At 67.5% G+C, this 228,444-nt stretch carries 209 protein-coding genes (2 of these 209 only partly in view); 117 read left to right on the forward strand and 92 right to left on the reverse strand.

Annotated features, from left to right (window positions below):
- Positions 1-974, forward strand: partial view of a dicarboxylate/amino acid:cation symporter gene (locus GY40_RS09390; protein ID WP_038361155.1) — the 3' portion only. 394 nt of this gene lie to the left of the window's left edge; 974 of the gene's 1,368 nt are visible here — the last part of the coding sequence; its start codon lies beyond the left edge, outside the window; the stop codon is at positions 972-974.
- A gap of 28 nt (positions 975-1,002) precedes the next feature.
- Here the strand turns inward: GY40_RS09390 and GY40_RS09395 are convergent, their stop codons facing one another.
- A complete protein-coding gene (locus tag GY40_RS09395; protein ID WP_038361158.1) occupies positions 1,003-2,049 on the reverse strand; it encodes a cysteine synthase A in 1,047 nt (348 codons plus the stop codon).
- A gap of 140 nt (positions 2,050-2,189) precedes the next feature.
- On the opposite strand from GY40_RS09395, the gene GY40_RS09400 reads away from it, so the two are divergent.
- The 5 genes from GY40_RS09400 (at position 2,190) to GY40_RS09420 (ending at position 8,005) form a co-directional block, all read left to right on the forward strand.
- Complete coding sequence (locus GY40_RS09400; protein ID WP_038361161.1) at positions 2,190-3,428, forward strand: class I SAM-dependent RNA methyltransferase; 1,239 nt, start codon at positions 2,190-2,192, stop codon at positions 3,426-3,428.
- A gap of 9 nt (positions 3,429-3,437) precedes the next feature.
- Complete coding sequence (locus tag GY40_RS09405; RefSeq protein ID WP_038361164.1) at positions 3,438-4,850, forward strand: FAD-binding oxidoreductase; 1,413 nt, start codon at positions 3,438-3,440, stop codon at positions 4,848-4,850.
- 320 nt (positions 4,851-5,170) lie between these two features.
- Positions 5,171-6,190 carry an ABC transporter substrate-binding protein gene (locus GY40_RS09410; RefSeq protein ID WP_038362387.1) on the forward strand — a complete coding sequence of 340 codons (1,020 nt, stop codon included), beginning with the start codon at positions 5,171-5,173 and terminating at the stop codon, positions 6,188-6,190.
- A gap of 212 nt (positions 6,191-6,402) precedes the next feature.
- On the forward strand, positions 6,403-7,203 hold the full coding sequence (locus GY40_RS09415; RefSeq protein WP_038362389.1) for an ABC transporter ATP-binding protein: 801 nt from the start codon (positions 6,403-6,405) through the stop codon (positions 7,201-7,203).
- Positions 7,204-7,228: 25 nt separating this feature from the next.
- The gene (locus GY40_RS09420; RefSeq protein WP_038362391.1) at positions 7,229-8,005 is read left to right on the forward strand and encodes an ABC transporter permease; all 777 of its coding nucleotides are present in this window, start codon (positions 7,229-7,231) and stop codon (positions 8,003-8,005) included.
- Between the two features lie 152 nt (positions 8,006-8,157).
- Here GY40_RS09420 and GY40_RS09425 read toward each other — a convergent pair whose 3' ends face one another.
- Together GY40_RS09425 and GY40_RS09430 are read right to left on the reverse strand one after the other, a co-directional pair.
- A complete protein-coding gene (locus GY40_RS09425) occupies positions 8,158-9,753 on the reverse strand; it encodes a gamma-glutamyltransferase family protein (RefSeq protein WP_038361166.1) in 1,596 nt (531 codons plus the stop codon).
- Between the two features lie 51 nt (positions 9,754-9,804).
- Positions 9,805-10,572, reverse strand: coding sequence for an SOS response-associated peptidase (locus GY40_RS09430; protein ID WP_038361168.1), 768 nt, complete (start codon positions 10,570-10,572; stop codon positions 9,805-9,807).
- 87 nt (positions 10,573-10,659) lie between these two features.
- Between GY40_RS09430 and GY40_RS09435 the strand changes: the two genes are divergently transcribed.
- Positions 10,660-11,160 (forward strand): hypothetical protein, encoded by a 501-nt coding sequence (locus GY40_RS09435; RefSeq protein WP_038361171.1) that lies wholly within the window; start codon positions 10,660-10,662, stop codon positions 11,158-11,160.
- A gap of 61 nt (positions 11,161-11,221) precedes the next feature.
- Here GY40_RS09435 and GY40_RS09440 read toward each other — a convergent pair whose 3' ends face one another.
- Positions 11,222-11,944 (reverse strand): TlyA family RNA methyltransferase, encoded by a 723-nt coding sequence (locus GY40_RS09440; protein ID WP_038361174.1) that lies wholly within the window; start codon positions 11,942-11,944, stop codon positions 11,222-11,224.
- 10 nt (positions 11,945-11,954) lie between these two features.
- On the reverse strand, positions 11,955-13,865 hold the full coding sequence (gene dxs, locus GY40_RS09445; protein ID WP_038361177.1) for a 1-deoxy-D-xylulose-5-phosphate synthase: 1,911 nt from the start codon (positions 13,863-13,865) through the stop codon (positions 11,955-11,957).
- 178 nt (positions 13,866-14,043) lie between these two features.
- On the opposite strand from dxs, the gene GY40_RS09450 reads away from it, so the two are divergent.
- Positions 14,044-15,273: an MFS transporter gene (locus tag GY40_RS09450; protein WP_038361180.1), complete on the forward strand. Its 1,230-nt coding sequence runs from the start codon at positions 14,044-14,046 to the stop codon at positions 15,271-15,273.
- 28 nt (positions 15,274-15,301) lie between these two features.
- Here GY40_RS09450 and GY40_RS09455 read toward each other — a convergent pair whose 3' ends face one another.
- Together GY40_RS09455 and GY40_RS09460 are read right to left on the reverse strand one after the other, a co-directional pair.
- Entirely contained in the window at positions 15,302-16,222 is a 921-nt protein-coding gene (locus GY40_RS09455; protein ID WP_038361183.1) for a pirin family protein, read from the reverse strand.
- 56 nt (positions 16,223-16,278) lie between these two features.
- Positions 16,279-16,839 (reverse strand): NAD(P)H-dependent oxidoreductase, encoded by a 561-nt coding sequence (locus tag GY40_RS09460; protein ID WP_038361186.1) that lies wholly within the window; start codon positions 16,837-16,839, stop codon positions 16,279-16,281.
- A gap of 85 nt (positions 16,840-16,924) precedes the next feature.
- On the opposite strand from GY40_RS09460, the gene GY40_RS09465 reads away from it, so the two are divergent.
- Positions 16,925-17,833, forward strand: a complete 909-nt coding sequence (locus GY40_RS09465; RefSeq protein ID WP_038361189.1) for a LysR family transcriptional regulator — start codon at positions 16,925-16,927, stop codon at positions 17,831-17,833.
- 24 nt (positions 17,834-17,857) lie between these two features.
- On the opposite strand, the gene GY40_RS09470 is transcribed toward GY40_RS09465, so the two are convergent.
- From GY40_RS09470 to GY40_RS09490, 5 genes are all read right to left on the reverse strand, one after another.
- A complete protein-coding gene (locus tag GY40_RS09470; RefSeq protein ID WP_197062717.1) occupies positions 17,858-18,451 on the reverse strand; it encodes a hypothetical protein in 594 nt (197 codons plus the stop codon).
- Entirely contained in the window at positions 18,448-19,713 is a 1,266-nt protein-coding gene (locus GY40_RS09475; RefSeq protein ID WP_051987718.1) for a YcxB family protein, read from the reverse strand. Before GY40_RS09475 ends, GY40_RS09470 begins: the two co-directional genes overlap by 4 nt.
- A 22-nt stretch (positions 19,714-19,735) precedes the next feature.
- A complete protein-coding gene (locus GY40_RS09480; protein ID WP_038361192.1) occupies positions 19,736-20,005 on the reverse strand; it encodes an exodeoxyribonuclease VII small subunit in 270 nt (89 codons plus the stop codon).
- A gap of 83 nt (positions 20,006-20,088) precedes the next feature.
- Positions 20,089-20,553, reverse strand: coding sequence for an Lrp/AsnC family transcriptional regulator (locus tag GY40_RS09485; RefSeq protein ID WP_185747783.1), 465 nt, complete (start codon positions 20,551-20,553; stop codon positions 20,089-20,091).
- Between the two features lie 145 nt (positions 20,554-20,698).
- Positions 20,699-21,211 carry a tyrosine phosphatase family protein gene (locus GY40_RS09490; protein ID WP_038361195.1) on the reverse strand — a complete coding sequence of 171 codons (513 nt, stop codon included), beginning with the start codon at positions 21,209-21,211 and terminating at the stop codon, positions 20,699-20,701.
- A 119-nt stretch (positions 21,212-21,330) separates the two neighbouring features.
- Between GY40_RS09490 and GY40_RS09495 the strand changes: the two genes are divergently transcribed.
- Positions 21,331-21,891: a thioesterase family protein gene (locus GY40_RS09495; protein WP_038361198.1), complete on the forward strand. Its 561-nt coding sequence runs from the start codon at positions 21,331-21,333 to the stop codon at positions 21,889-21,891.
- Between the two features lie 11 nt (positions 21,892-21,902).
- Here GY40_RS09495 and GY40_RS09500 read toward each other — a convergent pair whose 3' ends face one another.
- Positions 21,903-25,478 (reverse strand): hybrid sensor histidine kinase/response regulator, encoded by a 3,576-nt coding sequence (locus GY40_RS09500; RefSeq protein WP_038361201.1) that lies wholly within the window; start codon positions 25,476-25,478, stop codon positions 21,903-21,905.
- A gap of 260 nt (positions 25,479-25,738) precedes the next feature.
- Here GY40_RS09500 and mscL point away from each other — a divergent pair, with 260 nt between their 5' ends.
- From mscL to GY40_RS09520, 4 genes are all read left to right on the forward strand, one after another.
- A complete protein-coding gene (mscL, locus tag GY40_RS09505; RefSeq protein WP_038361203.1) occupies positions 25,739-26,158 on the forward strand; it encodes a large conductance mechanosensitive channel protein MscL in 420 nt (139 codons plus the stop codon).
- 121 nt (positions 26,159-26,279) lie between these two features.
- Positions 26,280-27,473, forward strand: a complete 1,194-nt coding sequence (locus GY40_RS09510; RefSeq protein ID WP_038361206.1) for a pyridoxal phosphate-dependent aminotransferase — start codon at positions 26,280-26,282, stop codon at positions 27,471-27,473.
- A 113-nt stretch (positions 27,474-27,586) separates the two neighbouring features.
- A complete protein-coding gene (locus GY40_RS09515) occupies positions 27,587-28,651 on the forward strand; it encodes an AbrB family transcriptional regulator (protein WP_051987719.1) in 1,065 nt (354 codons plus the stop codon).
- Positions 28,652-28,796: 145 nt separating this feature from the next.
- Positions 28,797-30,152: a protoporphyrinogen/coproporphyrinogen oxidase gene (locus GY40_RS09520; RefSeq protein WP_051987720.1), complete on the forward strand. Its 1,356-nt coding sequence runs from the start codon at positions 28,797-28,799 to the stop codon at positions 30,150-30,152.
- Positions 30,153-30,179: 27 nt separating this feature from the next.
- Here GY40_RS09520 and GY40_RS09525 read toward each other — a convergent pair whose 3' ends face one another.
- Complete coding sequence (locus GY40_RS09525; protein WP_038361209.1) at positions 30,180-31,112, reverse strand: SMP-30/gluconolactonase/LRE family protein; 933 nt, start codon at positions 31,110-31,112, stop codon at positions 30,180-30,182.
- Positions 31,113-31,174: 62 nt separating this feature from the next.
- A complete protein-coding gene (locus tag GY40_RS09530) occupies positions 31,175-32,080 on the reverse strand; it encodes a LysR family transcriptional regulator (RefSeq protein WP_038361212.1) in 906 nt (301 codons plus the stop codon).
- A gap of 127 nt (positions 32,081-32,207) precedes the next feature.
- Between GY40_RS09530 and GY40_RS09535 the strand changes: the two genes are divergently transcribed.
- The 8 genes from GY40_RS09535 (at position 32,208) to GY40_RS09570 (ending at position 41,507) form a co-directional block, all read left to right on the forward strand.
- Positions 32,208-33,644 carry an FAD-binding oxidoreductase gene (locus GY40_RS09535; protein WP_038361215.1) on the forward strand — a complete coding sequence of 479 codons (1,437 nt, stop codon included), beginning with the start codon at positions 32,208-32,210 and terminating at the stop codon, positions 33,642-33,644.
- Positions 33,641-34,828 (forward strand): FAD-binding protein, encoded by a 1,188-nt coding sequence (locus GY40_RS09540; protein ID WP_038361218.1) that lies wholly within the window; start codon positions 33,641-33,643, stop codon positions 34,826-34,828. Before GY40_RS09535 ends, GY40_RS09540 begins: the two co-directional genes overlap by 4 nt.
- On the forward strand, positions 34,828-35,463 hold the full coding sequence (locus GY40_RS09545) for a DUF2585 domain-containing protein (RefSeq protein ID WP_081925287.1): 636 nt from the start codon (positions 34,828-34,830) through the stop codon (positions 35,461-35,463). Before GY40_RS09540 ends, GY40_RS09545 begins: the two co-directional genes overlap by 1 nt.
- Before the next feature lie 3 nt (positions 35,464-35,466).
- Positions 35,467-36,840 carry a glycolate oxidase subunit GlcF gene (gene glcF / locus GY40_RS09550; RefSeq protein WP_038361221.1) on the forward strand — a complete coding sequence of 458 codons (1,374 nt, stop codon included), beginning with the start codon at positions 35,467-35,469 and terminating at the stop codon, positions 36,838-36,840.
- Positions 36,841-37,061: 221 nt separating this feature from the next.
- Positions 37,062-38,636 carry a histidine--tRNA ligase gene (gene hisS, locus GY40_RS09555; RefSeq protein ID WP_038361224.1) on the forward strand — a complete coding sequence of 525 codons (1,575 nt, stop codon included), beginning with the start codon at positions 37,062-37,064 and terminating at the stop codon, positions 38,634-38,636.
- Between the two features lie 135 nt (positions 38,637-38,771).
- Positions 38,772-39,884, forward strand: coding sequence for an ATP phosphoribosyltransferase regulatory subunit (locus GY40_RS09560; protein ID WP_038361227.1), 1,113 nt, complete (start codon positions 38,772-38,774; stop codon positions 39,882-39,884).
- Positions 39,881-40,870, forward strand: a complete 990-nt coding sequence (gene hisG / locus GY40_RS09565) for an ATP phosphoribosyltransferase (RefSeq protein WP_038361230.1) — start codon at positions 39,881-39,883, stop codon at positions 40,868-40,870. Before GY40_RS09560 ends, hisG begins: the two co-directional genes overlap by 4 nt.
- 151 nt (positions 40,871-41,021) lie before the next feature.
- A complete protein-coding gene (locus GY40_RS09570; RefSeq protein WP_038361233.1) occupies positions 41,022-41,507 on the forward strand; it encodes an META domain-containing protein in 486 nt (161 codons plus the stop codon).
- 155 nt (positions 41,508-41,662) lie between these two features.
- Here GY40_RS09570 and GY40_RS09575 read toward each other — a convergent pair whose 3' ends face one another.
- From GY40_RS09575 to groES, 4 genes are all read right to left on the reverse strand, one after another.
- Positions 41,663-43,756, reverse strand: coding sequence for an ABC transporter ATP-binding protein/permease (locus GY40_RS09575; RefSeq protein WP_038361236.1), 2,094 nt, complete (start codon positions 43,754-43,756; stop codon positions 41,663-41,665).
- A gap of 268 nt (positions 43,757-44,024) precedes the next feature.
- Complete coding sequence (locus GY40_RS09580) at positions 44,025-45,134, reverse strand: branched-chain amino acid ABC transporter substrate-binding protein (RefSeq protein WP_051987722.1); 1,110 nt, start codon at positions 45,132-45,134, stop codon at positions 44,025-44,027.
- 232 nt (positions 45,135-45,366) lie between these two features.
- On the reverse strand, positions 45,367-47,004 hold the full coding sequence (groL, locus tag GY40_RS09585; protein WP_038361239.1) for a chaperonin GroEL: 1,638 nt from the start codon (positions 47,002-47,004) through the stop codon (positions 45,367-45,369).
- Between the two features lie 48 nt (positions 47,005-47,052).
- Positions 47,053-47,340: a co-chaperone GroES gene (groES, locus tag GY40_RS09590; RefSeq protein WP_038361241.1), complete on the reverse strand. Its 288-nt coding sequence runs from the start codon at positions 47,338-47,340 to the stop codon at positions 47,053-47,055.
- 219 nt (positions 47,341-47,559) lie between these two features.
- On the opposite strand from groES, the gene GY40_RS09595 reads away from it, so the two are divergent.
- Both GY40_RS09595 and GY40_RS09600 read left to right on the forward strand, forming a co-directional pair.
- Positions 47,560-48,027 carry a MarR family winged helix-turn-helix transcriptional regulator gene (locus GY40_RS09595; RefSeq protein ID WP_197062718.1) on the forward strand — a complete coding sequence of 156 codons (468 nt, stop codon included), beginning with the start codon at positions 47,560-47,562 and terminating at the stop codon, positions 48,025-48,027.
- A gap of 145 nt (positions 48,028-48,172) precedes the next feature.
- Positions 48,173-48,655, forward strand: coding sequence for a PaaI family thioesterase (locus GY40_RS09600; protein ID WP_038361243.1), 483 nt, complete (start codon positions 48,173-48,175; stop codon positions 48,653-48,655).
- Here GY40_RS09600 and GY40_RS09605 read toward each other — a convergent pair.
- The 3 genes from GY40_RS09605 to GY40_RS27925 all read right to left on the reverse strand — a co-directional run bounded on the left by GY40_RS09605 (position 48,642) and on the right by GY40_RS27925 (position 50,806).
- Entirely contained in the window at positions 48,642-49,484 is an 843-nt protein-coding gene (locus GY40_RS09605) for a DMT family transporter (RefSeq protein ID WP_038361245.1), read from the reverse strand. The two genes, GY40_RS09600 and GY40_RS09605, sit on opposite strands and share 14 nt — an antisense overlap.
- Positions 49,481-49,978, reverse strand: a complete 498-nt coding sequence (locus GY40_RS09610; protein ID WP_038361247.1) for a GNAT family N-acetyltransferase — start codon at positions 49,976-49,978, stop codon at positions 49,481-49,483. The genes GY40_RS09605 and GY40_RS09610 overlap by 4 nt, the downstream gene beginning before the upstream one ends.
- Before the next feature lie 63 nt (positions 49,979-50,041).
- Positions 50,042-50,806: a sulfite exporter TauE/SafE family protein gene (locus GY40_RS27925; protein ID WP_038361249.1), complete on the reverse strand. Its 765-nt coding sequence runs from the start codon at positions 50,804-50,806 to the stop codon at positions 50,042-50,044.
- Positions 50,807-50,977: 171 nt separating this feature from the next.
- Here GY40_RS27925 and GY40_RS27930 point away from each other — a divergent pair, with 171 nt between their 5' ends.
- A complete protein-coding gene (locus GY40_RS27930; protein WP_051987723.1) occupies positions 50,978-52,420 on the forward strand; it encodes a lipopolysaccharide biosynthesis protein in 1,443 nt (480 codons plus the stop codon).
- Positions 52,421-52,592: 172 nt separating this feature from the next.
- On the forward strand, positions 52,593-53,402 hold the full coding sequence (locus tag GY40_RS09625; RefSeq protein WP_038361252.1) for a L,D-transpeptidase: 810 nt from the start codon (positions 52,593-52,595) through the stop codon (positions 53,400-53,402).
- Between the two features lie 12 nt (positions 53,403-53,414).
- Here the strand turns inward: GY40_RS09625 and mbfA are convergent, their stop codons facing one another.
- The 4 genes from mbfA to GY40_RS09645 form a co-directional block, all read right to left on the reverse strand.
- Complete coding sequence (gene mbfA, locus GY40_RS09630) at positions 53,415-54,371, reverse strand: iron exporter MbfA (RefSeq protein WP_038361255.1); 957 nt, start codon at positions 54,369-54,371, stop codon at positions 53,415-53,417.
- A 117-nt stretch (positions 54,372-54,488) separates the two neighbouring features.
- Entirely contained in the window at positions 54,489-55,295 is an 807-nt protein-coding gene (locus GY40_RS09635) for a DUF2076 domain-containing protein (RefSeq protein ID WP_038361258.1), read from the reverse strand.
- A 102-nt stretch (positions 55,296-55,397) separates the two neighbouring features.
- Positions 55,398-56,162 (reverse strand): L,D-transpeptidase, encoded by a 765-nt coding sequence (locus tag GY40_RS09640; protein WP_081925288.1) that lies wholly within the window; start codon positions 56,160-56,162, stop codon positions 55,398-55,400.
- 468 nt (positions 56,163-56,630) lie between these two features.
- On the reverse strand, positions 56,631-58,040 hold the full coding sequence (locus tag GY40_RS09645; protein ID WP_038361261.1) for an MATE family efflux transporter: 1,410 nt from the start codon (positions 58,038-58,040) through the stop codon (positions 56,631-56,633).
- 135 nt (positions 58,041-58,175) lie between these two features.
- On the opposite strand from GY40_RS09645, the gene GY40_RS09650 reads away from it, so the two are divergent.
- The 11 genes from GY40_RS09650 (at position 58,176) to GY40_RS09700 (ending at position 69,574) form a co-directional block, all read left to right on the forward strand.
- Positions 58,176-59,405 (forward strand): M20 family metallo-hydrolase, encoded by a 1,230-nt coding sequence (locus GY40_RS09650; protein ID WP_038361264.1) that lies wholly within the window; start codon positions 58,176-58,178, stop codon positions 59,403-59,405.
- An 11-nt stretch (positions 59,406-59,416) separates the two neighbouring features.
- Entirely contained in the window at positions 59,417-60,829 is a 1,413-nt protein-coding gene (locus GY40_RS09655) for an amidase (protein WP_038361267.1), read from the forward strand.
- Between the two features lie 216 nt (positions 60,830-61,045).
- Entirely contained in the window at positions 61,046-62,644 is a 1,599-nt protein-coding gene (locus tag GY40_RS09660; protein ID WP_038361270.1) for an ABC transporter substrate-binding protein, read from the forward strand.
- A gap of 108 nt (positions 62,645-62,752) precedes the next feature.
- Positions 62,753-63,694: an ABC transporter permease gene (locus GY40_RS09665; protein WP_038361273.1), complete on the forward strand. Its 942-nt coding sequence runs from the start codon at positions 62,753-62,755 to the stop codon at positions 63,692-63,694.
- Between the two features lie 95 nt (positions 63,695-63,789).
- Positions 63,790-64,602 carry an ABC transporter permease gene (locus GY40_RS09670; protein ID WP_248311153.1) on the forward strand — a complete coding sequence of 271 codons (813 nt, stop codon included), beginning with the start codon at positions 63,790-63,792 and terminating at the stop codon, positions 64,600-64,602.
- Between the two features lie 105 nt (positions 64,603-64,707).
- A complete protein-coding gene (locus GY40_RS09675) occupies positions 64,708-65,649 on the forward strand; it encodes an N-carbamoyl-D-amino-acid hydrolase (protein ID WP_038361279.1) in 942 nt (313 codons plus the stop codon).
- Between the two features lie 5 nt (positions 65,650-65,654).
- Positions 65,655-66,227: a hypothetical protein gene (locus tag GY40_RS09680; RefSeq protein WP_156115913.1), complete on the forward strand. Its 573-nt coding sequence runs from the start codon at positions 65,655-65,657 to the stop codon at positions 66,225-66,227.
- Positions 66,228-66,273: 46 nt separating this feature from the next.
- The gene (locus GY40_RS09685) at positions 66,274-67,437 is read left to right on the forward strand and encodes an amidohydrolase/deacetylase family metallohydrolase (RefSeq protein ID WP_038361284.1); all 1,164 of its coding nucleotides are present in this window, start codon (positions 66,274-66,276) and stop codon (positions 67,435-67,437) included.
- A 5-nt stretch (positions 67,438-67,442) separates the two neighbouring features.
- Positions 67,443-67,958: a GNAT family N-acetyltransferase gene (locus GY40_RS09690; RefSeq protein WP_038361287.1), complete on the forward strand. Its 516-nt coding sequence runs from the start codon at positions 67,443-67,445 to the stop codon at positions 67,956-67,958.
- A gap of 39 nt (positions 67,959-67,997) precedes the next feature.
- Entirely contained in the window at positions 67,998-68,456 is a 459-nt protein-coding gene (locus GY40_RS09695; RefSeq protein WP_038361290.1) for a RidA family protein, read from the forward strand.
- Complete coding sequence (locus GY40_RS09700) at positions 68,453-69,574, forward strand: alanine racemase (RefSeq protein WP_051987724.1); 1,122 nt, start codon at positions 68,453-68,455, stop codon at positions 69,572-69,574. The genes GY40_RS09695 and GY40_RS09700 overlap by 4 nt, the downstream gene beginning before the upstream one ends.
- Before the next feature lie 63 nt (positions 69,575-69,637).
- On the opposite strand, the gene GY40_RS09705 is transcribed toward GY40_RS09700, so the two are convergent.
- The 6 genes from GY40_RS09705 to GY40_RS09730 all read right to left on the reverse strand — a co-directional run bounded on the left by GY40_RS09705 (position 69,638) and on the right by GY40_RS09730 (position 76,536).
- Positions 69,638-70,204, reverse strand: a complete 567-nt coding sequence (locus tag GY40_RS09705; protein WP_038361293.1) for a DUF2345 domain-containing protein — start codon at positions 70,202-70,204, stop codon at positions 69,638-69,640.
- Positions 70,205-70,286: 82 nt separating this feature from the next.
- Complete coding sequence (locus GY40_RS09710; RefSeq protein ID WP_051987725.1) at positions 70,287-71,015, reverse strand: DUF1028 domain-containing protein; 729 nt, start codon at positions 71,013-71,015, stop codon at positions 70,287-70,289.
- Between the two features lie 160 nt (positions 71,016-71,175).
- On the reverse strand, positions 71,176-72,975 hold the full coding sequence (locus GY40_RS09715) for a gamma-glutamyltransferase family protein (protein ID WP_156115914.1): 1,800 nt from the start codon (positions 72,973-72,975) through the stop codon (positions 71,176-71,178).
- A gap of 69 nt (positions 72,976-73,044) precedes the next feature.
- The gene (locus GY40_RS09720; RefSeq protein WP_038362417.1) at positions 73,045-73,920 is read right to left on the reverse strand and encodes an ABC transporter permease; all 876 of its coding nucleotides are present in this window, start codon (positions 73,918-73,920) and stop codon (positions 73,045-73,047) included.
- A gap of 8 nt (positions 73,921-73,928) precedes the next feature.
- Positions 73,929-74,873, reverse strand: coding sequence for an ABC transporter permease (locus tag GY40_RS09725; RefSeq protein WP_038361297.1), 945 nt, complete (start codon positions 74,871-74,873; stop codon positions 73,929-73,931).
- Between the two features lie 145 nt (positions 74,874-75,018).
- Positions 75,019-76,536 (reverse strand): ABC transporter substrate-binding protein, encoded by a 1,518-nt coding sequence (locus GY40_RS09730; protein ID WP_038361298.1) that lies wholly within the window; start codon positions 76,534-76,536, stop codon positions 75,019-75,021.
- A gap of 280 nt (positions 76,537-76,816) precedes the next feature.
- On the opposite strand from GY40_RS09730, the gene otnK reads away from it, so the two are divergent.
- From otnK to GY40_RS09745, 3 genes are all read left to right on the forward strand, one after another.
- Positions 76,817-78,082, forward strand: coding sequence for a 3-oxo-tetronate kinase (otnK, locus tag GY40_RS09735; protein ID WP_038361300.1), 1,266 nt, complete (start codon positions 76,817-76,819; stop codon positions 78,080-78,082).
- Positions 78,083-78,154: 72 nt separating this feature from the next.
- On the forward strand, positions 78,155-79,489 hold the full coding sequence (locus tag GY40_RS09740) for a malonyl-CoA decarboxylase (RefSeq protein ID WP_038361302.1): 1,335 nt from the start codon (positions 78,155-78,157) through the stop codon (positions 79,487-79,489).
- Positions 79,490-79,528: 39 nt separating this feature from the next.
- On the forward strand, positions 79,529-81,076 hold the full coding sequence (locus GY40_RS09745) for a malonate--CoA ligase (protein ID WP_038361304.1): 1,548 nt from the start codon (positions 79,529-79,531) through the stop codon (positions 81,074-81,076).
- 78 nt (positions 81,077-81,154) lie between these two features.
- Here GY40_RS09745 and GY40_RS09750 read toward each other — a convergent pair whose 3' ends face one another.
- Positions 81,155-81,919, reverse strand: coding sequence for an MBL fold metallo-hydrolase (locus GY40_RS09750; protein WP_038361306.1), 765 nt, complete (start codon positions 81,917-81,919; stop codon positions 81,155-81,157).
- Between the two features lie 181 nt (positions 81,920-82,100).
- Positions 82,101-82,727 (reverse strand): NADPH-dependent FMN reductase, encoded by a 627-nt coding sequence (locus GY40_RS09755; protein WP_051987726.1) that lies wholly within the window; start codon positions 82,725-82,727, stop codon positions 82,101-82,103.
- An 88-nt stretch (positions 82,728-82,815) separates the two neighbouring features.
- Here GY40_RS09755 and soxR point away from each other — a divergent pair, with 88 nt between their 5' ends.
- Positions 82,816-83,271 (forward strand): redox-sensitive transcriptional activator SoxR, encoded by a 456-nt coding sequence (soxR, locus tag GY40_RS09760; RefSeq protein WP_038361308.1) that lies wholly within the window; start codon positions 82,816-82,818, stop codon positions 83,269-83,271.
- Positions 83,272-83,336: 65 nt separating this feature from the next.
- On the opposite strand, the gene GY40_RS09765 is transcribed toward soxR, so the two are convergent.
- Positions 83,337-84,137 carry a creatininase family protein gene (locus GY40_RS09765; RefSeq protein WP_038362422.1) on the reverse strand — a complete coding sequence of 267 codons (801 nt, stop codon included), beginning with the start codon at positions 84,135-84,137 and terminating at the stop codon, positions 83,337-83,339.
- Between the two features lie 140 nt (positions 84,138-84,277).
- Between GY40_RS09765 and GY40_RS09770 the strand changes: the two genes are divergently transcribed.
- Genes GY40_RS09770 through GY40_RS09780 form a run of 3 tightly spaced genes read left to right on the forward strand, consistent with a single transcriptional unit; the run spans position 84,278 to position 86,975 of the window.
- Positions 84,278-85,309, forward strand: a complete 1,032-nt coding sequence (locus GY40_RS09770; RefSeq protein ID WP_081925290.1) for an ABC transporter substrate-binding protein — start codon at positions 84,278-84,280, stop codon at positions 85,307-85,309.
- Positions 85,310-85,344: 35 nt separating this feature from the next.
- The gene (locus tag GY40_RS09775) at positions 85,345-86,106 is read left to right on the forward strand and encodes an ABC transporter ATP-binding protein (RefSeq protein ID WP_051987852.1); all 762 of its coding nucleotides are present in this window, start codon (positions 85,345-85,347) and stop codon (positions 86,104-86,106) included.
- On the forward strand, positions 86,103-86,975 hold the full coding sequence (locus GY40_RS09780) for an ABC transporter permease (protein ID WP_038361312.1): 873 nt from the start codon (positions 86,103-86,105) through the stop codon (positions 86,973-86,975). The genes GY40_RS09775 and GY40_RS09780 overlap by 4 nt, the downstream gene beginning before the upstream one ends.
- A gap of 10 nt (positions 86,976-86,985) precedes the next feature.
- Here the strand turns inward: GY40_RS09780 and GY40_RS26545 are convergent, their stop codons facing one another.
- Positions 86,986-87,849 (reverse strand): hypothetical protein, encoded by an 864-nt coding sequence (locus GY40_RS26545; protein ID WP_051987727.1) that lies wholly within the window; start codon positions 87,847-87,849, stop codon positions 86,986-86,988.
- Between the two features lie 284 nt (positions 87,850-88,133).
- Here GY40_RS26545 and GY40_RS09790 point away from each other — a divergent pair, with 284 nt between their 5' ends.
- The 4 genes from GY40_RS09790 to GY40_RS09805 all read left to right on the forward strand — a co-directional run bounded on the left by GY40_RS09790 (position 88,134) and on the right by GY40_RS09805 (position 91,885).
- The gene (locus tag GY40_RS09790) at positions 88,134-89,279 is read left to right on the forward strand and encodes an ABC transporter permease (protein ID WP_038361314.1); all 1,146 of its coding nucleotides are present in this window, start codon (positions 88,134-88,136) and stop codon (positions 89,277-89,279) included.
- Positions 89,280-89,413: 134 nt separating this feature from the next.
- Positions 89,414-90,136 (forward strand): ATP-binding cassette domain-containing protein, encoded by a 723-nt coding sequence (locus GY40_RS09795; protein WP_051987853.1) that lies wholly within the window; start codon positions 89,414-89,416, stop codon positions 90,134-90,136.
- Between the two features lie 3 nt (positions 90,137-90,139).
- Positions 90,140-91,282, forward strand: coding sequence for an MlaD family protein (locus GY40_RS09800; RefSeq protein WP_038361315.1), 1,143 nt, complete (start codon positions 90,140-90,142; stop codon positions 91,280-91,282).
- A gap of 3 nt (positions 91,283-91,285) precedes the next feature.
- Positions 91,286-91,885, forward strand: a complete 600-nt coding sequence (locus tag GY40_RS09805) for an ABC-type transport auxiliary lipoprotein family protein (RefSeq protein WP_038361316.1) — start codon at positions 91,286-91,288, stop codon at positions 91,883-91,885.
- 9 nt (positions 91,886-91,894) lie between these two features.
- Here GY40_RS09805 and GY40_RS26550 read toward each other — a convergent pair whose 3' ends face one another.
- On the reverse strand, positions 91,895-92,443 hold the full coding sequence (locus GY40_RS26550) for a TY-Chap domain-containing protein (protein ID WP_051987728.1): 549 nt from the start codon (positions 92,441-92,443) through the stop codon (positions 91,895-91,897).
- Positions 92,444-92,574: 131 nt separating this feature from the next.
- Positions 92,575-98,601 (reverse strand): apolipoprotein A-IV repeat region-like domain-containing protein, encoded by a 6,027-nt coding sequence (locus tag GY40_RS09815; RefSeq protein WP_081925292.1) that lies wholly within the window; start codon positions 98,599-98,601, stop codon positions 92,575-92,577.
- Positions 98,602-98,860: 259 nt separating this feature from the next.
- On the opposite strand from GY40_RS09815, the gene GY40_RS09820 reads away from it, so the two are divergent.
- From GY40_RS09820 to GY40_RS09830, 3 genes are all read left to right on the forward strand, one after another.
- Entirely contained in the window at positions 98,861-99,199 is a 339-nt protein-coding gene (locus GY40_RS09820; protein ID WP_038361318.1) for an Hpt domain-containing protein, read from the forward strand.
- Positions 99,200-99,305: 106 nt separating this feature from the next.
- Positions 99,306-99,626 (forward strand): 2Fe-2S iron-sulfur cluster-binding protein, encoded by a 321-nt coding sequence (locus GY40_RS09825; RefSeq protein WP_038361320.1) that lies wholly within the window; start codon positions 99,306-99,308, stop codon positions 99,624-99,626.
- Positions 99,627-99,748: 122 nt separating this feature from the next.
- Positions 99,749-100,177: a universal stress protein gene (locus GY40_RS09830; protein ID WP_038361322.1), complete on the forward strand. Its 429-nt coding sequence runs from the start codon at positions 99,749-99,751 to the stop codon at positions 100,175-100,177.
- Between the two features lie 36 nt (positions 100,178-100,213).
- Here GY40_RS09830 and GY40_RS09835 read toward each other — a convergent pair whose 3' ends face one another.
- The 10 genes from GY40_RS09835 to xdhA all read right to left on the reverse strand — a co-directional run bounded on the left by GY40_RS09835 (position 100,214) and on the right by xdhA (position 112,068).
- The gene (locus tag GY40_RS09835; protein ID WP_156115915.1) at positions 100,214-100,816 is read right to left on the reverse strand and encodes a hypothetical protein; all 603 of its coding nucleotides are present in this window, start codon (positions 100,814-100,816) and stop codon (positions 100,214-100,216) included.
- Positions 100,817-100,871: 55 nt separating this feature from the next.
- Complete coding sequence (locus GY40_RS09840) at positions 100,872-102,047, reverse strand: vWA domain-containing protein (RefSeq protein ID WP_038361326.1); 1,176 nt, start codon at positions 102,045-102,047, stop codon at positions 100,872-100,874.
- 81 nt (positions 102,048-102,128) lie between these two features.
- Positions 102,129-102,458: an HU family DNA-binding protein gene (locus GY40_RS09845; protein WP_162737742.1), complete on the reverse strand. Its 330-nt coding sequence runs from the start codon at positions 102,456-102,458 to the stop codon at positions 102,129-102,131.
- 315 nt (positions 102,459-102,773) lie between these two features.
- Complete coding sequence (locus GY40_RS09855) at positions 102,774-103,853, reverse strand: BMP family ABC transporter substrate-binding protein (protein ID WP_038361332.1); 1,080 nt, start codon at positions 103,851-103,853, stop codon at positions 102,774-102,776.
- 33 nt (positions 103,854-103,886) lie between these two features.
- Entirely contained in the window at positions 103,887-104,810 is a 924-nt protein-coding gene (locus GY40_RS09860; RefSeq protein WP_112763391.1) for an ABC transporter permease, read from the reverse strand.
- Positions 104,807-105,871, reverse strand: a complete 1,065-nt coding sequence (locus GY40_RS09865; protein ID WP_038362442.1) for an ABC transporter permease — start codon at positions 105,869-105,871, stop codon at positions 104,807-104,809. Before GY40_RS09865 ends, GY40_RS09860 begins: the two co-directional genes overlap by 4 nt.
- Positions 105,864-107,420, reverse strand: coding sequence for an ABC transporter ATP-binding protein (locus GY40_RS09870; RefSeq protein WP_038361334.1), 1,557 nt, complete (start codon positions 107,418-107,420; stop codon positions 105,864-105,866). The genes GY40_RS09865 and GY40_RS09870 overlap by 8 nt, the downstream gene beginning before the upstream one ends.
- Complete coding sequence (gene xdhC, locus GY40_RS09875) at positions 107,404-108,246, reverse strand: xanthine dehydrogenase accessory protein XdhC (RefSeq protein ID WP_051987729.1); 843 nt, start codon at positions 108,244-108,246, stop codon at positions 107,404-107,406. Before xdhC ends, GY40_RS09870 begins: the two co-directional genes overlap by 17 nt.
- Complete coding sequence (gene xdhB, locus GY40_RS09880) at positions 108,243-110,585, reverse strand: xanthine dehydrogenase molybdopterin binding subunit (RefSeq protein ID WP_051987730.1); 2,343 nt, start codon at positions 110,583-110,585, stop codon at positions 108,243-108,245. The genes xdhC and xdhB overlap by 4 nt, the downstream gene beginning before the upstream one ends.
- Entirely contained in the window at positions 110,578-112,068 is a 1,491-nt protein-coding gene (xdhA, locus tag GY40_RS09885; protein WP_038361337.1) for a xanthine dehydrogenase small subunit, read from the reverse strand. Before xdhA ends, xdhB begins: the two co-directional genes overlap by 8 nt.
- A 117-nt stretch (positions 112,069-112,185) precedes the next feature.
- Here xdhA and guaD point away from each other — a divergent pair, with 117 nt between their 5' ends.
- Complete coding sequence (gene guaD, locus GY40_RS09890) at positions 112,186-113,511, forward strand: guanine deaminase (RefSeq protein ID WP_038361339.1); 1,326 nt, start codon at positions 112,186-112,188, stop codon at positions 113,509-113,511.
- 149 nt (positions 113,512-113,660) lie between these two features.
- On the opposite strand, the gene GY40_RS09895 is transcribed toward guaD, so the two are convergent.
- The 6 genes from GY40_RS09895 to GY40_RS09920 all read right to left on the reverse strand — a co-directional run bounded on the left by GY40_RS09895 (position 113,661) and on the right by GY40_RS09920 (position 121,215).
- Positions 113,661-114,518, reverse strand: a complete 858-nt coding sequence (locus tag GY40_RS09895; RefSeq protein WP_038361342.1) for a D-amino-acid transaminase — start codon at positions 114,516-114,518, stop codon at positions 113,661-113,663.
- A 113-nt stretch (positions 114,519-114,631) separates the two neighbouring features.
- Positions 114,632-116,233: a peptide ABC transporter substrate-binding protein gene (locus GY40_RS09900; protein WP_038361344.1), complete on the reverse strand. Its 1,602-nt coding sequence runs from the start codon at positions 116,231-116,233 to the stop codon at positions 114,632-114,634.
- A 104-nt stretch (positions 116,234-116,337) separates the two neighbouring features.
- A complete protein-coding gene (locus GY40_RS09905) occupies positions 116,338-117,462 on the reverse strand; it encodes an alpha/beta hydrolase family protein (protein WP_038361347.1) in 1,125 nt (374 codons plus the stop codon).
- 30 nt (positions 117,463-117,492) lie between these two features.
- On the reverse strand, positions 117,493-119,796 hold the full coding sequence (locus GY40_RS09910; protein WP_038361350.1) for an NADP-dependent malic enzyme: 2,304 nt from the start codon (positions 119,794-119,796) through the stop codon (positions 117,493-117,495).
- A 290-nt stretch (positions 119,797-120,086) separates the two neighbouring features.
- Entirely contained in the window at positions 120,087-120,323 is a 237-nt protein-coding gene (locus tag GY40_RS09915) for an Lrp/AsnC ligand binding domain-containing protein (RefSeq protein ID WP_038361355.1), read from the reverse strand.
- Between the two features lie 52 nt (positions 120,324-120,375).
- A complete protein-coding gene (locus GY40_RS09920) occupies positions 120,376-121,215 on the reverse strand; it encodes an alpha/beta hydrolase (RefSeq protein ID WP_248311134.1) in 840 nt (279 codons plus the stop codon).
- Between the two features lie 105 nt (positions 121,216-121,320).
- On the opposite strand from GY40_RS09920, the gene GY40_RS09925 reads away from it, so the two are divergent.
- Positions 121,321-122,319 (forward strand): asparaginase, encoded by a 999-nt coding sequence (locus GY40_RS09925; RefSeq protein WP_038362454.1) that lies wholly within the window; start codon positions 121,321-121,323, stop codon positions 122,317-122,319.
- Positions 122,320-122,411: 92 nt separating this feature from the next.
- Here the strand turns inward: GY40_RS09925 and GY40_RS09930 are convergent, their stop codons facing one another.
- The 3 genes from GY40_RS09930 to meaB all read right to left on the reverse strand — a co-directional run bounded on the left by GY40_RS09930 (position 122,412) and on the right by meaB (position 125,475).
- Complete coding sequence (locus GY40_RS09930; protein ID WP_038362457.1) at positions 122,412-123,782, reverse strand: TIGR03808 family TAT-translocated repetitive protein; 1,371 nt, start codon at positions 123,780-123,782, stop codon at positions 122,412-122,414.
- Between the two features lie 66 nt (positions 123,783-123,848).
- A complete protein-coding gene (locus tag GY40_RS09935; RefSeq protein ID WP_038361357.1) occupies positions 123,849-124,481 on the reverse strand; it encodes a pyroglutamyl-peptidase I family protein in 633 nt (210 codons plus the stop codon).
- A 7-nt stretch (positions 124,482-124,488) separates the two neighbouring features.
- The gene (gene meaB / locus GY40_RS09940; protein ID WP_038361360.1) at positions 124,489-125,475 is read right to left on the reverse strand and encodes a methylmalonyl Co-A mutase-associated GTPase MeaB; all 987 of its coding nucleotides are present in this window, start codon (positions 125,473-125,475) and stop codon (positions 124,489-124,491) included.
- Between the two features lie 130 nt (positions 125,476-125,605).
- Here meaB and GY40_RS09945 point away from each other — a divergent pair, with 130 nt between their 5' ends.
- From GY40_RS09945 to GY40_RS09955, 3 genes are all read left to right on the forward strand, one after another.
- Positions 125,606-126,754 (forward strand): alpha/beta hydrolase, encoded by a 1,149-nt coding sequence (locus tag GY40_RS09945; protein ID WP_185747785.1) that lies wholly within the window; start codon positions 125,606-125,608, stop codon positions 126,752-126,754.
- Positions 126,755-126,963: 209 nt separating this feature from the next.
- Complete coding sequence (locus tag GY40_RS09950; protein ID WP_038361362.1) at positions 126,964-127,971, forward strand: alpha/beta hydrolase; 1,008 nt, start codon at positions 126,964-126,966, stop codon at positions 127,969-127,971.
- On the forward strand, positions 127,972-128,865 hold the full coding sequence (locus tag GY40_RS09955; RefSeq protein WP_038361364.1) for an alpha/beta hydrolase family protein: 894 nt from the start codon (positions 127,972-127,974) through the stop codon (positions 128,863-128,865).
- Positions 128,866-128,872: 7 nt separating this feature from the next.
- Here the strand turns inward: GY40_RS09955 and GY40_RS09960 are convergent, their stop codons facing one another.
- On the reverse strand, positions 128,873-129,343 hold the full coding sequence (locus GY40_RS09960) for an Lrp/AsnC family transcriptional regulator (protein WP_038361367.1): 471 nt from the start codon (positions 129,341-129,343) through the stop codon (positions 128,873-128,875).
- Between the two features lie 126 nt (positions 129,344-129,469).
- Here GY40_RS09960 and GY40_RS09965 point away from each other — a divergent pair, with 126 nt between their 5' ends.
- Complete coding sequence (locus tag GY40_RS09965) at positions 129,470-130,753, forward strand: cystathionine gamma-synthase family protein (protein WP_038361369.1); 1,284 nt, start codon at positions 129,470-129,472, stop codon at positions 130,751-130,753.
- 9 nt (positions 130,754-130,762) lie between these two features.
- Here the strand turns inward: GY40_RS09965 and GY40_RS09970 are convergent, their stop codons facing one another.
- On the reverse strand, positions 130,763-131,500 hold the full coding sequence (locus tag GY40_RS09970) for a DUF3750 domain-containing protein (protein WP_038361372.1): 738 nt from the start codon (positions 131,498-131,500) through the stop codon (positions 130,763-130,765).
- Between the two features lie 216 nt (positions 131,501-131,716).
- Between GY40_RS09970 and GY40_RS09975 the strand changes: the two genes are divergently transcribed.
- From GY40_RS09975 to GY40_RS09995, 5 genes are all read left to right on the forward strand, one after another.
- Positions 131,717-132,808 carry a polyamine ABC transporter substrate-binding protein gene (locus tag GY40_RS09975; protein WP_038362463.1) on the forward strand — a complete coding sequence of 364 codons (1,092 nt, stop codon included), beginning with the start codon at positions 131,717-131,719 and terminating at the stop codon, positions 132,806-132,808.
- On the forward strand, positions 132,805-133,989 hold the full coding sequence (locus tag GY40_RS09980; protein ID WP_051987733.1) for an ABC transporter ATP-binding protein: 1,185 nt from the start codon (positions 132,805-132,807) through the stop codon (positions 133,987-133,989). The genes GY40_RS09975 and GY40_RS09980 overlap by 4 nt, the downstream gene beginning before the upstream one ends.
- Positions 133,986-134,888, forward strand: coding sequence for an ABC transporter permease (locus GY40_RS09985; RefSeq protein WP_038361374.1), 903 nt, complete (start codon positions 133,986-133,988; stop codon positions 134,886-134,888). The genes GY40_RS09980 and GY40_RS09985 overlap by 4 nt, the downstream gene beginning before the upstream one ends.
- Positions 134,885-135,673: an ABC transporter permease gene (locus GY40_RS09990; protein ID WP_038361377.1), complete on the forward strand. Its 789-nt coding sequence runs from the start codon at positions 134,885-134,887 to the stop codon at positions 135,671-135,673. Before GY40_RS09985 ends, GY40_RS09990 begins: the two co-directional genes overlap by 4 nt.
- Before the next feature lie 241 nt (positions 135,674-135,914).
- Positions 135,915-136,187: a hypothetical protein gene (locus GY40_RS09995; protein ID WP_038361380.1), complete on the forward strand. Its 273-nt coding sequence runs from the start codon at positions 135,915-135,917 to the stop codon at positions 136,185-136,187.
- 72 nt (positions 136,188-136,259) lie between these two features.
- Here GY40_RS09995 and scpA read toward each other — a convergent pair whose 3' ends face one another.
- The 4 genes from scpA to GY40_RS10015 form a co-directional block, all read right to left on the reverse strand.
- On the reverse strand, positions 136,260-138,425 hold the full coding sequence (gene scpA, locus GY40_RS10000; protein WP_038361383.1) for a methylmalonyl-CoA mutase: 2,166 nt from the start codon (positions 138,423-138,425) through the stop codon (positions 136,260-136,262).
- A complete protein-coding gene (gene thiD, locus GY40_RS10005) occupies positions 138,422-139,246 on the reverse strand; it encodes a bifunctional hydroxymethylpyrimidine kinase/phosphomethylpyrimidine kinase (protein WP_038361385.1) in 825 nt (274 codons plus the stop codon). Before thiD ends, scpA begins: the two co-directional genes overlap by 4 nt.
- A gap of 13 nt (positions 139,247-139,259) precedes the next feature.
- A complete protein-coding gene (locus GY40_RS10010) occupies positions 139,260-141,233 on the reverse strand; it encodes a methylmalonyl-CoA mutase subunit beta (protein WP_051987734.1) in 1,974 nt (657 codons plus the stop codon).
- A 174-nt stretch (positions 141,234-141,407) separates the two neighbouring features.
- Positions 141,408-141,794 carry a hypothetical protein gene (locus tag GY40_RS10015; protein ID WP_038361387.1) on the reverse strand — a complete coding sequence of 129 codons (387 nt, stop codon included), beginning with the start codon at positions 141,792-141,794 and terminating at the stop codon, positions 141,408-141,410.
- Positions 141,795-141,941: 147 nt separating this feature from the next.
- On the opposite strand from GY40_RS10015, the gene GY40_RS10020 reads away from it, so the two are divergent.
- A complete protein-coding gene (locus GY40_RS10020) occupies positions 141,942-143,486 on the forward strand; it encodes a helicase HerA-like domain-containing protein (RefSeq protein ID WP_038361390.1) in 1,545 nt (514 codons plus the stop codon).
- A gap of 130 nt (positions 143,487-143,616) precedes the next feature.
- On the opposite strand, the gene GY40_RS10025 is transcribed toward GY40_RS10020, so the two are convergent.
- On the reverse strand, positions 143,617-144,960 hold the full coding sequence (locus GY40_RS10025) for an Nramp family divalent metal transporter (RefSeq protein ID WP_038361392.1): 1,344 nt from the start codon (positions 144,958-144,960) through the stop codon (positions 143,617-143,619).
- Between the two features lie 185 nt (positions 144,961-145,145).
- Between GY40_RS10025 and GY40_RS10030 the strand changes: the two genes are divergently transcribed.
- The 8 genes from GY40_RS10030 (at position 145,146) to GY40_RS10070 (ending at position 152,408) form a co-directional block, all read left to right on the forward strand.
- Complete coding sequence (locus GY40_RS10030) at positions 145,146-146,528, forward strand: dipeptidase (protein ID WP_038362470.1); 1,383 nt, start codon at positions 145,146-145,148, stop codon at positions 146,526-146,528.
- The gene (locus GY40_RS10035) at positions 146,525-147,106 is read left to right on the forward strand and encodes an LOG family protein (protein WP_038361395.1); all 582 of its coding nucleotides are present in this window, start codon (positions 146,525-146,527) and stop codon (positions 147,104-147,106) included. The genes GY40_RS10030 and GY40_RS10035 overlap by 4 nt, the downstream gene beginning before the upstream one ends.
- Positions 147,107-147,266: 160 nt before the next feature.
- Positions 147,267-147,668: a hypothetical protein gene (locus GY40_RS27525; protein ID WP_142020283.1), complete on the forward strand. Its 402-nt coding sequence runs from the start codon at positions 147,267-147,269 to the stop codon at positions 147,666-147,668.
- A complete protein-coding gene (locus GY40_RS10045; protein ID WP_038362472.1) occupies positions 147,646-148,908 on the forward strand; it encodes a DNA-packaging protein in 1,263 nt (420 codons plus the stop codon). Before GY40_RS27525 ends, GY40_RS10045 begins: the two co-directional genes overlap by 23 nt.
- Before the next feature lie 135 nt (positions 148,909-149,043).
- Positions 149,044-150,225 carry a phage portal protein gene (locus GY40_RS10050; protein WP_038361400.1) on the forward strand — a complete coding sequence of 394 codons (1,182 nt, stop codon included), beginning with the start codon at positions 149,044-149,046 and terminating at the stop codon, positions 150,223-150,225.
- Positions 150,222-150,422 carry a hypothetical protein gene (locus GY40_RS10055; RefSeq protein ID WP_185747786.1) on the forward strand — a complete coding sequence of 67 codons (201 nt, stop codon included), beginning with the start codon at positions 150,222-150,224 and terminating at the stop codon, positions 150,420-150,422. Before GY40_RS10050 ends, GY40_RS10055 begins: the two co-directional genes overlap by 4 nt.
- 187 nt (positions 150,423-150,609) lie before the next feature.
- Positions 150,610-151,116, forward strand: coding sequence for an HK97 family phage prohead protease (locus tag GY40_RS10065; RefSeq protein ID WP_038361405.1), 507 nt, complete (start codon positions 150,610-150,612; stop codon positions 151,114-151,116).
- 35 nt (positions 151,117-151,151) lie between these two features.
- Entirely contained in the window at positions 151,152-152,408 is a 1,257-nt protein-coding gene (locus GY40_RS10070; RefSeq protein WP_038361408.1) for a phage major capsid protein, read from the forward strand.
- Between the two features lie 54 nt (positions 152,409-152,462).
- Here the strand turns inward: GY40_RS10070 and GY40_RS10075 are convergent, their stop codons facing one another.
- Positions 152,463-153,314, reverse strand: coding sequence for a S1 family peptidase (locus GY40_RS10075; protein WP_038361411.1), 852 nt, complete (start codon positions 153,312-153,314; stop codon positions 152,463-152,465).
- Between the two features lie 64 nt (positions 153,315-153,378).
- Positions 153,379-154,146 carry a S1 family peptidase gene (locus GY40_RS10080; RefSeq protein ID WP_038361414.1) on the reverse strand — a complete coding sequence of 256 codons (768 nt, stop codon included), beginning with the start codon at positions 154,144-154,146 and terminating at the stop codon, positions 153,379-153,381.
- Between the two features lie 70 nt (positions 154,147-154,216).
- On the opposite strand from GY40_RS10080, the gene GY40_RS10085 reads away from it, so the two are divergent.
- The 22 genes from GY40_RS10085 to GY40_RS10185 all read left to right on the forward strand — a co-directional run bounded on the left by GY40_RS10085 (position 154,217) and on the right by GY40_RS10185 (position 176,561).
- The gene (locus GY40_RS10085; RefSeq protein WP_038362475.1) at positions 154,217-154,786 is read left to right on the forward strand and encodes a head-tail connector protein; all 570 of its coding nucleotides are present in this window, start codon (positions 154,217-154,219) and stop codon (positions 154,784-154,786) included.
- 2 nt (positions 154,787-154,788) lie between these two features.
- The gene (locus tag GY40_RS10090) at positions 154,789-155,127 is read left to right on the forward strand and encodes a phage head closure protein (RefSeq protein WP_038361417.1); all 339 of its coding nucleotides are present in this window, start codon (positions 154,789-154,791) and stop codon (positions 155,125-155,127) included.
- The gene (locus GY40_RS10095) at positions 155,124-155,534 is read left to right on the forward strand and encodes a DUF3168 domain-containing protein (protein WP_038361420.1); all 411 of its coding nucleotides are present in this window, start codon (positions 155,124-155,126) and stop codon (positions 155,532-155,534) included. Before GY40_RS10090 ends, GY40_RS10095 begins: the two co-directional genes overlap by 4 nt.
- A 37-nt stretch (positions 155,535-155,571) precedes the next feature.
- Positions 155,572-155,982, forward strand: a complete 411-nt coding sequence (locus GY40_RS10100) for a phage major tail protein, TP901-1 family (RefSeq protein ID WP_038361423.1) — start codon at positions 155,572-155,574, stop codon at positions 155,980-155,982.
- Positions 155,983-155,992: 10 nt separating this feature from the next.
- Positions 155,993-156,337 (forward strand): gene transfer agent family protein, encoded by a 345-nt coding sequence (locus GY40_RS10105; protein WP_038361426.1) that lies wholly within the window; start codon positions 155,993-155,995, stop codon positions 156,335-156,337.
- Entirely contained in the window at positions 156,334-156,534 is a 201-nt protein-coding gene (locus GY40_RS27005; RefSeq protein WP_282568283.1) for a phage tail assembly chaperone, read from the forward strand. The genes GY40_RS10105 and GY40_RS27005 overlap by 4 nt, the downstream gene beginning before the upstream one ends.
- 36 nt (positions 156,535-156,570) lie before the next feature.
- Positions 156,571-157,164: a phage tail tape measure protein gene (locus GY40_RS10110; protein WP_038362476.1), complete on the forward strand. Its 594-nt coding sequence runs from the start codon at positions 156,571-156,573 to the stop codon at positions 157,162-157,164.
- An 11-nt stretch (positions 157,165-157,175) separates the two neighbouring features.
- Positions 157,176-157,817: a DUF2460 domain-containing protein gene (locus GY40_RS10115; RefSeq protein ID WP_038361429.1), complete on the forward strand. Its 642-nt coding sequence runs from the start codon at positions 157,176-157,178 to the stop codon at positions 157,815-157,817.
- Between the two features lie 7 nt (positions 157,818-157,824).
- Positions 157,825-158,706 (forward strand): DUF2163 domain-containing protein, encoded by an 882-nt coding sequence (locus GY40_RS10120; protein WP_038361434.1) that lies wholly within the window; start codon positions 157,825-157,827, stop codon positions 158,704-158,706.
- Positions 158,703-159,134, forward strand: a complete 432-nt coding sequence (locus tag GY40_RS10125; RefSeq protein ID WP_038361437.1) for an NlpC/P60 family protein — start codon at positions 158,703-158,705, stop codon at positions 159,132-159,134. Before GY40_RS10120 ends, GY40_RS10125 begins: the two co-directional genes overlap by 4 nt.
- Positions 159,134-163,051, forward strand: a complete 3,918-nt coding sequence (locus tag GY40_RS10130) for a baseplate multidomain protein megatron (RefSeq protein WP_038361441.1) — start codon at positions 159,134-159,136, stop codon at positions 163,049-163,051. The genes GY40_RS10125 and GY40_RS10130 overlap by 1 nt, the downstream gene beginning before the upstream one ends.
- A 63-nt stretch (positions 163,052-163,114) precedes the next feature.
- The gene (locus tag GY40_RS10135; protein ID WP_051987736.1) at positions 163,115-163,438 is read left to right on the forward strand and encodes a PepSY domain-containing protein; all 324 of its coding nucleotides are present in this window, start codon (positions 163,115-163,117) and stop codon (positions 163,436-163,438) included.
- Between the two features lie 39 nt (positions 163,439-163,477).
- Positions 163,478-164,146, forward strand: coding sequence for a response regulator transcription factor (locus GY40_RS10140; protein WP_038361444.1), 669 nt, complete (start codon positions 163,478-163,480; stop codon positions 164,144-164,146).
- Between the two features lie 9 nt (positions 164,147-164,155).
- Positions 164,156-165,538: an ATP-binding protein gene (locus GY40_RS10145; RefSeq protein WP_038361447.1), complete on the forward strand. Its 1,383-nt coding sequence runs from the start codon at positions 164,156-164,158 to the stop codon at positions 165,536-165,538.
- Positions 165,539-165,603: 65 nt separating this feature from the next.
- Complete coding sequence (gene ccmI / locus GY40_RS10150; RefSeq protein WP_051987737.1) at positions 165,604-166,707, forward strand: c-type cytochrome biogenesis protein CcmI; 1,104 nt, start codon at positions 165,604-165,606, stop codon at positions 166,705-166,707.
- Between the two features lie 41 nt (positions 166,708-166,748).
- Positions 166,749-167,210, forward strand: a complete 462-nt coding sequence (gene ccmE / locus GY40_RS10155; protein ID WP_038362482.1) for a cytochrome c maturation protein CcmE — start codon at positions 166,749-166,751, stop codon at positions 167,208-167,210.
- A 7-nt stretch (positions 167,211-167,217) separates the two neighbouring features.
- Entirely contained in the window at positions 167,218-169,194 is a 1,977-nt protein-coding gene (locus GY40_RS10160; RefSeq protein ID WP_038361450.1) for a heme lyase CcmF/NrfE family subunit, read from the forward strand.
- Positions 169,195-169,199: 5 nt separating this feature from the next.
- Complete coding sequence (locus GY40_RS10165; RefSeq protein WP_038361453.1) at positions 169,200-169,664, forward strand: cytochrome c-type biogenesis protein; 465 nt, start codon at positions 169,200-169,202, stop codon at positions 169,662-169,664.
- 121 nt (positions 169,665-169,785) lie between these two features.
- The gene (locus GY40_RS10170) at positions 169,786-170,964 is read left to right on the forward strand and encodes a trypsin-like peptidase domain-containing protein (protein ID WP_038361456.1); all 1,179 of its coding nucleotides are present in this window, start codon (positions 169,786-169,788) and stop codon (positions 170,962-170,964) included.
- 265 nt (positions 170,965-171,229) lie between these two features.
- Positions 171,230-171,913 (forward strand): response regulator transcription factor, encoded by a 684-nt coding sequence (locus GY40_RS10175; protein ID WP_038361458.1) that lies wholly within the window; start codon positions 171,230-171,232, stop codon positions 171,911-171,913.
- The gene (locus GY40_RS10180) at positions 171,897-173,399 is read left to right on the forward strand and encodes a sensor histidine kinase (protein WP_081925295.1); all 1,503 of its coding nucleotides are present in this window, start codon (positions 171,897-171,899) and stop codon (positions 173,397-173,399) included. Before GY40_RS10175 ends, GY40_RS10180 begins: the two co-directional genes overlap by 17 nt.
- A 210-nt stretch (positions 173,400-173,609) precedes the next feature.
- The gene (locus tag GY40_RS10185; protein WP_038361461.1) at positions 173,610-176,561 is read left to right on the forward strand and encodes a bifunctional [glutamine synthetase] adenylyltransferase/[glutamine synthetase]-adenylyl-L-tyrosine phosphorylase; all 2,952 of its coding nucleotides are present in this window, start codon (positions 173,610-173,612) and stop codon (positions 176,559-176,561) included.
- A 49-nt stretch (positions 176,562-176,610) separates the two neighbouring features.
- On the opposite strand, the gene GY40_RS10190 is transcribed toward GY40_RS10185, so the two are convergent.
- From GY40_RS10190 to GY40_RS10200, 3 genes are all read right to left on the reverse strand, one after another.
- Complete coding sequence (locus tag GY40_RS10190) at positions 176,611-178,821, reverse strand: PAS domain-containing sensor histidine kinase (protein ID WP_248311135.1); 2,211 nt, start codon at positions 178,819-178,821, stop codon at positions 176,611-176,613.
- A 441-nt stretch (positions 178,822-179,262) separates the two neighbouring features.
- Entirely contained in the window at positions 179,263-181,908 is a 2,646-nt protein-coding gene (pepN, locus tag GY40_RS10195) for an aminopeptidase N (protein WP_038361467.1), read from the reverse strand.
- A gap of 87 nt (positions 181,909-181,995) precedes the next feature.
- The gene (locus GY40_RS10200; protein ID WP_038361470.1) at positions 181,996-183,441 is read right to left on the reverse strand and encodes a cation diffusion facilitator family transporter; all 1,446 of its coding nucleotides are present in this window, start codon (positions 183,439-183,441) and stop codon (positions 181,996-181,998) included.
- A gap of 92 nt (positions 183,442-183,533) precedes the next feature.
- On the opposite strand from GY40_RS10200, the gene GY40_RS10205 reads away from it, so the two are divergent.
- The 14 genes from GY40_RS10205 to GY40_RS10270 all read left to right on the forward strand — a co-directional run bounded on the left by GY40_RS10205 (position 183,534) and on the right by GY40_RS10270 (position 194,291).
- Positions 183,534-183,983: a VOC family protein gene (locus tag GY40_RS10205; protein ID WP_038361473.1), complete on the forward strand. Its 450-nt coding sequence runs from the start codon at positions 183,534-183,536 to the stop codon at positions 183,981-183,983.
- Positions 183,984-184,050: 67 nt separating this feature from the next.
- Positions 184,051-184,296 (forward strand): type II toxin-antitoxin system VapB family antitoxin, encoded by a 246-nt coding sequence (locus tag GY40_RS10210; protein WP_038362486.1) that lies wholly within the window; start codon positions 184,051-184,053, stop codon positions 184,294-184,296.
- Complete coding sequence (locus tag GY40_RS10215; protein ID WP_038361476.1) at positions 184,296-184,706, forward strand: type II toxin-antitoxin system VapC family toxin; 411 nt, start codon at positions 184,296-184,298, stop codon at positions 184,704-184,706. Before GY40_RS10210 ends, GY40_RS10215 begins: the two co-directional genes overlap by 1 nt.
- The gene (locus GY40_RS10220; RefSeq protein ID WP_038361478.1) at positions 184,696-185,604 is read left to right on the forward strand and encodes a PfkB family carbohydrate kinase; all 909 of its coding nucleotides are present in this window, start codon (positions 184,696-184,698) and stop codon (positions 185,602-185,604) included. Before GY40_RS10215 ends, GY40_RS10220 begins: the two co-directional genes overlap by 11 nt.
- Before the next feature lie 111 nt (positions 185,605-185,715).
- Complete coding sequence (locus tag GY40_RS10225; protein ID WP_038361481.1) at positions 185,716-186,564, forward strand: urease accessory protein UreD; 849 nt, start codon at positions 185,716-185,718, stop codon at positions 186,562-186,564.
- 10 nt (positions 186,565-186,574) lie between these two features.
- Positions 186,575-186,901 carry a hypothetical protein gene (locus GY40_RS27935; RefSeq protein WP_038361485.1) on the forward strand — a complete coding sequence of 109 codons (327 nt, stop codon included), beginning with the start codon at positions 186,575-186,577 and terminating at the stop codon, positions 186,899-186,901.
- Complete coding sequence (locus GY40_RS10235; RefSeq protein ID WP_051987739.1) at positions 186,898-187,518, forward strand: urease subunit gamma; 621 nt, start codon at positions 186,898-186,900, stop codon at positions 187,516-187,518. The genes GY40_RS27935 and GY40_RS10235 overlap by 4 nt, the downstream gene beginning before the upstream one ends.
- A gap of 71 nt (positions 187,519-187,589) precedes the next feature.
- The gene (locus tag GY40_RS10240) at positions 187,590-188,438 is read left to right on the forward strand and encodes a DUF1003 domain-containing protein (protein WP_081925333.1); all 849 of its coding nucleotides are present in this window, start codon (positions 187,590-187,592) and stop codon (positions 188,436-188,438) included.
- 96 nt (positions 188,439-188,534) lie between these two features.
- A complete protein-coding gene (gene ureC / locus GY40_RS10245) occupies positions 188,535-190,271 on the forward strand; it encodes an urease subunit alpha (RefSeq protein ID WP_038361488.1) in 1,737 nt (578 codons plus the stop codon).
- A 206-nt stretch (positions 190,272-190,477) separates the two neighbouring features.
- The gene (locus tag GY40_RS10250; protein ID WP_038361491.1) at positions 190,478-191,518 is read left to right on the forward strand and encodes an ABC transporter substrate-binding protein; all 1,041 of its coding nucleotides are present in this window, start codon (positions 190,478-190,480) and stop codon (positions 191,516-191,518) included.
- A 101-nt stretch (positions 191,519-191,619) separates the two neighbouring features.
- Positions 191,620-192,381, forward strand: a complete 762-nt coding sequence (ureE, locus tag GY40_RS27010) for an urease accessory protein UreE (RefSeq protein ID WP_081925298.1) — start codon at positions 191,620-191,622, stop codon at positions 192,379-192,381.
- 11 nt (positions 192,382-192,392) lie between these two features.
- The gene (locus GY40_RS10260) at positions 192,393-193,067 is read left to right on the forward strand and encodes an urease accessory protein UreF (RefSeq protein ID WP_038361497.1); all 675 of its coding nucleotides are present in this window, start codon (positions 192,393-192,395) and stop codon (positions 193,065-193,067) included.
- Positions 193,064-193,696: an urease accessory protein UreG gene (gene ureG, locus GY40_RS10265; protein ID WP_038361500.1), complete on the forward strand. Its 633-nt coding sequence runs from the start codon at positions 193,064-193,066 to the stop codon at positions 193,694-193,696. The genes GY40_RS10260 and ureG overlap by 4 nt, the downstream gene beginning before the upstream one ends.
- A gap of 10 nt (positions 193,697-193,706) precedes the next feature.
- Positions 193,707-194,291, forward strand: coding sequence for a HupE/UreJ family protein (locus GY40_RS10270; RefSeq protein WP_038361503.1), 585 nt, complete (start codon positions 193,707-193,709; stop codon positions 194,289-194,291).
- Between the two features lie 82 nt (positions 194,292-194,373).
- Here GY40_RS10270 and uxuA read toward each other — a convergent pair whose 3' ends face one another.
- Both uxuA and GY40_RS10280 read right to left on the reverse strand, forming a co-directional pair.
- Positions 194,374-195,570, reverse strand: coding sequence for a mannonate dehydratase (gene uxuA, locus GY40_RS10275; RefSeq protein ID WP_038361504.1), 1,197 nt, complete (start codon positions 195,568-195,570; stop codon positions 194,374-194,376).
- A gap of 52 nt (positions 195,571-195,622) precedes the next feature.
- The gene (locus GY40_RS10280; RefSeq protein ID WP_038361506.1) at positions 195,623-196,318 is read right to left on the reverse strand and encodes a GntR family transcriptional regulator; all 696 of its coding nucleotides are present in this window, start codon (positions 196,316-196,318) and stop codon (positions 195,623-195,625) included.
- Between the two features lie 162 nt (positions 196,319-196,480).
- On the opposite strand from GY40_RS10280, the gene GY40_RS10285 reads away from it, so the two are divergent.
- The 4 genes from GY40_RS10285 to GY40_RS10300 all read left to right on the forward strand — a co-directional run bounded on the left by GY40_RS10285 (position 196,481) and on the right by GY40_RS10300 (position 200,582).
- Positions 196,481-197,671: an extracellular solute-binding protein gene (locus tag GY40_RS10285; protein WP_038361508.1), complete on the forward strand. Its 1,191-nt coding sequence runs from the start codon at positions 196,481-196,483 to the stop codon at positions 197,669-197,671.
- A 121-nt stretch (positions 197,672-197,792) separates the two neighbouring features.
- Positions 197,793-198,860 (forward strand): ABC transporter ATP-binding protein, encoded by a 1,068-nt coding sequence (locus tag GY40_RS10290; RefSeq protein WP_191123314.1) that lies wholly within the window; start codon positions 197,793-197,795, stop codon positions 198,858-198,860.
- A complete protein-coding gene (locus GY40_RS10295) occupies positions 198,857-199,747 on the forward strand; it encodes an ABC transporter permease (RefSeq protein WP_038361512.1) in 891 nt (296 codons plus the stop codon). The genes GY40_RS10290 and GY40_RS10295 overlap by 4 nt, the downstream gene beginning before the upstream one ends.
- A 4-nt stretch (positions 199,748-199,751) precedes the next feature.
- Positions 199,752-200,582: an ABC transporter permease gene (locus GY40_RS10300; protein WP_038361514.1), complete on the forward strand. Its 831-nt coding sequence runs from the start codon at positions 199,752-199,754 to the stop codon at positions 200,580-200,582.
- A gap of 10 nt (positions 200,583-200,592) precedes the next feature.
- Here GY40_RS10300 and GY40_RS10305 read toward each other — a convergent pair whose 3' ends face one another.
- Positions 200,593-201,033, reverse strand: coding sequence for a PPC domain-containing DNA-binding protein (locus GY40_RS10305; RefSeq protein WP_038361516.1), 441 nt, complete (start codon positions 201,031-201,033; stop codon positions 200,593-200,595).
- Between the two features lie 141 nt (positions 201,034-201,174).
- Between GY40_RS10305 and dusA the strand changes: the two genes are divergently transcribed.
- Positions 201,175-202,170: a tRNA dihydrouridine(20/20a) synthase DusA gene (gene dusA, locus GY40_RS10310; protein WP_081925299.1), complete on the forward strand. Its 996-nt coding sequence runs from the start codon at positions 201,175-201,177 to the stop codon at positions 202,168-202,170.
- 48 nt (positions 202,171-202,218) lie between these two features.
- Here the strand turns inward: dusA and GY40_RS10315 are convergent, their stop codons facing one another.
- The 15 genes from GY40_RS10315 to GY40_RS10385 form a co-directional block, all read right to left on the reverse strand.
- Positions 202,219-203,091, reverse strand: a complete 873-nt coding sequence (locus GY40_RS10315) for a MipA/OmpV family protein (RefSeq protein ID WP_051987740.1) — start codon at positions 203,089-203,091, stop codon at positions 202,219-202,221.
- Positions 203,088-204,467 (reverse strand): sigma-54-dependent transcriptional regulator, encoded by a 1,380-nt coding sequence (locus tag GY40_RS10320; RefSeq protein ID WP_038361518.1) that lies wholly within the window; start codon positions 204,465-204,467, stop codon positions 203,088-203,090. The genes GY40_RS10315 and GY40_RS10320 overlap by 4 nt, the downstream gene beginning before the upstream one ends.
- Positions 204,464-206,194, reverse strand: a complete 1,731-nt coding sequence (locus GY40_RS10325) for a sensor histidine kinase (RefSeq protein ID WP_038361520.1) — start codon at positions 206,192-206,194, stop codon at positions 204,464-204,466. Before GY40_RS10325 ends, GY40_RS10320 begins: the two co-directional genes overlap by 4 nt.
- A 158-nt stretch (positions 206,195-206,352) precedes the next feature.
- Complete coding sequence (locus GY40_RS10330; RefSeq protein ID WP_038361522.1) at positions 206,353-206,781, reverse strand: DUF2147 domain-containing protein; 429 nt, start codon at positions 206,779-206,781, stop codon at positions 206,353-206,355.
- On the reverse strand, positions 206,762-207,169 hold the full coding sequence (locus tag GY40_RS10335; protein WP_051987741.1) for an EamA family transporter: 408 nt from the start codon (positions 207,167-207,169) through the stop codon (positions 206,762-206,764). Before GY40_RS10335 ends, GY40_RS10330 begins: the two co-directional genes overlap by 20 nt.
- Positions 207,166-208,326, reverse strand: a complete 1,161-nt coding sequence (locus GY40_RS10340) for a GNAT family N-acetyltransferase (protein ID WP_051987742.1) — start codon at positions 208,324-208,326, stop codon at positions 207,166-207,168. The genes GY40_RS10335 and GY40_RS10340 overlap by 4 nt, the downstream gene beginning before the upstream one ends.
- Complete coding sequence (locus GY40_RS10345) at positions 208,323-209,177, reverse strand: alpha/beta hydrolase (protein WP_197062719.1); 855 nt, start codon at positions 209,175-209,177, stop codon at positions 208,323-208,325. The genes GY40_RS10340 and GY40_RS10345 overlap by 4 nt, the downstream gene beginning before the upstream one ends.
- A gap of 10 nt (positions 209,178-209,187) precedes the next feature.
- The gene (locus GY40_RS27940; protein ID WP_038361524.1) at positions 209,188-209,550 is read right to left on the reverse strand and encodes an EamA family transporter; all 363 of its coding nucleotides are present in this window, start codon (positions 209,548-209,550) and stop codon (positions 209,188-209,190) included.
- Positions 209,547-210,458: an arginase family protein gene (locus tag GY40_RS27945; protein ID WP_197062720.1), complete on the reverse strand. Its 912-nt coding sequence runs from the start codon at positions 210,456-210,458 to the stop codon at positions 209,547-209,549. Before GY40_RS27945 ends, GY40_RS27940 begins: the two co-directional genes overlap by 4 nt.
- A 29-nt stretch (positions 210,459-210,487) precedes the next feature.
- Positions 210,488-211,930, reverse strand: coding sequence for an aspartate aminotransferase family protein (locus GY40_RS10360; RefSeq protein ID WP_038361529.1), 1,443 nt, complete (start codon positions 211,928-211,930; stop codon positions 210,488-210,490).
- On the reverse strand, positions 211,923-212,615 hold the full coding sequence (locus GY40_RS10365) for an MtnX-like HAD-IB family phosphatase (protein ID WP_197062721.1): 693 nt from the start codon (positions 212,613-212,615) through the stop codon (positions 211,923-211,925). Before GY40_RS10365 ends, GY40_RS10360 begins: the two co-directional genes overlap by 8 nt.
- A gap of 321 nt (positions 212,616-212,936) precedes the next feature.
- Positions 212,937-213,686 (reverse strand): SDR family NAD(P)-dependent oxidoreductase, encoded by a 750-nt coding sequence (locus GY40_RS10370; RefSeq protein WP_038361532.1) that lies wholly within the window; start codon positions 213,684-213,686, stop codon positions 212,937-212,939.
- A complete protein-coding gene (locus GY40_RS10375; protein WP_038361535.1) occupies positions 213,686-214,975 on the reverse strand; it encodes an ABC transporter substrate-binding protein in 1,290 nt (429 codons plus the stop codon). Before GY40_RS10375 ends, GY40_RS10370 begins: the two co-directional genes overlap by 1 nt.
- Positions 214,976-215,032: 57 nt before the next feature.
- Positions 215,033-216,328 (reverse strand): ABC transporter substrate-binding protein, encoded by a 1,296-nt coding sequence (locus tag GY40_RS10380; RefSeq protein WP_038361537.1) that lies wholly within the window; start codon positions 216,326-216,328, stop codon positions 215,033-215,035.
- On the reverse strand, positions 216,300-217,091 hold the full coding sequence (locus tag GY40_RS10385) for a FadR/GntR family transcriptional regulator (RefSeq protein WP_051987743.1): 792 nt from the start codon (positions 217,089-217,091) through the stop codon (positions 216,300-216,302). The genes GY40_RS10380 and GY40_RS10385 overlap by 29 nt, the downstream gene beginning before the upstream one ends.
- 98 nt (positions 217,092-217,189) lie before the next feature.
- Here GY40_RS10385 and GY40_RS10390 point away from each other — a divergent pair, with 98 nt between their 5' ends.
- Genes GY40_RS10390 through GY40_RS10410 form a run of 5 tightly spaced genes read left to right on the forward strand, consistent with a single transcriptional unit; the run spans position 217,190 to position 221,243 of the window.
- Positions 217,190-218,314 carry a mandelate racemase/muconate lactonizing enzyme family protein gene (locus GY40_RS10390; protein WP_038361539.1) on the forward strand — a complete coding sequence of 375 codons (1,125 nt, stop codon included), beginning with the start codon at positions 217,190-217,192 and terminating at the stop codon, positions 218,312-218,314.
- Positions 218,314-219,186, forward strand: a complete 873-nt coding sequence (locus GY40_RS10395) for a carbohydrate ABC transporter permease (protein ID WP_038361542.1) — start codon at positions 218,314-218,316, stop codon at positions 219,184-219,186. The genes GY40_RS10390 and GY40_RS10395 overlap by 1 nt, the downstream gene beginning before the upstream one ends.
- The gene (locus GY40_RS10400; RefSeq protein ID WP_038361545.1) at positions 219,179-220,006 is read left to right on the forward strand and encodes a carbohydrate ABC transporter permease; all 828 of its coding nucleotides are present in this window, start codon (positions 219,179-219,181) and stop codon (positions 220,004-220,006) included. Before GY40_RS10395 ends, GY40_RS10400 begins: the two co-directional genes overlap by 8 nt.
- Positions 220,007-220,011: 5 nt before the next feature.
- On the forward strand, positions 220,012-220,908 hold the full coding sequence (locus tag GY40_RS10405) for a DUF6772 family protein (protein ID WP_038361548.1): 897 nt from the start codon (positions 220,012-220,014) through the stop codon (positions 220,906-220,908).
- Positions 220,908-221,243 (forward strand): hypothetical protein, encoded by a 336-nt coding sequence (locus tag GY40_RS10410; RefSeq protein WP_038361551.1) that lies wholly within the window; start codon positions 220,908-220,910, stop codon positions 221,241-221,243. The genes GY40_RS10405 and GY40_RS10410 overlap by 1 nt, the downstream gene beginning before the upstream one ends.
- A 138-nt stretch (positions 221,244-221,381) precedes the next feature.
- Here the strand turns inward: GY40_RS10410 and GY40_RS10415 are convergent, their stop codons facing one another.
- The 5 genes in view from GY40_RS10415 to GY40_RS10435 are tightly spaced (at most 41 nt apart) and all read right to left on the reverse strand, a layout consistent with a single transcriptional unit that may run on beyond the window.
- Positions 221,382-222,968, reverse strand: coding sequence for a sulfite reductase subunit alpha (locus GY40_RS10415; RefSeq protein ID WP_038361554.1), 1,587 nt, complete (start codon positions 222,966-222,968; stop codon positions 221,382-221,384).
- Positions 222,965-224,755 (reverse strand): NirA family protein, encoded by a 1,791-nt coding sequence (locus GY40_RS10420; RefSeq protein WP_038362506.1) that lies wholly within the window; start codon positions 224,753-224,755, stop codon positions 222,965-222,967. Before GY40_RS10420 ends, GY40_RS10415 begins: the two co-directional genes overlap by 4 nt.
- A gap of 11 nt (positions 224,756-224,766) precedes the next feature.
- On the reverse strand, positions 224,767-225,558 hold the full coding sequence (locus GY40_RS10425; protein WP_038361557.1) for an ABC transporter ATP-binding protein: 792 nt from the start codon (positions 225,556-225,558) through the stop codon (positions 224,767-224,769).
- An 11-nt stretch (positions 225,559-225,569) separates the two neighbouring features.
- Positions 225,570-226,478 (reverse strand): nitrate ABC transporter permease, encoded by a 909-nt coding sequence (ntrB, locus tag GY40_RS10430; RefSeq protein WP_038361559.1) that lies wholly within the window; start codon positions 226,476-226,478, stop codon positions 225,570-225,572.
- Between the two features lie 41 nt (positions 226,479-226,519).
- Positions 226,520-228,444: the 3' portion of a nitrate reductase gene (locus tag GY40_RS10435; RefSeq protein WP_038361562.1), read on the reverse strand. The gene runs 763 nt beyond the window's last position; the window shows 1,925 of its 2,688 coding nt (coding positions 764-2,688); its start codon lies beyond the right edge, outside the window; its stop codon occupies positions 226,520-226,522.

A 228,444-nucleotide genomic window follows, 5' to 3' on the forward strand; every position in this document is an offset into this window, starting at 1 on the left:
TCGCCGCCAGCGCCAAGGCGCCGGGCACGGTCGGCTCCTGGCTCGACTTCCTGAAGGGGCTCGTGCCCGCCAACATGCTCGGCCTGCAGGCGACGACGCGGGTCGACGGTGGCGGTGCGACCACCCGCCTCGGCTTCAACGTGCTGCAACTGTTGGTGATCTCGATCGTCGTCGGCGTCGCCGCGCTGAAGGTCGGCGAGCGCGCCAACAGCTTCCTTGCCCTCAACGAGTCGTTCCTGGCGATCGTCCGCAAGATCCTGTGGTGGGTGATCCGGCTGACGCCGATCGGCACCGTCGGCCTGCTCGGCAATGCCGTGGCGCAATATGGCTGGCAGACGCTGGAGCAGCTCTCCTGGTACGCCTTCGCGATCTATCTCGGCCTCGCCATCGTCCTGCTCGTCGTCTACCCGACCTTGCTCGTCCTGCACGGGCTTTCCCCGGCGCGCTTTTTCGCGGGTGCCTGGCCGGCGATCCAGCTCGGCTTTGTCTCGCGTTCCTCGATCGGCACCTTGCCGGTGACCGAGGCCGTGACTGAGAAGAGCCTCGGCGTGCCCCGCGAATACGCTGCCTTTGCCGTGCCGCTCGGCGCGACGACGAAAATGGATGGCTGTGCCGCGATCTACCCTGCGATTTCCGCGATCTTCGTCGCGCAGTTCTACGGCGTGCCGCTCGGCATCCAGGAATACGTCCTGATCGCCTTCGTCTCGGTGATCGGCTCGGCCGCGACCGCCGGCCTCACCGGCGCGACGGTGATGCTGACGCTGACGCTTTCGACGCTCGGCCTGCCGCTGGCCGGTGTCGGCCTGCTGCTCGCCATCGACCCGATCCTCGACATGGGCCGCACGGCGGTGAACGTCGCCGGCCAGGCGCTGGTGCCGACCCTCGTGGCCAAGCGCCAGGGCATGCTCGACCAGGCGCAATACGATCGCGCCGGCGATATCGACGCGATCGACGCGACGCCGCGGGCGGCGTGAAGCTGAAGGGCCTGAGGCGGCTGCCGCCTCAGGCCATCACCTTGGCGACGACCTGCTTCAGCGCCGACCCGTCGCGCTCGAGCCAGCCGGGAACTGGCAGGTTCTTCGAACGCAGGAACTCCGGGTTGAACAGCTTCGACTGGTAGCGCGTGCCGTAGTCGCACAGCACCGTCACGATGGTATGGCCCGGCCCCATCTGCTGCGCCAGCCGGATCGCACCGGCGACGTTGATGCCGGACGAGCCGCCGAGGCATAAGCCCTCATGCTCCAGCAGGTCGAAGACGATCTGCACCGCCTCCGCATCCGGGATCTGGAAGGCGGCATCGACGGGTGCATCGACCAGATTGGCGGTGATCCGGCCCTGGCCGATGCCCTCGGTGATTGAGGAGCCCTCCGACTTGAGGACGCCGCTGGTGTAATAGGAATAGAGCGCCGCGCCCATCGGATCGGCCAGTCCGATCGTCACCTTCGGATTGCGAGCCTTCAGCGCCATGCCGACGCCGGCGAGCGTGCCGCCCGAGCCGACCGCGCAGATGAAGCCGTCGACCTTGCCTGCCGTCTGCTCCCAGATCTCCGGGCCGGTGGTGTCGAGATGGCCCTGCCGGTTCGCGACATTGTCGAACTGGTTGGCCCAGATCGCGCCGTTGGGCTCGCTCTTCGCCAGTTCCTCGGCGAGGCGGCCCGAGACCTTCACGTAATTGTTCGGGTTGGCGTAGGGCGCAGCCGGCACCTCGACCAACGTCGCGCCGGCCAGCCGCAGCATGTCCTTCTTTTCCTGGCTCTGCGTCTCCGGGATGACGATGACCGAGCGATAGCCCAGCGCATTGCCGACGAGCGCGATGCCGATGCCGGTATTGCCCGCCGTGCCCTCGACGATGACGCCGCCCGGTTTCAGCTGCCCCTTCGCCTCGGCGTCGCGGATGATGGCGAGCGCGGCGCGGTCCTTCACCGATTGGCCGGGATTCATGAATTCGGCCTTGCCGAGGATGGCGCAGCCGGTTTCCGCCGAGGCGCGCTCGAGCTTGATGAGCGGGGTGTTGCCGATGGCTTCGATGACGCCGTCGCGGATAGTCATGGCCGGATTTCCCAATTCGTCCCTGACCTGATAGGCGAAAGCCTCGTTCCCGTCATCAGCAGGCCGGCTCTGCGCCGGAGATTGTCACGATGCCCGCCGCCCGATCGAATCCGCCTCCGGATGCTTCGCCTCGCCTTGCGATGAACGAAGTCCTGACCATCGATCGCCTCGGCCAGAAGGGCGATGGCATCGTGCAGGCGCCCGCCGGCAGCATCTTCGTTCCCTATGCGCTGCCGGGCGAGACCGTGCGCGCCGTGGTCGATGGCGATCGCGGCCAGCTCGTCGAGATCATCGCGCCCTCCGAATCCCGCATCGCGGCGATCTGCCCGCTCTTTACCCGTTGCGGCGGCTGTGCTGCGCAGCACATGGCGCCGGGCCTCTATCGCGAATGGAAGCGCCAGCAGGTCGTGACCACGCTGAGCCGCGCCGGCATCGAGGCGCCCGTGGCCGATCTCGTCGACGCCCATGGCGCCGGGCGCCGCCGCGTCACCTTCCATGCCCGCCGCGAGGGCGAGGCGATGGTCGTCGGCTTCATGGCGGCGCGCAGTCACGATCTGGTTCCTGTCGAGGCCTGCCCGGTGTTGGCGCCGGGCCTCGACCGGGCACCAGCCGCCGCTCAGATGTTGGCGAACCGGATGGGCGGGGCGAACAAGCCGCTCGACATCCAGATCACCGCCTCCGAAGCGGGGCTCGACGTCGATATGCGCGGCCACGGACCGCTCGGCGACAAGCTCAGGCTCGCCTTGACTCAACTGGCCGAGCGGCTCGACCTCGCCCGGCTCTCCAACCATGGCGAGATCGTCGTCGAGCGCCGTCCGCCCTTGCAGCATATGGGCAAGGCGCTCGTCGCCCCGCCGCCCGGCGGCTTCCTGCAGGCGACGGTGCTGGGGGAGGAGATGCTGGCGAATCTCGTCACGGCGGCTCTGCCCAAGGGCAAGCGCGCCGCCGACCTCTTTGCCGGCTGCGGCCCCTTCAGCTTCCGCATCGCCGAGCGCATGCAGGTTCTCGCCGTCGAGAGCGACAAGGCCGCGATGCTGGCGCTGGCAAAAGGTTTCGGCGCGACGCCGGGGCTCAAAGCCATCGCGACCGAGACGCGCGACCTCTTCCGCCGCCCGCTGCTGGAGCATGAGCTCAACGGTTTCGACGTCGTCGTGCTCGACCCGCCGCGTGCCGGCGCCGAGGCCCAAGCGAAGCGGCTGGCGGCCTCGAAGGTCAGGGACGTGATCTACGTCTCCTGCGATGCCGGCAGCTTCGCGCGCGACGCTGCGACGCTGGTTGCGGGCGGATATGCGCTGGAAGGCGTGACGCCGGTCGATCAGTTCCGCTATTCCGCCCATGTCGAGCTCGTCGGCGTGTTCCGGCGCGGCAGGAAGGGCTAGGACTTCAGGATGAGCGCAATTCTCGATCGCATGGCCGGCATCGTCGGCGCGAAGAACATCGTCACCGATGCCGACGCCATGGTGCCCTATCTCAAGGAATGGCGCGATCTCTTTCGCGGCAAGGCGCAAGGCATCGTCCGCCCCGGCTCGACGGCTGAGGTCGCCGAGCTGGTGAAGCTCGCAGCCGAGACCGGCACGACGCTGGTGCCGCAGGGTGGCAATACCGGACTCGTCGGCGGCCAGATCCCGATCGCCGAGGGCAGGGAGATCATCCTCTCGTTGCAGCGTCTCGACAAGGTCCGCGCGGTCGATACCGATGGCGACACCATGATCGTCGAGGCCGGCGTCACGCTGAAGCGGGCGCAGGATGCGGCCGAAGCGGCCGGGCGTCTCTTCCCGCTCTCGCTGGCCTCGGAAGGCTCCTGCACCATCGGCGGCAACCTCTCGACCAATGCCGGCGGTACCGCCGTGCTGGCCTATGGCAATGCCCGTGAGCTCTGTCTCGGCCTGGAAGTCGTGCTGCCCGACGGCCGCATCTGGAACGGCCTGCGCCAGCTCCGCAAGGACAACACCGGCTACGATTTGAAGGATCTCTTCATCGGCGCCGAGGGCACGCTCGGCATCATCACGGCGGCCGTGCTCAAGCTCTTCCCGCTGCCGGCAGCGCGGGCCACCGCCTTCCTCGCCGTGCCGGACCCGGAAGCGGCGCTGGAACTGCTCAACGCCGCCAAGGCCGGCGCCGGCGGCACGCTCACCACCTTCGAATTGATGCCGCGCATCGGCCTCGATTTCGTCCTGCGCCACGCCTCCGGCACGCGCGATCCGCTCTCCGAGCCGTCGCCCTGGTATGTGCTGATGGAGGTCTCGGCCCAGTCAGCCGCCGGGCTCGACGAGCATGTCGAGGCCTTCCTCGGCGATGCTCTGGAGAAGGGCATCGTCACCGATGCCGCGCTCGCGGGTTCGCTGACCCAGCGCGCCGATTTCTGGAAGCTGCGCGAGATGATGTCGGAGGTGCAGACCTATGAGGGCGGCTCGATCAAGCACGACGTTTCCGTGCCGGTCCATGCCCAGCCGGAGTTCCTGAAGCGCGCCATCGCGGTGGTCGAGGCGATGGTGCCGGGCTGCCGGCCGGTGCCCTTCGGCCATCTCGGCGACGGCAACATCCATTTCAACGTCAGCCAGCCGGTCGGCGCCGACAAGGCGGCCTATCTCGCCGGCTGGAGCGAGATGAACGAGGCGGTCCACGCCATCGTCACGGAGCTGCACGGTTCGATCTCGGCCGAGCACGGCATCGGTCGGCTGAAGCGCGACCTGCTGCCGGGCGTGAAGGACCCGGTCGAGCTCGACCTGATGCGCGCGATCAAGCAGACGCTCGATCCCAGGGGCGTGCTCAATCCGGGCGCGATGCTGGCGCAGCGCTGAGCCTGCCGGGCGTGCGTCATGCTCGGGCTTGACCCGAGCATCTCATGACGAGGAGGCTCCGGAGCCTCCTCCTGAAAGAGTTTCTCGGGTCTGCGCTCCGCTTCGCCCGAGAATGGCGGCGACTTGGCGGGCAGCCTGCCGCGCACAAAATCCCTTATCGGCGGCTCTGCCTAAAAAACTGGCAGGACGGCCTTCCCGCCTGATTGACCGCTTTCGGGCCCCTCTTTAGCCTTTGAAGCACAATCAAAAATCGGGGGTCGGCTCAGATGATCGGCGTGGTGCGTGGGGTTTCGAAGAATGCGGCGGCGAAGGGCAGGGGGATGACCCGCCGCGCGCTGGCCGCAGCCGCTGCCGGCTGTGCCCTGGCGCTCGCCTCGGTAGCGCCCGCCGCCGCCCAGACGCCGGTCAAGTTCACGCTCGACTGGGTCTTCCAGGGGCCGACCTCGCCTTTCCTCGTCGCACTCGACAAGGGCTACTACAAGGCCGAGGGGCTCGACGTGACCATGGATCCCGGCCAGGGCTCGGCCGGCGCCGTCCAGCGGGTCGCGACCGGCGCCTACGATATCGGCTTCGCCGATGTGAACTCGCTGATCGAATACAACGCCAAGAACGCCGGCAAGGAAATCCTCTGCGTCTTCATGGCCTATGACTTCCCGCCCTTCGGCGTGCACGCGCTGAAGAAGAGCGGGATCACCAAGCCCGCCGATCTCGCCGGCAAGAAGCTTGGCGCCCCGGTCTTCGACGCCTCCTTCCGTCTGTTTCCGGCCTTCGCCAAGAAGGTCGGCATCGACGCGGCGAGCGTCCAGCACGTCAACCTGACGCCGCAGCTGCGCGAGCAATCGCTGGTGCAGGGCACGGTCGACTTCATCTCCGGCCATTATTTCTCGTCGATCCTCGACCTGAAAGCGCGCGGCGTGAAGGCCGAGGATGTCGTCTCGTTCAACTACTCCGACTACAAGATGGATGTGTACGGCAACGGCATCATCGTCTCGCCGGCGCTGGCCGCGAAGCCGGAGGTCGTGACCGGCTTCCTGCGCGCCACCGCCAAGGCCTGGAAGGAAGTTGCCGCCAATCCGGCGCTCGGCATCGCCGCCGCCAAGAAGCGCGACCCGCTGATCGACGAGAAGCTTGAGGCCGAGCGCCTCGACATGTCGCTCAAGATGAACGTGTTGACCCCTTACGTGAAGGAGAACGGCATGGGCGATGTCGACCCGGCGCGCTTCGCCCGCTCGGTCAAGGACGTGGCCGAGGCCTTCGGCCTGCCCTCGGCGCCCGAGCCGGACAAGGTCTTCACGGGCAAGTTCCTGCCGCCGAAGGCCGAGCGGATGGTTGCGCCTTGATTCATGAAGGGTGCCGAAGAGAGCGATGAGCGGAATGACGAATGCGGGGAACCCTTCTCCCGTGTGGGAGAGGGGCAGGGATGAGGGCCTGCCTTTCCCGCAGAAGGCGCAGCCGCTCCTTGTCGTATCGACGATGACCCGCAGTCCCTCACCCCTGCCCCTCTCCCATCCGGGAGAGGGGTTCCCCACGCCTGCCGGTGATGACGCTGCCTATGCTTGACAGTTCGGAACCACCGCTCGTCGAACTGCGACAGGTCAGCCTCGCCTATGGCAGCGGGCCCTCGCGCATGCTGGCGCTGGAGGATGCGACGTTGTCCATCGCCAAGGGCGAGTTCATTGCCGTGGTCGGCCCTTCCGGCTGCGGCAAGTCGACCCTGATGAAGCTCGTCACCGGCCTGCTGCCGCCGAGCGGCGGCGAGGTTCGCGCGCACGGGCAGGTGGTGAAGGGGCCGATCCGCGGCGTCGGCATGGCCTTCCAGGCGCCGACGCTGATGCCCTGGCGCACCACGCTCGACAACATCCTGCTGCCGCTGGAGGTGGTCGAGCCGCACAAGCGCCGCTTCCGCGCCAACAAGGCCGAATACGTCGCGCGTGTCGAGGCGCTGCTGGCTTCTGTGGGCTTGGGCGGTTTCGGCCAGAAATATCCCTGGCAGTTGTCCGGCGGCATGCAGCAGCGCTCGAGTCTCTGCCGCGCGCTCGTCCACGAGCCCGAGATCCTCATGCTCGACGAGCCTTTCGGTGCGCTCGACGCCTTCACCCGCGAAGAGCTCTGGAGCGTGATGCAGAAGCTCTGGATGGAGCGCCGCTTCACCGCGGTGCTCGTCACGCACGATCTGCGTGAGGCGGTCTATCTCGCCGACACCGTCTATGTGATGAGCCGGCGCCCCGGTAAAATCGTCAAGATCCGCAAGATCGAATTGCCGCGTCCGCGCACGCTGGAGACGACCTTCGAGATCGAATTCGTCGACATCGTCCACGAACTGCGCGAGCGCATCCACATGGAGCATGCGTGATGCGGCCTCCGGTTGGACAAAGATCATGACGGAGAGACAGAAGCGTCTTTTGCTTGTCGCCATGCCCTGGCTCGCCATGGCGGGGCTGCTGCTGCTCTGGGAACTGGCCTGCATCGTCTTCGACGTGCCGGAAATCCTGGCCCCGCGTCCGAGCCGGATCTTCGAGACGATGGTCCAGCGCTGGGACATCCTGCTGCGCTTCTGCCTGGAGACGCTCTGGACCACGATCATCGGCTTCGCGCTGGCAATTGGCTTCGGCCTGCTGCTCGGCCTCGCCATCGGCGCATCGCCCTTCATCTATGCCGGGCTCTACCCGCTGCTGATCGCCTTCAACGCGATCCCGAAGGTCGCGATCGTGCCGATCCTGATGATCTGGGTCGGCGTCGGCGCCTTGCCGGCGGTGATCACCGCCTTCGTCATCTCCTTCTTCCCGATCGTCGTGAACGTCGCTACGGGGCTTGCCACCATTGAGCCCGAGATGCGCGACGTGATGCGCTCGCTCGGCGCGAGCCAGTGGGAGATCCTGACCAAGGTCGGCGTGCCCCGCGCCATGCCCTATCTCTTCGCCAGCCTCAAGGTGGCGGTGACGCTCGCCTTCGTCGGCTCGGTGCTGTCGGAGACGGTGGGCGGCAATCGCGGCATCGGCTTCCTGATGTTGTCCGCCGGCGCGCGCAATGACGCGCCGACCACCTTCGCCGGCCTGTTCTCCATCGCCATCATGGGCATGGCGCTCTACGCGCTCTGCGCCCTGGTCGAGCGGCGGATGACCCGCTGGGCGTTTCGCGCCGAGATCGTGAGCTGAAACGGGCAGTTTGCCCTGAGAGCCACGCCGTCATCCCGGACAAGCGGCGTAGCCGCGACGATCCGAGATCCATCGTAGAGCGTAGCGGTCTCCGATGGATCCCGGGTCAAGCCCGGGATGACGTCTGAACTCGCCCGGAGGCTTCCAGGCGCCTACGGCGTCGCGACATAGCCGTCGCGGCGCGGATCGGCGGCGCCGGTGAACACGCCCGTTGCCGGATCGACCGCGACCGCCTGCATGCCGCCGCAGCGCATCGTCCAGCCGACATCGAACGCCTTCGCATCATGGCCGCGCCGGACGAGTTCGGCGATGGTCTCCGGCGCGATCCGGTTCTCGATCTCGACGAGGCGTCCATCCCAGAGCCGGGCGCGCGGCGCCTCGATCGCCTCCTGCAGCGGTAGCCCGAAGACGAGATGCTGCACCATGGCCTGCGCCTGCGTCTGCATGATGCCGTAGCTGCCGGGCGTGCCGAGCGCGAGCACCGGCTTGCCATCGCGCGTCGAGATCGAGGGCGACATGCACATGGCCAGCGCATCGCCGGGCTTGGCCCGGTTCGGGCTGCCGGTCTGCACATCCGCCCAGTACAGGAAGTTGTTGAGGCAAAGCCCCGTGCCGGGCACCACGACGCCGCTGCCGAACGGGCTGCCGAGGCTCTGCGTGATGCAGATCAGGTTGCCCTCGTTGTCGGCGATTGAGAACGAGGTCGTATGCGCCGGATCCTCCTTCTCCTGCGGCGTCCATTGCTCGGTCGGTCCCGTCACCGGCTTGCCGTCAGTGAGGCGCTGGCGCAAATGCGCGACGGAAGCCTCGGACAGAATCTCGGCGAGCGTCTCCGGGCTTGGATTGTTGTGGGCGATGCGCTCGCCCGCCGCGATGCGGATCGCGCGATAGACGAGGTCGAGATGGTCCGCGCCGTCCCTGGGAAGCGACGCGAGATCGAGACCTTCGAGCAGGCGCAGCGTCAGCAGGAACTGGAAGCCTTCGCAGGGCGGCGGCGGCACATGCACCGAAAGCCCTTTGAAGCTCGCGGCCAGCGGCTCGCGCCACACCGTCTTCACTGCCGCGAGGTCGGCCATCGTCATCGAGCCGCCGAGCGCCTGGAGATGGGCCACGATCGTCTCGCCGAGCGTGCCGCGGTAGAAGTGATCCGGTCCCTTTTCCGCGATCTCGCTCAGCGTCCGGGCGAGATCGGATTGGACCAGCAGCGAGCCGAGATGCAGGGCGCCATCGGGCTGGTAGTTCTTCGACCAGGCCGGATAAAGCGCCGGGTATGTCTTCAGAAGCGGGTCGTTCTCCTCGAACTCCGCCGCGCCGAATTCGGCGAGAGCGAAACCGTCTCGGGCGAGCGCGATAGCCGGCGCGAAGATCTCCGGCAGCGATTTGCGGCCATAGATCTTCACCAGCTCGCACCAGCCGGCGAGGTTGCCGGGCGCGGCGACCGAAAGGGCGCCGCGTTCGAGATCGGAGCGCTTGCTGAAGAGCTCGACCGGGAAGCTCGCCGGGATCGGCGGCACGAAATCGAGCACCCGCACCCGCTGCTCGGCTGCGACCCATAACGTCGCGAAGCCCATGCCGGCGAGGCAGGACATGAAGGGCTCGACGACATTGAGCGCTGCGGCTGTGGCTGCGGCGGCGTCGAAGGCGTTGCCGCCCTGGGCCAGCAGCCGGGCCCCGGCCTGGGCTGCGAGCGGATGTGCGGCGGCGACCATGCCGTGGCGGGAGGTCATGGTGGGGCGGCGGCCGTGCATCTGCGCGTTCTCCTCATCGTGCTTTTGCACGATCAGAGCATGATTCCGCCGCTAGAACAGGCTGCCTTGCCCATCATCGACGGGACGCCGGGTCGCTTTGCGCGCATGGCTCGCCGGCTCGGCCGCGGGAGGCTCCGGCACCGTCTCCGCCATTGGCGCCTGCACTTCCGGCCCGTCATGCGCCACCTTGTTGACGGCGGGTCCGATCGCGACCGGCTCCAGCAGATCGTCCGGTGGCGGCTTGAGCAGGCGATTGATCTGCTGCGGCGCGGCGCCCGGATCGAGCCAGGCCTCGTGGTCGCGGGGATCGAGGATGACCGGGCAACGGTGGTGGATCGCGGCCATGGTGCCGTTGGCCGGGCCGGTCATCATCGCGACGGTGTCGATCTCCGAACCATCAGGCGAATGCCAGGTTTCCCAGAGCGCCGCGAAGGCGAAGAAGCCGCGATCCGGCCGGCGGAACAGGAAGGCGTCGGCGCGCGCCTGCCGCCCCGTCCCGGAGCGGCGCCATTCGTAGAAGCCGTCCGCCGGCAGCAGGCAGCGCCGCCGCGTCAGTGCGTGGCGGAAGGAGGGCTTCTCGGCCGCGCTCTCCATGCGGATATTGATGACGAGCGGGAAATCCTTGGGGTCCTTGACCCAGCCGGGAATGAAGCCCCAGCGCATCAGCAGGAACTGCCGCGCCCCGTCATGCAGCCTGACGATCGGCACGGGCTGCGTGGGCGCGATGTTGTAGCGCGGCGGAAAATTCGGCTGCTCGCGATAGCCGAAGCTCGCGCGCATCGCCTCGGGGGGCAGGGTGATCGCATAGCGTCCGCACATGGCGCCTGTTTAGCGCGATAGCGGCAGAGCAAAGCAACACTTTGTTGGGGTTTGGCCCACCATAGTCGCGGCGAGTTGGGGCTCAGGATGACCGTCTCCGCGACGCAATTGCAGGCCGGCGAGGCGGCTGATCGGATGGACGGGCTCCGCGCCCCCCGTCTCTCGACCGATTTCCTCAACCGCTACAGCGAAGCGTTGATGCTGATCGAGATGGCGGAAAGCGACGACAGCGTCATCGAAGACCTGCAATCCTGGCGAAACCTCTGCTATCGCGGGCATTTCGAGATATCGGCCCTGCGCTGCGCCGCCGAGGCGCTGGTCGCCTATGACCGGCTTGACCCGGCGCGGCGCAAGAGCTTCGAGGAGGTCTGCCGTTCCATGGCTCGCCTCGTCGCGACGGTGACCGCGCTCCTCGTCGAGAAGCCGCGCCCTGCCGAATTGCCGACGATCATCGAGGTGGCGAGCGAGGCCTTGCGCAGGCTCATCACGCGCTCCACCCAGTTCATCAACGCCAATGGCACGATCGACATCGCGACCTTCGACGATGCCAGCCTGCAAGGCGAGATCGACGCGCTGCTGGCGCGCTGATCAGGCGCTTTGTCTCAGCATAGATCTCTCCGAAAAGTGGATTCCACTTTTCGGTCCGATGCTAGCGCTGCGCGCCGACGAGGAATTCGCGATTGCCGTCGCCGCCCTCGATCGGAGAGGGGATCGGCCCAGAAACGGTGAAGCCCAGCTCGCCCAGCAATCCGACGATCTCGTCGCAGACCTGAAGCTGGATCGCCTCGTCCCGGACGATGCCCTTCTTCAGCGCCGCCCGCCCGGCCTCGAATTGCGGCTTGATCAGCGCCGCGATGCCAGCCGAAGGCGCAAGCAGCGCCGCGACCGCCGGCAGCACGAGCTTGAGCGAGATGAAGCTGACATCGATCGCCGCGAGGCTCGGCCGCTCGGGCAGTGCCTCGACATCCAGCGTGCGGATATCCTGTCCCTCGAAGCTGGTGACGCGCGGGTCTGACCGCAGCGAAGCATGGAGCTGGTCACGCCCGACATCGACGGCGACGACATGGCGTGCACCGCGTTTCAGCAGCAGGTCGGTGAAGCCGCCGGTGGACGAGCCGACATCGAGGCAGGTCAGCCCCAGCGGATCGAAGCCGAAGGCATCGAGCGCGCCCGCCAGTTTCAGCCCGCCGCGCGAGACGTAAGGATGCGGCGCCTGCGCGGTCAGCACCGCATCAGCGGCCACCATGTCGGAGGCCTTGCGCACGGGGGTGCCATTGGCGGTGACGAGCCCGGCCGCGATCGCGGCCTGCGCACGGGCCCGGCTCTCGAAGAAGCCGCGCTCGACGAGCAACTGGTCGGCCCGGCTCTTCATGGCAGGGACGTCAGGCCAGCTTCACCGCGCTCGGCGTGCCCAGCGCAGCCTCGACGGCCTTGACGATACCGGCGGCATCGAGCCCGGCTGCCGCATACATGGCGTCCGGCTTGTCATGGTCCTGGAAGATGTCGGGCAGCGTCAGGCTCCGGATCTTCAGGCCGGCATCGAGCGCGCCGTTCTGCGCCAGCAGATGCAGGACATGGCTGCCGAAGCCGCCGACCGAGCCTTCCTCGACCGTGACGAGCACCTCGTGCTCGCGGGCGAGCTTGAGGATCAGCGCCTCGTCGAGCGGCTTCGCGAAGCGGGCATCGGCGACCGTGGTCGACAGGCCGCGCTGCGCCAGCAGTTCGGCGGCCTTGAGACATTCGCCGAGGCGCGTGCCGAGCGAGAGCAGCGCGATCCGCGTGCCCTCGCGCACGATGCGGCCCTTGCCGATTTCGAGGGGCAAGCCGACATCGGGGATCTCGACGCCGACGCCTTCGCCGCGCGGATAGCGGAAGGCGATCGGCCCTTCGTCATAGGCTGCGGCGGTCGCGACCATATGGGTCAGCTCCGCCTCGTCGGCGGCCGCCATCACCACCATGTCCGGCAGGCAGGCGAGATAGGCGATGTCGAAGGAGCCGGCATGGGTCGCGCCATCCGCGCCCACCAGCCCCGCACGATCCAGCGCGAAGCGCACCGGCAGCTTCTGGATCGCCACGTCATGGACGATCTGGTCATAGGCGCGCTGCATGAAGGTCGAGTAGATCGCGACGAAGGGCTTGTAGCCTTCGGTCGCGAGGCCGGCCGCGAAGGTCACCGCATGCTGCTCGGCGATACCGACATCGAAGGTCCGGCCCGGAAACTCCTTGCCGAAGGCGTCGAGCCCGGTGCCCGACGGCATGGCGGCGGTGACGGCGACGACCTTCTCGTCCTCCCGCGCCTGCTTGATCAGGGCCTGCGCGAAGACGTTCGTGTAGCTCGGCGCATTGGCCGGCGCCTTGGCCTGCAGGCCGGTGACGGGGTCGAACTTGACGACGGCGTGGTACTTGTCGGGCGTTGCCTCGGCCGGGGCGTAGCCCTTGCCCTTCTGCGTCACGACATGGACAAGGATCGGCCCGTTGCCGGCGTCGCGAACATTGCGCAGCACCGGCAGCAGATGGTCGAGATTATGCCCGTCGATCGGCCCGACATAGTAGAAGCCGAGCTCCTCGAACATCGTCCCGCCGGTCCAGAAGCCGCGGGCATATTCCTCGGTGCGCCTCGCCTTGTCGTGGAAGAAGCGCGGCAGCCGCTCCGCGAGCTGCTTGGCGACCTCGCGCAGCGAGCGATAGGTACGGCCTGAAACCAGCCGCGCCAGATAGGCCGACATCGCGCCGACCGGCGGGGCGATCGACATGTCGTTGTCGTTGAGGATGACGATGAGCCGCGAATCGAGCGCGCCGGCATTGTTCATGGCTTCATAGGCCATGCCGGCCGACATCGCGCCGTCGCCGATCACGGCGATGACGTTGTTCTTGCGGCCGGCGAGATCGCGCCCGACGGCCATGCCGAGACCAGCCGAGATCGAGGTCGAGGAATGCGCGGCGCCGAAGGGGTCGTACTCGCTCTCGGCGCGCTTGGTGAAGCCCGAGAGGCCGCCGCCCTGGCGCAAGGTGCGGATGCGGTCGCGCCGCCCGGTCAGAATCTTGTGCGGATAGGCCTGGTGGCCGACATCCCAGATCAATCGGTCGCGCGGCGTGTCGAAGACATGATGGAGCGCCACCGTCAGCTCGACCACGCCGAGCCCGGCGCCGAGATGCCCGCCGGTGACGGAGACGGCGTCGATGGTTTCCAGCCGGAGCTCATCGGCGAGCTGGCGCAGTTGCGTGTCGTCGAGCCTGCGCAAATCGGCCGGGGCTTGGATCGTGTCGAGGAGCGGCGTGACAGGACGGGGCACGAGGCAATGTGATCCTTCGGTGAGATCACCTGAAATAGAGGTTGCGCGGCGCGCTGGCAAACCAGAGGTGGGGATCGGTCTGCGCATAGCAAGCGCCGACTCATCCCACGAAACGGGTGGCTCCCGCGCCAGCAACGCCGTTCAGTGCCCTCAAGACCGCTTTCGAGGACACCAGGCGATGGAACCGACCGATACCGCACCGCTGCCGATGGCATTCCGCCGCATCGGCTGGTCCAATCTCTCCGCCCAGTTCTCGGAGCAGATTGCGCTGGCCGCCGCGCCCTTGGCCGCGGTTCTGCTGCTCTCGGCCGGGCCGGCCGAGACCGGCTGGCTGCAGACGGCGCAGACCTTGCCGTTTCTCCTGCTGTCCATTCCGGCGGGCCTGATGGTGGACCGTGCCTCGCGGCGCCGGCTCATGGTCGGCACGGAAGCGCTGCGCGCGCTGTCGCTGCTGGCGATCCCCCTGCTGCTGGCCCTGGGCAGCCTCAACCTGACCTGGCTTGCCATGCTCGGCGCGCTCGGCGCCATCGGCACGGTCTGCTACAGCGTGGCGGCCCCAGCCTTCGTTCCCTCCGTGGTGCCGCGCGCGCGGCTCGCGGATGCCAATCGCTGGCTGGAGCTGGCACGCAGCGTCGCCTATGCCGGTGGACCGGCGCTGGGCGGGGCGCTCGTCGGCTGGATCGGCGTCTCGACGGCCTATGGCCTGGCCGCCGCACTCTCCATCCTGGCCGTGCTCCTGCTCGCCGGCCTGCCAAAGGATGAACCGCCCTCCGGTCAACGGCGGCATCTGCTGCATGATCTGGGGGAAGGTGCCCGTTTCGCGGTTGGCCACGACCTGCTCAGGCCGATCCTGCTGACGGCGGTCTTCTTCAACATCTCCTGGTTCGTCTTCCAGGCGGTCTATGTCGCCTATGCGGTCCAGAACCTCGGCCTGAGCGCAACCCAGGTCGGCGTCACGCTCGGCATCTACGGCGCGGGAATGATCGTCGGCGCTGCTCTCGCGCCCGCCATAGCCCGGCGCGTCTCTTTCGGGACGTTGATCCTGCTCGGGCCCTTCGCCGGTCTTTGCGCGGCCGGCGTGATGCTCGCGACGCTCTGGTTTCCGTCCATCCAGCTGGTCGGCGCGAGCTTCTTCCTGTTCGGTGTCGGGCCGATCATCTGGACGATCTCCACGATGACCTTGAGGCAGGCCGTCACGCCCAATGCGATGCTCGGCCGCGTCTCGGCCTTGATCATGACGGCGACCTTCGGCGCCCGTCCACTGGGCGCCGCGATCGGAGCCTCCGTGGCGGCGCATTTCGGCATCGCCGCCTGCCTGGGTCTCGCAACCGCGGGCTTTCTGGTTCAGCTGCTCGTCATCGCCTTTTCGCAGGTGCCGAGATTGCGGGACCTGTCCGAGATCGCCTGACGGGTTGTGGCTGCTGGGAGGGAAGGTGTCATCCCTCCGGCAGCGGAATGAACTCCTTGTCGTCGCCCGGTACGGTGTCGAAGCGGCCGGTCTTCCATTCCTGCTTGGCCTGCTCGATGCGCTCCTGCGAGGAGGAGACGAAATTCCACCAGATATGGCGCGGGCCATCCATCGGCTCGCCGCCGACGATCATCACGCGGCTTTGATCGACGGCGAGGATCGAGATGCGGTCGCCGGGCTTGAAGACCAGGAGCTGGCCGGCGCCGAACTCGTCCCCGGCGATGTCGACCTTGCCCGAGACGATGTAGATCGCGCGCTCGTCATAGTCCGGGTCGAGCGGCAGGATCGCGCCGGGCGAGAGCACCGCCTCGGCATAGAGCGCCTCCCAGGGGAATTTCACCGGCGAGCTCTGGCCATAGGCGGACCCCATGATCAGGCTGATGCGCTTGCCGCCTTCGACGATGCGCGGCAGCATGGGCGCGCCGTGATGCACGAATTCCGGCGCGACCTCCTCATGCGATTTCGGCAAAGCGAGCCAGGCCTGGATGCCGTAGAGCTTGGGGCCGCTGGCGCGTGCCTCCATTCCGGTGCGTTCGGAATGGACGATGCCGCGCCCGGCCGTCATCAGGTTGACCGCCCCCGGCTTGATCGCGAGCGCCGTGCCCAGCGAGTCGCGATGCATGATCTCGCCGTCGAAGAGATAGGTCACGGTCGAGAGCCCGATATGCGGATGCGGACGCACGTCGAGCCCTTCGCCGAGATGGAACTCGGCCGGTCCCATCTGGTCGAAGAAGATGAAGGGGCCGACCATGCGCTGGCCGATCGCGGGCAGCGCCCGGCGCACCTGGAAGCCCCCGAGGTCATGGGAGCGGGGCACGATCACCTTCTCGATCGCCTCGCAGGAGCGGGCATCGCCCAGGATGGGATCTTCGGCTGGCAGTTGCGACATGGCGGCCTCCTGTGTCGGCGAGAGCCTACCCCGATCGCGCTGGCGGGCAAGGCTGTTCAGGCGGCCGCCGCTGCCGGTGCCGGCGCGGCCAGGCGCCGCAGCCGCGAGGCGTAGTAGTCGCCTGCGGCCTTCAGGGCTTCATCGTCGGCGCGACGGGCGTCGTAGACGAGGAAGGGCTCGGCCCAGGCGAGACCGCAGCGATGCGCCGTCGCCTGCAGCGGGAGCAGGAGTTCCGTCAGCGGGAAGAGATTGACGCCTTGCGGTGCATAGGCCGTCTCGACATTGCCCGCCGTCGCCGCGACCAGCAGCGGCCTGCCGGCGAGTTTGGCGCCCTCCGTCTCATAGTCGAGGTAGAACATCCGCGTCAGCACGACATCCTGCCAGGCCTTGAGCAGCGGCGGTGTCGAATACCACTGGACCGGAAACTGCAGCACGATGCGATCCGCCGCGACGAGCCGGGCGGCCTCGGCGTCGGCATCGATCTGCCCGTCCGGATAGAGCGCATGGAGATCGGCGATCTCGGTATCAGGCAGATGCTGCGCTGCCTCGACGAGCGCCCTGTTGGCACGCGAAACCGAGAAATGCGGGTGGAACAGCAGGATCAGGGTCTTGGTCATGGCATCCTCCTTCGGAATGAGCAGAGGATGGCCGCGCCAATAAAATTACTCCAATGGATGATCGATATATCATATTATCCATTTCATGAATTTAAGGTCGGTCGATCTGAACCTGTTGGTGGTGCTCGACGCCCTGCTCGACGAGGCGCATGTCTCGCGTGCGGCGGATCGCATCGGCCTGTCGCAACCGGCGATGTCGAGCGCGCTGGAACGCTGCCGCCAGCTCTTTGGCGACCGGCTGCTGGAGCGCGGTCCCGGGGGGATGGTCCTGACGCCAAAGGCCCATGCGCTGGCCGGGCCGGTGAAGGACATTCTGGCGAGCACGAAATCCCTGCTCGACCGGAACGAGCCGGATCTCATGGCGATCCGGCAGACCGTGCGGGTCGTGACGGCCGATTATCCGGCCGTGGTCATCGCCCCCGAGCTGCATCGCCGCCTGGCGCGGACGGCGCCGGGCATCACGGTCGTCCTCATGCCCTGGCATGGCGCAGCCGCCGCGCTTGAAGGCCTTGGGCGCGGAACCATCGATCTGGCGATCTCGGTCTTCCCGGTCGTCGAGGCCGATTTCACCCGCCGCGAATTGCTTCGGGAGAGCTATCTCGTCGTGATGCGCCGCGGTCATCCGGCGGCGGCCGGCTTCGATCTCGAGGGCTGGCTCGCCCATCCGCATGTTCTGGTTTCGGGGCGCGGCGACACGAAGGGGCCTCTCGACGAAGCCCTGGCGCGGATCGGGCGCGAGCGCCATGTCGGCATGGTCGTGCCGAACTTCACGATGGTGCTGCCCTTGGTGGCCGGCTCCGACATGATCGGGCTGTTGCCGAGCCGCTGCCTGCAGGATGGCGACGACGCGTTCGTCACCTTCCCGCCGCCGCTTGCCGTGGAAGGCTTCCCGCTGCACAGAGCCTGGCACAAGCGCCGCGCCGGCGATCCAGCCGTCCAGCACGTCGCAAGGCTGATCGAGGATCTGATCCTCGCGCTGCCGGTCGGAGGCTGAGATTGCCGTCGGCGAGCGGCAGGCCTAGCGCAGGGAGGCGGCTGCGGCGCTCGATTTCAGGCTCATCAGGATCTTCAGGCCGTTCCGATGGCGTTCCTCGCCGGTTTCGCAGGTCTTGCAGATCCCGCCGACATAGAGGCCGCTGACGACCGTCTCGGCGAAAAGGCCGGATTTGTAGTTGTGCCGCGCATCGGTCTCGACGCGGTACCATTCTCGCTCGCCCATCCGCACGATCTCCAGCGGCTTGCGAATCTCGGCGTCCTTGCTGGTCGAGCGCAGCGCGGCGCGCAGGCGGGTGTAGCGGTCGAGAGGCGAGGCATAGAGCGCGCGCAGCCTGGCCGCATCGTCGGCGCCCTCGATCTCCTTCGAGCGCATCAGGATGGTGCAGGTTTCCTGCGTCTTCCTGCAGGCCTCGCTGTCGCAGACGAGCTGCACGCGGCGAAGTCCGGTTTGCGAGACCTCGCCCTCCGGCGACCCGTCAACGTGCCAGCCCTCGGGGAGCTCGACCGAAAGCCCGTGCGGCATCACGATGGTCTCGGCGTGAGAGGTGGCGGCCGCGACGGACAAGGCCAGCGCCGCAAGCGCTGTTGCAATGGAATTCGCGAGCGGCTTCGTCACGTGCCTGCCTCCGGCCGATGGCTCCCCCCATCGATGCGATGATCGACGATGCGCTGGAAGATGGCCAGCTTGTCGCCGTCGAGCGCGCGCAAAGGCAGGATCAGCGGCTCGCCTTCCCGCCGCAGCAGGATGAGATGGTCGCCCTGGCGTTCGATCCGCTCGAACCCCTTCCAGTCGAAGCGGTTGCAAAAGCCGTCCTGCCAGGTTTCGAGCGTCTCGTCGTAGAGCCGCACCTCGTGCTCATAGGCTTGCACGCGCTTCTGCATCTGCCGGGCGAGCTGGCGCGCATGCCGGCGTCTCATCCAGGGATGGAGCAGGATGACGGCCGTCATGATCGCCCAGAGACCGAGCACCCATTTCCAGAAGGTGCTCGCGAACATCTCGACGAACAAGGGAAAGGCATAGCGGAAGGGCACCCTCTCGGGATCGAGAAGCCAGAGGACGCCGAAGAGCAGCGGGGGGATCAGTGCCGCGACAAGGAAGGCGAGGATAAAGCCGCGCCTGCGCCGCCGCCGCGTCCCCGGGCGCTCCATCTGCCAGCCGAGCGCGACCGCGCGATCATCCTCGGTCAGCTCGAAACGCGCGGTCAGCAATGGTTCGCGCCCCGGTGGCGTTTCCAGCTCCGGAAAGGCGCGGGCCGCTCCCGCGCCATCGACATGACAGGAGGCGGCCCATGCTCCGATCTGCGCGACCTGCTCCCCGGATAGCGCGCTGCGGGGCAGGGCGAAGACATCCTCGATGTCCTTCAACCGGATGAAGAGATGGGTGGGGCTTTCGGAGATGCCGCCGATGCGGCGGCAGGCGAGCGCGCTCCCGCGGCCGGGCAGGGTCACGGCGATGCCGCCGGGCTCGAAGCGATAGGCGTTGCCAATGGGGCGGTCGAGCCGTTCGTCGCGATACCAGCGCTTCAGCCGGCTGCGAACGAGCGCCGGCTGGATGAGGTAGTAGACCAGCATGGGCCCCGCGACGACGAGGATCGGCAGGCCGCCGAGACCGAGCAGGTCCGCGCCGAAACGCGACAGGAAAGCGCGGGCGCCCAAATGGCCGCTTTCCTGCCAGGAAGAGTAGTAGGCCATCGCCAGAAGCGCGATAACCACCCAGATCAGCAGATGGAGCTGGCGCCGTCGTGCCGCCGCGAACAGATCGGCATAAGCGAAGAGCGCGGCCGCGACCCGGTCTTCGAGGCGAACGGGAGCCTCGATCGTGAAAGCCTCGGGAGGATCGGTTGCGTCAGCGCGGCGGATCGTCGGCGTCGTGCGCATCCTGCCGGTCGCCTCCGCCCTCTCAGTTCTCGACGTCGAGCGGTGTCGTGCCCGTGGGCTTGCCGTCCGCACCGAGGGTGATGCGCTCGATGCGGGCTTCCGCCTGCTTCAGCAGCGCGTCGCAGCGCGCCTTCAGTGCCTCGCCGCGCGTGTAGATCGCGATCGATTCCTCGAGCGGCACGTCGCCGCGCTCGAGCCGCGCGACGATGCCTTCGAGTTCCTTCAGCGCCGCCTCGAAGGGCAGGGCGGCGACGTCGGCATGGGGAGTGCCTTGGGTCTTGTCTTCGCTCACGGGCCTGATTCCTGTTTGAGGCAAGCTTATCGGTCGGACGGCGCCCCGTCGCAACCCGCGAGCCGGAATTAGATCCGCCGGGCTCAGACCGGCAGGGCAGAGGTCTTCTTGATCGTCCGCAGCGTCAGCGTCGACTGCACGCGCGTCACGCCAGGCAATTGCGTGATGATGTCGGTGTGGATGCGCTCGAAATCGGCGCTGTCGCGATAGATCACGCGCATCAGATAATCATGCGCCCCGGCGAGCAGGTGGCATTCGAGGATCTCGGGCAGGTTCTGCACGGCCTGCTCGAAGCTCTCCAGCGAGGCCCGGCCCTGCTGGTCGAGCGTGACGAAGACGAAGGCCGTGCCCGGAAAGCCGGCGATCTTGTCGTCGAGCATCATCGCATAGCCACGGATCAACCCGCTTTCCTCGAGCTGCCGCACGCGCCTGAGGCAGGCGGAGGGCGACAGGTGCACCTTCTCGGCCAGGTCCGAATTGGTGATGCGTCCGTCTTGCTGCAGGATTCGCAGGATCGTGCGGTCGCGCGAGTCGAGTTCGATCGTCATGGTGCCGGAATTGCCTCCCGCGCGATCAATCGTCGCAAATTTTGCCGGATGCAAGCAATCTTCTGCCTCGCTCGTCGAGGAGCCCGGTACGATCCGCGACGATCCTCCGGAAGGCCGCATGAAGCTGCCGTTGCGGCATCCTGGCTCAAGCCTGCGGGAAGACGAAGGGCTGCCCCTCGAAGGCGTCGGCTCCGCGGCCGATCCGCTCGATGGCGCGGATCATCCGGCCACCCCGTCCGAGGTTGGCGTCGGCGAGTGCGACGAGGCGGGCATTGGGCGTTGCCGAGGGCGAGGCGGCGCGCAAGGCCTCCGCCGCTTCCGCCTCGTCCCGCTCAGGCGCGAGCGCGCAGGCGGTGATGTAGGCGGCCGCGGTCGAGCGGCTGATCCCGGCCCAGCAATGGATCACCAGCGGCGCAGCGCGGTCCCAGTCCCTGACGAAGGCGATGAGCCGTGCGATATGCTCCTGCCCCGCCAGCACATGCCCCTCCATCGGCTGGCTGATGTCGGACATGCCGAGGAAGAGATGGCGGCTCTCCGCGATGCCGGCGGGCCGCTCGACCTTGGTGTCGGTATTGATCAGCGTGACGAGATGGCTGGCGCCGCAGGCCGCGACCGTGGCGTCGAGCTTCGACAGGGGCGAGACGTGAAGGGTGGGCAAGCCGGCGACTCCGCTGCCGCTCTCTGGCGGGTTCGAACCAGACGATAGCATGATCGACAGCGATGCCGCCCGTATGACATGGGGCTCGCAGCGACCGGTCCACAATCGCGAAGGCCGACATGAATCTCTGGTTCCGCCTGATCTGGCTCCTCGCCACCTTTCGGATGCGCCCGCGCCTGGAGATGCCGGGCGGAGCCTCTCTCTTGCCGTTCCGCGTCTGGTTCCACGATCTCGACACCAGCCTGCACATGAACAACGGCCGCTACTGGACGCTGATGGATCTCGGGCGCACTGATCTCGTCCTGCGCAGCGGCCTGTGGCGCGCGATCCTGCGAAATCGCTGGGTGCCGGTGGTCAATGCCGGGACGATTCGCTTCCGGCGCGAGATGCGGCTCTTTCGTTCCTTCAATCTCGAGACGCGCATCCTGTGCTGGAGCGAGAACTGGCTGGTGATGCAGCACCGCATGCTGATGCAGGGCCGGGACGGGGGTGAGATTGTCGCTGCCGTCGCGCTGGTGCGGGCGGCGATCTACGACCGGCGGGCGAGGGCCTATGTGCCCGTCGAGCGGCTTCTCGCGGAGATCGGCATCACCGCGCAAAGCCCGGCGCCGAGCCCCGAGGTCGCGGCCTTCCTGGCATCGGAAGAGGTGCTGCGCGGCGCCGGCGCAAGCGAGCGCTGAGGGCTGGAAAGCTACTCCGCGGCCAGCCGCGTCGCGCGCCACTGCGCCAGCAAGGCGCGCAACGCCGCCGGCTTCAGCGGCTTGTTGAGCAGATGGGCGTCGAGCGCGTTCGCCGCCTCGCGCACATGCGGCGTGCGGTCGGCGGTGAGCAGGATCGCCGGCATCGGCGTACGGGCATGGGCCCGCAGCGAGCTGATCGCGGTCAGCCCATTGCCATGGTCGAGGTGATAATCGGCGATCAGCACGTCCGGTTCGTTCTTGCCCCCGACATGCGGCAGCGCCTCTTCGAGCCCTGCCGCGATCGTCACCCGGCAGCCCCAGCCTTCGAGCAGGCGCTTCATGCCGTCGAGGATCGCCGGCTCGTTGTCGATCACCAGGAGCCGCATTCCGGCGAGCTGGCCGGCCGGGGACTGGCGCGGAGCCGCGCCGGTCGTCATCGCCGGCAGCGGCGCGGTGCGCGGCACCATGAGCGAGAAGCGCGTGCCGCGGCCGGGCACCGAATCGAGCGTCAGCCCATGGTCGAGCGCGCGGGCGATGCGCTGGACGATCGACAGGCCGAGCCCGAGGCCACGCGCCACCCGCGCGCCCTGGTCGAGCCGCTGGAACTCGCGGAAGACGGTCTTCTGCTTGCTCTGGGGAATGCCGAGCCCGGTATCGATCACCTCGACCGCGACCTGGTTGCCTCGGCGCCGGCAGCCGATCAGCACCTTGCCGTTCGGCGTGTATTTGATCGCGTTGGAGATCAGGTTCTGCAGGAGGCGCCGGAGCAAGCGCCGGTCCGAGCGCACGGCGAGCCCGGTCGGCACGAAGACGAGCTTCAGCCCCTTCTCCTGCGCGCTGGGCTCGAATTCGCGCTGGAGCTGGCGCATCAGCTCGTCGAGGCGGAAGGCGGTGAGCTCGGGCTTGAGGGCTCCGCCGTCGAGCCGCGAGATTTCGAGCAGTGCGGTGAGGATCTCTTCCACCGCGTCGAGCGAGGCATCGATGTTCTCGGCGAGGTCGGGCTGGCCGGCGGCGCGATCCCGCTCGACCAGCGAGGTCGCGTAGAGGCGCGCAGCGTTGAGCGGCTGCAGGATGTCATGGCTCGCGGCTGCGAGAAAGCGCGTCTTGGAGAGGTTCGCGGCCTCGGCCTCGGCCTTGGCGCGCTGGAGCTCCGTATTGACGTGGAGGAGCTCCTCGGTGCGCTCGGCGACGCGCCTCTCCAGGCTTTCATTGGCGCGTTCGAGCTTCTCCTCGCCGGCGACGGTCTCGGTGATGTCGGTGTAGGTCGTGACGAAGCCGCCATCCGGCAGCGGGTTGGTGCGGACCTCGATCACCTTCTTCGAGGGGAAGAGCTTGAGGCGGACCGGCTCGCGGTCGTTGACGAAGCTTTCCAGCCGCGCCGCCATCAGATCGTCCTGCGCGCCGTCGCCATAGGCGCCGCGTGCCGCGTTGAAGCGCACGATCTCGTCGAGCCCCGTGCCGAAGCGCACCAGCGAGGGCGGCAGGTCGTAGAGCTGGAGGAAAGCCTGGTTCCAGGCGAGCAGCCGAAGATCCCGGTCGAGCACCGTGATGCCCTGGCCGGCATGGTCGAGCCCGTGCTGGAGGATGTCGCGATTGTACTGCAAGGCCGCCGAGGCATCGTCGAGCAGCTTGAAGGCGGCCTCGGTCGAGAGGTTGCGCTTCTTCAGCAGCAGCGACAGCACCAGCCGCGAGGAGGCCGCGCCGATCGCCGAGGAGAGCAGGTGCTCGCCGAAGCGCAGCAGGTGGATATCGGCGTCGCGGGCGGGCTCGGGCGTTTCGCCGCGACTGTGGTTGAAGCTCTCGAAGGCGCCTTCCGTGCGCTCCCGGCCGAGATAGCGGGCGATGGTCGCCTGCAACTCGCCCTCGGTGACGCTGGTGCGCCAGAGCGAGAAGGTCTGCGCCATCGTCGCCCGGTCGGATTCGACGAAGGCGTTGGCCTGCAGACGCTCCATCGGATTGGCCGGCCTGAGCAGCGAGAAGCCGACATAGGAGAGGATGTTGAGCCCGAGGCTCCAGGCGACGCCGTGCGGCAGGGCCGGCATGCCGTCGAAGCCCAGCAGCGCTTCCGGCCGCAGCAGGTCGAGCCCGAGAAGGCCATGCGCGACGATCTCGCTCCACCAGCTCCCGGGAATGGCGAGGCTCGGCATCAGCAGCGTATAGGCCCAGACGGTCGTGCCGACGATGAGCCCCGCCGCCGCGCCCAGCGACGTGCCGCGCCGCCAGATCAACCCGCCGAAGAAGGCAGGCGCGATCTGCGCCGTCGCCGCGAAGGAGAGCAGGCCGATCGAGACCAGCGCCGCCTCGCCGGAGGCGCGGTAATAGGCATAGCCGAGCAGGATGACGAGGAAGATGCTCACCCGGCGGATGATCAGGATCTGTGAGCCGAGATCGCCGCCAGGATTGCCGTTGCCCGGCGTTTGCGGGCCGAGCGAAGCCTTCGCCTTCCTGGGCTCGCTGAGGGCCCGGCGGCCGCGCAGCAGCAGCGGCATGACGAGGTGGTTGGCGATCATGATCGCGATCGCGACCGAGGCGACGATCACCATCGCCGTCGCCGCCGAGAGCCCGCCGATGAAGACGAGAAGCGCGATCAGCCCGGCCTCGCGCTGGAGCGGCAGCAGCAGCACCGTCATGTCGCGATCGATGCCGCTGCCGGGCAGCAGGATCTCGCCGGCGGCCGCCAGGGGCAGGACGAACAGGTTGATCAGCACGAGATAGAGCGGGAACATCCAGGCCGCGCGGCGCACGTCCCGGGCATCGCGATTCTCGACGATGGTCATGTGGAACTGGCGCGCCAGCAGCAGCGCGGCGCAGCTCGACAGCAGCGTCAGCGTCAGGAAGCCCGGCCAGCTCGAGGTCCGGTCCCAGATCGGCGGCATGTCGGGTGCTGGCTTTGCCGCCTGAGCGAGCAGGTCGCCCATGCCGTCGAACAGCCCGTAGACGATGAAGATGCCGAGCACGAGGAAGGCGATGAGCTTGACCACCGATTCGACCGCGATGGCGAGGACGAGGCCGTCCTGATGCTCCGTCGCATCGATATGGCGCGTGCCGAAGGCGCAGGCGAAGCCGGCCAGCACCACCGCGACGAGGAAGGCGATATCGCTGAGGATCGGCACGTCATAGGCCGGGGCATGTCCGCCGGTCGCGGCGAGGAACACGGAGAGCGAATTCGAGACCGCCTTGAGCTGCAGCGCGATATAGGGCAGGGCGCCGATCACGGCGACGAGGCAGACCAGCGCCGCCACGCGCTCGCTCTTGCCATAGCGCGCGCCGACGAAATCCGCGACCGAGGTGATGTTCTGCGACTTGGCGATGCCGACGATGCGCGCGACGAAGCGATGGCCGAAGCCGATGACCAGGATCGGCCCGACATAGATGCCGAGAAAATCGAAGCCTGCGCGGTTGGCGAAGCCGACCGAGCCGTAGAACGTCCAGGAGGTGCAGTAGACGCCGAGCGCCAGCGCATAGATCGTCGAGCGCGCCCGCCCGGTCATCAGCCGCCGGCCGGATATGTCGGCGGTGTGGGCGACGGCGAAGAGCCCGCACAGATAGGCGAGCGCGACCAGTACGACGGACCAGGCTGGAATCACGATGCCATGTCCTGCGAGAGCGCCTGCAATCGGGGCCGAAAAGCTGCCGGCATGACCTTCCGTTTCAGGTTTCCCACCAGTCTAGCGATGTGTCTTCCGGCTTGCCACAGGTCATTTGTCCAAGTCGTCCCCCGAATATTTCGCGCAAACCGGGTCGAACGCGCCGAATATACCGCCTGCGGGCTTTTCCTGCCTGGGCTGCATGGTCTAGCCTGCGCCGGCCGATGGAAAAATCCGGGCGACTAAAGAAGGGGTGCAGCATGCTCGATGAATTCAAGAAATTCGCGCTGCGAGGCAATGTGATCGATCTCGCGATCGGTGTCGTCATCGGCGCCGCTTTCGGCAAGATCGTGGACTCCCTGGTCAACGACATCATCATGCCCTTTATCGGCGCATTGGGCGGTGTCGATTTCTCGAACTACTTCATCGGCCTCAACAGCGGCATCACCGCCACGACGCTGGCCGAAGCCAAGAAGCAGGGCGCGGTCCTCGCCTACGGCAACTTCATCACGGTCGCGGTCAACTTCATCATCATCGCCTTCGTGCTGTTCCTGGTCGTCAAGGGCATCAACACGCTCCAGCGCAAGCAGAAGGAAGAGCCGGCCGCGCCGCCTCCGAAGGCCGACGACGTCGTCCTGCTCACCGAGATCCGCGATCTGCTCAAGCAGAAGACGGTTTGATCGGCTGACGCCGCCGGTCGCGATTCATCACCGCGACCGATCGACCCGATCTCGCGATTTCATGCCCCGCCGCGCCGTCATCGGCTAAAGAAGGGCAGAACAAATCGCGAGGTCGAAGCCGATGAATTCCGCTCTCCCGACGGGCAGCACGCTGATCGCCGATCTGCGGCCGGAGGCGCGCGAGGCGCCCGAAAGCGGCATCGTCGAGGTGATGAATTACGGTCGCCTGCGGGAGGGTTTGATTCCGCTCTGGGTCGGCGAGGGTGATCTGCCGACGCCGGCCTTCATCCGGGACGCGGCGGCGCGCTCGCTCGCCGCTGGCGAGACCTTCTACACTTGGCAGCGCGGCATCCCGGAGCTGCGCGAGGCGCTGGCCCGCTATCACGAGCGTCTCTACGGGCAGACCTTTTCGCCCGAGCGCTTCTTCGTCACCGGCTCCGGCATGCAGTCGCTCCAGATCGTGGTGCGCATGATCGCGGGGCCGGGCGACGAGCTCATCATCCCGACTCCGGCCTGGCCCAATTTCGTGGCCGCGACGAGCGTCGGCGGCGCCAGGCCCGTCTGCGTGCCGATGGAGTACGACCAGGGCCGGTTTACGCTCGATCTCGGCAAGCTCGAGGCCGCGATCACGCCGAAGACGCGCGGCATGCTGATCAACTCGCCCTCCAACCCCACCGGCTGGACGGCGACGAAGGCGGAGCAGGAGGCGCTGCTTGCCCTGTCGCGCAAGCACGGCATCTGGATCGTCGCCGACGAGATCTATGGCCGCTTCGTCTATGACGGCTCGGCCCGCGCCCCGTCCTTCCACGACATCATGGCGCCGGAGGACCGCGTCATCTTCGTCCAGACCTTCTCGAAGAACTGGGCGATGACCGGCTGGCGCATCGGTTGGATCGAGGCGCCGGAGGCCTTCGGCCAGGTGATCGAGAACCTGATCCAGTATTCGACCTCCGGCTCGCCGGTCTTCGTGCAGCGCGGCGCCGTCGCGGCGCTGGACGAGGGCGAGGATTTCATCGCCGGCCAGATCGCGCGTGCGGCCGAGGGGCGCCGGATCGTCCATGAGGGGCTCAAGGCGACCAACCGCGTCTCGCTCGCGGCGCCGGTCGGGGCCTTCTACCAGTTCTTCACTGTCGATGGCCGCGAGGATTCCCGCAAACTGGCGCTGGATCTCGTCGATACCGCCAATGTCGGGTTGGCGCCGGGCACAGCCTTCGGCCCCGGCGGCGAGAAGGGCCTGCGGCTCTGCTTCGCCCGCAACGCCGCCGATCTCACGGAGGCGGTAGAGCGGTTGCAGAAGGCGCTGATGGCGGCCTGACCGCCCGCCACGCAAGGCGGCCCTGCGCGGGCCGGCGGCCGGCGCGGTTGACCGTTGCGCCGGCGATGGTCATGAACGCCCGGCGTCGCCGATGCGGCACGCTTCGGGGCAGAATGAGACTGTTCGGCTACCCTTCCTCGCGATTTGCGCTCCTCGGACGCGAGGCGGTCGTCATCGCGATCGCGGCGCTCGGGGGCGCCCTGTTCGCGACGCTCGGCATGCCCGCCGCCTGGCTGTCGGGGTCGATGCTGCTCAGCACCATCGTGTCGCTGATTCGCCCGCTGCCGGCGCTCCGGCGCCCCTGGTTCGATTCGACGATGCTGTTCTCGGGCACGATTCTCGGCTCGGCCGCGACGCCCGAGGCGCTGGCCGCGCTCGCGCGCTATCCGGCTTCGCTCGCGGTTCTGCTCGTCGGCGTCGCGGCGATCATGCTCGCGACCGGGGCTTATCTGCGCCATGTCGCGCGCTGGCCCTGGATCGACGCGCTTCTCGCCGCCGCGCCGGGCGCGCTCTCGACCGTTCTGGCGATCGCCCAGGCGAAGGGCGCCAATATCGGCCGCATCTCGGTCGTCCAGCTCTTCCGGCTGCTGGTCCTGGTCGCGTTCCTGCCGAGCCTGATGCAGGCGACCGGCACCTCGGCGGGCGCGCCGGCGCCGGTCCTGACGGCCGTCGGTCCCTCGACCATGCTGGGTCTGGTCATGGCCGGGTTGCTGCTGGGTCTCAGCTTCGAGCGCATCGGGCTCGCCGCGCCCTTGATGTTCGGAGCGACCTTCGCCAGCGCGATCCTCCATGGCAGCGGGCTCGTCGAAGGCAGCTTGCCGCAGCCGATCCAGATCGCGGTGCAGATCCTGCTCGGCTCGACCATGGGCGGGCGCATCGCCCATATCCCGCGCAAGGAGCTGCGCGGCCTGTTCCCGCTGGCGATCGGCGGCTTCGCCGTCTCGATGGGCGTCGCCTTCCTCTTCGCCTGGCCGGCGGCCTGGCTGGCGGGAGTGCCTTATGCCAGCGGCATGGCGGCTTTCGCACCGGGCGGGCTCGAGGCCATGGCGATGCTCGCCTTCGCCATGGGGCTCGACACGCTTTATGTCGGCGCCCACCATCTGGTGCGGTTCGTGGTGATCGGCCTCGCCATGCCGCTCGTGCTGATGCGGATCAAGGGCGAGAAGCCCGGCTCCTGAGTGCCGCCGCCCCGTTAGCGTTAACAGTTCATGACGATCCGAGCCCTTGATTGTGAAGTCGGCTCAAATCGGTATTCATCCGCTCCTGTTACGTCAGTTCATGCCGGAACCTGCCGGCGGGCTTCGGAACGCGGGGGCTTTCTCCATGGACATCGCAGTCAAGGCGCCGGCTGTCTGGCGCCGTCTCGCCAAGCCTGTCGCGATCATCGGCGCCGGCATCGCCGGGCTGACGGCGGCTTTCGATATCGAGCGGCGCGGCTTGCAGGCTGCGGTCTTCGAGACCGGCCGCGCGGTCGGCGGCATGGCTTCCTCCTTCAAGGATGCCGAGGGCTACACCTATGATTTCGGCGCACATTTCGTCAGCAACCGGCTGGCGGACGCGCTCGGCGCGAGCGAGATCTCGCGAACCGTCGGTCACTACGGCGAGGCGGTCTCGCTCGGCGGGCGCAGCTACAGCTACCCCTTCGGGCTGGCGGCGTCGCCGCGCTACGCGGTCAGCGCCTTCGCGGCCCGGTTAAGCCCCGGTAAGGTCGAGAACGCCGCCGACTGGTTCCGAAACGCCTATGGCGAGGCGCTGGCGCAGGATGTCGCGATTCCGCTGGCGGAGGCCTGGTCCGGCGCTCCGGCGAGCGAGCTTTCTCCGGCCGTCGGACAGAAGCTCTCGGCCGGGGTGATGAAGACGCTCTATCTCAAGGCCGCCTCCCGCGTCACGGGTCGTGCGGTCTGCAACGGCTATTCGCACGAGATGCCGGAGAGCCCGCGCGTCTATCATGTCTATCCGGAAGGTGGCGTCTCGCGGCTGCTGGAGCCGACGATGAAGCAGGTCGGCCACCGCATCGAACTGGAAGCGCGCGTCGAGCGCGTCTTCGTCGAGCGCGGCCGCGTCGCCGCCGTCCAGGTCAATGGCCGCGAGATCGGCGTTTCGGCGGCGATCAGCACGGCGCCCGTTCATGTCCTGCCGCGCCTCGTCGAGGGCACGGACCAGCTCGACGAGCTCGGCCAGTTCCGCTACCGGCCGATGATCTTCGTCAATCTGCGCTTCGAGGGCCGCAACCTGCTGCCCGACACGATGCTGTGGGTGCCGGACCGTTCGCAGCCCTTCTTCCGGGTAACGGAAGCTCCGGCCGCGATGCCCTGGCTCGCGCCGGAGGGGCGCACCCAACTGACCTTCGACATCGGCTGCGAGGTTGGCGACGCCCATTGGTCGATGTCGGACGAGGAACTCGCGACGCTCTGCCTTGAAGGGCTCTGCCGGATCTATCCGCATCTGCGGGCGCGCTATATCGGCGCCGGCGGGATGCTGAAGACGCCCTTCGCCTACCCGGTCTATCTCTCGCACTACGAGCAGCGGCGGCAGGCCTTCGCGCGCGGCACCGGCGTCGCCGGGCTCTACAGCATCGGCCGCAACGGCGAGTTCGCCCATCTGCTCATGGAGGACATCTACTGGCGCACGCTGAAGCGCATGCAGCATGTGGCCGATTATGTCGGGCAGGACGTGTAGCGCCCTGCCGCGCTGACCCGCTTGGGATCAGGGTCGCCGCGCGCCGTTGGTGTGAGTCATCACCGAATAGAGCGAAGTCGTGCCGCAGATGAAGAGGCGGTTGAGCTTCGGGCCGCCCCAGCAGACATTCGCGACGACCTCCGGGATCGCGACCTTGCCGATCAGCGTGCCGTCCGGGTGGTAGATGTGGACGCCGTCGGCGGCGCTGGTCCAGATCCGGCCCTCGACATCGAGGCGGAAGCCGTCGAACAGCCCGTTCGTGCAGGTGGCGAAGACCTTCGAGGCGCCGAGCGTCTTGCCGTCGGCGCCGACCGCGAAGGCGCGGATATGGCGCGGGCCGTTCTCGGGGTCGTGGCTGGCGCCGGTATCGGCGATGTAGAGGATGCTCTCGTCGGGCGAGAAGGCGAGGCCGTTCGGCTTGACGAAATCATCGGCGGCGATGGCGATTTCGCCGGTTTGCCCGTCGATCCGGTAGACATGGCAGGCGCCGATCTCGCTCGGCGACTTGTCACCCTCATAGTCGGTGAGGATGCCGTAATCGGGGTCGGTGAACCAGATCGAGCCGTCCGATTTCACGACGACGTCGTTGGGCGAGTTCAATCGCTTGCCGCCATAATGGCTCGCCAGCACGGTGACCCTGCCGTCATGCTCGGTGCGCGTCACCTGCCGCCCGCCATGCTCGCAGGTGACGAGCCGGCCCTGCGCGTCGACCGTGTTGCCGTTGGAATTTCGGGCGGGCTCGCGGAAGACGGCCGTCTGGCCGGAGAGGGCGTCGAAGCGCAGCATCCGGTTGTTGGGAATGTCGGACCAGACCAGCGTGTTGTGGGCGGGAAACCAGGCCGGCCCCTCCGACCAGCGCGCACCCGTCCAGAGCCGCTCGACCCGGGCCGAGCCTGGGACGATACGGTGGAAGCGCGGATCGAGAACCGAAACGCCTGTGCCTTCGAGCACGCCGAACATGACTATCCTCCCATAAGCCCTTTCCCGGAGCATCCCCCGGCGGCCTGGCCGCCGGCAATGCCCTATAGCGCAAGCCCCGCATCCCAATAGGGCGTGGCGCCGTAGAGTTCGGCGAGATAGTCGACGAAGGCGCGCACCTTCTGCTCCATGTGGCGGCGGCTCGGATAGACGGCATGGACCGCGACGCGCGAGCCCACCGCATAGGCCGGCAGGACCCGTTGCAGGGCGCCGGATTTCAGCTCCGGCCCGACATCCCAGGTCGAGCGCAGGGCGATGCCGACGCCGGCCAGCAGCGCCTCCCGCACCACCTCGCTCGAATTGGTCCTGAGCGGACCGCCGACCCTCACCGAGACAGGACCTTCCGGCCCATCCAGCCGCCAATGGTCGGCATTGTGCGCGATCAGCGTATGCCGCGAGAGCGCGGCGATGTCGGTCGGCGTCCCGTGCGCTGCGAGATAGCCCGGCGTGGCGCAGAGCACGCGGTGGTTCGGGGCGAGCCGCTTCGCCACGAGGCTGGAATCCTGCAGATCGGCGATCCTGACCGCGAGGTCGAAGCCTTCTCCCACCACATCGACGAAGGCGTCGCTCAGCACGAGCTCGACGGTCACCAGCGGGTTGGCGTCGAGGAAGGCCTTGAGATGGGGGGCGATATGCATCCGGCCGAAAGAGGTGGGCGCCGAGACGCGTAAGGTGCCGCGCACCTGCCCCGCACCGCTCGCGACCCAGGCCTCCGCCTCCTCGATCGAGGAGAGAATCGAGACGACGCGCTCGTAGAAGCCTTGTCCGGCCTCGGTCAAAGCGAGCTGCCGCGTCGTGCGCTGCAGCAGCCGCACCCCCAGCCGCTCCTCGAGGCGGCGGATGCGCTTCGAAATGACCGCGGGTGACAGATTGAGCTGCCGTCCCGCGGCCGACATGCTCCTCGCCGTGACGACATGGGCGAAGACGTCGAGATCGCCGAACCGATCCATGGCAAGCCCACCTTTTCCATTTTGGAAATAATGGCTGGCTTTCCACACGCGCTGCAAGTGGTCTTGAATTGGTCTAGTCTCCGGCGCAATCAGAGCCGTGTGTTTCGCGGGGCGAGGGGAGGGACAGATGAGCGCGATTGCCTTTCCGGAGCCGGATGCCGGCATTCTCGCCCGCCGCGAATCGATCATCGCCGGCCTGTCCCGGCTCGTTTCGCCGCAGGCCCTGATCACCAGCGACGACGAGCGGCGCCCCTATGAGACCGATGCGCTCACCGCCTATCGCCGCCTGCCGCTGGCGGTCGTCCTGCCCTCGACGACGCAGGAGGTTGCGGCAGTCCTGCGCTATTGCCTGGAACAGGGCGTCCCGGTGGTCCCACGCGGCTCCGGCACCTCGCTCGCCGGCGGGGCGATCCCGCAGGAGGACGCCGTGGTGATCGGCGTCTCGAAGATGAACCGCATCCTCGAGATCGACTATGCCAACCGGATCGCCAGGGTCGAAGCCGGCGTCACCAATCTCGCGGTGACCGGTGCCGTCTCGGCGGAGGGCTTCTTCTACGCGCCCGATCCGTCCTCGCAGCTCGCCTGCTCGATCGGCGGCAATATCGGCATGAACTCGGGCGGGGCGCATTGCCTGAAATACGGCGTCACCACCAACAACGTCCTCGGCGTCACCATGGTGATGCTCGACGGCAGCATCGTCGAAGTGGGCGGCGCCCATCTCGATTCCCCCGGCTACGATCTGCTCGGCCTGATCAACGGCTCGGAAGGCCAGCTCGGCATCGTCACCGAGGCGACGGTGCGCATCCTGCGCGCGGCCGAAGGTGCGCGACCGGTGCTGTTCGGCTTCCCGACCAGCGAGCAGGCCGGCGCGGCTGTGGCCGCCATCATCGGCGCCGGCATCATCCCGGTCGCGATGGAGTTCATGGACAAGCCGGCGATCGAGATCTGCGAGGCCTTCGCCAAGGCCGGCTATCCGATGGATGTCGAGGCGCTGCTGATCATCGAGGTCGAGGGCTCGGATGCGGAGATGGACGCCCAGCTCGCCCGCATCGTCGCGATCGCCCGTGAGCACGGTGTCAAGACGGTGAAGGAGAGCCAGTCGGCCATGGAGTCGGCGGCGATCTGGAAGGGCCGCAAATCGGCCTTCGGCGCGACCGGCCGCATCGCCGACTATATCTGCATGGACGGCACGATCCCGACCGGCCAGCTCCCTTATGTGCTCAAGCGCATGGACGAGATCGTGAAAGCTTACGGCCTGCGCGTCGCCAATGTCTTCCACGCCGGCGACGGCAATCTCCACCCGCTGATCCTCTACAATTGCAACGATCCGGTCGAGGCGCAGAAGGCGGAGGATGCCGGCATGGACATCCTCAAGCTCTGCGTCGAGGTCGGCGGCTGCCTCACCGGCGAGCATGGCGTCGGCATCGAGAAGCGCGATCTGATGACCTTCCAGTTCACCGAAACCGACCTCGCCCAGCAGATGCGGGTGAGGGCGGTGTTCGATGCCGGGTGGCTGCTCAACCCGGCCAAGGTGTTCCCGCTGGAAGGCAGGGTCGCGGCGTGACCATCCACACCCCCACCACCGAGGCGCAGGCCTGCGCCGTCGTGAAATCCGTGGTCGACAACAACGTGCCGCTGATCCTGCGCGGCGGCGGCACGCGTGCCGGCCTCGGCCGGCACGCCCAGGCTGCGAGCACGCTTTCCAGCGCGGGCCTCACCGGGATCACGCTCTACGAACCGGCCGAGATGGTCATCGCCGCCCGCGCCGGCACGCCGCTGCAGATCGTGCAGGAAACCCTGACCGAGCGCGGCCAGATGCTGCCCTTCGAGCCGATGGACCATCGCGCCCTCTATGGCAGCGAGGGCGAGCCGACGATCGGCGCGGTCGCCGCCTGCAACATCTCCGGCCCGCGCCGGATCAATGCCGGCGCCGCCCGCGATTCCCTGATCGGCGTCCGGCTGGTCAATGGCCGCGGCGAGCTCGTCAAATCGGGCGGCCGGGTGATGAAGAATGTCACCGGCCTCGACCTCGTGAAGCTCGTCAGCGGCAGCCACGGCACGATCGGCTTTCTCACCGAAGTGACCTTCCGCGTGCTGCCGCGGCCGGAACGCATCGTCACGCTGCAATGGCGCGGCCTCTCCGACAACGTGGGAGTTGCGCTGCTGGCGAAAGCGCTGGGCTCGCCCTTCGAGCCGATGGCGGCGGCGCATCTCCCGGCCCGGATCGCTGGCGAGGAGGCGCTGACCCTGCTGCGTCTGGAGAATTTTTCGGACTCGATCGATTACCGTGCCGCTGAACTCGCGCTGCTGCTCGGCGACTATGGCACGCCCGATCGGCTGGAAGGAACAGCCCCGACCGAGCTCTGGGTCGACATCCGCGATGCAGCCTTCTTCGCCGGGAGCGATGACGCGGTCTGGCGGCTCTCGCTCGCCCCGACCAACGGCCCGAAGGCCGCCGCTGCGATCGTGCGGATGATCCCGGCTGCACGCTGCTTCTACGACTGGGGCGGCGGACTGGTCTGGCTCGCGGTTCCCGCCTATGGCGATGCCGGCGCCGCCGCGATCCGCACCGCGTTGAAGCCGCTCGGCGGCCATGCCACGCTGGTCCGGGCGCCGGATGCGATCCGCGCCGCCGTCGACGTGTTCCAGCCGCTGGCCGAGCCGCTGATGCGGGTGACGGCCGGCATCAAGAAAAGCTTCGATCCCGCCGGCATCTTCGAGCCCGGCCGGATGTATGCGGGGATATGATGGCGCTCGCCGAACCGGTTTCCAGCGAATTTGCCGCGCCGCGCCCGAGCTGGGCGCCGGGGCGTCTCGGCCCTCTTGCAATCGCCGGGCTGGCGCTGCTGCTGGTGGCGGCGGCCGCCGTGATCCTGTTGGCCATGGGCCGCGAACCGATCTGCAAATGCGGCTATGTGAAGTTCTGGCAGGGGCAGGTTTTCTCCTCCGAGAACTCCCAGCACATCGCCGACTGGTACACCTTCTCGCACATCATCCACGGCTTCCTGTTCTATGGTCTGTTCTGGCTGGTGCGCCGCCTGACCGGCCTGCCGATCTCCTTCGGGCTGGCGCTGCTGCTCGCCATCATCATCGAAGGCGCCTGGGAGATCACCGAGAACTCGCCGGCCGTGATCGAGCATTATCGCTCGGCGACGATCTCGCTCGACTATTACGGCGACAGCGTCCTGAACTCGGTCAGCGACATCCTCTCGATGGTGCTCGGCTTCCTGATCGCCCGTCTCGCGCCGGTCTGGCTCACTGTCACGAGCGCTCTCGCCATGGAACTGATCGTCGGCTGGCTGATCCGCGATAACCTCACCCTCAACGTCATCATGCTGCTCTGGCCGATGGACTGGATCAAAGCCTGGCAGGGTGGAGCCTGAGCCATGCAGACCAACTTCACCCCCGAGCGCCTCGCCTCTGATCCGCGCATGCCGGCCTCGGAGAAGATCCTGCGCACCTGCGTGCATTGCGGCTTCTGCACCGCGACCTGCCCGACCTATCTGCTGCTTGGGGACGAGCTCGATTCCCCGCGCGGCCGCATCTACCTGATCAAGGACATGCTGGAGAACGGCAAGCCGGCCACCGCCGAGGTGGTGCAGCACATCGACCGTTGCCTCTCCTGCCTCTCCTGCATGACGACCTGCCCGTCCGGCGTGCACTACATGCACCTCGTCGACCATGCCCGCGCCCATATCGAGGAGACCTATACGCGCTCCTGGCATGACCGTTTGCTGCGCAAGGTGCTGGCGGCGATCCTGCCCTATCCCGGCCGCTTCCGCGCCGCGATGCTGATGGCCCTGGCGGCCAAGCCGCTCGCTCCGGTGCTCGGCGTTCTCCCGGTCGTCGGCAACCGGCTGAAGGCGATGCTGGCGCTGGCGCCCGCGCGCCTGCCGACGCGCTCGGCGATGGAAGGCCCGCAAAGCTTCCCGCCGCCGGCCGAGCGATCGAAGCGCGTCGCGCTGCTCTCCGGTTGCGCCCAGCCGGTGCTCGACCCCGCCATCAACGAGGCGACGATCCGCCTGCTCAACCGCCACGGCGTCGAGGTCGTGTTGCCGAAGGGCGAGGGCTGCTGCGGCGCTCTCGTCCACCATATGGGGCAGGAGCACGACGCGCTCGCCTTCGCCCGGAAGAACGTCGACGCCTGGATGGCGGAGATCGAGGGCGAGGGGCTCGACGCCATCCTGATCACAGCCTCAGGCTGCGGCACGACGATCAAGGATTACGGCTTCATGTTCCGCAACGAGCCGGCTTACGCCGAGAAGGCGGCGAAGGTCTCAGGCTTGGCCAAGGACGTCACCGAGTTCCTGGAGACGCTGGAGCTTTCGGCCGTGCGTGATGTCGCGATGCCGATCGCCTATCATTCGGCCTGCTCGATGCAGCATGGCCAGCAGCTCAAGGACGGGCCGAAGCGCCTGTTGTCGGGCGCCGGCTTCAAGGTCAAGGAGGTGCCGGAGGGCCATATCTGCTGCGGCTCGGCCGGCGTCTACAACATCCTCCAGCCCGAGATCGCGGGGAAGCTGCGCGAGCGCAAGATCGGCAATATCGAGCGGACGAAGCCGATGCTGGTCGCGACCGGCAATATCGGCTGCATGACCCAGCTCGCGAAGGGTTTTGCGGACAAGGGCGCGACCACGCCGGTGGTGCATACCGCCGAGCTGCTCGACTGGGCGACTGGCGGCCCATTGCCGGAGAAGCTGGCGCGGGCGGGGATCGAGGATCGGCCGTTGCGGGTGCAAGCGCTGGCGGCGGCGGAGTAGCTTCCTTCTCCCCTCGGGGGAAAAGGTGCCGGCAGGCGGATGAGGGCGGCTCGACGCCTGCATTCCCTCATCCGTCAGCGCTTCGCTCTGCTACCTTCTCCCCCGAGGGGAGAAGGACACGCTTGCTCGTCGCGCCTGTACGGTCTAACCCGCCAGCGTACCCATTCTGGGCAATCTATCCACATGTGGGTAGGTGGCCCGTACCCGAGTTCCGCACGCCCATGTCCGCCGACAAGACCGCCTCTGCCAAGCTGAAAGCCCGCCAGCCGCGCGGCTTTGTCGATCGTGGCCCGGCCGATGTCGCTGCCACCGAGCGCATGCTCGCCGTCATCCGCGAGCAGTTCGCCCTTTATGGCTTCGATCCGGTCGAGACGCCCTTCGTCGAGTACACCGACGCGCTCGGAAAATTCCTGCCGGATCAGGATCGACCGAACGAGGGTGTCTTCTCCTTCCAGGACGATGACGAGCAGTGGCTCTCGCTGCGCTACGATCTGACGGCGCCGCTCGCTCGCTATGTCGCGGAGAATTTCGACGCGCTGCCGAAGCCCTATCGCGGCTACCAAGTCGGCTATGTCTTCCGCAACGAGAAGCCCGGCCCCGGCCGCTTCCGTCAGTTCATGCAGTTCGACGCGGATATCGTCGGCTCGGGCACCGTCGCGGGCGATGCCGAGATCTGCATGCTCGCCGCCGATACGATGGAGGCGCTCGGCATCAAGCGCGGCGACTATGTCGTCAAGGTCAACAACCGCAAGGTGCTCGACGGCGTGATGGATGCGGCGGGCATCGACCCGGCTGTGCGCCTCACCGTGCTGCGCGCGATCGACAAGGCCGACAAGTTCCCGCTCGAGGAGGTCCGCAAGCTCCTCGGCGACGGTCGCAAGGATGAGAGCGGCGACTTCACCAAGGGGGCGGGTCTGTCCCCCGCGCAGACGGATCGCATCATTCGCTATCTGGAGCTCGGCCAGAAGCTCGCGGAGCTGGGCAAAGCCAATGCCGAGGACAGCGAAGGTTCCGCCAAGCTCTCGGCCGAGGCTCTCACCGATCTGCGCGGCCTTGTCGAAGATGCCGAGAATGGCCGCGCCGGCATCGGGGAACTGGAGCAGATCCGGGAGTTGATCACGGTGGCCGGCTATCTCGGGCGGATCATTATCGACCCCTCCGTCGTCCGCGGCCTCGAATACTACACCGGCTCGGTCTACGAGGTGGAGCTCACTTTCCCGGTCACGAATGATGACGGTCAGGTCGTGCGCTTCGGCTCGGTCGCGGGCGGCGGGCGTTATGACGGGCTGGTCGGCCGCTTCCGGCCCGAGCCCGTGCCGGCAGTCGGCTTCTCGATCGGCGTTTCCAGGCTCTATTCGGCGCTGAAGGCGGTGAAGTCGCCCATCGTCGATAGCAGGAACGGACTGCCTCTCGTCGTCGTCACGGCGATGGACAACAAGTCGCCGGAGTTCATGCCGGGCTATCAGGCGATGGTCGCAGGCTTGCGCCAGGCCAAGGATGCCGAGGGCAAGCCACTGCTGCGCGCCGACCTCTATCTCGGCTCCTCCGGCTTCAACGCCCAGATGAAATATGCCGACCGGCGCGGCGCGATCTGCGCGGTCATTCAGGGCTCGTCCGAGCGCGAGGCAGGGACCGTCGTCATCAAGGATTTGATCCTCGGCGCCGAACTCGCCGCCGCCAGCCGCGACGTCAAGGATTCCGCCGAGCACAAGGCCAAGCAGGCCGAGGCCCAGTTCGCGGTTCCGGTCGCCGAGCTGGTCGAGGGCGTGAAGCGGGTGTTGGCGCGACATTCGTGAGGCACTGAGAACCCTCTCCCTGCGGGAGAGGATTCCGGTCAGCCCTTCGATTCCCATTCACCCATTTCCCTCAAATCCCTCGAAAATCCTCCGCGCCGCTGCTAGGACGACGCTCGCAACAGGACAGGACGACCCGTGCCCGCAAGCCGCGCCAGCATCGAGACCGTGATCGCGCTCTTCGCGGGCGAGGGCTATGGGCATGCCGAACCCGCGATCCTCCAGCCCGCCGACGTCTTCCTCGACCTGTCGGGCGAGGATATCCGCCGCCGCATCTTCATGACGCAGGATGTCGACGGGCGCGACTGGTGCCTGCGCCCTGAATACACCATCCCCGTCGCGCTCGATCACATCGCCTCGGGCTCGACGGAGCCTGCGGCCTATGGCTATGCCGGCCCGGTCTTCCGCATGCGCGCCGGCGAGCCCGGCGAGTTCCAGCAGGCGGGAATCGAATCCTTCGGCCGTGCCGATTTCACCGCCGCCGATGCCGAGATCATGGGACTCACCATCGAGGCGACCGCTGCGCTGGGCCTGCAGGCGCCGCGCATCTTGATGGGTGACGTTGCGCTGCTCGGCGCGCTGCTCGACCGGCTCAACGTGTCCCAGGGCGCGCGCCGGCGCCTGGTGCGCGCCATCGTGCAGGGCAGGGGGACGCAGGCCGTCGCGGCGCTCGATCCCCCGCTCGCCGAGGGCGAGGCCGCCCATGCCGGCCTGCTCAAGGCGCTGGAAGGGCAGGATCCCAAGGCCGCCCGTGCCTTCGTCGAGGATGTGCTCTCCATCGCCGGCATCTCGACGGTCGGCGGGCGCAGCGCCGCCGATATCGCCGAGCGCTTCCTCGCCCGCGCCGCCGAGCGAGAGAACCCGGTCAATGGCGACGTCAAGGCGCTGCTGGCGCAGGTGCTGGGCGTCTCGGGCGATCCCGATACGGCCTCCGCCGCGCTCAGGGCCTTGGCCGATCAGGCCTCGCTCGATCTCGGCCGAGAACTGGACGCCTTCGACGAGCGCACCGGCTTCCTGGCTGCGCGCGGGGTCGATGTCGGCGCCATCGGGTTCTCGGCCGGCTTTGCGCGCAATCTCGACTATTACACCGGCTTCATCTTCGAGTTGCACGATCCCGCGCGTGGCGACGGCAAGCCTGTGGCCGGCGGCGGGCGCTACGACAACCTGCTCGGGCGCCTCGGCGCGAAGCGCGCGATCCCCGCGGTCGGCGCCTCCCTCTGGCTCGACCGTCTGGCGGGAGAGACCCCATGACTCAAGCGCCGCAAGCCAATGATGCTCCTCTCGTCCTCGCCGTCCCCTCCAAGGGCCGGCTGCAGGAGAACGCCACCGCCTTCTTCGGCCGCGCCGGGCTGAAATTCGTCAAGGCCAGCGGCGAGCGCGGCTATCGCGGCAGCATCGCAGGCGTCGAGGGGGCGGAGGTCGCCTTCCTCTCCGCCTCGGAAATCGTCGCCCAGCTCGCCTCGGGCGCCGCTCATCTCGGCATCACCGGCGAGGATCTGGTTCGCGAGCAGCTCTCCGATGCCGATGCGGCGGTGGAGATGCTGACGCCGCTCGGCTTCGGCCACGCCAATGTCGTCGTCGCCGTGCCGCAGGCCTGGATCGACGTGCGCAGCATGGCCGATCTCGAGGACGTCGCCTCGACCATGCGCGCCCGCCACGGCCGCAAGCTGCGCGTCGCCACCAAATATGTGAACCTGACCCGCCGCTTCTTCGCTGAGCACGGGCTCGCCGATTACCGCATTGTCGAGAGCCTGGGCGCGACGGAAGGCGCCCCTGCCGCCGGCACCGCCGAGATCGTCGTCGACATCACCACGACCGGCGCGACGCTCGCGGCGAATGCGCTCAAGGTGCTCGACGATGGCGTGATGCTCGCATCCGAAGCCAATCTGGTCGCCTCGACGCGGGCGCCCTGGGGCGATCGCGCCAGGGCTGCGGCCAGGACGATTCTCTCCCGCATCGCGGCGGAGGAGGAGGCGCGCACGGTCCGCGAAATCCGCGCCAGGTTAGACCTCGATGCGTCGGCGCTGGCTGCGCTGACCGAGCGTTTCGGCGCGCGGCTGCCCTTCGGCGCGCCGGCCACGGGGGCGCCATTGACCCTGCATTGCCCGGACAAGGCGGTCTTCGCGCTGGTCGAGGAGCTCGACCGCAAGGGCGCGGACGACATCGCCGTCACCGCGCCGACCTATGTCTTCCGTCGCGCGAACCGGCTGCTGGAGCGGCTCGACGCCCGGATCTGAACGCATAACCGGCCATCCGGCTGTGCGCTTTCCGGCGCAGCAGCCTTGATCCTGAACCAATTGGCATCTACGCGTTTAACCATGAAGGGGTCCGCGGCCCATTTGATCCTGGATCGAGGCGGCCGCGCGCGTGAATGCAGGTAAGACGAAGATGACTCGACGCCTTGGCCTTGCGGCCGTCCTTGCTGCGCTGGTTGCACCGATGCTGATGCCGGGAGAGGCCGCCGCGCAGCGCCGCCAGCAGATGCCGTCCCGCGAGGAGCTCGGCGGTGGCGGCACGGCGATTCCGCTGCCGCAGCAGGAGAAGACCTTCCCGATCGGCGCGAGCTGGAGCGTCATCGAACTCAACGGCAAGCCGGTCTATGATCGCCGCGCCACCCTGATGATCGACGCAAACCTGCGCGGCACCGGCTTCGGCGGCTGCAACACCTTCTCGGCCTCCGCCTATCCGCTGCGCCAGCAGGCTCTCGCGGTCGGGCCGATCGCGCTGACCAAGCGCTCCTGCGACAAGGGGCTGCTCGATTTCGAGCGCTCCTTCCTGACGACTTTGCGCGCCACCCAGAAATGGGACCTGGTCAATGGTCGCCTGGTGCTCAAGGGCAGCGCCGGCGAATTGGTGCTCAGCCGCACGCTCTGAGTTCTTGAGCCGACAGGCTCGGGCTCAACCGGACCATTCTCCCGACGCCAATCGCCCAGCAACAGCGGACTGAATATGATGTTCAGTCCGCTGTTGCTGGGCTTTGTTCTTGCGTCGGCCTCTCCAAAACCGCGTGCCGCTTCTCGGGCTGACGATCAGGCGACCGGCGCCTTTTCTGTCGGCGTCGGTGTGAAGGTGCCGTCGGCATTGGGCTCCATCGTCACGATGGCATCGTGCATCTCGCGCAGCGTTGCCCGGTGGCCGATCGAGACGATGCGCGTCTCCGGCAATTCCGTGTCGATGGTCGCGTAGATCTCGCCTTCGAGCTTCTCGTCGAGCGAGGCGGTCGCCTCGTCGAGGAAGAGCCAGTCCGGCTTGCTCAGCAGGGCGCGGGCGACCGCCAGCCGCTGCTGCTCGCCGCCCGAGAGGCGCTGGCCCCAGAGATCGACCTCGTCGAGCCTGTCGGCGAGATGGCCGAGCTTGACCTTCGCCATGGCGGCGCGGATCGCGGCGTCGTCATAGGCGCCTTCCTCGGCCGGGTAGGCGAGCGCCGCACGTAGCGAGCCCTGCGGAAGATAGGGGCGCTGCGGCAGCAGCATGATCTGCGCATCCGCCGGGATTCCGACCTTGCCGTCGCCGAAGGGCCAGATGCCGGCGATGGCGCGGAACAGGGTCGACTTGCCCGAGCCCGACGGGCCGATCAGCAGGGTCGAGCGCGCCTGGCCGAAATCGAGCCGCTCGAACCGGACGATCGGCTGGCCGTTCGGCAGCGACAGCACCGCCTTGCCGACATGCAGGCCGCCGTCGCGCGACGTCTCGCGGCTCAGCGCCTCCTCGCTGATCGCGCCGTGCTGCGCATCGGCGATCGCTGTCTCGAAGGAGGTCAGGCGGTTGATCGAAGCGAGGTAGGAAGCGATCGAGGAGTAGCTGTTGATGATGAAGGACAGCGCCGTCTGCACCCGGTCGAAGGCGCCCGAGACCTGCTGCAGGATGCCGAGCGTGATCGTGCCCGCGAAGAAATACGGTGCCAGGATGATGGTCGGGACGACCACGCTGGCCTGGTTGTAGGAAAAGGTGAAGGCGGTGAGCTTCAGCCGGCGCCAGACCAGCCGGTAGAAGTTCTCGACGATATCACGGAAGCGCTGGGCGAGGTGGCTGCGCTCCGTCGGCTCGCCGACCATCAGCGCGATCTGCTCGGAATATTCGCGCAGGCGCGCCAGGGAGAAGCGGAAATTCGCCTCCCGCTTCTCCTGCTCGAACTCGAGCCGGATCAAGGGGCGGCCGATGAGGTGGGTCAGCCAGGTCGCCGCCGCCGCGTAGAAGAACGCCACCCAGAAGATGTAGCCGGGGACCGCGAAGGAGGTGCCGGGCAGGGTGAAGGCGACGGGGATGTTCCAGAGGATGATCGAGAACGAGACCAGCGTGGAGATCTGCGAGAGCAGAGGCAGTGCGAAATTATAGGTCTGGTTGACGAAGGCTCGCGTGTCTTCGGCGATGCGCTGGTCGGGGTTGTCGACGCTGCCGACCAGGGCGATCCGGTAATGCGTGGCGTGGCTGAGCCAGCGCTCGGTGTATTCGCGCGCCATGAACTGCCGCCAGCGGATCAGGATCGTGTAGTTGGCGAACAGCTCGATCAGATTCGAGACGACCCAGATCGTTGCCCAAGGCACGAACACCCAGAAGATCTGATACCAGAAGCTCGGCGCGTCCTTGTTCTGCAGCGAGTCGAACATGTCGCGGCTGAAGAACGAGATCCTGAGCGAGATGCCGACCTGGAGCTGGTTTATGACGACCAGGAAGACGAGGAGCGCGACGGCGAGCCGTCCGAGCCGGATCTGGTAGGGGCCGATCGGCCAGAGATTGGCGGTGGTCACCTCGTCGGTTTCGAAGAAGGGCGAGGCGAGCCGCGAGATGCGTGCGATCACCGGTACGAAGGAGATCGCGTAGATCAGGACGCCGAAGACGCCGACCGTGGTCGGCAGGCTGGTCGGAATCGCGGGAATGCCCAAGGGCGCCGGCCACAGCCCGGTCTGGGCGAGCAGCGCGGCCGCGCCGAACAGCACATATTCGATGGCGAAGACGCCGGAGAAGATGCGCAGGAAGAACGTCAGCGCCGGGGAGCGGAAGGTCACCGCCGCCAGCAGCAGGCCGATGACGCCCATGCCGATGATGGCGGCCGATTGGGCCGAAGCGCCGACCGCCAGCGCGGCGGCCGCCATCACGGCGACGAGAATGCTCAACAGGCGCATGGGCTGTAATCCTGGCGGGAAACGGTGGAGGCCACGATTCGGACCATGTCGCAGCGCCGATGGCCTTTCAATGGCAACGCGCGCAGATGAGCAAATTGTCATCCGCCGGAGAGGCGAACAACAGCGTGATATTACCCAGCGAGGTGGCTGTTTGCGGCCACCCGGAGCGCTCCAATCGAGAGGTCATCCCGGGTCAAACTGAGGTTGCCTAGGATGACCCGCGCCTCGAAAAAAGGCGAAGCGGGCATGACCCGCTTCGCCCTCTGTCTCACTCCGCCGCGACGATCTTGCCGGCGTCCCACTTGTACATGGAGAAGCTCGGCGAGCTCAGATCGCCCGTCTTGCCATAGGTCAGCGTGCCGATGGCGGTCTTGATCGGCATGCCCGATTGCAGCGCCTTGGCCGTGCCCGAGGCGTCGGTCGCCTTGCCCGCCTTCTCGATGCCGGCCTTCAGCACCTCGACCGCGGCATAGGCGTTGAGCGTGAAGGCTTCGGGCGGGATGCCCTTCTCCTTCAGCGCGGCGACGGCCTGCGCCGAATCCGGGTTCTTCAGTGCGTCGGTGGCGTTGGTGAACAGCGTGCCGGTGGCGTGGTCGCCGCCGATTGCCGCGAACTCGGTGTTGGAGAGACCCTCGCCGCCGATGATCGTCGCCTTGACGTTGGCATCGGCGAGCTGGCGCGAGAGCAGGCCGCCCTCGGGGTGATAGCCGCCGAAATAGATCACCTCGGCGCCGGCCGATTTCAGGCGCGTGATCACGGCCGAGAGGTCCTTCTCGCCCGGCGTCAGCGAGAGATAGGCCACTTCCTTGAGCCCGCCGGCATTGATGCCCTTCTGGAAGTTGTCGGCGAGGCCCTTCCCATAGGTGCCCTTGTCGTGGACGATGGCGATCTTCTTGTCCTTCAGATTCTTCAGAACATAGGCGGCGGCCACTTCGGCCTGCTGGTCGTCGCGGCCGCAGGTGCGGAAGACATTGGTGAGGCCGCGGCTGGTCAGCGCCGGCGAGGTCGCGGTCGGCGTCACCATCAGCACGCCGCTTTCGGCGAGTGCGTCGGAAGTCGCCATCGCGACGCCCGAGGTCACCGGGCCGACGACGAACTTCACCTTGTCGCCGACGAGGAGATTGGCGGCCGAGACGCCCTGCTTCGGGTCGCCCGCATCGTCGGCGAGCTTGAGCACGAGCTTTTCGCCGAGCACGCCGCCATTCTTGTTGATGGCGTCGACGGCGGCCTGGGCGCCGTTCTTGACCTGCTCGCCATAGGCGGCGACGGGGCCAGTCAGCGGCGCGATCAGGCCGATGGTGATGTCGGCGCGAGCGATCTGCGACGCCAGCAGCGTGGCGGTGAAAGCGACGCCTGTGAGGAATTTGGAGGTCTTCATGGGCCTCTCCCGATCGGTTTTTGCATGTTCGCGCATCCGTTGCGAAGGCGCTTGCCGCTTTTATAGGCGAGGAGAGGGGATGATGACATCTCATCGGCTCCCGAGCGGGCCGCTTGAGACGCATGGCCGCAGGGGAGCGTCGGCTCCCTCGCTTGCTGCTTTGGAAAATCACGCAAACGAAAAAGGCCCGGCTTGCGCCGGGCCTTCCGTAGACATTGCTTTGGGGGCTGGATCAGAAGTCCATGCCGCCCATGCCGCCGCCGCCCATCGGGGGCATCGGAGCTTCCTTCTTCGGCAGGTCGGCGACCATCGCCTCGGTGGTGATCAGCAGGCCCGCGATCGAAGCCGCGTCCTGGATCGCCGTGCGAACGACCTTGGTCGGGTCGATGATGCCGGCCTTGACCAGATCGCCGTATTCGCCGGTCTGGGCGTTGTAGCCGTAGGTGTAGTCCTTCGACTCGAGCAGCTTGCCGATCACGACGGCGCCGTCATCGCCGGCGTTGTCGACGATCTGGCGGGCCGGGGCCATGATCGCCTTGCGGACGATCTCGACGCCGGTCTTCTGGTCGTCGTTGACGGTCTTGATCGACTTGACGGCCTGGAGCGAACGCAGCAGGGCGACGCCGCCGCCCGGCAGGATGCCTTCTTCCACCGCGGCGCGGGTGGCGTTCAGGGCATCGTCGACGCGGTCCTTCTTCTCCTTGACCTCGACCTCGGTCGCGCCGCCGACGCGGATCACCGCGACGCCGCCGGCGAGCTTGGCCAGACGCTCCTGGAGCTTCTCACGGTCGTAGTCCGAGGTGGTCTCCTCGATCTGGGCCTTGATCTGGCCGACGCGAGCCTCGATGTCCTTCTTCTTACCGGCGCCGTCGATGATCGTGGTGTTCTCCTTCTCGATGCGCACCTTCTTGGCGCGGCCGAGCATCTGGAGGGTCACGGTCTCGAGCTTGATGCCGAGGTCTTCCGAGATCATCTGGCCGGCGGTCAGGATCGAGATGTCCTCGAGCATGGCCTTGCGGCGATCGCCGAAGCCCGGAGCCTTGACGGCCGCGACCTTCAGGCCGCCACGGAGCTTGTTGACGACGAGCGTGGCCAGGGCCTCGCCCTCGACGTCCTCGGCGATGATGAGCAGCGGCTTGCCGGTCTGCACGACGGCCTCGAGGATCGGCAGCATCGCCTGGAGCGAGGACAGCTTCTTCTCGAAGATCAGGACGTAGGGGTCGTCCAGCTCCGCGATCATCTTCTCGGAGTTGGTGATGAAGTACGGCGAGAGATAGCCGCGGTCGAACTGCATGCCCTCGACGACGTCGAGCTCGGTCTCGGCGGTCTTGGCTTCCTCGACGGTGATGACACCCTCGTTGCCGACCTTCTGCATCGCGGTCGAGATCATCTTGCCGACCGACTCGTCGCCGTTCGCCGAGATGGTGCCGACCTGCGCGACTTCCGCGTTGGACGTGACCTTCTTGGAGTTCTTCTTGAGGTCGGCGACGATGGCCTCGACGGCCAGGTCGATGCCGCGCTTCAGGTCCATCGGGTTCATGCCGGCCGCAACCGACTTGGCGCCTTCACGGACGATCGCCTGGGCGAGGACGGTGGCGGTGGTGGTGCCGTCGCCGGCATGGTCGTTCTGGCGCGAAGCGACTTCGCGGACCATCTGGGCGCCCATGTTCTCGAACTTGTCGGACAGCTCGATCTCCTTGGCGACGGTGACGCCGTCCTTGGTGATGCGCGGGGCGCCGAACGACTTCTCGATCACGACGTTGCGGCCCTTGGGACCGAGCGTGACCTTCACGGCGTTGGCGAGGATATCCACGCCGCGCAGCATCTTGTCGCGGGCTTCAGTGCCGAATTTGACGTCTTTGGCAGCCATGAGAGCTACTCCTTGAACTTGAAACGGAAGAGAGCGGTCAGGCGGCTATCAGCCGACGACGCCCATGATGTCGGATTCCTTCATGATCAGGAGGTCCTGACCGTCGATCTTGACCTCGGTGCCCGACCACTTGCCGAACAGGACGCGGTCGCCCTTCTTAACGTCGAGCGGAACGAGCTTGCCGGCCTCATCGCGCGCGCCGGAACCGACGGCGATGACCTCGCCCTCCTGGGGCTTTTCCTTGGCGGTCTCGGGGATGATGATGCCACCCTTGGTCTTCTCTTCGCCATCCAGGCGACGGACCACGACGCGGTCATGCAAAGGACGGAACTTCATGGTTCTGTCTTCCTCTCGGTCTTATTCGTTTCGGGCGCCGCTGATGGGCTCCCGGGGGAGGCTGTTAGCAGTCACCTGTTGGGAGTGCTAACAGATAGCGCGGAGATAGGCGCGGGTGTCCGGAGAGTCAAGAAAGCTGCGAGCGATAAAGTGAACGCTCCGGACGCAGCCCTCAGCCTTCCGGCTGCGGTAAAGGGCAGAACACGTTAAGATGGCGACATGACGACATCCGCGACCCCTTCCGCGCCCGACCCCCGTCTCGATGAGATCGCCCGCTCCTGCGTGGCGCTGCACATCCGCATGACGGCGCGCGCCGTCACCCGCGCCTATGACGAGGCGATGCGGCCGAGCGGGCTGAAGATCACCCAGTTCGTGCTGCTCTCGGCGTTGAGCACCGGGCAATGGAAGTCGGTCACCGAATTGGCCGAGCGCTTTGCACTGGAGCGGACGTCGCTGACCCGCAATCTCCAGTTGCTGGCGGCCGAGGGCATGGTCGAGCCGGTCGAGTGCCGCGGCCGCGCCTCCGTCTATGCGGTGACGGAGAAGGGCCGGGCTGCGATCGCGGCAGCGATCCCGTTCTGGCGGGCGGCGCAGGACAAGATCGAGGGCGGCTTCGGCGAAGAGCGCTGGCGCGAGACCCGCGACGGGCTGAAGGCGCTGCGCCGCGCGGCACGCGAGACACGCTGAGAACCTCGCCTGAAAAATACGGCACTCCTCAGGATGAGGGCTTTAGAACACGTCTCCCGCTTTTCGCGGCATAATCTCCGGCGGCCCGGTTGACGGTACAGCCAGGCTCTCTCTATCGTGCAGATACACGATTGGAGAAGCGGCCATGGATCGAACCTTCGGAGTGGTGTCCCGCGAAGTGCTGACCGCCGGCGACGGCCTGAGCTTCCTGCGCGGCATCATCGATGGCTCGCAGCCGGCCCCGCCCTTCGCGCAGACCATGGATTTCGACCTAGTCGAGGCGGATGAGGGCCGGGTCGTCTTCGTCGGCCGGCCGTCGCCGCGCTTCTTCAACCCGCTCGGCACGATCCATGGCGGCTGGACGGCGACGATCCTCGATTCCGCCATGGCCTGCGCCGCGCATGCGACGCTGAAGCCGGGCGAGGGCTACACCACGCTGGAGATGAAGCTGAACTATGTCCGCCCGGTCATGCCGGAGAGCGGCACGGTCCGCTGCGAGGGCAAGCTGATCCATCGCGGCGGCACGGTCATCACGACCGAGGGCAAGCTCGTCGACGAGCGCGGCAAGCTGCTCGCGCATGGCACCGAGACCTGCGTCGTATTCCCGGCGAGGCCTAGCGCCGGCTGACTGCCACCGCTCCCGCTACGATCAGCACTGCCCCGGCATAGGTCGTGTAGAGCGGCACCTCGCCGAAGAGGTGGAAGCCGAGCAGGCTCGCCCAGATCAGCGCGGTGTATTCGATCGCCGCGAGCTTCGAGGCCGCCGCCCGGGCATAGGCCGAGGTCAGCGTCAGATGACCGGCGACGCCGAGGATACCGGCGCCGAGATAGATCGCGAGGTCGATCGCGGCCATCGGCACGAAGACGGTTGCCGCCGGGATGGCGAGGCAGAGAGCAGGGCCGACATTCTGGAAGGCGACGATCACCGTCGGGTGCTCGCGCATCGCGATGCGCCTGAGCAGGATGAGGTTGAAAGCATAGCTCACGGCCGAGAACAGGGCGGCGGCGACGCCGAGCCCCGCGCCGCTGACATGGCCCTGCAGGCGCGGCCAGACCATCACCAGCATGCCGGCGAGGCCGAAGGCGAGCGCCTGCAGCACGCGCTTGTCGATCTTCTCCTTGAGCAGGAGGCCGCCCAGCAGCGCGACGAAGACCGGGGCGAGGAAGGAGAGCGTCAGCGCCTCGGCCAGCGGCAGCACCGAGACCGAATAGAAGAAGCTGCCGGCGGTGAGCACCACCAGCGGGATGCGGGCGAGATTGCCGATCAGGCTGTCGCGCGTCGGCCTCGCCGGCCGGGCGATCGCCAGGACGACGAGCGCGCAGAGCCCGCCCATGGCGAAGCGCATGAACAGCGCCAGCACGAAGGGATGCTTGTGCATCTGCCCCTTCAGCACCGCGTCCATGGCGGTGAGCAGGGCGATGCCCAAGGCGGCGCGCAGCGCCGTCGACCAGGTCATGACACGCTGCTGAGCGGCTTGCGGAAATGATATTCCCAGGTGGCGGAGACGTCTGCGAGATAGCGCTCGCCCGGCCAGCGCCGGAAGCCGAGCTTCTCGTAGAACCGATGGCCGCGCGCGAAGCGCGTATCCGACCACAGCATCATCTCGGCGAAGCCGCCGGCGTTGGCGAAAGCCAGCGCCTCCGCGAAAAGCGCCTGCGCCAGCCCGGTGCCGCGAAAGGCCGGGTCGGCATAGACCTTGGTGAGCTCGACGGCGTTCTGCTCGGGCAGCGGCGTGGCGCCGAGCGAGCCGGCGATGCCGCCATCCGGCGCATCGACGATCCAGAGCTTGCCGCCCTTCTTGGCGAAGGCCGTCGCCGGCTGCCGCAACTCCGGGAATTCCTCCCAGACGAAATGGCAGTTCGGATATTCGGCGAAGCTCGCCGCGATCAGCGCGGCGAGAGGCTCGGAATCGGTGTCGCGGGCAAGGCGGATCGGCGGGAGCGCGGTCATGACGACGGCTCTAGGGATAAACCGGTATCGCGCCTAGAGGGGCCGCCGCATTCCGCCATGCCGCTATCGCATCAGGGCGAGCGCGGCGTCGGCGGTGAGCTTCAGCGCCGCGACTGCGAGCAGGACATAGCACCAGAAGAACAGGGCCTTCTGCTCGAGCCGATCATGCAGCACGCGCCCGAGCCAGATCCCAAGCGGCACGGCGGGGGCCAGCGCCAGCGCGCCCCAGAGCGCCTCGGTGTGCTTCAGGCCGAGGCTGAAATAGGGCGGCAGCTTCAGCCAGTTGCCGAGCGTGAAGATCGCCACCGTCGTGCCGACGAACAGGGTTTTCGGCAGGCCGCGGGCGAGCAGATACATCGCGACGGGTGGCCCGCCGGCATGGGCGACGAAGGTGGTGAAGCCGGAGGCCGTGCCGGCGGCGAGTGCCAGCCCCGGTGAAACCGGGCGGTTGCCGGGCGGGGCGAGGCGCCCCTTCAGGAACCAATGCGCAGTGAACAGCAACGTCACGACGCCGATCATCAGATTGACGATGCGCGGGTCGATGCGGACGAAGACGAGATAGCCAAGTCCGATGCCGAGGACGAGGCCCGGCAGCAGCCAGACCAGGTCGGGCTTCGACCAGGTGTCGCGCCCGAAGCGCTGCAGCGCCATCAGGTCCATCAGCGAGACCAGCATCGAGACCATGATCGCGGCGTTCTGCGGTGTGGTGACCATCGCCAGCAGCGGAATGCCGAGGATGGCAAGGCCGCCGCCGAAGGCGCTCTTGCCGATGGCGATGATCAGCGTCGTCACCCAGCCGACGAGATAGAAGGACAGCGGCTCAGGCATCAGGCCCCCGACCTCGCCCGGGACGCGGCCACAACCCGGCTCCTTCCGCTTGGAAAACCATCCGCGCCCCGCTACGCCATGTTTCGCTGAGCTTCCCGACTTGTCGGCGAGTCGCAAGGGCGTTGGCCGCATGGGCGTCGCGAGGGAAAACAAGGGGATGACCGAGACGCGATGACCGTCCTGCTGCCCTTCCTCGTCAACGCGGTGCTGAATTTCGCTCTCGGCCTGCTGATCGCGCTGTTCCTCGGCCCCGAGGCTTTTGGCCTCTATGCGATCGGCGCGGCGCTGGTCGTCCTCGTCAACACGGCGGCGCTTGACTGGTTGAAGCTCTCGGCCGTGCGCTTCTACACGGCGCAGACCCGCGCGAGCGATCCCGGCATCCGCTCCACGCTGGACCTGCTTTTTGCGGGGGCCGCTCTGGTGCTGTGCGTGTCGCTCGGGATCGTGCTGCTCGCGGGCTTCGATGGTGGCCTGCCGGTGGCCCTGCTCGTCGCTGCCGTTCTGGCCGGCATCGGTGCCGGCTGGTTCGACTATCACGGTGCCATCGCGCGGGCGCGCTTCCTCGATGCCGCCTATGGCCGCCTCATCGCCGTGCGCGCCGCCATCGTGCTGGTCCTGATGGTCGGCGGCGCCTGGCTGACGCGCGATCCGGTCGTCGTGCTGCTTGCGGGGCTTGCGGGGACCATCGCCTCGGTGCTCAGCGTGCGCGGCCGGCTCTCCGACGGGCCGCTCGCCATCGCCGGGGCGCGCATGGATCTGGCACGCGCCTTCCTGCGCTACGGCCTGCCGCTCGTCGCCGGAAACGCGGTCTATTCGCTGATCCCGCTTGCCAATCGCAGCCTGCTGGCCGAGGCACATGGCCTCGCGGAGTCCGGCTATTTCTCGCTCGCCTCCGATATCGGCCTCAGGCTTTTCCCGATGCTGGCGTCGATGCTCGAGATCGTGCTGTTGCGCGAGGTGATCCGCCTCGACGAGACGCGCGGGCGCAACGCCGCCCAGAAGCGGATCGCCGGCAACATGGTGCTCGTCCTGGCCGTGGTCCTGCCCGCCGCGCTCGGCTTCTGGCTCGTGCTGCCGGCCTTCGAGGCGCTTTTCGTCCCGGCGGCGTTCCGCGGCCATTTCGCGGGCTACATGGCGTTGCTGCTGCCGGGCTTCGCCGCCATCGCCCTGTTCCAGGCGGCGATCTATCCGGTTTTCCTGCTCCAGAAGCGAACCCTGATCGCGGCGATCGTCGCGCTCGCGGGCCTTGCAGTGAATCTCGCTCTCGTCTCGGGTCTGGTCGGCACCGCGTCGCCCTCGCGCTTTGCCATCGCGCAGAGCGCGGGATTCCTGGTCGTGCTGCTGGTGACGGCTCTCGTCGCCTTGCGCTCCCTGCCGAAAGCGCCCCCGCCGCGCGATATCGCCTGCGTCCTGTTCGCGGGAGCCGTCATGGCGCTGGCGGTCTGGCCGCTGCGGAACCAATTGCCTCCGGTGCTCGAACTCATCCTCCAGATCGGGCTGGGTGGGCTCGTCTACGCCGCCATCATCCTCGCCTGCGACGTTGCCCGCTGGCGCACCGGGCTCAGGTTGCGCTGGCTTGCCGGCAAGACGCGGCCTCCGCGCGGTTCTGCCTGACCTGCACGCGGAAAGCTTTCCTTCACCCTGTCTCTTGGCAAGGCACTAAGGTTAATTCCGCGAATTCGCGCCTTTCGGCCCTGTTGCAGGCCGAAAGAGTCAACGATTCACCATTCCTTCGAGACCGTTCCGCAGGCTTTCGGGCAAGTCTTTCCGTTGAGAGAGTTGTGTCATGCGTCGAGCGTTCATCCTCTCCTTTCTGGCTGCCGCCGGCAGTCTGGCCGTGGCCGATCCCGCCGCCGCGCAAGGATATGGCTATCGGGCTCCTGACGATCCGATGCTGCAGGCGCAGCGCGGCCGCTCGAGCTATGGCGGCGGCTTCATCGAGATGCTGATGACCGGCCGCGATCCGACCCCCGCGAGCCGTGGCGGGGCGGTCTATAACCGGCCGGGCGGCTATGCCTATGGCCAGGCGATGCAGGCGCCCGCCGGCTACGGCGCCGATCCCTTCGCGGAAACGCGCCGCCCGCAGCCCGGGCGGCAGGTCGCGGCCTTGGGCCAGCCGGTCGAGCCGCAGGCCGGCATCCCCTATGTCGTCGAGCCGCGTTTCCGGAAGCAGGAGGTCGCCTATGACGGGCCGCATCGGCCCGGCACCGTGATCGTCGACACGCCGAACCGCTTCCTTTTCCTGGTTCAGCCCGGCGGCCGGGCGCTGCGCTACGGCATCGGCGTCGGGCGTCCCGGTTTCTCCTGGGCCGGCACCAAGACGGTGACGCGCAAGGCCGAATGGCCGAGCTGGACGCCGCCGGCCGAGATGATCAAGCGCCGGCCCGACCTGCCGCGTTTCATGGCGGGCGGCCCCGAGAACCCGCTCGGCGCTCGCGCCCTCTATCTTGGCTCGACGCTCTATCGCATCCACGGCACCAACGAGCCGAACACCATCGGCCGCGAGGTCTCCTCGGGCTGCATCCGCATGACCAATGACGACGTCATCGACCTCTACGGCAAGGTCGGCGTCGGCGCGAAGGTCGTCGTGATCTGAGGGCGACGGCCCTCAGGAACTGCCGATCAGGATGCCGACGGCCAGCACGGCGAGGCCGCCGAGGATGATCTGGACGATCGCGGAGGCGAAGGGCGTTTCCATGTAGCGGAAGCGCACCCAGGCGATGATGACGAGTTCGCAGGCGACGACGACGCCGGCGATGGCCGTCGCCAGCCAGAAATCCGGAATGAGATAGGGCAGCGTATGCCCGAGCCCGCCGATGGCGGTGGCGATGCCGCAGGCGGCGCCGCGCACCCAGGGGTGGCCGCGACCCGTGACCACGCCGTCGTCGGAGAGCGCTTCTGTCAGCCCCATGCTGATGCCGGCGCCGATGGAGGCGGCGAGGCCGACGACGAAGGCGTTCCAGGAATCATGTGTCGCGAAGGCGGCGGCGAAGATCGGCGCCAGCGTCGAGATCGAGCCGTCGATCAGTCCGGCCAGCGCCGGCTGGACGATCTGCAGGACGAAGAGGCGCTTGCGCGTCTCCTCCTCCTCATCGGCCGCGCCCGAGCTCTTGAGCTCGTCGTCGAGCCGTTCCGCCATCTTCTCATGGCCGCGCTCGGCCTCCGCCAGATCGGCTAGCAGCTTCCGCGTGCCGGTGTCATGCGCCCGCTCGGCGGCGCGCGCATAGAAGCGGCTGGCCTCGACCTCCATCACGGCGGCGTGGCGACGCGCCGCCTCGAGCTGCAGGTCCTCATGCAGCCAGATGGGATTGCGCTTGAGGAAGCCTTTCACGTCCTGCCGCGTGATCAGCGGCAATTCGGTGCCGAACCGGCTCTCATACTGCGCCAGGAGTTGGTGGCGATGGCCGCTCTCCTCGGCTGCCATTTCCTCGAACATCGCGGCGGAGTGGGGATAGTTGGCCCGCAGCCTCTGCGCGAAGGTCAGATAGATTCGCGCGTCCTCCTCCTCGCTGGCGACGGCGAGGGCAAGGAGTTCGGCTTCGTCGAGATCGTCGAGGCGCTTCATGGCGGATCCATAGATTAGAATTATTCTAACCTATCCTCGGCGCATCGGCTTGTGAAGCCCTTCGGCAGCAAAAAGCCCGCCTCCTGGAGGCGGGCTTTAAGGTCGTTCAGGGAGCTGTCAGACCCAGCTGTCGTCGTCCGAGTTGCCGCCGTCGTCGTAGCCCGGATCGTCGTCGTCATCCGCCTGGTCGTAATTGGCCTGGCTGACATCTTGTCTGTCGGCAGTGCTGTCGGTGCGCGCCTGGTCGTCCGCGCCGCGATCATAGGCGGACTGGTCGGCTGCCCCCTGCTCGTAGGCGGATTGCTGGGCGTTCGTGCCGCTCGAGCCCGAGCCGAAGTTGCTCACCGAGCTGGCGAGACCGCTTGCCGCGGCGCCGTGACCGCTGAAAGCGTTGGTCAGGACATTGCCGAGCACGAGGCCGCCGGCCACGCCCGCCGCGGTCGTCAGCGCGCTGGCCATGAAGCCGCCGCCACGTGCGGCCGGCTGCTGGGGCTGGTTGCTCCAGGGGCCGGGCTGCGGCTGGGGCGGGGGAGGCTGCATCGGCTGGGCGGCCGGCGCATTCGTCCAGGCGGAAGAGGGCTGCCCCTCCGGGCGGGGCGGAACCGGCGGAACCGATCCGGCACGCGGCTGCGCGGGAGCGCCGCCGAAAATGCCCGACAGGAAGCCGCCCGAGGCTTGCGCCGCCTCGCTGGGGCGGCTCTGCAGCTCACGGACCTGCGCCTGCAGGCTCTCGACCTGCTGGTGCAGGTTGGTCAGCGCCTGCTCCTGCACATAGACGGCCTGGGCCATCGCGTAGGGCGCGTAGGGCTGCTCGCGCAGTCGCTCGGCGATGAAGGCTTCGGCTTCCGGGTCGCGGGGCTGGGTGGCGGCCTGCTTGAGCCGATCGAAAATCCCGGCGATCACGTCGCGTTCTTGCGGCGTCATCGTCATCTCCTCTGGTTGGACGGCGCCGATGCGCCGCCCTCAAGAGGTGGGCCTGCCCTGTGACGGTATCAAGGCGGAGCGCGGCAGCATGCCGCGCTGCGATCAGAAGTCGCCGTCGGGGCTGTAATCGTCCGGCGGCGGCGCCTCGTCGCCGTCGGGCGCGACCAGCGTGCCGCGGTTGAGGACGAGGACGTTCGTGCCGGCAGGGACGCGGCTGTGGAGGTCGATGATGTCCTGGTTGAACAGGCGGATGCAGCCGGAGGACATCGACTTGCCGATCGACCACGGCTCCGAGGTGCCGTGGATGCGGTACAGGGTGTCGCGGCCGCCCTGGTAGAGATAGAGCGCGCGCGCGCCGAGCGGGTTGTCGAGGCCGCCCTGCATGCCGCCGGCCCAGGGGCCGTTCTTCTTCGGGTCGCGGCGGATCATATCAGGCGTCGGGGTCCAGCGCGGCCATTCGGCCTTGCGCTGCACCGTGGCGCGGCCGCGCCAGGACATGCCCTGCTTGCCGACGCCGATGCCGTAGCGGATCGCCTTGCCGCCGGGCTGGACGAGATAGAGGAAGTGAGCGTCGGTATCGACGACGATCGTGCCGGGATGCTCGGCGGTCTGGTAGGAGACGATCTGGCGCAGGAAGCGCGGATTGACCTCGGAGACGTCGGTCGCCGGCAGCGGGAACTTCTCGTCGGGCCGCTCGCCATACATCTCCAGATATTCCGGGCTGACCATGCGCGCCCGCGGGGTGGGCACCTCATAGGGCTGCTGTCGCTGGCTGACGCAGGCTGCCAGGAACAGCGGTGTCATCGCGGCGAAGACGCGGCGGGTCGGCCGGGCGAGGGGAGAGGCGTCGTGGCGGGCGGAAGACATTGGACTGAAAACTCGATCTGGACGGGCGGGCGGTAGCTGGCGGAAGGCGACCACACAATTCCCTGCGCCGTCGCTTGTTCCGGTTCAAGGAACCGGAGATGGCTGCGGGGTGAATACCGTGTGGCGAAATTGTGGCAAGCCGCGCCTGTTGCGTATGGGCAACAATGTTCCCGCGCTGCCACAACGACGCCCGGCGAATCCCCCGCTTGGCGAGAATTCCCGCTTCCGGCGCTGGAAAAGCGATTCTTCTGCGGCCCTAGGAGAGCGTCACAGGGTTAATAAAAGACTATCGCACCAGCCGCGGATTGCTTTTGCGGCGTGACTATCCCGCCAATGGCCGGGAGGCATGCGCCAGAGACATGCTCATCGGCCGTTTCCGCTACGCGGGGCGCCCGGCAGCTTCGGGCGAACAACGGATTGTGATCGCGCCGAAAGCCGCCCGGCAGTCGAAGCGACGGGGTGACGAACTCAGAAGGCCGCCGCCCGCGTGGGCGCGACGAGACCGAGGCGTTCGCGCGACCACCAGCGGCCGAGCATCATCACCGACACCACCGCGAGGCCGATCACGAGCCCGATCCAGATGCCGCGTCCGGCCAGCGGCGTGAGGAAGCCAAGTGCTGCCGAAAGCGGCAGGCCGATGCCCCAATAGCCCAGGCCGGCGAAGATCATCGGCAGCCGCGTATCGCCGAGGCCGCGCAGGATCGAGGCGCCGACGACCTGCGCCCCGTCGGCGAGCTGGAAGACGGCGGCGTAGAACAGGAACGTCATGGCAAGCCCGGCGACCTCCGCGGCTCCGGGTTTCGAGACGTCGAGGAAGGGCGCGACGAGCCATTGCGGAGCGAGCGCCATCAAGAGCGCGGTCGAGGCCATGAAGCTCAGGGCGAGGAACAGCGCCGTGGCGCCCGCGCGCCGGACACCCTCGCTGTCGCCGGCCCCGAAGGCGCGCCCGACCCTGACCGTGCCGGCCTGCCCGATGCCGAGCGGCACCATGAAGGTCAGCGAGGCGATCTGGATCGCGATGGCATGCGCCGCGAGCGGGCTCTCCCCGAACAGGCCCATCATGAAGGCGGCGCCGTTGAAGATCACGACCTCGAAGGCGACCGTCAGCCCGATCGGGAAGCCGATGCGCCAATAGGTCCGGTAGCGCGGCCAGTCCGGCACCCAGAAGCGCCCGAGCAGGTGGTAGCGGCGGAAGCGCCGGTCGAGCGAGACGACGAGCGCGAGACCGGCGAACATCAGCGCCGAGGACAGCGCAGTCGCGAGGCCGGAGCCCGGCAGGCCCAGCGCCGGAAAGCCGAGATGCCCGAACATCAGGCACCAGTTGGCGAAGGCGTTGAAGGCGACGGCGAAGAGGACGACGATGAAGGCCCAGCGCGGCCGCTGCAGCGCCGCGACGAAGCCGCGCAGGCACAGATAGAAGAAGAAGGGCAGCAGCCCCCATTGCAGCGTATGGACATAGGATGCGGCCGCCTTCGACAGCGCCGGATCCTGCCCCATCGCGTTCAGGATGGCTTCGGCCTGCCAGAGGACCAGCCACATCGGGCCGGCCATCGTCGCCGCCGCCCAGAAGCCTTGTCGCACCGTCCGGCGCAGGTCGCGCACGGCATGGCGGTTGCGGCCGAGCTCGATCGCGATCATCGGCGAGACCGCGCTCATCACGCCGATGCCGAAGATCAGGAAGGCGGTGTAGAGATTGCTGCCGAGTGCGCCAGCCGCCAGCGCCTGCGGGCCGAGATGGCCCATCATCACGACATCGGTGGCCGTCATCGCCGTCTGCGCGACATTGGTCAGCACCATCGGCCAGCTCAGGGCGAGCATGGCCCGGGCCTCGGTGAGCCAGGGATGGGAACGGGCGGGGGCTGCGGCGACGGTTGACATGGCGCTCCGCTTCTACCCGCGATTGCCGATCGCAGACAGCCACCCGCGCAGGGGGGCGGCTGCGCGCCGGGCGGGTCGACAAGCCGGGATGCGGCCTGCATCTTGCCTCGCGCTAAGCAAGGAGGGTTGTCGTTCATGAGCACCAATCTGCGGATCGACGGCGCGCGGCTGACCTCGCGGCTGGCAGATCTGGCGCGCATCGGCGCGACGCCGGAGGGCGGCTGCCGCCGTCTTGCCCTGACCGATGAGGACAGGCAGGGCCGCGACTGGCTCGTCGGCCAGCTCGAGACGCTCGGCCTCGACGTCCGCATCGACGCGATCGGCAACATCGTCGGCATCCTGAAGGGCCAGCTCGATGGACCCGCCGTCATCATGGGCTCGCATATCGACACGGTCGGCACCGGCGGGCGCTTCGACGGCGCGCTCGGCGTCGTCGCCGGCGTCGAGGTGTTGGCGGCCCTGCGCGATGCCGGCCTCACGCCGAAGCGCGACATGGCCGTCATCGCCTTCACCAACGAGGAGGGAGCTCGATTCCATCCCGACATGCTCGGCTCCTATGTCTGGGCCGGCGGGATGAGCGTCGAGGCCGCCCACCGCGAAGTCGATTCCGAAGGCGTCGGCCTCGGGGCCGAGCTGAAGCGCATCGGCTATGAAGGCGCGGAGCGGCCCGGCTTCCTGCCCGCGCATGCCTATCTGGAGATGCATATCGAGCAGGGGCCGGTCCTCGAGAACGAGGGCGGCGGTCTCGGCGCCGTCACCGGCATCCAGGCGATCACCTGGCTGGAATTGACGCTGAAGGGCCGCCCGAGCCATGCCGGCACGACGCCGATGGCCTATCGCAAGGATCCGGGGCTGGCGGCTGCGCGCATCAATATCTTTGCCAACGAGCTCACCAAGACCATCCCGCACCAGCTCGCCAATTCCGGCGTCATCCGCGTGCAGCCCGGCAACGTCAACGTCGTGCCCGAGACGGTGGTGATGACGCTCGACTTGCGCAATCCGCAGGATGCGCCGCTCGCCCAGGCCGAGGAGGCGGTGCGCCGCTTCTGCGCCGAGCTTTCGGAGCGCGACGGCATCGCCATCGCCTTCCGCGATCTCGCGCGCTTCCCGGCGACGCCCTTCGCCGAAGAGCTGATCGCCGAGGTCGAACGCAGCGCGGGCGAATTCGGCTTGCCGATCCGGCGCATGATTTCCGGCGCCGGCCACGACGCCCAGATGATGGCGCGGCTTTGCCCGACTGCCATGGTCTTCATCCCCTCGATCGGCGGGCTCTCGCACAACCCGGCCGAGTTCAGCACCGACGAAGACATGGTCGCCGGCGCCAATGTGTTGCTCGCCACCGCCTGGCGCGTGGCGAACGCCTGAGGATCTCCCGCATGACGACGATCGCTTCGCTCTCGGCCGCCGAGCTCGGCCCCCTCTACGCCAGCAAGGATGTGTCGCCGGTCGAGGTCGCGAAGGACGCGCTCGCCCGCATCGAGCGCTTCGAGCCGCAGATCAACGCCTTCGTCCATCGCGACGAAGCGGCGACGCTCGCCATGGCTGAGGCGTCTCAAGCGCGCTGGCTCAAGGGCGAGGCGACCGGCCCGCTCGACGGCGTGCCGGTCACGATCAAAGACAACATCGCCGTCGCCGGCTGGCCGATGCGGCGCGGCTCCGCCGTGGCCTCCGACGCGCCCTTCCCGGAGGATGCGCCGGCCACGGCCCGCCTGCGTGAAGCCGGCGCCGTCTTTCTCGGCAAGACGACCATGCCGGAATATGGCTGGAAGGGTGTCGGCGATTCGCCGCTCACCGGCATCACCCGCAATCCCTGGAACATCGGCACGGGGCCGGGCGGCTCTTCTGCGGGAGCGGCATCGGCTGCGGCGCTCAATCTCGGCTGCATCCATATCGGCACCGACGGGGCCGGCTCGGTCCGTATCCCTGCCGCCTTCACCGGCGTCGTGGGGCTCAAGCCGAGCTATGGCCGCGTGCCGGCCTGGCCGATCTCGACCATGGGCTTCCTCGCCCATCTCGGCCCGCTCACCCGCACGGTGACCGATACGGCGCTGGCGATGCAGGTGATCGGCCAGCCGGACGAGCGCGACATGACGGCGATGACGGGCAGGCCGCCGGACTATGTCGACGGCCTCAAGGGCGGGCTCAGGGGCCTGCGCGTCGCCTGGTCGCCGCGGCTCGGCCTCGACGTGCCGGTGGATCCCGAGATCGCGGCGCTGACGAGCGCAGCGGCACAGCTTTTCGCCGAGCTCGGCGCGACGGTCGAGGAGGCCGATCCCGGCTTCGCCGATCCGATCGAAACCCTGATCACCTTATGGGCATCGGGCGCGGCGCTGGCACTGCGCGACACCGATGCTGGCGGTCGGGCGCGGATGGATCCGGGCCTCGTCGCCGTCGCCGGGCAAGGCGAGCGCATTCCGGCCTCGGCCTATGTCGATGCGCTGCTCAATCAGCGCAACGCACTGGCGCTGTGCATGGCCCGCTTCCACGCCCGCTTCGACCTGCTGCTCACGCCGGCCCTGCCGCTGCCGGCCTTCTCGGTGGGCCGCAACACGCCCGAGCATGGCGCCTATGGCGATGACTGGACCCGCTGGACGCCCTTCACCTACCCCTTCAACCTCACCCAGCAGCCCGCGATTTCCGTGCCTTGCGGCCTGACCGAGGCCGGGCTGCCGGCGGGGCTGCAGATCGTCGGCGCTTTCGGGCGCGATGCGCTGGTGTTGCGGGCGGCCGCCGCCTTCGAACAGGCCAAACCCTTCGCCCGCGTCGATCAGCCGATCAAACCGATTTAACCGGCATTTTTTCTGCAGTCGCTCCTTTGCCGCGCGATCCAACGCCAAGGGCCGGATATTCCGGCCCTTTCGTCGTTTTGCGCCGCTCTGGCACGAACCCTGCAGGCGACCGCGCTGCCTGAAGGAGCGTCTTCGGCGTGTTGTCAGGGAGAGTTTTTCTGCCCAAACTCGCGCCAAGGCCGCCCGCTCAGAGGTTGCCACACAGGGGAGAGAATGATGGATCGCAGGACGTTTCTGAAATCCGCGACCGGTGCCGGCGTTGCTGCCGCGGCAGGGGGGCTGGCGATGCCGGCCCTGGCGCAAGGCGCGGCGGCCAAGACCCTGCGCTTCGTACCGCAGGCGAACCTCGCCAATTTCGACCCCATCTGGGGGACGCAATATGTCGTCCGCAATGCCGCGGCGCTGGTCTGGGACACGCTCTACGGCATTGATTCCAAGTTCCAGCCGCAGCGCCAGATGGTCGAGTCCGAGGAAGTCTCGGCCGATGGATTGACCTGGACCTTCAAGCTGCGGCCGGGCCTGAAATTCCATGACGGCACGCCGGTTCTCGCCAGGGACGTGGTCCAGAGCCTGGTGCGCTGGTCCGCCCGCGATCCGATGGGGCTGATGCTCCGCGCCATCCAGGTCGAGCTCGCGCCGATCGATGACCGAAGCTGGAAATGGGTGCTGAAGCAGCCCTTCCCGAAGATGCTGCTGGCACTCGCCAAGAACAACGCGCCCTGCTCCTTCATCATGCCGGAGCGCATCGCCAAGACCGACCCCTTCACGCAGATCACCGAATTCGTCGGCTCCGGCCCGATGAAGTTCGCCCGGAACGAATGGGTTCCCGGCGCCAAGGCCGTCTTCGAGAAGTTCACCGACTATGTTCCGCGCTCCGAGAAGGCGGACTGGCTGGCCGGCGGCAAGAACATCCTCGTCGACCGCGTCGAATGGGTCATCATGCCCGATCCCGCGACGGCGGCCGCAGCCCTGCAGAACGGTGAGGTCGACTGGTGGGAGACGCCGCTCTCCGACCTCGTGCCCGTGCTCAAGGGCAATGCCAACATCAATGTCGATATCGGCGATCCGCTCGGCAATATCGGCTCCTTCCGCATGAATCACCTCTTCCCGCCCTTCAACAACGTCAAGGTGCGCCAGGCGGTGATGACCGCGCTGAACCAGGAAGACTACATGCGCGCCCTCGTCGGCGAGGACGACAAGCTCTGGAAGGAGCTGGGCGGCTTCTTCACGCCCGGCACGCCGCTCTATACCGAGGAGGGCGGCGAGATGATGAAGGCGAAGAACGTCGCCGCCGCCAAGAAGCTCCTCGCGGAATCGGGCTACAAGGGCGAGCCGGTGGTCTGCGTCGTGGCGCAGGACATGGCGGCGACCAAGTCGATGGGCGACGTCACCGCCGAATTGCTGAAGAGCATCGGCATGAACGTCGATTTCGTCGCGACCGACTGGGGCACCGTCGGCGCCCGCCGCGCCCAGAAGACGCCGCCGGGGCAGGGCGGCTGGAGCATGTTCCACACCTGGCATGCCGGCGCCGACTGCATCAATCCGGCCGCCTACACCGCGATCCGCGCCAATGGCGAAAAGGCCTGGTTCGGCTGGCCCGACGTGCCGGCGGTCGAGACCGAGGTGACGAACTGGTTCAACGCCAAGGACCTTGCCGAGGAGAAGGCGGCGCTCGGCCGCCTCAACAAGGCGGCGGTCGAGAATGTCGTCTATGCGCCCACGGGCTTCTACCTCGGCTATCAGGCCTGGCGGAAGAACGTCTCGGGCGTGGTTTCAGGCCCGCTGCCCTTCTTCTGGGGCGTGTCGAAGGCTTGACGATGGCGGGGGCGGCGGTGGCCGCCTCGACGCTTCACCCTGCTGCGTCCGGGACATCCGTTCCGGCCGTGGCCCCTGGTCAGACTTGAACGAGGTTCGGACAGCCCCATGCTTGCATTCGTCGTCAGACGCATCGTCGCGACCATCCCGGTGATGGCGTTCGTTGCGCTGTTCGTGTTTTCGTTGCTGTACATCGCGCCGGGCGATCCGGCGGCGATCATCGCCGGTGACCAGGCTTCGCCGGCCGATGTCGAGCGCATCCGCGCCAGCCTGGGGCTCGACCGGCCCTATCTGGTCCGTTTCGGCGAATGGTCGTGGCGGGTCGTGCAAGGCGATCTCGGCACCTCGATCTTCACCAACCTGCCGGTGACGCAGCTCATCGCCCAGCGCGTCGAGCCGACGCTCTCGCTGATGGTGCTGACGCTGATCTTCGCAGTGGTGATCGCGGTTCCGATGGGCGTGATCGCCGCCTGGAAGGCCGGCACCTGGATCGACAAGGGCGCGATGGCCTTCGCCGTCCTGAGTTTCTCGGTGCCCGTCTTCGTCGTCGGTTACCTGCTCGCCTGGATCTTCGCGCTGAAGCTCGACTGGCTGCCGGTGCAGGGCTACACGCCGCTCTCGCAGGGCGTCTGGCCCTGGCTCAAGAACCTGATCCTGCCGGCGGTGACGCTCGGGCTGGTCTATATCGCGCTGATCGCGCGCATCACCCGCGCCACCATGCTGGAGGTGCTGCAGCAGGACTATGTCCGCACCGCCAATGCCAAGGGCGTGGCGCAGAAGGACGTGCTCTTCCTGCACTCGCTCAAGAACGCGGCGGTGCCGATCGTCACCGTCATCGGCATCGGCATCGCGCTGCTGATCGGCGGCGCCGTCGTCACCGAGAGCGTCTTCGCCATTCCCGGTCTCGGCCGGCTCACCGTCGATGCCATCCTGCGGCGCGACTACCCCGTCATCCAGGGCGTCGTGTTGATGTTCAGCCTGGTCTACGTGCTCGTGAACCTGCTGATCGACCTGACCTACACCCTCGTCGACCCGAGGATCCGCTATTGACCTTGCAGCATCCCATTCCGGCGAACGGTATCGCCGCCCCCGCAGCCCCGGCGAAGCCCGCCGGGCCCGGCAAGCTCGTCCGCTTCGGGCGCTATCTGCGCCGCCACCCCTCGGTCGCGATCGGCGGCGGGCTCCTCGTCCTCATGGCGCTCATCGGCCTGTTCGCGCCGCTGCTCGGCACCGTCGACCCGACGGCGATCTCGCCCAGCCGGCGCACGCGCGTGCCCTCGGAGCTCTACTGGTTCGGCACCGACATGCTCGGCCGCGACATCTATTCGCGCGTCATCTACGGCGCGCGCGTCTCGCTGCTCGTCGGCTTCAGCGTGGCGATCCTGGCCTCGGTCGCCGGGCTCGCCATCGGCCTCTTTGCGGGCTTCATGCGCTGGGCCGACGGCATCGTCATGCGCATCATCGACGGTTGGATGTCGATCCCGCCGATCCTGCTCGCCATCGCGCTGATGGCGCTGACGCGCGGCTCGATCGGCAACGTCATCCTCGCCATCACCGTCGCCGAGATTCCGCGCGTCGCCCGCCTCGTCCGCGGCGTGGTGCTGTCCTTGCGCGAGCAGCCCTATGTCGAGGCGGCCGTGGCGAACGGCGCGCGCGCGCCGCGCATCATCATCAAGCACATCCTGCCCAATACCTTCGCACCGATGAGCGTGCAGGCGACCTATATCTGCGCCAGCGCCATGATCGTCGAGGCCATCCTCTCCTTCATCGGCGCGGGCGTGCCGCCCTCGACCCCGTCCTGGGGCAACATCATGGCCGAGGGCAGGGCGCTCTGGCAGGTCAGGCCGCACATCATCCTGTTCCCGGCCGTCTTCCTCTCGATCACCGTGCTCGCGGTGAACATGCTCGGCGACGGCCTGCGCGACTCGCTCGATCCGCGCATCGCCAAGCGGCTCTGACGCGGCAGCCCTGCCGCTGAAGCAACCCCCGCCAACCACTGCCGGCGCTTGACGCGCCGGCAGTGGTTTTCGAGCCTGTCATCCCATTATCCGGAGCCTTCCGCCGTGAGCCGAATCCTGACCGTCGCCGCAGCCCAGCTCGGCCCGATCCAGCGCGACGAAAGCCGGGCTTCGGCCGTCGCCCGGATGATCGCGCTGATGCGGCAGGCGAAGGAGCACGGCGTCGAACTCGTCGTCTATCCGGAGGCCGCGCTCACCGCCTTCTTCCCGCATTGGTGGATGGAGGACGAGGACGAGATCGACAGCTATTTCGAGACGGCGATGCCCTCGAACGAAACGGCGCCATTGTTCGAGGAAAGCAAGCGCCTCGGCATCGGCTTCCATCTCGGCTATTGCGAGCTCGCCCATGAGGAAGGGCGCAAGCGCCGCTTCAACACCGCGATCCTCGTCGACAAGACTGGCACCATCGTCGGCAAGTACCGCAAGATCCATCTGCCCGGTCATCCCGAGCACCGGCCCGATGCGCCCTATCAGAATCTCGAGAAGCGCTATTTCGAGACCGGCAATCTCGGCTGGCCGGTCTGGCGGACGATGGACGCCCATATCGGCATGATGATCTGCAACGACCGGCGCTGGCCCGAGAGCTACCGCGTCATGGGTTTGCAGGACGTGGAGCTGATCGTGCTCGGCTACAACACGCCCAAGCACAATCCGCCCGCACCTGACCATGACCGCCTTGGAAACTTCCACAACCAGCTCGTGATGCAGGCCGGCGCCTATCAGAACGCCACCTGGGTCGTCGGCGTCGCCAAGGCGGGGCCGGAGGCCGGTGTCGACCAGATCGGCGGCTCCTGCATCATCGCCCCGACCGGCGAGGTCGTGGCGCAGGCCGTGACGGAAGGCGACGAACTCGTCATCGCCCGTTGCGACATGGATCTCGGCAAGAGCTACAAGGCCTCGACCTTCAACTTCGCGAAGCATCGCGAGCCGCAGGCTTACGGCATGATCGTCGAGCGCAAGGGTGCCGGGCCTTTGCTGGGAGGATAGAGCCCGTGTCACCCGACCCGTTGAACCGGGATTGTTTCTTCCCACCGAAGCTTTCCACCTATGAGCAGGCGGCGCGCGGTTTCTCCGCGCAGGGCCAGAACGGCGGCATGTCCCATGTCCAGCGCGTCCATCTGAGCGTCGGCCAGAATTATTATCGCTTCTGCGATGCGGCCCGCTTCGCCAGCGATCCGCTGCGCGCCACCGCCGGCGGCTGGTGGGCGGATCACGAGGTCTTCAGCAAGGTCAGGAGCGTGGCGGGCCGCTCGGCGACCATGGCGCGCTATGCCCAGGGCCTGGGCGAGGCCACGCTGAGCTACGCCGCCAAGCTCTATTTCGCGATTCCCTATGAATGGGGCGATTGCGGCGTCATCGTCGTCGCAAGGCTCACCGACCGGATCGACGCCTTTCGCGGCCGCGGCCTGACCGCCTATCTCGGCGGCGCCGACGCCCGTGACGGCGGGGCGAAATACACGCCGATCCAGGACCCGACGATTTCGCAACTCTTCATTCCCGAATTGCATCTGTATTTCGGGCGCGCCTTCTCTATCGTCCGGCAGGGGCCGGCCTCCACCTTCTGAACGGCGTCGCCATCGCCTTTGCTCAATGGCCTGCGGAGTAGTTTCGATGACCCACGACATTATCCTCAAAGGCGGCCGGGTCATCGACCCCTCGCAGAAGCATGACGGCATCCTCGACGTCGCCTTCACGGACGGCAAGGTCTCCGGCTTCGGCAAGGATCTGAAGGGGGCGAAGGAGATCCGCGACGTCTCCGGCTACATCGTCACGCCCGGCCTGATCGACCTGCACACCCATGTCTATTGGGGCGGCACCTCGCTCGGCATCGACGCCGACGAGTTCTGCCGCCTGTCGGGTGTCACCACCTCCGTCGACACCGGCTCGGCCGGCCCCGGCAACTGGGCGGGCTTCCGCAAGCATGTCATCGAGCCGAGCCAGGCGCGCATCCTCGCCTATCTCCACGTCTCGCATGCCGGCATCTACGGCTTCGACCACCGCGTCATGGTCGGCGAGAGCGGCGACATGCGCCTGATGAACCCGATCGACTGCGCCGAGGTCGCCGACAAGAACCGCGACTACATCGTCGGCATCAAGGTTCGCGTCGGCCTGCATGCCTCGGGCGACCAGGGCACCAAGCCGCTCAACATCGCCCTGCAGGTGGCCGAAGAGGTCGGCATGCCGCTGATGTGCCATATCGACCATCCGCCGCCATCCTATGAGGAAGTCCTTGCCATGCTCAGGCCGGGCGACGTGCTGACGCACGCCTTCCGCCCCTTCCCGAACGCCCCCTGCACGGCGCAGGGCACGGTGAAGCCGGAGGTGGTGGCCGCCCGCAAGCGCGGCGTGATCTTCGATATCGGCCACGGCAAGGGCTCGTTCTCCTTCAAGACGACGCGCGCCATGCTCGCCAACGGCTTCGAGCCGGACGTGATCTCGTCGGACGTTCACAAGCTCTGCATCGACGGCCCGGCCTTCGACCAGGTCACCACCATGTCGAAATTCCTCTGCATGGGCATGAGCCTGAACAATGTCGTCGCCGCTTCGACGGTGAACGCCGCCATGGCGCTGAAGCGCCCGGAATACGGCTCGCTCAAGGTCGGTTCGCTCGGCGACGCGACGATCCTGACCGTCAAGGAAGGCAAGTTCGACTATGTCGACGTGGTCGGCGAGCACCTGATTGGTGACAGGAAGTTCGTCTCCGAGGGCGTCGTGCTCAAGGGCAAGTGGTGGCACCCGAAGCGGACCAGCAAGTTCCCGAAGGTCGCGGCGTAACTTTCATGTCACGCGAAACGGGCTGGCGCCGCATGGCGCCTGCCGATCTGCCGGCCGTGTTGCGGATCGCGGCCGTTGTCCACCCATCCTATCCCGAGGACGAAGCCGTCTTCGCCGAGCGGTTGCGGCTTGCCGGCGAAGGCTGCCATGTCCTGGAGGGCGAGGGCGAGGGCGGGGCGCTGCTCGGCTATCTCGTCAGCCATCCCTGGCCGGCCGGCGAGATCCCTGCGCTCAACTCCCGGCTCGGCGCCGTTCCGGACGGTCAGGCGAACTGGTATCTGCACGATCTCGCTGTGCTGCCCGAAGGACGCGGAGCGGGGGCTGGCGGCCGGATCGTTGCGGAGCTCGCCCGCCGGCTCGGGCAGGCCGGCTACCGAAGCCTCTCGCTGGTGGCGGTGAACGGCTCTACAAGCTTCTGGCGGCGTCAGGGATTTGCCGTTGTTGCAGAGCCCGCGCTGGCCGGGAAGCTGGCGACTTACGATGAAGCGGCCTGCTATATGCGCCGCGACCTAAAGGACTGACGCGACAGGCGTCGGCGAAGGACTGAGGAGAAAGATGCCATGAGCGCCGATGACAGGCTGAAGGAACTGGGGCTGACCTTGCCGGAGGTGCCGACGCCGGTCGCGACCTATGTCAGCTTCAAGCAGGTCGGCGACATGATCTATCTCTCCGGTCAGGGTCCCAAGCGCGCCGACGGCACCTATCCGACCGGCAAGGTCGGCGCCGACGTCACGATCGAGCAGGCCTATGAGCATGCCAAGCAGACCGGCCTCGGCCTGCTCGCGGCGATGAAGAAGGCGGCGGGCTCCCTCGACAAGGTCGAGATCGTCAAGCTGCTCGGCATGGTCAATGCAGCGCCCGATTTCTCGGACCATCCCAAGGTCATCAATGGCTGCTCCGACCTGTTCGTCGCCGTGCTCGGCGACCGGGGCCGCCACGCCCGCTCGGCCGTCGGCATGGGCTCGCTGCCGAACCGGATGACCGTCGAGATCGAGGTTATCGTGAAGGTGCACCCATGAGCGTCACCGCGACCACCTCCAGGGCCGTCGACCAGCCGGCCGCGACCCCTCTCGCGGCCGAGATCGCCCGCATTTACGGCACCCCTGCCGTCGTGATCGACCTCGACAAGGTCGATGCCAACATCGCCCGTCTCCAGGCCGCCTGTGATGCGGCCGGCGTCGCCAACCGCCCGCATATCAAGACGCATAAATCGCCCGAGCTGGCGCGGCTCCAGGTCGAGGCCGGCGCGCGCGGCATCACCTGCCAGAAGCTCGGCGAGGCCGAGGTGATGGCCGATGGCGGCATCGACGACATCCTGATCAGCTACAACATCCTCGGCGAGGAGAAGCTGGGCCGCCTCGGCGCGCTCCAGCGCCGCGTCCGCATGATCGTCGCCGCCGACAACCCCGTCACCATCTCTGGCCTGCCGCGTGCCGGCGAGATCGCAGGCCGTGATCTGGAAGTCGTCATCGAATGCGACACCGGCCGCAAGCGCGCCGGCGTCGAGACCCCGAACGAGGCGGTCGAGTTGGCGAAGATGGTCGCGGCCTCGCCCGGCCTGCGCTTCGCCGGCTTCCTGATGTACCCGCCGGAGGATGGCTGGGAGCGCACGCAGGTCTTCCTCGACACCGCCAATGCCGGCCTGCGCGATGCCGGCCTCAAGGCCGACATCGTCTCGACCGGCGGCTCGCCCAACATCCCCAACATGGGCAAGCTCAAGGGCGCGACCGAGCATCGCTCGGGCACCTCGATCTTCAACGACCGCATGCAGATGGCGGCCGGGGTCGCGACGCTCGATGATTGCGCGCTGACCGTCTACGCCACGGTGGTGAGCCGGGCGGCGCCCGAGCGCGGCATCCTCGATTCCGGCTCGAAGACGCTGACCAGCGACAAGGGCGGTCTCGACGGCCATGGGCTGATCCTCGAATATCCTCGCGCGAAGATCGCGCAATTCGCCGAGGAGCATGGCTTCCTCGATCTCTCCGGCACGAACGAGCGTCCCGTCGTCGGCGAGGTCGTGCGTGTCGTGCCGAACCATGTCTGCGTCGTCGTCAACATGGTCGACCGGCTGATCACGGTGCGGGGCGACAAGCTGATCGGGGAACTGCCGGTCGCGGCGCGGGGGAAGCTGACCTGACTGAAGCGCATCCGCATTTTCTTCAAGCGAAGCGGCGGCCGCTTCGCTTGAACATGCTCAGGCTCAATTCTGCAGGATCTTCGATCCTTTGATCGTGACATGTCCGGACGCCTTGGCTTCGAGGTGTCCGGAGGCCTTGAGCGTGACGTCCCGTCCGTGAAGCTCGACGCTGCCGTCCTTCTTCAGGTCCAGCCTGGCATCGCCGCTTTTCAGCACCATCGCGTTGGCGCTTTCGACCAGAAGCGTCTTGCTGACCGCGACCGTCATCTCCTTGCCGGAGGTGACGGCGAGGCTCTGTCCGCTATCGATCTTGCAGCCCACGGCCGCCGTGACGTTGAAACTGCGTGTTTCGAACGAGGCTTCATGGCCGCTGCTGATGCGCAAACGGTTGCCGACAACGAGGCTGGCATTGGCGCCTGCGATCACGGCAAGGTTGGCGCCTGCGGTCAGCGTCATCGCGCTGCCGGCCGTGAGCGAGATCCCGAGCCCGCAATTGACGGTCAGCGAGCCCGGCGCGTTGATGACGACATTGCCGCCCCGGTCTGCCGAAATCGCCTGCAGCAAGGCTGCGACCTGCGTCTCCAGCGTGGCGATGCGCTTCTGGAGGGCTTCGTTGTCCCGATCGGCCATCGCATTCCCCGCTTATTGGATGACAGGGTGACGAAACGTCACCTTATCACGCGACAGGCTTGGCGAGAATGCGCTCCGCGGCTCAGCTCTCCGGATGCCGCGCGTTCCAGTTCGCCGCATATTCCGCGCAGAGCCGGTCGAGTTCGGCCCTGTCGGTGACGCCGGCAGGGCGGCTGCGCGAGGGCGAGGCCTGCTGGAACGGCACGGAGCGCTGATGCGCCACCCGCCAGAGCCGGCGCAGCTCCGCCAGCGGATCGGCATGATCGTCGACGCGGATGTCGAAGCTCGGCACCGGCTCGCCGTTCCAGATGCGGATGGCGGCCGATTGCCGGCCACGCTTGTCGCCGCCGGCCTTCTCGCCGGCTTCGAGCGCGACCAGGAGCCGTTCGTCGAAATCGAGGCCGGATGCCGCGATATAGGCCTTCAGCGTCTGCTGCACGACCTCCGGCCCCGCCAGCATGTTGCCGGCGACCGAGACCTGCGGCCCGTCCACCGCACCGCACCAGTCGATGCAGGCCGCACCCGTGTGAGCGGCGATCTTGCCGTCGCGGTCGATGACATGGAGCTGGCGATGGGCACGGCCCTCGTCGGCCGCCGTCAGCGTCGCGACGATCTCGAGAGCCGAGCGACCTTCCTGCAGCAGCTTCAACCCGTCGACGCCATAGAGCGGATTGACGAAGGCCTGCGTCGCGATGGCGCCGATCCGGCCGCCGCCATAGGGCACGCGCGCGCCGACGGCGAAGGCGCAGGTCGAGACGGCGACGCCATAGGCGCCGGTCGCGGCGTCGCGGGCGACGATGGACCAGGTCATATGCGGTTCCTCGTTATCCGGTCGATCTCAGTCTTCCCCGTCATCCCGGACAAGCGGCGAAGCCGCACCGATCCGGGATCCATCGAAGGGCGAGGCGCTCTACGATGGCTTCCGGGTCTGCGCTTCGCTTCGCCCGGAATGACGGCAAAACCGGCAGAGCTTACCGCCCCGTGGCATAGGCCTGCATCAGACGCGGCGTCGCGGCGGCGCGCAAGAGGCCGTCATCGCCCGTCTCCGCCGCCGTCAGGCGCCCGACCGTCCAGGCAGGGGCGCGCTCGAGCCTGTGGCCGCGCCGCTCCAGCTCCGCCAAGGCCGCCGCGCCGATGCTCTCCTCGATCATCAGATGTCCCGGCCGCGAGGTCCGGGGATAGAAGGAGGAGGGGAAATGCTGGGTGTGAAACAGCGGCAGGTCGATGGCTTCCTGCAGGTTGAGCCCGTGATGGACCCGGCGCAGGAAGAGGCCGAGCTGCCATTGCTCCTGCTGGTCGCCGCCCGGCGTGCCGAAGGCGAGGCGCGGCCGGCCATTCTCGAAGGCAATGGTCGGCGTCAGTGTCGTGCGCGGCCGCTTGCCCGGCGCAAGCGAAGCCGGCAGGCCCTCTTCCAGCCAGAACATCTGCGCCCGCGAATTGAGCGGGAAGCCGAGCTCGGGGATGACCGGCGAGGATTGCAGCCAGCCGCCGGACGGCGTCGCCGCGATCATGTTGCCCCATTTGTCGATGACGTCGATATGGACGGTGTCGCCCTTGCGCCCGGCCGCGACCATCGAGGCCATGGTCGGCTCGCCGACGCTGGCGCCGCCCTGGGTCGGCTGGGCGATGGCGCCGAGCGCCTTCAGCGCATGCGCGACCTGCGCCTCGTAGCCGGGCACGATGCCGGGGCGCAGCTCCAGCGAGGCCTGTTCGCCGATCAGCCCGCGCCGGCCGGCGGCATAATCCTCCGAGAGCAGCGTCGCGAGCGGCACCGTCACGAAATCCGGGTCGCCGTAATAGGCCTCGCGATCGGCGAAGGCGAGCTTCATCGCCTCGACGACATGATGCACGAAGTCGGGGCTCGCCGGACCCATTCCCGCAAGGTCGACGCCCTCCAGGATCTTGAGCGTCTGCAGGAAGGCCGGACCCTGGCCCCAGGGGCCGATCTTGAAGACCTCCCAGTCGTGATACGTCACCGAGGTCGGCGTCTCGTAGGTCGGCTTGTAATTCGCCATGTCCTGCGCAGTCAGCAGGCCCTTGTTGCGGCGGCCGGAGGAATCCATCACCTCCTGCGTGCGGCAGAAACGGTCCATCGCCTCGGCGACGAAGCCCTTGTACCAGGAATCATAGGCGGCCTGGATCTGCTCCTGCCGGTCGGCGCCTGCGGCCTCCGCCTCGTCGAGGATGCGCCTGTAGGTCGCGGCGGCGGCCTTGTTGGCGAAGAGCTTGCGCGCCTCCGGCACATTGCCGCCGGGGAGGTAGACCGCGCCGGATGTCGGCCACTCGCCGGTGAAAAGATCGGTGAGCTCCCGGATCGAATCCGAGACGCGCGGCAGCATCGGGTGGCCGTTCTCGAAATAGCCGATGGCCGGTTCCAGCACCTCGCGCAGCTTGAGCCGGCCATGGTCGCGCAGCAGCGTCATCCAGCCGCCGAAGGCGCCCGGAACGACGGTCGCGAGCAGGCCGGAGCCGGGGATCATATCGAGGCCGAGTGCCTTGTAGGCCGCGATGGTTGCCGCCTGCGGGGCGGGTCCCTGCGCGCAGAGCGTCTCGACCTTCTTCGTCTCGGCCGAATAGAACACGGCCGGCATGTCGCCGGCCGGGCCGACGAGATGCGGCTCCACCACTTGCAGCACGAAGGCGGCGGCGGCGCAGGCGTCGAAGGCGTTGCCGCCCTTCTCCAGCATCGCCATGCCCGACGCGGTCGCGAGCCAATGCGTCGAGGTGACGACACCGAAGGTGCCGAGGATTTCGGGGCGCGTGGTGAACATGGGTGTATCCAGTCGTGGAAAGTGGTCGGTGCGGTGTCAGCGGCGAGGGCCGGGCGTGGCTGGCGTCATCTAATTCTCTCTGGGATCGAGCGCATCGCGCAAGCCGTCACCGAGCAGGTTGAAGCCGAGCACCGCCAGGAAGATGCAGATGCCCGGCGCCACCGACATCCAGGGCGCCTGCTCCATGAAATTCTTGGCGACGTTCAGCATCTGCCCCCAGGAGGGTGATGGCGGCTGCTGGCCGAGCCCCAGGAAGGAGAGGGCGGCTTCGAGGATGATCGCCTGCGCCATGAACAGCGTCGACTGCACGATGATCGGAGACAGCGTATTCGGCAGCACATGGCGGAACATCAGGCGCAGATCGCGCGCGCCGACGGCCCGTGCGCCCTCGACGAAATCCTCGGCCTTCACGCTCATCACCTGCCCGCGCACCAGCCGGATGAAGATCGGCACGGCCGACAGGCCTATCGCGATCATCGCATTGGTCAGCGAGGGGCCGAGCACCGCCGCAAACGCGATGGCCAGGATCAGGAAGGGGCAGGCGAGCAGGGCTTCGGTGACGCGCGAGATCACGATGTCGATCCAGCCGCCATACCAGCCGGCGATGAGCCCGAAGGGCAGGCCGATGGCGACCGCGATCAGCACCGAGACGATGCCGGCGAGCAGCGAGGCGCGCGCCCCGAAGAACAGCCGCGCCACCTGATCGCGCCCGAGTTCGTCGGTGCCGAACCAGTAGAGCTCCGAAGGCGGCTTGCGGATGGCGAGGAAGTTCGACTTGAACGGGTCTGCCAGCGGCAGCACCGGCGCCAGCACCGCCAGCAGCACGAAGAGGAGCACGAGCCCGCCGCCGATCAGTGCCGAAGGGTTGCGGAGGAGCCGGGCCAGCACGCCCGGCCGCGCCTTCAGCCCGCTCGCCGTGCCTGCGCCCGAGGAGATGGAATCCATCGATGCCATCAGGCCGCCCTCAGCCGCGGATTGACGAGGATGTAGAGGATGTCCGCCAGCAGGTTCATCAGGATGAATCCGATGGCGGTGCACAGCACCACGCCCTGCACCACGCCATAGTCGCGGTTGAACACGGCATCGACGATGAGCTTGCCGAAGCCGGGAATGGTGAAGACCTGCTCGGTCAGCACCGCGCCGGCCAGCAACTCGCCGAAGAGCAGCGTCGTTAGCGTGATGATCGGCACCAGTGCGTTGCGCAGCGCATGGCGATGCACGACCGTGTCCTCGTCCAGCCCCTTGGCGCGGGCCGTGCGGACATAGTCGGAGCGCAGCACCTCCAGCATGGCCGAGCGGGTATGGCGCATCAGGAAGGCGGCGAGCCCGTTGCCGAGCACGAAGGCCGGCATGATCAGGCGCTGGATCGCCTCCCAGGGGTGGACGAAGATCGATTCATAGCCGGAGGCCGGCAGCCACTTCAGATAGACCGAGACCAGCAGGATCAGCATGATGCCGAGCCAGAAATTCGGGATCGACAGCCCCGACAGCGCGACGGCGCTGGCCGAATAGTCGACGATGGTGCCCTTGCGCCGCGCCGCCAGGATGCCGATGGGGATGCCGATCGCGATTGCCACCAGGATCGCGGCGGTGGCGAGCTGGATCGTCACCGGCAGCTTCTGCAGGATGAGGCCGAGCACGGGCTCCCCGGTGCGCAGCGAGCGGCCGAAATCGCCCTGGACCACCTGCCCGAGCCAGGCGAAGAACTGCACGAAGACCGGGTCGTTCATCCGGTAGATCTCGCGCAGCCTGGCGATGGCCTCGGGGTCGCGCTCCTCGCCGGCGAGGACGAGGAAGGGGTCGCCCGGCAGCGCACGCTGCAGGGCGAAGACGAAGACCGACACCAGGAACAGCGTCGGGATCGCGATCAGGATGCGTCGCAGGATGAGCGTCAGCATGGCGCACTCGAAACCGCTTTGTCATTCCGGATGCAGCGAAGCGGAATTCCGGGGTCCATCATAGGGAACTGCGCTCTACGATGGATCCCGGGTCGACCCTCGGCCGCCCGGGACGATGGCGCCGTGGTCGGCGCGAGGGAAGGGCTCACGAGCGCTTCAACCCTGCCAGCCGGATCAGCCCGTCCGGGTTGATGACGAAGCCGTCGATGTTCTTGCGCAGCGCGAAGAAGACCGTCTGGTTGTAGAGATAGATGATCGGCAATTCGTCGTTCAGGATCTTCTGCGCGGCATCATAGAGCTTCTTGCGCTCCGCCGGGTCGTAGACGGTCCGCGCCTGGTTGAGCAGGCGATCGACCTCGGGGTTGGAGTATTTGCCGTCGTTCTGCCCGCCGCCCGTGGTGACGAAGGGGTGGATGTTGCCATCGGGGTCGATGCGGCCCGACCAGCCGATGCGGCTCATCTGGAACTTGCCCTGCTGCTGGTCGCGGAGCTGGCTGGCGAACTCGGTCGCGCGGAGCTGGACGTCGATGCCGGCTTCCTGTGCCATCGCCTGGATCACCTGGCCGATTTGGGTATCGACCGGGTTGTTGGTGACGAAGAGCTCGGCGGTGACTTTCGGCTGCCCGGCCTCCTTCAGCAGCGCCTTGGCCTTGGCGACATCGCGCGCCGGCACCGGGAAATCGCCGCTGACATAGAAATTGCCGGGGTTGAAGGGCTGGTTCATCGGCTCGTAGAGCCCCTCGAACACCACCTGGCTCAGCACCTTGCGGTCGATGGCGAGCGAGAACGCCTGGCGCACCCGCTTGTCCTGGCCCATCGGCTGCTTGGCGGCGTCGCCGTTATTGGTGTTGATGGTGATGCCCTGATAGCCGAGATTGGCGATGCTGGTCACCTTGAGCGAGGCATCGGCCTTGGCCGATTTCACGTCGGTCGGCGCCAGTCGCTCCAGCATGTCGAGCTCGCCCGAGCGCAGATTGGCGAGCCGGACGGTGGTGTCGGGAATCGAGCGGTAGATGATCCGGTCGAAATTGTATTTGTCGGCTTCCCAATGCTCTTTGAACTTCTCCAGCACGATCCGGTCGTTCTGCACGCGCTCGACGAATTTGTAGGGGCCGGAGCAGATCGGCCTGGCGGTGACGTCGCCGGTGAGGCTTTTCGGCGCCAGCATCATGCCGGCACGGTCGGTGAGCTGGGCAAGCAGGGTGGCGTCGGGCCGCTTGAGCTTCAGGACGAGCGTCGCCGGGTCGGGCGCCTCGACTTTGTCGACCGAGGCGAGCTCCGATTTGCGCAGCGATTCAGGCAGGGTCATCGCCCGTTCGAGATTGGCCTTGGCGGCCTCGGCGTTGAAGGCCTCGCCGTCATGGAATTTGGCCTCGGTCCGCAGCTTCATCGTCAGCGTCAGCCCGTCGGCCGAGAATTCCCAGGAGGTGGCGAGCCGCGGCACGAGTTTCAGCTCGGGCGTGATGTCGAGCAGCCGGTCGCACAGCCCCATGAAGACGATCCGGCCGACGAAGGTGCGGGCCTTGTGCGGGTCGAGCATGTCCGGGTCTTCCTGAAGCCCGATCCGCAGCGTCGATGGTGTCTGTGCCAGCGCCGGCGACAGGCCGGGCCACGCGGCGAGCGCGAGGGTGGAAGCTGCGGCCAGAACTTTGAGAAGCTTCATGGTTTTCCCCTCTTCGAACGTCGTTTTTCAAGGCGTCTCGGAAAGCGGGCGAGCACCCCGATCCGGCTCCATATCGGCGAACTTGTTCCTTGCGGGACCAAGTTGACTCAGAACCGCGGTGCCGTCGACGCTGCGGCGCACCAATTTCCGGGCGGCGCTGCACGGTTTTTGGGCGGCTCCCGTGGCATGCCGAACACTCGGGCAGGCGATGCGGCGATGACGGTCGCGCTGGCCGTGGGCGCCGGCTAGAAGGACGTAGAAAATCGAGAGGGAGGAAACCGTGCTTCTGGGTGTGATCGCCGACGACATGACGGGCGCGACCGATGTGGCGCTGATGCTGAACCGGGCGGGTATGCGGACCGTGCAGGTCATTGGCGTGCCGGCGGCCGGCGTCGCCTTGCCCGATGCCGATGCGGTGGTGGTCGCGCTGAAATCGCGGACGAATCCGGTGGCGGAGGCGGTCGCCGACTCGCTGGCCGCCTGCGAGGCGCTGCTGGCGGCAGGGGCGCGGCAGATCCTGTTCAAATACTGCTCGACCTTCGATTCCACGGCGGAGGGCAATATCGGCCCGGTTGCGAACGCGCTGATGGAACGGCTTGGCGCGAAGCTCGCCATCGTCTGCCCGGCCTTTCCGGCCAATGGCCGCTCGATCTATCAAGGCTATCTCTTCGTCGGCACTGTCCCGCTTCACGAAAGCTCGATGAAGGACCACCCGCTGACGCCGATGCGCGATTCCAACCTGATGCGATTGATGGCGGCGCAGGCGAAAACGGATGTCGGCCTGGTCGACTACGCCACGGTGTTCGCCGGCCCTGCCGCGGTGAAGGCGCGTCTCGCCAAGCTCGAGGTCGATGGCGTTCGCTATGTGGTGACCGACGCCCTCACCAATGAGGATTTGATGACGCTCGGCCATGCCGTCTCCGAGCATGTGCTGCTGACCGGCGGCTCTGGCATCGCGATGGGCCTCCCGCAGAATTTCCGCCGGGCCGGCCTCCTGCCGGAACATCCCGGCCCGCAGGATTTGCAGGCCCCGGCCGGGCGCAGCGGCATCATCTCGGGAAGCTGCTCCACTGCGACGCGCGGGCAGATCAAGGCGGCGCTGGCGGCGGGCTATCCCGCTCTCAAGGTCGATCCGTTCGCGCTGGTCGAAGGGCGTCAGGATGCGGCCGGGCTCGCGGCCTGGGCGCTGGCGCAGCCGGCGGACAAGCCCTTCCTGCTCTATTCCAGCGACGACCCGGCCGAAGTCGCGGCGGTTCAGGACAAGCTCGGCCGCGAGAAGGCGGGCGGTGTCGTCGAGGATGCCTTCGCCGAAATCGCGCGGCTATTGTCGAAGGGTGGCGTCACGCGCCTGCTCGTCGCCGGCGGCGAAACCTCCGGCGCCACCGTGCTGGGCCTGGGGATTCGCACGCTGGAGATCGGCCCCGAGATCGACCCCGGCGTGCCCTGGACCCGCGTCGTAGACGGGCCGGCGATGGTCGTCGCGCTCAAATCGGGGAATTTCGGCGCCCCGGATTTCTTCCTGAAGGCCTGGAGCCTGCTGCGCTGAGACGCGGTTTGCGCCGGCGGAAACTCGTATAGGATCGCGGAGCAACCGGTCTTGGCAGCATTGGGAGCCCGCATGGATATGGCGTTTCTCGGCGAACTCCTGACCAACGTCGCTGATCGCGGCCGTGCGCTGATCGGTTTCGAGCGCTTCCTCGGCAAAGGCGCCCGGCCGATCGACCGGCTCTGCGAGGATCTTCTCTCCGGCAAGGGCGAGGCCTCCGGCATGGCGTTCGCGCAGGCCGTGCTCGACGCCTGGCAGCGCCTCGACAAGCCCGGTCGTCTCGCCTTCTTCAACCTGCTCGCGGAGCGCTTCGGCCCGGATGCGGAGCGGCTCGACAAGGCCATCGAAACCTATCGCAAGAAGCCGGACGCGGCGGCCGTCTCGGCCCTGCATCTGGCATCCGAGCCGCGCCGGCAGGAATTGCTGCGCCGCCTCAATCTTGCGCCGGACGGTACCCATGTCCTCGTCCAGATGCGCGAGGCGCTGTTCGAGGCGATGGAGGCGGAGCCTGCGCTCAAGGCCGTCGATGCCGATTTCCGGCACCTTTTCGGCTCCTGGTTCAATCGCGGCTTCCTCGTGCTGCGCCGCATCGACTGGCGTACGCCGGCCAATGTGCTCGAGAAGATCATCCGCTACGAGGCGGTGCACGAGATCCAGGGCTGGGACGATCTGCGTCGGCGCCTCGAACCGGCGGACCGGCGCTGCTTCGCCTTCTTCCATCCGCAACTCGTCGACGAGCCGCTGATCTTCGTCGAGGTCGCGCTGACGACCGAGATTCCGCGCACCATCGGCGAGGTGCTTCAGCCGGAGCGCGAGGTGCTGCCGGCGCAGGAGGCGACGACGGCGGTGTTCTATTCGATCTCGAACTGCCAGGAGGGCCTGCGCGGCATTTCCTTCGGCAATTTCCTGATCAAGCAGGTCGCCGAGGACCTCAAGCGCGAATTGCCGGGGCTCGACACCTTCGTCACGCTCTCGCCGGTGCCGGGCTTCGCCCGCTGGCTTTCCGGCATCGCCGCCGATCCCGGCGCGTTCCATCTCACCAATGAGGAGCGCGCGGAGCTGGGCCGTCCGGCCGGCGAGACCATCTCGCTCGACGACGCGACCAAGGCCCGTCGCGACAAGCTGCTCGGCCAGATGGCGGCGCAATATCTGCTGCGCGCACGGGGGAGCTCGGGGCGCGTCATCGACCCGGTCGCGCGCTTCCATCTCGGCAATGGCGCGCGGCTGGAGCGCATCAATGTCGGCGGCAATCTGTCGGCGCGGGGCCTGCGCGAGTCGCATGGCGTGATGGTGAATTACCGCTACGACCTCGACGACATCGAGACCAACCACGAGGCCTTCGCCACGCGCGACACGGTCGTGGCCTCCTCCTCGGTGCGCAAGCTGCTGCGCCCGGCCAATCCCTGACAGACCCGACGACGGAAACGCCTGAAAGGACCCGAAATCATGGGCAACCACCTGTTCGACCTCATCCGTGCCCGCATGCCGGGGCCGGCGGCGCGTTTTGCGCTCCTCGATGACGGCCGAAGCTACAGCTATCAGGACGTGCTCGACGTCTCCGCCCGCTTCGCCAACGCGCTGGTTGGCCTCGGCGTGAAGCCGGGCGACCGTGTCGCGGTGCAGGTCGAGAAGAGCATCGAGGCGCTGATGCTCTATCTCGGCACGGTCCGGGCCGGTGCGATCTTCCTGCCGCTCAACACCGCCTATACCCCGGCCGAGATCGAGTATTTCCTCGGCGACGCCGAGCCCGCCGTCTTCGTCTGCGATCCGGCGAAGGCCGAGGCGCTCAGGCCCTTCGCCGAGAAGGCCGGCGCGAAGCTGGAGACGCTCGGCGTCTGGCGCGCGCCGGATGTCTCGGCGGGCACGCTGTCCGACAAGGCGCTGGCGGCCTCGACCGGCTTCGCCGATGTCGCGCGCGGGCCGGACGATCTCGCCGCCATCCTCTACACCTCCGGGACGACCGGGCGCTCGAAGGGCGCGATGCTCAGCCACGACAATCTGTCGTCCAATGCGCTGACCCTGGTCGACTATTGGCGCTTCACCAAGGACGACGTGCTGCTGCACGCCCTGCCGATCTTCCACACCCACGGCCTCTTCGTCGCGACCAATGTGGTGCTGCTCTCCGGCTCCGCGATGATCCTGCTGCCGAAATTCGATCCCGATCAGGTCTTCAAGCACCTGCCCCAGGCGACCAGCATGATGGGCGTGCCGACCTTCTACGTCCGGCTGCTGCAGGATGCGCGGCTGACCCGGGAGGCGACGAAGCATATGCGCCTCTTCGTCTCCGGCTCGGCGCCGCTGCTGGCCGAGACGCATCGTGAATGGCGCGAGCGCACGGGCCACGCCATCCTCGAGCGCTACGGCATGACCGAGACCAACATGAACACCTCGAATCCCTATGAGGGGGATCGCGTCGCCGGCACGGTCGGCTTCCCGCTGCCGGGCGTTTCGGCCCGCGTCACCGATCCCGAGACGGGCAAGGAAATCGCCCGCGACGAGATCGGCATGATCGAGGTCAAGGGCCCCAACGTCTTCAAGGGCTATTGGCGCAACCCCGAGAAGACCGCCGCCGAGTTTCGCGCGGACGGCTTCTTCATCACCGGCGATCTCGGCAAGATCGATCCCGCCGGCTACGTCCACATCGTCGGGCGCGGCAAGGACCTGATCATCACCGGCGGCTACAATGTCTATCCGAAGGAAGTCGAGACCGAGATCGACGAGATGCCGGGCGTGATCGAGAGCGCGGTCATCGGCGTGCCGCATCCCGATTTCGGCGAGGGGGTCACGGCGGTCGTGGTCTGCAAGCCGGGCGCCGAGATCACCGCGAAGGGCATCGCCGGGGCGCTGGAGCAGCGTCTCGCCAAGTTCAAGCAGCCCAAGCAGGTCTTCGTCGTCGGCGAATTGCCGCGCAACACCATGGGCAAGGTCCAGAAGAACCTGCTGCGCGAGCAGTACAAGGACATCTACGCCAAGCAGTTGAAGGCGGGGGAATAGACCCCTTCCGTTTTAAATCGCGTGTCATCCCGGCCGGAGCGAAGCGAAGAGCCGGGATGACACGCGTATTTGAGCGGCTCAAACCAGCGCCGGCACGCCGAGTTCGATCGTCTCGCCGTCAGCGGGGATTCGCAGGCGCCGCGTGTCGACGCCGCGTTCCTTCGCCGCCTTGCGCAACGCTGTGCGACTGACGGTGGCGTGGTCCAGCGCTTCCATATGCGTCGCGATCATTGTCGCCCGCGGGAATGCTTCGGCAAGATCGAGCGTCTGCTCGTCGTCCATCACGATCAGCGTGTTGTCCCACATCGCCCCGCAGGAATGCGTGACGATGACGTCAGGTCCCGTCGCCGCCGCGGCATCGCGCAGCGGCGGATAGAGCACGCTGTCGCCGCACCAGTAGAGCGTCGGCTCGCCCGGCGCCTCGAAGCTCAGCCCCATCACCGGCCCCATCTTATCGACCACGGCGCCGGTGCCGTGCTGGGCCGGATGCCGTTTCAGGATGATCGGCCCCAGCCTGATGAAGCAGTCGATCGCCGTGATCGAGGAGAAACCCGCCTGCGCGATCGCCGCTTCGTCACCCGGCCGGCAAATGATCGGCAGGTTCTTCGGCACGCGCTCCTTCGCGACCGCATCGAAATGGTCGGCGTGGAGGTGGGACACGATCACCGTATCCACCCCGGCGAGGATGTCCTCGATCGGCTCGGGCAGCGGCGTCATCGGGTTCTGCGAGCGGCCGGTGAAGGAAGGGCGACTGAGCGGCACCCCGAAATCCGGGTCGATCAGGAAGGTCCTGCCGCCATAGTTGAGCTTCAGCGTCGCGTTGCGGAGAAGTTTGAGCTTCATATCCGTCCGGCTCCTGGTCTCGGGGCGGGCATTGTTTCGCCCAGGCCGCAGCGAGACCAGTTCGGATTTGTGAAGCTCGCCCCAACTTCGCGTGAGGTATCAGGCGAGAGCACGCGCCGATCTGACTGCAACGCAGTCAGATCCGAAAACGCGTTCTCTCATTTAAGGTTTGGAGACGGATTCACCGAACAGATTGGTTCAAGCTGTTCGGATCCGGCTCCATGGCGAACTGGCCGTAGGGCACGGTTTCGCGCGCGGTCCGCAGCGCGCTCGCCCACCAATGGAGCTGCGCCAGCATCGTCGCCATCGCCCGTTCGGCACGGTCGGCTTCCATGAGCCGGCCCTCTGTGTCGAAGCGGCCCCAGACATCGGCGAAGGAGACGCCGTCGCGGATCGGTGCGGCGTGCAATTCGCCGAAGACGAGCCGCAGCTGCTCCACGGCGCGCAAGCCCCCCGAGATGCCGCCATAGGAGACGAAGCCGACCGGCTTGCCGCGCCATTCCGGCCCGATCGAGTCGATCAGGAATTTCAGGATCGCTGGATAGGCGCGGTTGTATTCGGGCGTCACCACGATGAAGCCGTCGGCCCAGGCGATGGTCTGCCGAACCTCTTCCAGAGCCGGATGGCCGCTGCCGACATGGCGCGGCGGCAGTTCGAGCGTGCCGGGGTCGATGATCGCGAGCTCGAACGGGCCGTCGCCCTCGATCTGGGAAATCGCCCAGCCGGCGACCTTGTCGCAGAAGCGGCCCTCGCGGCCGCTGCCGTAGATCAGCGCCAGCCTGATCCTTGTGTCGAGCTTCTTGAGCATGGATGCGCTCCGGTTTGCGTCACGGGAGCGAGGCTTATAGAACCTCAACTAAGGTTAAGGTCAAGCGCCGAAAACGGAGGGGCGTGCGATGGATGTGCCGCAGCGCCTGCCCATGGAATTGAGCGTCGGCGAGGTCGCGCGCCGCAGCGGGCTCGCCGTCTCGGCACTGCATTTCTACGAGGCGGAAGGGTTGATCAGCAGCCACCGCACGGCCGGCAACCAGCGCCGCTATCCGCGCGAGGTGCTGCGCCGTGTCGCGATCATCAAGGTGGCGCAGCGCGCCGGCATGCCGCTCAAGACGATCCGCGAGGCCTTCAAGGCACTGCCGCAGGGGCGCACGCCGACCGTGGCCGACTGGAAGCGCCTGTCCACGGCCTGGAAGGCGGAGCTTGATCGGCGCATCGAGCGGCTGACGCGATTGCGCGATCACCTCAACGGCTGCATCGGCTGCGGCTGCCTTTCGGTGAAGGACTGCCCGCTGCGCAATCCCTGGGACAGGCTGGCGGAGGAGGGGACGGGCGCGCGCCTGCTCGATCCGGACTGAGCCAGAGCTTCGGCCCGAAAAGCGGAGCGCGGTTTTCGGGAGAAGCCGATGAACAGCCCAAAGATTTAGTCCGCCTTGTGTAGCCTCTCCAGCGGGAAGCGCGCCACGTCGGCCATCAGCTCGGCAAAGCCCTTGGCCTGCAGCGCGGCGGTCGCCTTGCCTTTCTCGGCCGTGGCGAGGCTGGCATCGCCCGCCACGCCTGCGGGGTGCACGTCCTGAGCCATCCAGGCGAAGGCATGCGGGCCGGTCGGCCTCAGCCAGCGATAACCCTCATCCGCCATCGGCAGCATCAGCGGCTCGAAGCGTTCGGCCTTGCTCATATCGACGAGGTCCGGCCGGAAATGCAGCATCAGCGCGGTCTCGACATCGCCGCCATGAATGCCATGGCGGATATCGAGATCGGCAAAGAGCCCGTCCGGCAGACCGAAGGACATCCAGGCGCTCGTCACAGCGAGCATGCCGTGCGCGACGCGCAATTCACGCGCGGCGATCTTCATCGGGTCGACATTGCCGCCATGGGAGGTCAGCAGCACGAGCTTGCGAAAGCCCGCCCGCTTCACGCTCTCGCCGATCTCGATCCAGGAGCGGACAGCGCTCTCCCAGCCGATGGTCAGCGTGCCCGGCGAACGCAGGTGTTCGTTCGATTTGCCGACGGCCAGCGTCGGCAGCACCAGCACCTCGACGTCCGCGCCGACCAGCGGCATCGCCTCGGCCAGCATGCCGTTCATGATGGTGGTGTCGGTCGAGACCGGCAGATGCGGGCCGTGCTGCTCGATCGCCGCCAGTGGCAGGACCGCGACGGTGCTCTCGCGCGGCAGTGCGGCGAAATCGGAGCTCTTGAGATCGCCCCAGAAGCGTGCGGTCATGCTCGGCCTGCCGATCGCGGGTTGCGGATGTCGCGAAGCCGCCTGCCGCGAGGCGGTGTTGCGATTTCCTGCCATGCTATCGCATGGCATAAGGGCACAAGGCCAGAGATTGCCGGGTCCGCCGTGGGGGAGTTCCGAACATGACGATGATGAGATATCGCCTGGACCGGCGCGCCGCGCTCGGCCTCATCGGCGGCTCCGCCGCTTCCGTGCTGGTGCCGGTGCCGGGCGCGCGGGTCAACGCGCAGACGCTCGACAAGGTGAGCTTCCAGACCAACTGGCGCGCCCAGGCCGAGCATGGCGGCTTCTATCTCGCGCTCGCCAACGGCATCTACAAGAAATACGGCATTGACGCCGAGATCCGGCAGGGCGGCCCGCAGCAGAACCCGTCGCAGCTCCTGCTCGGCGGTCGCGTCGACATGACGATGTCGACCAGCTTCGAGGCGGTGCGCTTCGCCCAGGAGAACATCCCCTTCCTGGCCATCGCCTCGATCTTCCAGAAGGACCCGCAGGTCCTGATCTCGCATCCGAACCAGGGCAATGACTCGCTCGCGGCCCTGAAGGGCAAGCCGATCCTGATCGGCACCGAGGCACGCACTGCCTTCTGGCCCTTCCTGCGCGCGAAATTCGGCTACACCGACGATCAGATCCGCCCCTACACCTTCAGCATGGCGCCCTTCCTGGCCGACAAGCGGATTTCGCAGCAGGGCTTCTTGTCCTCCGAGCCCTTCGCCATCCAGAAGGCCGGGGTGAAACCGGTGGTGCATCTGCTCGCCGACAATGGCTTCGACGCCTACAACACGACGATCAACGTCTCGCGCAAGCTGATGGAGACGAAGAAGGATCTGGTCCAGCGCTTCGTCACCGCGACGCTGGAGGGCTGGGCGCAATACATGAAGGCCGGCCCCGAGAATGCCGCCGCCAACGCGCTGATCCTGAAGGACAATCCCGACATGGATCAGGAGAAGATCGACTACGCCGTCAAGGTCCTGAATGAGAACGGTATCGTCCTGTCGGGCGATGCGCTGGCGCTCGGCGTCGGCGCCATGACCGATGCGCGCTGGGCCAGCTTCTATAAGACCATGGCCGATGTCGGCGTCTTCCCGGCCGGCGTCGATGTGAAGAAGACCTATACGCTCGACTTCATCAACAAGGGCGTGGGCAAGCCCTGAGCGTCGCGGGTCGATCGGTTTTGGACGAGGCCACCATGCCTCTCGTCGCATTGCGCGGGGTCTCGAAGCGCTTCGGCAACGGGACGCTCGCCGTGCGCGACGTCGATCTCGATCTCGCCGCCGGGGAGTTCGTCAGCCTGCTCGGCCCCTCCGGCTGCGGGAAGTCGACCCTGCTGCGCATGATCGCGGGCCTGGGCGCGCCGAGCGCAGGGACGATCGCCTGGCCGGGTCGCGACGAAAAGGCGACCGGGCCTGGGCGCGATCTCGGCTTCGTCTTCCAGGATCCGACGCTGATGCCCTGGGCGAATGCGCTCGCCAACGTCATGCTGCCGCTGACCTTGCAGAGGTTGCCGCGGGCGGAAGCGGAGCAGCGTGCCGCCGCGATGCTCGCTCTCGTCGGGCTGAAGGGCTTCGAGACATCCTATCCGCGCGAACTCTCCGGCGGCATGAAGATGCGCGTCTCGATCGCCCGCGCCCTGGTGATGCGGCCACGCATCCTGCTGATGGACGAGCCCTTCGCCGCGCTCGACGAGATCACCCGCCATCGCCTCAACGACGATTTGCTGGCGCTCTGGGCGCAAGAGCGCTTCACGGCCGTCTTCGTCACCCATTCGGTCTTCGAGTCGGTCTATCTCTCGCAGCGCATCGTGGTGATGGCGGCCCGGCCCGGTCGCATCATCGCCGATCTGCCGGTCGACGCCGCCTATCCGCGCGACGACCTCTTCCGCACCTCCGGCGAATATGCCCATCTCTGCCGCATCGCTTCCGGCAAACTCAAGGAAGCGATCGGCCCATGAGCGCGCCTGAGGATACCCTGGCGCGCGAGGCTGCCGCTGCCGAGGCTCTGCCGGTTCCGGCCGAGCCCCGCTTCCTCGGTTTGCCGGTCAGCATCTGGCCCCGCATCCTCGCGCCGCTGGTCATCGGCGTTCTGGTGCTGGCGCTCTGGGAGCTGGCCGTCCGCTGGAACGACGTCCCGCCCTATGTCCTGCCCGGACCGCTGCTTGTCGGCCGGACCCTGGTCGAGGATTGGGCGACGCTCTCCGCCTCGCTCTGGGTGACGTTGCGCATCACCTTCCTGGCGCTCGCGGCAGCCATCCTTATCGGCGTGGCGCTGGCGGTGCTGTTCAGCCAGTCGAAATGGCTGGAAATGGCGCTCCTGCCCTATGCGATCGTGCTGCAGGTGACGCCGATCGTCGCCATCGCGCCGCTGATCATCATCTGGGCTGATGACATCGACCTGTCGCTGCTGATCTGCGCCTGGATCGTCGCCTTCTTCCCGATCCTGTCGAACACGATCCTGGGCTTGAGCGCGGCCGACCACAACCTCGTCAATCTGTTCGAGCTCTATGGCGCCAGCCGCTGGCAGACCTTGCGCTATCTCAAGCTGCCGGCGGCGCTGCCTTATTTCCTGGCGGGGCTGAAAGTGTCGGGCGGCCTCGCTTTGATCGGCGCGGTCGTCGCCGAGTTCGTCGCCGGCACAGGCGGCAATGCCTCGGGGCTGGCCTATCGCATCCTCGAGGCCGGCTACCAGCTCAAGATCCCGCGGGTCTTCGCGGCGCTGGCGATGATCTCGCTGTCGGGAGTCGCGATCTTCCTCGCCACGAGCCTGATCTCGCATCTCCTGCTGCGCCGCTGGCACGAAACCGCGTTGCGGCGGGAGAATTGAGCGTTCCGGCTCAGACGAAATAGGCGAGCTTGCGCTCGGCCGGCAGCGCATCGATCTCGCGCAGCGCCGCTTCGGACGGAGCGGCGGCGGCCTGCATGCGCGCGGGCGCCTGAGGGGCGGTTTCGGCCTGGGAGAAGACGAGGTCGTCGTCCAGCAGATCGATCGTTCCGATCCGCTTTTCGGTGCTGGCCACGTCGTCGAGACTATGCGGCTGCGTTTGGTCGCTGCTTGCGGTGCCGAAACGGCTGTCCGCGACGCTGTCTTCGCTCGCCCGTGCCGGCCGGGGAGACAGGCCAGCCAGTTCCGTCGCCGTCAGGTAATGCGGGCTCGGATCGCGCGTGATCTCGCCGAAGGCGCGCAGGCTCGAATCGAGCATGGCGATGGTGTCCGCGATCTTGTCGATGCGCTGGACGACGCCATCGACGAGGCTGACGGCCTGCGAGATATCCGCGGCATGTTGGTCGAGCCTGTCGCAGAGATGATCCTCGGCGCCGGCCTCGCGCAGCGTCCAGGCGACCTCCTGGATGTTCTCCGTCGCACCCAGAATGCGGCCGGCGGCCGTTTCGATCTGCATGGCGAGGCCGGAGGCGCGTTCCTGGGACCTGCCGCTGATCCGTTCGAGATCGATGCGCAGGTCGCTGATCAGGGCGGCGGCTTCGATCAGGCTGGCATCCCGGCTGGTCTCCTGCACGCCGAGGCCGACGACGCGCTCGATCCGGCCGATCGCGGTCAGGAGCTGAGCGGTGTCCGCCTGCCGGTTGCGCTTGGCGTATTCGGCCATGAACCAGCGGCCGCGCGACGTCTCCATCACCGCCGCCTCGATGGCGTCGAAGTCGGTTTGGCTCAGCGGTGTCAGGGAGCGGGCATCGCTCATGACCGGTCTGCCTTCGCAAGAGACGGCCGAATCAGTGACGGCCGCAACGTGAACGGGGCAAGATTGCGCGACGATTTCTTAAGGAATTGCTGCTTCGGCGGGCAGGCGGGGTTCCATGCTATGGCGCTTCGGCAACGCTCCTCCGGCGTAATGCCGCACGGGGGCTGTCCGGCTTGCCAAGCGTCCCCGGCGCGGCAATACAAGGCAAAGGGGTGGATTCCGACGCTGAGCGACGCCGAAACGGCAGGAGTGCCGCTCGGCCGGGTGAGGGACATCACGGGCATATGCCGAGCGTTGACACCGCCGAGCCTCAGGCGATTTTCCGCGATGATGCCGGAACGCTCGCAGTCGCGCTGGCCGGGTCCTGGAGCGCGGACCGGGCGCCGCGGCTGGAGAAGCTGATCGGCGAGATCGCCGGACGCATGCCGCAAGCGGCGCATGCGCGCCTCGACCTGTCGGACGTGACCCGGCTCGACACGCTCGGCGCCTATGTCCTGAACCGCCTGAAATCGCGGCAGGAGCGGCAGGGCGCCTCCGTCGAGATCGTCAGCCGCAGGCCCGAGCACGGCATCCTGCTCGCCGAGGTCAAGGTCCATGACGAGGACGTGCCGCTGCATCCGGACCATTTCAGTGTGGTCAGCGTGCTCGCCAATGTCGGCGAGGCCATCATCCGTTTCGGCCGCGACATGGTCGGCGGCGCCATGTTCCTCGGCGAGGTGGTGGTCGGCTCGGTCGCCGTGCTGCTCGGGCCGCGCAAGTTCCGCGGCCCCTCGCTGGTCAATCAGGTCGAGCTGATCGCCTTCAACGGCGCGCCGATCATCATGCTGATCTCCTTCCTGGTCGGCTGCATCGTCGCGCAGCAGGGTATCTTTCAGCTCCAGCAGTTCGGCGCGACGGCCTTCGTCGTGAACCTGACCGGCATCCTCATCCTGCGCGAGCTTTCGGTTCTCCTGACCTCGATCATGATCGCCGGCCGCTCGGGCTCGGCCTTCACCGCCGAGATCGGCTCGATGAAGATGCGCGAGGAGATCGACGCGCTGCGCGTGATGGGGCTTGATCCGATCGAGGTGCTGGTGGTGCCGCGCATCCTGGCGCTGGTGATCTCGCTGCCGATCCTGACCTTCATCTCATCGATGGCGGGTCTGACCGGCGCGGGTCTCGTCGCCTGGCTCTATGGCGGCATCGGCGTCGACACCTTCCTGGCCCGGCTCCAATCGGTCATCACCTGGAAGCATTTCGCCGTCGGCCTGATCAAGGCGCCTTTCATGGCCTTCGTCATCGGGCTCATCGCCTCGATCGAAGGGCTGGCGGTCAAGGGCTCGGCGGAATCGCTGGGCCGACAGGTCACGGCCTCGGTGGTCAAGGCGATCTTCATGGTCATCGTCGTCGACGGGCTTTTCGCCATGTTCTTCGCCTCGATCGAGTTCTGACGATGGGCGAGCACGAGATCTCCCGCGTGGTGGCCGCCCGGCGCGGACATGAGGGCGAACCCGGCCGGCGGGGCGAGCCGGACGCCGTCATCCGGGTGCGCGATCTCAAGGTCGCCTTCGGTGACAAGGTCATCATGGATGGCCTCAACCTGGACGTGATGCGCGGCGAGATCCTCGGTTTCGTCGGCGGTTCCGGCCAGGGCAAATCGGTGCTGACCCGGACGATCCTCGGCCTGGTGCGCAAGCAGCGCGGCACCATCGAGGTCTTCGGCGAGAACGTCGACAAGCTCAACGCGTCGCAGCGCCGCGTGCTGGAGCGTCGCTTCGGCGTGATGTTCCAGCAGGGCGCCCTGTTCTCGGCCCTGACCGTCAAGCAGAACATCCAGGTCCCGATGCGGGAATATCTCAAGCTCTCGCCGGACCTGCTCGACGAGCTGGCCATGGTGAAGCTCGATCTCGTCGGCCTCCCGCCCGATGCGGCGGACAAGGTGCCATCCGAGCTCTCGGGCGGCATGATCAAGCGCGCTGCGCTCGCTCGCGCACTCGCGCTCGATCCCGAGATCGTCTTCCTCGACGAGCCGACCTCCGGCCTCGACCCGATCGGCGCGGCCGAGTTCGACGATCTCATCATGACGCTGAAGCAGACGCTCGGCCTCACCGTCTTCATGGTGACCCACGATCTCGACAGTCTATATGATGCCTGCGACCGAATCGCCGCGCTGGCGGACAAGAAGGTGATTGCGGTCGGAACGCTGGAGACGATGCTGGAATCCGACCATCCCTGGCTGAAGGCCTATTTCGGCGGTGAGCGCGCCACGGCCCGGCAACCGTCCGGGAAACGAGAGCGGAACGGCTAGTCCATGGAATCGCGCGCGAACTACGCTCTCGTCGGCCTTTTTACCCTCGCGGTGCTCGCTGCGGCCTTCGGCTTCGTCTACTGGTTCAACAGCGGCGGCGCCGGGCGCAAGGACAACATCCGCGTGATCTTCACCGGATCGGTCACGGGCCTCGGGCGCGGCTCGAGCGTGCTGTTCAACGGTTTGCGCGTCGGCGAGGTGACGAGCATCGAGCTTCAGCCCGATGATCCGCGCCGGATCTACGCCGTCATCCAGGTTGCCGCGACCACGCCCATCCGGGAAGACACACGCGCGCGCATCGAAGCCCAGGGGCTTGCGGGCGTCGTCGCGCTTCAGCTCATCGGCGGCGCGCCCGACGCGCCGGTCCTGAAGGCCAAGCCCGGCGAGCCGATGGCGACGATCATCGCCGAACGTTCGGAACTGCAGGACATCATCGAGACCGTTCGCAACGTCGCCCAGCGCGCGGACGGTGTCCTGACCTCGCTGGACGGCCTGATCAAGCAGAACCGCGAGCCGATCAACAACACGGTCCGCAATGTCGAGAAATTCTCGGAGGCGCTCGGCAAGAACTCCGACGGGCTCGACAAGCTGATGGCCGGCTTCGGCAACATCGCCGACACCATCCAGCCGCTGTCGCAGAAGCTGCAATCGCTCAGCGAGGAGTTGACCGGCGTCGTTCAATCCGTGGACCGGAAGAAGGTCGCGAGCATCGTCGACAATGTCGACAAGTTCACCGGCGCGCTCGGCGGCTCCAGCGAGGATGTCGGCAAGGCGGTGAAGGATGTCGCCTCGATCACCGCGAAGCTCAATCGCGCGGCTGATCAGGTCGAGGGCGTGCTGAAGGGGGCACAGGCCTTCCTGAACACGGCTTCGGGCCCCGACGGCCGCAGCGCGCTGAACGAGGTCGCCGACGCCGCGAAGTCGATCCGCGTGCTGGCCGACAATCTCGACGCGCGCACGGCGGAGATCACGGTCGGAATCAACCGCTTCACCGGTTCGGGGTTGCGCAATGTCGATTCCACGGTCTCGGAGGCCAAACGCGTGCTGACGGAACTCAATCGCACGCTCCGGAATTTCGAACGTAACCCGCAGCAACTCATCTTCGGCGGCAAGCCGCCGCTCCCGCAATACAACGGATCGCGCTAGCCGATGACGATCGAGGTTCCCCAGACCGCCATGGCCCGCCGCTGCCTGAGCGTGCTGGCGCTCTCCGCCGGGCTCGCCCTGGCAGGGTGCGGCGGCGGCCAGACGCCGACGACCTTCGACCTGACGGCCCCGAGCGGCTTCGGGCGCGTCGGCGGCTCGCATGCCACGATGGTGGTCGCGCGGCCGACCGCCGTGCAGGCGCTGGATTCGGACCGGGTCATCGTCAAGGATTCGGGCGGCGCGCTTTCCTTCCTGGGTGGGGCGCAATGGGCCGATCAGGTGCCGGCGCTCGTGCAGACCCGGCTGATCCAGACTTTCGAGAACGCCAGCCGCATCGGCTCGGTCTCCGCGCCGGGGCAGGGCATCACGCCGACCGTCCAGCTCGTGACCGATATCCGCAGCTTCAACATCGACGCGGCGTCGGGCACGGCCGTCGTCGAGATCACCGCCAAGATTGTCGGCGACACGAGCGGCCGAATCCAGCGCGCGAAGCTGTTCTCGGCGCGTGTTCCGGCCGCGGCGGTGGATGGGCCGGGCGCGGCGCAAGCCCTCGACCGCGCCCTGTCGCAGGTGCTGGTCGACATCGTCCGCTGGGCGCGCTGATATCTGCGCTCACGATACCGGTGGTGGGCACTGCTCCCGCATCACCCGCCCGCCCGGGCCGAGTGGCGCGTCGATCTCCAGCCTCGGAGGCCGGCGCTTCTCATAGCCGCGGTACAGCGCCGTCAGCATAAGATCGGCGACGGCAGAAAAATCGGCGGCTGTCGCGGTGCTGACGAAGGCTTGGAAATTGCCTTTCGTGGCGTCGCCCGAGAAGCCGAGCCGCTCCAGGGCGGAGAGGCCCTGCGGCGAGACGATCCTGATCCGGTTCTCCTCGGGTTTGGTCAGGTAGAAGCCCGACGCCACTTCGCACAGCATGCGCGCGTCGTCTTCGATGAACAGGCATTGCACATAATGCTCCGGCTGGCTCGTGTCCGCCAGGATGATGTAGCGGGCTTTCCGGTTCGAGTTGGCATGGATCTGGCCGAGCCGGCCGACGATCTCGCAGTGATAGGTGGAGAGGAAGGCGGCGAGATGATCGCTCTCTCGACCATCGACGGCCGAGGCGAAAAGGGCAGAGGCCAAGGCGAGTGCCGTTTTGAGCGAGCGACGATGCCGCACGGCCGTCCCCTCCTGAACAAATCGCGGCAACTATGGCGCAGGCCGCGGCCGCTGTCCCCCTGGATCGACGTGAATGAAAAAGGCCGCCCGGAAAGGGCGGCCTTCATCGTCTCCGCGAGGAGCGCCGTTCCTTACTCGAAGCGCCCGCTGGCATGGGCCAGCATGGTGTAGACCTTGCCCGTCTCCGAGGTGAGGTAGGTCTTCGCCACCATCGAGTCCCGGTCGTCCTTGGACGCTTCGCCGAGCAGCCGCTCGAACTCGTCGATGTAGCGATCGACCGTCTCGCGGAACTCCATGTCGCGCCGATACTTGCGGCGGATCTCGTCGAAGGTCTGCTGGCCCTGCAGGGTGTAGAGCCGGCGGGTGAAGACGTTGCGCTCGCCGCGCTTGTAGCGGTCCCACAGCTCGACGGCCGCGTCATGGTCGATCATCCGCGCGATGTCGACGGAGAGCGAATCGAGCTTCTCGATCGAATGCGTCGTCGGCTTGCTCACCTCTGGCGCCTTGTCGTCGCGGGAGGCGCGGACCAGCAGGTCCGAGAGCCAGCCGGCCTTGGCCGGCTGCTGCGGTTCGGGCGCGCGGCGCGGCGCCTCCTGAACCGGCGCGGGGCGCGGCGCAGGCTTGGCCTCGACGCGGCTCTCGGCCCGGGCAGGCGGCGCGCTGGGCGTCGGTTCCGGCGCGGCGTCGAGCGACGGGCGCAGCGCAGGGCCTTCAGCCGCTGGAGGCTTGGGCTGCGCCGGAGCCGTATAGACCGGGGCCGGCTGGGCCGCGGCCGGAGCGGAAACCACAGGGGCGGCGGCTCGGCGCGGCGGGGCCTGCTCGATCGGCAGCGAGACGTCGCCGCGCCGGCCGGAACGGGTCACGATCTCGGTGAGATCGTTCAGCGCCTTGATCTGTTCGGCAACGACCCGGCGCATCGCCGAGGCCGATTCCTGCGTCTCCTGCGGCAGCTCGAGGACGCCGCGCTTCAGCTCGGCGCGGGTGGTTTCCAGCTCGCGCTGGATGTCGACCGTGACGCCGCGCATGTCCTGCGCCGCCTTCTGGAAGCGGTCGGTCACCTTCGAGAGCTCGCCGTCGATCTCGGTCGTGACCTGGGCATAGGCCGCGCGCAGCGCCTCGGCCGTCCGCTCGCGTTCCTTGCTGGTCGCGGAACGGATCGTCTCGAACTGCTGAGCGATGGCGCTGGTCGTCGCCTCGGCCGAGTCGGAGAGCACGGCGCCGATCTGGCGTGCGCGCGCCTCCGCGGTGCCGAGCGATTCGTCGATCAGCGAGGCGAAGGAGCGGGTGATCGCCTCGACATCCTCGGTGCGCCCGCTGATCAGAGCGTGCAGCTCCTCCAGCGAATCGCGCCGCTCGGCGAGCGCCTTGCCGACGCGGGCCTCGACCTGCTCGAGCCGGCCGACCACGGCGTTGAGCGCCGCGCTGCTGGCCTGGGTGACCTCGCCGAGCGAGGCGCCCTTGTCGTCGAGCTTGGCGACGAGGGCGGTCGTCTCGCGCAGCGTGCCTTCGGAGTAGTCCTTGAGGTCGGCGATCTGCGCGGTGACCTGCTGCGAGGCGCGGTTGGCCTCATCCATCACCGTGCTGATCACGGTCTGCAACTCGCCGACGCGGGTCGACAGGCTGTTCTCGACGGCGGCCAGATTCTTGTTCGCGCCGTTGACGATCTGCTGCATCAGCTTGTTGGCCTCGCCGAGGCGGCCCAGCATGCCGCCCAGCTCGTCGCGCAACTGCTCATTGGTGCCGACCAGCGCGTCGATCGACTGACGCGAGCCGGATTCGAGCGTCTCGCGCAGCGCATTGGACGATGTCTCGATCGCATTGGAGATCGCCGCGCCGCGGTCGCGCAGACCTGCGACGAAGGCATTGCCGCGGTGCTCCAGCGCCCGCACCACCGTCTCGCCGGCGGCGGTGAAGGCGGCGGCCAGAGCCTGGCCACGCTCGTCGAGCGCTTCGACCATGCCGCTGCCCTTGGCATCGAAGAGGGCGCTTAGCGCCGCGGTCCGCTCGTCGAGCGCGCCGGAGATGGCCTCGCCCTGGCGGCCGAGCGCCTCGACGACATCGCCGCCCTTGCCCTCGAAGAGGACACGCAGCTGCTCGCTGCGCTGGTCGAGCGCGTTGGAGATGGCGTCGCCCCGGCGTCCGAGCGCGGCGACGATGCCGAGCCCGCGATCGTCGAACAGCGTCCGGAGCTGCTCGGCACGTTCGTTGAGCGCGGCGGCGATCGCCTCGCTCTGCTCCGTCAGCGTGGAAACCACACCGTTGCCGTTATGCTCGAAGAGGGCGCGCAGTTCCTGTGCACGCTCGCTGAGCAAGGCGGCGATGAACTCCGAACGGCCCTGCAGGGTCGACGCGATCTCCTCGCCGCGCGTGTCGAGCGTCTGCGACACGGTGTCGAGCCGGCCCACCACGCGCTCCTCGAAGCGCGCCACGCTCTGGTCGAGCGTATCGGCGATCTGCAGCGCGCGGCCGCCGAGCGTGGCGTTGATCGTGTCGGCCTTGTCGCTGAGGGTGCGGGTGAGCGACTCGCTCTTGGAGGTGACGACCTCGCCGATCTCGTCCGCCTTGGCGGCCAGGGCGCGGGTGACCTCGCGTCCGCCTTCCGCCAGCACGCGGGCGATGTCGACCGTGCGCTCGACCAGCGCCTCGTTGAGGGCGGTGGCGCGCGAGCCGAGGCTGCCGTCGATGCGGGCGATCAGGCTGTCGAGCGCGCCGGCGATCTCGGCGCTCTTGGCGCCGGAGCGCTCCTCGAACAGCTTGATCTGGCCCTCCATGGAATCCGCCGCCTCGCGGGTGCGCTCGGCGAGGAGGCTGGCCGCCTCCAGGGCGCGGGTGCCGACCTTGTCGGCCAGCGAGACGCCGTCCTGCGAGATCAGCTTCTCGACCTGCGCGATGCCGGTGTTGAGCGCCTCGGTGAGCTCGCGCGCATCGCCCGAGATCTTGGCCGTGAGCGAGCCGCCCTGATGGACGATGAGATCCTCGAAGGCGTTGAGGCGCGCGGCGAGGTTCTCCTCGACCTCGCGGCCCTGGCTGTCGAAGAGATGCGAGAGCGAGGCGAGGCGCATGCCGATCGCCGTCTCCATCTCGTGCCCGCGCTCGTCGAAGAGGCGGTTGAGCGCGTCATGGCGGCTGGCCAGCGCGTCGGCCAGCGCCTGGGCGCGGCCTTCGACGGAGCGCAGCATCGAGTCGGCGCTGGCCGCGAGGGCCTCGCCGACGCGTCCGTTCTGGTCGGTCAGCGCCAGGACGAGCTCGTTGCCGCGCTCGTCGAAGAGCTTGGTCAGCGCGTCGTGGCGGGTCGCCAGCGCCTCGGTCAGCGCCTGCGCGCGGTCCTCGACCGAGCGCAGCATCGACTGGGCGTTGGCGGAGAGCGCCTCGTTGACGCGCCCGCCCTGCTGGGTGAGGGCGAGCACGATCTCGCGGCCGGTGCCGGCGAGCATGGTGCGCGCATCCTCGGCGTGGACGGTGAAGGTGTCGCGCAGGCCCTGCGTCGCCTCGACGACACGGTCGGCGACATGGCGGCCATCGACATTGATCGTCTCGGTGAGGGTGCGGGTCGCTTCCGTCATGCGGCGCGCCAGTTCCTCGCTCTGCTCGCCGAGCAGCGTGTGGACCTCGCGGCCGGTGTCGACGAGACCGCGAACCGTCGCCTCGCGGTGCTCGCCGAGCAGCTGGCCGACCTTCTCGCTGGTTTCGCTGACGCTGGCGAGGAAGCCGGTCTGCTGCTGCTCCAGCGCCACGCGCGCGCCCTCGACCGCGTCGGTGATGCGGCCAGCCAGCGCCAGCCCGCGCTCGTCCAGCTTCTGGTCGATGCTTTCGCCGGTTTCGGCGAGGCGGCTGATGAGGGCGCCGCTGCGCTCGGAGAGGATGCCGTGGACCGAGCGGCCGACATCCGCGATGCGGCTGGCGACGAGCTGGCTCTCGTTGCCGAGCAGATCCTTGATCTCGAGCCCGGCCTGCGAAACCTTCACGGTCATCGCGCCCGTCTGCTCCTCGAGCAGGGCGCTGACACGCTCGCCGGTCTCCGACAGGCCGGAGATCATGCGCTCGCTTTCCTGGCCGACGATGCGGCTGACATCGTGGCCCGCCTGGGCGAGGCGGCTGACCAGGATCTCGCTCTCGTCGCGCAGGCGGGTTTCGACGGCATTGACCGCGCCGGACACGCTGGAGACCAGCGACTCGCTGCGCTCCTCGAGCAACCGCGCCACATCGGCGCCGGCACCCGAGACACGGGCGACGACGCTGTCGCTCTGCTCGCCGACGAGCTGGGCGAGATCGCGCCCCGCGCCGGAGACGCGCCCGACCAGTGCACTGGCCTGCTCGTCGAGCAGGCTATGGACGGCTTCGCCGGTCTCGTTGAGGCGCGTGACCAGTTTCCCGCCTTGCTCGTTGAAGAGGCCGTTCACCCGGTCGGCGACCTCGGTGATGCGGTGGGTCAGCGTGTCGCCATGCTTGTCGACGGTGGAGCCCAGCGTCTCGCTGGCGTCGCTGACGCGCAGGATGATCGCCTCGCCGCGCTCGCGCAGCACGTCGTCGACCGACCGGACGGTTTCGTTGAGACGGCTGACCAGCGCGTCGCCATGGGTGCCGATGAGGCTGTGGACGCTCTCGCCGACCTCGTTGAGGCGCGAGGTGATGGCTTCGTTCTGCCGGCTGAGCAGGCTGTTGACGCCGCGCCCGACCTCGGTGAGGCGCACCGTGACGCTCTCGCCCTCGGCGGAAAGCACGCTGCGCAGCGCCTCGCCGGATTCCGCCAGCCGCTGCTGCAGGGCCTCGCTCTGGCTCTCGATCAGCGAGACCATGCTGCGGCTGCTGACCTCGAAGCGCTCGGCCGCCTCGACGCCGCGGGCGGAGATGTCCTTGGCGAGGGTCTCGCCGGTGGTCTTCAGCGTCTCGTTGACGGTCTCGACGCGGGCGGTCAGCGTTTCCGCGACCTGCATGCCGGTCTCGCTGATCGCGCGGGTGACGTTCTGCGCCTCGTTCGTGAGGCCCTGGGTGAGGGCGACGCCGGTCTTTTCCAGCGAGCCCGCGATTTCCTTGGCGCGACCGTCGAGCATGGTCGAGAGGTTGTCGCTGGCGCCGGCGAGGCGCTCGGAGACTTCGCCCGAGGTGACCTGCAAGCGCTCGACGAGATCGTGGCTGCGGCCGCTGATCTCCTCGATCATCCGTTCGCCGGCGCGGCCGAGCGCCTGGGTGATCTGGTCGCCCTTCGTGCCGAGCGAGCCGGTGACGCGGTCGCCGGCCTGCGCGATCGCCTCGGCGATGGTGCGGCTGGCGCCGTCGAGATCCCTGGCGATGCCCTCATGAGCGCCGCTGATGGCGAGCTTGACGCGCTCGGCATTGCCGACCACGGCCTCGCGCTGCGTCACCAGCTCGTCGATGAGCGAGCGCAGGCGGATCTCGTTGTCGGCATAGGCGCGTTCCAGCGTCGAGATTTCGCCGCGGACGATGGTTTCGAGCTCACCGGCGCGTGCGACCGCACGCTCGATGCCGTCGCCCATGGCGGCGACCTCGCGGCGGATGGTCTGGCTCAGCGACAGGACGGAATCGGCGCCGGCCACCTCCGGCTCGGCCAGGCGCAGCGCGACTTCGGTCATCGCGCGCGAAATCAGGCGCATCTCCTGCGTGCGGCGGTAGAGCGCCGCCAGGACGAAGAAGAACACGACCGGCGCGCCGATCGAGAGCGCGAGCAGGGTCCATTCGCCGATGCCGAAGGCGGCGACGGGCTCCGGCAGGCCATTGCTGAAGGAGCCGTAGCGGCCGAGCAGGACGAAGGCGGCGCCGCCCAGCCAGGCGAGCGAGGCCAGGCCGGCGAACCAGTAGGGCCTGCGCGAGGGGCGGACGGAGAAGGCCTGGACGAGCGAGCTGGAATCGCGCCGATCGTCATTGGCGACGCGGCTCGTATCCGGGGCGATGGCGGCGCGCGGCGGCGGGGCCGCTTGCTGGGGCTGCGCCGTTGCCGCCGGAGGCGCGGTGACCGGGATGGCGGCCGGCTCGACGCGCGGCATGTCCAGCTTCAGATCGCTTTCGCTGGTGGTGGGCAGGCGCGGCTCGGCCTCGACCGGAGTTTCCGTCTCACCCTGCGGCTGTTCGAGGCGCAGGGCCTCCTCGATCGCCGACATCGCAGCTTCAGTGGGATCCTGGAGCTTCTTGGGTCGATTCATCGTTGCCGCCTCGCCACGCTACTGAAGATGGTCGCGAACTCATGCTCCGCCATCCGGACCGCCTCTGGCCGGATGAATGGAGACACTGCGCCCATCATTTACCAATTGGAAGGGTAGTGGAGGCCCGGAGCCTTGGAAACCCATTTGAGTGCCTGATTCACAAACGTCGTTAACGCCTCGTTCACCATCAAGGCGCTTCTTGAAAGGGGTCGATTTGCCCGTGCGGCCGGTCGATGTCACTGCGTTCACGAGTTTTACCATGTCCCAGAAGGCAATCGATACCGAGCATCTGTCCCGCCAGACCGGCGGCGACCGTGAACTCGAGCGCGAGCTGCTCACGCTCTTTGCCCAGCAATGCGCCACGCATCTGCGCACCATCCATGGCAGCGCCGATCCAAAGGCGCGCCTGGACGCGGCCCACAGCCTGAAGGGCGCTGCCCTCGCGGTGGGCGCCTGGCAGGTCGCCGAGGCGGCCGACCGGATCGAGCAGGGCCTCGGTCAGGGCGACAAGCACCCCACGGAAGCCGCGATGGATGCGCTGACGCTGGCCGCCGCCGAGGCGCGCGCCGTGATCTGCCGCTGCGACTGCGCGGCCTGAGCAGGCCGCCGGCGCATCGCCGCCGTTTCGCGCGAGCTGGAAATCCTCTAAGCGAGCAAGCGTCATGCCCGCGCGAGGCCGAGCGCGGGCGCGCCGGAGACAGGACATGCCGAACATCACCTATATCGATGCCCATGGGGAGAGCCGCACCGTCGAGGGCGAGGTCGGCGCGACCGTGATGGAAACGGCGATCCGCAACGAGGTCCCCGGCATCGAGGCCGAATGCGGCGGCGCCTGCGCCTGCGCGACCTGCCATGTCTATGTCGACGAGGCCTGGATGCCGAAGGTCGGCCAGCCCGAGCCGATGGAGGAGGACATGCTGGACTTCGCCTTCGACGTCCGGCCGAACTCGCGCCTCTCCTGCCAGATCCGCATCCGCCCCGAACTCGACGGCCTCGTGGTCCGCACGCCCGAGCGGCAGGGCTAGCGAAACCGGCGCGGCGGTCGCCCGCGCCTCGTGCCGCGCCCCATGCGCGATTTGCGTTGGATCAATGCGCCGGCGCTGGCAAACTCCACAATGGTATCGCAACCAGCCTTGAGGAGTTCGCGATGTACAAGTCGATCATGGTCCCCGTCGATCTGGCCGAGGCGGAACTCGCCAGGCCGGCGATCGACGCAGCGGTCTCCTTCGCCAAGGCCTCCGGCGGTTCGGTGCGGCTGGTTTATGTCCGCTCGCTGATCCCGGTCACCTACATGGAGTTCGTGCCGAGCGATTTCGACACCGAGCAGCAGCAGGATGCCGAGGCCAAGCTCGCCGAGATCGCCGCGAAGGTCGATCTTCCGGCGGAGCAGGTTTCGGCCAAGGTGCTGATCGGTTCCGTGCATGGCGAGGTGCTGGCCGAGGCCGATGCCGGCGGCATCGACCTCATCGTCATCGGCTCGCACGAACCGGGCATGCTGGCCTATGTCATCGGCTCGAATGCCTCGGCGATCGTGCGCCGCGCCAAGTGCTCGGTGCTGGTGGTGCGCCAGGCCTGAGCCGCATTCCGGCCGCAGCGTTGCGGCGGCCGGACCTCAGGCCTTCGGCTCGCGCCCCGGCACGAGATCGTCCGGCACCTCGCCGGTCGCGAGTTCGCGCGGCCGGTTGAGCGAGATCAGCGGCCAGACCTGCCAGTAGGACGCCGCCAGCAGCAGCAGCGCGAGCAGCGCCGCGCTGGTCTGGCCTTGCTGGAAGGCATGCAGCGCGAAATACGCGATCATCGCCAGCGAGAGCGCGCCGACGGCCGCGACCCCGAGCCAGATCGGCCCCGGCCGGCCGCCGACGAAGCGGGCTTTCGGATTGGCGCGCGTGATCGCGGCCGCCAGCGCCGAGACGAAACGGTGATAGCGGGCGTCGTCGCGATCGAGATCGGTCAGCGAACGCCAGGAGAGGTTGCCGAAGGTGACGGTCCTGCCGTCGCTGAGCCGCAGCTGGGTCTTGTAGCCTTTGGAGGAGATGTTGCCGGGGGCGAACACGTAGCGCACCTGCTCGACGGCGCTCAGCCGCAGCCGGTCGACCGCCCTGGTCCTGTCGATCTCCAGAAAGTCGCCGTCGAGCTTGTAGGCGATCTCGAAGCCGACCGGCTTCGGGCGCTGGCGCCAGCTCGGGGCAGGGTTGTCGTCAGGGTGCTCGGTCATGGGCGGCAGATAGAGCAACTATGCCCGTCAAGGGAAGCCGGCCAATCGTCTCGGCTCAGCGCGCCAGCACCTTCATCGCGCCGTCGAGGCCATCGAGCGTCAGCGGGAACATGCGCCCGCCCATCAGCCCGCCGATCTGCCGGATCGACTGGGTGTAGTTCCACAGATGCTGCTGGACCGGGTTGAGCCAGACCGATTTCGGGAACTTCGTCGTCAATCGCTCCATCCAGACCTGCCCCGCCTCCTCGTTCCAGTGCTCGACGGAACCACCGGGCATCGCGATCTCGTAAGGGCTCATCGAGGCGTCGCCGACGAAGACGAGACGGTAGTCGCCGGGATAGGTCCGCAGCACCTCCCAGGTCGGGATCTGCTGCTCGTGGCGGCGGCGGTTCTCCTTCCAGACCCGCTCATAGGGACAGTTGTGGAAGTAGAAATGCTCGAAATGCTTGAACTCGGCCCGGGCCGCCGAGAACAGCTCCTCGGCCAGCTCGACATGCCAGTCCATCGAGCCGCCGACATCCAGGAAGAGCAGCACCTTCACGGTGTTGTGGCGCTCAGGGCGCAGCTTGACGTCGAGATAGCCGTGTCTGGCCGTCTCCGTGATCGTGTTGTCGAGGTCGAGCTCTTCGGCTGCACCCGTGCGGGCGAAGCGGCGCAGGCGCCTCAGCGCGATGCGCAGGTTGCGCACGCCGAGCTCGCGCGTGTCGTCGAAATCCTTGAAGTCGCGCTTGTCCCAGACTTTCACCGCCCGGAAATTGCGGTTTGTGTCCTGGCCGATACGCACCCCTTCGGGGTTGTAGCCATAGGCGCCGTAAGGCGAGGTGCCGCCGGTGCCGATCCATTTGTTGCCGCCCTGATGGCGGCCCTTCTGCTCTTCGAGGCGCTGCTTCAGCGTCTCCCAGAGCTTGTCCCAGCCGAGAGCCTCGATCTGGGCCTTCTCTTCGTCGGTGAGGAACTTCTCGGCGAGCTTGCGGAGCCATTCCTCCGGGATGCCGGCCTGCTCGATCGCCTGCTGGAGCGTCTCCATGCCCTGGAAGACCTGGGCGAAGACCTGATCGAACCTGTCGAGATGGCGCTCGTCCTTCACCAGCGTGGCGCGGGCGAGATAGTAGAACTCGTCGACGCTGTGCTCGGCGAGATCGGCCTCCACCCCTTCGAGCAGCGTCAGATACTCGCGCAAGGTCACCGGGACCTTGGCGGCGCGCAGATCGGTGAAGAGGCGAAGGAACATGCCGCTACTGTGCGGGCATGGAGCACGAGGTCAAGCGGTGTCCGCGCTTGCACGGACACCGCTCGATCCCGATGGATGGCTTTACGCCACCGCGTCGGCGAGGTCCTTGGTGACCTTGAACTTCACGACGGTCTTGGCCGGAACCTTGATGGTGGCGCCGGTCGAGGGGTTGCGGGCCTCGCGGGCTTCGCGCTTGGCCGCGGAGAGCTTGCCGATGCCGCCGAGCGTGACGTCGTCGCCGCCCTTCAGGGTCTTGGCGACGGTCGCGCCGAGGGAGGCCAGAATGGCGGAGACATCGGCCTTCGTCTTCCCGGTCTCTTCGGCGATCGCGGCGATCAGTTCGTTCTTGGTCATGAAATCCTCCTTGAGAAGGGTGTTATAGGCGTCGCGTGCTGGATCTGGGTCGTTCATGCCCGTTTCCGACACGAGCGACCGCGGAGATATTCGCGGCGCGCAACTCACGCAGTTGCCACGGTTATCGTGGAAAGACGATGCCCGCGGCCGTAGATACGCACAGGAAACGGCTTCGTTCCGCCGAAAGAAGCTGGATTTTTGGGCTTTTCGCGGGTGCGGGAACCGAGAAGAGGGGGAGCGAGCCCGCAGAATCGTGCCCCCGATTCGGTTGCAGATGGCGGCGCGCAACGCTGCGCCCGCCGCCATCGATGCGGCTCAGAGCAGGATGCGAAAAAGCGGGAACCGGTTTTTCGCGAGAATCCTGCTCCGGCTCTAGGCCTGCACGCCGTCGACGTACCAGTCCATCTTGGAGAGGATCTCGTCGGAGGCCGTCTCGCCGGCCTTGACGCGGATTTCGCCCTTCTGGTCCTTGAGCTCGCCGGTGAAGGGGTGGAGCTTGCCGGAGACGATGCCCGCCTGGACCGCGTCGGCAGCGGCGCGGGCAGCCGGCGTGATCGCGTCGTTATAGGGCGCGAGCTTGACGAAGCCGTCCTTGATGCCGCCCCAGACCGCTCCGGTCTTCCAGGTGCCGTCCATCGTCTCCTTGACGCGCTTGATGTAGTAGCCCGACCAGTCGTCGACGATGGCCGAGAGATGCGCCTTGGGCGCGAAGGCCTTCATGTCCGAGGCCTGGCCAAAGGCGTAGACGCCGCGCTGCTCGGCCGCCTGGAGCGGGGCGGCAGAGTCGGTGTGCTGGGTGATCATGTCGGCGCCCTGGTCGATCAGCGCCTTGGCGGCGTCGGCTTCCTTGGCCGGGTCGTACCAGGTCGAGCACCAGACGACCTTGGTCTTGAAGTTCGGGTTCACCTTGCGCGCGGCCAGATGGAAGGCGTTGATGCCCATCACCACTTCCGGGATCGGGAAGGAGGCGACATAGCCCGCCTGGCCGGTCTTCGACATGTGGCCGGCGATGGTGCCGATCACGGCGCGGCCCTCATAGAAGCGCGCATCATAGGTCGCGACGTTTTCGGCGCGCATATAGCCCGTGGCGTGCTCGAAATGGATCTTCGGGAACTGCTTGGCGACCTGGATCGTCGGGTTCATGAAGCCGAAGGAGGTCGAGAAGATCAGCTGGTTGCCGGCCTGGGCGAGCTGGCGGATGGCGCGGGCGGCATCAGGGCCTTCGGCGACGTTCTCGAGGAAGCTCGTCTTGATTTTCGAGCCATATTCCTTCTCGATCGCGAGGCGGCCCTGATCATGCGTCCAGGTGTAGCCATGGTCGCCGATGGGGCCGACATAGACGAAGCCCACGCCGAGCGGGGCCTGCGCCGAGGCGCCACGGCCCAACAGCGGTAGCGTCGAGGCCGCGGCGGCGCCGAAGGTCAGCCGGCGGCGGGTGATGATGCTGGTCATGGTCCTATGAACTCCCCGTTGTCGGTTGCGGCGTCAGGACGCCGTGAAAGGTTTGCCGAGGCAGGCCGGTGCGTCGAGCCGGCCGGTCTTTCGTCCTAGCGACATCATGGTCAGAACTGCAATGGTCGCAAGGTAGGGGGCCATCGCCAGCACCTCCGGCGCGAGCCAGCTCACGCCGGCGGCCTTGGCCTGCAGCTCCAGCGTCATCACCGCGCCGAAGAGATAGGCGCCGAGCAGCAGCCGGCCCGGCTTCCAGGCAGAGAAGACGACGAGCGCCAGCGCGATCCAGCCACGCCCCGCGGTCAATCGTTCGGCCCACATCGGCGTCAGCGCCAGCGAGAAATAGGCCCCGCCCAGCCCCGCCAAGGCGCCTCCGAAGGCGACCGCCGCATAGCGGATGGCGACGACCGGGTAGCCGATGGCATGTGCGGAAGCGTCGTTCTCGCCGACCGCGCGCAGGATCAGCCCCGCCCGCGTCCGGCGCAGGAAGTAGCTCACGCCGGCCACCAGCGCGAGCGAGAGATAGACGACGACGTCCTGCCCGAAGACGATGCGCAGGACGGGATGTTCGGACAGCGCCGCCGGGAAGATCGGCCCGAGCCGCTGCACGGTGCGCCCGACGAAGCCGGCACCGATCAGCGAGGAGGCGCCGATGCCGAAGATCGTCAGCGCAAGCCCGGTCGCGACCTGGTTGGCGGTGAGCGACAGCGCCAGCACCGCGAAGACCATCGCTGCGGCGACACCGGCAAGGATGGCGGCCAGCAGCCCCAGCGCCATGCTGCCGCTCGAGAACGCCACGGCGAAGCCCGCGACCGCGCCGCACAGCATCATGCCCTCGACGCCGAGATTGAGCACGCCGGATTTCTCCGCGACGAGTTCGCCCAACGAGGCCAGCAGCAAGGGCGTCGAGGCCGCGATCAGCGTCATGATGATCGAGACGAGCATGGCCGTGGTCATGCCGCCCTCCGCTTCCAGCCGATCTGCCAGCGCACCAGCACATCGATCGCCAGCAGCATGAACAGCAACATGGCCTGGAACAGCCCGGTCGCCGCCTGCGGCAGCCTGACCGTCGACTGCGCGATCTCGCCGCCGACATAGGTTCCCGCCAGCACGATGCCGCCGAAGACGATGCCGAGCGGGTGCAATCGCCCGAGGAAGGCGACGATGATCGCGGTGAAGCCGTATCCCACCGGGAATTGCGGCGTGAGCTGGCCGAACGGTCCGGCCGCCTCGAACAGCCCGGCCAGTCCCGCGAGGCCGCCGCTGAGCAGCATCGTCGCCCAGGTCGTGCGCGCCGCGCTGAAGCCGCCGTGGCGGGCTGCGGCCGGCGCGAGGCCCACGACCTTTACCGCATAGCCCGCCGTGGTCTTCTCCATCAGCAGCCAGGCGACGACGGCCAGCAGCAATGCGACGGGAATGCCGAGATGGACCAGCGAGCCCTCGATCACCGTCGGCAGGGTCTGGTCGGCGGTGAACATGCGCGTCTGCGGAAAATTGAAGCCGCCCGGGTCCTTCCACGGTCCGCGCACCAGGAAATAGAGGAACTGCACCGCGACATAGGTCAGCATCAGGCTGGTCAGGATCTCGCTGACCTGCAGCTTCACCCTGAGGAGCGCGGGGATCGCGGCCCAGGCCATGCCGCCGAGGATGCCGGCCAGCACCATGGCGGGCAGGATCCACCATCCGGTCATGTCATAGGTCAGCAGCGCGACCCCGGTGCCGGCGATGGCTCCCATGACATACTGCCCCTCGGCGCCGATATTCCAGACATTGGCGCGGAAGCCGATGGCGAGCCCGAGCGCGATCATCACCAGTGGTGCGCCCTTGACGCCGATATCGGCCCAGCGCTGCGGTTCCAGGAATGGGGTCAGGAAGATGCTCTCGACCGCATGGAAGCCGTCATAGCCGATGGCGGTGAAGACGATCATGCCGGTGAGCATCGTCAGCCCGATTGCGATCAGGGGGCTCAAGACCAGCATCGGCAGGCTCGGCTCGCGGCGGCGGCGCCATTCAAGCATGCGCCGCTCCCACCTGCTCGCCAGCGCCGTGAATTCCACCCATCATCAGGCCGATCTCGTCGATGCCGAGGCTGGCAACCGGGCGCGGCGCCGAGAGCCGGCCTTCGTTGATGACGCAGAGCCGATCGGCGAGCTCGAGCAACTCGTCGAGATCCTGCGAGATCACCACGACGGCCGAGCCCTTTGCGGCGAGGTCGACGAGCTCCTGCCGGATCGCGGCGGCCGCACCGGCATCGACGCCCCAGGTCGGCTGCGACACGACGAGCACGGCGGGCTGCTGGCCGATCTCGCGACCCATGATGAATTTCTGGAGGTTTCCGCCCGAGAGCGAGCGAGCGAGCGCGCCATTGCCGGTGGTCCGGACATCGAAGAGCTTGATGACGCTGTCGGCGAAGCGGCTGACGGCACCGCGGCTGATGAAACCATGCGGTGCCAGCGGCAGCCGGTGGCGCGCGGTCAGGACGCCGTTGTCGGCGAGCGAGAAATCCGGCACGGCGGCATGGCCGTTACGCTCTTCCGGCACGCAGGAGAGGCCGAGCGCCCGGCGCGCGCCGGCACCTTCGAGCCCGACGGCCCTGCCGTCGAGCCGGATCGCCTCAGGCGCCGCAGCCAGCCGCTCGCCCGAGAGCGCCGTCAGAAGTTCCGCCTGGCCGTTGCCGGCGACGCCGGCGATGCCGAGGATTTCGCCCGCCCGCGCCTCGAAGGAGACACCCTTGAGATCGGTGCCGAAAGGCGGCTCGCCCGGCAGCGAGAGCCCGCTGACGGCGAGCCTGACCGCGCCGGCTTCCTTCGTCTGGCCGTGCTCGATCTTGCGCAGCTCCGCGCCGATCATCAGTTCCGCCATGCGCCTGGTCGTCTCGACCTTCGGATCGCAGGTCGCGACCACACGCCCGCCGCGCAGAATGGTGGCGCTGTCGCAGAGCGCTTTGATCTCGTGCAGCTTGTGCGAGATGTAGAGGATCGAGCAGCCTTCCGCCGCGATCTGCCTGAGTGTCGCGAACAGGCGCTCGACCTCCTGCGGCGTCAGCACCGAGGTCGGCTCGTCCATGATCAGGAGCTTCGGCTTCTGCAGAAGGCAGCGCACGATTTCGATGCGCTGGCGCTCGCCGACCGAGAGCGTATGTACCTCGCGCTCCGGATCGAGGGGCAGCGAATAGGACTGCAGGATCGCGGCGACTTGGCTCTTCAGCTCCTCGCGGTCGACGGCTTCGTCGAGTCCGAGCGCGATGTTCTCGATCACCGTCATCGCGTCGAACAGCGAGAAGTGCTGGAAGACCATGCCGATGCCGAGCTTGCGCGCGGCCTTGGGCGAGGGGATTGCAACGGGCGAGCCGTTCCAGGAGATCGTGCCTTCGTCGGCCTGCTGGACGCCGTAGATGATCTTGACCAGCGTCGACTTGCCGGCGCCGTTCTCGCCGAGCAAGGCGTGGATTTCACCCGGAGCGACGCTCAGGCTGATGTCTTCATTGGCTTTGACGCCGGGAAAGCTCTTCGAGATATGGGCGAGCGCCAGCCGCGGCGGCACGTCTTGCTCACGCGGCTGATTCATGTCGCGACCGTCTCCCTTTCGCCGGCTCCCTGCGGCCAAGCAAGCAACGCACCAGCTCGGCTGCCGTCAAGGCCGCGATCACCTCCGGCCGCTTGTCGTCCACATCCGAACCGCCGATCGGACAGGTCAGGTGCGCGAGTGCCTCGTGTCGTCCGCCGCTGCGCAGGAAGCTCGACTCGAAACGGGCGCGCTTGGTGGCAGAGCCGATCATGCCGACATAAGCCGCATCGCCCCGCGCCAGTGCAGCCTCCGCCAGCCGGTAATCGAGGGCATGGCTGTGCGAGAGCACGACGAAAGCGGCGTTTGCTGGAGCGCTCGCGATCGCATCGACGGGATCGGCCATGCGGATGCAGGTGACGGCCGCCGGCAGCCCGCTCATGACGTCGTCGCGGTCGTCGATCAGCGAGACCGAGACGGGCAGGGGCGCCAGCGCCTGCGCCAGAGCCCGGCCGGTATGTCCGGCGCCGAAGATCAGGACCGGTGGCCGCGCGGCGGCTTCCGCCTTCTCGCGTGCGCTGAACAGGGCGATCTCGGCCGCGCTGGCATGACGCAACGACACGCGCACCCGCCCGCCGCAGCACTGGCCCATCTGCGGGCCGAGCGGGATGTCGAGGATCTGGTCCGGCGAAGCCTCGCTCAACATATGGCGGGCGAGGTCGATGCAATGGAATTCAAGCTGCCCGCCGCCGATCGTTCCGGCGATAGCACTGGGGCTGACCGCCATGCAGGCGCCGGTCTCGCGCGGCGTCGAGCCTTCCGCAGCCTCGATCCGGACGAGAACGATGCCGTCGCGCTGATGGGCTGTGAGGAAAGCGGCGAGGGTCATCGCGCGGCCTCCGCCCTGACCCGCTCGACCGCGTCCAATACGCGCTCCGGTGTCGCGGGCGCATCGAGGCGCGGACAGATGCGATGGTCCCCGACGCTCGCCACCGCATCCGACAGCGCATGCAGCACCGAGATCGCCAGCATCAATGGCGGTTCGCCCACCGCCTTGGAGCGATGGATCGTCGGCTCGCGGTTCGGCGCGTTCTCCAGCAAATGCACGTTGAAGACGCGCGGCCGGTCCGAGGCGACGGGAATCTTGTAGGTCGAGGGCGCGTGGGTCCAGAGCCGGCCTTTTTTATCCCAGACCAGCTCTTCGGTCGTCAGCCAGCCCATGCCCTGCACGAAGCCGCCTTCGATCTGGCCCTTGTCGATCGCGGGGTTCAGCGATTGCCCGCAATCATGCAGGATATCGACCCGCTCAACCCTGTACTCGCCGGTCAGCGTGTCGATCGCGACCTCGGCCGCCGCCGCGCCGTAGGCGAAATAGTAGAACGGGTGGCCGCGCCCGGCCTTGCGGTCCCAGTGGATTTTTGGCGTCGCGTAAAAGCCTGTCGCGGAGAGTTGGACGCGCGCCATATAGGCGGCCGCGATCAGGTCCTTGAAGGCGATCTCGCGGGCGCCGATCTTCACGCGACCCGGCAGGAAGGCGATGTCCTCCGCCTCGACCTGCCAGTGTTTCGCGGCAAACTCCCTCAATCGCTTCTTGATCGTCTCGCAGGCATCGAGCGCGGCCATGCCGTTGAGATCGGAGCCGGAGGAGGCGGCGGTCGCCGAGGTGTTCGGCACCTTGCCGGTGGTGGTGGCGGTGATCTTGACCTGGTCGAGCCCGATGCCGAAGGCCTGCGCCACCACTTGCGCGACCTTGATATAGAGCCCTTGCCCCATCTCGGTGCCGCCATGGTTCAGCGCGACCGTGCCGTCGGTATAGACATGCACCAGCGCTCCAGCCTGGTTGAACCAGGTCGCTGTGAAGGAGATGCCGAACTTCACCGGCGTCAACGCGATGCCGCGCTTGACGATGGGGCTCGCCCTGTTGGCCTCACGGATATCGGCCTTGCGGGCCTGATAATCGCAGCGCCGTTCCAGCTCGGCGATGACATCGGCCGCGATATTGTCCTCGACCGTCTGGTGATAGGGCGTGACGTCTCGGCCGCCGCCGCCATAGAGATTGCGCCGTCGCACCTCCAGCGGGTCGAGTCCGGTCGCGTAGGCGACCTCCTCGATGAAGCGCTCGGCGCCGACCATGCCTTGCGGACCGCCGAAGCCCCGGAAGGCGGTGTTCGAGCAGGTGTTGGTGAACAGCGGCTCGGAGCGGGCGCGCACCGCCGGATAGAAATAGCAATTGTCCATGTGGAACAGGGCGCGGTCGGTCACCGGCCCCGAAAGATCGGCATTCCAGCCGCAGCGCGCCGCATAAACGGCATCGAGCGCATGGATGCGGCCTTCGTCGTCGAAACCGATCTCGTAGTCGCAGACGAAGTCGTGGCGCTTGCCGGTGATCGCCATGTCGTCGTCGCGATCGGGCCTGAGCTTCACCGGCCGCTTCAGTTTGCGGGCCGCGATAGCCGCGACGCAGGCGAAGAGATTGGCCTGCGTTTCCTTGCCGCCGAAACCGCCGCCCATGCGCCGCACCTCGACCGTCACGGCATGCGAGCCGACGCCGAGCACGGCCGCGACCATGTGCTGGACCTCGCTCGGATGCTGGGTCGAGACCAGCAACGTCATGTCCTCGTCCTCGCCGGGGATGGCGAGCGCGATCTGGCTTTCGAGGTAGAAATGCTCCTGACCGCCGATCGTCATCGCGCCTTTCAGCCGGCGCGGGCTCGCGGCCATGGCCGTCGCGACATCGCCGCGTTCGAGCTTGAGCGGGTCGGTGACGAGCCTGCCGCCGGCCGCACGCGCGGCGGCGATGTCGAGGAGAGGGGTCTCTTCGGCGTACTCTGCCTTCGCCAGCACGGCGGCATGGCGGGCCTGTTCGCGCGTTTCGGCGACCACTGCGAAGAGCGGCTGGCCGTGGAACAGGATCCGATCGGTCGCGAAGACCGGCTCGTCATGGCGATGCGTCGAGGAGATGTCGTTGGCGCCGGGAATATCGGCCGCCGTCAGCACCGAAACGACGCCGGGCGCGGCACGCACCGCATCGAGATCGAGCGAGGTGAGCTGCCCATGGGCGATCCCGCTCAGGCCGAGATAGGCGTGAAGCAGGCCTTCCGGCGCGGCGATGTCGTCGATGTAGAAGGCCTCGCCGGCGACATGCTTGGGTGCGGAGTCGTGGATGCGGGCACTGCCGACCGGCCCGGTCTCGGCGACGATGTCGAGCTTGCGGCGCGCGTCAGCCATGGGCGGCCTCCGCGAGCAGGCCGGCGACCCGTGTCTCGGTTTGCGGCTGTGTCGTCTCGATCAGGAAGCGCCGCAGCAGGTTGCCGGCGATCTTGAGCCGATAGTCCGCCGAGGCGCGCATGTCGCTAAGCGGCGTGAAGTCGCGGGCCAGGGCGGCGATCGCCGCCTCGACGGCGTCCTCATCCCACGGCCGGCCGATGAGCGCGGCCTCTGCGGCAGCCGCCCGCTTCGGGATGCCGGCCATGCCGCCATAGGCCAGCCGCGCCTCGCTGATCGGGCCATCGGCATGCCGGGTCAGCCGGAAGGCGCCGCAGACGGCCGAGATGTCCTCATCGAAGCGTTTGGACACCTTCGAGGCATGGAACAGCATGTCTGGCGCCAGCTTCGGCACCAGCACGGCCTCGACGAATTCGGCAGGGCGGCGATCCTGCTTGCGATAGTCGAGGAAGAAGCTTTCGAGCGAGATGGTACGGCGTTCGACCCCGGCTCTGCCGCGCTGCGCCAGCACCAGCGTCGAATCGAGCGCGATCAGGGCCGGCGGCAGGTCGCCGATCGGCGAGCCATTGGCGATGTTACCGCCGATCGTGCCGGCATTGCGCACCTGCTCGCCGCCGAAGCGGCGCATCAATTCGTCGAGCTGCGGGGAGAGGGTAGCCAGCGCGGCTCGGACGTCGATATGACCAGCCATCGCACCGAAGCGCAGATGATCGCCCTCATCGGTGATGGCGCGCAATGCCTCGATCCGCCCGAGATAGATCACCGGATCGAGGCGTTTCATCGCCTTCGTGACCCACAAGCCAACATCCGTAGCGCCGGCAACGAGCGTCGTCTGCGGATGCGCCGCGACGAGTTCCGCGAGCGCCTCAACGGTTGCGGGGGCGTAAAAGCGCCCGCCTTCGTCTTCAAGGGCCAGCGTCGCGGCATCGTTCAGCGCTGCAAGTCGCGCTGCGATGACCTCGCGCTCGCGCAGGAAGCGATCCGTCTCACGCGGGGCGATCTCATCCATGCGCCGCCCGGCCGCGATGATCGGCTCATAGCCGGTGCAGCGGCAGAGATTACCGGCGAGCGCATCCTCGATGCGGCTGATGCTTGGCTCCGCCTCGTTCAGCCTGAGTGCGAAGAGCGACATCACGAAACCCGGCGTGCAGAAGCCGCATTGCGAGCCGTGGCATTCGACCATCGCCTGCTGGACCGGATGCAGGCTGCCGTCATCGCCCTTGAGGTGCTCGACGGTGAGGAGCTGGCAGCCATCCAGCGTCGGCAGGAAACGGATGCAGGCATTCACTGCCTCGTAGCGCAGCCGCCCGCGATCGAGCCGGCCGACGACGACGGTGCAGGCGCCGCAATCGCCCTCGGCGCAGCCTTCCTTGCTGCCGGTCATGCGCTTCTCGAGGCGCAGCCAGTCGAGCACCGTCAGTGTCGGATCGCAGCGATCGATCTCGACAAGCTCGTCACCGAGGAGGAAGCGCAGGCGTTCACGCATCCTGCCCGCTCCACTCGCAAAGCCAGTTCATGCCTCCAGATTAGGCACGATCCGTGCTTGGCCGGAAGCTTTGATTTGGTGCAGATGTGATGTGAATTTAAGCCGGAGCCGCCGATTGTGACCGCATCTCCCGTCATCCGTGCCTTGCGCGGTCGTCTGCTCTGGTTCGTCGGCGATCCGGAGGTTGCGGGCGAGGCGGCGCATCACTTCGTCGAGGACGGTTTGCTCGTCATCGAGAACGGGCTGGTCAAGGCGGCCGGCGAGGCAAGCGCGCTGTTGCGGGCGCTGCCGGCCGATGCCGAGATCGTCGACCACCGCCCGCATCTGATCATGCCGGGCTTCATCGACGCGCACATCCACATGCCGCAGACGCAAGTCGTCGCCTCCTACGGCGCGCAGCTGATGGATTGGCTGAACAAATACACCTTCGTCGAGGAGCAGAAGCTCAGCCAGCAGGGCCATGCCGAGAAGCTCTCGCGCTTCTTCCTCGACGAGCTTCTGGCCAACGGCACCACCACGGCGGCGGTCTATTGCTCGGTCCATCCGCAATCGGCCGAGGCATTCTTCACTGAGTCGCAGCGGCGGAACACCCGCATGATCGCCGGCAAGGTGATGATGGACCGCAACGCACCGGAGGCGCTGACCGACACGGCCGAGAGCGGCTATCGCGACTCGAAGGCGCTGATCGCGCGCTGGCATGGCAAGGGCCGGCAACTCTATGCGATCACGCCGCGCTTCGCGATCACCTCGACGCCGGAGCAATTGGCGGCGGCAGGGCGGCTGGCGGCCGAGCATCCCGATTGCCACGTCCAGACCCATATCGACGAGAACCGGGCTGAGATCGCCTTCGCCCGCGAGCTTTACCCGGAAGCCGCCGACTACGCCGACATCTACCGGCGCCACGGCCTGCTCGGCGCGACAAGCCTGATGGGCCATTGCATCCATATGACCCACAATGAATGGAGCGCCTTTGCCGAGACGGGTGCCGTCGCGGTCTTCTGCCCGACCTCGAACCTCTTCCTCGGCTCAGGACTGTTCGACTGGGCGCATGCCCGGCAGCGCGGCGTGAAGGTGGCGGTCGCGACCGATATCGGCGGCGGCACCTCTTATTCGATGCTCCGGACGATGGCCGAGGCCTACAAGGTGCTGCAGCTCCAAGGGCAAAGCCTGTCGGCTTTGGGCGCCCTGCATGCGATGACACGCGGCAATGCGGCTGCGCTCGGCCTCGACCATCTCATCGGCTCGTTCGAGCTCGGCCGGGAGGCGGATGTCGTCGTGCTCGACACGGGCGCGACGCGGGCGATGGCGCATCGCATGGAAACGGTGCGCGATCTGGCGGAGGAGTTGTTCGTGCTCGTCACGCTGGGCGACGAGCGCAATATCGCCGCGACCTATGTGATGGGGGAATTGGTCGCGGGCGCGTCATTCTCGGGCAGCGCCTAGCGCCTCTTGTTTGCCACGGAAACGCGCCGTCATTCCGGGCTTGACCCGGAATCCATCGTAGAGCGCAGCGTCCCATGATGGATTCCGGATCGGCGCCGCTATCGCGGCTTGTCCGGAATGACGGCGGTTTTTGATCCCGGCGGGGGGGCTCAGCCCAGCACGCCGCCCTTGCGGGCGAAGTCGATATAGATCTCGCGCAGGCGCAGCGTGGTCGGGCCCGGCGCACCGTTGTGGATGGTGTGGCCGTCGATCGAGCTCACCGGCATCACCATGCTGGTCGCCGAGGTGATGAAGGCCTCCTCTGCATCGAGCGCCTCGGCGAGCGTGAATTCGCGCTCCTCGAAGGTGAAGCCGGATTCGGCGATGAAGGCCAGCACCGCCTTGCGGGTGATGCCGGGCAGGACCTTGTGCGAGAGCGGGCGCGAGATCAGGGTCTTGCCCTTGACGATCCAGGCGGTGGAGGAGGCGCCTTCCGTCACCACGCCGTCCTCGATCATCCAGGCTTCCTGCGCGCCGGCCTCGGCGGCGATCTGCTTGGCCAGCACCGGCGCGAGCAGGTTCACGCTCTTGATGTCGCGGCGGACCCAGCGCAGGTCCGGCGTCGAGACGACCTTGATGCCGGTCTTCACCGCCGGCGCATTCACGAAATTGCGGGCCTGGGTGAACATCACCAGCGTCGGCTGGGTGTCCTTCGGGAACGGGAAGTCGCGATCGGCCGCACCGCGCGAGACCTGCAGGTAGATGCTGCCTTCGTCGAGGCCGTTGCGCTTGATCAGCTCTTCATGGATCGCGACCAGCTCGGCCTTCGACCAGGGCAAGGCTAGCTGGATCTCGCCGCAAGAGCGTTCGAGACGGGTGAGATGCGCCTCGCAATCGACCAGCTTGCCGCCGATCACGGCCGAAACCTCGTAGATGCCGTCGCCGAAGATGAAGCCGCGATCGAAGATGGAGATCTTTGCCTCTTCCTCGGGAAGATAGGCGCCGTTGACATAGACGATGCGGCTCATGGAATGCGGACTCTGCTAGGGGGACGGAAAGCCGTTCCTTCCTAGCGAAACCGCGAGCCGGGCGCGAGCGATAAGGGCGGATTGCCGCCCGGCGCCGCTTGCAGGGCGCAGGCTCAGGCTTTCAGGCTCAGGAACCGCGTCGGGATCGCGCCGCGCAGGTTCTGCCCGAAGCCGGCGAGCTTCGGCGAGACCAGATTCTTCGTCGAATAGTGCAGCACCGGAATCCAGGGCTGTTCGGTGGTGACGATACTGTCGGCCTCGCGCAGGATCGCGGCACGCCTGGCGATGTCGAGTTCGTCGGCGGCGAGCTTCATCAGCGCGTCGAAGCGGGGATTGGCGTATTTGCCGATGTTGAAGCCGGCATTGTCGCTCTGGAACAGGAACAGGAAGTTCTGCGGGTCGGAATAGTCGCCGATCCAGCCATAGCGGGCGACGTCGAAATCGCCACCATCGCGCAGATAGGCGAAATGCGTGCGGAAATCCGTCTCGACGAAGCGCGTTTCGACGCCGATGGCGTGCCATTGCTCCGCGATCGCCTCGGCGGTGTGCCGGTTGTTGTCGGTGGTGTTGAAGCGCAATTCGATATGGAGCGGCACGCCGTTGCCGAACCCGGCCGCGGCGAGGAGCTGCTTCGCCTCGTCCTCGCGTTCGAGCACCGATGCGTAGCGGAAATCCATCTCCGCCCGCTCGCCGTAATTGCCGATATGGGGCGGGATCACGCCATAGGCCGGCAGCATCGTGCCGCCCCAGATCCGGTCGGCGATGAAATCCCGGTCGATCTGGAGGGAGAGCGCCCGCCTGACGCGGGGATCGTCGAAGGGCTGCTTGGCCGTGTTGATGATCAGGAAATAGGTCGCGAGATAGGGGCCGATCCGCACTTGCTCGCCGAGCTTGCGGCGCAGTTCCTTGAATTGCTCGGCCGGGATGTCGGTCGTCAATTGCAGCTCGCCGGCCTGGAAGCGCCGCGCCGCCGCCGCGAGGTCCGGCGCCGGATAGAAGATCACCGTATCGATCTTCACACCCGCCGCGTCGTGGAAATGCGGATTGCGGTCGAGCCGGATATGCGAGTTCGGGATGAATTCCTTGAGCATATAGGCGCCGTTCGTGACCCAGCTTCGCGGATCGGCCGGAGCGAGCCCGGCCTTCGCGGCCGTCGCCGGATGGACCGGCAGGGCGCTCTGATGGGTCAGGAGCTCGAGCAGATAGGGCGTCGGTCGCTCCAGCTCGATCTCCAGCGTCCGCTCGTCCGGCGCCCGTACGCCGAGTTCGTCGAGCGAGGAACCTGTGGCGGCCTTGTGGATCGCCTCGGCCTTGCGGATCGGATAGAGCAGGTTGGCGTATTTGGCGCCGGTCTCGGGGTCGACGATCCGCTTGAACGAATAGACGAAGTCGCTCGCTCTGAGCGGGTCGCCGTTCGACCATTTCGCGTTGGCCCGCAGGCTGAAGCGCCAGAGCTTGCCATCGGCACTGGCCGTCCAGCTCTCGGCGACGCCGGGCACGACCTCGCCCCTCATGTTGTGGATGACGAGGCCTTCGCGCAGGTCGCGCAGCAGATGCGCTTCCGCCACGGTCGAGGTCCGGTGCGGATCGAGCGTTTCCGGGTCGCCGTCATTGCCGCGGTGAAAGATCACCGACCCTTGCGCCGCTGCGGCACGTAAAGTCGCGAGCAGGGCGGCGAAGGCGAAGGGAGCGTGGCGGCGGGTGACGTCGAGCAAATCAGCCTCCCCTGGCGCCGGGCACCGGCGCGAGCGCTGCCCGACTCAGGAGATTAGAACGCGACAGCTCCCGCCTGCCAAGCGGGAAGGAGACCCCCGCGTCGTCAGCGCGCTCCGGTGGCGCGATTGTTCTCGAAGACGATGGCGCAATCCTCGGCCTTCTTGCGGCATGCGGTCAGTGCGGTCTGGCGCGCCTGCTCCAGATCTTTCTCGCCGTACCGGTAGTTGAATGTCTTGCTGGCCTTGCTGAAAGCCATCGCCTTGTCGCCGGGCGCGCTGAAGTAATCCTCGAATGTGGGGGCGCCCTTTTCGAGGCCGAGGCGCTCGAATTCCGCTTGCGGACGCCCGGTAGGCAGCGTCGGCAGCTTCCATGCGCGAAGCGAGGCGTCCATCTCCCGAAGCCAGACGAAACGGGCCTGGTTGTTCTGGAGAAGCGCATGGCCGCGTGGCTTGATCTCCGGCAGCGTGATCAGGCGCACGTTCCCGCCACGGTCGAGCGCAGCGGCGCGCATGCGGTCGACGAGGGGTGGCGGGAAGAGTTCGTCGTTGGCGGCATAGACCCAGAGCTGCGGCACGGTCTCCTGCCAGGACCAGTGCCGGACGGTCTCGACGAGCGCGTCGCGGCCTTTCTCGACGCATTCGTCGAAGTTCAGGCCACCGGCGACGTTGATCACCGCCTTCAGGCCTGGGGGCTTGCGTTGGGCCAGCGCCATGATCGCCGCGCCGCCGGCGGATTCGCCGAGTGCGATGATCCGATCGGGATCGACATCGGGGCGTTCTCGCAGCGTCTCGAGCGCCGCCTCGAGCTCCTTCGCCTCGCTGTCGAAACGCCGCGTCATATCGGGTAATCCGCAGCCCGCCCCTTCACCGGAAAAGGGGCCGTCCGATTGGCCGAAGCCGCGGCGGATGACGATAGCGGCTATCCAGCCACGGCGGGCGAGATCCCGCGCGATCGACCTATATTGGACGGCGTGCAGGTCGCCCATCCGGGAGCCCGTCGCCGATTTGCCGTGCGTGATCAGTGCGAGCGGCAGCCGGCCGTCGATCCCCTCAGGGCGGATGATCAGCGACTCCAGACGGATCTCGCGGCCGTCGATGCGGGCCCGGAGAAAGCCGTTATCCTCGCGAAACGGCTCCTGCGCGCCTGTCGACATCGTCGCCGCCAGCCAGAAGGCGCCCGCGAGCGCAAGCGCTCCTGACCGGAGGGCGGCCCCGATAGTGGCTACCATGCCCGACAGCTCCAGCCGATCCGGTGTCCGCTACGGGGTGGCGGCTATCGCGGCCGCGCGCTCCTGCGCCTCGACCACCGCCACGGCCGTCATGTTGACGACGCCGCGCGCGGTGACCGAGCCGGTGAGGATATGCGCGGGCTTCGCCGTGCCCATCAGGATCGGCCCGACCGGCAGTGCGTCCGCCATCACCTTGGCGAACTGATAGGAGATGTTCGCTGCGTCGAGATTGGGGAAGATCAGGACGTTGGCCACGTCCTTCAGCGTCGAGGAAGGCAGGACGCGCTCGCGGATCATCGGCACCAGCGCGGTGTCGGCCTCCATCTCGCCGTCGCATTCGAGGTTGGGCGCGCGCTCGCGGATCAGCTTCAGCGCCTTGCGCATCTTGAGCGAGCTCGGCGTGTCGGCGGCGCCGAAATCGGAATGGGACAGCAGTGCGATCTTCGGCTCCAGGCCGAAGCGCTGGACATGGCTCGCTGCCAGCACGGTCATGTCGGCGATCTCCTCCGCCGTCGGATCGTGCTTCACATGGGTGTCGCCGAGGAAGAAGGCGCCCTTGTTGGTGATGATCAGCGTCATCGCCGCGAGGTCGCAGACACCCGGCGCCAGCCCGATGATGTCCTTGATGTGCCGCAGTCGCGACATGAAGCGGCCTTCGAGGCCGGAAATCATCGCATCCGCCTCGCCGCGCGCCACGGCCAGCGCCGCGATCACGGTGTTGTTGGTGCGCACCAGCGCGCGCGCCGCATCGGGCGTGATGCCGCGCCGGCCGGCGATGTCGAGATAGGTCTGGACGTAGTCGCGATAGCGCGGGTCGTCCTCCGGGTTCACGATCTCGAAATCGACGCCGGGCTTCAGCGACAGGCCGAAGCGCTGGATGCGCGTCTCGATCACGCTGGGGCGGCCGATCAGGATCGGGATGGCGAGCCCTTCCTCCAGCGCGACCTGGGCGGCGCGGAGCACGCGCTCATCCTCGCCCTCGGCATAGATCACGCGCTTGGGGTCGGCCTTGGCCTGCTGGAACAGCGGCTTCATCAGGAAGCCCGAGCGGAAGACGAAGCGCGAGAGCTGCTCGCGATAGGCCTCGATGTCGACCAGCGGCTTGCGCGCGACGCCCGTCGCCATGGCGGCTTCGGCCACGGCCGGGGCGATGCGCATGATCAGGCGCGGATCGAAGGGATTCGGGATCAGCGATGTCGCGCCGAAGGTCGAGGTCTCCCCGCCATAGGCGCGTGCAGCCACATCCGAGGACGCCTCGCGGGCGAGCGCGGCGATAGCGCGCACGGCCGCGAGCTTCATCGCTTCGTTGATCGTCGTCGCCTGCACGTCGAGCGCGCCGCGGAAGATATAAGGGAAGCACAGGACGTTGTTGACCTGGTTCGGATAGTCCGAGCGGCCGGTGCAGATCATCGCATCGGGGCGCACGGCCAGCGCGTCCTCCGGCGTGATCTCGGGATTGGGGTTGGCGAGCGCCAGGATCAGCGGCTTCGGCGCCATGCGCTTGGCCATCTCCGGCTTCAGCACGCCCGCGGCGGAGAGGCCGAGGAAGATGTCGGCATCGCCGATGACGTCGTTCAGCGTGCGGGCGTCGGTCTTCTGCGCATAGACCTCCTTCCAGCGGTCCATCAGCGTGTTGCGGCCCTCATAGACCACGCCTTCGAGATCCGTGATCCAGATGTTCTTGCGCTGCGCGCCGAGCTCCACCAGCAGGTTGGTGCAGGCCAGCGCCGCCGCGCCGGCGCCCGAGACGACGATCTTGACGTCGGCGATCTTCTTGGCGGCGAGGTCGAGCCCGTTCAGCACCGCCGCGCCGACGATGATCGCCGTGCCGTGCTGGTCGTCATGGAAGACGGGGATCTTCATCCGGGCCTTGAGCTGCTCCTCGATCTCGAAGCACTCCGGACCCTTGATGTCCTCGAGATTGATGCCGCCGAAGGTCGGTTCCAGCGCGGCGACCACCTCGACGAATTTCTCGATGTTCTTCTGCTCAACCTCGATGTCGAAACAGTCGATGCCGGCGAATTTCTTGAACAGGACCGCCTTGCCCTCCATCACCGGCTTTGACGCCAGCGGCCCGATATCGCCGAGGCCGAGCACGGCGGTGCCGTTGGTGATGACGGCGACGAGGTTCTGGCGCGAGGTCAGCTCGGCCGCTTCCGACGGGTCATCGACGATCGCCTCGCAGGCGGCGGCGACGCCGGGCGAATAGGCGAGAGCGAGGTCGCGCTGGTTGCCGAGCGGCTTGGTCGCCTGGATCTCGAGCTTACCGGGCCGCGGCTGGCGGTGATAGACGAGCGCGCCCGAGCGCAGATCTGTGGAGAGCGTGCTTTTCATGGCGCGATGGTCCCTGCAGTCCGAAGGATGCTGGTCGCGCGAAAGCCCCCATGCCGTCAAGCCGCCGGGATGCCGCTGGCAGCTTCTCCATGAGGGAAACGGTGCTTCGGGAGACAGGGCCGTGCCGGTCGCATCGGCCCTTCGGTGGAAAGGGTCGCTTGAATCAGTTTGGCAAGCCGTTGAGACGGTATGCGAGGGATCACGCACAAGACGTGGAATCGATTCAGCAAATTTCCTGATGAGTCGGAACGCGAAGCCGTAGAGACAAATCCAGGGTCGGCGCCGGCCGGTCAGAACGCCTTGAAGGTGATGATCGTATGGGTGTCGGCGATCTCGGGGATCGACTGCACCTTCTGCGCGACGAAATGGCCGATATCGACATCGGCCGCGACGTGGAACTTGGCCAGGATGTCGTAATTGCCGGCGGTCGAGTAGATCTCGGAGGCGATCTCGCGATCGGCCAGTTCGCTGGCGACCTCATAGGTCTTGCCGAGCTTGCATTTGATCTCGACGAAGAAGGTCTGCATCGCGCGCTCCGAAACTCTCTGCGGACTGGATAGAACTCCCAGTGCCCCGAGATCAAGCGCCGGCGAGCGCCGCGATCCGCCGCGTCATCGGATTGTCGGGGTCGGTGAGTCCGCCGATGACCGTGAAATGGTTCGCGCCTTCGATCTCCTCATAGCGCGTCTGCACGCCTTCCAGCCCCCAGACATCGACGAGGCGGCGGCTCTGCTTGTGGTACTCGTCGCTTTCAGCGCCGCCGACGACGGCGTCCATCGTTAGCCGCGACGGTGCCGGCCAGAACAGCGGGCTCTCCCGCTCCGCCGCCTCCATGTCGAGGCCGAGCGCCTTGTTGATGCTGGTCTCGGTCAGGGGTTTCAGGTTGTAGAGTCCCGAGATGCCGTAGGCGGCCGGCACGAGGCGATCGGGCAGATCGGGGTCGACATTGTGCCAGTTGGTCGCTAGCGCGCAGGCCGAGAGATGGCCGCCCGCCGAATGCCCGGTTGCGACCACCGGCAGGCCGAAGCGCCGCCACAGCGCGGCGGCCGCCTGCTGCAATTCCCAGACGATATGGCCGAGATGGACCTGTGGGCAGAGGTCGTAGCCGACGACGGCGACGGGCAGGCCCAGCCGGTTCAGCCCGCGCGCCATATGCGAGAAGAAGCTGCGGTCGAGCGCCTGCCAGTAGCCGCCATGGATGAACATGACGAGCGCGTTGCCGCGCACCGTCTCGGGCTTGAAGATGTCGTAGAGCTGGCGCTCGCCGGCGCCGTAGGAGATGCCGAGCTCGCAGAGCGCGGTGGTGCGGTAGGCGGCGGCGTCTTCCTGCCAGCCGGCGATGATGCCGGGATGCTCCGGCACCCGGGCGCGGTTGTTGTATTCGGCTTCGTAGTCGGGCGTGGCCATGGTCTGATCCATGGTTCGTACCGTGGCAGCAGCGGAGCTTTTTCGCCACTGCTTTTGACAGCCCGGGCGGCCGGCGGCAAAAGCGATGCGCCCATCGATTGGGCACTGGAGGTCGCCATGGAAAACCCTGTCCTCGCCGAAGTCACGCGCGGCAACACCGTCGAATCGCGCCATCGCGGCGCGGCCATCGTCATCGATGCCGAGGGCGGCGTGGTGTTCTCCGCCGGGGATGTCGAGCGCCCGGTCTTTCCGCGCTCGGCCGTCAAGGCGATTCAGGGCCTGCCATTGATCGAGAGCGGCGCCGCCGACCGCTACGGACTGACCGAGGCGGAGATCGCGCTCGCCGTCTCCTCGCATTCCGGCGAGCCGCTCCACGCCGAGACCTCGCTGGCCATGCTGAAGAAGGCCGGCCGCGATGCCGGCTGCCTCGAATGCGGCGCGCATTGGCCGATGGGCGAGGCCGCGGCGCGCGCCCTGGCCAAATCGGGCGCCGAGCCCAGCGCGCTCAACAACAACTGCTCCGGCAAGCATGCCGGCTTCGTCTGCCTGTCCTGCGCGCTGGACGAGGATCCCGCCGGCTATGTGAAGCAGGGTCACGCGGTCCAGCAGGCTGTGCGCGGCGCCCTTGAAGAGGTGACCGGCGCTGCGCATTCCAGCGATCGCATGGGCATCGACGGTTGCTCGATCCCCTCCTATGCCGTGCCGCTCAAGGCGCTGGCGCTCGGCTTCGCCCGGCTCGGCACCGGCCATGGCTTCGGCCCGGAGCGCGCCAGGGCAGCCGCGCGCATCCGTGCCGCTGCGGCGGCGCATCCCTTCATGGTGGCGGGCACCGACCGTTTCGACACAAGGCTGATGAGCCTGCTCGGCGCGCGTGCCTTCACCAAGACCGGGGCCGAGGGCGTCTACTGCGCGGCCTTGCCGGAGCTGGGCTATGGCATCGCGCTCAAATGCGACGATGGCGCCGGGCGTGCCGCCGAGGTCGCGCTGGCGGCGCTGATCGGTCGCTTCCTGCCGATGGATGAATCGACGCAAGTGGCCTTCGCGCCGCTGCGAGAGGCCGTGCTGAAGAACTGGAACGGCACCGAGGTCGGCCGGGTGAGGGCGCCGGCCGGCTAGGGCCGGTCGTTTTTCCACGGAAGCGCGGGTCGTCCCGGGCGGAGCGAAGCGAAGACCCGGGATAACCGGGTTCCTTCGAAAAGGCGGCGATCCTAACTGACCGCGTTGTTCTCGACCCTGACGCCCGCCGCCCGCGCATCGGGAGCCTTCGTCAGGTCGCCGGTGACCGGCTTACCGTATTCGCTGCCGATCACGGCGCCGTTCCGTGCTTCGGCGATGAGGTTGTTGGCGATCAGCGCATTGCGCTCCTTCGGCACCAGCGAGATCGAGATGCCGATACCGGTCTTGCGGATGATGTTGCCGGTGGCGGCGAGATTGCGCATGCCCCAGGACCAGCCCAGCGAAATGCCGGTCTCGCTGGCGTTCTCGATGACGTTACCGGTGACGGCGGCTTCCGCCTCGACATGGACGCCGATGCCGCCGACGGGCCCCTTGCCGTTCGGCGCGACCGCCTTCCGGGCGTTGCGGACGATGTTGTTGGCGAAGACGGCGAGCCGCCCGCCATGGTCGAGATTGGTGATGTTCGCGCCCTGCGCGCAATCCTCGATCAGGTTGTTCGCCATGATCGCGCCCTCGAAGGCGAATTCGGAATAGAGCCCGGCCTCCCCGCAGCGCCGCCCCTGATTGCCGAGGATCTGCACGCCCGAACCGGAATTGTTGCGGATGAAGGTCATGGCGCAGTCGCGGAGCTGGTTGCCTTCGATGATGACGCCGCCCGCACGATAGAGGCTGATGCCGTTGCCGTTCTGCCCGTCGCCGCCGGCATCGGCCCGGATGCGCTCGACGCGGTTGCCGCGCAGGATCGAGCGGTCGTCCCCGGCCTCGCTGCGCCAGATCTGGATGCCGTTATTGCCGCAATCGGCGACGGCATTGCCCTCGATCGTCAGCCCGCGCGAATCCAGCGAGAACAGCGCGGCGTCGCGCATCTTGCGGAAGCTGCTCGCTGTGATGCGCCCGCCGCAGCGGTTCAGCGTCAAGCCGACGGAGCCGCCATTGGCGAAGGCGAGTTCGGCGATCGCGATCTCGCCGACGGCATCCGCCGCGAGCAGGGCGGAGCGTTGCGGCGAGGGGATGTCGAGCCCGTCGAGCACGAGGCCGGAAAGGCTTGCGCGGGAGATGTTGCTTGCCGTCAGGACAGGCCCGCCATCGGCCGTCACCAGCCTTGTCGCCTCCGATACGCCGATCAGGCGCGTGCCCTCGGGCAGGGCGACCCGGCTGACGCGATAGCGGCCGGGCGGCAGCAGCAGCGGGGCGGAACGGCGGGCCGCTTCGCCAAGCGCGGCCTGAAGGCGCTGCGACTGGTCGTCGGTGGCGCCCGGTCGCAGGCCGAATTGCGTGGCATCGAGGCCGAGCTGGCCGAGCGGCGTCGGCGCGGCACCGCGCTGCTGCGCCTGCGCGGGCAGATGCGCCGCGATGGGACTGAGAAGACCGCCAGCCAATAGGCTGCGCCGGGAAAGGGTCATGACATCTCCTGTGCCGCTTCCCTCGATCAAGCCCTGTGCCAGCGCCATTGTGCCGTTTCGGGACCGTTAGCGACCTGTGATCGCGAGATTCCGTCCGATCGCCGCCAGCGCTGCGGTCAATCTCTCCGTCCGCGGTCGAAAGCCCGCGACGCGCTTGGTCGGGCGGGTGCCGGCTGCCGGGCGTAGCCAGGGTATATGCACGAACAAGACAGGCCGTCCCGCCATCGCGGCGTGGCGCAATGCCGTGGCATAGCTGGCATCGCAGAGATAGCGCCCGGCCGAGGGCGAGGGCCGGCTTGCGATCGCATGTCGGCGCAGATGGGCGAGGGCGCCCTGGGGACGCCCGGTGGTTCGCGTGGGCAAGGCAGGGCGGCCGCCCGTCGCGGCACCGGTGGCGGCGCGCCCGGTGACGTCGGGGTGGAGCGAGCTGGAGCGGCCGCGTGCGAAAAGCTCGATCCGGACATGGCGGGCGCGGGCGGCGAGGCCGAGCATCAGCAGCGCTCTTGGCCTGGTCGTCTCGATCTCCTGCGCAAGTGCCGGCAGGCCGGCGGCATAGCTGGTCTCGAGCACGAGGCTGCGCACGCGCAGGCCCGAATGCCGCAGCCGCGCGGCGATGGCGCCTGCAAGCCGCGTCGTCGGATTGACCCGGACGCCCGGAAACGGGCCGAACCCGGTGACCAGCAGGTCGATGCGCTGCATGTCGCCCTCACAATCCCAAGGCCTGGGCGATCTCGTCGGCCGCGAGTGTCGGCGCCAGCTCGCCCGCCGCGACCGCCGCTTCGAGCGCCGGCGTGCGCGCCTTCAGCGCCGGATCGTGCCGGAGCCTGGCTTGCAGCCGGTCCTGCACCATCGCCCACATCCATTTCACGTCCTGCCGCCGGCGCCTCTCGGTGATCAGCCCCTTTGCCTCGAAGCGGTGATGATGGTCCTCGATCTTGCTCCAGAGCGCATCGAGCCCTTCCCCGGTCAGGCCGGAGATGGTGACGACCGGAGTCGACCAGAGCGGCGAGGCCGGCGCGAGAATATGCAGCGCCGCCTTGTACTGCGCCGCAGCCGCCCGCGCCGCGGTCGCGCCAGCGCCATCGGCCTTGTTGACCGCGATCATGTCGGCGAGCTCGATGATGCCTTTCTTGATGCCTTGCAATTCATCGCCGGCATTGGGCAGCATCAGCACGAGGAAGAAATCGGTGAGGTCGGCGACAGCCGTCTCCGACTGGCCGACGCCGACCGTCTCGACCAGGATGACGTCGAAGCCCGCCGCCTCGCAGAGCAGCATCGTCTCGCGCGTCTTGGCCGCGACGCCGCCGAGCGTGCCGGAGGAGGGAGAGGGCCGGATATAGGCGTTCGGATCGACGGAAAGCCGTGCCATTCGCGTCTTGTCGCCGAGGATCGAGCCGCCGGTGCGGGTCGAGGAGGGGTCGACCGCGAGCACCGCGACCTTGTGGCCTTTCTCCGTCAGATGGCTGCCGAGCGCATCGATGGCGGTCGACTTGCCGACACCGGGCACGCCGGTGATCCCCACCCGGATGGCCCGGCCCGTTTGGGGCAGCAGTCGCTGGATCAAAGCCCGGGCCTGCTCGCGATGGTCGGCCCGCCGCGATTCGGTGAGCGTGATCGCGCGCGCCAGGGCGGCGCGCTCGCCGGCCAGAATGGCGTCGGCCAGCGTTTCGATGCGGGAGGCGAGGTCGACCATCGCGCCAGTTAGCAAGCCGGCGGAGCCGGCGGCAAGGCGCCTTGCCGCATCGCGCGTCGTGACCCTGTCACATGCGCATCTTGAACATTCGCCGGTTCGGTGACACGACAAGGCGATGATCGGCGTGGCGATGCGGCTTCCTGTCTTGATTCTGGCGTTGCTCGCGCCCTTGATGCTGGCTGCCTGCGGCACGCCGCGCGTGCTGGAACTGAGCCAGGCGCCCCGGCAGGACATCGCCGGAAAGGTCGAGATCTACGTCGCCACCACCCGTGAAGCCTCGGCGGCGCCGGTCTATTTCGACGGCGAGCGCGCCCCGAAGCTGGCCTTCGCGAAGCTCGAGATCACCGTGCCGCGCAGCCACAAGCCGGGCGAGCTCGAACTCCCCGATTCCGGCCCGGGCGATCCGGCCAAGCATTTCACCGCGACCAATATCGAGCGCCTCGATCTCGCGCCGGTCGTCGCCGATGTCCGCCGGGAGATCATGCGCCGCCCGGCCGGCCAGCGCGATGTGCTGGTCTTCGTCCACGGCTACAACACCAATTTCGCCGACGCCGTCTATCGCTTCGCTCAGATCGTCTACGATTCCGGCTTCAAGGGCGTGCCGGTGCTGTTCTCCTGGCCCTCACGCGGCCAGCTCCTCGCCTACCCCTACGACCGCGAAAGCGCCTATTACTCGCGCGACTTCCTCGAAGCGAACCTACGCGGCATCACCCGGGATATCGGCCCGGGGCGGATGGACATCCTCGCCCATTCGATGGGCACGATCCTGACGCTCGAAACCTTGCGCCAGGCGGCGATCCGCGGCGACGGCGCCTTCGGCGGCAAGCTGCGCGATGTGATGCTCGCCGCGCCCGATGTCGATCTCGACGTGTTCAAGACCCTGATGAATGTGATCCGGCGGCCGGTGACGGTCTTCGTCTCCGCCGATGACCGGGCGCTCGATTTCTCCCGCCGCTTCGCCGGCGACAAGACCCGGCTCGGCGCTGTCTCCACCAAGGATGCGCCGACGATCGCCGAGCTGGAGAAGCTCGGCGTGCATATCATCGACCTCTCGGAAGTGTCTTCGGGCGACAGCCTGAACCACGCCAAATTCGCTTCCTCGCCGAAGGTCGTGCAGCTCATCGGCGAAAGGTTGCGGCAGGACAAGGGCATCGGCTTCGCCGGTCCGCAACTGGGCGACCGTCTGGGCGACATCGCCGGCGGGGTGGTCGGCACGGTCGGCTCGACCGTCGGGCTGGTGGTGACGGCGCCCGTCACGATCATCTCCGGCGGCCGCTGACGCCTCGTCAGCTGGGCCCGAGGGCCACGAGCCGTCCTTGCCAGGAGCGTCGGCAACGAGGCGATGACGGGCGGATGTGACCGTGGAGGCACGGGCTGCCGGCATTTCGGGTTTGCCCGGCGTTTCGCCCCATTCTGGCCGCGTTAGCCTGTCCTTAAGACCGGATCATCCAGATCGGCCCCTCTCGATTGTCCCGGATATCCGCTCCCATGCCTGTCACAAGGCGCGACTTTTCACGCTTCTCTCTGGCCTTCGCCTCGCTCCTTCCGCTCGGGCTCACGGCCTGCGCGCAAAGTGAGGCGACCGTCTCGCCCTTCTCCGTGCCGGAGCGGGCGGATTTGTCGGCGCTCGGCAAGGATCCGGCCCTGCTGGTGATGACGACGCGTCGGTCTGTCGGCAACGTGGCGCCCTATTTCGGGTCGGATCGCGGGCCGCTGACCTTTGCGGTGGCGAGGCTCTCGCCGCCGGGGCGCGGCATCGCTGGGCGCGTCTCCTCGGCGGTGAGCGGCGACTGGGCGGTCCTCGGGATCGAACGCGAGACCACGACCGATGCCGCGCGCGTGTTCTCGAACGCGGCGAATGGCGGCGATGTGCTGCTCTATGTCCACGGTTACAACGAGACCTTCGAGTCCGCCGCCCGCAGCGCCGGGCAGCTTTCGCATTCGCTCAAGTTCCAGGGGCGCACGGCGCTCTTCACCTGGCCTTCGGGCGGCAAGCTGCTCGACTATGCCTATGATCGCGAAAGCGCGCTCTGGTCGCGCGACGGCTTCGTCGAGACCTTGCAGGCGCTGGTCGCGAATCCCACGATCGGGCGCATCCACATCGTGGCCCATTCCATGGGCACATTCCTGACGCTGGAAGGCCTGCGCGAGCTGCGCGATTCGCCGGATGTCTACGCGCGGATCGGCTCGGTGGTGCTCGCCTCGCCCGATGTCGATATCGACGCCTTCGAGCAGACGGTGAAGCGGATCGCGCCGCTGGCGAAGCGCATGACCGTCATCATCGATCCCGGCGACCGGGCGCTCGCGGTTTCCGCCCGCATCGCTGGCGGCGTGGCACGCGCGGGCGCGGCCGACCGGGAGCGCCTCGATGCGCTGGGCGTCCGCGTCGCCGACACGGCCGGGCGCGGCTGGAGCCTGCTCAGGCACGACCTCTTCCTCTCGGATAGCGAGGTTACGCAGGTCGTCCGCCGCGCCATGGATCGCGGCGAGAGCTGAATGCGGGTTTCCAGAGGCCTCGGCGCGGTTCTGCTCGCGTTCGCCGTTTGGCTCGGACCAGCGGCGGCGATGGCGGCGACGCCGGGGCTCTTCGCCGATGTGGGACGCGGAGAATGGACGCTCGACGATCCCGTCTGGAAGGCCATCGACGTCGAGACCTATACGCCGGCGGCATGCGCGGCCAAATCCTGCCCGCTGGTGATCGTGATCCACGGCGCCGGCCGAAACGCGGCGAATTCGCGCAATTATTGGATCGAGGCTGCCGATCATTATGGCGTCCTCATCGCCGCGCCGCGCTTCGACAAGACCCGTTTTCCCGGCCGGCTTTTCCAACAGGGCGCCGTGCGCGGACAGCCGGACCGGTCGAAATGGACCTTCGGCGTCGTCGAAAGACTGTTCGATGCGGCGCGCGCTGCCGGTCGCGCGTCAGGCACGAGCTACAGGCTCTTCGGGCATTCGGCCGGCGGCCAGTTCGTGCACCGGATGGCGCTGCTCATGCCCGAGGCCCGCTTCTCGCGGGCCGTCGTGGCGAATGCCGGCTATTACACCCGTCCTCTCGATGCTGCTGCGGCCGGGGGCTTCGCCTATCCCTATTCGCTGGGCGGAACGCCTGCGACCGACACCACCTTGCGAGCCGCGCTCGGCAAGCACGTCACGGTCATGCTGGGCGAACGCGACACGAATCCGGAACACCGGCAGCTCAACAGATCGGTCGGCGCCGAGGAGCAGGGAGCAACCCGGTTCGCACGCGGTCAGCATTTCATGGCCGATATCCGTGCTGTCGCCGCTCGCCTCGGCGTCACCCCGCAATGGCGCGAGATCACCGTGCCGGGCGTGGCCCATCAGCAGGACCGCATGGCCCGGGCGGCCGCGCCCGAACTGCTCGGCCCCTGAGGACCATTCAGATCGGCGGCAGGCCGGAGCGCTTCTTGATCGTCGCCAGCGCGAAGTTGGATTCGACCGACTGGATGCATTTCAGCCGCGTCACCTTCTGCTTGAGGAAGCGCTCATAGCCCTCGATGCCATCGGTGACGACGCGCAGCAGATAATCCTGCGAGCCGGTCATGAGGTAGCACTCCGCCACTTCGCTCCAGCTTTCGATCGCCTTCTCGAACTCGGCGATATGCTCCTGATTCTGCTGGATCAGCCTGACCGAGACGAAGACGCTGAAGGGCAGCCCATAGGCCTTCGGATCGACGATCGCGGCATAGCCCTGGATCACGCCCGTTTCCTCCAGCCGCTTGAGGCGGCGCAGGCAGGGGGTCGGCGACAGCCCGACCTTCTGTGAGAGTTCCTGATTGGTGATCCGCCCGTCCTCTCGAAGCAGGGCGAGAATGCGGCGATCGATCGTGTCGAGCATCATATGCTCCATCCTGGACTCTGTTGAGCAGAAACCTGCAGGAAGAGCGTTAGCGCGAGTGTAACCAGCCAAGCAATCGCGTCGATGCAGGATTATTCTGGTGGGAAAGCGGCCACGCCGGAGCCGAGGGAGAAAGCCATGAGCGACGACAGCTATCACAAGGACCGGATCGCCAACCGCAAGCTTCATCCCGAGACGCTGATGATGGGTTTCGGCTATTCGCCGGCCATGTCGGAGGGCTCGCTCAAGCCGCCGGTCTTCCTGACCTCGACCTTCGTTTTCGAGAATGCCCAGCAGGGCAAGGATTTCTTCGACTTCACCTCGGGCCGGCGCCAGCCCAAGCCCGGCGAGAAGCCCGGTCTCGTCTATTCGCGCTTCAACCATCCGAACATGGAGATCCTCGAGGATCGCCTGGCGATCTGGGACGAAGCCGAGAAATGCGCCGTCTTCGCTTCGGGCATGGCCGCGATCGCGACGACCTGCTTCGCCTTCCTGCGGCCGGGCGACACCATCCTTCATTCGCGCCCGCTCTATGGCGGCACCGAGACCCTGCTGAAGAACCAGATGGGCGCCTTCGGCATCACGCCCTTCGGCTTCACCGACGGGCTCGACATCGAGCAGATGCGCGATGTCGCGCGGGCAGCGGCGGCCAAGGGCCGCGTCGCGATGATCCTGGTCGAGACCCCGGCGAACCCCACCAACGGCCTCGTCGATCTCGCGGCTTGCAAGATGATTGCCGACGAGCTTGAGAAATCGCAGGGGCATCGCCCGCCCGTCGTCGTCGACAACACGCTGCTCGGCCCGAAATACCAGAAGCCGCTCGGGCTCGGCGCCGATCTCACCTTGCTCTCCCTGACCAAATATGTCGGCGGCCATTCCGATCTCGTCGGGGGCTCGATCAGCGGCTCGGAGGCGCTGATCCGGCAGGTGAAGAGCTGGCGCGGTTCGCTCGGCACCCAGGCCGACCCGAACTCCTGCTGGATGCTCATGCGCTCGCTGGAGACGCTCGACATCCGCATGAGCCGCGCCAATGAGAATGCGCGCCTCGTCGCCGATTATCTGGAAAGCCACCCGAAGGTGGCGAAGGTCCACTATCTCGGCAACCTCAAGGATGGTGATCCGCGCAAGGCCGTCTTCGACCGGCAATGCACGGCGGCTGGCTCGACCTTCGCCTTCGACGTCAAGGGCGGCGAAAAGGAGGCTTTCGCTCTGCTCGACAATCTGCAGATCATGAAGCTCGCGGTCAGCCTCGGCGGTACCGAGACGCTGGTCTCGCATCCGGCCGCAATGACCCATTCCGGCGTCGCCCGCGAATTGCGGGAGGAGATCGGCCTGACCGACGCCCTGATCCGCATCTCGGTCGGCATCGAGAACATCGAGGATCTGATCTCGGATCTGGCGCAGGCCTTCGAGGCGGTTTGAGGCGTTCTCTCACATCCCGACCCGTCCCCAGCCCGGCAGCTTCAGCGCCGGGCTGCGCAGGTCGAATCCCGCGACGAGGCCGAGGATGTTGACCTCGACGCCTTCGACCCAGCCGACCGTGATTCCGGCCAGCCCGTAGAGCGAGGCTTGCAGCCCGGTGCGGCTCGGCGTGAGCCCGGCGAAGAGGCCGGTCTCACGCCAGTCCTTCCCGATGGCCGTCGGCGGCAGGGCTTCGCGCAGCTCCGGCACCTCCGTCAGCACATGCTGGACGAAGCTGTTCGAGTTCGGGCCGGGCCAGGCGAGATAGCTGCCCGGTTCGGCATAGGCATAGCTCGCCACGGCGGCCCGGATGCGCGGGATCAGCCGCGCGGCGACCGCTCCTCGGATCTCCGCGACTGGTTCGGGCTCGTTCCCGAACCAGCGCCCATCCGCCTCGCGGTGGTTGACGCGCACCGGCATGCCCCAGCCAACGACGTCGAAGCGCGTATAGGCGGAGGCGTTGGCCTCCTTCACCACGATCCAGGAGTGATGCGCGAAGATGCCGCGCCAGCGGCCGACGCGGGCGGCGAAGATGTGCACGGTCGCCTCGGGGTCCGTCGATGCGGCCGGCAGGAGCCTGGCGCTCGACCAGTCGGCGCGGCGCCAGTCGGGAGCATGCGTCTGCCAGATCCACCAGCCGGCATGGGTCGCGAGCGGCAGCAGAAAAGCGAGAACGAAGAACAGCAGGAAGCGGCGGAAGAGGTGCATCCGGCACGGTATGTGCAGGACGACGCGAACCGGCAAGAAGACCGCGGATCACGCTTGCGTCAGCCGGCCGGAACATGCTGGAGGGGCTTTCGGAAACGCTCTGTTGTGCGCGGACCGCCGGCCGCGTTTGGTGGCGGTTGATGCCGGGGGGAAAGCTGGTAGCGTGCGCGCGCCTGAGCTTGATGGAGGGGCAGATTGGGTGAGACGACGAAGCGACTGAGCAAGGCCATTGCGGCCTGCGCGATCGGACTGGGACTTCTGGCCACGCCGGTGGCCGCGCAGGACAAGCAGCTCCGGATCTTCAACTGGTCCGACTATGTCGATCCCGAGGTGCTCGACGCGTTCAAGAAGGAAACCGGGATCACCGTCGTCTACGACACCTTCGACCAGATGGAGACGGTCGAGACCAAGCTTCTTGCCGGCAAGACCGGCTACGACCTGATCGTCGTCACGGCTTCCTTCCTGCCGCGCCATATCCCGCTCGGCATCTACCAGCCGATCGACAAGGCTAAGATTCCGAATCTCAAGAATCTCTGGCCGGAGATCCAGACGCGGCTCGGGAAATACGATCCCGGCAACACCTACGCCGTGAACTACATGTGGGGCACCACGGGGATCGGCTACAACACCGCCAAGATCAAGGAACGGCTCGGCCCCGACGCCGTGATCGATAGCTGGAAGATCGTCTTCGAGCCTGAACAGCTCAAGAAGCTCTCCAATTGCGGCGTCCATGTCCTCGACGCGACAGAGGAGCTGTTCCCGGCCGCCTTGCGCTATCTCGGGCTGAACCCGGATTCGAAGAACGAGGCCGATCTCAACAAGGCCGGCGAATTGCTGCGCAAGATCCGGCCCTATATCCAGAAATTCCACTCCTCCGAATACATCAACGCGCTGGCCAACGGGGATATCTGCCTCGCGGTCGGCTATTCCGGCGACATCCTCCAGGCCAAGAAACGGGCCGAGGAGGCCAAGAACGGCGTCCAGATCGGCTATTCCATCCCGAAGGAGGGCGCGCTGATGTGGTTCGATTCCTTCGTGATCCCGAAGGACGCCGGCAACGTCGACGCGGCGCTGAAGTTCATCGACTTCGTCAACAAGCCGGAGATGGCGGCGAAGAACTCGGACTTCATCCAGTACGCCAATGGAAACATTGCTTCGAAGCCGTTCCTGTCGGCGGCCTTGCGCGACAACCCCGGCGTCTACCCGCCGGACGAGGTGATGGGGCGGCTCTACACGATCACGCCCTACGATCAGAAGTCGCAGCGGCTGGTGAACCGGCTCTGGACGCGCGTGAAGACCGGCAAGTGAGCGCGTTCGGACGGAGCGCGGTCACTGTCAAGAAGACCTCGCCCGGCAGCGTGCGCCGGGCCTTCCAACCCTGGAACGACCCGGCGGCGAAGCCGCTGGTCGAGTTCCGCGGCGTGACCAAGCGCTTCGGTGACGTCAGGGCCGTGGGCGATCTCACGCTCGCGCTCTACCCGCGCGAATTCTTCGCGCTGCTTGGCCCCTCGGGCTGCGGCAAGACCACGCTGATGCGCATGCTCGCCGGTTTTGAGACGCCGGACGAAGGAGCGATCCTGCTCGACGGGCAGGACATCACCGCCGTGCCGCCGCATCTGCGGCCGGTCAACATGATGTTCCAGTCCTACGCGCTGTTCCCGCATCTGAGCGTGGCCGGCAACATCGCCTATGGCTTGAAGCGCGAGGGCCTGCCGCGCGCCGAGATCGCGCGTCGCGTCGAGGAGATGCTGGAGCTGGTCAAGCTCGCCGGCCTTGGGCAGCGCAAGCCGCATCAGCTCTCCGGCGGCCAGCGTCAGCGCGTCGCGCTCGCCCGCTCGCTCGCCAAGCAGCCGAAGCTCTTGCTGCTCGACGAGCCGATGGCGGCGCTCGATCGCAAATTGCGCGAGCAGACCCAGTTCGAGCTGATGGATCTGCAGAGCGAGCTCGGCCTCACCTTCATGGTCGTCACCCACGACCAGGACGAGGCGATGACCATGGCCGACCGCATGGCGGTAATGGACCATGGCAAGCTCGTCCAGATCGGGCCTCCCGACGTGATCTACGAGGCGCCGGCCAACCGCCATGTCGCGGAGTTCGTCGGCGACATCAACATCTTCGAGGGGCGGGTCGAAGCGATCGATGGCGAGTTGGTGAAGGCAGAGGTGTCGCGCGTCGGCACCGTCGAGCTCGACGAGGAGGCGCCGGCGCTGAAGGCGGGCGACGCCCTGCTGATCGGCATCCGGCCCGAGAAGATCGAGATCGCCCATGACGAGCCGGGCCAAGTCGTCAACAAGGTCGCGGGCGAGATCTGGGATATCGGCTATCTCGGCGATTTCACCATGGTCCAGGTGATGATCGGCGGGGTGGGTGGTCAGCTGGTCAAGGTCGCGCTGGCCAACCGGACACGGCGGGTGGCCCGGCCTTTCGCCTGGGACGACAAGGTCTGGCTGTCCTGGGATGTCGAGGCCGGCGTGGTGCTGCCGCCATGAGCGCGGTCGCTTCGCTGCAGCGGCTGCGCCGTCTTGTGGTGGCCGTGCCCTATCTCTGGCTGGCGCTGTTCTTCTTGGCTCCCTTCGCCATCGTGCTGCGCATGGCCTTCTCGCAGGCTGCGACCGCGCTCCCGCCCTATGCGCCGCATTGGGAGGGGTTCGCCCAGCTTGGCGACTTCCTGTCCCAGCTCGACCTGACGAATTTCAGCCTGCTCGGCGATGATCCGCTCTACTGGCAGAGCTACCTCTATTCCCTGCGCATCGCGGCGCTGACCACGATCTTCGCCCTCGCCATCGGCTATCCGCTCGCCTACGCCATGGCGACCGCGCCGGCGCGGTGGCGCGGCCTTCTGCTTGTCTTCGTCATCCTGCCGTTCTGGACCTCCTTCCTGATCCGCGTCTACGCCTGGATCGGCATCCTGAGGCCGGACGGGTTGCTCGACGCCGCGCTCGCCTTCCTCGGCTTCGAGGGCGAGCCCTTGCGGCTGCTCAACACCGAGACGGCCGTGCTGCTCGGCATGGTCTATTCCTATCTGCCCTTCATGGTGCTGCCGCTTTTCGCCACGCTGGAAAAGCTCGACCGCAGCCTGCTCGAAGCTGCGTCCGATCTTGGCGCCACACCGATCACCGCCTTCTTCACCGTGACGCTGCCGCTCTCGCTGCCCGGTATCCTCGCTGGATCGGCACTGGTCTTCATCCCTGCCGTCGGCGAGTTCGTTATCCCCGATCTGCTCGGCGGCCCCGATACGGTGATGATCGGCAAGGTCTTGTGGAACGAGTTCTTCTCGAACCGCGACTGGCCACTGGCGTCGGCGGTCGCCGTCGTGCTGCTGATCGTGCTGGTCCTGCCGTTGGTCCTGCTCCAGCGCGCCCGGTTGAAGCGGGAGCTGGCGGCATGAAGCGCCTCGGCCCCGGCCTCATCCTGGCGCTGATCCTCGGCTTCGCCTTCCTCTATCTGCCGATCGTCACGCTGATCGCCTATTCCTTCAACGCCTCGCGCCTCGTCACGGTCTGGGGTGGTTTCTCGACGCACTGGTACGGCGCGCTCATGGCGAACGAGCCGCTGCTCGATGCCGCCTGGCTCTCGATCCGTCTCGGTGTCGTCTCGGCGACGCTGGCGACCATGCTCGGTACGCTCGCTGCGCTGGCGCTCGCCCGGCATGGCCGCTTCTTCGGCCGCACGCTGTTTTCCGGGATGGTGCTGGCGCCTCTCGTCATGCCGGAGGTGGTGACGGGGCTTTCGCTGCTGCTGCTCTTCGTCGCCGTTGATGTCGAGCGCGGCTTCTGGACCGTGACGGTCGCGCACGCGACCTTCAGCCTCGGCTTCGCTTGCATCGTCGTGCAATCGCGGCTGGCGGGCTTCGATCGCTCGCTGGAAGAGGCGGCGCAGGATCTCGGAGCCACGCCCTTCGTCACCTTCTGGACGGTGACGCTGCCGCTGATCTGGCCGGCGGTGGCGGCGGCCTGGATGCTCGCTTTCACGCTCTCGCTCGACGATCTCGTCGTCGCGAGCTTCACCACCGGCCCCGGCGCGACCACCTTGCCGATGCGGCTCTATTCGGCGGTCAAGCTCGGCGTCTCGCCCGAGATCAACGCCGCCTGCACCATCATGATCGCCGCCGTGGCGGTCGTCGTGATCGCCGCTTCGCTCCTGCTCAAGCGCGAGCAGTTGTCCGGCGGTTAGGCTACGCTGCGATCCACCCGAACGCGCCGTCATTCCGGACAAGCTGCGAAGCAGCGCAGACCCGGAATCCATCATATGGCTCCGGCGCTCTACGATGGATCCCGGGTCAAGCCCGGGATGACGGCGTTGGGTGCTTGGATAAACGCGGGCTGAACGGCGCCCTCAAAACCCGTTCAGGCAGGATCTGCGATGGTCCGTTCCAAGGCAGGGATCTTCCCGGCCTTGAGACAGGACAAGGACCATGTTTGGCAATCGCGCCCGGATCGGTTTCGCCGCCTTCGCACTGGGCGGCATCGCACTGACAGTCTCGACCTTTGCCGGAACGGGCAATGCCCAGGCCTTTGGCGGCCGCTACGAGCCCACCTATGAGCGCCCCGCCTATGGCTATGGTTGGCGCCCGGCGCCGCCCGCCATGTACGGCTTCTGGGGTCAGCGCCGCTGGCATCGCTATTTCGACGGTTATGGCGGGCGGCCGATGCCGCCGCGCGAGGGCTATGGTTACGGCTGGCGGTAAGTGTCGCCCCGCTGGTCGTAAGCATGGGGCGGGCGCGGCCTTCGGGCAGCGTCCGCCTTTCTTTTCGAAACTTTACTCGGCCGCCGTCCGCTGCGCATAGCCGAGGCGCTGGTTCAGCTCCTGCAGCAGCTTTTCTGCCGCATCTGCGATGACCGTGCCGGGCGGGAAGATCGCCGACGCGCCGGCTTCGATGAGCGCGTCGAAATCCTGCGGCGGGATGACGCCGCCGACGACGATCATGATGTCGGGCCGCCCGGCCTCGGTGAGCGCGGCCTTGAGTTCCGGCACCAGCGTGAGATGTCCCGCCGCCAGCGAGGAGACGCCGACGATGTGGACGTCGTTCTCGACGGCCTGCCGCGCGGCCTCGTCCGGCGTCGCGAAGAGCGGACCGATATCGACGTCGAAGCCGAGATCGGCGAAGGCCGAGGCGATCACCTTCTGGCCGCGATCATGCCCGTCCTGCCCCATCTTGGCGACGAGGATGCGCGGGCGGCGCCCATCCGCCTCCTCGAAATCCTGGCACATCAATTGGACGCGCGTGACGGCTGGGTTCATCGTGCCGACCTCCCGCTTGTAGACGCCCGAGATCGCCTTGATCTCGGCCCGGTGGCGCCCGAAGACCTTCTCCATCGCCATCGAGATCTCGCCGACCGTCGCTTTGGCGCGAGCGGCCTTGACGGCGAGATCGAGCAGATTGCCGTTGCCGGCCGCGCCGTTGGTCAGCGCCGTCAGTGCGGCCTGCACCTCGGTCTCGTTGCGCTCGGCCTTGAGGCGTTTCAGCTTGTCGAGCTGCTGGGCGCGCACCGAGGCGTTGTCGACCTTGAGCACATCGATCGAAGCCTCGTTGTCAGGCTTGAAGCGGTTGACGCCGATGATCGCCTGCTGGCCGCCATCGATGCGGGCCTGCGTCTTGGCGGCGGCCTCTTCGATCCGCAGCTTCGGGATGCCGGCCTCGATCGCCTTGGCCATGCCGCCGAGCGCCTCGACTTCCCTGATATGGCCCCAGGCTTTTTCGGCAAGCTCCGCGGTGAGCCGCTCGACATAATAGGAGCCGCCCCAGGGATCGATGATCCGGGTGGTCCCGCTCTCCTGCTGTAGCAGGATCTGGGTGTTGCGGGCGATGCGGGCCGAGAAATCGGTCGGCAGCGCCAACGCCTCGTCGAGTGCGTTGGTGTGGAGCGACTGGGTATGGCCCTGCGTCGCCGCCATCGCCTCGATCATCGTGCGCGGCACGTTGTTGAACACGTCCTGCGCCGTCAGCGACCAGCCGGAGGTCTGGCTATGGGTGCGCAACGGCAGGGATTTCTCGTTCTGGGCCCCGAAATCCTTGACGAGCTTCGCCCAGATCAAGCGGGCCGCGCGCATCTTGGCGACTTCCATGAAGAAGTTCATGCCGATCGCCCAGAAGAACGATAGCCGCGGCGCGAAGATATCGACGCCGAGCCCCGCCTGCTGCCCGGCGCGGATATATTCGACGCCATCGGCCAGCGTGTAGCCGAGCTCGAGGTCCTGCGTCGCTCCGGCCTCCTGCATGTGGTAGCCGGAGATCGAGATCGAGTTGAATTTCGGCATATGGGCCGAGGTGAAGGCGAAGATGTCGCCGATGATCCGCATCGAGGGCGAGGGCGGGTAGATATAGGTGTTGCGGACCATGAACTCCTTGAGGATGTCGTTCTGGATGGTCCCCGAGAGCTTGGCCTGCGGCACGCCCTGCTCCTCGGCCGCGACAATATAGAGCGCCAGCACCGGGAGCACGGCGCCGTTCATCGTCATCGACACGCTCATCTGGTCGAGTGGGATGCCGGAGAAGAGCGTGCGCATGTCGTAGATCGAATCGATCGCGACGCCGGCCATGCCGACATCGCCGCCAACGCGCGGATGGTCCGAATCGTAGCCGCGATGGGTCGCGAGGTCGAAGGCGACGGAGAGCCCCTTCTGCCCGGCCGCGAGGTTGCGGCGGTAGAAGGCATTGGAATCCTCGGCCGTGGAGAAGCCGGCATATTGCCGGATCGTCCAGGGTTGGTTGACATACATGGTCGGGTAGGGGCCGCGCAGATAGGGTGCGATGCCCGGCATCGTCTCGACGAAGGGCAGGCCGTCGCGATCCCTGGGGTCGTAGACCGGCTTCACCGGGATGTCTTCCGGCGTCAGCCAGGGCTCGCCTGCGGGCAATGAAGGCGGTGCGGACGCCTTGCCGCCTGCGAAGGCGATCTTCGTGAAATCCGGGATCGCGGTCATGGCTTGCTCCCGTCCGTCTTGTCCCACCAACGGTGGAAATGATGCACCGGTCCGTGGCCATGGCCAACCGCGACCTGATCGGCGGCGGCGATGGCGGCCGAGATGTAGGTCTTCGCATGACCGACCGCCTCCGGCAGCGGCAGGCCCCTGGCGAGGTTGGCGGCGATCGCCGAGGACAGCGTGCAACCCGTGCCATGGGTGTTGCGGGTGTCGATCCGCGGCGCGTTGAAGCGCTGGCGCGTGCCGCCGGCGAGCAGGAGCAGATCGCTGCTGACGTCGCCATGCCCGTGGCCGCCCTTGATCAGGACATTGGCCGCGCCGAAGGCGGCGAGCTTCTTCGCCTGTTCGTCGACGGCCTCGTCCGTCTCGGCGATGCTGGAACCGAGCAGGGCCGCGGCTTCCGGCAAGTTCGGCGTGATCAGGGTCGCGAGCGGAAAGAGGTGCTTGCGGATCGCCTCGACCGCCGCTTCCTCGAGCAGGCGCGCGCCGGAGGCGGCGACCATCACCGGGTCGAGCACGATGTTTTTCGCACCGTGCCTTTTCAGGCCGGCAGCCACCGTCTCGATCAGCCCGGCGGTCGCCAGCATGCCGATCTTGACGGCGCCGACATCGAGATCCTCGAACACGGCATCCATCTGCTTGGCGACGAAGTCGCGCGGCACGGCATGGATCGCACTGACGCCCTTGGTGTTCTGCGCCGTCAGGGCGACGATGACGCTGGCACCATAGACCTGATGGGCGGCGAAGGTCTTGAGGTCCGCCTGGATTCCGGCGCCGCCGCTCGAATCAGAGCCGGCGATGGTGAGGGCGATGGCGGTCAAGGCAGGTCTCCGTTCAGGCGGCCGCGATGGCAAGCGCGCGATCCAGCGTCTCGACCACGTCGCAGCCCATGAAGATGAACGAGGAGACGCCGGCCTTGTTCAACGCCGCTTCGCTTTCGCTGGGGCGCCCGGCGAGCCAGACCGTCGCGCCCGCCTTCGCCAGCGCCTCGGCCGCAGCCGCGCCTTCCTCGGCATAGGCAGTGTCGGAGCCGCATAGGCAGGCGAGCTTGGCGCCCGAGGAGCGGAACGCGCCGACGAGCGCGTCGAGGTCGGTCGCGCCGTTCTGGGCGAAGCCGTCGCTGCCCGAGGCCGAGAAGCCGCCGGCCTCGAACAGATTGCGGGCGAAGCCGGCGCGGGCGGTAAAATCGGCGATCGAGCCGAGCGTGGCCAGGAACACGGCCGGGCGCTGCGGCAGGGCATCGGCCTTGTCGCGCAGCGCCTCGAAGGGCTCGGCCAGCCGATGCGCGGGCAAGGCCTCGACACGGAGCCTCTGACTGGGTGGGATCAGCGCTTCCGGGCGCCTGGCGCCTGCGATGAAGGCTTTGACGATTTCACCGGGATTGCGTTCCGCCGTGCTGCCCGGCTGAGGGGAGGCGGCCTCCTCCACCGGGGCGATCTCCAGCACCGAGACGGCATTCTCGCGGATGTTCGGGAACTCGCTCGTGCCGGTGATCGGCACGCGTCGTGTCGCGATGGCCTTGGCCGAGGCGGCGCGCTCGCGCGCGATGCCCTGCTGGACATGGCCATTGGCAAGCGCCGCGAGCACGCCTTGCAGGTCGTCGCTGCGCTCGCGCTCGAGGTCCTGGAAACGGCTCCAACCCTGCTCGCACAGCGCCTGCGTCAAGGCCTCGAAGCCTCCCGCGCCGGCGGCGGGGTCGGCGACGCGCCAGAGATTGGATTCCTCCAGCAGGATGAGCTGCGTGTTGCGGGCGACGCGCCGGGCAAACAGGTCGGGCAGGCCGAGCGCCGCGGTGAAGGGCTGGACGGTGAGCGAATCGGCGCCGCCGACACCGGCGGAGAAGGCCGCGACGGTGCCGCGCAGCAGATTGACCCAAGGGTCGCGCCGGGTCAGCGAGCGCCAGGCGGTCTCGGCATGGATCGTCGCGGGCTTCGGTTCCAGTCCGCAGGCTTGCTGCACCCGGTTCCAGAGCAGGCGGGCGGCGCGGAACTTCGCCACGGTCATGAACTCGTCGGTATCGGCGACGAGCGTGAAGGCGATGGCGTCGCGCGCTTCCTGCAGCGACAGGCCCTGCGCCTCCAGCGCGCGCAGATAGGCGAGTGCCGTCGCTAGCGCGGCGCCGAGCTCCTGGGCCTCGGTGGCGCCGGCCTCGTGATAGGGGCGGGTATCGACCGTGACGAAGGGGCCCTTGAAGCCACGCTGTTTCAGCGCCGCGATCACCACCGCCAGCCGGCGGCCGACCTCCGGCCAGGGCGCCGCGAGCGAGCCATGGCTGGCGAGGACGCCGATCGGGTCGAAACCGAACTCCACCGACAGCTCGCCTGGGGCGTGGCCGCGTTTCTCGATCAGGGCGGCGAGCATGAGCGCGTTGACGCGCCCCTGCGGTGCCGGATCCAGCCTGAGGCGGATCAGGTCGAGCATCACGCCGTCCAGCGCACTGTCGAGCGTCGCGACATCGTCGGCAACAAGGCCATAGCCGCGAGCGGCGCGTGCGCCGGCGAAGGCGATGGTGAGCATGTCGGCTCCGCCTTCGAGCTCGGCCAGCGCCAGCCTGCGCGCCTCCTCCGCTTGCGGATGATCGACCCGCGCCGCGACATGCCAGCGACCGGCCTCAGCACGGAAGGCCCGCTCGCCCGATGCCGCTTCATAGAGCGGTTCGATGCGGATGCCGTCGGCGCTGCGCCCGACCAGTTTCTTCTCGAAATCGGCGCCCTTCAGCACCTTGTCGACGGCGGTTCGCCACGCCTCACGCGAAGCGGCCGGAAAGGCGTCGAGATAGGGCAGGTCGGATGAGGTCGCCGAGTTCATGCGCGCCGATGCTCCCTTCCGCACGATGTGCCGTCGCGGGGACTGATTGCCACGGGCGCGACCGCACGGCCATCCCTACTTCGTCGCACGGCCGGTGCGCAAACGCACGGCCGTCGTGAGCTGAAAAGAAAACACCGCCCGAAGGCGGTGCTTGGAGACTGCGATGCGCGCCGCTCAGACGAACTGGCCGAGCCCTGGGATCGCGCCGACGATGGCGCCCATCGTGTCCTCGCCGGCCTTCTCGCGGCCATAGGCGAACATTTCCTTCGAGACGGATTGGATCTGCGGCATCGAGAGGCCGGCCCCCATCAACTGGCCACCGAGCGCCATGACGCCGCCGCCTCCGCCCATAAGGCCGCCGATCGCGCCGAGCACGCCGCCCTTGGCGCCGCCTTCGGCATCCGCGAGCTCCTGAGAGCCCGGCAGCGCCGCCATCAACTGGCTGATCTCGCTCGTCGGGCCTTCCTTCTGCAGGAAGGCGAGGATGATGCCGAGGGCCTTGCGGGCCAGATCTTCGTTGAGGCCGGACGCCGCAACGATCCTTGAAATCAGTTCATCCATGTCGTGTGTCCTTACCCGGCCGATACGGCCTCCCGAAAAATAGTTTACATATTTACGATCCAATTCCAACGGCCATCGGGCTTCCGCCCTCTGCGTCCTTTGGTTACAGGTTTAACCTGACAGTTTTGAGAGCGATGGACGGTGACGATGGCGGATGACGGTGCGATTCTGATCGGCAAGAGCGGCAAGCCGGAGAACCTCTTGCTGAAGCTCGCCAACCGCCACGGCCTCGTGACGGGCGCGACCGGCACCGGCAAGACCGTGACCTTGCAGGTGATGGCGGAAGGCTTCGCGCGCAACGGCGTGCCGGTCTTCGCCGCCGACATCAAGGGCGATCTCTCCGGCATCGTGGCGCCGGGCGATTCCAAGCCGGCCTTCGTCAACCGGGCCAAGGAAATCGGCGTCAAATATGAGCCCGACCAGTTCACCACCGTCTTCTGGGACGTCTTTGGCGAGCAGGGGCACCCGGTCCGTGCCACCATCTCCGAGATGGGGCCGCTGCTGCTGGCGCGGCTGCTCGATCTCAACGACACGGCCGAGGGCGTGCTCAACATCGCCTTCCGCATCGCCGACGAGCAGAAGCTCCTGCTGCTGGATCTCAAGGATCTGCGCGCGATCCTGACCTTCATCGCCGAGAACGCTTCGGACCTGACGACGAAATACGGCAATGTCAGCCCGGCGACCGTCGGCACGATCCAGCGCGGACTTCTGGTGCTGGAGAACCAGAAGGGCGATCTGTTCTTCGGCGAGCCGGCGCTCGACATCAACGACCTGATGAAGACGGATCGCGACGGCCGCGGGGTCGTCAACATTCTCGCCGCCGACAAGCTGATGAACAATCCGCGACTCTACGCGACCTTCCTGCTCTGGCTGCTCTCCGAGCTGTTCGAGCAGCTTCCCGAGGTCGGCGACCTCGACAAGCCGAAGCTCGTCTTCTTCTTCGACGAGGCGCATCTGCTCTTCAACGGGGCTCCGAAAGCCCTGCTCACGGCGGTCGAGCAGGTGGTGCGCCTGATCCGCTCGAAGGGCGTCGGCGTCTATTTCGTCACGCAGAACCCGCTCGATGTCCCCGATACCGTGCTCGCCCAGCTCGGCAACCGCGTCCAGCATGCGCTGCGCGCCTTCACCCCGCGCGACCAGAAGGCGGTGCGCGCCGCCGCCGAGACCTTCCGCCAGAACCCCAAGATCGATACCGAACAGGCCATCACCCAGCTCGCGGTCGGCGAGGCGCTGATTTCGATGCTGGAGGGCAAGGGCTCGCCCGAGATGGTCGAGCGCGCGCTGATCGCGCCGCCGATGGCGCAGGTCGGCCCCTGCACCGCGCAGCAGCGCCAGCAGGCGATCAACAGCTCTCCCGTGAAGGGCAAGTACGACACCATGGTCGACCGCGAGTCGGCCTATGAAGTGCTGATGCAGCGCAAGAACCTCAATCCGGACGGCTCGCCGATCGAGGCGTCGACGGATGGCGGCGGGGGCGGCGGCATCCTCGACACGATCAGCGGCTGGCTCGGCGGAGGGGCTCCGCAGCAGCGGCCCAAGACCGGCCCCGGCTCGCGCGGCGGCCCGCTGCCGCAGAGCATGACCGAGAAGATCATCACCTCGGCGGCGCGCTCGGCCGCGACCTCGATCGGCCGCCAGGTCGGCACCGCGATCCTGCGTGGTATTTTGGGCTCGATGACCGGGAAGCGCTGAGCGCGGGCGCCAGGCGTCATTCTCGGGCGGCGCGAAGCGTAGACCCGAGAATCTTAGGCCGGAAGGGGTGCGGGAGCCTCTTTCGGCAAGAGATGCTCGGGGCAAGCCCGAGCATGACGAGACCGGGGCCTCAAGACCCCGTCGCGAAGTCAACGATCAGCTTGAGGTTCAGCACGATGATAATCGCCGCGGTCAATGCGGCGATCACGGTCAGCCAGCGCGGCGCCACCAGCTCGCCCATCTTGGTCTTCGAGGCCGTGAACATCACGAGCGGCACCACCGCGAAGGGGAGCTGCAGGCTGAGGACCACCTGGCTGAGGATGAGCAGTTTCGCCGTCTGGCCCTCACCATAGATCAGCGTGACGACGATCGCGGGCACGATGGCGACGAGCCGGGTCACGAGCCGCCTCAGCCAGGCCGCCAGCCGGATGCGCAGGAAGCCTTCCATCACGATCTGCCCGGCCATGGTCGCCGTCACCGTCGAGTTCAGGCCGCAGCAGAGCAGGGCGATGGCGAAGAGCGAGGGCGCGATCGAGGAGCCGAGCAGCGGCTGTAGCAGCTCCTGTGCCCGGCCGAGTTCGGCGACGTCGGTATGCCCGCCCTTGTAGAAGGTCGCGGCGGCCAGGATCAGGATCGCGGCGTTGATCACCAGGGCGAAGGTCAGCGCGACGGTCGAGTCGATCGTCGCATATTTCAGCGCCTCGCGCTTCTCCGGCAACGTGTGGCCATAGGCGCGGGTCTGGACGATGCCGGAGTGCAGGTAGAGATTGTGCGGCATCACCGTCGCGCCGATGATGCCGAGCGCGATGTAGAGCATGTTGGGATTGGTGACGATCTCGGTCGTCGGCGCGAAACCGCGGATGACTTCACCCCAGTTCGGATCGGCAAGCGCGATCTGGATCGCGAAACAGACCGCGATCACGCCGAGCAGCGTGATGATGAAGGCCTCGATCCAGCGAAAGCCCTTGGTCTGCAGCCACAGGATGATGAAGACGTCGAGGGCGGTGATCATCACGCCGATCTCGAGCGGGATGCCGAAGAGCAGGTTGAGGCCGATGGCCGTGCCGATCACCTCGGCGAGGTCGGTGGCGCAGATCGCGAGCTCGGCGAGGAGCCAGAGCGGCCAGGCCATATAGGGCGGATAGGCATCGCGGCAGGCCTGGGCGAGGTCGCGCCCCGTCGCGACCGCGAGCCGCGCGCAGAGCGACTGCAGGATCACCGCCATGATGTTGGAGATGAGCGCGACGACGAGGAGGGTGTAGCCGAACTGCGCCCCGCCCGCGAGCGAGGTCGCCCAGTTGCCGGGGTCCATATAGCCGACGGCGACCAGATAGCCTGGTCCGAGAAAGGTCAGGAATTTCCGCCAGGACGAGGATGTCGGAGCCACCGAAACCGAGCGGAACACATCGGCGAGCGAGGGCTCGCCGCGCGATCGAAGCCAGATCGACGAGGATTCCGGAGCGCCCTGGGACATGGTCTGACCTTGCTGCAACTTATTTGCAATAAGCCTTATAGAGCGCTCCGGTGCCTGTCAATGCAGTTGCGAAGCGTTATCAATTTGAGCGTGTGTGAAGCCGGGCGGCAATGCGCGATGAGGGGCTGACGCCCGGGCCGGGGCTTGCCATGATGCCGTCACCTGAATCGCATCCGATGGCCGCCATGTCCCAGCTTCCCGCTATTCTCGCCCGTCTCGATGCCGGGCTCGACGCCTCGCTCGAGCGTCTCTCTTCCTGGCTCGAGATTCCGTCGATCGGCACCGATCCGGCTTTCAACGCGCAGACCCGCGCCGCTGCCGAGTGGCTCCGCGCCGATCTGGAAGCGCTCGGCTTCAAGGCGGAGCTGCGCGAGACCGGCGGTCACCCCGTCGTATTGGCGCATCGGCCCAAGCCTGGCGCGCCGCATGCGCTGTTCTACGGCCATTACGACGTGCAGCCGGTCGATCCGCTGAACCTCTGGGATACCGAGCCGTTCAAGCCGGTCATCCGCGAGATCGAGCCGGGCCGCAAGGTCATCTCGGCGCGCGGCGCCTGCGACGACAAGGGCCAGGTGATGACCTTCATCGAGGCCGTGCGCGCGACGCTGGCCGAGACTGGCGACCTGCCCATCGGCCTGACCATCCTCGTCGAGGGCGAGGAGGAATCGGGCTCCGTCAACCTGCCTCCCTACATCAAGGCCAATGCCGCCGAGCTCAAGGCGGATTACGCGCTCATCTGCGACACCGGCATGTGGGATCGCGAGACGCCGCTGATCACCTCGACCCTGCGCGGCATGGTCTATCAGGAGGTGACGCTGACGGCAGCCGATCGCGATCTGCATTCGGGCCTGTTCGGTGGCGCCGCCGCCAACCCCATCCATCTCCTCGCCAGGATCCTGGGCGAGCTCCATGACGAGACCGGCCGCATCACCGTCCCCGGTTTCTATGACGGCGTGCACGAGCCGACCAATGCCCAGAAGGCCGAATGGGCCGATCTCAACCTCACCGAGAAGGAATTCCTCGGGCAGATCGGCCTGAAGCACTCCATCGGCGAGAAAGGGCGCATGCTGATCGAGCAGATCCAGTCCCGCCCGACCTGCGACGTCAACGGCATCTGGGGCGGCTATACGGGAGAGGGCAGCAAGACGGTCATTCCGAGCAAGGCCTCGGCCAAGGTCTCCTTCCGCCTTGTCGGCGATCAGGACCCCGCGAAGATCGCCGCCGCCTTCCACCAGTTCGTCCGCGACCGGCTGCCGGATGATGTGACGGCCGAATTCATCAGCCATTCCGGCTCGCCGGCTCTCGCCGTGCCGCCGGATTCACCGGTGCTCCAGAAGGCGCGCAAGGCGCTGGCCGACGAATGGGGCGGGCGCGTGGTTTCCATCGGCAGCGGCGGCTCGATCCCCGTCGGCGGCGATTTCAAGCGCACGCTCGGCATCGACACGCTCTTCGTCGGCTTCGGCCTCGACGACGACCGCGTGCATTCGCCGAACGAGAAATACGACCTGTCCTCCTTCCACAAGGGCCAGCGTTCCTGGGCCCGCATCTTGCAAGCTCTCGGTTCATGAAATCAGTCTGTGTCTTCTGCGGCTCCAATCCCGGCAATGACCCCGTCTATGCGGCCGGCGCCCGCGCCATGGGCGCCGAGATCGCAAGGCGGGGCCTGACACTGGTCTATGGCGGCGGCGCCGTCGGGCTGATGGGCATCGTCGCCAATGCGGCGATGGAGGCCGGCGGCGAAGTCCACGGCGTCATTCCCAAGGCGCTGCGCGACCGCGAGGTCGGCCATGTCGGCCTGACCCGGCTCGAGGTCGTCGACACCATGCACACGCGCAAGGCCCGCATGGCTGAGCTGTCGGACGGCTTCATCGCCATGCCCGGCGGCATCGGCACCTTCGAGGAGCTGTTCGAGATCTGGACCTGGGGCCAGCTCGGCATCCATTCCAAGCCGCTCGGCCTGCTCAACGTTGCTGGGTTCTACGATCCGCTGGCCACATTCCTCGACCAGACCGTGGAGGCCGGCTTCCTCAAGCAGAGCCACCGCGCCATGGCGATGACCGATACGGAGCCGGCGACGCTGCTCGACCGGATGGAGGCCTATGTTCCCGCCGCGACCTATAAATGGGTCGAGAAGGAAGAGGTCTGACTTAATCCCCGGGATTGCTCTCTCAGGTTGTAGGAATATTATCTTGACATTGTGACGCTGATCCGGTAGAGATCAGGAACGCTCACGAAATATGCCCGAACGAAGCCGCCGCGCTCTCCAGCCGGCGGCTTTTTCGTGGCCGTCATCCGAGAGGGACGTCATGGCAGAAGAGGACGAGACAACGTCGCAGCCAGCCGCTGAGCTGAAGCCGAAACGGAAGACGGTCTCGCGCAAGGCGGTGGTGGGTCAGCTCTGGCGTGCTGCCAAGCGCCAGATCGATACGCATGAGGAACATCTCGCCGACCTGCCGAGGGGCACGACCGCAAGCGAGGCCGACGCTAAGGCGTTGGCCGTGCTTGCCCGCACCGTCCGCGAACTGGTCGCGATCGAGGAGCCTCAGGCCACAAGGAAGGACAAGCGCACGGATGAGCCTTCCGCTGCCGATGATCTGCGACATGTCGCACAGCTCCGTCAGGATCTTGCTCGACGTCTTGAAGCCCTTGTCGCTCAGGACGCGCGTGAGAATTCTGAAGAAGCTGATGCCGACAGCGACGCCGGATGAGGTCGAACTCATTCGGAATACCTGGAATATCTGGGCGCGCCCTGATCAGTTGCCACCCGAACCGCTGAAGCCGATCTGGCTCGTCCTCGGCGGACGCGGCGCCGGCAAGACCCGCACCGGCGCCGAATGGGTCAGGGGTATGGCGCTGGGCCATCCGCCTTTCGCGGACATGCCGACGGAGCGGATTGCCCTCGTCGGCGAGACGCAAGGACAGGTCCGCGACGTAATGATCGAGGGCGTTTCCGGGCTGCTGGCGGTCCATGCGCGTGGGGAGCGGCCGAACTGGCAGCCCTCGCTACGCCGCCTGCGGTGGCCGAATGGCGCGATCGCGCAGGTTTTCTCCGCCGAGGACCCTGAGAGCCTGCGCGGACCGCAATTCGGCGCCGCCTGGTCCGACGAGCTGGCGAAATGGCCGAACCTTCAGGAGTGCTGGGACATGCTGCAATTCGGCCTTCGCCTCGGCGACCATCCCCGTCAGGTCATCACGACGACGCCGCGCCCCGTGCCGCTGGTCAAGCGCCTGCTGGTCGAGCCCCATGTCGCGGTGAGCCGGGCGAGGACACAGGACAACCATTACAACCTCGCCGCGGAATTCGTCCGCACGGTCACGCAAACCTATGGCGGGACGCGGCTCGGCCGCCAGGAACTCGACGGCGAGATCGTGGAGGAGAGCCCGGACGCGCTCTGGACACGGGCCATGATCGAGGCGGCCCGCGAGCGCCGGCACCCGCCGCTCGCGCGGATTGCCGTCGCCGTCGATCCGCCTGCCTCGTCCTCGCAGCGGGCCGACCGCTGCGGGCTGGTCGTGGCCGGCATCGATAGCGACGGCCTCGGTCATGTGGTGGAGGATGCGACGATGGCCGGCGCCCGCCCGCAGGAATGGGCCGAGAAGGCGGTGGCGCTCTATCGGCGTTACGAGGCGGATGTCCTGGTCGTCGAGGTTAACCAGGGCGGCGAGATGGTCGAGAGCGTCATCCGCGAGGTCGATGCCGGCGTTCCGGTCGTCCCGGTACGGGCGACGCGCAGCAAATATCTCCGCGCCGAGCCGGTCGCCGCGCTCTATGCGCAGGGCCGCGTGCGCCATGCCGGCCCCCTCCCGGAGCTGGAGGACGAGATGTGTTCCTTCGGCCCGGGCGGCCTCGAAGGCGGCCGCTCGCCCGACCGGCTCGACGCGCTCGTCTGGGCGCTGACCCACCTGATGCTTGCGCCCAAGGGCCGGCCGCGGGTGAGGGGGATGTAGCCTTCACCGTCATTCTCGGGCGGCGCAAAGCGCCGACCTGAGAATTTCACGAGGGGAGAGACCCGGTTTCCGGGATGGTCGGGTCGAGCCCGACCATGGCGGCACGTCGTTTCACGCTCCAACAGCGAGACTTCCATGTTCGATTTCCTTCGCAGCCTGCGCGGCCGAGCCGCGCCGGACCAGAAGCGCTCGCGCGTCGGGCCGCTCATTGCCCTGCACGAGGCTGGGCGCGCGGTCTGGACGCCGCGCGATTATGTCGCCCTGTCGCGCGAGGGCTATGAGCGCAATCCGGTGGTGCATCGTTGCGTGCGCCTGATCGCGGAGGCGGCGGCGCAGACGCCGCTCGTCGCCAAGGTCGGCGACCGCGAGATCCCCGAACACCCGGCATTGGCGCTGATCGAGCGGCCCAACCCGCGCCAGGGCGGCATCGCCTTCCGCGAGATGCTGTTCGGCCATCTGCTCGTCGCCGGCAATGCCTATGTCGAGGCGGTGAACGCCGGCCGCGAGCCGCGCGAGCTCTACGCGCTGAGGCCTGACCGGATGCGTGTCGTGCCGGGCCGCGACGGCTGGCCGGAGGCTTACGACTATACCGTCGGCGGCGACACCGTGCGCTTCCGGCAGGACGAGGCCGAGGTGCCGCCGATCCTGCACCTGACGCTGTTCCACCCGATCGACGACCATTACGGCCTCTCGCCGGTCGAACCGGCGGCATCAGCGCTCGACATCCACAATGCCGCCAGCAACTGGCACAAGGCTCTGCTCGACAATGCCGCGCGCCCGTCCGGCGCGCTGGTCTATGACGGACCGGGCGGCGCGACGCTGACCGAGGCGCAGTTCGACCGGCTGAAGCAGGAGCTGGAGGATTCGTTTCAGGGCGCGCGCAACGCCGGCCGGCCACTGCTGCTCGAGGGCGGGCTCGACTGGAAGCCGCTCTCGCTGACGCCGGCGGAACTCGACTTCGTCGCGGCCAAGGGCGTGGCGGCGCGCGAGATCGCGCTTGCCTTCGGCGTGCCGCCGCTGCTGCTCGGTTTGGCCGGCGACAACACCCACGCCAATTTCGCCGAGGCCAACCGCGCGCTCTGGCGCCAGACCGTGATTCCGCTGGTGAGACGATCGGCGCAATCGCTGGCGCAGTGGCTCGGGGCCGCCTTCGGTGACGAGCTCTCGCTGGAGCCCGATCTCGATGCGGTCGAGGCGCTGGCCGACGAGCGGGAATCGCTCTGGCGGCGCCTCGGTGCGGCGGATTTCCTCGACGACGACGAGAAACGCGAGGCGGTCGGCTACGGCCGGCGTGCCTCCGGGAAGGAGCCATCATGACCATGCTCGACCAGATCGTCACGGCCTTCATCGGCCGGGCCGATGTCGGCCATCTCGGCCTGCTGCTCTGGGCCGCGAGCGCATCCGGCCTCGCCTGGCTCGTCCTGCGCGAGCTGACGGCGGCGAACCGGCGCTTCGACGATTTCGTCCGCGAGCTCAACCGCTTCAACGCACGCCATGAGGGGGATCAGTCATGAAAGGCAGCAGCGATGCGAAACCGCCATCGATCCGGCAAGGAGCCGGCCATGCGCAGCCGGCCAAGGCGAGGCCGGGCGGTGTGACGACGGAGACCTTCAGCCGCTTCGTCCGTAACCTGGCCAAGCTGGAGGGCGGGCAGCCCCAGGCTGGCGAGAGACAGCGCGGAAGCGGCGGGGAGGGCGGTCGATGAGCGATCTCCATCGTCTTCCGCTCGAATCCAAACTCCTGCCCCTGCAACCTTCGCGCATTGCCGTCGACGGCAGTTTCGAGGGCTATGCCAGCCTCTTCCGCATCCCCGATCTCGGCAAGGACGTGGTCGAGCCCGGCGCCTTCCGCGACAGCATCGCCCGGCGCGGCCCTTCCGGCGTCAAGCTGCTCTGGCAGCACGACCCGGCCGAGCCCCTCGGCCGCTGGCTCAGCCTCGCCGAGGACAGTCGCGGCCTCTTCGTGCGCGGCAAGCTCTCGCTGGCCGTCGCCCGCGCCCGCGAGATCCACGCTTTGATGCGGGAGGGTGCCATCGACGGGCTCTCGATCGGCTTTCGCCCCGAAAAGGCGCGCAACGAGCCCAGATCGGGTCTGCGCCGCCTGGAGCGCGTCGATCTCTGGGAGGTCTCGATCGTCACCTTCCCGATGTTGCCGCAGGCCCGGATCAGCGCCGTCAAGACGGCCTTCCGCAAGCCTGCTTTCGCCTGACCATCACCCCAAGAAAGACCCTGCAAGGAGAAGCCATGACCCGTTTCGACACCGCCCCCGAGACCAAGGCCGCCGGCGCCGACCTCGCGCTTGCCTTCGAGGATCTGCGCTACACGCTGGAAAGCTATCGCGCCGCGAATGACGAGCGCCTTGCGGAGATCGAGGCCCGCAACGGCGCCGATCCGCTGACCGAGGAGAAGCTCGTCCGCATCGACGCCGCGCTCGACGACACCGTGCGCCGCATCGACCGGCTGACGCTGGAGCGCGGCCGTCCGGCGCTGAGTCATGACGGCCAGGGCGCTCATGGCCGCGACCCGCTCGTCGCCGAACACAAGGCCGCCTTTGCGGCCTATGTCCGCACCGGCGAGGCCGGGGGGCTGAAACGCCTGGAAGCCAAGGCGCTCTCCGCCGGCTCCGGCCCGGACGGCGGCTATCTGGCGCCGTCGACCGTCGAGGGCGAGATCCTGCGCCGCCTGGCCCATGTCTCGCCGATCCGTTCCCTCGCGACCGTCCGCACCATCTCGTCGGGCACCTACAAGAAGGCCTTCTCCACGACCGGCCCGGCTTCCGGCTGGGTCGCGGAGGCGGCGGCGCGTCCCCAGACGGGCTCGCCCACGCTGGCCGAGCTCTCCTTCCCGGCGATGGAGCTTTACGCCATGCCGGCCGCGACGCAGACGCTGCTCGATGACGCCATCGTGAACATCGACCAGTGGATTGCCGAGGAGGTCGAGAGCGCCTTCGCCGAACAGGAGGGCGCGGCCTTCGTCAACGGCGACGGCACCGACAAGCCCAAGGGCTTCCTGGCCTATCCGACGGTGGCGGAAGCGAGCTGGAGCTGGGGCAATATCGGCGTGCTCAACACCGGCGTCGCCGGGGCCTTCGCCGCCTCCAACCCGTCCGACGTGCTGGTCGACCTCGTCTACGCGCTGAAGGCCGGCTATCGCCAGAATGCCTCCTTCGTGATGAACCGCAAGACGCAAGGAACGGTCCGCAAGTTCAAGGATGCCAACGGCAATTATCTCTGGCAGCCGCCGGCTTCCGCCGGGGCGCCGGCGACGCTGCTCGGCTTCCCGCTGGTCGAGGCGGAGGACATGCCGAACATCGCCAACAACGCCGTCTCGATCGCCTTCGGCGATTTCCGGCGCGGCTATCTCGTTGTCGACCGGGCCGGCGTGCGCATCCTGCGCGACCCCTATTCCGCCAAGCCTTACGTGCTGTTCTACACCACCAAGCGCGTGGGCGGCGGCGTGCAGGACTTCGCGGCGATCAAGGGGCTCAAATTCGCCGTCTGACGATCGAGGCGCGCCCCGCATCCCCGCCAGGATGCAGGGCGACACTATTCCTCGTCAGCGCGAAAGCCACCAGCTCCAGCCGGAGCTGACCTGCGGCTGGACGGCCTCCTCCGAGCGGCCGTCCGCTCCCAGCGCCAGCAGCCTCGCGCTGCCCGTGGCGATCCAGTCCCGGTGGTCGCTCACCGGGGTGATCGCGGTGAAGCCGCCGCAAATGCGACGCGCGCGCGTCTTCAGCGGTCCACTCGACCAACTGACGATGCCGACGAGATCGCGCGAGCGGGAGGAGCCGCGCAGGACCGGCCCACCCGAATCGCCGCGGCAGGCGCCGGCGCCGGGCGTTTCGCCCCGCGCCTCGACATCGACGGCGACCTTGACGGTGTTCTGTGTGGTGTAGTTGCCGGCGTTGACCAGTTGTGTCTCCCGCAGGCGTCGCGCCGTGCGCTTGTTGTCCTCGGCGGAAAGGCCGTAGCCCGCCATGGTGACGGTCTCGCCCTGCGAGAGATAGCTGCCGACAGCGAGCGGCTGAATGTCAAGCGGCAGGGGCTGCGCCAGACGCAGCAGGGCGAGGTCGGTGCCCGGCTGCGTGCGCGGCGTCGTGCCGGGCACGAAGCTCGGATGCGGCAGCACGGCGATGACGGGCTGGCGCCGCGCCCGGAAGCGCGGATCGAGGCTGACGACGCTGATCGAGCCGCCATCCATCAGGCAATGCGCGGCCGTGAGGATGATTTCAGGTGCGATGACAGCCCCGGAGCAGAGCTCGCCCCGGCTGGTCTCGACCCTGACGGTCGAGGCGCGCGTGCCGTTCGCATCGCGCGAATTGACGCCTCCGACGACCGCGGAGGCTGGTTGCGCCAGGGTCGAGAGGGCGCAGGACAAGGACAGGATGGCGAGGGCGCGCGCGAGCATGGAACACATCAACGAGGTCGGTGGAACAATTTAGAGGCTGTCGCGCCCCAGTCCAGCGTTTCCGTCAGAGACCGTTGGTCCAGCGCGCAGTTTCACCCCATTGCGCCAGCGTCGCGTCGATCCAGCCACGTTGCGGACCGATGAGAATGCCCTGGCTGAGCAGGCCGCAATTGCGCTTGGCCGGCCCGGTCGACCAGCTGCTTACGGCGACGACGCCGGCTCCGCTGAAGATCGGGCCGCCCGAATCGCCCTGGCAGGCGCCGGCGCCTGGCCGCTTGCCCGCTCCGGCGGGGTCCGCGGCCCAGAGCAGGACATGCCCGGGCCCGTAGGGCTCGATGACGGAGAGGGCGGCGGAGCGATAGGTGCCGGTCGTCCGCGCTTCGCCCTCTTGCGAGACGCCATAGCCGGTCAAGGTGACCGGGCTGCCGGCGCGCGGCTGGGCGCCGTCGTCGAGCGTTGCGGCGACGAAGCGCGCCGGCAAGGGCTCGGCCATTCGGATGAGGGCGAGGTCGATCGAGCGGCGGCGGTTGCTGACCGCCTTCGCGTTGAATTCGGGGTGCAGGCCGACCGTGGCCGGCGCGACCAGCACCGGCTCGCTACCTGCGCGCCAGTGAATGCGCAACTCCGTGCCGCCAGCCGCGCAATGGGCGGCGGTGAGGATCGCGCGGGCCGATAGCACGATGCCTGTGCAGACGCCGCCGCGCGCGTTCAGCACCATCAGCGTCGCGGCTTCGGCCGGGCCGCCGTCCTGCCCGCCGACGACGGCCTGCGCCGGAGCGAGCCCGACTCCGCAGGCTAGGCCGAGGCCGAGAAACCAGTTCGCGATCCGCATCGGGCGCTCCTTCCAGAGCTGCGCTGATAGCGCGTCGCTTCCCGCAATTGAACCCTTGAACGGAGCGATCATGACGCCGCTTGCCCTGGAGCCGCCCGTTGCGGAGTCGGTTTCGCTCGCCGAGGCCCGGCTGTTCCTGCGTCTCGACCACACCGAGGAGGACGATCTGGTGGCGACGCTGATCACGGCCGCGCGGCTGATGGTCGAGGCGGTATCGGGCCGCTGCCTGATCGATCAGCGCTGGCGGATCGTGCTGGATCGCTGGCCTGTCGGCGGCGAGATCCGCCTGCCGCTATCGCCCGTGGGCGCGATCGAGGCCGCGCGTGTCTACGATCTGCTGGGCGTCGCCCAGGCGGTGGCCGGGACGGCCCTGGCGCTCGATACGCTGGCGGATCCGCCCTTGATCCGCATCGTCGGCGAGGTGCCGGAAATCGGACGGGCGCATGGCGCGATCGAGATCGATATCACCGCCGGCTACGGGACATCGGCGGACGCGGTCCCGGCCCCGTTGCGCCAGGCGGTGCTCCGCCTCGCCGCGCGCTGGTTCGAGCAGCGCGGCGATGTCGCGAGCCGCGATGCGCAAGCCTTGCCGGCCGAGATCATGGCGCTGGTCGCGCCCTATCGCCGCGCGAGGCTCTGACCATGGCGGAGATTCCGATCCCCGCCATTGGCCGGATGCGGCGCCGGCTCGTGCTGGAGGCGCCGGTCGCGACGCCTGACGGCCTCGGCGGCGCGACGCAGAGCTTCGCCGCGGTCGGCGCGCTCTGGGCGCAGCTCGAATGGCTCTCGGGCGTCGAGCAATGGCGCGAAGGGCGGCCCGAGCAGCTCGCGCGATACCGCGTCACCCTGCGCTGGCGCGGTGACGTGGATGCCGGCCGGCGCCTGCGCGACGGCGAGCGCATCTTCGACATCCGCACGGTGGCCGATTCCGATGGTTCGCGCCGCCGGCTCGTCTGCCTGGTCGAGGAGGTCAAGCCGTGAGCGACGCCATCCTGGCTCTGCGCGCCGCGATCCAGGCGCGGCTTGCCGCGGACGCGCCCCTGAACGCCCTGATCGGCCCCGATCGCATCTTCGACGAGGCGCCCCGCGCCGCGCGAGGCCTTTACGTCGTCCATGGCGATGTCGAGGCGCGCGATTGGTCGGCCGGAGGCGAGCGCGGCTGCGAGCAGGAGCTGACGCTGATCGTCTGGGCCGCCCAGAGCAGCTCCTCCCGTCAGGCATTGGAGGCCGCGAGGCTGATCGTGACGGCGCTGGACGACGCCGATCTCACCCTCGACGGACACAGCCTCGTCAATCTGCGCTGGCTCTCGAGCTGGCTGGCGCGCGAACCGCGCGGCGGGCTCCCCAACGTGACGATCCGCTTCCGCGCGGCGACCGAGCCGCTCTGAACACCCGAAACATCGCGACAATCGAAGGAGGCGCCGCATGTCGGCACAGAAGGGCAAGGATCTGCTGCTCAAGGCGGCGGATGGGGAGGGCAGTTTCACCACCGTCGCAGGGCTGCGTGCCCGCCAGATCGCGTTCAACGCCGAGACGGTGGACGTGACCCATGCGGAATCGGCCGGGCGCTGGCGTGAGTTGCTGGAAGGCGCCGGGGTCCGCCGCGCCAGCATCAGCGGCTCCGGCATCTTCAAGGACGCGGCCTCGGATGCACTTGTCCGCCAGACCTTCTTCGATGGCGCTATCCGCGACTGGCAGGTGGTCGTGCCGGATTTCGGCACGGTCGCCGGGCCGTTCCAACTCACCAGCCTCGAATATCGCGGCGACCATGCGGCGGAGGTCACCTTCGACCTCTCGCTGGAATCGGCCGGCGCGCTCGCCTTCACCGCGCTCTGAGGAGGCCGGCATGGTCAATCGTCATCGCGGCGAAACCGCGCTCATGATCTCGGGCGAGGCCCTGCCGATGCGCCTCACCCTGGGCGCGCTGGCCGAACTCGAGCACGCCTTCGCGGTCGACAGCTTGCCAGCGCTCGGACAGCGCTTCGTCTCAGGCCATCTCTCGGCGCGCGACATCATCCGCATCATCGCCGCCGGCCTGCGCGGCGCGGGCAAGGTGATCCGCGACGAGGAGGTCGCGGGGCTGTCCTTCGATGGCGGCCTCGCGGGTGCGATCAAGGCCGCCATCGCCCTGCTGGAGGCGACCTTCGGCGAGGGCGAGCCCGCCCGCCCTCCGCAGCCGCCGGAAGCCTGAGCGCACCGGCGGCCTTTCCCTGGGAGGAGATGATGGCCTTCGGGCTCGGCCGGCTCGCCTGGCCGCCGGATCGCTTCTGGGCGGCGACCCCGCGCGAGCTGGCTGCAGCGATGAAGGCTTGGGGTTGGGGAGCGTCGGGCGCCGCGACCGAACGCACGGCTTTCGAGGCACTGATGGCCGCTTTTCCCGACATCTGACGCAACGTCTTGAATCAATTTCTGAAGAGGATCGTCATGGCCGATGAGACCGATTTCGACTCCGTCCGTCTTTCCGATCTGCGGACGATGGATTCCCTGACTCAATCCCTCAACCGCTCTTCGCAAAGCTTTGGTAAATCGATCGTAAATGCCTTTTCGCGCGGTGTCGTCGAAGGCAAGCGCTTCGAGGACGTGTTGCGCGGTGTCGGGCGCTCGCTGACCGACGGCCTGCTCAAGAATGCGCTGAAGCCGCTGCAGACCGGCATCTCCAATCTGCTCGGAACGGGTATCAAAAGTCTGACCGGCCTGTTCACCGGCGGTTTCGGTTCGCTCGGCGGTGGGGCTTCGATACCGGTTGCCCCTTTTGCGGAGGGCGGCATCGTCGCCTCGCCTGCCTATTTTCCGACCGGGCGCGGCCTCGGCCTGATGGGTGAGCGCGGCGCCGAGGCGATCATGCCGCTCTCGCGCGGGCCGGACGGACGCCTCGGCGTCAGAGCCGGCGGCGGGGCACGCCCGCTCAACGTCACGGTGCAGGTCTCGACACCCGATGCCGAGAGCTTCCGCCGTTCGGAGGCGCAGGTTTCGGCCGCGATCGCGCGGGCCGTGGCGCGCGGCGGCCGCGCACTCTGACGAGGCAGGTCATGACCGATTTCCATGACGTCCGCTTTCCGCTCGACGTTGCGCGTGGGGCGCGGGGTGGGCCGGAGCGCCAGACCCAGATCGTGACGCTCGCCTCCGGCCGCGAGGTCCGCAACAGCCGCTGGGCCCATTCGCGCCGCCGTTACGATGCGGGCCTCGGCGTGCGTTCCTTCGACGCGCTGGCGCAGGTCGTCAGCTTCTTCGAGGAGCGTCGCGGCAGGCTCTTCGGCTTCCGCTGGCGCGACCAGCTCGACTGGAAGAGCTGCGCACCTTCCCGGGCGCCGGCCGCGACCGACCAGGTCATCGGGATCGGCGACGGGCTGACGGCGGCGTTCCAGCTCCGCAAGAGCTACGGCACGGGAGCGTCCGCCTATAGCCGGACCATCGCCAAGCCGCAGGCGGGCAGCGTGCTTATCGCCGTCGATGGTGTCGCGCAGGCGCCGGAGGAGGCGTTCTCCTGCGATACAGCGACCGGGCTCGTCACCTTCGCCGGCGGTCATATCCCGTCGGCCGGTGCCGTCGTCACGGCGGGCTTCGCCTTCGACATTCCCGTCCGCTTCGACACCGATGCGATCGAGGTCGATCTCTCGGCTTTCGAGGCCGGCGAGATACCGCGCATCCCGGTCGTCGAAATCCTGCCCTGAGGCCGCCATGCGCGATATCCCGCCCAACCTTGCCGCTCATCTCGAAGGCGGCGCGACGACGCTGTGCCGCTGCTGGAGCCTGACACGGCGCGACGGCTTCGTTCTCGGCTTCACCGATCATGACTGGCCGCTCACTTTCGAGGGCATCGCCTTCGCCGCCGTGACCGGGCTCGAGGCGGCCGAGGCCACGGCCGAGCTCGGCTTCGCCATCGGCGGTGGCGATGTCGCCGGTGCGCTCGCCGCGACCGGGCTGAACGAGGCCGATCTGGCGCGCGGCCTCTACGACGATGCGCGTCTGCGGATCTGGCTGGTGAACTGGGCGGAAACCGGCCAGCGCGTGCTGCTCGACGAAGGCTTCGTCGGCGAGGTCAGGCGGGGCGAGAGCGGTTTCACGGCCGAGGTCCGCAGCTTCGCCAAGGCCTTCGACGAGGAGCGCGGCCGGCTCTATATGCGCTCCTGCTCGGCCGATCTCGGCGATGCCCGCTGTGGCTTCGCAATAGCGGTGGTCGAGGCGGTCGTGGCGGAGAGCGACGGCCGCCTCGCGCTCTCCGCGGTGGGGATGGGGGCTTATGCCGACGGCCATTTCACCGGCGGCAAGCTCGTCTTCACCGCCGGAGCCAATGCCGGCTTCGCCGTCGAGGTGAAGCGCCACGGCCGGGAAGGAAGCCTGGCGGTGTTCCAGCTCTGGCAGGCGGCCCCCGCAGCGATTGCTCCCGGAGACGCGTTCAGCGTGACGCCGGGTTGCGACAAGAGCTTTGCGACGTGCCGGACGAAGTTCGGCAACGGCGTCAATTTCCGGGGCTTCCCGCATATGCCGACCTCCGACTTCATCATCGGCGGTGTCCGGCCGGGCGACGGCGTCCTCGATGGCGGGAGCCTGTTTCGATGATACGAGACGAGATCGTCGCCGCCGCGCGGGAGTGGCTCGGAACGCCCTATCATCATCAGGCCTCGCTGCGCGGCGTCGGCTGCGACTGCCTTGGGCTGGTGCGCGGCGTCTGGCGTGAGCTATGTGGACCCGAGCCGGAAGCGCCGCCGCCCTATTCGCCGAGCTGGGCCGAGAGCCTGGGCCGGGAGACGCTGGCGCTGGCGGCGTCGCGCCACCTCGCGCCGGTCGTGCCGGAGGCGGTGCGGCCGGGTGACGTGCTGCTCTTCCGCTGGCGCGAGCATCTGCCGGCCAAGCATTGCGCCATCCTGAGCGCTCCCGATCGCATCATCCACGCCCATGACGGCGCGGCCGTCGCCGAGGTGGCCTTCACTGGCTGGTGGCGGCGCCATCTCAGCCATGCCTTTTCCTTTCCCGGAGTCAGCGACTGATGGCGACGCTTCTTTTGCAGGTGGCGGGCGCGGCGCTTGGCACCGCGCTGGGTGGGCCGGTGGGCGGCGCCATCGGCCAGGCGCTCGGCGGTCTCGCAGGCGCGACCGTCGACCAGGCCTGGCTCGGCGGCTCGGGCGGGAACAAGATCGTCGAAGGGCCGCGGCTGAAGGAGGTCAACGGCCTCGCGGCAACGGAGGGCGCGGCGATTCCGCGTCTCTACGGTCGGGCGCGGCTGGGCGGTCAGCTCATCTGGGCGACGCGCTTCGAGGAGGAGATCAAGCTTTCGATCACCCGGACCAAGAGCGGCGGCAAGGGCGGACGCGCGCAGAAGACCTACGAGACGACCTACAGCTACTATGCGAACCTCGCGATCGGCCTCTGCGAGGGACCGATCGCCTTCATCCGCCGCATCTGGGCCGATGGCCGCGAGCTCGACGTGAATACGGTGGTGATGCGGGTCCATCACGGCGATGAAGCGCAGGAGCCCGACCCGTTTATAGTCGCCAAGGAGGTCGGCGAGGCGCCGGCCTATCGCGGGCTCGCCTATGTCGTCTTCGAGCGCTTTCCGCTGGCGGATTACGGCAACCGCATCCCGCAATTCGATTTCGAGGTCGTGCGCGCGGTGGATGGCCTGGGCGCCATGATCCGCGCCGTCGCGCTGACTCCCGGCGCCGGCGAATTCGTCTACGATATCCGGCCGGTCAACCACGAGCCCGAGGCCGGCGTCACCGAAAGCCTGACGCGCCACCAGCTCTATGGTGGCGCGGATGTCGATACCGCGATCGGCCATCTCGTCGCGCTTTGCCCCAATCTCAGGCGTGTTTCGCTCGTCGTTTCCTGGTTCGGCGACGATCTGCGCGCCGGCTCCTGCAGCGTCGCGCCTCGTGTCGAGGTCGCGCATAAGCCGACTGTCGGCGCGGAGTGGTCCGTTGCGGGGCTGAGCCGCGCTTCGGCCCGTCCGGTCAGCCAGATCGAAGGCCGCCCGGCCTTCGGAGGAACACCCTCGGACGAGAGCGTGATCGCGCTGATCCGCCGCCTGCGCTTCGACCACGGGCTGGAGGTGGTGCTCTATCCCTTCCTGATGATGGATATCCCTGCCGGCAACGGCCTGCCGGATCCGCATTCGGGAGCGGCCAGCCAGCCGCGCTATCCCTGGCGCGGTCGCCTCACCTGCGATCCCGCCCCGGGCCGACCCGGCACTCCGGATGGAACCTCCGGCACGGCGGCGCAGGTCGCGGCCTTCATCGGCACCGTCGCCCCCGCCGACATGAGCGCGGCCGGCAGCGCCGTTTCCTGCGCCAAGCCGGACGAATGGTCCTATCGCCGCTTGGTCATGCACTGCGCCATGCTGGCGCAGGCGGCGGGCGGCGTCGAAGGCTTCGTCATCGGTTCGGAATTGATCGGGTTGACGCGCCTGCGCGATGCGAGCGGCTATCCGATGACCGGGCATCTCGTCGCGATTGCCGAGGATGTGCGGACGATCCTGCCGGCGACGACGCTGACCTATGCCGCCGACTGGACCGAATACGGCGCCGATGTCCGCAATGGCGGGCAGGATATCGACTTCCCGCTCGATCCGCTCTGGGCCTCGCCCGCCATCGGCGCTATCGGCATCGACTATTATCCGCCGCTCTCCGATTGGCGCGATTCCGCCGCGCATGCCGATGCCGCCATCGCACGCGGCCCGGTCGATCTCGCCTATCTGCGCGGGCGTCTGATGTCGGGCGAAGCCTATGACTGGTATTACGCCGACGAGGCCGGACGGGCCGCGCAGGAGCGTTTGCCGATCGCCGACGGCGCCTATGGCAAGCCCTGGCTGTTCCGCCCGAAGGACCTCGTCGGCTGGTGGAGCCATCCCCATATCCGTCGTGCCGGCGGCGTGGAAACCGGCGCGACCGCTTTCGTGCCCGGCGCCAAGCCGATCTGGCTGACCGAGATCGGCGTGCCCGCGGTGGACAAGGGCGCGAACGCACCGAATGTCTTCCCGGATGTGAAGTCGGACGAGGGTGGCGTGCCGCCGTTCTCGAGCGGAGCGCGCGACGATCTCGTGCAGGCCCGCGCTCTGGAGGCGATCATTTCCGGCTTCGATCCGGCCCGCACCGGCTTCGAGGCCGCGCGCAACCCGGTCCACCCGGTCAGCGGCATCCGCATGGTCGACCCGGCGCATATCTTCGTCTGGAACTGGGATGCGCGGCCGTTTCCTGCTTTTCCTGATCTCGGCGGCATCTGGGCCGATGGCAGCAATTTCGAGACCGGCCACTGGCTCAACGGCCGCCTCGAAGGCACGCCGGCCGATCGGCTCGTGGCGAAGCTGCTGGCCGATTTCGGCTTGCCGCCCGCCGACCGGATCGTCGTGGACGGCTTTCTCGACGGCTATCTGCTCGACCGGCCGCTCTCGGCCCGGCAAGCGCTGGAGCCGCTCGCCCAGACCTTCGGCTTCGATGCGGTGATGAGCTCAGGCGCTTTGCGCTTCGAGGGCAGGGGCGGGGCCGTAGCGCGCCGACTCGGGTCGGACGATCTGATTCTCGACCGTGACGGTGAGCCTTTCGCCCTCAGGCGCATGCAAGAGACGGAGCTGCCGCTCGAATTACGGCTTGGCTTCAGCGACGGCGAGAACGGCTATCGCAGTGCCGCCGCGCGCTCGCGCCGCCTCGCCGGCGCCGCCCGGCGCGAGGTCGCGGTCGAGACGGCGATCGTCACGCGCATGGCGGAAGGCCAGCGCCTCGCCGACCAGCGCTTGCAGGAGGCCTGGGCAGCGCGCGAGACGCTCGAATGCGAGGTCTCGCCCCGCTGTCTCGACCTCGAGCCGGGTGATGTCGTCGCCTTGCCGGTGGAAGGGAGCGACCGTCTTTTCCGGATTACCCGCATTGCCGACGGGCCCACCCGGCGCATCGCGGCGCGGCTGGTCGAGCCGGCGATCTACAGGACAGCTGGCATCAAGGGAGGCGACCGGCCGCCGCGGCTACCGCCGCCTCTGCCGGGACGGCCTCTTGCCGTGCCGCTTGCGCTGCCGATCGTGACGGGGCAGCCGCCGGCGCTGCTCTCCCTGGCCGCTTTCGCGGCGCCCTGGCCCGGAGCGCTGGCGGTCTGGCGGGCCGGGGATACCGGCCTCTTCGATCTCGCCGGCTTCGTCGAGGCCCCCTCGATCGTGGGTGAGACGCTGACCGACCTTCCGGCCGGACCGCTCTGGCGCAGTGACCGGCATGCGGTTCTGGAGGTGAAGCTTCGGGGCGGTGTGCTGTCTTCCGTCCCGGCCGAGAGCGCTCTCGCCGGGGCCAACGCGCTCGCCCTCATCGACGAGGCGGGTGGCATCGAGCTCGTCACCGTCTCTCAGGTCGAGCTGATCGGGCAGCAGCGCTTCCGCCTGTCGGGCTTCCTGCGCGGGCTCGGCGGTTCGGAAGCGGCCGCGCAACGTCACCTGGCGGCGGGCGCGCGGGTCGTGGTGCTCGACGGCTCGGCCGTCGCCCTGACCAGCGATCTCGCCGATCTCCATCGGACGCTGCGCTACAGGGTCGGCCCGGCGCGGCAGGATGTCGGCGATCCGACGATGGTGGAGTTTTCCGCTGACGTCGAAGGGCCGGCGCTGCTGCCGCTATCGCCGGTACGTGTGCGGGCGAGGCGCACCGAAGGTGGCATCGCGTTGAGTTGGCTGCGGCGCACGCGCGTCGAGGGTGATTCCTGGGATCTGGCGGAGGTGCCGCTCGGCGAGGAAAACGAGCGCTACCTCGTCGCTATTCTCGATGGGGACATCGCGGTTCGTAGCGCAACCGTGAACGAAGCGGGCTGGCATTATCCCACGGAGCAGGAGAACCTCGATTTCGGCGGACCGCGGAGCGAAATCTCGCTTTCGGTGCGCCAGCTTGGCGGGGCGGTCGGCCCCGGGCAGGAATGGCGTGGACATGTCGCGGTGGTCTGACCTCGCCTGGGTTGTGGAATGGACCGGGCATTCATGGCGCATTCAGGCGCGCGGGGCTAAGTCATGACGATGATGCCGGTCGAACCCCTCCTTGCCTTTGCGCTTCTGGCTTCCTCGCCGGCCCCTATCGTTCGCATCGACGACCAAGCGCCGATTTCCTGTCTGTCCTCCGACGAGATGCGCGACGCCGTCGCCGATGGCAGGGTGATCCAGCCCGCCGAAGCCTCTCGCCACGCGCGCCATGCGGCGCCGGGCGAGGTGGTTCGCATTCGTCTCTGTCGGCAAGGCGAGGAATTCGTGTATGTCGTGACGACGTTGAAGCGTGATGGCAAGGTCGCACGCGTGACGCTGGAGGGACAATCCGGCAAGGTGGCCACCATCCGCTGACACCGGCCGGATAAACCCGCAAACGGGAGCGAACAGACCGTGAGACTGCTCGTCGTCGAGGACGACAAGGACCTCAACCGCCAGATCGTGACGGCGCTTGAGAATGCGGGCTATGCCGTCGACAAGGCTTTCGACGGCGAGGAGGGGCTCTATCTCGGCGAGACCGAGCCCTATGACGCCGTCATCCTCGACCTTGGCCTGCCCAAGGTCGATGGCGTCGCGGTGCTGCAGGGCTGGCGCCGGGCGGGCAAGACCATGCCGGTGCTGATCCTGACGGCACGCGACCGCTGGAGCGACAAGGTCGGCGGATTCGACGCCGGCGCCGACGACTATGTCGTCAAACCCTTCCATGTCGAGGAACTGCTGGCGCGGGTGCGCGCTTTGCTGCGCAGGGCCGCCGGCCATGCCACCTCCGAGCTCGTCTGCGGGCCGGTTCGGCTCGATACGCGGGCGAGCCGCGTCGTCGTCGACGGCAACCCGGTGAAGCTGACCTCCCACGAATACCGGCTGCTCTCCTATCTCATGCACCATCAGGGCAGGGTGGTTTCGCGCACCGAGTTGGTCGAGCATCTCTACGATCAGGATTTCGATCGCGACTCCAACACCATCGAGGTTTTCGTCGGCCGATTGCGCAAGAAGCTCGGCGTCGAGATCATCGAGACCGTCCGCGGGCTCGGCTATATCGCCGCCGCTCCGGAAAAGGTCTGATCCCGGCACATGCCGTTCAAATCCCATCGCTATTCGCTGGGAGCGCGGCTGTTTCTCTCGGCGGCATTCTGCTGCATCCTGATCCTGGTGGTCGCCGGCCTCAGCCTCACCGCCTTTTATCGCCGTTCGGCCGAGCGCGGCTTCGATGAGCGGCTTTCGGTCTACATCAAGCAGCTCGTCGCCGATCTCGCCGCGCCGCCGGAGACCGAGCGCCAGACGATCGGCGACCTCGGCGAGCCGCGCTTCGATCTCCCGTTGACCGGCTGGTACTGGCAGATCACGCGGCTCGACGGCGACCGGCCGAACGTCCGCTCTTCCCGCTCGCTGGTCGGAGGGCAACTGCCCAAGCTGCTCGATCAGGGGCTTGCACCCAATAGCCGCGGCCTGCGCGAAAGCTATGTCTCCGGCCCCGACGACCGCATGCTGCGGGTTCTCGAACGCGAGATCGATGTCGGCGAGGATGGCCGCTTCACCGTCGCCGTCGCCGCTCCGGCGGACGAGATCGAGGGCGATATCCAGGATTTCCGCCTGGCATTGACGATGACCTTCGTGCTGCTGGGCCTGATCCTGGTCGCTTCGACACTGGTGCAGGTCCGCTTCGGCCTGCGCCCGCTCGTTCGGCTGCGCGCTGCCGTCGGCGCCGTCAGGACGGGCGAGAACCCGCGCATCGTCGGTGACTATCCCCCGGACCTTGCGCCGCTCGCCGGCGAGCTCAACCAGCTCATCGACACCAACCAGGAGATTCTGGAGCGGGCCCGCACGCAGGTCGGCAATCTCGCCCATGCCCTCAAGACCCCGCTCAGCGTGATGATGAACGATGCCGAGGCCGGGGTGGGAGAGGCGCATCTGGCGCAGACCGTGAGGACGCAAGCCGCCGTGATGCGCGACCAGGTCCAGTACTATCTCGATCGCGCGCGCGCTGCGGCGCTTTCGGGGGCGCTCGGCGGCGTGACCGAGGTGGCGCCTTCGCTCGAAGCGCTGCTGCGGACCTTCATGAAGATCTCCCAGGAGCGCGCCATCCAGGGCAGCCACTCGGTGCCCGCCCGGTTGCGCTTTCGCGGCGAGAAGCAGGATTTCGAGGAGATGCTCGGCAACCTGCTCGACAATGCTTTCAAATGGGCCGATGCCAAGGTGGAAGTCTCGCTGGAGGCCGGCACGGGCAGTCCCGGCAAGTCCATGGCGCTGCTCATCGACGACGACGGCTCCGGACTGCCGGAGGAGGCGATGGCCGAGGTGATCAAGCGCGGCCGCAGGCTCGACGAAACGACGCCCGGCTCTGGTCTCGGCCTGTCGATCGTGGTCGATCTCGCCAAGCTTTATGGCGGCGATCTGACGTTGTATCGCTCACCGCTCGGCGGCTTGCGGGCACGCCTGGCTCTCCCCGCCGTGTAGCGCGAGGGGGTCGCGTGACCCTTTGTCACCATGAACCGGACGGGCCAATTGGTTAAGAACACCCGATGATGATCTGGGCGGTCTTTGCGGTGATGACGGGAGCGGCGATTTTCGCCCTGCTCTGGCCGCTGAGTCGCGGGCAGGTTCCGGGCTTCGCCGACACGGCGGACGCCAGAAGCCTCTATCGGTCGCAGCTTGGCGAGATCGACCGCGACATGGCCCGCGGCCTGATCGCTGCGGGCGAGGCGGAAGCGGCGCGGGCCGAGGCGGCGCGGCGCCTGCTGCGCGTGGCCGGAGACGAAGTCGCCCCGGCCGGCGAGACGGAGCCATCGCTGCGCCGTCGCCGCGCGAGTTCCGCGTTGATGCTCTCGGTCGTGCCCCTGCTCGCGCTGCTGATCTACGGCATCTACGGCTCGCCCGATAATCCCGACCAACCGCTCGCGGCGCGCCTCGAGCAGGCTGGCCCGCAGCAGGACTTCGCCGTCGTCTTCGCACGCATGGAAGCACATCTCGCCGCCAATCCGACCGACACGAAGGGCTGGTCGCTGATTGCGCCGATCTATCTCAGGCAAGGGCGTTATGACGACGCCGCCAATGCCTTCGCTGCGGCCATGCGCAACGGCAAGCCGGATCCGGATCTGTTCTCCGGTCTCGGTGAAGCCCGCACGCTCGCTGCGGAGGGGGTCGTCACGGCCTCTGCCCGCGAAGCCTTCTCCGAGGCCGTGAAACGCGATCCGAAGAATGTACGGGCGCTGTATTATCTTGCTCTGGCCAAGGAGCAGGACGGCGACGCGCCGGGCGCGATCGCCTCTCTCAACGAGCTTCTGGCCGGCGCGCCGCCCGATGCCAACTGGACCGCGCCGGTGCGCGACCGGCTGGCCCGGCTGGAGGCGCAGGCGAAGGGCGATGCGATCGCGGCTTTGCCCGATGCCGAGCGCGCGCAGGCGATCAAGGGCATGGTGGACGGCCTCGCGCAACGGCTGAGCGCCGGTGGCGGAACGCTGGCCGATTGGTCGCGTCTGATCCGGGCGCGAGCGGCGCTTGGCGAGAAGGCCGAGGCGTCGCAAGCCGCCCGGACGGCGCGCGAAAGGTTGGGACAGGACGCCGCCGCCCTTGCGGCGCTCGACGCTCTGGCCGATGAGCTGGACCTGAAGGAGGTCAAGCCATGACGGCTGCCCAGACCACGTCGCTGCGGCCGGCGAAGCGGCGCATGACCCGCAAGCAGCGCCGCCTGACGATCATCGCGGCGGCCGGGGCCGTGCTCGCGCTCGCCGCAGGGCTGGTGCTCTTCGCCATGCGCGACGCCATCGTCTTCTTCTACGGACCGACCGAGATCGCCGAAAAGGGCGTCATGCCCGGCACGCGCATGCGGCTCGGCGGGCTGGTCGAGAACGGTTCCGTCCAGCGTGGGCCGGGCCAGCGTGTCGCCTTCGCGGTGACCGACGGCAAGAGCACCGTGAAGGTCAGCTATGACGGGCTTCTGCCGGACCTGTTCCGGGAAGGGCAGGGCGTCGTGACGGAAGGCGTCTTCGAGGGCGCCGGTCGCTTCAAGGCGGATTCGGTGCTCGCCAAGCATGACGAGACCTATATGCCGCGCGAAGTCGCCGACACCCTCAAGAAGCAGGGGCATTGGCAGGGCGAGGCCGGCGCGACCGCCCCGGTCAAGCCGTGAGCCCCTCATGATCGTCGAGATCGGACATTACGCGCTGGCTCTCGCATTCGGGGTCTCGGTCATCCAGGCCCTGGTGCCGCTCTGGGGGCTGTCGCGGCAGGACCGCGCGCTGGCCGCGGTCGGCGCGAGCGCCGCTCTCGTCAGCTTCGGACTGGTTGCCTTGTCCTTCGCGACGCTGGTCGCCTCCTATGTCCGCTCCGATTTCTCGGTCGCCAACGTCTTCGAGAATTCCCACTCCGCCCAGCCGCTGATCTACAAACTCACCTCCGTCTGGGGCAATCACGAGGGCTCGCTGCTCCTCTGGGTGCTGATCCTGACATTGTTCGGTGCGCTGGTGGCCGTCTCGCACCGGTCATTGCCGCCGCGCCTGCGCGCCGGAGCCCTGGCGGCGCAGGGGCTGGTCGCAGCGGCCTTCCTTGCCTTCATGCTGTTCACCTCGAACCCGTTCCGGCGGCTCGTGCCGGCGCCGGCGGAAGGGCAGGACCTCAACCCCATCCTGCAGGACCTCGGCCTCGCGATCCATCCGCCGCTGCTCTATGTCGGCTATGTCGGCTTCTCGATGACCTATGCCTTCGCCGTCGCTGCCTTGATCGACGGGCGGATCGACGCGATGTGGGCGCGCGCCGTCAGGCCCTGGACATTGCTGGCCTGGGTCTTCCTGACACTCGGCATCGCGATGGGTTCCTACTGGGCCTATTACGAGCTCGGCTGGGGCGGCTGGTGGTTCTGGGACCCGGTCGAGAACGCGTCCTTCATGCCCTGGCTCGCCGGCACCGCCCTGATCCACTCGACCGTGGTGATGGAGAAGCGCGATGCGCTGAAGGTCTGGACGATCCTGCTCGCGATCCTGACCTTCTCGCTTTCCCTGCTCGGCACCTTCATCGTCCGCTCGGGCGTGCTGACCTCGGTCCACTCCTTCGCCACGGACCCGGCGCGCGGCCTGTTCATCCTGCTGATCCTGGTCTTTTTCGTCGGCGGTTCGCTCGCGCTCTTCGCCTGGCGGGCGCCGCTCCTGCGGCAAGGCGGCCTCTTTGCGCCTGTGTCACGCGAGAGCGCGCTCGTCGTGAACAACATCTTCCTCGCGACGGCCTGCGCCACCGTCTTCGTCGGGACGCTCTATCCGCTGGCGCTGGAGATGGCGACCGGCGACAAGATCTCGGTCGGGGCGCCGTTCTTCAACGCCACCTTCGTGCCGGTCATGGTGCCGCTGCTTCTGCTTCTGCCGATCGGTCAGTCGCTCGCCTGGAAGCGCGGCGACCTGCTCGGCGCGGCGCAGCGCAACGCGGTCGCCTGCGGCCTCGCGGTCGTCGCGGCGCTGTCGCTGATCGCCTTCACGCGCGGCGGCCCCGTGCTGGCGCCGCTGGGCGTCGGTCTCGGCGTTTTCCTGGTGCTCGGCGCCGGCTTCGACCTTGGCGAGCGTATCGTCGCCCGGGCGAGCGGCTGGCCGGCGATGCTGTCGCGGGCGAAGGGCCTGCCGCGCTCGGCCTGGGGCACGGCGCTCGCGCATGCCGGCGTCGGGCTCAGCATCATCGGCATCGCGGCCGCGGCCTGGAGCAGCGAGGCCATCGCGGTGTTGAAACCCGGCGAGCGCCTGACCGCCGGGCGCTACACGGTCATGCTCGAATCCGTGGTGCCCCGGACCGGGCCGAATTTCCGGGCCGAGGTGGCGCGTTTCCAGCTTTTCTCGGGAGATCGCGAACTGGCGCCGCTGGAGGCCTCGAAGCGGGTCTACACGGCCCGCGCGATGCCGACGACGGAGGCCGGCATCCGCACGGACTGGCTGAGCCAGGCCTATGTCAGCCTCGGCGACGCACAGGATGACGGCCTCGCCGTCAGGCTCTACGACAAGCCCCTGATCCTGCTGATCTGGATCGGCGCCATCGTCATGGCGCTGGGTGGAGGCCTGTCCCTCACCGACCGCCGCTTCCGCCTGGCGGCCCCGCGTCGCGCGGCGCCCGTCGCGGCCGCGCAGCCGGCGGAGTGAAGCCGATGCGCAGCCTGCTGCTTGCCCTGGCGTTTCTCTGCCTCGTCCAGCCGGCGGCCCGTGCCGTCCAGCCCGACGAAGTCCTGAAGAATCCCGCCCTCGAGCAGCGCGCGCGAGAGATTTCGGGCGGTTTGCGTTGCCTGGTCTGCCAGAACCAGTCGATCGACGATTCCAATGCCCCGCTGGCGCGCGATCTGCGGCTCCTCGTCCGCGAGCGGCTCACCGCCGGCGACAGCGACAAGGCCGTGATCAACTTCGTCGTGGCGCGCTATGGCGAGTTCGTCCTGCTGCGCCCGCCATTCAACCTGCACACGCTCCTGCTCTGGACGGCGCCCTTCCTGATTCTCCTGGGCGGGGCGGCCTTCGTCTGGCGGCTCCGTCGCGTGGCCCCGCCTTCCGAGGCCGCTCCCCGCCTGACGGAAGAGGAACGGCAGCGCCTCGACCGGCTCCTGCAGGGCGAGCGGGATTGAGCCGAAGCCGGCCGCCAACCTTACGAAATCGTCATCTTCAGGCCAAAGCCACGTAAGGCGCCGGGCCTCATGGTCCTCGTCACGAGCAGGGAAAACCCTGTCGCTCCACGAGGTTCAAGCCATGACGACACAAATCACCCCGAAGAAGACCTTCCTGCGCCGCGGCGCCCTTCTGGCCGGGACTGCCATTCTCGGCATCGGCCTCGCTGCCGGCATCGCCGACCGCGCCTTCCTGCAGAACGACCTCGCTTTCGCGCAGCCAATCGAGCTCTCGGGCACCCAGACCCAGCTTCCCTCTTTCGCCGACCTCGTCGACAAGGTGAAGCCGGCCGTCGTCTCGGTGCGCGTCAAGACCGAGGTCGCCGCTGCCTCCGATCAGCAGAGCCTCGATGATCTGCCGCCGCAGCTGCGCCGCTTCTTCCGCGAATTCGGCGATCAGGAGGGCGGTCGCCAGAACAAGCCCAAGCCGCAGATCGGCATGGCGCAGGGCTCCGGCTTCTTCGTCAGCCAGGACGGCTATGTCGTGACCAACAACCACGTCGTCGAGCATGCGGTCGACGTTCAGCTCGTCACCGATGCCGGCAAGACGCTGGAAGCCAAGGTCGTCGGCACCGATCCGCGCTCCGATCTCGCCCTGCTCAAGGTCAAGGACAGCGGTGACTTCCCCTATGTGAAGCTCTCCGACAGCAAGCCGCGTATCGGCGACTGGGTGCTGGCGATCGGCAATCCGTTCGGTCTCGGCGGCACGGTCACGGCCGGCATCGTCTCGGCCCAGGGTCGCGATATCGGCTCGGGTCCCTATGACGACTTCCTGCAGATCGATGCGCCGATCAACCGCGGCAATTCGGGCGGCCCGACCTTCAACGGCAATGGTGAGGTCGTCGGCGTCAACACCGCGATCTACTCGCCCTCGGGCGGCAATGTCGGCATCGCCTTCGCGATTCCCGCCTCGACCGTCAAGCAGGTCGTCGACCAGCTCAAGAAGGACGGCAAGGTGGCGCGCGGCTTCATCGGCGTGCAGATCCAGCCTGTCACCAGCGAGATGGCCGATGCGATCGGCTTGAAGGACGCCCAGGGCGCGCTCGTCGCCGAGGCGCAGGGCAATGGCCCGGCCGCCAAGGCGGGCATCCGCCGCGGTGACACGATCACGGCCCTCAACGGCGAGGCGGTCAAGGACGCCCGCGACCTGTCGCGCAAGATCGCGAATTTCGCGCCCGGCACCAAGGCCACGATCACCCTGTTCCGCGAAGGCAAGTCACGTGACGTGACCTTCGAGGTCGGCCGCCAGCCCGCGGCCTGAACGAGGCAGGCGGGTCCCTTCGGTTTCCTGTCGCCCCAGCCGAGGGACCAGCTGTCGCAGCGGCAGGCCGGATGCGTATCCTCCGGCCTGCCGTTTCTTGTTGTCGGACCCGTCGTGGTCGGGTCTGGGTCGGGTGCGTCCCCGTCCTGGCGGGGCGGTGCGGCCGCCGAGGCCTCGCAACGGCATGGCGCCGCGTTCCCCGGATTGCCTCGTTGCCTTCGCAATGACGTGCAGCCTGCTCGGAGATTGGGCTACAATGTCCCCCATGCGACTCCTGATCGTAGAAGACGATGCCGAGGCTGCGGCCTATCTGACCAAGGCGTTCCGCGAGGTCGGCCATATCGCGGACCATGCCGCCGATGGCCTCGAGGGCTACGCCATGGCCGAGGGCGGCGGTTATGACGTGCTGGTCATCGACCGCATGCTGCCCCGGCTCGACGGCCTCTCCCTCATCCGCTCGCTGCGCGAGCAGAAGGACGAGACCCCGGCGCTCATCCTCTCTGCGCTCGCCCAGGTCGACGACCGCGTGAAGGGCCTGCGGGCCGGCGGCGACGACTATCTGCCGAAGCCCTACGCCTTCTCCGAATTGCTCGCTCGCGTCGAGGTGCTGGCGCGCCGCCGCGGCGCCCCTGCCTCCGAGCCCACGACCTATCGCGCCGGCGAGCTCGTGCTCGACCGGCTCGCCCACCGCGTTACGCGCGAGGGGCACGAGATCGTGCTGCAGCCGCGCGAGTTCCGCCTGCTCGAATATCTGATGAAGCATGCCGGACAGGTCGTCACCCGCACCATGCTGCTGGAGAATGTCTGGGACTATCATTTCGATCCCCAGACCAATGTCATCGACGTGCATGTGAGCCGCTTGCGATCCAAGGTCGACAAGGGCTTCGAGCATGCGATGATCCATACCGTCCGTGGCGCGGGATACATGGTTCGTGACAGCGCGCATTGAGCCCACCCCGCGCAAGCGCCCGCACTTCCTGCCGACGTTGTTCCGCACGACGGCGTTCAAGCTGACGGCGGTCTACCTCCTCATCTTCGCGCTCTTCGCCGCCTTCGTGCTCGGCTATGTCGCCTGGAACGCGCAGCGCCTGCTGAACGACCAGATCCGCTCGACCATCGACGCCGAGATCCAGGGCCTGGCCGAGCAGGCGCGCCAGGGCGGCATCCGCCGGCTCGTGAACATCGTCGAGCGGCGTTCGCGCGCTCCGGGCGCCTCGCTCTATCTGGTCACGACGCCGGTCGGCGAGCGCGTTGCCGGCAATGTCGAGGCGATCCCGCCCGGCACGCTCGACAAGACCGGCGAGAGCGAAATCGACTACGCTCGCACGAGCGATGCGATCGACACGCCGAGCCATGCCATCGTCCGCGTCTTCGTGCTGCCGGGAGGCTTCCGCCTGCTCGTCGGCCGCGATGTCGAGGAGCGCGAGCGGCTTGGCACGGTGATCCGTCGGGCGATCGGCTGGTCGCTGGCGTTGATCTTCATCCTCGGCTGCTTCGCGAGCTGGTTCGTGGCGCGCCGCGTGCTCCGGCGCATCGACGACATGAGCGAGACGGCGCATGGCATCATGGAGGGCGACCTCAAGGGCCGGCTCGCCATCGCCGGCACCGGCGACGAGCTGGATCGGCTGGCGCTCAACCTCAATGCCATGCTCGACCGCATCGGCGAGCTGATGGCGGGCATGCAGCAGGTCACCGACAACATCGCTCACGATCTCAAGACGCCGCTGACCCGATTGCGCAACAAGGCCGAGGAGGCGCTGCGCAGCGCCAAGTCGACCGATGCGTTGCGCGCCGCGCTCGACGGGGCGATCGAGGAGGCCGACAATCTCATCCGCGTCTTCAACGCGCTCCTGATGATCGCGCGGCTGGAAGCCGGCCGGACCAGCGACAACATGGACGATCTCGATCTTTCCGAGATCGTCTCGGGGGTCGCCGAGCTCTACGAGCCGCTGGCGGAGGAGGCGGGGCTGACCCTTGTCGGCGATGTCGCGCCCGGCCTCCATGTCTTCGGCAATCGCGAGCTGATCGGCCAGGCCCTCGCCAATCTCGTCGACAATGCCCTGAAATATGGCCGGCCGGAATCGGGTGGGGAGGCGGTTGTCACCGTCGCCGCCCGCCGCATGGACGCGGATATCGAGCTTTCGGTGTCCGATCACGGACCGGGCATTCCGGAGGAAGATCGCGGCCGCGTGCTCGACCGTTTCGTCCGGCTCGACGCCAGCCGCAGCCAGCCCGGCTTCGGGCTGGGGCTGTCGATGGTGGCCGGAGTCGTGCGCCTCCATGGCGGCCAGCTCAGGCTGGAGGACAATGCGCCGGGCTTGCGCACCGTCATCGCGCTGCCCGCCATCGCGCCCAAGCCTGTGGAAACGCCGACGCCATCCGACCCCGCCGTCTCGACAGCCGAGCCAAACCCTGCTGGCGTGCCGTCCCTCTGAAGGCGTTTGGAAATCTGGACCCGAGCGCTTTCGATCAGGCTGCATCGTCATTGCGAGCGCGGCGAAGCAATCCAGGGGATTGGGGCGAGCGGTTCAGCCCAGCCCTCCTGGATTGCTTCGTCGCTTCGCTTCTCGCAATGACCCGTTTTGCGACCCACTCTGATCGAAAAGCGCTCGGCTCCAGAGCAAGGTTCGAGGGAGTGCGTGGATATGACGGGGCAGCTCTGTGACAGGCTGGAGGCGGCGCCGGTCCTGCCGGCGAAGGCCAAGGCCGAGACGCTGCTCGCGCGCGAGCTGATCGAGCGCCTCCATGACGAAGCGGCGGCGGAAGCCCTGCAGGCGCATTTCGCCGCTTATCCGCGCTCGGTGGCGCTGGTGGCGGGCGTGCTTGCCCATTCTCCCTTCCTGACCCAGGTGATGCGCTTCGATCCTGCCGGCCTGCTCGCCAGTTTGACGGAAGCACCGGAGGCGCGTCGCGACGCGCTTCTCGCCGGCATGGCCGCATTCGCCGCGCGCGGCTGCGAGACGGCCGATCTGATGCGAGAGTTACGCCGCTTCCGCCGCGCCATGGCGCTGCTGATCGCGCTCGCCGATATCGGCGGCGTCTGGAACGTCGAGACGGTGACGGCGGCGCTGACCGCCACCGCCGACATGGCCACGACACTCGCCACCGACCACGTCCTGCGCCAGGCCGCCGATCTCGGCCGGATCAACCTCGCCGATCCCGCCAATCCTGGTCTCGGTTCCGGCCTCGTCGTCCTGGCGCTCGGCAAGCACGGCGCCGGCGAGCTGAACTACTCCTCCGACATCGACATCGTGGTGTTCTTCGATCCCGAGGCGGCGGAGGCGGCCGGCGTGGGCGAGCCGTCGAGCTTCTTCGTCAAGCTCACCCAGCAGATCGCCCGCATCATCCAGGAGCGCACGCCGGACGGTTACGTCTTCCGCGTCGATCTGCGCTTGCGGCCGGACCCCGCCTCGACCCATGTCGCGGTCTCGCTGCCCTCGGCCTATTCCTATTACGAGACGGTCGGCCAGAACTGGGAACGCGCCGCCATGATCAAGGCGCGCCCCATCGCCGGCGACATCGCGCTCGGCCAGCGCTTCCTTGGGGATCTCGCCCCCTTCATCTGGCGCAAATATTTCGACTTCGCGACCATCGCCGACATCCATGCGATGAAGCGCCAGATCCAGACGGTGAAGGGCCACGAGACCATCGCCGTCGCCGGTCACAATGTGAAGCTCGGCCGCGGCGGCATCCGCGAGATCGAGTTCTTCGTCCAGACCCAGCAGCTCGTCTTCGGGGGCCGACGCCCGGCTCTGCGCGGCCCGCGCACGCTCGACATGCTCGGGGAATTGACGAACGAAGGCTGGATCACGCCGCAGGCGCGTGACGAGCTCTCGGAATCCTATCGCTGGCTGCGCACCGTCGAGCATCGTCTGCAGATGCGTGACGACGAGCAGACCCAGACCTTGCCCAAGGCCGCCGGCGAGCTCGACGCCTTCGCCCGCTTCTGCGGCTATGCCAATGCCGCTGCCTTCGGCAAGGCGCTGACCGCTCATGCGAAGCGCATCGAGGGGCACTACGCCCTGTTGTTCGAGGAGGGGCCGAGTCTTGCCGCCGAAGCCGGCACGCTGAGCTTCACCGGCTCGGAGCCCGATCCGGAGACCATGACCACGCTGGGCAAGCTCGGCTTCCGCGATGCCCTGACCGCGGCCGAGACGGTGCGCGGCTGGCATTTCGGCCGTCGCCCGGCCGTCACCAGCGCCCGCGCCCGCGAGGTGCTGACGGAGCTCACGCCGGCCCTGCTGGTCGCGCTCGGCCGCACTGCCGATCCCGATGGTGCGCTCGCCCATCTCGACAACGCCTTCGTCCGGATGCCGGCGGCCATCGAGCTGCTGACGCTGCTGCGCTCGCATGATTCCCTGCTGACGCTTTTCGCGGAAATCCTCGGCAGCGCACCACGTCTCGCCAAGGTCGCGGCTTTGCACCCGCATGTTCTGGACGGCGTCATCGATCCGGCCTTCGGTCAGGCGGTGGTCGATGTCGCGGCGCTGGAAGGGCGCATCCGCAACTATGTCGGCTCGCCGCCGCCCAGCGTTGAGGACGGGCTCGACCGTTTGCGCGACGCGGCGCGGCAGGAGAATTTCCTGGTCGGCGCGCGGCTTCTTTCCGGCGTCTACCCGGCGCAAGGGGCGGGGCAGGCCTATTGCGCCGTGGCGGAAGCCTGCCTGCGCGTCGCCTTTGCCGATACGCGCACGGCCTTTTCGGCGGATCACGGGGTGATCGAAGGAGCCGAGACTGTCGTGCTCGGGCTTGGACGGCTCGGCGCGGGCGAACTCACGCCTTCATCCGATCTCGATCTGATCCTGCTATACGACCGGCCGGAGGATGCCGGGCCAAGCGACGGCGCCAGGAGCCTCGATCCGGTGACCTGGCATGTCCGTTTTACCCAGCGCCTCGTCGCGGCGCTGACCGTGCCGACGCGGCGCGGCACGCTCTATCAGGTCGACATGCGCCTGCGCCCGACCGGCAACAAGAGCCCTGCGGCGACGCAATTCGCCGGTTTCGAGAGCTATCATACGGGCGAGGCCGAGATCTGGGAGGAGATGGCGCTGACGCGCGCCCGCGTCGTCGCCGGCGATGCCGGATTGGCAAGGCGCGCCGAAGCCTCGATCCGCGCGATCCTCTCCCGCAAGCGCGAGCCTGCCAAGGTCGCGGCCGCCGTCGCCGAGATGCGGGCGCTGATCGCCAGGGAAAAGGGCGAGAAGGACCCCTGGGATCTGAAGCTCGCCGCCGGCGGCATCACCGATCTCGACTTCCTCGCCCAGTTTCTGCTGCTCGCCTATGCCAGCGAGCATCCGTCGCTGATCGTCAACGATACGGCCTCCGTCTTCGCGGCCGCGCGTGCTGCGGGATTGCTTTCGGAGGCCGATGCCTCGACCCTGCTGGAGGCGCATCGCCTGATCGGCGACGTTCAGCTCTGGCAGCGCTTCACCGTCGAGGAAGCCTTCGACCCCAAGGCCGTGCCGGCCCGCGTGCTGCGGCGGATCGCGACGGCCGTCGGGCGGCCGGATGCCAAGGTGCTCAAGGCGGAGCTGGATGAGGTGAGGGGCGGCGTCCGGGCCATCTTCACCCGTGTGCTGGGGCAGGCGCGGGCCTAAGGCGTCATTCTCGGGCTCGTGCCTGCGGCGTACCCCGGAATGAGGTGACCTACGCCGCTTGCGCCGTGACCCGCCCGACCCCGCCGTCGAGCGGCAGGTGGACCATCACGATGGTGCCGGCGCCGATGGCGGAGCGCAGCCTGAGCGAGCCGCCATGCAGCTCCGTGAGCGAGCGGGCGATGGCGAGGCCCAGCCCCGAGCCCTTGTAGCTGCGCACCAGATCGCCTTCGACCTGTTCGAAGGGACGGCCGACCCGGTCGATCTTCTCCTTCGGGATGCCGATGCCGGTATCCTCGATGAAGATGTTGAGGGCGCCCGGCACATGGCGGGTGCGCACCGCGATGCGCCCGCCTTCCGGCGTGAACTTGACGGCGTTGTCGAGCAAATTGCCGAGGATCTGGTAGAGCGCGTGCGGATCGGCGTCGATATGGGTGGCGGTCGGTCCTTCGAGGGTGAAGGAGAGCTGCTTGCGCTCCAGTTCCGGCTGGACCTTGCGGATGGCCTCGTCGAGCACCGGGCCGAGCGAAATCTCGCTGCGCTCCAGCCGCATCTTGCCAGATTCGATGCGCGACATGTCGAGGACATCGTCGATGATCCCGAGCAGATAACCGCCGCTGGAGCGGATGTCGCGGACATAGTCGGTGTATTTGTCGCAGAGCGGGCCGAACATCTCGTTCTCCATGATCTCGGAGAAGCCGATGATGGCGTTGAGCGGCGTGCGCAGCTCATGGCTCATATTGGCGAGGAATTCGGACTTGGCGCGGTTGGCGCTCTCGGCCGCGGCCTTCTGCTCCAGATAGCGCTCGGCGAGGTCGGCGAGCTGCTGGGCCTGCGCTTCCAGCTTCTGGCGCGAGGCTTTGAGGTCGGTGACATGCATCAGGAGCTGGTGCTCGGACTGCGTCAGCCGCTCTTCCTGCTGCTTGAGCTTGGTGATGTCGGTGCCGACCGAGACCGAGCCGCCATCCTTGGTGCGCCGCCCGTTGATCTGCAGCCAGCGCCCATCGGAAAGGCGGGCTTCGTAGGAGGCCGCGCCGCGCTGCGCGCGCATCGGCTCGCGGTCGATATGGGGCTGGGCGCTCATTGCCATGATCTCGTCATGGCTGGTGCCGGGTTGCAGCGCCTCGGGCGAGAGCTGGTGGAGCTGTTGGTATTTCGCGTTGCAGAGCACGATCCGATTTTCCGAATCCCAAAGCACGAAGGCTTCCGAGATCGCCTCGACCGCGTCGCGCAGGCGGGCATCGGCGGTGGCGGTGCGCTCGGCCATGCGGCGCTGCTCGGAGATGTCGACGACGATGCCGACGAGATGATGCGAGTGGGTGCGGCGATCGACGACGAGCTCGGCGCGGGCCTTCAGCCAGATCCACTCGCCATGGACGTTGCGGACCCGGAAATCCTGGTCGATATGGCTGGTCTCGCCGCGGCTGATCGCATCGGCCAGGGCGTAGAGATCGACATCCTCGTGATGGATGAAGCTCATCACCTCGCCGAAGGACATGTATTCGCCGCGGCGGTCGTAGCCGAGCAGGGCGTACATCGAATCCGACCAGTAGATGCGGCCGCGCGCGAGGTCCCAGTCCCACAGGCCGCAATGGCCGCGATTGAGCGCGGTGTCGATGCGCTCGCGCACGCAGTCGCAATCCTGATCGGCGGCGCTGGCGCGCTTCGACTGCAGCATGAAGGCGAGCGTCGTCATCGCCAGGACGAGGCCGGCGGAGCCGAAGAGGATGGTGAGGCTGTTGCGCCGGTCCTGCCAGATCGAGAGGGCGCGCGAGACGGGTTGGAGCACCGCCACCTGCCCGAGCGGGCCTGCGAGGTTGCGGACGATGGCGAGGACCTCGGGGCCACCGGGCGGGGTGATGCGCATCACCCCGGCGCGGTCGCCGAACACGGTGAGCGGCTGGGCCTGGCCGAGGAAGTCGACCAGTGTGCGCGGCGTCTGGCCGATTGCGGGTTCGCTGGCGAGGACGCGGCCGTCGGCGCCGCTGACATGGACGATGCGGCCATGGGGGGCGAGATGCTTCGAGGCGATCGTCGCGAGAACGGCGGTCGGCTCCTTGCCGGATTGCGTGCCGTTGTCGAGCTCGCGGGCGATCAGTGCCGAGATCACCTCCATCTCGCCCGTGGCGTTGATCAGCGCGTCGTCGCGCAGGGCCGCCGTCTGGATGGCGGCGCCGGCGCTGAGGATGACGATGAAGAGGCCGACGAGCACGGGGATCGCCGTGCGGAAGGTGGGCTCGAAGCTCTCGAAACGCTGATACAACGGATGGGTCAGCGACCGTGCTACACCCAGAATCGTATCGGCGCGCGCAGATGCGCACTCCGCGTTGGCACGCGACATGCCCGGTCCCCCTTCGGATACTTTACCGACAGTAAGATCGGGAGACGTGCCGCATCCCCGCGAATCACCGTCAGTTGAATCCGCGCGACTCGATTTGTCTAGCTCTGAGTTGAGTCAAGGCAGTAGAATTCGCCTTCTGGTTGTGGCGAATATGCGAATGAATCTTGTGCGGGTAATGCACCGTTAACGATTTGGGCGGGCGGTCGTTAACGAGTCGGATTCGACCACGCAGCCCTCATCCTGAGGAGCCGCGAAGCGGCGTCTCGAAGGATGCTCCAGATGTCTCTGGAGCTTCCTGGGCCATCCTTCGAGACGCGCGTGTGGCGCTCCTCAGGATGAGGGCTGAGATTGGCGGTTGCCTTCTTACGCGAGCGCCCGCTCCGCAATGTCGGAGACGTCGCGCGACAGGTTCGGCGTGCGCGCCACCATGCCGAGAGCCTCCTGCGCCAGGCGCCGGCGGCCGGGTTCCAGCATGCGCCAGCTCTTGAACGAGCCGAGCAGGCGCGAGGCGACCTGCGGGTTCGTCCGGTCCAGCGCCACGACGATGTCGGCGACGAAGCCGTAGCCCTCGCCATCGGCCCGGTTGAACTGGGTCAGATTGGCCGCGAAGCCGCCGATCAGCGCGCGCACGCGGTTCGGGTTGCCGAGCGAGAAGGCCGGGTGCTGCATCAGGCGCTTCACCCGCTCCAGCGTCTCCGGCTCGGCGATCAGGGCCTGCGCCATCAGCCATTTGTCGAGGACGAGGGGCTCGCCCGCATAGGCTTGCGCGAAGCGTGCGATGAGCTGCTCGCGCCGCTCGCCGGGGATCAGCGTCATCGCGGCCATCGCCGCCAGCCGGTCGGTCAGGTTGTCGCCCGTCTCGAATTGCTGCTCGCACAGCGCCGCGCCGTCCTCCGGCGCTGCCAGCGCGGTAAGCCCGAGCAGTTCGTTGCGCAGCGCGCGCCGGCCTGCCGAGGCGGCATCCGCCTTGTAGGGGCCTTTCGTCGCCAGGGCTTGCCGCAAGCCGGGCAGCCGCGGCAACAGCGCTGTCCCGATGGCGGTCGACAGGGCGCGGTGGGCGGCGAAGATCGCATCCGGATCGACATCCCTGCCGATCTCGCGGGCGATGTCGGCCGGTGCCGGCAGGCGCAGCACCTGCGCCGCGAAGGCAGGGTCCGCCAGCGCATCCGCCTGCAGGAAGCCGTCGAGCGCCCGGCCGAGTTCGGCGGCGGTTGCGGGGAGCGTGCCAGAGTCGGCGCCCGGCCTGCCGGCGGTGACGAGAGCGCGCGTCGCGATGCTCTGCAAGGCCTGCCAGCGGTTGAAGGAATCGCTGTCGGCCGAGAATTGCCTGATGAGATCGGCGTCCGAGAGGTCGAGCTCCAGCCGCGCCGGTGCGGAGAAGCCGCGCAGCAGCGAGGGGATCGGCGGCTCGGCGATGCCGTCGAAGCTGATCGAGAGCGAGGGGCCGTCGAGGATGACGAGTCCATCCCCGGCATAGGCATTGGACTGCGTCTTGAGCGGCAGGTCGCCCTGGCTGCCGACCAGCCCGAGCTTGATCGGCAGCACCATCGGCTGCTTCTCGCTCTGGCCCGGCGTCGGCGGCGTGCTCTGTGCCAGCTCGAGCGTGTAGCGCCGCGCCGCCGCATCGTAACGGCCGGAGGCGACGATGGTCGGCGTGCCGGCCTGTTCATACCAGCGGGCGAAATGGGAGAGGTTCTGGCCTGAGGTCTCTGCGAAGCAGGTGAGGAATTCCTCGATCGTCGCGGCCGTGCCGTCGCAGCGCTCGAAATAGAGGTCCATGCCGCGCTTGAAGGCGTCGTCGCCGATCAGGACCTTGAGCATGCGGATGACCTCCGCGCCCTTCTCGTAGACCGTCGGCGTGTAGAAGTTGTTGATTTCCTTGTAGGCGCGCGGCCTGACCGGGTGGGCGAGGGGGCCGGCATCCTCCGAGAACTGGGTCGAGCGCAGCGTGCGGACATCGGCGATGCGCTTCACCGGACGCGAGCGCTCGTCGGAAGAGAATTCCTGGTCGCGGAAGACGGTGAGGCCCTCCTTCAGGCAGAGCTGGAACCAGTCGCGACAGGTGATGCGGTTGCCGGTCCAGTTGTGGAAATACTCATGCGCGATGATCGCCTCGATCGAGGCATAGTCGCCGTCGGTCGCGGTCTGCGGATCGGCCAGGACGTATTTGTCGTTGAAGATGTTGAGGCCCTTGTTCTCCATCGCGCCCATGTTGAAATCCGACACGGCGACGACGTTGAACACGTCGAGATCGTAGTTGCGGCCGAAGACATGCTCGTCCCAGCGCATGCAGCGCACGAGCGAGTCCAGGGCCCAGCCGGCGCGTCCCGCCTTGCCCGGCTCGACATAGACGGCAAGCTCGACCTTGTGGCCATCGGCCGTGACGTAATCCTGCCGGACATGGTCGAGCGCGCCGCCGACCAGCGCGAAGAGATAGGCCGGCTTGGGGTGCGGATCGTGCCACATCGCGAAATGGCGGTCGCTGCCCGGCACCTCGCCGGTGGCGACGAGATTCCCGTTGGAGAGCAGCACGGGCGCCTCCGCCTTCGCCGCCTCCAGCCGGACGGTATAGACGCTCATCACGTCGGGCCGGTCGAGGAAATAGGTGATGCGGCGAAAACCATCCGCCTCGCACTGCGTGCAATACACCTTGGATGACCGGTAGAGTCCCATCAGCTTGGTGTTGGCGGAGGGGTCGATTTCCGTCTCGATGGTCAGCGTGAAGCCGCCCCGCGGCGGCGCGTGGAGCGTCAGCGCCTGCGGCGTGGCCGTATAGGCGGAAGCGTCCAGCTGCGTGCCGTCGAGGCTGATCGTTTTCAGGACGAGCTCGTCGCCGTCCAGCACCAGCGGTGCGTCGGTTTGCCCGGCCGGATTCGGGCGCAAGGCCAAAAGCGAGCGTATCCGCGTTTTCGTCGGGTGCAGGCCGATGTCGAGATCGACCGTGTCGATCAGCCAGTCGGACGGGCGGTAATCCTCGAGGCGGATCAGCGGAGCATCTTCGGTACGCATGGAAACCCTGATGGCGGAGGTCAGGGAGCGTTTCTAGAGCATGCCGGCTTGGGATGGAAACACGGCCGTCATGCTTGGGTCTGCGCGTCACGCCACCGGCGAAACCGCCGGCTCGGCGTGGCTGACCAGCCGGCAGACCTGCGGCCGCGCGATCCGCACGGCACGCTCGATCGCGTCGACGGCGTCATGCACAGCGGCGACGTCGAGCGCCGGGTCGACGCGGCAATGATAGTTCACCACCAGCCCCTTCGCCGTCTGCCGCACGCGCACGCTGTGGATGTCGTGGATCGGCCCGGCGAGCTTCGTTGCCTCACTCGCCAGCGCCTTGCCGATATCCTCGACCGTCTCCCAGGCGGCGTTGTGGCCGGCGGGCTGGCCGGTCTCCATCGGCTCGATATGGGTCTCGACCTCGGTCTCGCCGCCGAATTCGGCCCGGATGGCGCTTTCCAGCCGCGTTGCGATCTCATGCGCGTCGCTGAGCGGCAGGCTCTGGTCCACCTCCATGTCGAGGCTGACCGAGAGCTTGTCGCCGATGCTGTGAACGGTGACGTGATGGACCGGGATCTTGAGCTTGAGCGCGATCAGGAGCACCCGCTCCAGCGCCGTCTCGTCGTCGACCTGCACCGGATCGGCGGTGATGGTGATCTCGGAGCCCGGTTCGACCTGCACCAGGGCGTTGGAAAGCTGGGCCTTGATCGCGGTGACGCGTTCGAGCGGCAGCGTGCGCGAAACGCCGATGCCGATCTCGCCATGGATGCGCCCGCCGGCCGGGCGGACCCTGAGCCAGTTGATCCCCACCACGCCCGGCACGCCGCGCGCGGCCTCGCGCAGCTTCTCGCTGACGCCTTCCGGCGCCGTGTCCATCAGCGTGTCCAGAACGCGCCGGGCGAGGCGGAAGGCCGAATAGGCCGTGTAGGCCGCGATCGCGAAGGCCGCGACGGTGTCGGCACGCTCGAAGCCGTACCAGACGCCGATGAGCCCGACCAACACCAGCGCCGAGCCGACGAAATCGGCCGAGAAATGCGTGGCCTCGCCGGCGAGCGCCTCGCTGCCGGTTTCCCTGGCGACCTTGGTCAGCGAACGCCAGCGGATTGCATCGACCGTCATCGACAGCACCAGCACGCCGATGACGAGCGGCGTCACCGAGACATGCTCGATCAGGTTGTTCCACAGCCGGTTGCCGGCCTCCCAGAGGATCGCGCCGGCGAGCGTGAACAGGATCGCGGTCTCGACCAGCGCGGCGAGCGCCTCGACCTTGCCATGGCCGTAATGATGCTCATCGTCGGCCGGCTTGTCGGAGGCGCGCACGGCGAACCAGGTGAACAGCGTCGAGCCGACATCGATCAGCCCTTGCAGCGCGTCGGTGAGCAGGGCGAGCGAGCCGGAGAGAATGGCGCCGACGATCTTCGCCGCGGTGAGCAGAATGGTTGCCATCACCGAGAGGATTGCCGCACGCTGCTTGATCTGGGCGATCTGGGCAGGCGTTGCGCGCTCAGGCGGTGCCGTCACCGGTCCGTCTTGCGTTGTGGTCATGGCTCGTCCTGCTTGGCGCCCCTTGGAACCCGGAAGCTCTTGCCCGAATGAGGGAACGGATCAACCCTCTTCCTGCTCAACGAGGATGAACGATGCGATATCTCCACACCATGGTCCGCGTGACCGATCTCGATCAGGCGCTGGATTTCTACGTCAACAAGTTCGGCATGGTCGAAACCCGCCGGATCGAAAACGAGAAGGGGCGCTTCACCCTGGTCTTCCTCGCCGCTTCCGACGATCTGGCCGAGGCGAAGGCTGGCGCCTCGCGCGGCCGCCCGACGCTGGAACTGACCTATAACTGGGATCCGGAAACCTATACGGGCGGTCGCAATTTCGGCCATCTCGCCTATGAGGTCGACGACATCTACGCGACCTGCGACAAGCTGATGAAGGCCGGGGTCACGATCAACCGCCCGCCGCGCGATGGCAACATGGCCTTCATCCGCTCGCCCGACAACATTTCGATCGAATTGCTCCAGAAGGGCGACCCCAAGCCGCCGGCGGAGCCCTGGGCGAGCATGCCGAACACCGGGAGCTGGTAAGGAGTCAGCCGACGTTTGATGGGTGATAGCCTCCATGATATCATCCGATGATATCATGGAGGCTCCGATGGGCATTCTCGTCCGGGACCCGAAGATCGACCGCATGGTCCGCGAGCTCGCCGAGCGTGATGGCATCAGCTTGCAGGCCGCGATCGGCATGGCCGTCGAGCGCGAATTGAAGCGTCGCGACGAGAGGCGCCGACAAATCGAAGAAGCGACCCGCAAGGCGCAAGAGAAGCTGGCCGCCTATCCAACGGTCGATGACGGCTTGACGCATAAGGAATTCTTCGACCGCGAATATGGCGACGCCTGATGTTTCTGGATGCATCGGTCATCGTGGCCAATCTGCTCGAGGAGGCAGAGGCCGTTGCGATCAGGGAGGCGCTGTTCGATGAGAACGAACTGGTCACCTCGCCGCTTGCGATGTTCGAGGCGTCGACCCGTCTTGCGGCGGTGAAGCGCTTCAGCATCGATGACGGGTATCGGGTGGTTCAGGCCTTCATGGAGGATGCGAACGTCCGTGTTGCCGCGATCGATGCGGAGGTCGGCCGGATCGCACATCATTGTGCTGGCCTTTTTCATCATTCGACTGGCCATCCCGCGCGTCTGAACATGGGTGACTGCTTCGCCTACGCTTCGGCTCGCGCGGCGAACCTCAAGCTTGCCTACAAGGGCGACGACTTCATCCACACCGATATCGAAGGTCAGCGCTTTGGCTCCTGAACCCGCGCGCGCCGGCGTCTTCTGCCTGGGCATCGCGACGCTCGACTATGTCTACAGCGTCGAGACCATGCCGACGCGGGGCGAGAAATACCGCTCGCGCGGTCTCGCCGTGGTCGGTGGCGGCTGCGCCGGCAATGCCTCGGTCGCCATCGCGCGCCTCGGCGGGGCCTGCTGGCTGGCGACGCGCCTCGCCGATGATCTCACCGGCGACCGCATCGTTGCCGACCTGAACGCCGAGGGCGTCGACACCGCTTTCGCCCGCCGCGTCGCCGGCCTGACCTCGCCGGTCTCGGCCATCCTCGTCGATGCGCAGGGCGAGCGCATGGTGATCTCCCATTCCGACCCGGCCATGCCGGAGGATGTCGGCTGGCTGCCGCGCAGCCTTCCGGAGGGGGCCGGCGCGGTGCTTGCCGATACGCGCTGGGGAGAGGGCGCGCTCGCCGCCCTGAAGCTGGCGCGCCAGGCCGGCGTGCCGGGCGTCCTCGACGGCGACCGCAGGCCGCCCCACCCCGATCTCGTCGCGACGGCGAGCCATGTCGCCTTCAGCCAGCAGGCCTTGTGCGAGATATCGGGTGAGGAGGACCCTCGTCTCGGCCTCGCCAGGATGGCGCAGGGCGCGCCGAGCTGGCTCGCGGTAACGCTCGGCAAGGAGGGCGTGCTCTACTGGGACGGCGAAATCCGCCACAGCCCGGCCTTCGCGGTCGAGACCGTCGATACGCTGGGGGCTGGCGATGTCTGGCATGGCGCCTTCGCGCTGGCGCTGGCGGAAGGCCGCGACGAGGTGGCCGCGATCCGTTTCGCCTCGGCCGCAGCCGCCATCAAATGCACCCGCTTCGGCGGCCGCGATGGTGCGCCGACCCGGGACGAGGTAGAGCGCTTCCTGGCCGGGGAGAGTTGATGCCTAATCCGTGCTCAATCCCTGCCTGAAATTGAGGCGAACGGGATTGGCGGAGGACTTGCCTAACAATGAGGCAGGCGGAAGATAGGCGGCTGCGTTGCTGGAGCCCTGATGTTCGCACCGTCCGTTCCTGCCGCCGCTGAGCTGACTCTGCCGGCCTATGTCCGCGCGGATGGCGGGGTGCGGCTGCGCTTCGGCCGTACCGGAGCCCGTACGCAAAGGCTCGCTTTGGCGGAATCCGGCGGCTATCGCGCCCGCTTTCCCGACACCTTCGGCGACGCTTGCGAAGCGGTGCTGATCAACACCGGCGGCGGCATGGCCGGCGGCGATCGCATGCGGATCGAGGCTGTGCTCGAGCCCGGCAGCGACGCGGTCATCGCCACGCAAGCCGCCGAGAAGATCTATCGCAGCCAGGGCACGGAAACTCGCATCGAGACGGCGCTGTCGGTCGGGGAGGGCGCGAGCCTCGCCTGGATCCCGCAGGAGAGCATCCTGTTCTCCGGCGCCCGCCTCAGCCGCAACCTGACGATCGAGCTGGCAGCCGATGCGCGGCTGGTGGCTTGCGAATCCGTCTTCTTCGGTCGCAGCGCCATGGGCGAGACGGTCGAGCGCGGCGCCTTGCGGGATCGCTGGCGGGTGCGGCGCGGCGGGCGCCTCGTCTTCGCCGAGGATATGCGGCTGGAAGGCCCGGTGGCGCAGTTGCTGGCGCGCCCGGCCATCGGCGCCGGCGCCCGCGCCGCCGCCACGCTGCTCGTCGCGGGCCCCGGTCTCGCGACGCTTCTGGAGGCGGCGCGCGCCTGCCTGTCGGAGGCTGCCGATGTCGAGGGCGGGGCCGGCATCGTCTCCGAGCTTCTCGTCATCCGCCTCGTCTCTCCCGAGGCTGCGCCCTTGCGTCGTGTGCTCGTCACGCTGCTCGGGCATCTGACCGGACGTGCGCTGCCGCGCACCTGGTCAACCTAAGGAGAGCCGCATGCTGCCGATCCAGGGTTTGAAGTGCATCTACGACACCGCCGGCCGGAGCTGGTCGATCGAGCTCGTCATCAGGGCCGAGGGCGAGGATGCGCTGCGTCGCTTCGACGTCGACGGGCCGGATGATGCGGAGATGCTGATCGAGGCTTTCGAGGATTCCTCCGTCAGCGTCTTCGACCCCCAGACCGGCGAGATCGTCTTCGGTTACGAATATCTCGACCTCGACCACGAAGATGACGAGGACGAAGCCGAAGAGGACGAAGAGGAAGACTCCGAGGACGATTCGGAGGACGATGAAGCCGCTGGGGACGAGAAGGTAAAGTCATGAATCTGACGCCGCGCGAAAAGGACAAGTTGCTCGTTGCCATGGCGGCCATGGTCGCACGGCGACGACTCGAGCGCGGCGTCAAGTTGAACTACCCCGAAGCCGTCGCACTCATCACCGACTTCGTCGTCGAGGGTGCGCGCGACGGCAGATCCGTCGCCGAGCTGATGGAGGCCGGCGCGCATGTGATCACGGCCGATCAGGTCATGGACGGCATCGCCGAATTGATCCACGACGTGCAGATCGAGGCGACCTTTCCCGACGGCACCAAGCTCGTCACGGTGCATGAGCCGGTCCGCGGTTCGGCCGGCCGGCTGAAGCCCGGCGAGGTCGTGACGCTGCCCGGTGACCTCGTCATGAACGAGGGCCGCGAGAGCCTGACGCTGACGGTCGCGAACACGGGCGACCGGCCGATCCAGATCGGCTCGCACTACCATTTCTTCGAGGCCAATCCGGCGCTCGCTTTCGAGCGCGACAGGGCGCGGGGCTTCCGGCTCGACATTCCCGCCGGCACGGCGGTGCGCTTCGAACCTGGCCAGACCCGCGACGTCAGGCTGGTGGCGCTCGACGGCAAGCGCGAGGTCTATGGTTTCCGCCAGGATGTGATGGGAAAACTGTGAGCGATCAGCCGGACAACAAGCACGATATGTCGGGGCTCGATATTCCGCCGGTGTCGCCGCCATTCGCGGATATGGCGCCGACGGCGGCCCAGATCGGCAAGAAGCGCGGAATCTGCGCGATCAGCGGGCAGGAGACGGCCCGCAAGAATCTGGTCGAGATCGGCACGCTGCGCCCGGCGCTGGTCGAGCATATCCGCGCCGATTTCCCCGATCTGTCAGACCATGCGCTGATCAGCCTGAAGGAGCTGGCGCGCTACCGCACGCGCTATGTCGAGGAGATCCTGCGCGAGGAGCACGGCGAATATTCAGACCTCGACCGAGAGGTTGCCGAAAGCATCGCCCGGCAGGAAACCATCGCCGAGAACGTCGAGGACGATTTCGAGGAGCATCGCACGCTGGGCGAGAAGTTCTCGGACGCTTTGGCGAGCTTCGGCGGCTCCTGGGCCTTCCTCATCAGCTTCGGCGTGGTGCTGTTTGGCTGGATGGCCCTGAACATCCTGCTCGGCGAAAACAGGGCCTTCGACAGCTATCCCTTCATCCTCCTGAACCTCGTGCTCTCCTGCATTGCCGCGATCCAGGCGCCGATCATCATGATGAGCCAGAAGCGGCAGGAGGCGAAGGACCGCCTGCGTTCGGCCAACGACTATCAGGTCAACCTCAAGGCCGAGCTCGAAATCCGCCATTTGCACGAGAAAATGGACCATCTGATCACGCGGCAATGGCAGCGCCTCGCCGAGATCCAGCAGGTCCAGCTCGAGATGCTGCAGGACCAGCAGGCCCGGCCCGCGCGGTCCAAGGTCGTGGTCAAGAAGGCGCGCAAGAAGCCGAAGGCCAAGACCAAAGCGAAGCCGGCCGAGCCGGCCATCGAGGCGGAAGCGACCGAGCCGCCCCCCGAGGCCGATTTTTCCCACAAGAACTGAGTCTCAGGCCCGGCGGCCGGTCTTCGATGCCGGCCGTTGCGGCGAATCTTGCATCGCCCGTCATCGACGGTTCTGTCCGATCCCGAGGCTAAGCCCATGCCCTTCACATTCCCGCGCAACGCCTATGCCGCGATGTTCGGCCCCACCACCGGCGACAAGGTGCGCCTCGGCGATACCGATCTGTGGATCGAGGTCGAGAAGGATTTCACCACCTATGGCGAGGAGGTGAAATTCGGCGGCGGCAAGGTCATCCGCGACGGCATGGGCCAGTCGCAGGTCAGGAATGCCGACGGCGCGGTCGATACCGTTATCACCAACGCGCTGATCCTCGACCATTGGGGCATCGTGAAGGCCGATATCGGCATCGTCGGCGGCCGTATCGTCGCCATAGGCAAGGCCGGCAATCCCGACATCCAGAGCGGCTTCGGCAATTTCAATCCGTCCGAGACCATCATCGTCGGTCCCGGCACCGAGGTCATCGCGGGCGAGGGCAAGATCGTCACGGCCGGCGGCTTCGACAGCCATATCCACTATATCTGCCCGCAGCAGATCGAGGATGCGCTGATGAGCGGGCTGACCACCATGCTGGGCGGCGGCACCGGGCCGGCGCACGGCACGCTGGCGACGACCTGCACGCCCGGCCCCTGGCATCTCGGCCAGATGATCAAGGCCGCCGACGCCTTCCCGATGAACCTCGCCTTCGCCGGCAAGGGCAATGCCGCGCTGCCCGGCGCGCTGGTCGAGATGATCGAGGCCGGCGCATGCGCCATGAAGCTGCATGAGGACTGGGGCACGACGCCGGGCGCGATCGACAACTGCCTTTCCGTCGCCGACGACTACGACGTGCAGGTGATGATCCACACCGACACGCTGAACGAATCCGGCTTCGTCGAGGACACGATCAAGGCCTTCAAGGGCCGCACCATTCACGCCTTCCACACGGAAGGGGCGGGCGGCGGCCATGCACCCGACATCATGAAGGTCGCCGGGCTGCCCAACGTGCTGCCGTCCTCGACCAATCCGACCCGGCCCTTCACGGTCAACACCCTCGACGAGCATCTGGACATGCTGATGGTCTGCCATCACCTGTCGCCCTCGATCCCCGAGGACCTCGCCTTCGCCGAGAGCCGCATCCGCAAGGAGACCATCGCGGCCGAGGACATCCTGCATGATCTCGGCGCGCTCTCGATGATGTCTTCGGATTCGCAGGCCATGGGCCGCGTCGGCGAGGTCATCACCCGCACCTGGCAGACCGCGCACAAGATGAAGGTCCAGCGCGGGGCGCTGGCCGAGGACGCCGGGACCGGCGCCGACAATTTCCGCGCCAAGCGCTATGTCGCGAAATACACGATCAACCCCGCCATCGCCCATGGCATCTCGCGTCATATCGGGTCGATCGAAGCGGGCAAGCTCGCCGACCTCGTCATCTGGTCGCCGGCCTTCTTCGCCACCAAGCCCGATCTCATCATCAAGGGCGGCATGATCGCGGCCGCTCCGATGGGGGACCCCAACGCCTCGATCCCGACGCCCCAGCCGGTGCATTACCGGCCGATGTTCGGCGCCTTCGGCAAGGCCGTGACCTCGACCTCGCTGCTCTTCGTCTCGCAGGCGGCCATCGCCAACGGGCTGCGGAACAGGCTCGGCACGGACAAGGAGATGGTCGCGGTCGAGAACACCCGTGGCGGCATCTCCAAGAAGAGCATGATCCACAACGACGCCACGCCGGACATCCAGATCGATCCGGAAACCTATGCGGTGGTGGCGGATGGCGAATTGCTGGTCTGCGAGCCCGCGAAGGAACTGCCGCTGGCGCAGCGCTACTTCCTGTTCTGATAAATAAGGCCGTCATTTTCGGGCGAAGCGAAGCGCAGATCCGAGAATCTCCGGACCGTCAGGCCGCGGGAGCCTCCTTTGGCGAAAGATGCGCGGGGCAAGCCCGAGCATGACGCGCGGCATGGTTGCCGCCAGTGCCTGCTCTTGACTTGGTTCGACCATGCCAGTCTTTTCGTCGGCAAAAGAATTTGCCTCGGGAGGACAGGATGACGCGTTTCCACTTCACGACCTTGAGCGCGATGGCGCTCGCTGCTGCCGTCGTGGTCTCGCCCCTACGGCCTGCCTTCGCGCAGGGACAGGTCACGGTCTATTGCTCGATCCTGGAGGAACAATGCCGCGAGGGCGCGGCGATGTTCGAGAAGACGACCGGCATCAAGGTCGCGATGATCAGAAAGAGCACCGGCGAGGTTTATGCGCAGGTCAAGGCCGAGGCCAACAACCCGCGCGGCGATGTCTGGTGGGGTGGGCCGGGCGAGCCGCATCTGCAAGCGGCCGAGGAGGGACTGCTCGACGAATACAAATCGCCCAAGCTGCCGGAACTGCATGATTGGGCGCAGCGCCATGCCGAGCAGTCGAAATTCCGCACCAATGCGATTTATCTCGGCGCACTCGGCATCGGCTACAACAGCGATATTCTCAAGAAGCGCGGCATCGCTGCGCCCAAATGCTGGGCGGATCTGCTCGATGCGGCGTTCCGCGACGAGGTGCAGATCGCCGATCCCAGCTCTTCGGGCACGGCCTATGTCTTCCTGGCGACGACGGTGCAGCGCCTCGGCGAGGAGAAGGGCTTCGAGTTCCTCAAGAGCCTGCACAAGAACATCAGCCAGTACACCAAATCTGGCATCGCGCCGGTGAAGGCGACCGCGCTCGGCGAGACGGCGGTCGGCATCGCCTTCATCCACGACATGCTGACGCAGAAGCTGCAGGGCGCGCCGATCGAGACCGTGGCACCCTGCGAGGGCACCGGCTACGAGACCGGCTCGGTCTCGGTCGTCAAGGGCGGCAAGAACCCGGAGGCCGCACGCAAATTCGTCGATTTCACGCTGTCGCCCGATGCCCAGAACATCAATGCGAAGCTGAAGATCAACTCGATCCCCTCGAACAGGAATGCGCTGCTCTCGCCGGATGCACCGAAGTTCTCGGAGATCAAGCTGATCGACTACGACACGCCGCGCTGGGGCTCGCCGGCCGAGCGCTCGCGCCTGCTCAAGAAGTTCGACGCCGAGATCAAGACCTTGCCGCGATAACGCCGCGATGATCCTGAAAGCCTGGTAGCACGAACACGCGTTCGTGCTACTAATTTGGCAAGGGCTTCGGGAGCTTCGGCTTCCCATAGGGATCATCAGACATGCTTCGCGCCACCTCCGTCGTTCGCAAGGCCGCCGTCCGGGCCGAGCGCGTCGTCGACACGCTCACCCTCGACCATGACGACCGCAATCGCCGCCGCCTTGCCCTCAAGGCCGATGGCGGGCTCGATGTCCTGCTCGATCTCGACAAGGCCACGGTGCTGGCTGATGGCGACGCCGTGAAGCTGGAGGACGGCAGCCTCGTCCAGATCAAGGCCGCACCGCAGAGCCTGCTGGAGATCCGCGCCGAGAACCCGCTGCGGCTGATGCGCGTCGCCTGGCATATCGGCAACCGCCATACCCCGGCCGAGATCACCGCCGACGCGATCTACATCGAGAACGACCACGTCCTGGCCGAGATGGTGCGCGGGCAGGGCTGTGCGATGACGACGGTGGAGCGCCCCTTCCAGCCCGAGCGCGGCGCCTACGACCACGACCATGCTCACGGCCACGATCACGCCCATGATGACGCCTGCGGCTGCGGGCATGATCACCACGGTCACGATCACCATCATCATGGCCACGACCACGACCACAAGCATGGCCATGAGCACGCGCACGGTCAGGAACATACGCATGGCCAGGAACATGCGCATGGCAAAGAACACGCGCATGATCACAAGCATGCCCACGGCCATGAGCACCATCACGCCCATGGCGATGCCTGCGGCTGCGGCCACGACCATCACGATCATGAGCATCACGACCACGGCCACCGCCATGGCGCCGAGCATGGCCATAAGGGCCATTCGCACGACCGCTGAGCCGGCAGGGCATGTCGGCCCATCTGCCCCTGATGGTCTGGCTGTCGCCGTCCTTCCCGGTCGGCGCCTTCGCCTATTCGCACGGGCTGGAATGGGCCTTCGAGGCCGGCGACCTGCACGACGCGGAAACCCTGCGCGACTGGCTCGACGCGCTGGTCCGTCACGGCTCGCTGCATAATGACCTGATCCTCTTCGCGGCAGCCTTCCGCGCTACGCAGGAGAAGGACGAGGGGGCGTTGCGCGAGGTCGCGGAGCTCGCGCTCGCGCTTGCCAACTCCGCCGAGCGGCGGCTGGAAACGGTGACGCAGGGCAATGCCTTCGTCGCGGCGGTGAAGGCGTCCTGGCCTTGCGAAGCCATCGGCCGGCTGGGCAAGGCCTGGGATGGCGATGTCGCCTATCCGGTCGCCGTGGCGGTCGCCAGCGCCGGTCACGCCCTGCCTCTGCCCGCCTGCCTCGAAGCCTATGGCCTGGCCTTCGTCGCCAATCTCGTCTCGGCGTCGGTGCGGCTGGGCATCGTCGGCCAGACCGATGGGCAGAGGGTCACCGCCGCCTTGGTCCCGGCCTTGCATGAGGCGGCGGCCGGGGCCGAGCGCGCGACGCTCGACGATCTCGGCGGCTGCGCGCTGCGCTCCGACATCGCCAGCTTGCGTCACGAAACCCAGTATTCGAGGCTGTTCCGCTCATGACCCGCTCCCCTCACGGTCCTTTGCGCGTCGGCATCGGCGGCCCGGTCGGCTCCGGCAAGACGGCGCTGATGGAGGTGCTGTGCAAGCGCATGCGCGGCGCCTACGACCTCTGCGCCATCACCAACGACATCTACACCAAGGAGGATGCGCGGCTGCTGACGGTCGCCGGCGCGCTGCCCGAGGAGCGGATCATGGGCGTCGAGACCGGCGGCTGCCCGCATACCGCGATCCGCGAGGATTGCTCGATCAACCTCGCTGCGGTCGCCGAGATGCGCGGCAAGTTCCCGGCGCTCGATCTGATCCTGATCGAATCCGGCGGCGATAACCTCGCCGCGACCTTCTCGCCCGAGCTGGCGGATCTGACGATCTACGTCATCGACGTCGCCGCCGGCGAAAAGATCCCGCGCAAGGGTGGGCCCGGCATCACCCGCTCCGACCTGCTCGTCATCAACAAGACCGATCTCGCGCCGCATGTCGGCGCCGATCTCGGCGTGATGGAGCGCGATTCCCGGACGATGCGGGGCAAACGCCCCTTCGTCTTCACCAATACCCGTGCCGGCGAGGGCGTCGATGCGGTGATCGATTTCATCGAGATGGCCGGCGGCCTGAAGCCGGCTTCGGCGGCGTGAGGAGAGGCGGATGAACACGAAGATGATCGAGCGGCTGGTGCTTGCTGCGGCGGCGACGCTCTTTGCCGGTAGCGCCATGGCTCATACCGGCGTCGGCTCCGTGCATGGCTTCACGGCGGGGCTGACCCATCCGCTGTTCGGGCTGGACCATCTCACCGCCATGGTCGCGGTCGGCCTCTGGGCCGGGCTGGTCGGCGGCAAGGCGCGTTTCGCCTATCCCGCCGCTTTCGTCGTCACCATGGTTCTCGCCGGCATCTGGGGCATGACGGGCGCAGCCTTGCCCGGCGTCGAGATTGGGATCGGCGTCTCGGTCGTGGCGCTCGGCCTCGCCATCGCCTTCAACCTGACGCCGCCGCTGGCGGCCGGTGTCGCGATCTGCGCTGCTTTCGCGATCTTCCATGGCCATGCCCATGGCGCGGAACTGCCGGAGGATGCGAGCGGGCTGAGCTATGCCGCCGGCTTCGTCGTGGCGACCGCGGCGCTGCATGGCGTCGGGCTGGTTCTCGCCGCACAGATCGCGCGCTATGCGCCGCGCCTGGCCCGCTTTGCCGGTGGGGCGATGGCCGTCGCCGGCCTCGCCTTCCTCGCCGGCTGAAACAAGGTCATCCCAAAAAACGAAAGGGCGGGCACGAGGCCCGCCCTTTTTGTTGTCTCTGGCTGCGGCGGCCGGTCCCGGCTCAGGCGTCGTAGCCCTTGATCTGCGCCAGCGCGGTCATCACGCCGCGCAGTTCCGCCAATCCACGCAGCCGCCCCACGGCCGGATAGCCGGGGAAGCTGCCCTTGCCGACATCGTCGAGCAGCTCGTGGCCGTGGTCGGGGCGCATCGGGATGCGCCAATGCGGCAGGCCGGCGGCCTTGCGGCGCTTCTCCTCGGCCATCAGCGCATCGACCAGCGCGACCATGTCGGTGTCGCCGCCGAGATGCTCGGCCTCCATGAAGGACCCATCCGGATCCTTCGCGACGTTGCGCAGATGCGCGAACCAGACCTTGTCGGCGAAGCGGCGCGCGATCGCCGGCACGTCGTTCTTCGGATTGGCGCCGAGCGAGCCGGAGCAGAGCGTCAGCCCGTTCGCCGGGGAATCGACCGCACCGAGGATCCAGGCGATGTCGTCCTCGTCCGAGCAGATGCGCGGCAGGCCGAAGAGCGGGCGCGGCGGGTCGTCCGGATGGATGCACATGCGGATGCCGACCTCCTCGGCGGTCGGGATGATCGCCTCCAGGAAGCGCTTGAGATTGGCCCTGAGCTTGTCATGCGTCATGCCGGCATAGCGCTCGAGGATGCGGGCGAGGCCGGGCAGATCGTAGCGGTCGAAGGCGCCGGGCAGTCCCGCCATCACGCTGGAGAGCAGCCGGTCGCGATCCGCTTCCGTCGAGCGCTCGAACCAGGCCCTGGCCTTGTCCATCACCTCGGCGGAATGGCCCTCGTCGGCGCCCTTGCGCTTCAGCATGAAGTGATCGAGCGCGACATATTCGTGCAGATTGAAGCGCAGCGCCGTGCCGCCGCCGGGCAGCGGCTCGGCGAGCTGCGTGCGCGTCCAGTCCAGCACCGGCATGAAGTTGTAGCAGATCACCTGAAGCCCGCAGGCGGCGAGGTTGCGCATCGACTGGCGGTAGTTCTCGAAGACGGTTTCGAGGTCGCCCTCGCCGATCTTGACGCTTTCATGGATCGGCAGGCTCTCGACCACCTTCCATTCGAGGCCGAGGCTCCTGTCGCCGCGAACGATCGCCTGGCGCTTCTCGATCTCCTCGACGCTCCAGACCACGCCATAGGGGATCTGGTGCAGCGAGTTGACGATGCCTGTCGCCCCGGCCTGCCTGGCCTGCGCCAGAGTCACGACGTCGTCCGGGCCGAACCAGCGCCAGCATTGTTCCATGGTCTAATATCCTTTGGGAGGTATGGTGTCGTCGGGTGGTGGGCGCCGCGTCTCAGCTCGCCTCGTGGACAAGCCTGGAATCGTCGAAGGCGTCGGCATGGTCCTTCGCGATCGCGTCGATCGTGGCGAAGACGGTGCGCAGATGCGCCCGCATCGCCGCCTCGGCGCCTGCGGCATCGTGCTTGATGATATGCGCGGCGATGATCCGGTGCTCCTGCAGGATCACGCTCGACCAGGAGGGCGTTTCCAGCGAGAGGCAGCGCACCCGGTCCATCTGCGCCTTCACGCCCTCGATCATGCTCCAGACCGCGCTGTGGCCGGCGATACGCGATATTTCGGCGTGGAACACCTCGTCGAGGCGGAAAATCTCCGGCCGATCCTGCCGCCGCACGGCTTCCGCCTGCTCCTCGATCTGTTCTTCGAGCCGGCGGCGGTCGGCATCGCCGATGCGCTCGGCAGCGAGCACGACGGTGCGGCATTCCAGCGTCTCGCGCACGAACTGGCTGTCATGGACGGCTGCGAGGTCGATCGGCGCGACGAAGGTGCCGACCTGCGGCACCGCCACCAGGAAGCCCTCGTCGACCAGCCGCTTGAACGCCTCGCGCACTGGCGTGCGACTGACCCCGAAGCGCAGCGCCATGCGCGCCTCGGACATCGCCTCGCGCGGCTTCAGCACGCCGCTGATGACGTCGGTGCGCAGCACGCTGTAGATTTGATCTGTGCTGTGCCGCGTTGCTGGGTGGGCCATTGCCAAGCTCTTATCGACTAGTATACTAGGATACCGAGTAATCCGGCGCTGCGTCAATCGCACAGTCGGCGGATTGAACAACGGGTTCCGGTGGGCGGCGGCCGGAACATCACAAAAAGCATCCGTCAAAAGAAGCGGAAATCCGCATCTGGAGGAGAAACCATGGCTTACGACAGCATCAACAGGCGTCATTTCATCGGCGGTGTCGCCGGTCTCGGCCTTGCCGCCCAGGCGCCCGGCGCCTTTGCGCAGCAGCTCAAGCTGCCGGCATCGCCGGTCACGATCAGTGTCATCGATGTCGGCGGCGCCCTGGCGCTGGTCCAGACGCCGATGGAAAACTTCCCCAAGATGAAGCCCAAGCTCGCTTCGCGCATGGTCTTCACCAAGGCTCCGGCTCCCGAGTTGCCGTCGAAGATCAAGGCTCAGCAGAGCGCCGGCCGCGTCGACATCGACATGGTCATCGGTGGCCTGGACGTGCTGTCGGCCGGCATCGAGCAGAAGCTGTGGGTCGAATTGCTGCCACGCTTCGCGGGCGAGCTGCCGAAGCCCGAGGACATCTACCTCGCGCCCGCTCTCGCGATGCACAATCTCGGGCAGGGGCAGGGCATGGCGATGGTCTACTACCCGTCCGGGCCGCTGCTCGAATACATGCCCGACCGGGTCAAGACCCCGCCGACCACGGCCGAGGAATTGCTGGCCTGGACCAAGCAGAACAAGAACCGCTTCTTCTACGGACGCCCGGCCAATTCCGGCCCCGGCCGCACCTGGCTCATGGGCCTGCCCTACATCCTCGGCGACAAGGATCCGAAGGATCCCGAGAAGGGCTGGGACAAGACCTGGGCCTATCTCAAGGAGCTGGGCGAAAACATCGAGTACTACCCCGGCGGCACCGGCCAGACGATGAAGGAGCTCGGCGACGGCACGCGCGACATCATCGTCAGCACCACGGGCTGGGACATCAACCCGCGCGTCCTCGGCATCGTGCCCAAGGAAGCCAAGGTCCAGACGCTGAAGGGCTTCCACTGGGTGACCGACGCCCAGTACATGATGATCCCGAAGGGCGTCTCCGACGAGAAGCTCGCCGTGCTGCTCGATCTGGTCCGCCACATGCTCACGCCGGAGCAGCAGGCCTATACCTATGATGAGGGCTATTTCTATCCGGGTCCGGCGGTGAAGGACGTGCCGCTCTCGATGGCGCCGGAATCGAGCCAGAAGGCGATCAAGGAATACGGCCGGCCCGAATACGACAAGCTGATCGCCGACAACCCGATGGAAACCCCGCTCAATCCCGACAAGATGGTCATCGCCTTCCGGATCTGGGACGAGCAGGTCGGCGGCGCCAAGAAGAAGTAGGCCACGGACTGGCCGGCAGGCGCGGCCGAGGGCCGGGCCTGCCGCTTCCACATGGGGGCCTGCTCTCGCGGCGAGGGCGGCCCCGCAACGACACCGTTATCAAGACCCGGAAGCCATGACGATCAACGCAGCCTCCTTCCGCGAGCTCAAGCTCGATCGCCTGAGCCGTGACTTCGGCACGCATAACGCGCTCAAGGACGTCTCGCTGACCATCGGCAAGGGCGAGTTCATCGCCCTGCTCGGGCCTTCGGGCTGCGGCAAGTCGACCACGCTGAACCTGATCGCCGGGCTGCTGCCGGCGACCGGTGGCGGCATCTGGCTCGACGACAAGCGCATCGACCCGTTGCGGCCGGAAGAGCGCGGCTTCGGCATGGTCTTCCAGAACTATGCGCTATTCCCGCATATGACGGTGGCGAAGAACATCGGCTTCGGCCTCAAGATGCGCGGCGTGGCCAAGGCCGAGATCGACAAGCGCGTCGCCGAGGCGGTCGCGCTGGTGCGCCTGCAGGGCCAGACCGCGAAGCTGCCCGGCCAGCTCTCCGGCGGCCAGCAGCAGCGCGTCGCTATCGCCCGCGCCATCGTCGTCGAGCCGCCGCTCGTGCTGATGGACGAGCCGCTCTCCAATCTCGACGCCAAGCTGCGCCTCGAGATGCGCGCCGAGATCCGCCGCATCCACAACACCCTCGGCGCGACCACGATCTACGTCACCCACGACCAGGAGGAGGCGCTCTCGCTCGCCGACCGCATCGTCGTGCTGCGCGACGGCGTGGTCCGCCAGGTCGGCACGCCCGAGGATCTGTTCTCGCGCCCTGACCATCTCGACGTCGCCGAGTTCATGGGCTTCCGCAACAAGGTCAAGGGCACGGTCGCCACGGTGACCGAGGGCCACGCCACGGTCGCGGTTAGCGAGGCGCAACTCTCCGGCCGCACCCGCAACGCGGTTTCTGCCGGCGGCGCTGCCTGGCTCGCCATCCGCCCTGAGGATCTCCATCCTGTGGCGGCCGGTCAGCCCGGCCTCAAGGCGCAGGTGGTCTCGACCGAGTTCCGCGGCCGCGAATTCGTCGGCTTCGCCCGCATGGCGGATGGAACGGACCTGTCCTTCCTCGCCCATGACAAGCTGTCGCCCGGCGAGGCGGTCACGCTCGCCGCCGACGCCGACCGCGTCCTCGTCTATGGAGAGGCGGCGTGAGCGCGGAAGCCACCTCCATCCCGCTGAAGCAGCGGCTGGCGGCGCGCGGGCTCGACGGGCTGACGCTGCTCGTCGTGCCGGCGATCCTGTTCCTGCTGGCGCTGTTCATCTACCCGTTCCTTTACGGGCTCATCCTCTCCTTCGAGCCGAAGGCGGGCGGAGCGCTGTCGAACTACCAGCGCTTCTTCTCCGATTCCTTCCTCTACGGCACGATCGCGACGACCCTCTGGCTCGCTTTGCCGGTGACGGTCGCGACGCTGGGGCTCGCCATCCCGATCGCCTTCCGCGTCCGGCTGATGCAGAACCAGCGCCTGCTCACCACCATCCTGGTGATCCCGATCACGCTGGGGACGGTGCTCGTCGCCGAGGGCCTTTTGAACTATCTCGGCCCGCAAGGCTGGTTCAACCGGACCTTGATGACGCTCGGCCTCATCTCGACGCCGGTGAAGCTGCTGCACAACTACTGGGGCGTGATGCTCTCGCTGGTCATCACCGGCTTCCCCTTCACCTTCCTGCTGACGCTGTCCTACCTGTCAGGCATCGACCCGGCGCTGGAGAATGCCGGCGCGACGCTGGGGGCAGGGCCCTGGGAGCGCTTCAAGCACATCCTCTTCCCGCTGCTGCTGCCCGGTCTGGCGATCACCTTCTGCCTGAGCTTCGTGCAGGCCTTCTCGGTCTTCCCCTCGGCGGTGCTGCTCGGCGCCCCGGCCGGCCCGACCCGCGTCATCTCGATCGCGGCCTATCAGGCGGCCTTCGAGGAATACGATTACTCCATGGCCTCGGCAGTGGCGATGATCATGGCGGCGGTTCAGCTCGCCATCGTCGTCGCGGTGCTGGCGGCGCGCGGCCTGCTCTATCGCGGCCCGGCCGGCGGCGGAAAGGGCTGAGCCGATGATCAAGGACACCCGTATCTCGACGAAGCTCTGGGCGGCCGCGAACTGGGCGCTGATCGGCTTCTTCATCATCAACCTGTTCGGCATGATCGCGACGGTGGTGACCTCCTCCTTCGCCACACGCTGGCTCGGCACCTGGCTGCCGGCCGACTGGACGACGCGCTGGTATGCGGCCGCCTGGTCGGAATTCCAGCTCCATGACGTGCTGTTCGTCACCTTCCAGATCGTCTTCCTGGTGGTGGTGATCTCGGGGCTGATCGGCGTGCCGGCGGCCTATGCGCTGGCGCGGCGGGACTTCCCGGGCAAGAAGCTCGTCATGCTGCTCTTCCTGCTGCCACTCCTGGTGCCGCCGATCACCTTCGGCATCCCGCTGGCGACGGTGCTCTACCAGACCGGCTTCGCCGGCCAGATGTCGGGCGTGGTGCTGGCGAACCTTGTGCCGACCGTGCCCTTCGTCATCCTGGTGATGATCCCCTTCATCGAGCAGATCGACACCAAGATCGAACAGGCGGCGCGTGTCTTCGGCGCCAACACCTTCAAGCTCTTCGTGCATGTGCTGCTGCCGCTGCTGACGCCCGGCATCCTGGCGGCGCTGCTGCTGGTGCTGGTGCGCACGCTCGCCATGTTCGAGCTGACCTTCCTCACGGCCGGTCCGACCAGCCAGACGCTCGTCGTCGCGCTCTACTACGCGGTCTTCGCCTCCGGCGTTCGCGCGGTGCAGTCGATCGACGCCATGGCGGTGATCTACATGGTCACGACGCTGATCTGGCTCATCATCGCGCTGCGCTTCGTCAACCCGACCCAGATCGTCGCCCGCGCCAAGAGGTGAGGGCGGCGCGCTAGCCGAGATCGATCAGCGCGATGCCGAGTTCCGGGCGCTTGCGGCGGCACAGCTCCGCAGGTGCCTCGGTGATCGTCACTTCCAGCGTCGGCCTCACGGTCCCGCGCAGGAAGTGACCACCCCGGGTCGAGCCGTCGCGCAGGCCCAGCACGGCGTGCAGATGGAGGCTCGGTTCGTCGTTCTCGTCGCGGGCGATGTCGCCGAGAAGGCTCAGCACCTCGCTCTGCTCATCGACCGGAATTTCGCGATAGGTCTTGGCCGGCAGGTCGAACCAGCCGACGACCGCCTTCTGGAAGGCGCCGATGGCGCTGACCGATGCTCCACTCAGGCCCTGCTGGTCGGCGAAGCGGGTCAGCGTCTCGAATGCCTCCTCGCCAGCGTCCAGGATCACCACGAAGCGGCGCGTGCCGCCTTGCTCGCCGACTTGCCTGAAATTCATGAGCGAACCTCCTGACGGGCCAACGCGGCGGCCGGGTTTTTGATCCGCAGCGGCCTGGCCGGCATCTCGCGCCGTCGCGGCAAATGAGGTATGAGCGCCGACCGCTTGCGATGACGCGCGCGCCACCCATCTCACGGAAACATGACGCAGTTCTCGCCCTTTCGCTTCTCCATCGCGCCTATGATGGATTGGACAGATCGCCACTGCCGGACGATCCATCGCCTGATGTCGCGCCATGCGCTGCTCTACACCGAGATGGTGACGGCGCAGGCGGTGATCCACGGCAACCGCGAGCGCTTGATCGGCTTCGACGCGATGGAGCACCCCGTCGCGCTCCAGCTCGGCGGCAACGATCCGAAGCTTCTGGCCGAGGCGGCGCGCATCGGCGCCGAATTCGGCTATGGCGAGATCAACCTGAATTGCGGCTGCCCCTCCGACCGCGTCCAGGGCGGCGCTTTCGGCGCCTGCCTGATGCGCGAGCCGGCGCTGGTCGGCGATTGCGTCGCGGCGATGAAGGCAGCGGTCGCGATCCCCGTCACGGTGAAATGCCGCATCGGCGTCGACGATCAGGACCCGGAAATCGCGCTCGATGCCCTGACCGCGGCGGTTCGCGCGGCGGGCGTCGATGCGCTGATCGTCCATGCCCGAAAAGCCTGGCTGCAGGGCCTCTCGCCCAAGGAGAACCGCGAGATTCCGCCGCTCGATTATGAGCGCGCCTACCGCCTCAAGGCCGCCAATCCCGATCTGCCGGTGGCGATCAATGGCGGCATCAAGGCTCCGGCCGAGTGGGTCCCGCATCTGGAGAGGCTCGACGGCGTCATGGTCGGCCGCGAGGCCTATCAGAATCCGGAAATCCTGCTCCAGGTCGATCCGCTGCTGTTCGGGCAGGCACCGCCGGTCGCCGACGCCTTCGCGATGCTGGAAGCGCTGGAGCCCCATCTCGCCGCGCATCTGGAGCGAGGCGGGCGGCTGCATGCCTTTACGCGCCATCTCGTCGGGCTGTTCCCCGGCCGTCCGGGCGCACGCCTCTTCCGCCGCCATCTCGCCGAGCATTGCGTCGCAGCCGGCGCCGGGCTCGCCGATCTGCGTGCCGCCACCGCGCATGTCTCGCGCCACGAGACGGCGGCGGCCGCCTGATCGATATGGCGCCCGCTTGAGTGGCAGGCCCGCTCGATCGGAATCCGGCTAACCGCCGACCTGGAACGAATAGCTCAGCGTCGTGCCGAAGGTGAACTGGTCCCGGCTGCCATTGACCCGCACGAGAGGGGAGCCCGCCGCCTCGTCCAGGAGCCGGTCGTAGCGCGCATAAACCGTCGTCGCCCAGTTTTCGGACCAGTCATAGGTGAGGGCCGTGGCCACGCCCGCCGATTTCGCGCCGGAGTCCGGGCGATAGGGCCTGTAGATGCCGCTCAGCGCCGCTTCTCCGGGCGTGATCCCGAAATTGCGCGTCATGTAGCTCTTACTGCCCATGCTGAAACGCGGGCCCGCCGAGAAGGTGAAGCTGCCGAAGCGCTCGACCCAGTCGGCGGAGAGATCCGCGACGACGCCGTGATGGCCGTGAAAGCCCTGCTTCACCTCGGCGCGCAAGCGGAAGCGATCCAGGACGGGCCAGAATTCGGCAAAGACGCCGGCCTCGATCGTCCAGGGCACGTCGCGCAGGCCGAAAAGTTTCCGGTCCGCGCCGGAATAGCGGCCTGACTTGTAGTCGCCGACCACGCCGACCTTGAGCCGGTCGGTGTCGTACAGGGCGAAGTCGAGCCCGTCATCGGGCGCGCTGAAGCCTTCGGCCTCCCCGACACGGCGCCAGCTCAGCGACGGCATGGGCGAGAAGCGGCGCCATTTCGAGCCCTCGAAATCGGGCTCGTATTGCAGCGAGCCGCCGATCGTGATGATCCAGCCCTTGGCGGGGGTCGGGTCGGTCAGGGCCGGCGTCGTGTCGGCGGCCCGGGCGGCGGAAAGGCCGCAGGACAGCGCGAGCAGCGAGAGCCATGCTCCGCGGCTTTGGACAAGAGGCACTCGCTTGCCGCGGCCCTTGGATACGCAGGTTGTCCGCGTCATTCGCTGGCGCTCCGGCTGAGTTTGATTCCGAGTTTCTTGATGCGGTGCCACAGGCTGCGTTCCGCAACGCCGAGCAGCCGTGCGGCCTGGACCTGCACGCCGCCGGTGCGGCGCAGAGCAGCGAGGATGAAGTCGCGCTCGATGCGTTCGAGCTCGGCATCAAGATCGCCGGGGATGCTGCCGGAATCGCCGCGGCGTGGCGACGATTCAAAGAGGTCGCGCGGCAGGTCGTGAACATCGATCGTGGGTGACTTCGCGACGATGATGGCACGCTCCACGCAGTTATGCAGTTCCCGGATGTTGCCGGGCCACTCATGGTCGGACATAGCCGAAATCGCGGCGGGCGTGAAGCCGATGACTCGCTTCCCCATGGCTTCGCTCAACTGGCCGAGAAAATGCGTGGCGAGCGTCGGAATATCCTCCCGGCGATCGCGCAGGGCGGGCAGGGCGATGGGAAAAACGTTGAGCCGGTAGAACAGATCCTCGCGGAAGCGGCCTTCCGCGACGGCCAGGCGCATGTCCTTGTGCGTGGCGGCGATGAGGCGGACATCGACCGTCTGGCTCCGGTTGGCGCCGATGGGCTCGAAGCTGCGCTCCTGGACGGCGCGCAGCAGCTTCGCCTGCACGGCCACCGGCATGTCGCCGATCTCGTCGAGGAAGAGGGTGCCGCCATCTGCCGCGGCGAAGCGGCCGATGCGGTTGGACAGCGCGCCCGTGAAGGCGCCTTTCACATGGCCGAACAGCTCGCTCTCCAGCAGCGTCTCGGGGATCGCCGCGCAGTTCACGGCGACGAAGGGCTTGTTGCGCCGGGGACTGTTGAAATGGATCGCGCGGGCGACGACCTCCTTGCCGGTGCCGCTCTCGCCGCTCAGCATCACGGTCGCGCGCGTCTCGCAGACCTCGGTGACCTGCTCGATCACCCGCCGGAAGGGCGCGCTCGAGCCGATCAGCGTCTCGAAGCTGTAGCGTCCCTCCAGCTCGCTGCGCAAACGGTCGTTGTCGCGCACGACGTCGGACAACCGCAGCGCCCGCCGGACGGTGGCGGCGACCTCATCCATCTCGAAGGGCTTGGCGATATAGTCGAAGGCGCCTTCCTTCACGAGATCGACGGCGTCGCGCACGGTCGCGAAGGCGGTGATGATCACGACGGGGATCTCGGGCCAGTGCTTGCGAACCTCCTGCAGCAGTTCGCGCCCGTCCATTACGGGGAGCCGCAGATCGGTCAGGACCAGATCGAAGCGGGCCTGTTCCAGCTCCTGCAGCGCGGCGCGGGCGTTGTCCACCGCGGTCGTGCGATAGCCGAGGTCTTCGAGGGCTGCCGCGAGCACGTCGGCGAGCCGCGCCTCGTCGTCGACAATCAGAACAGCGTGGCTCATGGCGCTTCCTTTGATCGCCAGCGCGGCAAGGTGATGCTGAAGGCGGCGCCCCGGCCTGGCTCGCTCGCGCAGGTGGCCTGGCCGCCATGGGCTTCGGCGACAGTCTGGACCTTGGCAAGGCCAAGCCCGGTACCTTTCGTCTTTGTCGTGAAGAATGGGTTGAAGATCTCGTCGCGCATCTCCGCCGGCACGCCCGCGCCCTCGTCGCGGATCGTCAGCGAGACGGTGTCGCCCTGGGCGGTGACGTCCGCATGGATCGTGCCTCCGTTCGGCATGGCGTCGATGGCGTTGAGCACGAGATTGAGACAGGCCTGATGCAACTGGTCGGGGTCGCCGCGGACCGTGGCATCGCCGCTCTCGTCGGTGACCGCGACGGAAATCTTGTGCCGCGCCAGCTCCGGCCCGGCAATCGCGGCGACGCGATCGATGATCGACCGCATCCGCAATTCGCTCGTCATCGGCGGCTTGGGATGCGCGAATTCGAGAAAGTCGCGCACCAGCGTTTCGATCCGGCGGACCTCGTCGATGACGTAGCCGAGCATCTTGTCCTCGGAGCCGGCGAGCTTCGCGCGGTTGCGGACGACCTCGGTCGAGGTCTTGATGATGCCGAGCGGGTTGCGGACCTCATGCGCGATGACCATGGCCGCCTGACCCAGCACCGACAGCCGGTCCCGGCGCCGGAGCTCGGTTTCGAGGTCGCGCAGCGCGCCGAGCTGTTCGGCCATGCTGTTGAAGCCGGCCGCGAGCTGGACGAGTTCGCGCCCTCCCGTCTCCGACACGCGCTGGCGATAATCGCCCGCGGCGATGGCCCGCACGCCGCGGGTGAGCGCGCGCAGCGGACGCACCAGGATGTCCGACATCACGATGCCGACGGCGACGGAAAGGAGGCTCCCGAACAGGAAGATGCCGAGAAAGAGGCTTTCGCGTCCGAGCTGTTCGAACAGCCCCGCCTCGCTGCGCAGGCCGACGAACGCCACCGCCGCCAATTCGCCGTCGATCCCCTGGAAGCCGATATAGACGGCCCGGTAGGTGCCCCCATCGGCCGAGGGATCGAACACCGCCTCCTGCCCGGTTGCGAGCTGGCGCCTGATCTCCTGGGGGACCGGGCTGACGCTGTCGGGATGGGTTTCCAGCACGGGTTCGAGCCGGGGCCCGAAATCGGCGAAGAGCCGGACGTTCAGGGACGTCACCACCTTGATGCTGCCGAGATAGGCTTCGTCGAGCCAGGAGCCGACCAGCACGTGCAGCGTCTGCCCTTTCACGGAGATCGTCTGGACCGCGCCTGCCATGATCCGGCGCTGGCCATTCGCCGTCATCTTGAAAATGCCCTGCTTCTCGTCCGTCGGAAGGGGCGTGATGGGCTGAAAGGGCTGCGAGGTGTAACGGATCGTCCGCTGATCGTCATAGACGGCGATCACATCGTAGCCGACCGAGTTCAGCAGGGCCGATTCCGCGTCGAAGGTCGATGACGAGCGGACATCGATGTCGGCATTGCTCTCGATGCGCTGGCCGATCACCGCCGCGACGCGCTGCGCCTCCTGCGAGGCTTCCTCGACCTCGAGCCTGAAGAAGCGCGACGTCTCCCCCAGCCACTGCTCGACATTGTCCTCGAAGGCGCTGGAAAGGAGCCAGGCGGCGACATAGGCGGACGCCAGCATCGCCGGCACGCTGACCAGCATGAACCCGATCACGAGCCGCAGTCGCAAGGTCGTCATGCGGAAGCGCACGGCTTCGCCTCCCTACCGCGCCGGACCGAAGGATTGAATCCGCTTCCCGGAAAAATCGAACGCGAAAACAAACTGATAGGTCGCCGTTTCAGCGCCCTGTCGGACGCCCGGCGACCCCGACGGCAGACGGTCCCGCTGCGTGTGGCGGAACCGCCGCTTCATCGCTGCCGCGTCCAGAGATCGTCGTCGCAGACGAGGCCGCCGAGCACGCAGCCGCGGATCTCCAGGGTATCCGGCCCTTTCGGCGAAAGGGTCGTGCGATAGCTCTTGCCGTCTTCCGGATTGTAGCCGGTCCCGGTCAGGACGCCGGACGTGTCGGGCTTGAAGTCGCTGAGGACCTGCAGCCCGAGCAGCGGGCGCTCGCGCAGCTTCGGATCGGGATTAAAGCGGTCGACGTGAGGCTGCTTCAGCCAGACGATCTTGCCGCACAGGGCCGGGCCGCAGCGGCTGATCGCGATCTCCGACACGCCATCCGAGTCGCGCCAACGTCCGATGACCTCGCCGGTGCTGTCGGCCCGGGCTGGCAGCGACATCAGCGCCGCGGCAATCAGCAGGGCATGTGACAGCTTAGGAATCGGCATCGTCATTCTTCTCTCCGAGGGCGACCACGCCGGCCAGGATCAGCGCGATGCCGATGCTGCGGGTGAGGTCGATGCGCTCGCCGAACGCGAGCCAAGCGAACAGCGGAACCGTGACATAAGCGAGGCCGGTCATCGGGAAGGCCCGGCTCAGCGGCATGTCGCGCAGGATCGCCATCCAGACGACGAAGGTGCCGATATAGCCTATGCAGGCGAGCCAGACACCCGGCAGGGAGATCGCCTTCGCGATCATGGCGAGGCCGAAATCCATGTCGCCGAGTCCGTCCGCGCCCCATTTGAAGGCGAGCTGCGTGCCGGTATCGAGCACGATGAAGGCCGTCCAGATCGCGATCTGGCGCCAGCGGGACGGCTGTAGGGTCGGGGCGACGGCGCTCATGCGGCGCTCCTTCTGGCCATGGCCGCGAGATCGGGGTCGAAGCGCGCGAAGGAAAGATGCGGGCTGAGCTTGCGCATGGCCCATTGCAGCGGCGCGGCGCGATGCCGGAAGCGGATGGTGGACGGCACCAGCCGGCTGCCGAAGCGCAGCTTCGCGGCATAGGCCGTCTGCCCGCTCTGCAGCAGCTTGATGCGCCGCTCCAGGCAGAAGCGCACATTCGCCATCCAGCTCACGGCGTAGAGATTGTGCTCGCGGCCGAGCGGGTAGCGCATGCCCAGGAACTTGTCGATCACGCGGTCGGCCTCGACCAGCAGCAGGTTGAAGGCGGCGAGTTCCGCGCCGATCCAGTAGAGCGCGAAGACGACCCGCGCGCCGAGCGCCTGCGACAGGCCGCTGAAATAGCCGGGCGGCAGCACTTCGAGGTCGCCATAGTCGAGGCCGCTCTGTTGCCGGGTCGATTCGTAGAGCGCGTCGATCTCGGCTTCGAGGCCGGCGATGTCGCCGCGGAACTCGATGCGGACCTGATCCGCCTTGGCGAGCTTGCGGCGGATGTCCTTGCGCGTCGACCCCGAGAGCGAGGCGAGGTAGCCGGCCTCGTCGGCGAAGGGCAGGTCGAGCACCGCGATCGGCAGGCTGCCGAGCTCCGCGAAGCCCTGTGCGCCGAGAAGCGGGCCGAGCAGGGCGTCCTCAGCGGGGGCGAGATCCTTCCAGGCCACGATATGCGCGCGCTCGGTCGCGGCGCTGGCGGCGAGCGTCTCGACCATGACGCGGCAGGCCTGCTGGCGGGCTGCGTCGTCGAGGCGAGGGGCGAAGCCGACATGGCAGCGTTCGGCATAGGGCGAGCCGACGCAGAGCACCCGCAGCGTCATCAGCCCGGGCAGGCGGCGGAAGACGGCCTCGCCGAGCGCACGCAGCGGCCCCTGGAGCGGTGTGTCCAGACGGTAGTCGAGGCGGAAGAACGGCGCGACCGCGACGACACCCTGCGCATCCGAGACGGTGACGGCAAGGCTGCGGATACCGACGGCCGAGACCGCCGCGGCCGTCTCGCAGGCGGCATAATAGGCATGGCACTCGGCCTCATGCGGCAGGCAGGCGTCCCAGGCCGCGCTCTCGACCTCTGCGATGCTGCCTGCGATCTGGCCGGTCAGGCCGGTCATGGGGCCGCGACGGCGCGCAGGAGCACCGTCTTGTTTTCGGCCTCATGGGCGGCTTCGAGCCGGGCCGCGAGTGCGACCGAGCGCTCCACGACGATGTCGCGCTGCTGGTCGATGGTGACGAGATGGTAGCTGTCGTCGAGGACGACCGCATCGACGAGGCCGCCGAGGCGGCGCTGGATATGGAAGGCGTTGGAGAGGCTCGCGATGTCGTCCTCGCGGGGATGGACGAGCAGGGCCGGGCAGCGGATCGAGGGCATCTGGCGGCGCGTCAGCGCGATGAGCTGCCACATCTGCTGCAAGGCGCGGGAAGGGGTCGTCAGCAGCCCCGCCTGCGTGCTGTCGCCGCTGCTCATCGCGCCCATGATCACCTGGCGGGTTCGCGGGTCCTTGATGCCGTAGGGCTCGCGTTCGGCGAAGCTGTAGCGCCGACCCATCGGCGTGTTGATCAGCCATTTGAGCAGGAAGGCATAGCGCGGGATCGACCAGCCGTCATACCAGAGCGTCGGCGCATAGAGCGCGAGGCCGGCGACGTCGGCGGGGCGCTCGGCCGCGATATGCATCGCCATCACCGCGCCCATCGAGAGCCCGCCGACGATGATGCGGTCGCAGGATTCTTTCATGCGGTCGAGTTCGGCGAGCACGCTCGCCACCCAGTCGCGCCAGCTCGTGGCGAGCAGGTCGGCCTCCGTGCCGCAATGGCCGGCGAGCTGCGGGCAATTCACGGTGTAGCCCGAGCGGTGGATCGCCCGCGCCACCAGCCTGAGCTCGACGGGGGTTCCGCCCAGCCCGTGGATGAGCAGGAACCCGGTGCGGTTGCCGGCGTAGCGCAGGCTATGGTCCTGAATGGTCACGGGCGCGGTCTCAGGCGGTTTGGGCGACGACAATGACGCCGCAGGTGATGAGGAAGGCGCCGAGCCATTGCCGGCGGCCGACACGCTCGCCGAGAAGCACGGCGCTGGCGAGCGCGATGGCGAGGAAGTTGGCGCTGGCGATCGGGAAGGCGATCGAAAGCGGCACCTCCGCCAGGATGCGCAGCCAGATGAAGAACTCGGCGACATAGGTGGCAAGGCCGGCGGTGACCCAGCCGCAGCGAAGCGCCGCCACGGCGGTGGTCCGGAAATCGGCGCCTTGCGGCAGCCTGTCGGCGCCGATCTTGAAGCAGAGCTGGCCCGCGACGTCGCAGGCCACCGAGAGCACGAACCAGAAGATGATCCAAGGCGTCATGACAGCACCGTCTCGAAGCAGTCGATCAGGGCCGCATTGACGCGCGCATTGCGGGCGAGTGTCCCGGGCTCCGGCTTCAGGCCTTTGGGGTGATCGAAATAGGCGAGCGTCGCGCGGAACGGATCGGTGAAGCGCGGCTTGGACCAGTCGCCGCAGACATCGATGCCGCGGATCGCGCGCGCGGAGGCCAGGCGCTGGACCGCGCGCAGCAGATGCGTCAGCGGCATCTCGCCCTGGTCCCAGTTGGTGAAGGCGTCTTCGGGGCCGAGCACATCCTTGTCGATGGTCAGCCAGATGGCGCGGGTCGGGATCGCCTCGACGAGCTCGTCGAGGAAGTCCGACCAATCCTCCTCGGCGAGATTGCGCCAGTGGAGATGGCCGCCTTCCTGCCGATAGCATGCCGTCCGCCCGTAGCGCCCCCAGACGCGCGAGGGCTCGTGACGCCAGGGGTAGAGCGCGATCCGCCCATCGCGGACGGCAGCGAGATTGGCGAATTGCAGCTCGGGCCGGACGAGGTCGTCGCTGCAGGGGCCGATCGTCACGACCTTGCGCACATGCGGCAGCTCCAGCGCCCGGTTGACCCAGGCGCCGCAATTGACCGTGGCGGGGAAACGCACCCAGTCGGGATGGTTATCGAAATGGACGATGGTCACGTCCTCCTCGACGCCAGAGACGAGGCTGGCGGTCAAGTGGTGAAAGTCCCCGGACCCGTAAAAGGTCACCGTGATCTCCCGCCCGCTGCCGGCATCGGGTGCGAGCCGGGAAGCGAGGCTTTGCAGCGCGTCCCGGCTCGCCACGATCCGCAGGCGGCAGGCAAGGTCGGCAGCATCGATGCGGGTTGCGGCCCCCGCATCGATGCGCCGGCGCAGCGGCTCCTGAGCCGCCACGCCTGCGTCGAGATCGATCACGCGCAATCGCAAGGTGGCCTCTGCGGCGTTCAGGCCGTTGCGACGCGGGTGAAGAGCTGGTCTAGCAGCGCAATCGCCAGATCGATCTCGGCGTAGCTCATGGTCAGTGCGGGCGCGAGCGTGATCACGTTCTTGTAGTAGCCGCCGATATCGAGGACGAGGCCGTAGCGCTTCCCAGCGATCTCGAGATCGGCCTTCATGCCCTCGTCGCACATCAGATCGACCAGGCGCTTGGAGGGCGTGTAGCTGTCGTGCGGCTCGCAGATCTCGATGCGCAGCGCCATGCCGAGGCCGTCGACTTCGCCGACGATCTTGTGGCGCTTCTGAAGATCCTTGAGGCCGTCGAGGAAATACGCGCCCTTGGCCATGACCATGGTCTCGTAGTCTTCCTCCTCCATCATCTTCATCGCCTCGAGCGCCACGGCGGTGCCGAGCGGGTTGGCGTTGAAGGTGGAGTGGGTCGAGCCGGGCGGGAACACCGTCGGGTTGATCAGCGCTTCCTTGGCCCAGACGCCCGAAAGCGGGTTCAGCCCGTTGGTCACGGCCTTGCCGAAGACGATCACGTCCGGCGTCACGCCGAAATGCTCGATCGACCAGAGCTTGCCGGTCCGGTAGAAGCCCATCTGGATCTCGTCGACGACCATCAGGATGCCGTGGTCGTCGAGCACCTTCTTCAGACCGGTGAAGAAGTTCGGCGGCGGGATGACGTAACCGCCCGTGCCCTGCAGCGGCTCGACATAGAAGGCGGCGTATTCGGCCTGGCCGACCTTGGGGTCCCATACGCCATTGTACTCGCTCTCGAAGAGTCGCGCGAACTGCTGCACGCAGTGCTCGCCATACTCCTCCTTGCTCATGCCCTTCGGGCCCCGGAAATGATAGGGGAAGGGGATGAAGTGGGCGCGCTCGCCGAAATGGCCGAAGCGGCGGCGATAACGGTAGGACGAGGTGATGGCGGAGGCGCCGAGCGTGCGGCCGTGATAGCCGCCCTCGAAGGCGAACATCAGGCTCTTGCCGTTGGAGGCGTTGCGCACGAGCTTGAGCGAATCCTCGACCGCCTGCGCGCCGCCGACATTGAAGTGAACCCGGCCCTTGGCGCCGAACTTGGCTTCCGCGTCCTTGGCGATCATCGCCGCGAGCTCGATCTTCTCGCGGTGGAGATACTGGCTCGCGACCTGCGGCAGCGTGTCGATCTGGCGCTTCAGCGCATTGTTGAGGCGCGGATTGGCGTAGCCGAAATTGACCGCCGAATACCACATCTGCAGGTCGAGGAAGCGGTTGCCCGCCGCATCGAGCATGAAGGAACCCTCGCAGCCCGAGAAGATCTTGGGGAACTGCGTGTAGTGGACGGTGTCGCCATGCGAGCAGTACTCCGCCTCGAGCGCGAGCAGGCGCGCTTCTTCCGCCGCGAGGCTGGCGCGCGATGCCGCTTGCACCGCATCGGCGGTGGCGAGCCGGGGGAATCCGTCATCCATCGATCTTGTCCTTGAGTTCTGTATGTTCCTCGGGCACGACAGTGCCGGCGAGGACGCCCTCCAGCAGGCTGATGGCCTCGGAGAAGACGGTAAAGGGCCTGTGGGCGATGCCGTTCTCGCGGCAATGCGAAACCAGGCTGTTCTTGGCGAAGACCATGTCGGCCTGGGCCGCCACGCAGAAATCCGAGCGCCCATCCCCGACGAGCAGGGTCAGTGGCCGGCTGAGATTGCTCGCGACCCGGCATTTGCAGGTGCCGCTCGCGCAGCCGCCGGACGGGTCGGCATGCGGCGAATCCAGCCGCCAGCGATCGCCGCCGATCGATTCCAGATGGTTGGCGATGATCGTCAGGTCGCCGAGACCGGCCTTGCGCATGATCCGGCGGATCGTCCGATCCAGCCCGTCGGAAACGACGGTGACGGGGATGCCGTGATGCTGGCAGAGATGGACGAAAGCGGCGAAGGCCCAGTCGATCTCGAGGCTTTCGACGAAGGTGTCGAACACGTCGGGCGAGACGCGCAGCAGGGCGACCTGCCGCGCCATGCACTCCCGCGAGCCGATATGGCCCGCGGTCCACTCTGCTTCGATCTCTTCCCAGCCCGGCGCGGCGAAGCGCTGAAGGACACTGTCGGTCGTATCACGGCGCGAGATCGTGCCGTCGAAATCAATGATGGCCTGCCACTGCATGCGTATGCGCTCCGGAACCGTGCGCATAGCGCAAGCGGTGTGCCAAACCTTACATCGTTGTCATATATAAGTTTTTAAGTTTGGGACAGCGTGGGGTACCTGCAAAGTTTGGAAGCGCCATCAAATTTTGTAGGGTCGTTGCAGCAAATCCCGTAGCCATGGCGAGGCCTGCTCCCTGCTGCCGGGCAGGCGGTTCCGAACGGCGATGCTCAGGGAAACAGGGCCTTTTCGCGCGGCGGGTTCCTCGATCCTTCGCACTTGCGGCAGCTGGTCGACAGCCGCCCACTAACTCTCCGCCTGCAGCAGGCGCGACGTCAACCGTCAGAGTCGCATGCCGCCATCCACCGGGATCTCGGCGCCGTTGATATAGGCGCCCTCCGGTGAGCAGAGCAGCAGCGCGATGCCCGCGCAGTCCTCGGGATTGCCGATCCGGCCCAGCGGGATGCGCGCGAGAGCCAGCTCTTCCCGGCCCGGCTGCGCGAGGATCGCGCGGTTGCGGTCGGTGCGCACGGCGCCGGGCTGGATGATGTTGAAGGTGATGTCCTGTGCCTGCGTGGTGCGGGCGAGGGTGAGGATCATGCTCGTCTGCGCGGCCTTGGTGGCGGCGTAGTAGAGGCAATCGGCATTGGCACGCGCCTCCTGCACGGAGCCGATCGTGATGACGCGGCCGAAGCCGCGGGCCTGCATGCCGGGCAGGAAGGTCTTCAGAAGCCGTGCCGTCGCATGCAGATTGACCTCGCTCTGCACGGCGAGCGCCTCGTCGCTCAAGGTATCGAGCGTCTGGCGAATCTCGGCCGAGGCGCAGAGGACGAGGATGTCGGGTGCCAGCGCTAGCCGCGCGAGCGCGGCGGCCATGCCGTCGACGGCGCCCGGCCGTGCCAGATCCGCGATGAGCGGCGTTGCCCGGCCGTCCTCGCCACCGAGCCGGCGCGCGACCGCCTCGGCCTCCTCGTCGCGGTCATGAATGACGAGGCGAGCACCCGCGCCCGCAAGCGCGGTCGCGATGGCCAGCCCGATCCCCCGCGCCGCGCCGGTGACCAGCGCGACGCGCCCCGAAAGCGGCCCCGCCATCAGCCGAGCAGCGGCTTCACGCGCGCGGTCGCGTCGTCCATCGCCTGCTGCGCGGGCTTGCGGCCGAGCACGGCAGCCTGCGTCTCCTCGACGAAGATGTCATGCGCGCGCGCCTGCTCGTCGAAGGCCGGCAGATGGATGCGCGAGGCCTTGAGCGCGGCGGCCTCGTCGGCGGCATAGGGCATCGCCGCCTTCAGCTTGTCGTCGGCATAGGTCGAGATGCGGACGGGGCCGTTGCCGTTGAGCGCCATCGCCGTCGTGCCTGCCTTGGAAGACAGGGTGCGGATGAACTCCCAGCTCAATGGCTTCTGCTTGGCGTTCTTCGGGATCATCAGCGACCAGAACTCGACCGTCGGCGCGAAGGCGACCTTGCCGGCGAGATCGGCCGCCATCGGCGGCAGCAGCGATTTGAAGCGCCCGCCATATTTGCCCTTGGACGGGTCGTTATAGGTGACGAGCCGGGCGAAGGGGTTGATCGTCATCGCGGCCCGGCCCTGCTGCATCCAGGTGGTGATCTCCTCGTTGTTCACCGTCGCGAAGTTCCGCGGCAGCACGCCGGCCTTGTAGAAATCGGCGAGGAGCGTGAGCGTCTTCACCATCGGCGGCTCGGCCGCGACGATCTTGCCGTCGGTCGTCATGTAGTCGCCGCCGAGGCAGCGGGCGAGCGTCAGGAAATTCGAGGCGAAGACGGCGGTGAAGGCGAGGCCATAGACCTGCGTGCCATCCTCGCGCTTGAAGGTGAGCTTGCGAGCGAGTTCCGTCAGCTCCTCGAAGGTCGTCGGCAGCTTGGTGATGCCTCGCTCTTCCAGCAGGGCCTCGTTGTAGATCAGGGCATTGGTCGCATGGCGGACGGGGATGCCGTGCAAGGCATCGCCGACCTTGAGCGGTGCGATCAGGCCGGGCGCGACATCGTCGAAGGCTTCGATCGGCGCCTGCTTCATCAGCGCGTCGAGCGGCTCGAAGAGCTGCAGATTGCGCGGAACCGCCCGGCCATTGACGAGATAGGCGACATCGATCGAGGTCTCCGACAGCGAAGCCTCGCGCAGCAGCCGCTCATGCACGGCATTGACATCGCCAAAGGTCACCCAATTGACCTCGGAGCCATTCGCCTTGCGAAAGCCCTCGGTGGCATCGCCGCCGGGGCCGGTGGTCGCCGCCGTCTGGTGGACGCGGTGGCCGAGCGCGGTCAGCGTCCGGGCCTGGGCGAGGGCGCCTTTGGGAAGAAGCGCCGCCGTAGCGGTCGCGCCGGCGAGGGCGCCGAACCGGCGGCGTGAAATGCGGAGCGTCATCGATGGTCCTCCGAGGTGTTGTTTCGACGCTGTCGTCACGCCGCTTTTGTCGATCGATCAGGCCGGCAGCAGCGGCTGCACGCGCTTGACCAGCGAGGCCATCGCCTCCTCGGGCGTCTTCATGCCGAGCACGGCGGCCTCCGCCTCCTCCTTGAAGAAGTCGCCGGCGCGGGCCGCCTCGTCGAAGGCCGGCAGCGGCACGCGTGCGACCTTCAAGACCTTCAGCTCCTCGGCCGCATAAGGCACGGTCCCGGCGAAGCTCTGGTCGGCATAGGTCGAGGCGCGCACCGGGCCGTTGCCGTTGAGCGCGGCTTTCAATGTCGCCTCCTTCGAGGTCATCGCCTTGATGAAGCTCCAGGCGAGGTCCTTGCGCTTGGCGTTCTTCGGGATGACCATGCCCCAGAACTCGACCTTGGCCGGAGCGGCGGCATATTTGCCGGCGAGCGTCTTCGAGGCGGGCACGGCGATCGTCTTGATCTTGCCGGGGAATTTCGACTTCTGCGGATCGTTGTAGATGCGGTTGCGGCCCATGCTCTGCAGGCTCATCGCGGCGCGGCCCTGCTGCATCCAGACATTGACGTCCTCGGGCGAGAGCGTCGCGAAGCTGCGCGGGAAGGCGTTGATCTGGAAAAGCTCGCGCAAGGTGCGGATCGCGTTCAGCATCGGCGGCTGGTCGGCGACGCATTTGAAATCGGGGGTGATGAAGTCGCCATCCCAGGCGCGGGCGAGGTCGATCACGTTGGGATAGGTCACGCCCGGCGTGCACAAGCCCACGACTTGGGTGCCGTCGCTGCGGCGATAGCTGCAGGCCTTGGCGATCTCGATCATCTCCTCGATCGTCGCCGGGGGCTTGGAGAAGCCTTTCTCGGCCAGGATCTCCTCATTGTAGTGCAGGCCGGAGGAGGCGTGGCGGAAGGGGATGGCGAGCTGCTTTCCGCCGACTTTCATGCCCTGCATCAGGCCGGGAAAGATGTCGGCGGGGTCCTCGACCGGGTCCTTCCTGAGGTAGTCGTCGAGCGGCTCGAACAAAGTCGCGGCGCGCGGCACGACCTGGGTATTGACCACGAAGCCGACATCGACCGAGCTCTCGCCCAGGCTCGCCTCGCGAAACAGCCGCTCCTGCAGCGGGCCGGTGTCGAAGGTCGTCCACTGGACGGTGACGCCGTTCTTCTGCGCCCAGTCCTTGGTGATGTCGCCGCCCTGCGCGCCGGTCGCGACCGTCTGCATGACGCGATGGGTGAAGACGTTGAACGGGTTGCTCTGCGCCCGAGCCGCGCCGCCGAGCCCGGCGAAGCTCAAACCCAGGATGCCGGCCCCGAACTGCCTACGGTCGAGCGTCGCCCTCTGGCTCATGGTGATCCTCCCTGTGGTTCGCGAGTTCCGCGATGGCGGCTTCGGCCGCTTCGAAATGCTTGTTCATGGCGGCAAAGGCCGCAGCCGGATCGCCGGCCCGGATCGCGTCGACGACGCGGACATGCCGCTCGAAGGTGCGCTGCCAGTCCGCGGGGCCACGCGCCTCGCGCGAATTGAAGATCTCCATCACCTCGCGGATCACGGGCCTGAGGCCCCGGATCTGGAAATCGAGCAGGCGGTTGCCGGATGATGCGGCGACGGCCTCGTGGAAATCGAGATCGGCCTCGATCCAGCGCGGCACATGGCCGAGCGCATCTTCCATCCGGGCGAGGATGAGGTCGAGCTTCTCGATATCCTCGGCGGTGCGGCGCTCGGCGCTGTGCGCCGCGATCGGCGGCTCCAGGATGCGGCGCAGCTCCACCGCCTCGGTCAGGCCATTGGCGCGGCCGCGCACGGCGAAGCGGTAGAAGCGGTCGAGCGGGGCGGCATCGAGCGCCTGCACCCGCGTCGGCTTGCCCTGCTGGATATGGACCACGCCCATCGCCGCGAGCTGGCGGATGGCCTCGCGGGCGATCGGCTTGCTGACACCAAAGGAGGCGGCGATGCGCGCTTCCGAGGGCAGGAAATCGCCCGGCTTGAGCCGCCCGTCATGAATCGCCTGGGTGATGCGCTGGATCACGGCATCGCCGAGACGCATCGGCACGACATCGCCTCCGGCGAAAAGGTCGTCCTCATCCAGCACGGAACGGGCGGTGTCGCTCATCAAATTCCTCCGGCGGCGATCATTGACAGATGCCGCGTTCCTTGGCAACTGTTCAACCTATCAGATAAGATGATGTCCTTCAGGGAGGACGCGAGCCCATGCCGGCCAGCCGGATATCGAAGATCGCCGTGCATCCGCTGCGGGCGACCCTGCCCAAGGTCCAGCGGACATCGCAGGGTGACTACCCGGCGATCGAGATCGTCGTCGTCGAGGTCGAGACCGAGGACGGCACGGTCGGCTTCGGGGAGGGGCTCTGCCGGCGCGGCGCCGCGGGCTATGCGCGCTTCATCGAGGAGGCGCTGGTTCCGCGCCTGATCGGGCGCGACGCCGCCGACCGGCGCGCGCTCTGGAAGGCGATGCGCGCTGCCTTGTCAGGCCGGCCCGGCGGCCAGATCGTCGAGGCGATCGCCGCGATCGACATCGCGCTCTGGGACATCGCCGGAAAGCAGGCGGGCGAGCCGATTCACCGATTGCTCGGCGGCATGGGGTGCAAGGAGGTCGCGGCCTATGCCTCCTCGATCAACTGGCTCGACGATGCGACGGTCGAGGCCGAGGTGGCGGCCGTTCTGAAAGCCGGCTTCCGCGAGATCAAGGTCAAGCTCGGCCATCCGCTCAGGGACGCGGTGGCGCGTGCGAAGTTCGTTCGCCGGCTCGCCGGCGACGATATCGCGCTCTATGTCGATGCGAACTGGGCCTATGACGTCGACGACGCCTTGATCGTCGGCCGCGCGCTCGCCGATCTCGGCTACGGCTTCTTCGAGGAGCCGATCGCTCCGCATGACCGCGAAGGCTATCGTCGTCTGGCGCAGCACCTGCCGATCCGCCTGGCGGCCGGCGAGAGTGACTATGTCGCGTCTGAGGCGCTGATCTCGTTGCAGGACCGCTCGCTCGGGCTGATCCAGCCGGACGTGACGCGCTCGGGCGGCATCACCGAGACCTGGCGCATCGCCGAGCTCGCGGCGACCTTCAATACGGCCTATGCGCCGCATGTCGGCTGGTCCGGCGCGATCTGCGTTGCCGCGAGCCTGCAATTGGCGGCGGCGGCGGAAACCTTCCGCACCTTCGAATGCATGGTCTACGAGAACCCGCTGCGCGATGCCTTCACGCGCCCGCTCGTCGGCGAGGGCTCGCAACTGGTCGACGGCAAGCTCGCCATTCCGCAGGGGCCGGGCCTCGGCGTCGAGATCGACCGCGAGGCGCTGAAGCGCTTCAGGATCGCTTGATGACCAGCCGCACGCCCCTTTCCGCCATCGCGCTGGTCACGCCGGTCCAGCTCATGATCGGCGGCATCATCTTCCTGCCGGCGATCTACGTCTTCTGGCTGAGCCTCAACCAGTCCTCCTTCGGCCAGCAGGCGACATTCGTCGGCCTCGCCAACTACGCCAAGGTGATGGCCGATCCGTATTTCTGGAAGGCGCTGCTCAACACCGTCATCGTCGTCGCGATCGTCGTGCATGTGGAGTTGCTGATCGGGCTCGGCATGGCGCTGTTCTTCGCCTCGGGCGTGCCGTTTCGCGCGCTCCTGCTCGCCATCGTGCTCGCGCCCTATGCCGTCAGCGAGGTCTCGGCGGTGGTGATGTGGCGCTATTTGTTCGAGCCCGATGTCGGGATGATGAGCCGGTTGCTCGCCACGATCGGGCTGCCGCCGATCGAATGGGCTGTGAATCCGAGCCACGGCCTCGCTATGGTCAGCCTGCTCTCGATCTGGCTGCACCTGCCGTTCAGCTTCATCATCCTCTATGCCGCACGGCTTTCGATCCCCAGCGACCTCTACGAGGCGGCGTCCATCGACGGCGCCTCGGCCTGGACCAGCTTTCGCCGCGTGACGCTGCCGCTCTTGATGCCGGCCCTGCTGATCGCCGCGCTGTTCCGTTACATCTTCGCCTTCCGCCTGTTTTCCGAGGTCTGGCTGATGACCGGCGGCGGACCCGCACGCTCGACCGAGGTGATGGCGGTCTATCTCTACCTCGAGGCCTTCCGCTACAACGCCTTCGGCCCGGCCGCGGCCACCGGCTGGTTGCTCGTGCTCGCCTCGCTCCTGCTCGCGCTGTTCTATTTGCGCCGGCTCTATCGGGAGATGTTCGCGCGTGCCTAAGCTGCTTCGCCATCTCCTGAAGCTCGTCGGCGTGCTCGCGGTCGTCGCCTGGTCGCTGGTGCCGATCGGGCTGATCGCGATGTCATCCTTCAAGGCTGACCGCGACATCTTCTCGACCACCGGCGCCTTTTCTTTTGCGCCGACGCTGGCGAACTACCAGGCGCTGTGGAGCCGCTGGGGCGACTTCTTCTTCGGCCTGTGGAACAGCTTTCTCGTCACGGTCGGCGCGACCGTGCTCGCCGTCGGCGTTTCGCTGCTCGCCGGCTTCGCCTATTCGCGCTTCGCCTCGCGCGGCCTGCAGGCCTCGGCCTTCTTCCTGATCTTCATCCGCCTGATCCCGCCGATCGTGATCACGCTGCCGCTCTTCCCGGTGGTGAATTGGCTCGGGCTCAACGACACGCATGTCGTGCTGATCGTGCTCTACGCGACCTTCTTCGTCTCGCTGGGCACGGTGGTGATGCGCACCTTCATCGACCAGATCCCGCGCGAGCTCGACGAGGCCGCGATGATGGACGGCGCCTCGCAGTTCCAGATCATCATGCGCGTGATCCTGCCGATGGCGGCGCAGGGCATGCTGGCGGTCTCGGTCTTCGTCATCGTCTATGCCTGGAACGAGTTCCTCTTCGCCTTCATCTTCACCACCACCAAGGCCAAGACCGCGCCGCTGGTGATCTCCGAGATGATCGGCGCCGTCGAGGGCGTCGAATGGGGCGTGCTTTTCGCGGCCTCCACCGTGCAGCTCGTGCCGGTGCTCGCCTTCGTCATCCTCATGCAGAAACACCTCGTCGCCGGCCTCACCGCCGGCGCGGTGAAAGGCTGATCGCCATGACCCCGTCAGATTCCCGGCTCGACGACTTCAGACGCGCCCTGCGCGAGAGCGATCCGCAGCTCAGCCGGTTCGATCCGCTGCCGCGGATCATCTGCCTCGACGATTTCGACCGCGGCATGTGCGGCTGGACCCAGCTCGTCGGCAATTACGAGGATACGCTGGACGCGATGCTGCCGGGCTATGCCCAGCATAGCCACGCCATGCTCTCGACCCTGCCGAACTGGGATTTCGGCTCGCATGGCGGCGTCGACGGCTCCTATGCCTTGAAGATCGCCACCCGCCCGAAAAAGGGTGCGCAGAACGTCGCGATCAAGCGCCTGACCTTCCGCAAGGCCGGGCCGATCCGGCTGGAGGCCTATTTCACCTTCAAGCCGGAGGCGACGGAGCTTGCGCTCTCGGAGACCGACATCCGCTCCTTCGGCTTCCTCTACGATCTCCAGATCGGCGACACCTCAGGGCCGGGCGACCGGGTGATGCCGCATCTGCGCTTTCTCAACGCGCAGGACGGCCAGCACATCCAGAAATGGCAGTTCAAGCGCAAGACGACGCCGATCAAGCCGATCGGCACCGCCGGCAAGACGATCACGCATTATCACCTCGCTCCCGAGGACTGGGAGGACCTGCCCGGCGGCGAGCAACGGCTCTGCTACAACGAGATTCCGACCAAGGTGAACTGGCATTATCTGCGCTTCGATTTCGACCTCGCCGCGATGCAGGCGACGCGCTTCCAGGTCAACGACCGCGTCTTCGCCATGGACGGCTACGACTGCATCCGCATCCCCGCGATGAAGAATCTCTGGTGCATGCTGAACCTGGCCTTCTTCGCCGAGACGGATACCGACAAGCGCGCCTTCGCCTATCTCGACTCCGTCTGCCTGTCGGGGGATTTCTGATGTTGCCCGAGAACCTGACCGCCGTCGTCGCCCGCAACGAAAGCTGGACGGGGGCGAGTGCGACCGAGCCCTACGAGGCCGGCTGGGCGAAGGAGGCCATCGTCTTCGTCCGGGCGCTCAAGGCCCCGGTCGGCCCATTGCCCAAGGCCAGGGTCGAAATCTCGGCGGACGGCATGCACTGGTGTCCCGAGGGCTCGGAGTTCGACCTGCCGGCGGCGAAGGACGCCGTGACCTTCCAGCGGCTCGCCCATTTCGGCAACTTCCTGCGCGTCGCCGCGACCTTGCCGGAAGGCGCCGAGATCACCGTGCTGGTGACCTTCCATCTGAAGGCCTGATCGCGGGACATCCGTAGAGCTTGCTGCGTTGTCGCGGAAGCACGGGATCCATGCCGCAGCCTTGATCGAAAAGGGTCAGGCATGGATCCCGGGGCAGGCCCGGGATGACGGCGTGGTTCGGCGCAAAATCGGCATGCCCTAATAGACGTCGGCCTGATAGCGCCCGGCCTTCCGCAAGGATGCGACATAGGCGATCGCCTCCTCGCTGGAGCGCCCGCCATGCTCCGCGACGACATCGACCAGCGCGCGCTCGACATCCTTGGCCATGCGCTTGGCGTCGCCGCAGACGTAGAAATGCGCGCCCTGTTCGAGCCAGGCCCAGAGTTCGCCGCCACGCTCGCGCATGCGGTCCTGGACATAGACCTTCTCGCCCGCATCGCGCGACCAGGCGAGCGTCAGGTTGGTGAGGAAGCCGGCATCCTTCATCGCCTGCAATTCGTCCTCGTAGAAGAAGTCGCAGGCCCGCCGCTGATGGCCGAAGAACAGCCAGTTGCGGCCGGGTGCCTTCGTCGCCTGCCGGTCGTGCAGGAAGGCGCGGAAGGGCGCGACGCCCGTGCCCGGGCCGCACATGATGATTGGCGTCGCCGGATCGGCGGGCAGCCCGAAGCTATGGGCGCGCTGGACATAGACCGGCACCGTGTCGCCGGGCTCGACGCGCTCGGCGAGGAAGGTCGAGGCCACGCCCCAGCGCGGGCGCGTGCCGATCTTGTAGCGCACGGTATCGACGGTCAGCGTGATGCGCCCCGGCGTGGCGTTGTGCGAGGAGGAGATCGAATAGAGCCGCGGCTGGAGTGGATCGAGCGCCTCGACGAAGGCCTCCGCCGAAAGCCGCGCCTGCGAGAACTTATGCAGCGTGCCGAGCACATCGAGCCGGTCGAGGTCGCCATCGGGATCTTCCCCCGCGGCAAGGCGTCTCGCCTTGGCGCGGGACTCCCCGCCCGTAACGTAGGAGATGAGCTGGAACAAGGCGTCAGGCGCTGGGCCGAGCGCGCAGTCTTCCATGAGCTTCTCGCGCAGGGACTTGCCGCCGATCTCGGCATCCGGCCGCGCGCCCAGAAGCGCGATCACCGCATCGACGAGGCGGGGATCGTTCCGCGCGACGACGCCGAAAGCATCGCCGACCACATAGTCGAGCCCGCTCTCGGAGAGGTCGAACTCGACATGCCAGGTTTCCTTCTCGGAGCCCGCGCCATTGAGCTTGCGGCGCGAGAGAAAGGTCGCGAGCGCCGGATTCTCACGGCAGCGCCCCTTCGGTCCCAATTCCGCTGCCGGTGCAGCCTCGATGGGGGCGGCCGGGGCTGAGGCGCCGGGCTCCTCCATCAGCGCCTTGACCTGCCGCAGCGTCTCCTTGCCGCCCGGCGCGCAGAGATTGAGCCGCCCTTCCGCGCCCGAAGCGATGGCGGCGGAATAGGTCTCGCAGACATAGCCGCATTGCCCGCAATCCTGCTGGGCCATCGCAGCATACAGCCGGCGGGGCAGGGGCTTGCCCTCGGCGAGCTGCAGGCGCTCCGTCATCGGCATGGACGGGTCGTGCCAGGGCGCTCCGTCATCCTCGGCCTGCTCCATCATCGCGGCGTTCTGTGCCGGCGACAGGGCGGTGACGCCGGCATTGTCGAGCGAGAGCAGCCCGGCGAAGAAGCCGTTGAGCCAGGAGCGCTGCTCCTCGCTAAAGGGCGCGCTCTCGGGGACGATCTGCGCGAGCGGAGTCGGCGTCTGCACGGTCATGCCGCTTCTCCCGCCTCGGTGACCAGTGCCCTCAGGGCCGCGATCTCGTGGCGCCGCGCGAAGGCGACGAAGCTTTCGTCGGGCGCCGCCCGATGCGACTGCCAGCTCCGCAGGATCGCTTCGACGATGGCAGGGGCCTCCTCGGCCTTCACATGCGTCAGCAATTCGCGGCCGATGCCGCCTTCCACGCCATAGCCGCCGCCGACGAGGACATTGTAGCCGGGGACGGTGTCGCCCTCGTCCCCGACCGGCACCTTCTGCCCGATCAGGCCGATATCGCCGATATAGTGCTGGGCGCAGGAGTTGTGGCAGCCGGTCAGGTGGATGTTGACCGCCTGGTCGAGCGCGATGCGCGGCTCGCAATGGGCGGCGATGGCGAGCGCGTCCTCCTTGGTGTGCGCGCCGGCGAATTTGCAGCCGGTCGCGCCCGTGCAGGCAATCAGCCCGGCGCGCAGGATGGAGGTCTCGGCCGAGAGGCCGGCGGCTTGCAAATTCGCGAGCGCGTCCTCGATCTTCGCGTCGGGCACGCCGGAGATCAGGAGGTTCTGCCAGACGGTGAGGCGGATATCGCCGTCGCCGCATTGGCGCGCGATCGCCGCGATGACGCGCATCTGCGGCACGGTGAGCTTGCCCACCGGCAAGGCGACGCCGATCCAGTTCAGGCCGGCCTGAGCCTGCGCATGCACGCCGATATGGGCGAGACGGTCATAGACGGGGCGCGGCGCGACGAAGGCGCCGTCGAGCCGGAGCAGCCGGCGCCCGAGCTTCTCCTCGACGGCGGTGAGGAAGGTCTCGAAGCCCCAGGCATCGAGCACATATTTGAGCCGGGCCTTGTTGCGGTCCGTCCGGTCGCCATGGGCGATGAAGACGCGCACGATGGCATCCGCCACGGCAATCGCGTCGGAAGGCGCGACAATCACGCCGGTGTCGCGGGCGAGATCCTTGTGGCCGGTGATGCCGCCGAGCGCGAGGCGGTACCAGATGCCCGGCTCGACCGGTTGCCCGTCGCAGGAGGCGCCTTCCAGCACGTCGATGGCCTGGAAGCCGATATCGTTGGTGTCCTCCAGCGTCGCGATCGAGCCGGCGCCGTCGAAGGCGACGTTGAACTTGCGCGGCAGGCCGTAGAGCGAGCGGTCGTTGAGGATGTGGTGATGCCAGGCGCGGGCATGCGGGCGCGTGTCGAGGAGTTCGAGCGGGTCGATGCCGGCCGTCGCCGAGCCCGTGACGTTGCGGATGTTGTCGGCGCCCGAGCCCTTGGCGGTCAGGCCGAGATCGGCGAGCCCTTCCAGCAGCGACGGCGCATTCTCGCCCGAAATCTCGCGGATCTGGAGATTGGCCCGTGTGGTGACATGGCTATATCCCCCGCCGCAGCGCTCGGCGAGATCCGCCACGCCCTCGAATTGCCAGGCGTTCAGGATGCCGTTGGGAATGCGCAGGCGGCACATATAGCTGTTCTGCGCCGGCGCCACATAGAACAGGCCGTGATAGCGCCAGCGGAAATCATCCTCGGGCTTGGGAAATGCGCCGGTGGCGGCCTGTGCCTTGAAGCGGGCATAGGCGTCGAAAGGGTGCTCGGCCTGTTTCCACTTCTCCTGCGGAACGAGCTTGCCGCCGGCGGCGACCGCGCGCTCCTGCGCTTCCAGATGTTCTCGGTCGGGCCCGGCGGGAGGCGTTCCGCCACCTGCTCCGCCGAGCGGCGCGAGCCCGCGCGCGGCCCGGGCCGATTGCATGCCGCTGGTGAAGCCTTCGAGATAGCGCTTCTGATCGGGTGTGAAATCGTCGCTCATGGCCGGCGTCGTCACGCCGCCTCGACGAAGCGGTGGCGTTCGTAGAGGAATTTCAGCACCGCCTCGCGCGCGCCGATGTAGGTGCGGTCAGAGACCAGCTCCAGCCGCTTGCGCGGGCGGGCAAGCCGCACGTCGAGCACTTCGCCGATGCGGGCGGAGGGGCCATTCGACATCATCACGATCCGGTCGGAGAGCAGCACGGCCTCGTCGACGTCATGGGTGATCATGATCATCGTGTTGCCGAGCGCGGCATGGATCTGCATCACCGAATCCTGCAGATGCGCCCGCGTCAGCGCGTCGAGCGCGCCGAAGGGCTCGTCGAGCAGCAGGATCTTCGGCTCCATGGCGAGCCCCCGCGCGATGCCGACGCGCTGCTTCATGCCGCCGGAGATCTCGGCCGGCCGCTTGTCCTTGGCATGGGCCATCTGGACGAGGTCGAGATTGTGCATGATCCAGCCATGCCGCTCGGCCCTGCTCTTGGAGCTGCCGAAGACCTTGTTCACGGCGAGCGCGACATTGTCGTAGACGGTGAGCCAGGGCAGCAGCGAATGGTTCTGGAAGACCACGGCGCGGTCCGGGCCGGGCGCATTGACCTCCTTGCCCTCGAGCAGGATGCCGCCGCTCGTCGCCGGGGTCAGCCCCGCGACGATGTTGAGCAGGGTCGACTTGCCGCAGCCGGAATGGCCGATGATCGAGACGAACTCGCCCTTGTCGATGACGAGGCTGATGTCCTTGAGCACCTCCGTCGTGGCGGCGCCGCGCTGGAAGCTTTTGTCGACGTGGTCGATCTTGAGATAGCTCATCGTTCAAGCCCTCAATGGGTCGCGGTGCCGCGGGTGACGACATGGCCGAGAAGGGCGACGAGGCGGTCGAGCAGGAAGCCGACCACGCCGATATAGACCAGCGCCACGATGATGTCGGAGAGGCGGGAGGAGTTCCACGCATCCCAGATGAAGAAGCCGATGCCGACGCCGCCGGTCAGCATTTCGGCGGCGACGATGGCGAGCCAGGACAGGCCGACGCCGATCCTCAGGCCGGTGAAGATGTAGGGCGCGGCCGAAGGCACCATGATCTTGAAGAAGAATTCGACCTGGTTCAGCCGCAGCACCTTCGCGACATTGCGATAGTCCTGCGGAATGTTGCGGATGCCGACGGCCGTGTTGATAATGATCGGCCAGATCGCGGTGATGAAGATCACGAAGATCGCCGAGGGCTGGCTGTCGCGGAAGGCGGCGAGCGAGAGCGGCAGCCAGGCGAGCGGTGGAACCGTGCGCAGCACCTGGAAGACCGGGTCGAGCCCGCGCATCGCCCAGACGGACTGGCCGACCAGCGCGCCGAGCAGCACGCCGACCACGGCCGCCAGGCTGAAGCCGATGGCGACGCGCTGCAGCGAGACCAGGATGCGCCAGCCCAGCCCGATATCCTGCGAGCCCGCCCAGTAGAACGGCTCGACGATCAGGTCCTTCGCCTCTTCCCAGATCTTGGTGGGCGTCGGCAGGGAGGATTGCGGTCCATGCGCGGCGAGCTGCCAGAACAGCAGGATCAGGGCCACCGTGATCAGCGGCGGCAGCAGATTGACCATCGCCGCCTTCGCCCAACCCGCCAGCTTCGCCCCCAGCGGCTTCGACGTCGCGGCCGGCAGCGACACGACCTCCGGCGGCTTGCCGGGAAGCGTGACGACTGTCGCGCCCGCGATCGTGTCCTTCAAGACAGGCTGACCCATGTTCCAGTCTCTCCTCTGACCGAGCTCTTGCGTCGCATGCGTCATGCCGCCTCGCTGGCGCGTGGCCGCGCCCCGATGCGGCGGATTTCGGGAAGGCAGGAACCGCAATTGGTGCCCGCCTTGAGTTGCAGGCCGATCTCCTCGGCCGTCGTCGCGCCGGCCTCGAAGGCGGCGCGGATCGCGTTCAGGCCGACGCCGAAGCAGGCGCAGACGGTCGGACCGGGATCGCTCCCGCCGGGGCTGCGTCCGGACAGCAGGGCGAGCCGGCTCTCCACGGTCGCGGCGGGATCGGCAAAGACGGCCTTGACCGTGTCCCAGAGCGGGGCGCGGCCCGCCGGCGCGAGGAAGAGGGCGGCCGCGAGCCGGCCTTCGCGGAGCACGGCGCAGCGATAGCTGCCGCCGTCGCGGTCGATCAGCTCGGTCATCTCATGAGCGTCGAAGTGGTCGCGCATCAGCGCCGCCAGGGCATCGATGGCCGAGTCGGTGGCGAAGAGCCGGCCTTCGCCGCCCTGCACCGCGAGCCGTGCCCACCAGCTTTCCGCAGGCAGCGCGAAGGGCTCGCGCGACAGGACGAAGCCCTCGAAGCGATAGGCGACCGGCGCGATCGAAACCGGCGTCGCCTTCATTTCGGGCTGGCCGGAAAAGGGGTCGCAGAACGGCTGCGCCAGCGCTCCGATGCGCGCGTCGGAGGCGGTTTCTCCGGACCAATGGATCGGCGCGAACAGCGATCCCTGGGCCACGCCCTCATCGGCCGAGACCTTGAGCACAGCGCTGCCATGGGCGCTGGCGAGCCGTGCGAAGCCGCCCTCGATCAGCCCGAAACGCGCGATGTCGGCCGGATTCACGGAAACCGAAGGCTCGGCGATATGGGCGCTGAGCCGGGGGCTGAGCCCGGTCCGCGTCATCGTGTGCCAGTGGTCCCGAACGCGGCCCGTGTTGAGCAGCAGAGGGAAGGTGCCATCGGTGTCCGAGGCGAGCTTCGGCGCGGCGAGCGGGCGCATCTGCGCGCGGCGCTCGGGGCCGAAAAAGCCGCCATCGGCGAAGAGCCGAGCGGTGCCGTCGCGCCGCTGCACTGGTACTGGCCACTGCACCGGCCGCAGCCTGTCATAGGCGGCCTTGTCGAGGCCGGCATGGGCGCCGATGTCGAAATCGCGCCTGCCGTCGTTCTCGAAGGCCGACAGCGCCGCGTGCTCGGCATAGATGTCGTGCGCGCCGGTGTAAGTGAAGGCGGCGCCGAAGCCGAGACGCTTCGCCACCTCGCAGACGATCCACCAGTCCGGCTTCACCTCGCCTGGCAGCGGCAGGAAGGCGCGCTGGCGCGAGATCCGCCGTTCGGAGTTGGTGACGGTGCCGTCCTTCTCGCCCCAGGCCGCGGCCGGCAGGATGTAGTGCGGTTTCGCCGCGACCGTATCGTTCGAGAGCACGTTCTCGGAGACGATGAAGAGATCGAGCCCGGCGAGCGCGGCGCGGGCCTTGTCTGCGTCCGGGAGAGAGGCGGCGGGGTTCGTCGCCATCACCCACATCGCGCGGATGCGGCGCTCAGCGACCGCGTCCAGCATCTGGACGGCCTTCAACCCCTCGCGGCGAGCGATGTTCGGCGCCTGCCAGAAGCGGCGCACGCGGTCGATGTCCTCGGGAGCGTAACCCATATGGGCGGCCAGCATGTTGGCGAGCCCGCCGACCTCGCGTCCGCCCATCGCATTCGGCTGACCGGTGAGCGAGAAGGGACCGCAGCCGGGCCGTCCGATCCGCCCCGTCGCGAGATGACAGTTCAGGATCGCGGTGACCTTGTCCGTGCCTTGCGCCGATTGGTTGACGCCCTGGCTCCAGGCCGTCACGACATGCGGTGTGCTGGCCCAAAGCTCGTAGAAGGCCGCAATCTGCTCCTCCTGCAGGCCGGTGGCGGCGGAAACCGCGGCGATGTCTGGGGCGATCCCGGACGCATTGGCGAGCGCCTCGTCGAAGC

The organism is Allobosea sp. UNC402CLCol (genome assembly GCF_000745475.1).
In the GTDB taxonomy this organism is placed as follows: Bacteria; Pseudomonadota; Alphaproteobacteria; order Rhizobiales; family Beijerinckiaceae; genus Allobosea; species Allobosea spartocytisi.

Coding starts and splice junctions, on each gene's coding strand:
- GY40_RS09495 (WP_038361198.1), top strand. CDS start 21,331: ATGAATCTCTGGTTCCGCCTGATCTGGCTCCTCGCCACCTTTCGGATG.
- GY40_RS10315 (WP_051987740.1), bottom strand. CDS start 203,091: ATGACGCGGACAACCTGCGTATCCAAGGGCCGCGGCAAGCGAGTGCCT.
- GY40_RS10080 (WP_038361414.1), bottom strand. CDS start 154,146: ATGCGGATCGCGAACTGGTTTCTCGGCCTCGGCCTAGCCTGCGGAGTC.
- GY40_RS10285 (WP_038361508.1), top strand. CDS start 196,481: ATGGCTTACGACAGCATCAACAGGCGTCATTTCATCGGCGGTGTCGCC.
- GY40_RS10250 (WP_038361491.1), top strand. CDS start 190,478: ATGACGCGTTTCCACTTCACGACCTTGAGCGCGATGGCGCTCGCTGCT.
- GY40_RS10135 (WP_051987736.1), top strand. CDS start 163,115: ATGACGATGATGCCGGTCGAACCCCTCCTTGCCTTTGCGCTTCTGGCT.
- GY40_RS09520 (WP_051987720.1), top strand. CDS start 28,797: ATGGACATCGCAGTCAAGGCGCCGGCTGTCTGGCGCCGTCTCGCCAAG.
- GY40_RS26545 (WP_051987727.1), bottom strand. CDS start 87,849: ATGAGCGATGCCCGCTCCCTGACACCGCTGAGCCAAACCGACTTCGAC.
- GY40_RS10370 (WP_038361532.1), bottom strand. CDS start 213,686: ATGGCGGGGCCGCTTTCGGGGCGCGTCGCGCTGGTCACCGGCGCGGCG.
- GY40_RS09755 (WP_051987726.1), bottom strand. CDS start 82,727: ATGCTCAAGAAGCTCGACACAAGGATCAGGCTGGCGCTGATCTACGGC.
- mscL (WP_038361203.1), top strand. CDS start 25,739: ATGCTCGATGAATTCAAGAAATTCGCGCTGCGAGGCAATGTGATCGAT.
- GY40_RS09530 (WP_038361212.1), bottom strand. CDS start 32,080: ATGGATCGGTTCGGCGATCTCGACGTCTTCGCCCATGTCGTCACGGCG.
- GY40_RS09625 (WP_038361252.1), top strand. CDS start 52,593: ATGCGTCGAGCGTTCATCCTCTCCTTTCTGGCTGCCGCCGGCAGTCTG.
- GY40_RS09840 (WP_038361326.1), bottom strand. CDS start 102,047: ATGTTCCTTCGCCTCTTCACCGATCTGCGCGCCGCCAAGGTCCCGGTG.
- GY40_RS09515 (WP_051987719.1), top strand. CDS start 27,587: ATGAGACTGTTCGGCTACCCTTCCTCGCGATTTGCGCTCCTCGGACGC.
- GY40_RS10425 (WP_038361557.1), bottom strand. CDS start 225,558: ATGAGCTATCTCAAGATCGACCACGTCGACAAAAGCTTCCAGCGCGGC.
- GY40_RS10105 (WP_038361426.1), top strand. CDS start 155,993: ATGGTCAATCGTCATCGCGGCGAAACCGCGCTCATGATCTCGGGCGAG.
- GY40_RS10165 (WP_038361453.1), top strand. CDS start 169,200: ATGCGCAGCCTGCTGCTTGCCCTGGCGTTTCTCTGCCTCGTCCAGCCG.
- GY40_RS10380 (WP_038361537.1), bottom strand. CDS start 216,328: ATGAGCCAGAGGGCGACGCTCGACCGTAGGCAGTTCGGGGCCGGCATC.
- mbfA (WP_038361255.1), bottom strand. CDS start 54,371: ATGAAGCGCCTCGACGATCTCGACGAAGCCGAACTCCTTGCCCTCGCC.
- GY40_RS09905 (WP_038361347.1), bottom strand. CDS start 117,462: ATGGTAGCCACTATCGGGGCCGCCCTCCGGTCAGGAGCGCTTGCGCTC.
- GY40_RS10330 (WP_038361522.1), bottom strand. CDS start 206,781: ATGACGATGCCGATTCCTAAGCTGTCACATGCCCTGCTGATTGCCGCG.
- GY40_RS10070 (WP_038361408.1), top strand. CDS start 151,152: ATGACCCGTTTCGACACCGCCCCCGAGACCAAGGCCGCCGGCGCCGAC.
- GY40_RS10365 (WP_197062721.1), bottom strand. CDS start 212,615: ATGCAGTGGCAGGCCATCATTGATTTCGACGGCACGATCTCGCGCCGT.
- GY40_RS09450 (WP_038361180.1), top strand. CDS start 14,044: ATGGAACCGACCGATACCGCACCGCTGCCGATGGCATTCCGCCGCATC.
- GY40_RS10010 (WP_051987734.1), bottom strand. CDS start 141,233: ATGAACTCGGCGACCTCATCCGACCTGCCCTATCTCGACGCCTTTCCG.
- GY40_RS10420 (WP_038362506.1), bottom strand. CDS start 224,755: ATGAGCGACGATTTCACACCCGATCAGAAGCGCTATCTCGAAGGCTTC.
- GY40_RS09535 (WP_038361215.1), top strand. CDS start 32,208: ATGAGCGCGATTGCCTTTCCGGAGCCGGATGCCGGCATTCTCGCCCGC.
- GY40_RS10025 (WP_038361392.1), bottom strand. CDS start 144,960: ATGTCCCAGGGCGCTCCGGAATCCTCGTCGATCTGGCTTCGATCGCGC.
- GY40_RS10055 (WP_185747786.1), top strand. CDS start 150,222: ATGACCATGCTCGACCAGATCGTCACGGCCTTCATCGGCCGGGCCGAT.
- GY40_RS09610 (WP_038361247.1), bottom strand. CDS start 49,978: ATGACCGCGCTCCCGCCGATCCGCCTTGCCCGCGACACCGATTCCGAG.
- GY40_RS09945 (WP_185747785.1), top strand. CDS start 125,606: ATGCGGCTTCCTGTCTTGATTCTGGCGTTGCTCGCGCCCTTGATGCTG.
- GY40_RS09510 (WP_038361206.1), top strand. CDS start 26,280: ATGAATTCCGCTCTCCCGACGGGCAGCACGCTGATCGCCGATCTGCGG.
- uxuA (WP_038361504.1), bottom strand. CDS start 195,570: ATGGAACAATGCTGGCGCTGGTTCGGCCCGGACGACGTCGTGACTCTG.
- GY40_RS10390 (WP_038361539.1), top strand. CDS start 217,190: ATGCCGGCCAGCCGGATATCGAAGATCGCCGTGCATCCGCTGCGGGCG.
- GY40_RS09720 (WP_038362417.1), bottom strand. CDS start 73,920: ATGGATTCCATCTCCTCGGGCGCAGGCACGGCGAGCGGGCTGAAGGCG.
- GY40_RS09730 (WP_038361298.1), bottom strand. CDS start 76,536: ATGAAGCTTCTCAAAGTTCTGGCCGCAGCTTCCACCCTCGCGCTCGCC.
- GY40_RS10360 (WP_038361529.1), bottom strand. CDS start 211,930: ATGGATGACGGATTCCCCCGGCTCGCCACCGCCGATGCGGTGCAAGCG.
- GY40_RS09825 (WP_038361320.1), top strand. CDS start 99,306: ATGCCGAACATCACCTATATCGATGCCCATGGGGAGAGCCGCACCGTC.
- GY40_RS09955 (WP_038361364.1), top strand. CDS start 127,972: ATGCGGGTTTCCAGAGGCCTCGGCGCGGTTCTGCTCGCGTTCGCCGTT.
- GY40_RS09765 (WP_038362422.1), bottom strand. CDS start 84,137: ATGACCGCACGCTTCTGGGGCGATCTCAAGAGCTCCGATTTCGCCGCA.
- GY40_RS09920 (WP_248311134.1), bottom strand. CDS start 121,215: ATGGATCAGACCATGGCCACGCCCGACTACGAAGCCGAATACAACAAC.
- GY40_RS10185 (WP_038361461.1), top strand. CDS start 173,610: ATGACGGGGCAGCTCTGTGACAGGCTGGAGGCGGCGCCGGTCCTGCCG.
- GY40_RS09690 (WP_038361287.1), top strand. CDS start 67,443: ATGTCACGCGAAACGGGCTGGCGCCGCATGGCGCCTGCCGATCTGCCG.
- GY40_RS09985 (WP_038361374.1), top strand. CDS start 133,986: ATGAGCGCGGTCGCTTCGCTGCAGCGGCTGCGCCGTCTTGTGGTGGCC.
- GY40_RS09580 (WP_051987722.1), bottom strand. CDS start 45,134: ATGAAGACCTCCAAATTCCTCACAGGCGTCGCTTTCACCGCCACGCTG.
- GY40_RS10410 (WP_038361551.1), top strand. CDS start 220,908: ATGTTGCCCGAGAACCTGACCGCCGTCGTCGCCCGCAACGAAAGCTGG.
- GY40_RS09910 (WP_038361350.1), bottom strand. CDS start 119,796: ATGAAAAGCACGCTCTCCACAGATCTGCGCTCGGGCGCGCTCGTCTAT.
- GY40_RS10035 (WP_038361395.1), top strand. CDS start 146,525: ATGAAATCAGTCTGTGTCTTCTGCGGCTCCAATCCCGGCAATGACCCC.
- GY40_RS09895 (WP_038361342.1), bottom strand. CDS start 114,518: ATGAGCCGCATCGTCTATGTCAACGGCGCCTATCTTCCCGAGGAAGAG.
- GY40_RS09695 (WP_038361290.1), top strand. CDS start 67,998: ATGAGCGCCGATGACAGGCTGAAGGAACTGGGGCTGACCTTGCCGGAG.
- GY40_RS10205 (WP_038361473.1), top strand. CDS start 183,534: ATGCGATATCTCCACACCATGGTCCGCGTGACCGATCTCGATCAGGCG.
- GY40_RS10340 (WP_051987742.1), bottom strand. CDS start 208,326: ATGACCGGCCTGACCGGCCAGATCGCAGGCAGCATCGCAGAGGTCGAG.
- GY40_RS09700 (WP_051987724.1), top strand. CDS start 68,453: ATGAGCGTCACCGCGACCACCTCCAGGGCCGTCGACCAGCCGGCCGCG.
- GY40_RS09410 (WP_038362387.1), top strand. CDS start 5,171: ATGACCCGCCGCGCGCTGGCCGCAGCCGCTGCCGGCTGTGCCCTGGCG.
- GY40_RS10320 (WP_038361518.1), bottom strand. CDS start 204,467: ATGAGCCACGCTGTTCTGATTGTCGACGACGAGGCGCGGCTCGCCGAC.
- GY40_RS10120 (WP_038361434.1), top strand. CDS start 157,825: ATGCGCGATATCCCGCCCAACCTTGCCGCTCATCTCGAAGGCGGCGCG.
- xdhC (WP_051987729.1), bottom strand. CDS start 108,246: ATGACCCTCGCCGCTTTCCTCACAGCCCATCAGCGCGACGGCATCGTT.
- GY40_RS09820 (WP_038361318.1), top strand. CDS start 98,861: ATGTCCCAGAAGGCAATCGATACCGAGCATCTGTCCCGCCAGACCGGC.
- GY40_RS09715 (WP_156115914.1), bottom strand. CDS start 72,975: ATGTTCACCACGCGCCCCGAAATCCTCGGCACCTTCGGTGTCGTCACC.
- GY40_RS09935 (WP_038361357.1), bottom strand. CDS start 124,481: ATGCAGCGCATCGACCTGCTGGTCACCGGGTTCGGCCCGTTTCCGGGC.
- GY40_RS09950 (WP_038361362.1), top strand. CDS start 126,964: ATGCCTGTCACAAGGCGCGACTTTTCACGCTTCTCTCTGGCCTTCGCC.
- GY40_RS09545 (WP_081925287.1), top strand. CDS start 34,828: ATGGCGCTCGCCGAACCGGTTTCCAGCGAATTTGCCGCGCCGCGCCCG.
- GY40_RS10050 (WP_038361400.1), top strand. CDS start 149,044: ATGTTCGATTTCCTTCGCAGCCTGCGCGGCCGAGCCGCGCCGGACCAG.
- GY40_RS10160 (WP_038361450.1), top strand. CDS start 167,218: ATGATCGTCGAGATCGGACATTACGCGCTGGCTCTCGCATTCGGGGTC.
- scpA (WP_038361383.1), bottom strand. CDS start 138,425: ATGACCGCGATCCCGGATTTCACGAAGATCGCCTTCGCAGGCGGCAAG.
- GY40_RS09860 (WP_112763391.1), bottom strand. CDS start 104,810: ATGACCACGGCCATGCTCGTCTCGATCATCATGACGCTGATCGCGGCC.
- GY40_RS09995 (WP_038361380.1), top strand. CDS start 135,915: ATGTTTGGCAATCGCGCCCGGATCGGTTTCGCCGCCTTCGCACTGGGC.
- GY40_RS09650 (WP_038361264.1), top strand. CDS start 58,176: ATGAGCACCAATCTGCGGATCGACGGCGCGCGGCTGACCTCGCGGCTG.
- GY40_RS10175 (WP_038361458.1), top strand. CDS start 171,230: ATGCGACTCCTGATCGTAGAAGACGATGCCGAGGCTGCGGCCTATCTG.
- GY40_RS10375 (WP_038361535.1), bottom strand. CDS start 214,975: ATGACGCTCCGCATTTCACGCCGCCGGTTCGGCGCCCTCGCCGGCGCG.
- GY40_RS09710 (WP_051987725.1), bottom strand. CDS start 71,015: ATGACCTGGTCCATCGTCGCCCGCGACGCCGCGACCGGCGCCTATGGC.
- GY40_RS10215 (WP_038361476.1), top strand. CDS start 184,296: ATGTTTCTGGATGCATCGGTCATCGTGGCCAATCTGCTCGAGGAGGCA.
- GY40_RS09870 (WP_038361334.1), bottom strand. CDS start 107,420: ATGAATCAGCCGCGTGAGCAAGACGTGCCGCCGCGGCTGGCGCTCGCC.
- GY40_RS10240 (WP_081925333.1), top strand. CDS start 187,590: ATGGCGCCGACGGCGGCCCAGATCGGCAAGAAGCGCGGAATCTGCGCG.
- GY40_RS09750 (WP_038361306.1), bottom strand. CDS start 81,919: ATGAAGCTCAAACTTCTCCGCAACGCGACGCTGAAGCTCAACTATGGC.
- GY40_RS09775 (WP_051987852.1), top strand. CDS start 85,345: ATGCCTCTCGTCGCATTGCGCGGGGTCTCGAAGCGCTTCGGCAACGGG.
- GY40_RS27925 (WP_038361249.1), bottom strand. CDS start 50,806: ATGCCTGAGCCGCTGTCCTTCTATCTCGTCGGCTGGGTGACGACGCTG.
- xdhA (WP_038361337.1), bottom strand. CDS start 112,068: ATGCGTGAACGCCTGCGCTTCCTCCTCGGTGACGAGCTTGTCGAGATC.
- GY40_RS10075 (WP_038361411.1), bottom strand. CDS start 153,314: ATGCTCGCGCGCGCCCTCGCCATCCTGTCCTTGTCCTGCGCCCTCTCG.
- GY40_RS10270 (WP_038361503.1), top strand. CDS start 193,707: ATGAACACGAAGATGATCGAGCGGCTGGTGCTTGCTGCGGCGGCGACG.
- GY40_RS09815 (WP_081925292.1), bottom strand. CDS start 98,601: ATGAATCGACCCAAGAAGCTCCAGGATCCCACTGAAGCTGCGATGTCG.
- GY40_RS09475 (WP_051987718.1), bottom strand. CDS start 19,713: ATGCGCACGACGCCGACGATCCGCCGCGCTGACGCAACCGATCCTCCC.
- GY40_RS09660 (WP_038361270.1), top strand. CDS start 61,046: ATGGATCGCAGGACGTTTCTGAAATCCGCGACCGGTGCCGGCGTTGCT.
- GY40_RS09790 (WP_038361314.1), top strand. CDS start 88,134: ATGCCGAGCGTTGACACCGCCGAGCCTCAGGCGATTTTCCGCGATGAT.
- ccmE (WP_038362482.1), top strand. CDS start 166,749: ATGACCCGCAAGCAGCGCCGCCTGACGATCATCGCGGCGGCCGGGGCC.
- GY40_RS09395 (WP_038361158.1), bottom strand. CDS start 2,049: ATGACTATCCGCGACGGCGTCATCGAAGCCATCGGCAACACCCCGCTC.
- GY40_RS09425 (WP_038361166.1), bottom strand. CDS start 9,753: ATGCACGGCCGCCGCCCCACCATGACCTCCCGCCACGGCATGGTCGCC.
- pepN (WP_038361467.1), bottom strand. CDS start 181,908: ATGCGTACCGAAGATGCTCCGCTGATCCGCCTCGAGGATTACCGCCCG.
- GY40_RS10225 (WP_038361481.1), top strand. CDS start 185,716: ATGTTCGCACCGTCCGTTCCTGCCGCCGCTGAGCTGACTCTGCCGGCC.
- GY40_RS09570 (WP_038361233.1), top strand. CDS start 41,022: ATGACTCGACGCCTTGGCCTTGCGGCCGTCCTTGCTGCGCTGGTTGCA.
- GY40_RS09440 (WP_038361174.1), bottom strand. CDS start 11,944: ATGAAGAGCCGGGCCGACCAGTTGCTCGTCGAGCGCGGCTTCTTCGAG.
- GY40_RS09685 (WP_038361284.1), top strand. CDS start 66,274: ATGACCCACGACATTATCCTCAAAGGCGGCCGGGTCATCGACCCCTCG.
- GY40_RS09430 (WP_038361168.1), bottom strand. CDS start 10,572: ATGTGCGGACGCTATGCGATCACCCTGCCCCCCGAGGCGATGCGCGCG.
- GY40_RS27935 (WP_038361485.1), top strand. CDS start 186,575: ATGCTGCCGATCCAGGGTTTGAAGTGCATCTACGACACCGCCGGCCGG.
- GY40_RS09525 (WP_038361209.1), bottom strand. CDS start 31,112: ATGTTCGGCGTGCTCGAAGGCACAGGCGTTTCGGTTCTCGATCCGCGC.
- GY40_RS09930 (WP_038362457.1), bottom strand. CDS start 123,782: ATGACCCTTTCCCGGCGCAGCCTATTGGCTGGCGGTCTTCTCAGTCCC.
- GY40_RS09770 (WP_081925290.1), top strand. CDS start 84,278: ATGACGATGATGAGATATCGCCTGGACCGGCGCGCCGCGCTCGGCCTC.
- GY40_RS10125 (WP_038361437.1), top strand. CDS start 158,703: ATGATACGAGACGAGATCGTCGCCGCCGCGCGGGAGTGGCTCGGAACG.
- dusA (WP_081925299.1), top strand. CDS start 201,175: ATGACGCAGTTCTCGCCCTTTCGCTTCTCCATCGCGCCTATGATGGAT.
- groL (WP_038361239.1), bottom strand. CDS start 47,004: ATGGCTGCCAAAGACGTCAAATTCGGCACTGAAGCCCGCGACAAGATG.
- GY40_RS10045 (WP_038362472.1), top strand. CDS start 147,646: ATGCCGACAGCGACGCCGGATGAGGTCGAACTCATTCGGAATACCTGG.
- GY40_RS10100 (WP_038361423.1), top strand. CDS start 155,572: ATGTCGGCACAGAAGGGCAAGGATCTGCTGCTCAAGGCGGCGGATGGG.
- GY40_RS10405 (WP_038361548.1), top strand. CDS start 220,012: ATGACCCCGTCAGATTCCCGGCTCGACGACTTCAGACGCGCCCTGCGC.
- GY40_RS09925 (WP_038362454.1), top strand. CDS start 121,321: ATGGAAAACCCTGTCCTCGCCGAAGTCACGCGCGGCAACACCGTCGAA.
- GY40_RS09460 (WP_038361186.1), bottom strand. CDS start 16,839: ATGACCAAGACCCTGATCCTGCTGTTCCACCCGCATTTCTCGGTTTCG.
- GY40_RS10030 (WP_038362470.1), top strand. CDS start 145,146: ATGTCCCAGCTTCCCGCTATTCTCGCCCGTCTCGATGCCGGGCTCGAC.
- GY40_RS10170 (WP_038361456.1), top strand. CDS start 169,786: ATGACGACACAAATCACCCCGAAGAAGACCTTCCTGCGCCGCGGCGCC.
- GY40_RS09745 (WP_038361304.1), top strand. CDS start 79,529: ATGGGCAACCACCTGTTCGACCTCATCCGTGCCCGCATGCCGGGGCCG.
- GY40_RS09805 (WP_038361316.1), top strand. CDS start 91,286: ATGACGATCGAGGTTCCCCAGACCGCCATGGCCCGCCGCTGCCTGAGC.
- GY40_RS09420 (WP_038362391.1), top strand. CDS start 7,229: ATGACGGAGAGACAGAAGCGTCTTTTGCTTGTCGCCATGCCCTGGCTC.
- GY40_RS09575 (WP_038361236.1), bottom strand. CDS start 43,756: ATGCGCCTGTTGAGCATTCTCGTCGCCGTGATGGCGGCCGCCGCGCTG.
- GY40_RS09865 (WP_038362442.1), bottom strand. CDS start 105,871: ATGCTTGAATGGCGCCGCCGCCGCGAGCCGAGCCTGCCGATGCTGGTC.
- GY40_RS09455 (WP_038361183.1), bottom strand. CDS start 16,222: ATGTCGCAACTGCCAGCCGAAGATCCCATCCTGGGCGATGCCCGCTCC.
- GY40_RS10395 (WP_038361542.1), top strand. CDS start 218,314: ATGACCAGCCGCACGCCCCTTTCCGCCATCGCGCTGGTCACGCCGGTC.
- GY40_RS09970 (WP_038361372.1), bottom strand. CDS start 131,500: ATGCACCTCTTCCGCCGCTTCCTGCTGTTCTTCGTTCTCGCTTTTCTG.
- GY40_RS09635 (WP_038361258.1), bottom strand. CDS start 55,295: ATGACGCCGCAAGAACGCGACGTGATCGCCGGGATTTTCGATCGGCTC.
- GY40_RS09665 (WP_038361273.1), top strand. CDS start 62,753: ATGCTTGCATTCGTCGTCAGACGCATCGTCGCGACCATCCCGGTGATG.
- GY40_RS09740 (WP_038361302.1), top strand. CDS start 78,155: ATGGATATGGCGTTTCTCGGCGAACTCCTGACCAACGTCGCTGATCGC.
- GY40_RS09830 (WP_038361322.1), top strand. CDS start 99,749: ATGTACAAGTCGATCATGGTCCCCGTCGATCTGGCCGAGGCGGAACTC.
- GY40_RS09465 (WP_038361189.1), top strand. CDS start 16,925: ATGAATTTAAGGTCGGTCGATCTGAACCTGTTGGTGGTGCTCGACGCC.
- GY40_RS10145 (WP_038361447.1), top strand. CDS start 164,156: ATGCCGTTCAAATCCCATCGCTATTCGCTGGGAGCGCGGCTGTTTCTC.
- GY40_RS09415 (WP_038362389.1), top strand. CDS start 6,403: ATGCTTGACAGTTCGGAACCACCGCTCGTCGAACTGCGACAGGTCAGC.
- ureE (WP_081925298.1), top strand. CDS start 191,620: ATGCTTCGCGCCACCTCCGTCGTTCGCAAGGCCGCCGTCCGGGCCGAG.
- GY40_RS09855 (WP_038361332.1), bottom strand. CDS start 103,853: ATGACCAGCATCATCACCCGCCGCCGGCTGACCTTCGGCGCCGCCGCG.
- GY40_RS09725 (WP_038361297.1), bottom strand. CDS start 74,873: ATGCTGACGCTCATCCTGCGACGCATCCTGATCGCGATCCCGACGCTG.
- xdhB (WP_051987730.1), bottom strand. CDS start 110,585: ATGGCTGACGCGCGCCGCAAGCTCGACATCGTCGCCGAGACCGGGCCG.
- GY40_RS09915 (WP_038361355.1), bottom strand. CDS start 120,323: ATGCAGACCTTCTTCGTCGAGATCAAATGCAAGCTCGGCAAGACCTAT.
- GY40_RS10115 (WP_038361429.1), top strand. CDS start 157,176: ATGACCGATTTCCATGACGTCCGCTTTCCGCTCGACGTTGCGCGTGGG.
- GY40_RS09965 (WP_038361369.1), top strand. CDS start 129,470: ATGAGCGACGACAGCTATCACAAGGACCGGATCGCCAACCGCAAGCTT.
- GY40_RS10305 (WP_038361516.1), bottom strand. CDS start 201,033: ATGAATTTCAGGCAAGTCGGCGAGCAAGGCGGCACGCGCCGCTTCGTG.
- GY40_RS09780 (WP_038361312.1), top strand. CDS start 86,103: ATGAGCGCGCCTGAGGATACCCTGGCGCGCGAGGCTGCCGCTGCCGAG.
- GY40_RS09845 (WP_162737742.1), bottom strand. CDS start 102,458: ATGAACGACCCAGATCCAGCACGCGACGCCTATAACACCCTTCTCAAG.
- GY40_RS10200 (WP_038361470.1), bottom strand. CDS start 183,441: ATGACCACAACGCAAGACGGACCGGTGACGGCACCGCCTGAGCGCGCA.
- GY40_RS10385 (WP_051987743.1), bottom strand. CDS start 217,091: ATGAGCGACACCGCCCGTTCCGTGCTGGATGAGGACGACCTTTTCGCC.
- GY40_RS10260 (WP_038361497.1), top strand. CDS start 192,393: ATGTCGGCCCATCTGCCCCTGATGGTCTGGCTGTCGCCGTCCTTCCCG.
- GY40_RS09705 (WP_038361293.1), bottom strand. CDS start 70,204: ATGGCCGATCGGGACAACGAAGCCCTCCAGAAGCGCATCGCCACGCTG.
- GY40_RS10415 (WP_038361554.1), bottom strand. CDS start 222,968: ATGACCGTGCAGACGCCGACTCCGCTCGCGCAGATCGTCCCCGAGAGC.
- ntrB (WP_038361559.1), bottom strand. CDS start 226,478: ATGGGTCAGCCTGTCTTGAAGGACACGATCGCGGGCGCGACAGTCGTC.
- GY40_RS10090 (WP_038361417.1), top strand. CDS start 154,789: ATGGCGGAGATTCCGATCCCCGCCATTGGCCGGATGCGGCGCCGGCTC.
- GY40_RS09405 (WP_038361164.1), top strand. CDS start 3,438: ATGAGCGCAATTCTCGATCGCATGGCCGGCATCGTCGGCGCGAAGAAC.
- GY40_RS09605 (WP_038361245.1), bottom strand. CDS start 49,484: ATGACCTGGTCGACGGCGCTGCGCGCCGCCTTGGGCATCGCCCTGCTC.
- groES (WP_038361241.1), bottom strand. CDS start 47,340: ATGAAGTTCCGTCCTTTGCATGACCGCGTCGTGGTCCGTCGCCTGGAT.
- GY40_RS10020 (WP_038361390.1), top strand. CDS start 141,942: ATGGCGGATGACGGTGCGATTCTGATCGGCAAGAGCGGCAAGCCGGAG.
- GY40_RS10335 (WP_051987741.1), bottom strand. CDS start 207,169: ATGAGCGCCGTCGCCCCGACCCTACAGCCGTCCCGCTGGCGCCAGATC.
- hisG (WP_038361230.1), top strand. CDS start 39,881: ATGACTCAAGCGCCGCAAGCCAATGATGCTCCTCTCGTCCTCGCCGTC.
- GY40_RS09835 (WP_156115915.1), bottom strand. CDS start 100,816: ATGACCGAGCACCCTGACGACAACCCTGCCCCGAGCTGGCGCCAGCGC.
- GY40_RS10130 (WP_038361441.1), top strand. CDS start 159,134: ATGGCGACGCTTCTTTTGCAGGTGGCGGGCGCGGCGCTTGGCACCGCG.
- GY40_RS09960 (WP_038361367.1), bottom strand. CDS start 129,343: ATGGAGCATATGATGCTCGACACGATCGATCGCCGCATTCTCGCCCTG.
- GY40_RS10065 (WP_038361405.1), top strand. CDS start 150,610: ATGAGCGATCTCCATCGTCTTCCGCTCGAATCCAAACTCCTGCCCCTG.
- GY40_RS09655 (WP_038361267.1), top strand. CDS start 59,417: ATGACGACGATCGCTTCGCTCTCGGCCGCCGAGCTCGGCCCCCTCTAC.
- glcF (WP_038361221.1), top strand. CDS start 35,467: ATGCAGACCAACTTCACCCCCGAGCGCCTCGCCTCTGATCCGCGCATG.
- GY40_RS09640 (WP_081925288.1), bottom strand. CDS start 56,162: ATGTCTTCCGCCCGCCACGACGCCTCTCCCCTCGCCCGGCCGACCCGC.
- GY40_RS27930 (WP_051987723.1), top strand. CDS start 50,978: ATGACCGTCCTGCTGCCCTTCCTCGTCAACGCGGTGCTGAATTTCGCT.
- GY40_RS09435 (WP_038361171.1), top strand. CDS start 10,660: ATGACCGTCTCCGCGACGCAATTGCAGGCCGGCGAGGCGGCTGATCGG.
- ureC (WP_038361488.1), top strand. CDS start 188,535: ATGCCCTTCACATTCCCGCGCAACGCCTATGCCGCGATGTTCGGCCCC.
- GY40_RS10210 (WP_038362486.1), top strand. CDS start 184,051: ATGGGCATTCTCGTCCGGGACCCGAAGATCGACCGCATGGTCCGCGAG.
- GY40_RS10300 (WP_038361514.1), top strand. CDS start 199,752: ATGATCAAGGACACCCGTATCTCGACGAAGCTCTGGGCGGCCGCGAAC.
- meaB (WP_038361360.1), bottom strand. CDS start 125,475: ATGGTCGACCTCGCCTCCCGCATCGAAACGCTGGCCGACGCCATTCTG.
- GY40_RS09645 (WP_038361261.1), bottom strand. CDS start 58,040: ATGTCAACCGTCGCCGCAGCCCCCGCCCGTTCCCATCCCTGGCTCACC.
- GY40_RS10015 (WP_038361387.1), bottom strand. CDS start 141,794: ATGGATGAACTGATTTCAAGGATCGTTGCGGCGTCCGGCCTCAACGAA.
- GY40_RS27940 (WP_038361524.1), bottom strand. CDS start 209,550: ATGACGCCTTGGATCATCTTCTGGTTCGTGCTCTCGGTGGCCTGCGAC.
- GY40_RS10110 (WP_038362476.1), top strand. CDS start 156,571: ATGGCCGATGAGACCGATTTCGACTCCGTCCGTCTTTCCGATCTGCGG.
- GY40_RS10280 (WP_038361506.1), bottom strand. CDS start 196,318: ATGGCCCACCCAGCAACGCGGCACAGCACAGATCAAATCTACAGCGTG.
- GY40_RS09795 (WP_051987853.1), top strand. CDS start 89,414: ATGGATGGCCTCAACCTGGACGTGATGCGCGGCGAGATCCTCGGTTTC.
- GY40_RS10085 (WP_038362475.1), top strand. CDS start 154,217: ATGACGCCGCTTGCCCTGGAGCCGCCCGTTGCGGAGTCGGTTTCGCTC.
- GY40_RS09600 (WP_038361243.1), top strand. CDS start 48,173: ATGGATCGAACCTTCGGAGTGGTGTCCCGCGAAGTGCTGACCGCCGGC.
- soxR (WP_038361308.1), top strand. CDS start 82,816: ATGGATGTGCCGCAGCGCCTGCCCATGGAATTGAGCGTCGGCGAGGTC.
- GY40_RS10235 (WP_051987739.1), top strand. CDS start 186,898: ATGAATCTGACGCCGCGCGAAAAGGACAAGTTGCTCGTTGCCATGGCG.
- GY40_RS09595 (WP_197062718.1), top strand. CDS start 47,560: ATGACGACATCCGCGACCCCTTCCGCGCCCGACCCCCGTCTCGATGAG.
- ureG (WP_038361500.1), top strand. CDS start 193,064: ATGACCCGCTCCCCTCACGGTCCTTTGCGCGTCGGCATCGGCGGCCCG.
- GY40_RS09990 (WP_038361377.1), top strand. CDS start 134,885: ATGAAGCGCCTCGGCCCCGGCCTCATCCTGGCGCTGATCCTCGGCTTC.
- GY40_RS09485 (WP_185747783.1), bottom strand. CDS start 20,553: ATGACGATCGAACTCGACTCGCGCGACCGCACGATCCTGCGAATCCTG.
- GY40_RS27525 (WP_142020283.1), top strand. CDS start 147,267: ATGGCAGAAGAGGACGAGACAACGTCGCAGCCAGCCGCTGAGCTGAAG.
- GY40_RS09800 (WP_038361315.1), top strand. CDS start 90,140: ATGGAATCGCGCGCGAACTACGCTCTCGTCGGCCTTTTTACCCTCGCG.
- hisS (WP_038361224.1), top strand. CDS start 37,062: ATGTCCGCCGACAAGACCGCCTCTGCCAAGCTGAAAGCCCGCCAGCCG.
- ccmI (WP_051987737.1), top strand. CDS start 165,604: ATGATGATCTGGGCGGTCTTTGCGGTGATGACGGGAGCGGCGATTTTC.
- GY40_RS09400 (WP_038361161.1), top strand. CDS start 2,190: ATGAACGAAGTCCTGACCATCGATCGCCTCGGCCAGAAGGGCGATGGC.